195 protein-coding genes, 6 tRNA genes, 3 rRNA genes and 3 pseudogenes (2 of these 207 cut by a window edge) are annotated in these 230686 nt (G+C 46.3%); 153 read left to right on the top strand and 54 right to left on the bottom strand.

Annotated elements, in window-relative coordinates; genetic code table 11:
* From nagB to AT705_RS01520, 3 genes are all read left to right on the top strand, one after another.
* On the top strand, positions 1–350 hold the final stretch of the coding sequence (gene nagB / locus AT705_RS01510) for a glucosamine-6-phosphate deaminase (RefSeq protein WP_058795187.1). Its footprint begins 445 nt before the window's first position; 350 of the gene's 795 nt are visible here — the last part of the coding sequence; the start codon falls outside the window, past its left edge; the stop codon is at positions 348–350.
* A 115-nt stretch (positions 351–465) separates the two neighbouring features.
* Positions 466–1410 (top strand): NAD(+) diphosphatase, encoded by a 945-nt coding sequence (gene nudC, locus AT705_RS01515; protein WP_208856752.1) that lies wholly within the window; start codon positions 466–468, stop codon positions 1408–1410.
* 27 nt (positions 1411–1437) lie between these two features.
* Positions 1438–2607, top strand: coding sequence for a cystathionine beta-lyase (locus AT705_RS01520; protein ID WP_010385339.1), 1170 nt, complete (start codon positions 1438–1440; stop codon positions 2605–2607).
* Between the two features lie 43 nt (positions 2608–2650).
* On the opposite strand, the gene sbcB is transcribed toward AT705_RS01520, so the two are convergent.
* Entirely contained in the window at positions 2651–4102 is a 1452-nt protein-coding gene (sbcB, locus tag AT705_RS01525; protein ID WP_058795188.1) for an exodeoxyribonuclease I, read from the bottom strand.
* 531 nt (positions 4103–4633) lie between these two features.
* Between sbcB and AT705_RS01530 the strand changes: the two genes are divergently transcribed.
* From AT705_RS01530 to AT705_RS01535, 3 genes are all read left to right on the top strand, one after another.
* A complete protein-coding gene (locus AT705_RS01530) occupies positions 4634–5047 on the top strand; it encodes a hypothetical protein (protein ID WP_058795189.1) in 414 nt (137 codons plus the stop codon).
* 285 nt (positions 5048–5332) lie between these two features.
* A complete protein-coding gene (locus tag AT705_RS25120; protein ID WP_155946329.1) occupies positions 5333–5491 on the top strand; it encodes a hypothetical protein in 159 nt (52 codons plus the stop codon).
* Positions 5492–5864: 373 nt separating this feature from the next.
* Positions 5865–6860 (top strand): hypothetical protein, encoded by a 996-nt coding sequence (locus AT705_RS01535; RefSeq protein ID WP_058795190.1) that lies wholly within the window; start codon positions 5865–5867, stop codon positions 6858–6860.
* A gap of 329 nt (positions 6861–7189) precedes the next feature.
* Here the strand turns inward: AT705_RS01535 and AT705_RS01540 are convergent, their stop codons facing one another.
* From AT705_RS01540 to AT705_RS01550, 3 genes are all read right to left on the bottom strand, one after another.
* Positions 7190–8041 (bottom strand): alpha/beta hydrolase, encoded by an 852-nt coding sequence (locus tag AT705_RS01540; protein WP_058795191.1) that lies wholly within the window; start codon positions 8039–8041, stop codon positions 7190–7192.
* 656 nt (positions 8042–8697) lie between these two features.
* Complete coding sequence (locus AT705_RS25125) at positions 8698–8850, bottom strand: hypothetical protein (protein WP_157576626.1); 153 nt, start codon at positions 8848–8850, stop codon at positions 8698–8700.
* Positions 8851–9032: 182 nt separating this feature from the next.
* Positions 9033–9109, bottom strand: a tRNA-Pro gene (locus AT705_RS01550).
* A gap of 513 nt (positions 9110–9622) precedes the next feature.
* Between AT705_RS01550 and AT705_RS01555 the strand changes: the two genes are divergently transcribed.
* Together AT705_RS01555 and AT705_RS01560 are read left to right on the top strand one after the other, a co-directional pair.
* The gene (locus AT705_RS01555; RefSeq protein ID WP_335339062.1) at positions 9623–10693 is read left to right on the top strand and encodes a hypothetical protein; all 1071 of its coding nucleotides are present in this window, start codon (positions 9623–9625) and stop codon (positions 10691–10693) included.
* 598 nt (positions 10694–11291) lie between these two features.
* The gene (locus AT705_RS01560; protein ID WP_082668888.1) at positions 11292–12104 is read left to right on the top strand and encodes a hypothetical protein; all 813 of its coding nucleotides are present in this window, start codon (positions 11292–11294) and stop codon (positions 12102–12104) included.
* A gap of 1464 nt (positions 12105–13568) precedes the next feature.
* Here AT705_RS01560 and AT705_RS01565 read toward each other — a convergent pair.
* The 3 genes from AT705_RS01565 to AT705_RS01575 form a co-directional block, all read right to left on the bottom strand.
* Entirely contained in the window at positions 13569–13988 is a 420-nt protein-coding gene (locus AT705_RS01565; protein WP_058795195.1) for a hypothetical protein, read from the bottom strand.
* A gap of 24 nt (positions 13989–14012) precedes the next feature.
* Positions 14013–14918, bottom strand: coding sequence for a DMT family transporter (locus tag AT705_RS01570; protein WP_058795196.1), 906 nt, complete (start codon positions 14916–14918; stop codon positions 14013–14015).
* An 89-nt stretch (positions 14919–15007) separates the two neighbouring features.
* Entirely contained in the window at positions 15008–15811 is an 804-nt protein-coding gene (locus AT705_RS01575) for a methyltransferase domain-containing protein (RefSeq protein ID WP_058795197.1), read from the bottom strand.
* Positions 15812–16248: 437 nt separating this feature from the next.
* On the opposite strand from AT705_RS01575, the gene AT705_RS01580 reads away from it, so the two are divergent.
* The 27 genes from AT705_RS01580 (at position 16249) to AT705_RS01710 (ending at position 40075) form a co-directional block, all read left to right on the top strand.
* On the top strand, positions 16249–17739 hold the full coding sequence (locus tag AT705_RS01580) for a pyridoxal phosphate-dependent decarboxylase family protein (RefSeq protein ID WP_208856753.1): 1491 nt from the start codon (positions 16249–16251) through the stop codon (positions 17737–17739).
* Positions 17740–18030: 291 nt separating this feature from the next.
* Positions 18031–18420 (top strand): L-rhamnose mutarotase, encoded by a 390-nt coding sequence (locus AT705_RS01585; RefSeq protein ID WP_049865250.1) that lies wholly within the window; start codon positions 18031–18033, stop codon positions 18418–18420.
* Positions 18417–18776, top strand: a complete 360-nt coding sequence (locus AT705_RS01590) for an L-rhamnose mutarotase (RefSeq protein ID WP_058795198.1) — start codon at positions 18417–18419, stop codon at positions 18774–18776. Before AT705_RS01585 ends, AT705_RS01590 begins: the two co-directional genes overlap by 4 nt.
* Before the next feature lie 255 nt (positions 18777–19031).
* A complete protein-coding gene (locus AT705_RS01595) occupies positions 19032–20372 on the top strand; it encodes a lysine N(6)-hydroxylase/L-ornithine N(5)-oxygenase family protein (protein WP_058795199.1) in 1341 nt (446 codons plus the stop codon).
* On the top strand, positions 20359–21417 hold the full coding sequence (locus AT705_RS01600; protein WP_058795200.1) for an NAD(P)/FAD-dependent oxidoreductase: 1059 nt from the start codon (positions 20359–20361) through the stop codon (positions 21415–21417). The genes AT705_RS01595 and AT705_RS01600 overlap by 14 nt, the downstream gene beginning before the upstream one ends.
* Positions 21418–21431: 14 nt before the next feature.
* Complete coding sequence (locus tag AT705_RS01605; protein ID WP_049865255.1) at positions 21432–22355, top strand: dihydrodipicolinate synthase family protein; 924 nt, start codon at positions 21432–21434, stop codon at positions 22353–22355.
* Positions 22343–23368 (top strand): hypothetical protein, encoded by a 1026-nt coding sequence (locus tag AT705_RS01610; protein WP_058795201.1) that lies wholly within the window; start codon positions 22343–22345, stop codon positions 23366–23368. Before AT705_RS01605 ends, AT705_RS01610 begins: the two co-directional genes overlap by 13 nt.
* A 27-nt stretch (positions 23369–23395) precedes the next feature.
* Positions 23396–24067 (top strand): HAD family hydrolase, encoded by a 672-nt coding sequence (locus AT705_RS01615; protein ID WP_058795202.1) that lies wholly within the window; start codon positions 23396–23398, stop codon positions 24065–24067.
* An 11-nt stretch (positions 24068–24078) separates the two neighbouring features.
* Entirely contained in the window at positions 24079–24942 is an 864-nt protein-coding gene (locus tag AT705_RS01620) for an ABC transporter substrate-binding protein (protein WP_157576627.1), read from the top strand.
* Between the two features lie 171 nt (positions 24943–25113).
* Complete coding sequence (locus AT705_RS01625; RefSeq protein ID WP_049866204.1) at positions 25114–25881, top strand: SDR family NAD(P)-dependent oxidoreductase; 768 nt, start codon at positions 25114–25116, stop codon at positions 25879–25881.
* Between the two features lie 271 nt (positions 25882–26152).
* Entirely contained in the window at positions 26153–26893 is a 741-nt protein-coding gene (locus AT705_RS01630) for an SDR family NAD(P)-dependent oxidoreductase (protein ID WP_167551967.1), read from the top strand.
* A gap of 22 nt (positions 26894–26915) precedes the next feature.
* Positions 26916–28964 carry a class I tRNA ligase family protein gene (locus tag AT705_RS01635; RefSeq protein WP_058795205.1) on the top strand — a complete coding sequence of 683 codons (2049 nt, stop codon included), beginning with the start codon at positions 26916–26918 and terminating at the stop codon, positions 28962–28964.
* Between the two features lie 45 nt (positions 28965–29009).
* On the top strand, positions 29010–29492 hold the full coding sequence (locus AT705_RS01640) for a glutathione peroxidase (protein WP_058795206.1): 483 nt from the start codon (positions 29010–29012) through the stop codon (positions 29490–29492).
* 37 nt (positions 29493–29529) lie between these two features.
* A complete protein-coding gene (locus tag AT705_RS01645; RefSeq protein ID WP_058795207.1) occupies positions 29530–30066 on the top strand; it encodes a DUF924 family protein in 537 nt (178 codons plus the stop codon).
* A gap of 29 nt (positions 30067–30095) precedes the next feature.
* Positions 30096–30485, top strand: coding sequence for a VOC family protein (locus AT705_RS01650; RefSeq protein ID WP_058795208.1), 390 nt, complete (start codon positions 30096–30098; stop codon positions 30483–30485).
* Between the two features lie 211 nt (positions 30486–30696).
* The gene (locus AT705_RS01655; protein WP_058795209.1) at positions 30697–31146 is read left to right on the top strand and encodes a GNAT family N-acetyltransferase; all 450 of its coding nucleotides are present in this window, start codon (positions 30697–30699) and stop codon (positions 31144–31146) included.
* Positions 31147–31813: 667 nt separating this feature from the next.
* Positions 31814–32623: a hypothetical protein gene (locus AT705_RS01660; RefSeq protein WP_058795210.1), complete on the top strand. Its 810-nt coding sequence runs from the start codon at positions 31814–31816 to the stop codon at positions 32621–32623.
* A 19-nt stretch (positions 32624–32642) separates the two neighbouring features.
* Positions 32643–33491 (top strand): alpha/beta hydrolase, encoded by an 849-nt coding sequence (locus AT705_RS01665; protein WP_058795211.1) that lies wholly within the window; start codon positions 32643–32645, stop codon positions 33489–33491.
* Positions 33454–34929 carry an AMP-binding protein gene (locus AT705_RS01670; RefSeq protein ID WP_058795212.1) on the top strand — a complete coding sequence of 492 codons (1476 nt, stop codon included), beginning with the start codon at positions 33454–33456 and terminating at the stop codon, positions 34927–34929. The genes AT705_RS01665 and AT705_RS01670 overlap by 38 nt, the downstream gene beginning before the upstream one ends.
* Before the next feature lies 1 nt (position 34930).
* Entirely contained in the window at positions 34931–35173 is a 243-nt protein-coding gene (locus AT705_RS01675) for an acyl carrier protein (protein ID WP_058795213.1), read from the top strand.
* A 74-nt stretch (positions 35174–35247) separates the two neighbouring features.
* Positions 35248–36156, top strand: a complete 909-nt coding sequence (locus tag AT705_RS01680) for a chlorinating enzyme (RefSeq protein WP_049866150.1) — start codon at positions 35248–35250, stop codon at positions 36154–36156.
* A gap of 99 nt (positions 36157–36255) precedes the next feature.
* Complete coding sequence (locus AT705_RS01685) at positions 36256–36480, top strand: acyl carrier protein (protein WP_058795214.1); 225 nt, start codon at positions 36256–36258, stop codon at positions 36478–36480.
* Positions 36480–37214, top strand: coding sequence for a thioesterase II family protein (locus AT705_RS01690; protein WP_058795215.1), 735 nt, complete (start codon positions 36480–36482; stop codon positions 37212–37214). The genes AT705_RS01685 and AT705_RS01690 overlap by 1 nt, the downstream gene beginning before the upstream one ends.
* Before the next feature lie 30 nt (positions 37215–37244).
* Positions 37245–37808: a GNAT family N-acetyltransferase gene (locus tag AT705_RS01695; protein WP_058795216.1), complete on the top strand. Its 564-nt coding sequence runs from the start codon at positions 37245–37247 to the stop codon at positions 37806–37808.
* A gap of 10 nt (positions 37809–37818) precedes the next feature.
* Entirely contained in the window at positions 37819–38817 is a 999-nt protein-coding gene (locus AT705_RS01700; protein ID WP_058795217.1) for a succinylglutamate desuccinylase/aspartoacylase domain-containing protein, read from the top strand.
* A gap of 43 nt (positions 38818–38860) precedes the next feature.
* Positions 38861–39691 carry a hypothetical protein gene (locus tag AT705_RS01705; protein WP_058795218.1) on the top strand — a complete coding sequence of 277 codons (831 nt, stop codon included), beginning with the start codon at positions 38861–38863 and terminating at the stop codon, positions 39689–39691.
* Positions 39692–39739: 48 nt separating this feature from the next.
* Complete coding sequence (locus AT705_RS01710) at positions 39740–40075, top strand: cupin domain-containing protein (protein WP_058795219.1); 336 nt, start codon at positions 39740–39742, stop codon at positions 40073–40075.
* A gap of 65 nt (positions 40076–40140) precedes the next feature.
* Here the strand turns inward: AT705_RS01710 and AT705_RS01715 are convergent.
* Positions 40141–40217, bottom strand: a tRNA-Pro gene (locus AT705_RS01715).
* Positions 40218–40381: 164 nt separating this feature from the next.
* Positions 40382–41800: an alanine/glycine:cation symporter family protein gene (locus tag AT705_RS01720; protein WP_058795220.1), complete on the bottom strand. Its 1419-nt coding sequence runs from the start codon at positions 41798–41800 to the stop codon at positions 40382–40384.
* 610 nt (positions 41801–42410) lie between these two features.
* Here AT705_RS01720 and AT705_RS01725 point away from each other — a divergent pair.
* The 6 genes from AT705_RS01725 to AT705_RS01750 all read left to right on the top strand — a co-directional run bounded on the left by AT705_RS01725 (position 42411) and on the right by AT705_RS01750 (position 50147).
* A 16S ribosomal RNA gene (locus AT705_RS01725) occupies positions 42411–43943 on the top strand.
* Between the two features lie 76 nt (positions 43944–44019).
* Positions 44020–44096 (top strand) — tRNA-Ile (locus AT705_RS01730).
* A gap of 115 nt (positions 44097–44211) precedes the next feature.
* Positions 44212–44287 (top strand) — tRNA-Ala (locus AT705_RS01735).
* A gap of 406 nt (positions 44288–44693) precedes the next feature.
* A 23S ribosomal RNA gene (locus tag AT705_RS01740) occupies positions 44694–47573 on the top strand.
* Positions 47574–47691: 118 nt separating this feature from the next.
* A 5S ribosomal RNA gene (gene rrf / locus AT705_RS01745) occupies positions 47692–47806 on the top strand.
* The 16S, 23S and 5S rRNA genes sit together here with 2 tRNA genes alongside, the layout of an rRNA operon.
* A gap of 928 nt (positions 47807–48734) precedes the next feature.
* Positions 48735–50147 carry a glycosyl hydrolase family 18 protein gene (locus tag AT705_RS01750; protein ID WP_058795221.1) on the top strand — a complete coding sequence of 471 codons (1413 nt, stop codon included), beginning with the start codon at positions 48735–48737 and terminating at the stop codon, positions 50145–50147.
* Positions 50148–50202: 55 nt separating this feature from the next.
* Here AT705_RS01750 and AT705_RS01755 read toward each other — a convergent pair whose 3' ends face one another.
* Positions 50203–50955: a metal-dependent hydrolase gene (locus AT705_RS01755; protein WP_058795222.1), complete on the bottom strand. Its 753-nt coding sequence runs from the start codon at positions 50953–50955 to the stop codon at positions 50203–50205.
* A 367-nt stretch (positions 50956–51322) separates the two neighbouring features.
* Here AT705_RS01755 and AT705_RS01760 point away from each other — a divergent pair, with 367 nt between their 5' ends.
* The 4 genes from AT705_RS01760 (at position 51323) to ccoG (ending at position 57758) form a co-directional block, all read left to right on the top strand.
* Entirely contained in the window at positions 51323–53377 is a 2055-nt protein-coding gene (locus AT705_RS01760) for a DUF1800 domain-containing protein (RefSeq protein ID WP_058795223.1), read from the top strand.
* Positions 53378–53389: 12 nt separating this feature from the next.
* Positions 53390–54733, top strand: a complete 1344-nt coding sequence (locus AT705_RS01765; protein ID WP_058795224.1) for a DUF1501 domain-containing protein — start codon at positions 53390–53392, stop codon at positions 54731–54733.
* A gap of 64 nt (positions 54734–54797) precedes the next feature.
* Positions 54798–56234, top strand: coding sequence for a sigma-54 interaction domain-containing protein (locus AT705_RS01770; protein ID WP_058795225.1), 1437 nt, complete (start codon positions 54798–54800; stop codon positions 56232–56234).
* Between the two features lie 138 nt (positions 56235–56372).
* Positions 56373–57758 (top strand): cytochrome c oxidase accessory protein CcoG, encoded by a 1386-nt coding sequence (ccoG, locus tag AT705_RS01775; protein ID WP_058795226.1) that lies wholly within the window; start codon positions 56373–56375, stop codon positions 57756–57758.
* A 7-nt stretch (positions 57759–57765) separates the two neighbouring features.
* On the opposite strand, the gene AT705_RS01780 is transcribed toward ccoG, so the two are convergent.
* Positions 57766–58650 carry a TIGR02285 family protein gene (locus tag AT705_RS01780; protein ID WP_058795227.1) on the bottom strand — a complete coding sequence of 295 codons (885 nt, stop codon included), beginning with the start codon at positions 58648–58650 and terminating at the stop codon, positions 57766–57768.
* A 296-nt stretch (positions 58651–58946) separates the two neighbouring features.
* Between AT705_RS01780 and AT705_RS01785 the strand changes: the two genes are divergently transcribed.
* The 7 genes from AT705_RS01785 (at position 58947) to AT705_RS01815 (ending at position 72173) form a co-directional block, all read left to right on the top strand.
* Entirely contained in the window at positions 58947–59561 is a 615-nt protein-coding gene (locus tag AT705_RS01785; RefSeq protein WP_058795228.1) for a hypothetical protein, read from the top strand.
* Between the two features lie 161 nt (positions 59562–59722).
* A complete protein-coding gene (locus tag AT705_RS01790; protein WP_058795229.1) occupies positions 59723–60685 on the top strand; it encodes a hypothetical protein in 963 nt (320 codons plus the stop codon).
* A gap of 9 nt (positions 60686–60694) precedes the next feature.
* Entirely contained in the window at positions 60695–62932 is a 2238-nt protein-coding gene (locus tag AT705_RS01795; RefSeq protein ID WP_058795230.1) for an NAD(P)-binding protein, read from the top strand.
* A gap of 143 nt (positions 62933–63075) precedes the next feature.
* Complete coding sequence (locus AT705_RS01800) at positions 63076–65307, top strand: TonB-dependent receptor (protein ID WP_058797881.1); 2232 nt, start codon at positions 63076–63078, stop codon at positions 65305–65307.
* Positions 65308–65346: 39 nt separating this feature from the next.
* Positions 65347–68028 (top strand): ATP-binding protein, encoded by a 2682-nt coding sequence (locus tag AT705_RS01805; protein ID WP_058795231.1) that lies wholly within the window; start codon positions 65347–65349, stop codon positions 68026–68028.
* Between the two features lie 314 nt (positions 68029–68342).
* Positions 68343–70061, top strand: coding sequence for a hypothetical protein (locus tag AT705_RS01810; protein WP_058795232.1), 1719 nt, complete (start codon positions 68343–68345; stop codon positions 70059–70061).
* Positions 70062–70271: 210 nt separating this feature from the next.
* Positions 70272–72173 (top strand): propionyl-CoA synthetase, encoded by a 1902-nt coding sequence (locus AT705_RS01815; RefSeq protein ID WP_058795233.1) that lies wholly within the window; start codon positions 70272–70274, stop codon positions 72171–72173.
* Between the two features lie 16 nt (positions 72174–72189).
* On the opposite strand, the gene AT705_RS01820 is transcribed toward AT705_RS01815, so the two are convergent.
* Genes AT705_RS01820 through AT705_RS01840 form a run of 5 tightly spaced genes read right to left on the bottom strand, consistent with a single transcriptional unit; the run spans position 72190 to position 74223 of the window.
* Positions 72190–72519: a TusE/DsrC/DsvC family sulfur relay protein gene (locus AT705_RS01820; RefSeq protein WP_010386021.1), complete on the bottom strand. Its 330-nt coding sequence runs from the start codon at positions 72517–72519 to the stop codon at positions 72190–72192.
* Positions 72520–72521: 2 nt separating this feature from the next.
* The gene (locus AT705_RS01825) at positions 72522–72797 is read right to left on the bottom strand and encodes a hypothetical protein (RefSeq protein WP_058795234.1); all 276 of its coding nucleotides are present in this window, start codon (positions 72795–72797) and stop codon (positions 72522–72524) included.
* Positions 72794–73153, bottom strand: a complete 360-nt coding sequence (gene tusC, locus AT705_RS01830) for a sulfurtransferase complex subunit TusC (RefSeq protein WP_058795235.1) — start codon at positions 73151–73153, stop codon at positions 72794–72796. The genes AT705_RS01825 and tusC overlap by 4 nt, the downstream gene beginning before the upstream one ends.
* The gene (locus tag AT705_RS01835) at positions 73150–73503 is read right to left on the bottom strand and encodes a DsrE family protein (protein WP_058795236.1); all 354 of its coding nucleotides are present in this window, start codon (positions 73501–73503) and stop codon (positions 73150–73152) included. The genes tusC and AT705_RS01835 overlap by 4 nt, the downstream gene beginning before the upstream one ends.
* 54 nt (positions 73504–73557) lie before the next feature.
* Positions 73558–74223, bottom strand: coding sequence for a Bax inhibitor-1/YccA family protein (locus AT705_RS01840; RefSeq protein WP_049863170.1), 666 nt, complete (start codon positions 74221–74223; stop codon positions 73558–73560).
* Between the two features lie 261 nt (positions 74224–74484).
* Here AT705_RS01840 and AT705_RS01845 point away from each other — a divergent pair.
* Positions 74485–74575, top strand: a tRNA-Ser gene (locus AT705_RS01845).
* A gap of 59 nt (positions 74576–74634) precedes the next feature.
* A tRNA-Ser gene (locus tag AT705_RS01850) sits at positions 74635–74725 on the top strand.
* Between the two features lie 83 nt (positions 74726–74808).
* Here the strand turns inward: AT705_RS01850 and AT705_RS01855 are convergent.
* Positions 74809–75162, bottom strand: a complete 354-nt coding sequence (locus AT705_RS01855) for a hypothetical protein (RefSeq protein WP_157576628.1) — start codon at positions 75160–75162, stop codon at positions 74809–74811.
* A 946-nt stretch (positions 75163–76108) separates the two neighbouring features.
* Here AT705_RS01855 and AT705_RS01865 point away from each other — a divergent pair.
* From AT705_RS01865 to AT705_RS01975, 24 genes are all read left to right on the top strand, one after another.
* On the top strand, positions 76109–76486 hold the full coding sequence (locus tag AT705_RS01865; protein ID WP_058797882.1) for a hypothetical protein: 378 nt from the start codon (positions 76109–76111) through the stop codon (positions 76484–76486).
* Positions 76487–76608: 122 nt separating this feature from the next.
* Positions 76609–77067, top strand: coding sequence for a GAF domain-containing protein (locus AT705_RS01870; RefSeq protein ID WP_058797883.1), 459 nt, complete (start codon positions 76609–76611; stop codon positions 77065–77067).
* The gene (locus AT705_RS01875) at positions 77068–77352 is read left to right on the top strand and encodes a hypothetical protein (RefSeq protein ID WP_049863160.1); all 285 of its coding nucleotides are present in this window, start codon (positions 77068–77070) and stop codon (positions 77350–77352) included.
* Between the two features lie 8 nt (positions 77353–77360).
* Positions 77361–78032, top strand: a complete 672-nt coding sequence (gene proQ / locus AT705_RS01880) for an RNA chaperone ProQ (protein WP_010386041.1) — start codon at positions 77361–77363, stop codon at positions 78030–78032.
* A 10-nt stretch (positions 78033–78042) separates the two neighbouring features.
* Positions 78043–80079, top strand: coding sequence for a carboxy terminal-processing peptidase (gene prc / locus AT705_RS01885; RefSeq protein ID WP_058795239.1), 2037 nt, complete (start codon positions 78043–78045; stop codon positions 80077–80079).
* 242 nt (positions 80080–80321) lie between these two features.
* Positions 80322–81794 carry a Na+/H+ antiporter NhaC gene (gene nhaC / locus AT705_RS01890; protein ID WP_058795240.1) on the top strand — a complete coding sequence of 491 codons (1473 nt, stop codon included), beginning with the start codon at positions 80322–80324 and terminating at the stop codon, positions 81792–81794.
* A 188-nt stretch (positions 81795–81982) separates the two neighbouring features.
* On the top strand, positions 81983–84574 hold the full coding sequence (gene pepN, locus AT705_RS01895; RefSeq protein WP_058795241.1) for an aminopeptidase N: 2592 nt from the start codon (positions 81983–81985) through the stop codon (positions 84572–84574).
* 42 nt (positions 84575–84616) lie between these two features.
* Positions 84617–84838: a DUF2835 domain-containing protein gene (locus tag AT705_RS24765; RefSeq protein WP_010386048.1), complete on the top strand. Its 222-nt coding sequence runs from the start codon at positions 84617–84619 to the stop codon at positions 84836–84838.
* Positions 84839–85074: 236 nt separating this feature from the next.
* The gene (locus AT705_RS01900; RefSeq protein ID WP_058795242.1) at positions 85075–87192 is read left to right on the top strand and encodes a DUF1302 domain-containing protein; all 2118 of its coding nucleotides are present in this window, start codon (positions 85075–85077) and stop codon (positions 87190–87192) included.
* An 11-nt stretch (positions 87193–87203) separates the two neighbouring features.
* Complete coding sequence (locus tag AT705_RS01905; protein ID WP_058795243.1) at positions 87204–88571, top strand: DUF1329 domain-containing protein; 1368 nt, start codon at positions 87204–87206, stop codon at positions 88569–88571.
* A 109-nt stretch (positions 88572–88680) separates the two neighbouring features.
* Positions 88681–89679, top strand: coding sequence for a WD40/YVTN/BNR-like repeat-containing protein (locus tag AT705_RS01910; protein WP_058795244.1), 999 nt, complete (start codon positions 88681–88683; stop codon positions 89677–89679).
* Positions 89679–92009: an efflux RND transporter permease subunit gene (locus tag AT705_RS01915; protein WP_058795245.1), complete on the top strand. Its 2331-nt coding sequence runs from the start codon at positions 89679–89681 to the stop codon at positions 92007–92009. Before AT705_RS01910 ends, AT705_RS01915 begins: the two co-directional genes overlap by 1 nt.
* A gap of 202 nt (positions 92010–92211) precedes the next feature.
* Positions 92212–97050 (top strand): NAD-glutamate dehydrogenase, encoded by a 4839-nt coding sequence (locus tag AT705_RS01920; protein WP_058795246.1) that lies wholly within the window; start codon positions 92212–92214, stop codon positions 97048–97050.
* A gap of 251 nt (positions 97051–97301) precedes the next feature.
* Positions 97302–98312 carry a quinone-dependent dihydroorotate dehydrogenase gene (pyrD, locus tag AT705_RS01925; RefSeq protein ID WP_058795247.1) on the top strand — a complete coding sequence of 337 codons (1011 nt, stop codon included), beginning with the start codon at positions 97302–97304 and terminating at the stop codon, positions 98310–98312.
* Between the two features lie 243 nt (positions 98313–98555).
* Positions 98556–99086: a cell division protein ZapC domain-containing protein gene (locus AT705_RS01930; RefSeq protein WP_058795248.1), complete on the top strand. Its 531-nt coding sequence runs from the start codon at positions 98556–98558 to the stop codon at positions 99084–99086.
* Positions 99087–99197: 111 nt separating this feature from the next.
* A complete protein-coding gene (gene rlmKL, locus AT705_RS01935; RefSeq protein WP_058795249.1) occupies positions 99198–101309 on the top strand; it encodes a bifunctional 23S rRNA (guanine(2069)-N(7))-methyltransferase RlmK/23S rRNA (guanine(2445)-N(2))-methyltransferase RlmL in 2112 nt (703 codons plus the stop codon).
* Complete coding sequence (locus AT705_RS01940) at positions 101302–101532, top strand: glutaredoxin family protein (RefSeq protein ID WP_010386060.1); 231 nt, start codon at positions 101302–101304, stop codon at positions 101530–101532. Before rlmKL ends, AT705_RS01940 begins: the two co-directional genes overlap by 8 nt.
* Position 101533: 1 nt before the next feature.
* Complete coding sequence (gene uup, locus AT705_RS01945; RefSeq protein ID WP_058795250.1) at positions 101534–103447, top strand: ATP-binding cassette ATPase Uup; 1914 nt, start codon at positions 101534–101536, stop codon at positions 103445–103447.
* 11 nt (positions 103448–103458) lie between these two features.
* A complete protein-coding gene (locus tag AT705_RS01950; RefSeq protein WP_058795251.1) occupies positions 103459–105180 on the top strand; it encodes a DUF3466 family protein in 1722 nt (573 codons plus the stop codon).
* A 702-nt stretch (positions 105181–105882) separates the two neighbouring features.
* On the top strand, positions 105883–109044 hold the full coding sequence (locus AT705_RS01955; protein WP_058795252.1) for a glycosyl hydrolase family 18 protein: 3162 nt from the start codon (positions 105883–105885) through the stop codon (positions 109042–109044).
* A gap of 48 nt (positions 109045–109092) precedes the next feature.
* Entirely contained in the window at positions 109093–110682 is a 1590-nt protein-coding gene (locus tag AT705_RS01960) for a lytic polysaccharide monooxygenase (RefSeq protein WP_058795253.1), read from the top strand.
* 19 nt (positions 110683–110701) lie between these two features.
* On the top strand, positions 110702–113344 hold the full coding sequence (locus tag AT705_RS01965) for a glycosyl hydrolase family 18 protein (RefSeq protein WP_058795254.1): 2643 nt from the start codon (positions 110702–110704) through the stop codon (positions 113342–113344).
* A gap of 88 nt (positions 113345–113432) precedes the next feature.
* On the top strand, positions 113433–116189 hold the full coding sequence (locus AT705_RS01970) for an Ig-like domain-containing protein (RefSeq protein ID WP_058795255.1): 2757 nt from the start codon (positions 113433–113435) through the stop codon (positions 116187–116189).
* Between the two features lie 150 nt (positions 116190–116339).
* On the top strand, positions 116340–117056 hold the full coding sequence (locus AT705_RS01975; protein WP_058795256.1) for a hypothetical protein: 717 nt from the start codon (positions 116340–116342) through the stop codon (positions 117054–117056).
* Between the two features lie 97 nt (positions 117057–117153).
* Here AT705_RS01975 and AT705_RS01980 read toward each other — a convergent pair whose 3' ends face one another.
* From AT705_RS01980 to AT705_RS01990, 3 genes are all read right to left on the bottom strand, one after another.
* Positions 117154–117561 (bottom strand): hypothetical protein, encoded by a 408-nt coding sequence (locus tag AT705_RS01980; RefSeq protein WP_058795257.1) that lies wholly within the window; start codon positions 117559–117561, stop codon positions 117154–117156.
* Positions 117562–117571: 10 nt separating this feature from the next.
* Complete coding sequence (locus tag AT705_RS01985) at positions 117572–118645, bottom strand: porin (protein WP_058795258.1); 1074 nt, start codon at positions 118643–118645, stop codon at positions 117572–117574.
* A 183-nt stretch (positions 118646–118828) separates the two neighbouring features.
* The gene (locus tag AT705_RS01990) at positions 118829–120448 is read right to left on the bottom strand and encodes a methyl-accepting chemotaxis protein (RefSeq protein ID WP_058795259.1); all 1620 of its coding nucleotides are present in this window, start codon (positions 120446–120448) and stop codon (positions 118829–118831) included.
* Between the two features lie 590 nt (positions 120449–121038).
* Here AT705_RS01990 and AT705_RS01995 point away from each other — a divergent pair.
* Both AT705_RS01995 and AT705_RS02000 read left to right on the top strand, forming a co-directional pair.
* Positions 121039–122220, top strand: a complete 1182-nt coding sequence (locus AT705_RS01995; protein WP_157576629.1) for a hypothetical protein — start codon at positions 121039–121041, stop codon at positions 122218–122220.
* A 10-nt stretch (positions 122221–122230) separates the two neighbouring features.
* Positions 122231–122635 (top strand): phosphate ABC transporter substrate-binding protein, encoded by a 405-nt coding sequence (locus AT705_RS02000; protein ID WP_010386100.1) that lies wholly within the window; start codon positions 122231–122233, stop codon positions 122633–122635.
* Between the two features lie 88 nt (positions 122636–122723).
* On the opposite strand, the gene AT705_RS02005 is transcribed toward AT705_RS02000, so the two are convergent.
* Positions 122724–123350, bottom strand: coding sequence for a substrate-binding periplasmic protein (locus AT705_RS02005; RefSeq protein WP_167551969.1), 627 nt, complete (start codon positions 123348–123350; stop codon positions 122724–122726).
* 337 nt (positions 123351–123687) lie between these two features.
* Between AT705_RS02005 and AT705_RS02010 the strand changes: the two genes are divergently transcribed.
* From AT705_RS02010 to AT705_RS02015, 3 genes are all read left to right on the top strand, one after another.
* Positions 123688–124050, top strand: coding sequence for a hypothetical protein (locus AT705_RS02010; RefSeq protein ID WP_058795262.1), 363 nt, complete (start codon positions 123688–123690; stop codon positions 124048–124050).
* A 529-nt stretch (positions 124051–124579) separates the two neighbouring features.
* The gene (locus AT705_RS24770) at positions 124580–124723 is read left to right on the top strand and encodes an ATP-binding protein (RefSeq protein ID WP_237113813.1); all 144 of its coding nucleotides are present in this window, start codon (positions 124580–124582) and stop codon (positions 124721–124723) included.
* Positions 124724–125070: 347 nt separating this feature from the next.
* Positions 125071–125481 carry an MAPEG family protein gene (locus tag AT705_RS02015; protein ID WP_058795263.1) on the top strand — a complete coding sequence of 137 codons (411 nt, stop codon included), beginning with the start codon at positions 125071–125073 and terminating at the stop codon, positions 125479–125481.
* A 15-nt stretch (positions 125482–125496) separates the two neighbouring features.
* Here AT705_RS02015 and AT705_RS02020 read toward each other — a convergent pair whose 3' ends face one another.
* The 6 genes from AT705_RS02020 to AT705_RS02045 all read right to left on the bottom strand — a co-directional run bounded on the left by AT705_RS02020 (position 125497) and on the right by AT705_RS02045 (position 129889).
* Positions 125497–125973, bottom strand: a complete 477-nt coding sequence (locus AT705_RS02020; RefSeq protein ID WP_058795264.1) for a hypothetical protein — start codon at positions 125971–125973, stop codon at positions 125497–125499.
* A 101-nt stretch (positions 125974–126074) separates the two neighbouring features.
* Entirely contained in the window at positions 126075–126464 is a 390-nt protein-coding gene (locus AT705_RS02025; protein ID WP_058795265.1) for a DUF6463 family protein, read from the bottom strand.
* Positions 126461–127000, bottom strand: a complete 540-nt coding sequence (locus tag AT705_RS02030) for a TetR/AcrR family transcriptional regulator (RefSeq protein ID WP_058795266.1) — start codon at positions 126998–127000, stop codon at positions 126461–126463. The genes AT705_RS02025 and AT705_RS02030 overlap by 4 nt, the downstream gene beginning before the upstream one ends.
* On the bottom strand, positions 126997–127497 hold the full coding sequence (locus tag AT705_RS02035) for a DUF2867 domain-containing protein (protein ID WP_058795267.1): 501 nt from the start codon (positions 127495–127497) through the stop codon (positions 126997–126999). The genes AT705_RS02030 and AT705_RS02035 overlap by 4 nt, the downstream gene beginning before the upstream one ends.
* Before the next feature lie 163 nt (positions 127498–127660).
* Positions 127661–128446: a nucleoside-binding protein gene (locus AT705_RS02040; RefSeq protein WP_058795268.1), complete on the bottom strand. Its 786-nt coding sequence runs from the start codon at positions 128444–128446 to the stop codon at positions 127661–127663.
* Positions 128447–128575: 129 nt separating this feature from the next.
* Entirely contained in the window at positions 128576–129889 is a 1314-nt protein-coding gene (locus tag AT705_RS02045) for a Na+/H+ antiporter NhaC family protein (RefSeq protein WP_058795269.1), read from the bottom strand.
* 453 nt (positions 129890–130342) lie between these two features.
* On the opposite strand from AT705_RS02045, the gene dapB reads away from it, so the two are divergent.
* From dapB to AT705_RS02085, 8 genes are all read left to right on the top strand, one after another.
* Entirely contained in the window at positions 130343–131146 is an 804-nt protein-coding gene (dapB, locus tag AT705_RS02050; protein ID WP_058795270.1) for a 4-hydroxy-tetrahydrodipicolinate reductase, read from the top strand.
* 206 nt (positions 131147–131352) lie between these two features.
* Positions 131353–132489: a glutamine-hydrolyzing carbamoyl-phosphate synthase small subunit gene (carA, locus tag AT705_RS02055; RefSeq protein WP_010386112.1), complete on the top strand. Its 1137-nt coding sequence runs from the start codon at positions 131353–131355 to the stop codon at positions 132487–132489.
* Between the two features lie 17 nt (positions 132490–132506).
* Positions 132507–135725 carry a carbamoyl-phosphate synthase large subunit gene (gene carB, locus AT705_RS02060; protein WP_058795271.1) on the top strand — a complete coding sequence of 1073 codons (3219 nt, stop codon included), beginning with the start codon at positions 132507–132509 and terminating at the stop codon, positions 135723–135725.
* 45 nt (positions 135726–135770) lie between these two features.
* Positions 135771–136247 (top strand): transcription elongation factor GreA, encoded by a 477-nt coding sequence (gene greA, locus AT705_RS02065; protein WP_046003103.1) that lies wholly within the window; start codon positions 135771–135773, stop codon positions 136245–136247.
* Between the two features lie 130 nt (positions 136248–136377).
* A complete protein-coding gene (locus AT705_RS02070; protein WP_058795272.1) occupies positions 136378–136692 on the top strand; it encodes a TraR/DksA family transcriptional regulator in 315 nt (104 codons plus the stop codon).
* Between the two features lie 13 nt (positions 136693–136705).
* The gene (locus tag AT705_RS02075; RefSeq protein WP_058795273.1) at positions 136706–136957 is read left to right on the top strand and encodes a YdcH family protein; all 252 of its coding nucleotides are present in this window, start codon (positions 136706–136708) and stop codon (positions 136955–136957) included.
* Between the two features lie 301 nt (positions 136958–137258).
* Complete coding sequence (locus AT705_RS02080) at positions 137259–137795, top strand: DUF4145 domain-containing protein (RefSeq protein ID WP_058795274.1); 537 nt, start codon at positions 137259–137261, stop codon at positions 137793–137795.
* Between the two features lie 334 nt (positions 137796–138129).
* Positions 138130–139101, top strand: a complete 972-nt coding sequence (locus AT705_RS02085) for a transposase (RefSeq protein WP_058795275.1) — start codon at positions 138130–138132, stop codon at positions 139099–139101.
* 248 nt (positions 139102–139349) lie between these two features.
* Here the strand turns inward: AT705_RS02085 and AT705_RS02090 are convergent, their stop codons facing one another.
* Together AT705_RS02090 and AT705_RS02095 are read right to left on the bottom strand one after the other, a co-directional pair.
* Positions 139350–139742 carry a hypothetical protein gene (locus AT705_RS02090; protein ID WP_058795276.1) on the bottom strand — a complete coding sequence of 131 codons (393 nt, stop codon included), beginning with the start codon at positions 139740–139742 and terminating at the stop codon, positions 139350–139352.
* A gap of 83 nt (positions 139743–139825) precedes the next feature.
* A complete protein-coding gene (locus AT705_RS02095; protein WP_058795277.1) occupies positions 139826–141505 on the bottom strand; it encodes an ATP-dependent nuclease in 1680 nt (559 codons plus the stop codon).
* A gap of 339 nt (positions 141506–141844) precedes the next feature.
* Between AT705_RS02095 and AT705_RS26050 the strand changes: the two are divergent.
* Positions 141845–142050, top strand: a pseudogene (locus AT705_RS26050) (phage integrase N-terminal SAM-like domain-containing protein); the annotation flags it as partial.
* A 16-nt stretch (positions 142051–142066) separates the two neighbouring features.
* Here AT705_RS26050 and AT705_RS25130 read toward each other — a convergent pair.
* A pseudogene (locus tag AT705_RS25130) lies at positions 142067–142216 on the bottom strand (IS110 family transposase); the annotation flags it as partial.
* Between the two features lie 407 nt (positions 142217–142623).
* On the opposite strand from AT705_RS25130, the gene AT705_RS02100 reads away from it, so the two are divergent.
* The 3 genes from AT705_RS02100 to AT705_RS02110 all read left to right on the top strand — a co-directional run bounded on the left by AT705_RS02100 (position 142624) and on the right by AT705_RS02110 (position 147400).
* A complete protein-coding gene (locus AT705_RS02100) occupies positions 142624–142920 on the top strand; it encodes a hypothetical protein (protein ID WP_058795278.1) in 297 nt (98 codons plus the stop codon).
* A gap of 844 nt (positions 142921–143764) precedes the next feature.
* Complete coding sequence (locus AT705_RS02105; protein ID WP_157576631.1) at positions 143765–146542, top strand: collagenase; 2778 nt, start codon at positions 143765–143767, stop codon at positions 146540–146542.
* A 90-nt stretch (positions 146543–146632) separates the two neighbouring features.
* Positions 146633–147400 (top strand): transporter substrate-binding domain-containing protein, encoded by a 768-nt coding sequence (locus tag AT705_RS02110; protein ID WP_058795280.1) that lies wholly within the window; start codon positions 146633–146635, stop codon positions 147398–147400.
* A 77-nt stretch (positions 147401–147477) separates the two neighbouring features.
* Here the strand turns inward: AT705_RS02110 and AT705_RS02115 are convergent, their stop codons facing one another.
* The 4 genes from AT705_RS02115 to AT705_RS02130 all read right to left on the bottom strand — a co-directional run bounded on the left by AT705_RS02115 (position 147478) and on the right by AT705_RS02130 (position 152086).
* On the bottom strand, positions 147478–147918 hold the full coding sequence (locus AT705_RS02115; RefSeq protein ID WP_058795281.1) for a VOC family protein: 441 nt from the start codon (positions 147916–147918) through the stop codon (positions 147478–147480).
* Between the two features lie 95 nt (positions 147919–148013).
* Positions 148014–149972: a pre-peptidase C-terminal domain-containing protein gene (locus AT705_RS02120; protein WP_058795282.1), complete on the bottom strand. Its 1959-nt coding sequence runs from the start codon at positions 149970–149972 to the stop codon at positions 148014–148016.
* 21 nt (positions 149973–149993) lie between these two features.
* A complete protein-coding gene (locus AT705_RS02125) occupies positions 149994–150674 on the bottom strand; it encodes an Lcl C-terminal domain-containing protein (RefSeq protein WP_058795283.1) in 681 nt (226 codons plus the stop codon).
* On the bottom strand, positions 150671–152086 hold the full coding sequence (locus AT705_RS02130; RefSeq protein WP_237113767.1) for an ethylbenzene dehydrogenase-related protein: 1416 nt from the start codon (positions 152084–152086) through the stop codon (positions 150671–150673). Before AT705_RS02130 ends, AT705_RS02125 begins: the two co-directional genes overlap by 4 nt.
* 264 nt (positions 152087–152350) lie before the next feature.
* On the opposite strand from AT705_RS02130, the gene AT705_RS02135 reads away from it, so the two are divergent.
* The 7 genes from AT705_RS02135 (at position 152351) to AT705_RS02165 (ending at position 161060) form a co-directional block, all read left to right on the top strand.
* Positions 152351–153559 carry a sensor domain-containing diguanylate cyclase gene (locus AT705_RS02135; RefSeq protein ID WP_058795285.1) on the top strand — a complete coding sequence of 403 codons (1209 nt, stop codon included), beginning with the start codon at positions 152351–152353 and terminating at the stop codon, positions 153557–153559.
* A gap of 111 nt (positions 153560–153670) precedes the next feature.
* Positions 153671–154726 (top strand): DUF2066 domain-containing protein, encoded by a 1056-nt coding sequence (locus AT705_RS02140; RefSeq protein WP_208856755.1) that lies wholly within the window; start codon positions 153671–153673, stop codon positions 154724–154726.
* Between the two features lies 1 nt (position 154727).
* Positions 154728–155432: a DnaA inactivator Hda gene (gene hda / locus AT705_RS02145; protein ID WP_208856756.1), complete on the top strand. Its 705-nt coding sequence runs from the start codon at positions 154728–154730 to the stop codon at positions 155430–155432.
* 192 nt (positions 155433–155624) lie between these two features.
* Positions 155625–156605, top strand: coding sequence for a phenylalanine--tRNA ligase subunit alpha (pheS, locus tag AT705_RS02150; protein WP_010384799.1), 981 nt, complete (start codon positions 155625–155627; stop codon positions 156603–156605).
* A 13-nt stretch (positions 156606–156618) separates the two neighbouring features.
* Positions 156619–159006 (top strand): phenylalanine--tRNA ligase subunit beta, encoded by a 2388-nt coding sequence (pheT, locus tag AT705_RS02155; RefSeq protein ID WP_058795287.1) that lies wholly within the window; start codon positions 156619–156621, stop codon positions 159004–159006.
* 2 nt (positions 159007–159008) lie between these two features.
* Entirely contained in the window at positions 159009–159308 is a 300-nt protein-coding gene (ihfA, locus tag AT705_RS02160) for an integration host factor subunit alpha (RefSeq protein WP_010384797.1), read from the top strand.
* Positions 159309–159497: 189 nt separating this feature from the next.
* Positions 159498–161060 (top strand): EAL domain-containing protein, encoded by a 1563-nt coding sequence (locus AT705_RS02165; protein WP_237113768.1) that lies wholly within the window; start codon positions 159498–159500, stop codon positions 161058–161060.
* 61 nt (positions 161061–161121) lie between these two features.
* Here AT705_RS02165 and AT705_RS02170 read toward each other — a convergent pair whose 3' ends face one another.
* Complete coding sequence (locus AT705_RS02170) at positions 161122–162744, bottom strand: alpha-glucosidase family protein (RefSeq protein ID WP_058795288.1); 1623 nt, start codon at positions 162742–162744, stop codon at positions 161122–161124.
* A gap of 729 nt (positions 162745–163473) precedes the next feature.
* Here AT705_RS02170 and AT705_RS02175 point away from each other — a divergent pair.
* The 6 genes from AT705_RS02175 to AT705_RS02200 all read left to right on the top strand — a co-directional run bounded on the left by AT705_RS02175 (position 163474) and on the right by AT705_RS02200 (position 174465).
* Positions 163474–166329 carry a TonB-dependent receptor gene (locus AT705_RS02175; RefSeq protein WP_058795289.1) on the top strand — a complete coding sequence of 952 codons (2856 nt, stop codon included), beginning with the start codon at positions 163474–163476 and terminating at the stop codon, positions 166327–166329.
* A gap of 66 nt (positions 166330–166395) precedes the next feature.
* Positions 166396–167904, top strand: coding sequence for a tryptophan halogenase family protein (locus AT705_RS02180; protein WP_049863403.1), 1509 nt, complete (start codon positions 166396–166398; stop codon positions 167902–167904).
* A 160-nt stretch (positions 167905–168064) separates the two neighbouring features.
* Complete coding sequence (locus tag AT705_RS02185) at positions 168065–169927, top strand: alpha-amylase family glycosyl hydrolase (RefSeq protein WP_058797886.1); 1863 nt, start codon at positions 168065–168067, stop codon at positions 169925–169927.
* Between the two features lies 1 nt (position 169928).
* The gene (locus tag AT705_RS02190) at positions 169929–171419 is read left to right on the top strand and encodes an MFS transporter (RefSeq protein WP_058795290.1); all 1491 of its coding nucleotides are present in this window, start codon (positions 169929–169931) and stop codon (positions 171417–171419) included.
* A gap of 20 nt (positions 171420–171439) precedes the next feature.
* Positions 171440–173833: a glycoside hydrolase family 15 protein gene (locus AT705_RS02195; RefSeq protein ID WP_058795291.1), complete on the top strand. Its 2394-nt coding sequence runs from the start codon at positions 171440–171442 to the stop codon at positions 173831–173833.
* 374 nt (positions 173834–174207) lie between these two features.
* The gene (locus tag AT705_RS02200; RefSeq protein WP_237113769.1) at positions 174208–174465 is read left to right on the top strand and encodes a DUF805 domain-containing protein; all 258 of its coding nucleotides are present in this window, start codon (positions 174208–174210) and stop codon (positions 174463–174465) included.
* A 22-nt stretch (positions 174466–174487) separates the two neighbouring features.
* Here the strand turns inward: AT705_RS02200 and AT705_RS02205 are convergent, their stop codons facing one another.
* On the bottom strand, positions 174488–174862 hold the full coding sequence (locus tag AT705_RS02205; RefSeq protein WP_058795292.1) for a hypothetical protein: 375 nt from the start codon (positions 174860–174862) through the stop codon (positions 174488–174490).
* 108 nt (positions 174863–174970) lie between these two features.
* On the opposite strand from AT705_RS02205, the gene AT705_RS02210 reads away from it, so the two are divergent.
* A complete protein-coding gene (locus AT705_RS02210) occupies positions 174971–175846 on the top strand; it encodes a LysR family transcriptional regulator (protein WP_058795293.1) in 876 nt (291 codons plus the stop codon).
* Positions 175847–175854: 8 nt separating this feature from the next.
* Here the strand turns inward: AT705_RS02210 and AT705_RS02215 are convergent, their stop codons facing one another.
* Positions 175855–176499, bottom strand: a complete 645-nt coding sequence (locus AT705_RS02215; protein WP_058795294.1) for a substrate-binding periplasmic protein — start codon at positions 176497–176499, stop codon at positions 175855–175857.
* Positions 176500–177006: 507 nt separating this feature from the next.
* On the opposite strand from AT705_RS02215, the gene AT705_RS02220 reads away from it, so the two are divergent.
* The 5 genes from AT705_RS02220 (at position 177007) to AT705_RS02240 (ending at position 181875) form a co-directional block, all read left to right on the top strand.
* Positions 177007–178200, top strand: a complete 1194-nt coding sequence (locus tag AT705_RS02220; RefSeq protein ID WP_058795295.1) for a serine hydrolase domain-containing protein — start codon at positions 177007–177009, stop codon at positions 178198–178200.
* Between the two features lie 111 nt (positions 178201–178311).
* Positions 178312–179211 carry an NAD-dependent epimerase/dehydratase family protein gene (locus tag AT705_RS02225; RefSeq protein ID WP_058795296.1) on the top strand — a complete coding sequence of 300 codons (900 nt, stop codon included), beginning with the start codon at positions 178312–178314 and terminating at the stop codon, positions 179209–179211.
* 79 nt (positions 179212–179290) lie between these two features.
* Positions 179291–180274, top strand: a complete 984-nt coding sequence (locus tag AT705_RS02230) for a hypothetical protein (protein WP_058795297.1) — start codon at positions 179291–179293, stop codon at positions 180272–180274.
* 122 nt (positions 180275–180396) lie between these two features.
* Complete coding sequence (locus tag AT705_RS02235) at positions 180397–181200, top strand: DUF2071 domain-containing protein (RefSeq protein WP_058795298.1); 804 nt, start codon at positions 180397–180399, stop codon at positions 181198–181200.
* A 45-nt stretch (positions 181201–181245) separates the two neighbouring features.
* Positions 181246–181875: a DsbA family protein gene (locus AT705_RS02240; protein ID WP_058795299.1), complete on the top strand. Its 630-nt coding sequence runs from the start codon at positions 181246–181248 to the stop codon at positions 181873–181875.
* 51 nt (positions 181876–181926) lie between these two features.
* Here the strand turns inward: AT705_RS02240 and AT705_RS02245 are convergent, their stop codons facing one another.
* The 3 genes from AT705_RS02245 to AT705_RS25935 form a co-directional block, all read right to left on the bottom strand.
* Positions 181927–182604, bottom strand: a complete 678-nt coding sequence (locus AT705_RS02245) for a hypothetical protein (protein WP_058795300.1) — start codon at positions 182602–182604, stop codon at positions 181927–181929.
* Between the two features lie 4 nt (positions 182605–182608).
* Entirely contained in the window at positions 182609–183370 is a 762-nt protein-coding gene (locus tag AT705_RS02250) for a HEAT repeat domain-containing protein (protein ID WP_058795301.1), read from the bottom strand.
* Positions 183371–183600: 230 nt separating this feature from the next.
* Positions 183601–183729 (bottom strand): hypothetical protein, encoded by a 129-nt coding sequence (locus AT705_RS25935; protein ID WP_257721228.1) that lies wholly within the window; start codon positions 183727–183729, stop codon positions 183601–183603.
* A 616-nt stretch (positions 183730–184345) separates the two neighbouring features.
* Between AT705_RS25935 and AT705_RS02255 the strand changes: the two genes are divergently transcribed.
* On the top strand, positions 184346–185284 hold the full coding sequence (locus AT705_RS02255; RefSeq protein ID WP_058795302.1) for a hypothetical protein: 939 nt from the start codon (positions 184346–184348) through the stop codon (positions 185282–185284).
* Between the two features lie 267 nt (positions 185285–185551).
* Here the strand turns inward: AT705_RS02255 and AT705_RS02260 are convergent, their stop codons facing one another.
* Entirely contained in the window at positions 185552–186763 is a 1212-nt protein-coding gene (locus AT705_RS02260; protein ID WP_082668896.1) for an endonuclease/exonuclease/phosphatase family protein, read from the bottom strand.
* A gap of 116 nt (positions 186764–186879) precedes the next feature.
* Here AT705_RS02260 and AT705_RS02265 point away from each other — a divergent pair, with 116 nt between their 5' ends.
* Positions 186880–187320, top strand: coding sequence for a hypothetical protein (locus AT705_RS02265; protein ID WP_058795303.1), 441 nt, complete (start codon positions 186880–186882; stop codon positions 187318–187320).
* A gap of 69 nt (positions 187321–187389) precedes the next feature.
* Here AT705_RS02265 and AT705_RS02270 read toward each other — a convergent pair whose 3' ends face one another.
* Positions 187390–188223, bottom strand: a complete 834-nt coding sequence (locus AT705_RS02270; protein WP_058795304.1) for an alpha/beta fold hydrolase — start codon at positions 188221–188223, stop codon at positions 187390–187392.
* Positions 188224–188380: 157 nt separating this feature from the next.
* Between AT705_RS02270 and AT705_RS02275 the strand changes: the two genes are divergently transcribed.
* The 6 genes from AT705_RS02275 (at position 188381) to AT705_RS02295 (ending at position 194184) form a co-directional block, all read left to right on the top strand.
* On the top strand, positions 188381–189745 hold the full coding sequence (locus tag AT705_RS02275) for a DASH family cryptochrome (RefSeq protein ID WP_058795305.1): 1365 nt from the start codon (positions 188381–188383) through the stop codon (positions 189743–189745).
* Positions 189742–191193 carry an FAD-binding domain-containing protein gene (locus AT705_RS02280; RefSeq protein ID WP_058795306.1) on the top strand — a complete coding sequence of 484 codons (1452 nt, stop codon included), beginning with the start codon at positions 189742–189744 and terminating at the stop codon, positions 191191–191193. The genes AT705_RS02275 and AT705_RS02280 overlap by 4 nt, the downstream gene beginning before the upstream one ends.
* 3 nt (positions 191194–191196) lie before the next feature.
* A complete protein-coding gene (locus AT705_RS24780) occupies positions 191197–191349 on the top strand; it encodes a DUF2256 domain-containing protein (RefSeq protein WP_082668897.1) in 153 nt (50 codons plus the stop codon).
* Positions 191342–192904 (top strand): cryptochrome/photolyase family protein, encoded by a 1563-nt coding sequence (locus tag AT705_RS02285; protein WP_058795307.1) that lies wholly within the window; start codon positions 191342–191344, stop codon positions 192902–192904. Before AT705_RS24780 ends, AT705_RS02285 begins: the two co-directional genes overlap by 8 nt.
* A 62-nt stretch (positions 192905–192966) precedes the next feature.
* The gene (locus AT705_RS02290) at positions 192967–193617 is read left to right on the top strand and encodes a flavin reductase family protein (RefSeq protein ID WP_058795308.1); all 651 of its coding nucleotides are present in this window, start codon (positions 192967–192969) and stop codon (positions 193615–193617) included.
* Between the two features lie 189 nt (positions 193618–193806).
* Complete coding sequence (locus AT705_RS02295; protein ID WP_058795309.1) at positions 193807–194184, top strand: hypothetical protein; 378 nt, start codon at positions 193807–193809, stop codon at positions 194182–194184.
* 16 nt (positions 194185–194200) lie between these two features.
* Here the strand turns inward: AT705_RS02295 and AT705_RS02300 are convergent, their stop codons facing one another.
* From AT705_RS02300 to AT705_RS02310, 3 genes are all read right to left on the bottom strand, one after another.
* A complete protein-coding gene (locus AT705_RS02300; protein WP_058795310.1) occupies positions 194201–194557 on the bottom strand; it encodes a DUF6768 family protein in 357 nt (118 codons plus the stop codon).
* Positions 194554–195072 (bottom strand): RNA polymerase sigma factor, encoded by a 519-nt coding sequence (locus tag AT705_RS02305; RefSeq protein WP_058795311.1) that lies wholly within the window; start codon positions 195070–195072, stop codon positions 194554–194556. The genes AT705_RS02300 and AT705_RS02305 overlap by 4 nt, the downstream gene beginning before the upstream one ends.
* Positions 195073–195135: 63 nt before the next feature.
* Complete coding sequence (locus tag AT705_RS02310) at positions 195136–196029, bottom strand: LysR family transcriptional regulator (protein ID WP_049864353.1); 894 nt, start codon at positions 196027–196029, stop codon at positions 195136–195138.
* 98 nt (positions 196030–196127) lie between these two features.
* Between AT705_RS02310 and AT705_RS02315 the strand changes: the two genes are divergently transcribed.
* Together AT705_RS02315 and astB are read left to right on the top strand one after the other, a co-directional pair.
* Positions 196128–197114 carry a zinc-dependent alcohol dehydrogenase family protein gene (locus AT705_RS02315; protein ID WP_058795312.1) on the top strand — a complete coding sequence of 329 codons (987 nt, stop codon included), beginning with the start codon at positions 196128–196130 and terminating at the stop codon, positions 197112–197114.
* Between the two features lie 352 nt (positions 197115–197466).
* Complete coding sequence (astB, locus tag AT705_RS02320; protein WP_058795313.1) at positions 197467–198804, top strand: N-succinylarginine dihydrolase; 1338 nt, start codon at positions 197467–197469, stop codon at positions 198802–198804.
* 11 nt (positions 198805–198815) lie between these two features.
* Here the strand turns inward: astB and AT705_RS02325 are convergent, their stop codons facing one another.
* Complete coding sequence (locus AT705_RS02325) at positions 198816–199586, bottom strand: helix-turn-helix domain-containing protein (RefSeq protein ID WP_058795314.1); 771 nt, start codon at positions 199584–199586, stop codon at positions 198816–198818.
* Between the two features lie 175 nt (positions 199587–199761).
* Between AT705_RS02325 and AT705_RS02330 the strand changes: the two genes are divergently transcribed.
* The 9 genes and pseudogenes from AT705_RS02330 to AT705_RS02370 all read left to right on the top strand — a co-directional run bounded on the left by AT705_RS02330 (position 199762) and on the right by AT705_RS02370 (position 206891).
* Positions 199762–200784: a M23 family metallopeptidase gene (locus AT705_RS02330; protein WP_058795315.1), complete on the top strand. Its 1023-nt coding sequence runs from the start codon at positions 199762–199764 to the stop codon at positions 200782–200784.
* Positions 200785–200890: 106 nt separating this feature from the next.
* Complete coding sequence (locus tag AT705_RS02335) at positions 200891–201325, top strand: GNAT family N-acetyltransferase (RefSeq protein WP_058795316.1); 435 nt, start codon at positions 200891–200893, stop codon at positions 201323–201325.
* A gap of 182 nt (positions 201326–201507) precedes the next feature.
* Positions 201508–202320: pseudogene (locus AT705_RS02340) on the top strand (ABC transporter six-transmembrane domain-containing protein).
* A complete protein-coding gene (locus AT705_RS02345) occupies positions 202310–202552 on the top strand; it encodes a hypothetical protein (protein WP_058795317.1) in 243 nt (80 codons plus the stop codon). The pseudogene AT705_RS02340 and the gene AT705_RS02345 overlap by 11 nt, the downstream one beginning before the upstream one ends.
* An 87-nt stretch (positions 202553–202639) precedes the next feature.
* Positions 202640–204667, top strand: a complete 2028-nt coding sequence (locus tag AT705_RS02350) for an amidohydrolase family protein (protein WP_237113770.1) — start codon at positions 202640–202642, stop codon at positions 204665–204667.
* Positions 204668–205093: 426 nt separating this feature from the next.
* Positions 205094–205261, top strand: a complete 168-nt coding sequence (locus tag AT705_RS25135; protein ID WP_157576635.1) for a hypothetical protein — start codon at positions 205094–205096, stop codon at positions 205259–205261.
* 161 nt (positions 205262–205422) lie between these two features.
* Positions 205423–205806, top strand: coding sequence for a hypothetical protein (locus tag AT705_RS02360; RefSeq protein WP_208856760.1), 384 nt, complete (start codon positions 205423–205425; stop codon positions 205804–205806).
* 97 nt (positions 205807–205903) lie between these two features.
* Positions 205904–206257, top strand: coding sequence for a MerR family transcriptional regulator (locus tag AT705_RS02365; RefSeq protein ID WP_058795321.1), 354 nt, complete (start codon positions 205904–205906; stop codon positions 206255–206257).
* A 61-nt stretch (positions 206258–206318) separates the two neighbouring features.
* Positions 206319–206891: an NAD(P)H-dependent oxidoreductase gene (locus tag AT705_RS02370; protein ID WP_058795322.1), complete on the top strand. Its 573-nt coding sequence runs from the start codon at positions 206319–206321 to the stop codon at positions 206889–206891.
* 70 nt (positions 206892–206961) lie between these two features.
* On the opposite strand, the gene AT705_RS25140 is transcribed toward AT705_RS02370, so the two are convergent.
* Positions 206962–207357 (bottom strand): hypothetical protein, encoded by a 396-nt coding sequence (locus AT705_RS25140; protein ID WP_157576636.1) that lies wholly within the window; start codon positions 207355–207357, stop codon positions 206962–206964.
* A 157-nt stretch (positions 207358–207514) separates the two neighbouring features.
* Entirely contained in the window at positions 207515–208324 is an 810-nt protein-coding gene (locus tag AT705_RS02375) for a fascin domain-containing protein (RefSeq protein WP_058795323.1), read from the bottom strand.
* Positions 208325–208608: 284 nt separating this feature from the next.
* Here AT705_RS02375 and AT705_RS02380 point away from each other — a divergent pair, with 284 nt between their 5' ends.
* Entirely contained in the window at positions 208609–209466 is an 858-nt protein-coding gene (locus AT705_RS02380; RefSeq protein WP_058795324.1) for a hypothetical protein, read from the top strand.
* A gap of 519 nt (positions 209467–209985) precedes the next feature.
* Positions 209986–210357, top strand: coding sequence for a response regulator (locus AT705_RS02385; RefSeq protein ID WP_058795325.1), 372 nt, complete (start codon positions 209986–209988; stop codon positions 210355–210357).
* Positions 210358–210495: 138 nt separating this feature from the next.
* Here the strand turns inward: AT705_RS02385 and fur are convergent, their stop codons facing one another.
* The 5 genes from fur to AT705_RS02410 form a co-directional block, all read right to left on the bottom strand.
* On the bottom strand, positions 210496–210942 hold the full coding sequence (gene fur / locus AT705_RS02390) for a ferric iron uptake transcriptional regulator (protein ID WP_049866190.1): 447 nt from the start codon (positions 210940–210942) through the stop codon (positions 210496–210498).
* Between the two features lie 102 nt (positions 210943–211044).
* On the bottom strand, positions 211045–211572 hold the full coding sequence (gene fldA, locus AT705_RS02395; RefSeq protein ID WP_010384732.1) for a flavodoxin FldA: 528 nt from the start codon (positions 211570–211572) through the stop codon (positions 211045–211047).
* 14 nt (positions 211573–211586) lie between these two features.
* The gene (gene ybfE / locus AT705_RS02400) at positions 211587–211865 is read right to left on the bottom strand and encodes a LexA regulated protein (RefSeq protein ID WP_010384731.1); all 279 of its coding nucleotides are present in this window, start codon (positions 211863–211865) and stop codon (positions 211587–211589) included.
* Complete coding sequence (locus AT705_RS02405) at positions 211865–212086, bottom strand: DUF2788 domain-containing protein (RefSeq protein WP_010384730.1); 222 nt, start codon at positions 212084–212086, stop codon at positions 211865–211867. The genes ybfE and AT705_RS02405 overlap by 1 nt, the downstream gene beginning before the upstream one ends.
* Before the next feature lie 86 nt (positions 212087–212172).
* Positions 212173–212946 carry an alpha/beta fold hydrolase gene (locus AT705_RS02410; protein WP_058795326.1) on the bottom strand — a complete coding sequence of 258 codons (774 nt, stop codon included), beginning with the start codon at positions 212944–212946 and terminating at the stop codon, positions 212173–212175.
* Positions 212947–213071: 125 nt separating this feature from the next.
* Between AT705_RS02410 and seqA the strand changes: the two genes are divergently transcribed.
* The 17 genes from seqA (at position 213072) to AT705_RS02495 (ending at position 228968) form a co-directional block, all read left to right on the top strand.
* Positions 213072–213614, top strand: coding sequence for a replication initiation negative regulator SeqA (gene seqA, locus AT705_RS02415; RefSeq protein ID WP_058795327.1), 543 nt, complete (start codon positions 213072–213074; stop codon positions 213612–213614).
* A gap of 9 nt (positions 213615–213623) precedes the next feature.
* Complete coding sequence (gene pgm / locus AT705_RS02420) at positions 213624–215261, top strand: phosphoglucomutase (alpha-D-glucose-1,6-bisphosphate-dependent) (protein ID WP_058795328.1); 1638 nt, start codon at positions 213624–213626, stop codon at positions 215259–215261.
* A gap of 116 nt (positions 215262–215377) precedes the next feature.
* A complete protein-coding gene (astE, locus tag AT705_RS02425; RefSeq protein ID WP_058795329.1) occupies positions 215378–216409 on the top strand; it encodes a succinylglutamate desuccinylase in 1032 nt (343 codons plus the stop codon).
* 244 nt (positions 216410–216653) lie between these two features.
* Positions 216654–217871 carry a thiamine pyrophosphate-dependent dehydrogenase E1 component subunit alpha gene (locus AT705_RS02430; protein WP_058795330.1) on the top strand — a complete coding sequence of 406 codons (1218 nt, stop codon included), beginning with the start codon at positions 216654–216656 and terminating at the stop codon, positions 217869–217871.
* Positions 217871–218848, top strand: coding sequence for an alpha-ketoacid dehydrogenase subunit beta (locus AT705_RS02435; protein WP_058795331.1), 978 nt, complete (start codon positions 217871–217873; stop codon positions 218846–218848). Before AT705_RS02430 ends, AT705_RS02435 begins: the two co-directional genes overlap by 1 nt.
* A gap of 10 nt (positions 218849–218858) precedes the next feature.
* Positions 218859–220409 carry a dihydrolipoyllysine-residue acetyltransferase gene (locus AT705_RS02440; RefSeq protein WP_058795332.1) on the top strand — a complete coding sequence of 517 codons (1551 nt, stop codon included), beginning with the start codon at positions 218859–218861 and terminating at the stop codon, positions 220407–220409.
* A 186-nt stretch (positions 220410–220595) separates the two neighbouring features.
* Positions 220596–221159, top strand: coding sequence for an LON peptidase substrate-binding domain-containing protein (locus AT705_RS02445; RefSeq protein WP_157576637.1), 564 nt, complete (start codon positions 220596–220598; stop codon positions 221157–221159).
* A 103-nt stretch (positions 221160–221262) separates the two neighbouring features.
* A complete protein-coding gene (locus AT705_RS02450; RefSeq protein ID WP_058795334.1) occupies positions 221263–221922 on the top strand; it encodes a sigma-70 family RNA polymerase sigma factor in 660 nt (219 codons plus the stop codon).
* The gene (locus AT705_RS02455) at positions 221915–222565 is read left to right on the top strand and encodes a ChrR family anti-sigma-E factor (protein ID WP_058795335.1); all 651 of its coding nucleotides are present in this window, start codon (positions 221915–221917) and stop codon (positions 222563–222565) included. The genes AT705_RS02450 and AT705_RS02455 overlap by 8 nt, the downstream gene beginning before the upstream one ends.
* A 260-nt stretch (positions 222566–222825) precedes the next feature.
* Positions 222826–223311, top strand: a complete 486-nt coding sequence (locus AT705_RS02460; RefSeq protein WP_058795336.1) for a nuclear transport factor 2 family protein — start codon at positions 222826–222828, stop codon at positions 223309–223311.
* A complete protein-coding gene (locus AT705_RS02465) occupies positions 223296–224021 on the top strand; it encodes an SDR family NAD(P)-dependent oxidoreductase (protein ID WP_058795337.1) in 726 nt (241 codons plus the stop codon). The genes AT705_RS02460 and AT705_RS02465 overlap by 16 nt, the downstream gene beginning before the upstream one ends.
* Entirely contained in the window at positions 224018–225271 is a 1254-nt protein-coding gene (locus AT705_RS02470) for an NAD(P)/FAD-dependent oxidoreductase (RefSeq protein ID WP_058795338.1), read from the top strand. The genes AT705_RS02465 and AT705_RS02470 overlap by 4 nt, the downstream gene beginning before the upstream one ends.
* Positions 225271–226083, top strand: a complete 813-nt coding sequence (locus tag AT705_RS02475) for a DUF1365 domain-containing protein (protein WP_058795339.1) — start codon at positions 225271–225273, stop codon at positions 226081–226083. The genes AT705_RS02470 and AT705_RS02475 overlap by 1 nt, the downstream gene beginning before the upstream one ends.
* A 3-nt stretch (positions 226084–226086) precedes the next feature.
* Entirely contained in the window at positions 226087–227364 is a 1278-nt protein-coding gene (locus AT705_RS02480) for an SAM-dependent methyltransferase (protein WP_058795340.1), read from the top strand.
* Positions 227342–227854 carry a DUF2878 domain-containing protein gene (locus tag AT705_RS02485; RefSeq protein ID WP_058795341.1) on the top strand — a complete coding sequence of 171 codons (513 nt, stop codon included), beginning with the start codon at positions 227342–227344 and terminating at the stop codon, positions 227852–227854. Before AT705_RS02480 ends, AT705_RS02485 begins: the two co-directional genes overlap by 23 nt.
* On the top strand, positions 227847–228434 hold the full coding sequence (locus AT705_RS02490; RefSeq protein WP_058795342.1) for a chalcone isomerase family protein: 588 nt from the start codon (positions 227847–227849) through the stop codon (positions 228432–228434). Before AT705_RS02485 ends, AT705_RS02490 begins: the two co-directional genes overlap by 8 nt.
* Before the next feature lie 6 nt (positions 228435–228440).
* Complete coding sequence (locus AT705_RS02495) at positions 228441–228968, top strand: DUF3833 domain-containing protein (protein WP_058795343.1); 528 nt, start codon at positions 228441–228443, stop codon at positions 228966–228968.
* A 333-nt stretch (positions 228969–229301) separates the two neighbouring features.
* Here the strand turns inward: AT705_RS02495 and fabA are convergent, their stop codons facing one another.
* Complete coding sequence (gene fabA, locus AT705_RS02500; protein ID WP_049864164.1) at positions 229302–229817, bottom strand: bifunctional 3-hydroxydecanoyl-ACP dehydratase/trans-2-decenoyl-ACP isomerase; 516 nt, start codon at positions 229815–229817, stop codon at positions 229302–229304.
* A 371-nt stretch (positions 229818–230188) separates the two neighbouring features.
* Between fabA and AT705_RS02505 the strand changes: the two genes are divergently transcribed.
* Positions 230189–230686 carry the 5' portion of a 6-carboxytetrahydropterin synthase gene (locus tag AT705_RS02505; RefSeq protein ID WP_058795344.1) on the top strand. 357 nt of this gene lie beyond the right edge of the window, so the window shows 498 of its 855 coding nt (coding positions 1–498); its start codon is at positions 230189–230191; its stop codon lies off the right edge, out of view.

The following is a 230686-nucleotide window of genomic DNA, read 5'->3' on the forward strand; positions in this document are numbered from 1 at the left end:
CGTCACGTACTCGGGTGAAAACCCTGACTAAGGCAACCATCGACGATAACGCTCGTTTCTTTGCGGCCGACGAATACCAGCCTCATCTATCGATCACTATGGGGATCGGGACTATCCTGGACGCTCGCAAAGTTGTGTTGCTTGCGACTGGCGAAAATAAAGCGGATGCTGTACATGCCATGATAGAAGGGCCGTTAACTGCAGCGTGTCCTGCATCGGCACTGCAAATGCACCGTCACGCCGTTATCGTGCTAGATGAAGGCGCAGCCAGCAAACTAAAAGACATCGAATTCTACAAGCACATTGAAGCTGAAAACCAAAAGCTTCAGGAATATCTTGCCTCTCTGTAGTGTGATTTCACACTGTAGTTCAAGCCCGTAAGGGCTTTTTTTTTGCCGCAAAGCTATTGGCATTCGGCCCAGCTATGTTAGCGTGTCGTCAAAGAACAAGAAAAGGATGAACGTCGTGCTGCACTACACGCAAATGAACCTGGATCGGGCCTCGGCTGAACGTAAAGATCCCAACTGGTTGTTGGGCCAATATGGTGAGAAAAGTCGCTGGTTATTGGTGTGGAATAATAAAAACCTGATTGCGAGTGACAGGCGTGAATTGGCGCTGTTATCTCAGTCGCAGATTGCCACACTCGACCGTGCAGAAGCGGTTTTTTTAGGTATTGACGATACCCATAGTTATTTTTCGCTCGATGTGAGTGAGGTTGAGCAAGAGTTGCTTCAGGGCTGCATTGATGTCAGCTTTGAAGAACATGCCGATAATCAGGCCTTTCATTTCGAAGACATGCGGACCATAGGTCCAAAGCTGGATGTTGAGCTTGCCTCGGTGGGCGTGTTGGCGCGAGGGTTATGTTACTGGCATAAAACGCACCGCTTTTGTGGTCGTTGTGGTAGCCTAAATCGCTCTGTTGAAGCCGGACATGCACGCTTGTGTAACGATACTGAATGCCGTCATATGACGTTTCCGCGTACCGATCCTGCCGTTATCATGCTGGTCACGCATATCTTTCCCGATGGGGTTGAGCGTTGTTTACTTGGTCGTCAGGCGCAGTGGCCTGAAGGCGTGTATTCGACCTTGGCTGGATTTGTTGACCCGGGCGAAACGCTTGAGCGAGCCGTGATCCGTGAAGTGAAAGAGGAAGCTGGGGTTGATGTTGATGAGGTACGTTACCTGGCTTCGCAGCCCTGGCCATTTCCGTCGTCAATTATGCTAGGCTTTATTGCAACAGCAAAAAGCACCGAAATCTTTGTTGAACAGGATGAACTGGAGCAGGCACACTGGTTTTCCCGGGAAGATCTCGATGGTTTTGCCGAATGGGGAGACGATGCGCCGGGATACAAACTTACCCGAAAAGACTCTATCTCCCGATATCTGATTGAATACTGGCGTCAGCAATGATGCACCTAGTCCAAAATTGAGCACTTTATGAAGAAGAATACCAAACTGGTGGCTGTAGGCCGCAAATCACAGTACACCAAAGGCGTTGTTAACCCGGTTGTACAAAGGGCGTCAACCGTCGTTTTTGACTCCGTTGCTGATATGCAGGAAGCCATTTCCGAGCGCGGCAAACGAACCTTGTTCTACGGGCGTCGTGGCACAAATACCCATTTTGCATTGCAAGACGCCATTATGGAGCTGGAAAATGGCGCGGGTTGTGCGCTGTATCCGTCAGGCGCTGCTGCAATTTCACAAGCTTTGTTGTCATTTTTGAAAACCGGTGACCACCTGTTAATGGTGGACACTGCGTATGAACCAACGCGCGATTTTTGTGACAAGATCCTTTCAGGGCTTGGCATCACAACAACGTATTATGATCCATTGATTGGCGCAGATATCGAGTCTCTGATCCAGGACAACACCAAAGTCTTGTTCCTGGAATCTCCGGGCTCTATCACGATGGAAGTGCAAGATGTGCCCAGTCTGGTTAAAGTGGCCAAGGCAAAGGGCCTCATTACTATGCTGGATAACACCTATGGTAATGGCTGGCATTATCGTCCGCTTGAGCATGGGGTCGATATCAGTATTCAGGCTGCTACCAAGTATATTGTTGGTCATTCTGATGTCATGATGGGCGTGGCTGTTGCCAACGAAACCCTGTGGCCAACACTGCGCGAAAATTCGTATCTGCTGGGGCAGTGTACCTCGGCAGACGATGCTTATCTGGCATTACGCGGCTTGCGAACTATGCCAGTGCGTTTACAGCAGCATGAGAAGTCCGCATTACAGGTTGCGAACTGGCTGGCGGGCCACCCGCTGGTTGATCATGTGCGTCACCCGGCCTTAAAAAGTTGTCCCGGGCATGAGTTTTTTAAACGCGACTTTAGCGGCAGCAATGGTTTGTTCTCTGTTGTCATGAAGCAGGGACATCGTAAAGCCATTAACCGTTTCCTGGACAGTCTGCATCATTTTAAGATGGGCTTTTCCTGGGGGGGCTTTGAGAGCCTGGTTACGGCTAACGCCAGCATGGCGCCACTGCGCAGTACCACCGGCTGGCAGCATGGCCCGGTGATCCGCCTACATATCGGTCTGGAAGATGTGGAAGACCTGATTGCCGATCTGGAGCAAGCGCTTAAGGTTTATCAGGAAAGCTTGTAACGGAAGAGGGCGGTGATAAATCACCGCCTTTTTACAGGCTAGCTTAGAGGCTCTGAGCGTAGTGGTATAGCGCTTTGAGTACTGCCAAATTCTTCTCATTTCCTTCATGTTCGTACACCAGGTTTTCCAGCGTGATCATAAAGTCCTGAGCATTAATAGACGGATTATCCTCGCCGTGCATCAGTTTGTTCTGACAGTATTTTCGCCACTGGTCTAATTCGCTTTCAGAGAGACTCTCCGGCCAGTTTCTGGCGCGATAACGAAACAGCAGGGTGTGGAATTTAGGATCTTCGAATTCCAACGCCAGCGACCCTAATTCATGAGGCGGTGCACTGCGTACAATGGCCAGCTTGGCTTTGTCAGCTTTGCTGATAAAGCCGTTGTAAAGCTGATAGTCGGGGTTGGTGGTGTCGCTAAAGTCGCCCTGATCGTTAAACACTTCAGCCACCTTGTTGCGCAGCTCAGGGTTTGATTTCAGCACTTTTAGATTTTCCAGGCACTGTTCGCGGTCAATGCCCAGGCGTGCTGCGTTTTCCGGCAACAGCGTTTTAGCTGGAGCCAATATCGGACATTTGTTCAGGTGAACCAGTTTCAGACCAACCGGCAGCTCATTTTCGCCTAAGTCACTGTGCTTGGTATATAAGCGCGCCCGCAACTCTTCTACCGACAGGTCCAGCAGGACCTGCGGATCGTTGGTCAGATTAAAACACACTACGGCATTTTTATTGACCGGATGAAAGCTCATGGGTGCAATCCAGCTGGTACAACCCTGAGTGGCCGGAATGCGTGAAGACGTATGCACCAGCGGTTGCATATTAAACACATCAATCAGATCAGTCAGTGCTTTTTTACCACGCAGTGAGAAGAAAAACTGATACAGTTTGGGCTGTTTTTCTTTGATCAACTTTGCCAGCGCGATGGTTGCGGTGACATCACTCAGTGCATCATGCGCATCCGCGTGTTCAATGCCATTGGCTTTGGTGAGATCTTCCAGGCGAAAGCTTGGCGTGCCATCTTCTTTTTCTGGCCACACAATGCCTTCAGGGCGCAGTGCATAACAGGCACGTACTAAATCAATGATGTCCCAGCGGCTGTTGCCATTTTGCCACTCGCGCTCATAAGGGTCATAAAAGTTACGATACAGGCTGTAACGGGTTACTTCATCATCGAACCGGATGCTGTTATAACCAGCGACACAGGTATTGGGCTTACTGAATTCAGCGTGAATTTTCGCCATAAACTCACTTTCTGGTAAACCATGCTTCAGCGCATGTTGCGGCGTGATCCCGGTTACCAGACACGCCTCCGGCTGAGGCAAATAATCCGCCGCCGGACGACAATATTCAATCAGTGGCTCACCAATGATATTTAAGTCCAGGTCAGTGCGGATACCGGCAAACTGACTCGGCCGGTCTTTTTGCGGGCTGGCACCCCAGGTTTCATAATCGTGCCAGTAAATTGTCGGGAAATTATCAGTCAATTCTTGTGTCGCCATTAGGCTATAAATCCTATCTTAATCAACCTGTTATTCTTATTAAGCTCAGCAGGCTGCTATTCAGAGTTTGCTGTTTTTAAACCCAAGTGCGTGTATCACTGTGTATACCACACTCAATCGGTGTGTATACAAATACGCATTCCGCCAGGGCCCAATACAAACCAAAAAACTGGAAATCTAAGTCGTTGCGTTATTGTCTCATAGTGATGGGATGGGAGTAAACGGAAGAGGCCGGATGCGGTTGAATGCAAAGATGTCAAATGCATCATGCCCGCTGTAGCGCCCCATAAACTGCATCATCTTTGTTTAACGCTTGGAAAACGGTAGAAAAGGCAGAACCCGTGAGTGGGGTAGTTACAAGCGCAATAATCTATCTAAGCAGCAGGTTTTGAACGTTAACGTTGGAGTGTCTAAACTTAAAGAAGCCATTGCAAAGCATATGACAGGGCTGTTGAGGTCATGTGTTCTTATTGCTTACTTTGAATCAGTGACCGTTTCAGTTCCTTGTGAACCGGTGGCTCTGGAGGCTTGATGACGCGTAACCATTCTGATCAACAGCATACCCATGTTAAGCAGCTGCTTAATAAAATGGATCCCGAAGTAGCGGCAAGTTTTAGCTATAAACAACGTAAAGCGCTGCAAAAGGTCATTAATACCCGGGACTGGCGGGGTCATGCCATTGATTTCAGACCGACACTGGCATTACCGTTTTTACCCTGGAGTTTTTATATCGTTTTCCTGGGTGGCGTTAACCGACGCAGCCTGACTAACACTGAACGCTTTACTGCGGCCATTGTGTTCCTGGTTAGTTTGTTGATTGTTGGGCTGATTCTAATCGGTCTTGTTTTTGTTGCGCTTTATCTACTTAAATCCTGGCTGGGTATTGATATTTTGGCAGGCGAATCTTTGGGATTGTGGGACTACTTTAAGACGCTTTTTGAATAAGGTGTTTAATTATATGCCGAACGACGATTTCGTTGGGTTCGTGGCGTTTAAATGGTGTTCATAGTCAAAAAGTCTAACGCTGTCATTTTTGTTTGTGTGAAAAAAGTTCAATATCACAAATAACCTAAAAAACAGTTACCTAAAATAATACACAGATAAAGCGGGTAAAATTGCTTGATGTTTGTTGCTAATTTGAACACATTGTTTAACTGATGAGCATAGTCAGATAATTGTGACTTAATCATCAGTCGATTAAACAATTAAAGCATTACAACAGGAAACAACATGAAACTTAAAAAGGTTAAATTAAAAACGCTCAGTCCCGGCAAAAACATTAATGCACAGCAAACTAATCAAATTGCAGGTGGTGCCAGTGCTTACAGTAAAGACTATGGTGCGTGTCACACTGCTCCCGTGTTTTGTCCGACAGCTTATATCTGTTGATAAGGCAGCTTAGCCCGGATCAGTCCGGGCTTTATGGCTTCAAAGTAAACCTATATTCACCCCTTGTGTTAGCCCATTATTCGCAAACAAGTTGGACTGTCACTACATTGTACAGCGTCCTATATCGACCTCACCTTTATGTAAGTCTAACTTTATTTTGAGCATCATGGCCTTCTAAACGATGTCAGTCATTACTGTGTTTTACATCTATTTAGAGTCAAGAATTGTCCTGTATTCACAGATGAACGAGATGGTGTGTGAAGAAACTTAACGTGCACCGATTGCGTTAGGTTGCTGTACCTATGGACACGATATACACTCAACAGTGGAATGTTACAGGTTGTATTTCAAACGATAATATATGGAGAGTGTTATGTTGATGCAAGACGACAATGAAAAACCAGAAGGTCCGGAGCCGGACTTTGATGGGCAAGGGCCTGAATTTGAACTCAAGGTAGACGGCCAGGTAATGTTGCTGGGCGCGGCACCAGAAGGCGAAGTAGAACAAAAGTTTGAAGATATGGCACGGGGCCTGGCCCTTGCCGGGATCTCTGCAATTCCCTATGTTGGTAGCGCGCTTTCTGCAATCATAGGTGTATTGACTGAACGCAAATTGGATATCTGGGCTGAAATAAAAGAGCGTGTTTATGATGCCATTCACAGGAGTATCCTTGAAGCAAATTTGAATGACATTAAAGGTCATTACAACGGGGTTACGGAAGTTTTTAGGCAGGCCAATGATTTTCGTGGTGGGCAACGCTTTAACAAGTTAAATAATCTGACGGATACGTTTGTTGAGAAGTTCGAGAGTATCCAGTCAAGCCTTAAAAAAGGGGACTCAGACGAAGTTGATGGAGAAGCGATTTTTTATGCGCTACCCTATATCGTGCCATTTTGCGCGTTGGAGCTGGCAAACAGAAATATGGTGATCCGTGCAAGCTGGTGGCATGACTTGTTAAATCGAAATGTTCATAAAAAACATCATGAAGATCGTAAGAATGAGTTTGTGGCCTTTATTACCCTGTCTGCCTGGCAGTCGTTACAGTGGCGTCTTGGGCAAATTGAATTAAAGGACATGACCCAAAATCCAAATAATGCATCGGCCTTTTACCGGTACGTGGATAATTTCACTGGTAAGGAGATAAAAGGGACAGGCCCGTTTAACCCTATTAGTAACCCGGATGCGCCTATTTTTAAAGAAGTGGCGGCTTACCATGAAGAAGTAAAAGCAGAAACGGTCAATTTTATTATTGAGCATTCAGTCGGATTTGTGAAGGATTGGGGAGTACCTCAAAAAGCAGAAGAGTGGGATCCTTCACCACCTTCACCGTTTTGGTCATGGATAAAGTGGCTACTGGGTTGGAAATAAAACGGTGATCATATTGACCGCCCCTTTACAATAAGTTTGTGAGGGGGTTGTCAGATTTATATCGACAGGCAAGGGATCAGGTCTTGGCTTTAAACTCTAAAATAACGCGTCGTTGACCTCGCTACTGCAAAGATATTGGCGTATTTTCGTATGCCTCTGTCTGGTGATATTGTGCAAAACAAAAGACAAGGCACGAAATTATGGTGAAACTAGTACAGGATTACCCGTGTTAAGTCAGGAAGGTTTGAATCAAAACAGAGCTTTTTTAAAGGGCGCTTATAGCCCTGCGCACATAAAGAGACAACATCTGGCAGGGCAAGTTTTACTACCTATGCGGTTATCAATTCGTCAAATGCTTCTTGTGCTTGTTGGCTCTGTAAAATTCGGCCATGCCCCAGACCCTGCGTTTCTATGAGTTTGACCTTAGGCATTTTAGTGGCTGCTTGTTTAGATACGGCAAACTGCGCGAATTTGTCATGCTTATCATGGACGATAATGCAGGGGGCCGTTTTGTTTTTCAACTTCTCAAATGGATCGACTGATGCCATTGGATAGTTGTATTCATTTTCAACTTTACTGACGACGGAGCGAAACAAGCGCATTGAATAGCCTGAACGTTCAATACTGCCAAATAAGTTACTGACATAATCTAACAAAGGTGCAATCAACAGCAGTGGTTTGTTGATAAGCGTGGGGTGTTTACATTCAATTGCGGCTGCGCAGCCCATACTGTGTGCTATAACACCTTTTACCTGATCTGTGCTCTCCAGCACAGCTTCCAGCCCAGACACAAAAGCGGGCAGGTGGCCCACTGAACCTTCACTGCTGCCATGAGCCGGATGATCAAAGGCCAAAGCGGTATAACCTTGCTGTGCGATGTATTGCATCAATGGAAAGAACTGATTGGCACTGCCAGACCAGCCATGAGTGAATACCCAAACGGGTCCGCTTCCCATCCGGTATGTTTTAAGTAACCCTTCTCTTGATGGGATACTTTCTTCAATCATATCACTTGGTACCGTATTTTTTGGCTTAGCCCGCACCGGTGTGAGTAGTAATTTAATCGCGGTTTTTTCTGCATGTCTGGGAGCGACTCTATGATGTGCGCGAGTCATCACATTGAGCATATGTTTTTTGAGATTAAACCTGCTGTCTGATTTAAAGTAAATTTTGTCACTCATATTTATTCCTCTGCGAAGCAATACCATCATCCGTTGAATTGAAAACGAGCGGTCATGCTATTAATGTGTTCAAAAAAGCTGAAAATGATCAGCCTGTGCGTTATTTTTTTTTGCTCAAGTTGCGCTGGAGTCAGCCATTCTCACACCAGTTACGGTTTAAACGCGGCACCGAGTCTGAGTCGTTTTGTACTCTTATCCTGCCCATTCATGGAGTGATACAATTGCGCACTCAGGTACAGACTATGGCATTCAAAAGCGTCTTTTCCTGAATATAAATTAGAACTAAACTCCATGTTTTATATGCCTATTTCTATCTGAAAGGGCTGGCAAAATCACACCTCGTATAAATGCTTCATTGGCAAATTCAGCAACTGCTGCTACTAAAATGCGACGTGCAAAATGTTATCTTAAGTGTATTTATAGCACGACCGTTCTTTTAATGGTAGTGATAACTTTGCTAGACGGTTGTGAAAGGGAAGTAGAAATCACGGTGAACACCGATTCTGACTGCGTCAATTTGCTAAATCTTTGTCTGGGTTTACTTTGGTTATTGTGCTGTGGATTACCGTTACGCAGGTGTATCTTAAGATTGGTACTCGTTAGGTTTAGTTAAGGGTAGCCTTCATATAGGCTTACCCGACATAAATTAATGCGATTTATCGTTCAGTGCAATACTCAATAGAGATAGTAATAGTGATCGTAACGGGGGTTATGCCTCCCCCAACGTGCGGTGTCGCATCATTAGGCAGAGATTTTTGTTGATTGACCAATGTTTTGAGTTTTGTTTTTTTGACTTTAAGTGATTTCATTTAATTTCCTTTAACCTTTTATTTAAAATAAGTCAAATTCATTAATGTCAGTAAAAGAGCAAATTGTCAAACATAACGCGAGTTAAGTGCAAGAAGCAGCACAGAGTATTAACCACATGAGAGATCAAAGAAAGAGTTAAAATTGATTTTACGAATAAGATAAGCGTGAAGGGGGAGAAGAATGGTCGGCATAGCAGGATTTGAACCTGCGACCCCTGACACCCCATGACAGTGCGCTACCAAGCTGCGCTATATGCCGACTTGGTTGCCACTATAATGATTTTTATCAGAAAGGCAACACCCCACCAACTCGTTTGGATGTTTATTAGCCACGCTGTTTCTTTCATCACCTTTAAAGCGTTCAGTAACAATTTGTTGGCTGCTGAAAAGGCGCCAGTTGATGTTATTAAGAAATTAATGCGTGAGTGAGGCAGAATGGCAACAATGTAGGGCAAAAGCATGCTTGCACTATTTCATGAACGCGACTATAACTTTGAAGCAAATGTTATGAATTTGTATTCAATATGAAGATATTGAGCAAACCTCCAGTTGATTGCGTTCTATCAATGTTTTAAAATATGGAATATTGTATGCTCATGTTTGTTCTTAGGTTCAAGCGAATTTTTCTACTCAATGTTTAAGTTAAATAATAAAAATAAATTAAACAATCGATGCACAGGTGTTGTACATGACGCCTGTAATGTCGTTCGTACTTACTGTTTTTGTTAAACGGAAAAAGTGCTTTGTATAGGTATGATTAGCAATGAATAAGATGGAAAAAATTTTTGTAAGTGTCGTCAACAATCAAGACCCGTTACATAGTGAATCTTTTGAGTACCAATCCGTTTTTCTTAGTAAGGTCAGACCAGATCCAACTAACGGTCGCTTTTTGCCTTCCGTGTTTATTTCAGACGAAGACGCCAGGTTGTTCATAGAAAAGCGCTTATCTAAGCGGCAGCTGGTTGATAAGTACGAAGCTGAAGAACGTGTGATTATTGGTAAAAGTTGCATCATAAACTGCATGAAATATGGCTCTCAGGAATGGAGCAAAGCGCAAAAGAGCGTAGATACCATTATTGAGTTAGGTGATAACATTGCCGTATGCGAAATGATCCAGGTACCAACGATTTATCCGCTCGACAGCGGGGATTTTCAAATTCTGACCGGCCATAGACGATTTTTTGCGCTTGTGTATGCAAAAGGGTATGATTCATACGAACAGTTCAAGGTTTATGACAGAAAGCCGTTATTTACTAAGGTTAAGCAGTTTCAGGAGAACGCAAGTCGTGAAGATCTGCCTCAGTATGGAAAGTTACAGGCATTTCAAAATGCGCTAAGTGAGATTGAAGCGCTTAACAAGGCCCGTAAAGGCGCCGGGCAAAGAGCACTTACTATAAAAGAAGTGGCAGCAAACCTGGGGATCTCCATGGGAGCCTATGACAATTATAATGTGCTTACCCGTTACCCAAGTGTGGTCAAAGCTTATGAAGAAGGTAACTCTTTATCTTTTCGAAAAGCGAAAAAAATAGTGATTACTATTGAATCTGAATTTAAGCTTGCTGAGGGCAGAAAAGCGCTGAATGCTATAGACAAGCAGACTGTTTCTGAAACAATCTATGCGCGGATGACAGGTAAAAATCAGGTGCGTAAACCCGCCACTGATATGTATAAGCTTGAGCCAATTCGCTCAGCTAAGGCGCTGAAGATGCTATTAACCAGTGATGTTACACAAATCGACTGTGGTGTTAACTGGCAAACAGTGGATTGGGAAGATCATGCGAGCATTTCTTCTGCGTTGGTTCAGTTGAGTCAATATTTAAATCAAGATCAGTCGCAGGGCTGATCTGAGACTCTTTAGAGACACTCCATATTGACGCTGGCTATTAGTCGTTCAGTATTTTGACGTACACAATTCAGCTTGAAATATTCTTTATTTTATAAAATCAATAAGACAAATGTCTAACTTGATTAACACTAGATCCCTACCTATTACTGTATTACGCTGTTTCTGTTCGAAAAACATACAGCTTGTACGATGTCGTTAATTCGTTTGTTTTTCTGACTTTTTGTATCTTTACTGAGTACGTTTGTCTGGGTGCATTTGGCGTGACGTCATAACTTAAATAGATGCAAAGCCGGAGCTCACTGTATGTTCTGAACACAAAATATAACCTGTTAAGCTCGCTTGTTGATACGCGCTAATCCTGCATGTTGTTATTTGAGCAAGTTGAGAGGAATGTACAGGTTATGTTAATTCTAATTGCGTAGTTTATACATGAGAAGTAGTGAATTTGCAGTATAACGCCAGATCTCACGGGTGAGATCTGCCGTTATACTGCGTTCAGGAGGGAGAACTGGGCGTGTAGGCAAACGTATACCCTAAGTTTGCGACGCGCAGAGTATGTAATAACGATAGCTTTTTTCACGAAGGGGTTGAGGGAATGAAGAAAGAGTATTTAGCAAGAATGTTTGATATAGCGGGTGCGGAGAAAGTCGATATATTAACTTTAGAACACGCATTCAATTTTGTTCACGGGGGCGAGTTCGATGTGGTCCTGATGCGAGTTGAAGCTCAGGAAAGTGTTGATTTTTGGTGGGAGAGGCAAAGTGAACTCGGTTTGAACAGGCCTGAGTACTATACTGGTAGCAGGAACAAAGAGGCAACATCCAGCAAGTCACAGCGAGCCCTGGGTAGTGAGTGTAACGCAAGACCAAAGCGATATTTTAATTCAGCGAAAGGTGTCAATTCTGGGCTCAGGCAAACACCTTACTATACTTTCTTTGAACGAGAGTTAAATGTCAGAATACTGGAGCGTGATCAGGACCTGGAAATGCGTATCGCATCTCAGTGTGAGTACCCGCCGTCGACCGGGAAACATTTTAGCTTTACACCGCATGCAAATTCTATTTCTTATGCACATGCTGGTAATTGTTGGCCAGTAAAGGAAAACTGTTTGCAAACGGCCGCATTTCTTACTGTTGAAAATACAACAAATACAGCCGGGTTTAGGATCTGGGATTATCTGCCTGAAAGCCGTGGAGAACTGGATGAATTTATTGCGATGCATGAAAAGGATGAAGGCAGAGCTCTGGCGTTTCTTCAGCAGTTCAAAAGCCTGGAAATTAACCCTCAAGAAGGGGATTTATGTATTTTCAACTGTCGTAAAATGCACGGTATACCAAGCGCTAATACATTGAGAAAGACTATTGGTTCATTCTTCATTAAAGAAGACGGCTGGCGCATATTTAACTGAGCTGGCTTTGAAAAAAGCTAAGTCAGAAGAGAGCCCTGAAAATGGGCTTCGCAGCGTTTTCGATGTAAGTAACGAGCAAGGCGAGGTTGTTAAAAAACTCAAAATAAACCCTGGTATTTAGTCTTTATATGGTGGATTAATCTGACCAAAATAGCAGGCAGGCTTTGGCCTTCAAAACTGCCTAGCTTTTAAAGCTTCGCATGGAGAAAAAAGATGATTAAACCAAGCTGTAGGTTTCGGATGCAAAAATAGGCAATACACCAGCGCTAACAGGGCACCATGACCTTGAAGAGGTTAACCGTTTTTGGTAAAAAATATCGGTGTCATAGAGTATAGCTAGCCTATCCGGTTTCAGGCGGAAGTATATTCAATATTAGTAGAGTATGTTTTGTTTGTGTCCTAAGACACTTAACTGGCATGAGCTGCGCTATATGTAAGTTAACATGGCAGACTGTGCCATCACCAGAGCGTAATTTCCCTTATACTACCTCTAGGCTCAATGTTGTTCGCCTTCTGTTAAAGGTGTTTTGGTTGGCGTGTGATACTAACACCTAATCGGTTTCATCCATTTATACTTTTGTTACATGAAAAAGTAACAACTATCTATTTATTGATCTAGCGCAAAAAGCGCTCATTTCAAGTGGTATACAGTATTGGCGTGAAATAAATGCAACATTATAGGTATGAGACGGTAGAGATAGCCAAAGCTATATGCAAAAGAAAAGAATAAGCCAAACGCTGCACTGGTAAAATGCTAAATTATGACCTTGTTGGCCATCGAAACGGCACTGGTCTGAAGCACTATAAAGATCCACTAAACTACACACTTAATAGTCAAAGACTACGCGACTGGCTTTACCCACTAGTAGTATTGAGTTAAGCATTTTCCATGGTAGGGTACTCCTCCTTCAGTTTCTTGAGAAATTGATTTTGCACTTCTTCAAGTTTTATATGTATGCCTTCCCTGGTGTTGGATGCGCCTTGTAAGTATCCACTTTTGAAGGCTAGCTTAACCAGTTCATCGTTTGTCCGCATAGTCTATGCCTCTGTCAATTTGCTAGGGATCACAGGATAACGACACTGTAAATTACATAGAATACCTACCGTATGAAATACACATTGTGAAAGCAGGTATTACAAATAAGCCATAAAAAAGTAACATGGTATCCAGATACTTTAAAGTGATTTATGTTCAAAATATTTCTCTTTTTTGTTTCGTTGATGAATCATCTATTGGTGAGATACTAAGGGCTAGGGCTAAAGTATAATGGTTTTATAGATGAAGTTTGGTTAGGGGGAAGATTTGGACTAAGCGCAGAGCGAATTAACCTCTGTGGATACCAGTATATAGCCAGATGAGATTGGGGTTTATGTGCAAAGCTAGGTCAGAAAGGCAATTTGGCGTTTAGATTTTATGAATGTGCTAAGCCACCTATTGTCGATGGCTTAGCATCAAGAAGGCGATTATTGCGCCGCGGGAATGGCTGATAAAGTGCGATTTGTCTTTACGATGCCCAGCAGGCCAAAAAACGACACTGGTACAAATAACCATGCCTGAGACAGAATCTCGAAAGGCAAATTAAACACCTGTGCCATAGCTATACCCAGCACAGCAATGCAGAGAGTAAAGACCAAGGTTCCTGCCGCAAACAGTCTGTTATGCGCGTTCAATGCACACGCCAGATAGGCAATGCTCATGAATACAAGCTGTAGGGTGGTAATATGCCAACAGTAATACATGCCGTACTTGACAGTATCGGATATGGCACTGGATGCGAGCAGGGGGTCGGCAATATCTATTCCGCCCCATACACCATGCAAAAAGACAATTATTGTGCTGAGAATGGCCGCGATAAGATGGAAGGGGTTAATGTTTTTAGTCATTTGTTGAGTTTCCTTTGATAGAGGTTATAGTTTGTTTGTGTCGTTTTCAGGTGTCGGGTTTGATGGCAATTGGTTAACCTGTTTAACTGATGATGAACGCAGTCGTGCAGGAGCCAGAACCGATAAAATAATGAGTACGATCCCCACTGCTGCAACAGGGGAGGTGGGTTCAAAGAACAGCACATATCCAGTGATTGAAGCAAATACCAATCCGGTGTACTCAGCCGGGGCCAGCAAACTTGCGTCACACATTTGGTAAGCTTTAATAATCAGATATGTCATAACCACATATAGCACACCTAAAGCGCCGCCATTGAAAACCAAATGTGCTGAAACGGGCGTACCTTCCCACAGACACAGGGGGATCATCAGAATAATGGTGTATAAATTTGACCAGAATAAAGTTTCGAGAGGGTGTTCTTTGTGTGCAACGTACTTCATACAGGCATTATTAAGTGCCAATGCCAGGGCGGTGAGCAGTGCGACGAAACCATATATGTTAATTTGTGATGGATTGGTGATAATTAAGATCCCAATAAACCCGGCGAGCGCAGACATCAGCTTTTGAAAGGTATATTGCTCTTTGATCACAAAGTGGCTCATTATTACCAGAAAGATCGGGGACAGATAAACGATAGCGGTTACCGTCAACAGCGGCAAATTGACGATTGCAATCATGAAGGTGATGTTCCCGATAGCAATCAATACGCCTCTGAGCAGGTGTATACGTTTGTGTGCTGGTGGCTTCAATGCGCCAAACATTTTATATAAAAAAGGAATGACCAGCAGGCTTGAGGCCAGTTGACGATATAAGATGAGTTGGAAAAACGCGACTTCCGTTCCCATATACTTGATGATCACTGTGCCTAAAGTACTTAAAATTTGCACTGTTAACACTAAAGACAGCGCAAATAAGATGTGTGTATTCATCTTTATCACTTATTTTTTGTCACATTCACTATGTTGTGTCCAGTAGCCCGGAGACGCCGGTTTCGGCCCGGCGGATTAGGGTCACACTATCAGGTCAGTGTTGCGACGACCTCTACATAACAGGTTGAATTAAGCGTATGTGATTGACTCGCTTCAGCAATGAGTTGCGCGGGAATGGCATCTCGTTGGTCCTGAGTTATCCAGCCAAGTTCAACGGCCTGAGCAGGAAACTCAGCTTGTTGCCACAAAGAAACCATTGACTGGTACATTCCTTCTTTTTGAGCAAGGGTTGTAGCCTGTGACATACTGATATTAAACTCTTTGACAGAAAAGCCATTTTGCTCAAGCAGGTGTGCGAGGGACCGTCCTAAATCCGGGTTGGCGTCATTGTGGAAAAAAGAGCGCCTAAATAAGCCCATCACTTCGGCCAAAGCACTATCTGATGGGTAGAAAATATTGGAACCAAAGTCCACTTCTCTGAAACTAATGTAGCCTCCTGGTTTTAATACCCGGCGGATCTCTGCCAATGCTGCTTCAACTTCTTTGAAGTGCATCAAAATAGTGTGCCCGTATACTGCATCAAAACTGTCATTTTCGTAGGGTAGTTCAAAAATGCTGGCTTGCTCGAATGAACAGTTAACTACTTTGTGCTGCAATGCTGCTTCCGACGCAATGTCTAATTGAGAGCCTTCTTTGTCAATACCAATAATGTGGCAATCAGGTAATGCCTGAGCCAGTCCAATCGTAATTGAGCCGGGACCACAGCCTACGTCCAGAATGTGCATATTTGGTTTTGCATAGTTTAAAAATAATTTTGCATTATCCTGTGCGGTACGGGTTTTCATGATGTTCACCGCCGCATCATTGTAACCGAATGGATAGATTTTACCCACGTCTATTCTCCTTAAAGTACAGTGTACAAAAAGCGCTATCACTAAGCATTCAAGGCTGCCTGGGCCCAAGCAAGGAGGCTGCTTAGCAGCACACTTGTTATACATGTTAAAATAAATGGAATGAGCATTTACCCTATCGTAAAAAATAATTTGTGTACATGCTTTACATTATGAATTATTTGATGTCATAGTAATCACAGTTTAAGGGACAGTCGAAATCGCTCCCTTCTACCACCAATATCATATTTCATAATCAGGATGCCCGGCATCCTCGCGGCATCATTTTGCATGGATTTATGATTGTGCTCGTTTATGGTGGTACATAAAACGTAACAATACACCTTGTGCTGTTTATCAAAGCGCTTTCATGTTGCATGATGATTACTTCGTCAGCAAGTGTACACATTTGAAACTGATGAGATTAAAAGGATCCTAAATTGTCTGACTCACATAGTAAGGCCGCTGCTTCAGTGTTGCCATCCATTAACAGCGACGCTGTAAGCGAGCAGGACATTGACCTGATCATGTCTACAATGAAAGAACTGGTCATGGCTGAACACGCTGCGCTCAGCGAACCGCAGGACTACCTGTCTATCAGCCACCAGGTCGCTGAGTTATGTGATTCAGAAGACTCAATTTGTTCACAGGGTGTAGGGGTTGAGCGCGCTTTGGCGGCATTTGCTAGCTTGCTCTCTCAACAGGGAATACCAACGAATCACAAGGATTATCTTGCATACGTTGGTAGCGCGCCGACGCCAGCAGCTGCATTGATGGATGGCTTACTCTCATCAACTGGTATGATTGGTTCAGCGTGGTTAGGTGGCGCCGGGTTAATATGGGCAGAAAACCAAGCTTTGGATTGGCTCTGCCAGCTTATTGGCTTTGAAGAAAAAGCCGGTGGTAGCTTTGTATCTGGCGGTACGGCTGGTAATTTATCCGCGCTAATTGCGGCGCGAAGTGCTGCAAGGTCCAAGCGTTCCGGCTCAAAATTACAGGGTAACAATGAAGTCTTAGTGATCTGTGATACGGCTCATGCCTCAATCGTCAACTGTGCTTATGTGCTCAATATAGAAGTGATCCAAGTGGCTGCTGATGCCGAGGGTAAATTCAACGCGGCAGCGGCACAGCGTACCATTGAAGATCTCGTCCAGCAAGGTAGGGGTGATGATATAGTTGCGCTGGTCGCTTCTGCTGGCGCAACAAACACAGGTCAAATTGACGATTTGATTGGCCTGGGTGGATTGGCCAATGACCTGAATATTTGGTTCCATGTAGATGCAGCATATGGTGGGGCATTTTTGTGTATTCCTGAGTTAAAAAAGAAGTTTTCCGGGATAGAGCTAGCAGATTCAGTCATCATTGATCCACATAAGGGCTTGTTTGTGCCTTATGATTGCTGTGCATTACTGTATCGTGACCCTACACATGTGCCAGCAGCTTTTGAGCAAAGTGCTGCTTATTTGGATCAGATCAATGCAACTGCTGAATGGAACCCAATGCACTATGCGCTGCACTTATCACGCCGGGCCAGAGGTGTCCCTTTGTGGTTTTCTCTGAGTGTGTATGGTACAGAGGCGTATGCAAATACGTTGAACAAGCTACTTGATTTGACGCATCAAATTCGTGAACAAGTCCAGGCCACAAAAACACTGGAACTGATAGAACATACGGATCTGACCGTTGTACTAATCAGCTGCAACGATTGGCAACAGAATGATTATGAACATTGGAGTAACGCTTTGTTGTCTAAAGGCTTAGGTTTTGTGGTACCGACCCAGTATCAGGGGAAATCCGTGTTACGTTTGTGTGTGATGAATCAGCGCTTATCAATGGAAAAAATATCGTCCTTGCTGGCCGATATGGTGGCTTACAAAGCAGGAAAACAAGAGAACAAGCACACTTCAGACCTAAGTCGAATAGAGTGCTAGTGCGACAAGTGTTAATCTTTTAGTATGGTTTCAGGTTTAAAATACGTGCGTTTTTGCAGATCTCACGCGTGAGATTTGCCTTGAGTGTATCCTCATTCTATCGATAAAAATGTACAGGCAATTGAGCGTTTATCTGAGGCGCACCTATTAGAAAAGATTTCATCGTTCTCTACATTGAAATGAAAACGGGTTCATTGCGTGAACCAGACATATAAAAATTTAAATTCAGCTGTACGTATCACATTTTAGGCTTCTCTGTGAGGTGAACGTACGTTTAAATTATGACTAAAGATGAATAGTGAGGTTGGTTTGAAAACTTATGGCTTTACGATCAAGCTTCGTAATGAAGCTGCGAAAGAGCGCTACTTCCAGTATCACAAGTCCGTGTGGCCAGAAGTACACGATGCGCTTGATGATATAGGTGTTCGCTCGGTACAAATTTTCTTTATGGATGAGCTGACGTTATTCATGCATATGGAAACAGAAAATGACTTTGTGCCATATGACAGTTTTGCCGCGGCGATGGGGTTGCACCCCAGAGTTCAGGGTTGGGACGATATCATGCACATGGAATTGTTAGAGAGATGGCCAGAAAACGACAGCAAAACCGAATGGGCCGTAATGAACAAGATTTATCACTACGACACAAGAGACGTAGAAATAGAAGGAGTTGACCGATGAAATCTTATGGATTCAGCATTAATTTCAAAGACGATGCCAGTCGTGAACACTACGAAGCGCTTCATCGAGATGTTTGGCCTGAGGTGAAGGATGCCTTTGAGAAAATGGGCATTAAATCGATGCAGCTTTTTCATATGCCGCCTTTAAAATTGTTTATGTATATCGAAGCCGATGAGCGATTGGTTATTGAGCGCGACTTTAAACAGTATGTGAATATCGGCCCTAAAGTTAAAGAGTGGGATGAGTTGTGTGGAGGTTTATTAAAGCGCCTGGAGAATAACCAGGGGGTCACAGATTGGCTACCCATGGAAAAAATCTATGCGTATGACAGGCGTGATCATCGCGTCGAATTTTAACTTTATGCTACTTAGATACATAGTCAATGCATAAGTGAGTAAGTCTGGTGCATATATCCTTTTACTGCACCTAAAGTGTAACGTGTTAACTTTAAATTTACCTTTTGGCATTGACTAGGTATTAGGTATTAATTCGAGTGGGTAAAGCTGACAGATGTGTTTATGAAGCCGCATTGAGTCACTCAGGGTGAACTTAGAGCATGTGTTACTTTGCCTGAATTTCAATCAAATACAGCCGTTAGGATGTAGAATATTATGCAAATACTGGACGTGGTTGGCGTAGGTTTTGGCCCTTCAAACCTGGCCTTAGCGATTGCTATTGAAGAGTATAACCAAAGTGCCAATACACCTTTGTCGATGAGTTTTATTGAACGCTCAGCAGAGTTCATTTGGCACAAGGATATGTTGATTAAAGACGCCACGATACAGGTGTCATTTATAAAGGACTTAGTAACGCTGCGTAACCCTGCCAGTGAGTATAGTTTCTTAAGTTATCTGAAAGCACAGGGTAGATTGCTGAAGTTCTCAAATCTGAAAACGTTTAACCCAACTCGTATGGAGTTTTGTAAGTATTTTAGATGGGCCGCCGACAAACTACCTGGTGTTGTGCAGTATTCAAAACGTGTGATAGATGTGCAGCCTGTTGGCACTGAGTCAGTGAATCTATGGCAGGTATTTTATCAACATGTGGAAAGCGGTGAGATAGAGTCAGTGTTTTGTCGAAATCTGGTTATTGCGACAGGTGGAACTCCTAAATTTCCGGAGAATATCCAACCTTTTCCAGGTAAAATTTGGCACAGTTCCGGGTTTTTATCGAATATTGCGCAGTTTGAACACACAGGTACTCCATCATTTTGCGTTGCTGGTGGAGGCCAGAGTGGAGCGGAGATCGTCGAGTACCTGCATGCCAACTTCCCGCAGGCAACCGTGCATTCCGTCTTTGGTGGGTTTGGCTACAAACCGGCCGATGAAAGCAGCTTTGTGAATGAGATTTTTGATCCAGACGCAGTGGATGTGTTTTATAACGTCGCAGCTAAACGCCGGGATGCACTGCTTGCGGAGTTGAGCCAGACTAACTATAACGTCGTAGATATTGAGTTAATTGATAAGCTTTATCATATTCATTATCAGGAAGAGGTCGAGGGCGTGCCACGTTTACATTTTCGTCGTATGACTCGTGTCGAAGACGCCAAAGTCACATCGAATAAAGTCAGGGTGACACTAAGAGATATCCACAATGACAAGGCCGTAACAGAGCACTTTGATGCGTTGATTATGGCAACAGGGTATGAGAGAGCGTCTCCCCACCCTTTGCTTGATTCATTGTATGGCTTGATTGAGTTTGAGCAAAACAAGCCGATTATCTCTCGGTACTTTTGTGTCAAAACGCAAGCGCATGTTAATGCCAGGATTATATTGCAAGGGTTCAGTGAAAATGCACATGGGCTTACTGATACCTTACTATCGACTCTGTCTGTTCGCAGCGAAGAGATCTTGCAAAATATTCTTGATGTTCCCGTCAATAATGAAAGTGTAACTAAGCCCGCGGCGACGCAGGATAGCGCGGTTAAGGAGCGTAATTATGAATTCATTTGATGTCGTCGTGATCGGTGGTGGTGTGGTTGGAGCGGCAGCTTTCCATCGCCTGGCTCAGCAAGGTTTGAAGGTTGCTTTGCTTGAAAAAGACAGACTATGTCAGGGAGCAACTAGTTACTCTGGTGGGATCGTACGCTGTTTTCATTCGGATCCGGTGCTAAGTGATATGGCGGTACAGGGTTATCACTATTATCGCCAGTTTGCAGAGTATACCGACAGTCACTGTTCGCTCACAGAAACCGGTTTTATTTATCTGGATAAACCAGAAAGAAATCAGGCGCTCAGGAGTGAAGTTGACCGGTTGTCTTCAGTTGTAGAAATGCACTGGTTAACTGATCAGGATGCGAAAAATCAATTTCCTTTTTTGAACATCTCATCCGGACAAGGTGTTGTTTATGAGCCTGGTGCCGGCTATATGGACACCTATGAAACAACAATCGCCTGGGCAAAAGCGGGTGAGAGAGCTGGGGGCGTTGTGATTGAGGGGTGTCAGGTTGAAAGGCTGTTAATGGCAAAAGACCAGTTTCAGGGCTTACAAACCAATATGGGACCTATCTATGCAGCCAAGGTTGTGGTGTGTGCGGGACCATTGTCCACTACTTTATTAGAACAAGCCGGCTTACAGACCTCAGTGTATGCTCAGGAAATTCAGGTAAACCGATTTAAAAGTGACGTTTTCCCGAAACAACACCCGGCTTACATTGATGACGAATATAACCTGAATGGGCGTCCAGACAGAGAGGGCGCGGTCCTGGTCGGGTACCCGACATTTAACCGCCAACTGGACTTGCCTAAATCGCCTATTGCTGCAAACCACACTCAACTGATTTGCGAGCAGGCGGATAAGCGATTTAGCTGGGCTGAGGCCATGCAGAGTTTGGGAGGCTATCGGTGTTTAGATTCCTATACCCAGAACGGGCATGGAGAAATCAAGTTTGTGAACGAAAACGAGAACATTGTTGTCGCAGCCGGATTCAGTGGTGGCGGATTTAAGCTTGCCCCGGCGATTGCGCAACGTGTAGACGAATTAATAAATCATAAGTAACAAGGACTAAAGTGATGAACAAAGTAATTGAAGGTGTATTGCCAGTCTGTTTAACTCCTTTCGATGCAGCATACGATATTGACGAAGAGGATTATCGCAAGCAAATTGATCACGTATACAACGCCGGCGCTAATGGGTTTGTGATTGGCCAGGTGTCTGAATTGCTCCGACTCAACACCTTTGAGCGTCATAGTTTAATTGAACTGGCTGTTGCGCAAAACGAAAATCGGGGAATTGTTATTGCCAGTACCGGTGCTGAGAGTACCAGGAACGCCATTGACTATTCTTTGCATGCCCAAGACGCCGGAGTAGACTGCCTGCTACTTATGCACCCCACTACGACTGCGCTGAGTGAAGAGCAAATGTATAACTATTATCAGGAGGTGATCACTCGCGTGTCGATCCCAGTGATGATCCACCATGCTAAAAGTTATGCGAAGATCCCATTATCGCAGGAAAATCAGGCCCGACTGGTAAACGAGTTTGGCCAGGATAAGGTATTGTTCAAGCCTGAATCGTCGCCTACGCCGCCCAAACTCAGCATCTTGCGAGATATGTCAGAGGGTAAGGCGAAGATCTTTGAAGGTGATGGCGGCATGATGCTGCAAGACTGTTATCGACGAGGACTCGCGGGGACTATCCCGGCTGCTGACACCGTCGAAATTTTGGTTTGTCTGTGGAGTTTGCTCAAAGCAGATCGAGTTGATGATGCTCGAAATATTGCGCATGCACTGTCCTACCTGATGTGCCTGATGATGAATAGTGTCGATTGCTATCAGACGATCGGTAAACATACCTTGAAACGCCTGGGTGTATTTAAAAGTGATCGTGTACGCCCGCCGCTGGATTATATTCCGGATCAGGAAACGCTGAGTGAAGTTGACAGAACTTTTGACTACATTTACTCCTTGATGGAGCAGGTAAAATGGCAAAAATAACCTTGCTAGATTGTACCCTCCGGGATGGGGGGTATCACAATAATTGGGACTTTTCTGACAAATTTGTTGAGCAATATTTGGCGGTGATGTCTGGTTGTGGTGTCGATATCGTAGAGTTAGGTTATCGCGATGCAAATCCCGATAACCGTCGTGGGCGGTTCGCTAACTGTTCGGACGAATTCTTAGCAGGCTTACCTTTGCCGGCAGGTTTGACTTATGCCGTGATGTTAGATGCCAAGCAGGTCGTGTCGAGTACGCAAGCGCTCGATGAGTTCATGTGTCGCTGTATAAAGCCTGCAAGTGAGTCAGTGGTTGACTTAATGCGAGTGGCGATTAATTACAAAGAGGTCAGTAAAGTCAGTCCGTTGATCAGACGCCTGGCTGCGCAGGGCTACCGTGTAGCGCTCAATTTAATGCAAGTGACCAATGGCGTTTTAGCTGAACTATCACACAGCCTTCTGGAACTAGAAGAACTAGAGCTGGTCGAGTCAGTTTACTTTGCAGACTCGTTTGGTTGCATGACTCCGCTGGATATTCCAAAAGTGGTCGCCAGTATCAGAAAAGGATGGCAAGGAGAAATCGGTTTTCATGGTCATGACAACAAGGGACTGGCTCTGCTTAACGCGCTTGAAGCCACAAATACAGGTATAACCTGGATAGATTCGACGGTAAATGGCATGGGGCGCGGCGCTGGTAATGTAACGACTGAGTCGTTGCTCAATGCTTTATATTATGAGCGATATAAAGCGCATCATGGGCATATGAACCAACTGATTGCATGTCACATAGAGCCACTTATGGAAAAGTACAAATGGGGCACTAACCTGTTTTATTACATTGCGGCGGAGAAAAAAATTCATCCTATGTATATACAGGTGCTGATCGCGAATAAGCACCTGGACAGGATGGCTTTATTGGCTGTGCTCGACGAGTTAGCGCAGCACGATGCAAGCCGATTCCGGGCTGATGTTTTGGATATGTGTCTGGAAGCGAGTGTAGCTGAGCCTGCCTAAGAGCAGGTGCGATATAAGGGTGAATGTGTGAACAGAGTAGAGGATTTTGATGTTGTCGTGTTTGATATGGACGGTGTCCTGATAGACTCGAATCGTAGCAAAGTGCAAGCAATGCAACGCACAATTGACGAGTTGCATACCGAGCTGAGCGCGGAGTTTATTGGCTACTTTGAATCCAATTTTGGCAAATCAAGACAGCAACACTTTGGTGTGTATCGGGACATGCTATCCGCTCTGCTTGCGGGTAATTTGTTTGCAAAGCTGGACCTTGGGTTTTCCACCTACAGCGAAGAGGCGTATTTGTCTGCACAGGTGATCCCCGGGGTCAGGCAATTGCTCGCAATGCTTGAAAGTAAGGGGGTCACACTTTATGTGGCGACTGGCTCACCTCAGGAAAAAGCATGTACTGTACTTCAAGACAAAGGCCTGAGTCGATTCTTTAAGGCGATATATGGTGGACCCGTAGACAAAGTATCAAACCTTAGAAAAATACAGGGTGCCGAAAGTACCAAAAGGATCCTGTTCATAGGTGACTCAATTCAGGATATAAAAAGCAGTGAAGCATGTGACCTTAACTTTGCGCTGTTCGCCCCTTATTCATTACACAGCAAGGCGTCTCTCATGGCATTAAAAACAGAACGTTGGGTAGCTGAATTGGACAGCTTTGACAGTTTGTTACCTGACGAAACGCATGTTTAAGTGGGTAGGTTATGATGAAAAAGGTAAAAACGGATATTGCTTTAGTCGGCCCACTTAGTGGTCCTCGTTCAGATTATGGTCGCATGTTGGCTCAAGTCGCAGACAAACTTAAGCACAGCGAAGGTATTGAGTGCGAGTTATTTGACGATGAAGCTCAACCTGACGCTATTGCGGCTTGCACCAGTCAAATTATTGGCTGCGGTGCACGTGTTGTCGTGGGTCACCTCAATAGTTTTTGTGCAATGCTGGCTGCGCCTGTCTACCTTGAAAAAGGGATACCTCTGCTTTTACCGGCAGCAACCAAAGCTGAACTGACGCACTTTAAAAACGTATTTCGTATTTGTCCTGATGAAGGAAAAATGTTGGATATGATGGTGGCTGTGTTGGAAAAAACGCCACGCCTTGCGGTCTTTTGCGATGGTAGTCGCTACGGTGCACATCTTTTGCATTTACTGCGATTGCGGTTAGGGCGGTCGTTTTCTTGTGTTGATAAAAGCAGACTGGTTGTAGATACCCAGATAGACACTGTTCTGGCACTGGGCGTGCACCGTAACCTGGCTGAATTAATCTTACACTTGGATTTGAATAACAGAAGTACCAATGTGATTTGCTGTGATGATGCGGCAGTCGATGAATTTGAACACATGGTGGCGCAGACTCGTCAACGGGTTAGTGTGATCTATCCGGTTGGAGGGTTTGAGGAAAGTGTTGAGCGCGCCTTGAGACTTGCCGACCAGTGTATGATTGAAGCGCCACGTGAACCGATGTCGTACTTGCAGCGCCATCAGGGGTTTTGTGATCGGGAATACACGATGAGTGAATTTACACTCCGGCACCTCGACTTGCCCAACGCAGTGGTAAATGAATTTTATTAATATATTACTACCATGTGGCTTGTTTGCAGCTGTTTGGTTGGATGTTGGTGTCTTTTATGTTACAAACCAAATGGTTCTCATTTAATGTAGAACTTAAAGGAAAAGCTAATGTGCTTTGCATTGCGTGAAGGTGCAAAGACAGTTTAATTTCATTTTGCTAGGAAAGATCAAATGAGTTTTGAAAATAAAAAGGTTGTGATTACGGGCGCAAGTCCGGACTTTGGGCAAACTCTGTCTATATTGTTTGCTCAAATGGGCGCAGAGTTATTTTTATCAGCCAGAACGCTAGAGAAGGTTGATGCGACGGCTAAGTTAGTCAAGGAAGTGGTTCCTGATGCCAAGATATCCACATTTCAGGTGGATGTATCTAAGCCCGCTGATATTGAAAAGTTTGCCCATGGTGTTCAGGAAGTGTCAGGTGAAGTGGATATCCTGATTAATAACGCGTCTTACTGGCTCGATGGCCATCTGGCACAGGCTGATGATACAGGCATTGTCGAGACTATCAATTCAACGGCGACAGGTAGCATCTTAATGACTAAACACTTCCTGCCTTTATTGAAAAACTCGAAAACTCCGGACATTGTGTTTGTCAACAGTACAGCTAGCCTGGAAAACAACACACATTCGACAGTCAATGAAGCCTTCAGTGCGGCCAAATCTGCCCAGTCTACCTTTGCGGATAGGTTACGTCATCGCATGAAAGGACAAGGCGTGCGCGTTATTTCTGTTTATCCACCAAATTTCGATAATCCTTCGCCGTTAGATGACGAGCAGTGGAATGAGCGTAGATCGCACACAGAATTGAAGTACCTGACCGCACGCAACGTATTTGAGTGTATTAAATTTGCCCTATCTCAGGATCGGGTGTGCTCAATTGATAAGATTATATTAAGCAACAACAACGCGTCTGCGACGGAAGTGATTGACGAAGCGTAATCACTTTGACCAGGCAAGGCATACTTAGTGCTTTGCCTGATCATTTAACTAATCAGTCGACAAGGACTGCGTTTCAAATGAGCCAGATAATGACGGCGAGTCGTTGTAAATGGCTCATTACTACTGACTAAAGAAAAATATCCCTTTAGGTACAGGTCATTCAGAAATGGACAGAGTGATGTATGCGGCGCGCGTACAGGTAATGCTGTGTTCGACTAAAAGCATGTCTGGTGCTTTTTTGGTGCCAGAATACAAACTTGGAATATGGGAAATGACTTCACAATTCAAAGACAAGCGAGTACTCATTACGGGAGCCAGTCCGGATTTTGGTAGAATTCTTGCGATCCGTTTTGCTCAGCAGGGCGCTGAGGTATTTTTGGTTGCCAGAACGATGGAAAAGGCTCAGCTAACAGCTGCTATGGTTCACAATTTTGTTCCTGAAGCCAGGCTACATTGCTATGGCGCAGATATGTGCTTTGCCGACCAAATCACGTTACTCAAATCTCAACTGGAGAAAGACACCGACCATATAGATATTTTAATCAATAATGCAGGGTATTGGTTGCAAGGGTCGTTTTTGTCTGCCAAAGATGAAGATATCGTACAGGCAATAAGCTCGACACTCACAGGCTCCTCGTTAATGACGAAAAGCCTGTTGCCATTGCTGGCGCGTTCTCACTGCCCGGACATTGTGAATATCTCCTCTGTGAGTGCGCTACCTACAACTTCAGAGCCGGCACATGAAGCCTATTCAGCGGCGAAAAAAGCAATGGCCACCTTTGCTTCACGGATCCGTGACCGGATGGCTGGAAGTGGATTGAGAGTGATGACCATCTATCCGCCTAAATTTATTAATCATAGGCCCACCGAACAGGGGGAATGGCAAGAGCACGCACAGGCAACTGAACAGCGCTATGTGACAGATAAAGATGTGTATCAGGCCATTAATTTTGCACTGTTACAGGATCGGGTTTGTTGTTTGAGCGATATCTATATGAGTAATAACGCGTAAATACGAGAGTGGGGGCGTTAAAATGCAGGTCAAGGAATTAAGTAAATCAGAGTTAGAGAAGTTCTACAATGTATATTATCTAGGGCTTGATGAAGGCCTTGGAAAACCACTGGACACAGCACAGGGGATGGTGGGAATAGTCTCTGCGGGGACAAGTTCAACACCACATGCGCATCACGAAACCGAGTTTTTCATAATATTAACCGGCCAGGGGGTGTTTGATCATGGCAACGGTCAATGTGAAGCGATTGAAGCAGGGACTTTAATACTGTCAGAGTCTTTCCGTCGCCACAGTATCATCAACACCGGTAGTGAAGACCTGTTTTTTGTGAGCATTTGGTGGCGAGAAGCAGAGCTTGAACGCCAGGCTTTAGCTGGTCAGGCGATACCTGTGTTACCACGTAAAGCGATGTTAATCGCGACCCCACCTACGCCCAACGGCAACTTACATTTAGGTCATTTGTCTGGTCCCTATTTAGCGGCGGATGTGATGAAACGGTACTTGGTGTCTAAGGGAGTAGAGGTTAACTATGCAACTGGTTTAGACCGCAACCAGAGTTATGTTCCACTTAAGGCACAGCAACACGGACAAACCGCGGAACAAACTCTGACGCATTTTAGCGAAAGTATTAAGCAAACTTATCAGCTGGCGGGGATTGATTTAGATTTGATTATCTCGCCTGATGAAGCAGCTGACTATGATGCATATATTCAGGCTTTCTTCACTCAGTTGCACAGTAAAGGTGTGCTAATTGAGAAGGAAGAAGATGCTTATTTCTGTGATCAAACAGGGGAGTACTTGTTTGAGGCGTATATTAAAGGAACTTGCCCTCACTGTGGTGCCGGATCTGATGGGAGCGCCTGTGAACAGTGTGGACTGCCTAATCAATGTGTGGATCTGATAGCACCGCAATCCAAGTTTGGGAGTGAGAAGCTCTTGAAAAAGCGCATCAAGCGACTCTATCTGCCTGTACATAAGTACATGGCTCAATTGAAGGCATTTTGGCAAAATACAGGTATGAAAGCGCATCTGATGCAGTTATGTCATGCATTGGAAGCCCATGATGATCTGGAAATCGCAGTCACACACCCGACCCACTGGGGGATCAAATCGACCATAAGTGGCTATGAAGATCAGGTTTATTATGTGTGGGCAGAAATGGCCGCGGCATTTATTTATATGTCTGAGCAACCCCAGTTCGCAGAGCAGTGGTCTTTGCAAGAAGGTACCAATTGGGCCGACTCGAGTGATGCAAAGCTGATACACTTCTTTGGGTTCGACAATGGCAACTTTTTCACCGCGCTCTTCCCCTGCTTATGGTGGGGCTATAATGAGAAAATTAAATTTCCCGACCGCTTCATTACTAACGAGTTCCTGTGTTTGGAAGGCGAAAAGTTTTCAACCAGCCGTGGCCATGCCATCTGGGGTAACGAGTTCTTTAAAAAGAATAATCCAGATATCGGGCGCTTCTATCTGGCATTGAACAGTCCTGAATCTTTCCGGTCTAACTTTAGTCTGGCTGATTTTCAGCAAAAGTCTCAGTATCTTTGGGCTGGCAAGTTTAGTCGGGTAATCGGCGACTTCAATACGCACCTGTCCATGCATGCACCTGGTTCAGAGACCTTGCCCGAGGCAGGGGCCTGGAATGAACAGCATGTGGCCTTTTATGATGACTTGCGCCATTTTGCCGAAAAAATGGAGAAGAGTTACCATCCTGAGCGATTCTCGCTTCACAGTGCGGCTAATACACTGGTGTACTTTATAGAAGCTTTGTGGCATTTCTCTCAAAGTGAACAATACCTTTTCAACACATTGGGTTTTAAGAACCAGGCGCGCACTAGTCTTCAGCTCAGAGCAACCGCTTTGGTGTACTTGGGCTATTACGTGTCGCCGCTGATGCCGAAACTGGGAGAGGACTTGCTTGCTGCATTTCAGGTTAGCGAGGTTAACTGGGAGCATGTTAACTCTATGGAATTGGCGATTAAACACTACAAGAAGTTGGACGAAGGCTATTTTTCAGCGTATCGCTCTTTTGAGCGTAAAAGTAGCAATGAAGCGCTTGCTATATAGTGTGTAAAGCGAGAAATTAGATTACAAATCATTAAGGAGAAGAGCGTGAGTGCGTTTTATGATTTAACTGTACGAGATCTCACGGGTGAGATCTTGCCTCTTTCGAGTTATGCCGGGAAGGTAGTCATGATAGTAAATGTGGCCAGTGAATGCGACTATACACCTCAGTATAAGCAGCTACAGAAAACTTACGATACTTTTAAAGATCAAGGGTTTGAGGTTTTAGGTGTACCGTGTAATCAGTTTTGGGCGCAAGAGCCCGGCGATGCCGCACAAATCAAATCCTTTTGCGAAAAAAACTATGCCATTACATTTAAGCTTACCGAAAAAGTGGATGTAAATGGAGAGAACCAGTGCCCGTTATATCATTTTCTAACCAATGAACGGTCACCTAAGCCAGGTCAGATAGATTGGAATTTTGAGAAGTTTATCATTGATAAAACGGGTCAAATCGTTGAGCGATTTGCGCCAGAGCTCGACCCGTCAGATAAAGCCATTCAGGATAAGATACAGGCCTATTTAGCCTAGCATTTAAAAGTACATAAAAAGATATAAGGAGAAGAATATGAAGGTACGTCCAGTTATCAATTTCTGGTTTGATGAAATCGAAGAAGATAAGTGGTGGGAAAAGGATGAGCAGTTTGATGCGTTGCTTCGGGAAAAGTTTCTTGAACTACATTATGCGGCTGTCAGAGGTGAGTTGTTTGAAGATCGGGATAACCCGTTTGGCAGACTTCAGGAAATCATTCTGCTGGATCAGTTTTCAAGAAACATGTTCAGGGGAACACCTCAGGCGTTCAAGAACGATACTCAGGCCCTGGTCCTCTCTCAGGAAGCCGTGCGCGCAAACGCCCAGGTCGATATGGCACCTGATCAGAAAGCATTTTTGTACATGCCATTTATGCACAGTGAGTCATTGGTGATCCATGACACTGCGATGAAGCTATTCGCCGAACCTGGCCTGGAAGGCTACTACGACTATGAAGTAAAGCACAGAGAGATAATAGAAAAGTTTGGTCGTTATCCTCATCGCAACAAAGCACTGGGCAGGGACTCTACAGAAGCAGAGTTAGAGTTTATCAATAGCACCAGCGACTTTTGATTTTAAAAACGATCTAAAGGGGATTAATAATGTTTAGTCATATATCTGTAGGGACGAATGATCTGGATAAAGCGATGGCGTTTTATGATGCCGTCTTTTCTGAAATTGGTGTCTCCAGAGCAAAACAGGGGGATGGTTGGGCTGCTTATGGCGATTATGGTGAGCTCGGTATTGGCGTGTTCTGGCTATTTAAACCATTTAATGGCAATCCTGCGACTGCCGGCAATGGTACCAACATAGCCTTTATGGCGCCCACCAGAAAGTCCGTTGATGCTTTTTATGCTGCGGCGCTGGAGAATGGCGGAGAATGTGCAGGAAAACCGGGTATTCGCGAAGAGGATCACCCGAATTTCTATGCAGCCTTTATACGCGACGTTGACAACAATAAGATTGTCGTTGTTTGCCATGATCCAGAATAGAGTCATTCGACTCTGGACATTTACAGTAAATAATAACATGTTGTGAACGACAGGCTTGCCTGGTGATATATGAGCGATGGCACTTATATTGCCAGGTACAGTCCAGGTTGGTGATAGATTGATATGAAATGGCTATCTTGTATGCCATGGATATGTCGTTAGTCTATTTTAACTGTACTAGCACAAAACTTAAAAGTAATAGGACGATAGGATGATCACAACACGAAGGGCAACTACGAAAGATATTGATGCAGTCAGTGAGCTGTTTAATGAATACCGAATGTTTTATCAGCAAGGAACCGATCTTGCCCTTGCTCATGAGTTTATTTGCGAACGGCTCGAGAATCAGGAGTCAGTTATTTTTATCGCACTTAATGGATCTGAAGAGGTGCTGGGCTTTACGCAGCTGTATCCGAACTTCTCCTCTATCTCAGCGAAGCGAACCTGGACACTCAATGATCTGTATGTCCTGCCGAGTGCAAGGCGACAGGGGGTGGCTAAATCTTTGTTAAATGCAGCGAAAGATCATGCTCTGGAGACACGTGCGAAAGGGTTGGCGTTAGAAACCGCAGAAGACAACTTACAAGCGCAGTCCCTGTATGAGTCGTTTGGATACACTAGAAGCACCGGCTTTTTTAGCTATTTTCTCAGTACTGACTGATTCTGCGCGTTGTAAATATCTGAGCGATCTGGCGGGGTATTACCTGTGCACCCCGCGATAGCGTGCAATCACGCTTCACTCTATACCGAATTCGGTATTACCAGTAAGGCTTTTTCATGAAGACGACACCGCATTGGTTGCTCGTTTGTTCGCTGTGCATCAAATAAGCCTGCCGCAGGGCTTCCGGGATCCAATTTTTGGCCTGATTTGATGCTAAACCTGTTTATGAGTGGTTGTTCTGATTTCGGTAGACAATGAGATGGTTGCGCAGAATTTCACCTGATTGACTTTTTATCTGAGAAAAAGTCAGGAAAGTTCCACGAAGAACTTGCTTTGAAAAGTGCAGTAATGTGACTGCGGAATTTTTGAGAAGTATTAGCTAACTTTATGATTTAAATGTTTTTCACCTTTATTTTTGTTGTCTAAATGTTAAAGGTGATCTTGGTTGTATTGCGATATTTGAAATATATCGGTCAAAGTAGCTTGTTGAAAAGTAACTTTACATTAAAATAATTTACGTAAAGACTTGACGCATTAAGATACTTTATGGCAACTTAAATGCCAATCCAGAGCAACACACATCTGGTTAAGTTTTGGAATAAAAAAGCGCTTGCAGGTGATAGAGCAAGTAACGGAAAAACACATAGTCACTAGGGTTGAGGGAAACATGAAAGAATTTAAGGCAAGAATTTACGATTTCGACGGCACTGCGAAAACGGACTCTTTATCACTTGAGCATGCGTTTAATCTTGTACATGGTGGTGAATACGATGTCATTTTGTTACAGGTAGAGTCGCAAGAAGGTGTCGAGTTATGGTGGGGAAAGCATGACGACCTGGCAATGAATGGCCACCGTTACCACACCGGTATCATGACGAGCGGAATGACATTGGGCAAGTTACAACGGGCTACTAATGAGGAATATCAGGCGACGTCGGAGCTATATTTTAACTCTGCAAATGTGGTTAACGCAGCGCTTAAGCAAACGCCTTACTTTGAATTTTTTGAACAGGGTCTGAGCGCAAAAACACTGGAAGTGGAACCAGGACGTGAAATGCTGATTGCATCGCAACGTGAATATCCGCCTTCAACTGAAAAGAATTTTAGCTTTGCGCCACATGCGGACTCTATCTCTTATGCACGGGCAAATGATAGCTGGCCAATAAAAACCAGTTACCCACAAACGGCTGCCTTTATAACGGTACAAAATGCCGCAAACGAAGCTGGTTTTGTCATGTGGGATTATTTGCCAAGTAGCCGCAGTGAGTTGGATGAGTTTATTGCGCTGTATGGCAAGGATGAAGCACAGGGGATGGAATTCCTGGCGCAGTTTGAAAGTATGGAAATCAATCCGGAAGTTGGAGAGCTGTGTATTTTTAATTGTCGCAAAATGCATGGTATCCAGACTTGTGACACGTTACGTAAAACCATCGGCTCGTTCTTTATAAAGAAAGACGGCTGGCGCATATTCGACTGAGTAAATTATGAAAACATTAATGAATACATTCATAAATGGGGCCATGCCAATACTCAGCATGCACACCGAGCGGGTCGAAAACAGGCCTGATGTGGTTCTGGTTTTGCCCTTTGGCACTGAGCTGGAGGCGGCCAACAGTTTCATCGCGAGCCTGGAGCAGACATGCAATCTGTATACGTGGCAAAGCCGTCATATTTTGGACGACAACGATGAACTGCAAGTTCAGGCACTGACAATGGCATCACATGCTGCGGATTTAGAGCAACTCATTGATGAATACGCGTTGCACGAACCTGTGATTGTGGGTTACTGCTCCGGCGCTGCCGTGGCACTTCACTTTGCAGCGCAAAGTGACAATTATCAGGCACTGTTCTTGGTTTTTGGTGAATACGCTTTGGCTGAAAGGAGCAAAGAGTACAAGGTACCAGCACATTACTTTGAAGTTGATACTTTGCTGAGAATGGCTGCCAAAAGCCGAGCGTTTAGCACTATGTTAAGCGACAAAATGTCGGATGCTGGTTTTGCCAGTCAGGTTGCCGATGAAGCGAGGTTTTTCAATCAACCTTACTTCAATGAATTGTATTTGCATCGTTATGCTTTGAATTATCTGGATTTTGTGAGTCACGATTATCTGGAAGATGCGAAGCAGCTTGAGAAACACGTTTATGTGTATTGCTCCGATGAAGATAAGCACGTCGGGACTGATACATCAGTGGTGATAAGCAATGCGCTGAGAAACAGCACGCTGGTCAGAGGGAAGTTTGGTGACCACTACGCGTTTTGTCGCCCTGAAACAGGCATTTTACAGAAATTAAAAAAGGATATTTCTCATGAAATCAGCAGCAGAGAATGTTTATACGCAGTTTGAGTTAAGCGTCGCAAAACATCCAGACCGCATTGCGCTGGACAGCGACAAACAGCAGCTTAGTTATCGCACTTTATATCACTCGGTAGAGCAGCTCGCAGCGGTATTATCGGAGCAGGGAGTTACGCAACAGGATGTTGTACTGGTAAAACTAGAACGCTCCATTGAGTTTATCACGGTTGTGTTGGCATTGCTGCGAGTCGGCGCGACATATTTGCCGGTGTCGAACAAGCTGAATGAGTCGGATCTCAGTTTTATGCTGCAAGAAACCCAGGCGCGTTTTGTGATTTGTACAGATGTTACATCACTTCCTGGAATGGGCATTGAAGTGCTTGATATTGTAGATATGCTGGCTCAGCAACCTACGCAACCTGCGCCCAGAGTTATCCGCAATCGTGAAGCCTGTGCCTACATTATGTATACATCGGGTTCAACAGGCAGGCCCAAAGGGGTGAGAGTACCTGACCGAGCCATACTGCGTCTGGTCGTAGACAGTGATTACATTCAAGTCACCCCAGAAGATGCAATTTATATGACGGCTGATATTTCATTCGATGCCGCAACCTTTGAAATATGGGGCGCTTTATTGAACGGCGCAAGACTCATTATTGATGGTGCTGAATTTAGTCCGACCAGATTTATGCGCAATGTTGCAGCTAAGGAGGCGACTATTGCTTGGCTTACATCAGGGTTATTTCACATGTTGGGGGCAAACCGTCCTGAGGTATTCCAGCCATTACGGGCCATCCTGGCCGGTGGAGATGTACTCAGCAGCGCGGTGATCCGCTCAGTGTTGGCTACTTGTCCGGGTCTGACTGTGATTAATGGCTATGGCCCAACAGAGAATACAACGTTTACATGTTGTTATGTCATGGATGACGTGACATTACCCCAAGATAACGTGCCTATCGGCTACCCAATTCGCGGCACTCACATTGCGATTCTGGATGACGACCTGGAGCATGTGACTGATGGCGAGGCTGGTATCTTGTATACCTACGGCGATGGAGTTGCACTGGGATACGTTGGTGACAGGGATAAAGACAACGCATTTTTCTATAACGAAAAAATATCCTCCGGGCTGATTTATCGCACCGGCGATAAAGTGAAGCGAGTAAACGGGAAAATTCATTTTCTGGGTAGAGAAGATAACTTGGTAAAAGTACGTGGTTACCGGGTATCTATGGAGTTTGTTACAGAAAAACTGTATCAACTTGACTATATAGAAAATGCGTTTGTGCACTTAATTAAAGATCATGCCGGTAATAATGCTTTGAGTGCAAAGGTAACGACTAAAAAGCCTGTGTCATCGAAATTAATAAAACAAGATCTGGCAACTATGATTTCACCCTATATGGTGCCGGATATCATTGAAGTAAAAGAGAAATTTAGTTTAAACAAGAATGGCAAAATTGCCAAAAATCAACTTATCGAGGTGTAATATGCAAAATAGTAATGTAGTTAAAGATATCGTGTTGGAAAAAGCACAGGCCACATTCAGTGGTATCGAAATTGATGAAAAAACTGACTTTTTCTCAGTTGGGATCAGCTCTCTGGCAGTGGTTAACTTTCAGATGGAAGTTGAGCAAGCGTTGAACTGCACGGTCGAAACATCCGAGTTAATGGCTAATTCGACTTTAGGTGACTGGGTAAACCTTTACCAGTCTGCAGCGCAAACAAACTGATTTAATTAACATCAACTAAAACCAAACTTATTTAAATAAACCAATTTAATCAAATTTTTATTAAGGAAAATACAATGAGCTTTTATCTAACTGAAGAAGAAATCCAACAAATGCGTACAAACGGTTATATCGGTCCTTTTGACCTATATGAACGTGACGAAATTCTTGAAAAGTACAAGAATATCCGTGCCAAAATGTTTGACCGTAAAAATGCCGCCTATGACCTGGAACACACCAGCGTAGTATCTGGTTATGACCGTCACCTGGATATTGACGCGCTCAGCGAGCACGTTATGAATCCGATTATAGTTAATAAGGTAAACTCAATCCTGGGCCCGGACTTAATCTGCTGGCGTTCAGAGATGTTCCCTAAATATCCAGGCGATGAAGGCACAGACTGGCACCAGGCGGATACCTTTTCTCACGCATCTGGCGCACCTCAAATCAGATGGCCAGGTGAAAGCGACTTTGGTGGTGCAATCACAGTATGGACTGCACTGACAGATGTGTCTGAAGAAGTGGGTTGTTTGTGCTTTATTCCGGGTACACATGAAGAAATGTACTACGACGAATCAAAAGACATGGAATATACACCTGATGAAGTGAACGCACTTGAAAAAGACGGTGTAAAACGCGGCTTCTTTGGCTACGACTATCGCAACCTGCAAAAGGACCCAAGCTGGAAGCCGGATGAGTCTCAGGCGGTACCAATCAAAATGAAAGCAGGTCAGTTCGTGATTTTCTGGTCGACCTTGATGCACTCATCATTACCAAATATCACAAAAGACCAAACTCGACTGGGCTTTGCTGCACGCTATGTACCTGCTGCGGTAGATATTTACCCTGACACTGATTCAGTCACAGAGTACGGCAGTGAACTGTCACTTGAAAAGTATGGTGTAGTTTCGGTATCCGGTGAACGAAATGATAGCCATAACCGAGTCCTGGATGAGAGCCTGAATGGGTTTAGCTTTAAGCGCTAAATCATTGTATCGCGTCGTGAAGCTTCTTACTTCGTAGCATTGCCCTGATGTGTTCACAGGCAAGTGAGAAGCTTAATTCGCTCGAAAAGGAGAGTTGAAATGCAAACACAAGAGAAGGTTTTAAGCATAATTGCTTCCCTGGTAAAGGATGTACCGGCACTTGCTCTGGACACGCAGATCGCTGATTTAAATATCAGTTCCATGCAGGCAGTGATGATGGTGAGTGAGATTGAATCTACATTCAACATTGCTTTACCAATGCAAGAGTTCTATGTGCGTGAATGTATACAGGATCTGGTTCAGTTTGTTGAGGAGGCTGCGTGATGTGGTTGAAACACATTAGCTCTGAGGGCACTTCGTCTGCCAGGGTGATTTGTTTTGGGCACGCTGGTGCCAGCCACGTTGATTTTGTTAAATGGCGAGATCTGCTGCCTTCAAACGTAGAGGTCATTGCCATTGCATTACCAGGACGGTGTGAGCGGGTAAAGGAAACACCAGTAAACGACATTCAGGTATTGGTACGTGAGATTGCCGCGGCACTTACAGAGTTGCCACCGATGCCAACCAGTTTTTATGGTCATAGCTTTGGTGCTGTGCTCGCTTATGAAACTGCGGCATTTTGCACTAAACATGGACTTTTACCTGAACTGCAACGGGTGATTTTGTCAGCCAGCGCTTTGGAAAAACGCCGTATTCTGCAAGGCGTCAATATTACGGATATGGATGCCGTATTGTCGGTGTTTATCGAGCGTCAGTACATCAGTGAGCAGTACGCACAAAATAAAAAGCTTATGTCTTTGGTACTTCCGTACTTGCTGGCAGATATTTGCTGCAAAGAAGAGTGGCAAATTGATAACACCATCAAGCTGGCAGTGCCGATCCATACGGTGGCATGGGACGAGGATGCCCTGGTTGACCCACCGCAAGTGCACAGTTGGGTTGTACGCAGTGAAGTGCCCCAGTTGTGTCGTCAGGTGACGTTACCAGGCGCACACCTGGCATATTTAAATTCACCAGCTGAGTTTATCGAAACGATTAATGAGTTCATTGCTGAATAGCTAAGGAACCAAGCGGATAAGGAGCGCGTCGTGCAAGATTTATGGAAAAGTGTCCGGGTCAGGGTATTTCAGGAGTCGGATATAGACCAGCATATTGCGTACTGGCACAACCCCGAGAACACCTTTCTTGAAGATTTGGGGGTTGACCGCCAGCGGTTAATACCTGCGCACAAAATGCGTGAACAACTGCAATATGTACTCAACAAGATGCCGCAGGCATGTAGCTTGTTGACAATTGAGTACCAGGGACAGGCCATCGGCGTACATGAATTAACGGATGTAGTTGAACAGGAAAGTGGGGTAATGCATGCCAGTATCTGGACTTCGGAATTTCGTGGTCTGGGCATCGGTAAAGTGTCTTACGTAAAGGCCATGCAGTGGTACTTCGAGCATTTGCCATTGCAGCGGATCCTCTTTAAAACGCCGAAAAATAACCGGGCAGCGAACAAACTAAAGCAAACGCTCAAGATTAAGCAGGTTGGTGAATGTACTTATGAACTACCCATATTCGGCCGACCGATTGAAGCCCATTTATATGAGATGACGCGCAGCGCGTTTGAACACCAGGCTGCACTTGCTGCGCCCAGGGAATGAGGAGAAATCCATGGACAAACAGGTAGATCAGGCGCTGACGCAGTTTAGTGCATTTCGGGACGCAAAGACGCTGGGCAATCTTTCAGTAGAACAAATTGATGATTGGGGATTTACCCTGGCGCCAAAAGGAGGTGAATCTAAAGACGGCGGTTTTCACAGCGATCTGACCCTGATCGCACTGAACCACGGCAATGAAGTGGGCGGACTGGCAGTGCTAAATGCCTTATGCCATGAGATTGACAATGGTCAGTTAACCCCGGATTTACGGATCACATTTTTATTGGGCAACGTTGCCGCGGCTAAAGCAGGTAAACGTTATCTGGAACAGGATATTAATCGCACTTTTAACACTCAGGCGCAAGACAGCCTTGAATCACAAAGAGCAAAACAGCTGGAGCCCATTGTCAAGAACTCCCGGTTTATCCTGGATTTTCACCAGACAATAGAGCCGACCAATACGCCGTTTTTTGTGTATCAATATAATCGACTCGCTGCATTGTTTGCGCATGCAGTAGACAACGCGCTACCGGTGATCACCCACAAACAGTCAACGGCAAGTAAGCTCGGGGGTATGCGGTGTGATGAATTTGGCACCCATTGCGGGTGTGTATCGATTGCGCTGGAACTAAGCCAGAAAGGATTCGACCAACAAGGCATTGAGCTAGGGACATTGGCTGCTAAGCGCGCTTTGGCCGCTGTTGAAAATTGGACAGAAGTTAAATCTCAGGCCCCGAAGCAAGTAAATCCAATGTGGACCTGGTCGCATATTGAGACGTATCCGCAAGAATATGTCCAGTTGCATACGGGGCTGCAGAACTTTACTGAAGTTGAAGCCGGGCAATTACTGGGTCACACGCAATTGGGTATTGCGGTACAGGCTGCTCAGTCGGGCGCTTTACTGTTTCCCAAACACATTAAAGTGGGTGAGCCAAAACCTGGCGAATTGTATCGCATCTTAAAACAAGTCAATTACTTTGCTACGTCAGGTCCGGGCAGGGCGGTGGCGTAATAAACAGAATTTTAATTACTCATAAATTTATTAAGGAAAAGTCATGAAACATAATTACGTAAGCTCAATAAAAAAATGGACCGTCGCACTGGCAACAGGTTTGCTGCTCACCAGTGGGGCCGCGATGGCAAAGAAAGGGGTGACAACGCCAGACGGGTTTGAATCTGTACTCGTTCTGATGGGAACAGGCACCATTGATAAGCATAACCCCGAGCCTCATCCGGGGGTTATTAACTGTGATGGCCTGATCTGTGATGGTGAGTTTTTCCAAAAGGAGATCATGGGCCGTACAGATGCTGAAATTGCAGAAGTCGCGCAGCAGGCAAAAACGTTTTACCTCGAACGGTTTGGACTGGCTGCCGATGATCTGGTCGCAAATAATCGCGCCACATTCAGAAGCTTTACTTTGAATCCGGATTTTGAGTATCGATTGCAAATTGCTACCGGCATGAAAGCAAAAGGAGAAGGCTGGATCATCCGCGATGGTGGTTTTAACCTTACGATCACTGACCCTCAAGGGGTGCCGATGGCTGGTGAGATGGCGGGTCGTTTAGCCAAGCCTGATGATCAGTTCCTGTTCGGCAGTTACAATATTCTGGTAACGAACAAAAAGGGAAAACCTAAAAAAGAACTGATTATTGACTATCGCTCGCGCGTTCCTGCGGTTTCAGATGCGGACGGCTTCAGGTTGCAAAGTTTCCTGTCGAGCGAAGAGTTTGGTGAAGGCTTAGTGCTGGGCACCATCTTAACCAGAGACGGCGCCGATGAAACAATCAAAGTGAATGGCCGTACTGTGATTTCTTTCCCGGCCGAAACACAACTAGATTCATTCCCGGCTTTCCCGGCCTTTGACGATAAGCCTAAAAACAAATAACACAACCCAGAAGGGGCTTAGCCCCTTCACCTTTTAATGGTGATGAGTATGGATAACAAAATAAACATAAGCGAGGCGTTAACATCGGTAACGGAACATTGGTCACAACGCGTGCTTGGTGAGGCCAATGGCCAGTTATATAAGGTTGCCAAAGGACTGGGCGCAACAAACTGGCACAAACATGACGACCAGGACGAATTGTTCATCCTGTATCAGGGCCAGTTAAACATTGAACTCAGAGACAAAACCATCGAGCTAAAACCACAAGACATGTTTATCGTACCAAAAGGTGCAGAGCATAGAGCCGTCGCGCCAGTTGAAGCAGAGTTTGTGATTGTGGGCATGAACATTACATCGACCAAAGAAGGCGGAAAACCGAATTAATAGAAGTGTGTTTGATGAGCAATAAGGGAGATTAAAGCACAGATTGCTGGTGGTGTGAGAAAGAATGGTCGGCATAGCAGGATTTGAACCTGCGACCCCTGACACCCCATGACAGTGCGCTACCAAGCTGCGCTATATGCCGACTTGAGGCTCACTATAATGATTTTTTGATGAAAGGCAATAAGCAATTGTTTAAATTGAATGTTATTTGTACTTAATTGGTTTGGCTGTGGATTTGTTGCGCAATTTATTTGCAGAGGATAGAAAAAGAGGGGAGGTAGCATTGGCTGCTACCTCAGTAATGGATTACTTGTGCCAGATACCCTTAGGCAGAGTTTTTAACACTTCAGGTTTTTGCGAAGGGTCAAAAACAGGGTTTTTGCCTTGTTTAAGCTGGGCACGATAGTCCTTAGCTAACCAGATAACAATGCCAGATAACATGAACAATGCGACTACGTTGACGATGGCCATCAGGCCCATCGAGATGTCGGCAAGTGTCCAGATCAAGCCAAGTTCACCGACCGCACCAAACATCACCATGGCCAGTACACAGGCTCTGAAGATAAACAGGCCTTTAGGGTGGTTGTGCTCAAGGAACAGTAAGTTGGTTTCTGCATAACTATAGTTAGCGACAATGGAGGTGAAGGCAAAGAACAGGATAGCGATAGCAACAAAAATCGCGCCCCAGTCACCAACATGCTCAACCAGTGCTGCCTGTGTTAACTGAATACCCGTTACACCAGATTCGGGTACTAGCTGGTTTGATAACAGAATAAGTGCCGCTGTGGCACTACAGATAATAATGGTATCAACAAATACGCCAAGCATCTGAACGTAGCCCTGTGAAGCTGGGTGGTTTGGATTAGGCGTTGCGCTTGCTGCAGCGTTTGCAGCACTACCCATACCGGCTTCGTTAGAGAACAGGCCGCGTTTAATTCCCTGGATCATGGCCTGCATCACAGCATAACCTACGGCACCGCCCGCTGCTTGTTCAAAACCAAGCGCACTGTTGATGATCAGCATAAAGACGTCAGGTAATTGGCTGGCGTTCATGACACATACAACGATGGCCAGTAATAAATAGGCGATAGCCATAAAGGGCACGGCCAGCTCGGCAAATCTTGCTATGGTCTTAAGGCCACCAAAGATAATAAAGGCCGAACCACAAACTAGTAAAAGACCCATTACGTATTTAGGTACGTCAAAGGCAACTTCAAATGCTGCGGCAATGGAATTCGCCTGTACGGCATTAAACACTAAGCCAAACGCCAGGATAAGGCATAAAGAGAAGAGTACACCCATCCAACGCTTGTTCAGGCCATACTCCATATAATAAGCAGGACCACCACGGAAGTTGCCTTCATCGTCTTTGGTCTTGTATAGCTGAGCCAGTGCACTTTCTGCAAAGCTTGTTGCCATGCCGATAAGCGCGATGAGCCACATCCAAAAAATGGCACCTGGTCCACCCAAATAGAGTGCAACCGCAACACCAGCCATATTACCGGTTCCTACTCGGGCGGCAAGGGAAGTACAAAAAGCCTGAAAAGAAGAGATACCATCTTTGGCGCCGCTTCGGCTGTTTGCCATCACTTTAATCATGTATGGGAATTGGGTGAACTGAATGAAACCCAGTCGGAGGGTAAAGAAAACACCTGCTGCAATTAATAGGTATATAAGTATATGACCCCACAGCAAGCCGCTTATTGTATTAAAAAAGTCAGCCATTGGATTACGACCCTTATTATAGATATAGCAGAACGGGTAAATAAGGTGGCGTAATTTACCACAGGACCGCGTTCAACTCTAAATATTATTGTCTTATCCACAGGTTTTTGTGGGTAACTTGTGTGGTGTTTGTGCGGTTTTTGGGGGTAAAAAATTAATTCAAAAAAGTGCCAAAAAGCGCTTGCGCTGGGTCTCGATTTCCCTATAATGCGCTTCCACCGACACGGGGCACAAGGCTGAAAAGCAACGAGCCAACGAGTTGGGAGTCAAATAAAACTTGATTCTGAAACTTTTCAAAATTAAGTGTTGACATAAAATGGGAAGTGATTAGAATGCACAACCCTCAGCGCTAACGGCGCAGCGGCATTAAGTCGCACTGTTCTTTAAAAATATGAAGCAATCATCTGTGTGGGCACTCCTACAGATTGAGTTCTAACAGCGAATTTCAGTTTACTGAATGACGCACAAAATTTAGAGTCTCAATTGAGCTGAGTGACCAACGGAATAAACATAGTTTATTCAGCACAGTCAATTCGATATCTCATCTTTTATAGGTGAGAAATCAAAATCAGAATTCAATGAGCACGAAACTTCGGTTTCAAAAAACTTTTAATTGAAGAGTTTGATCATGGCTCAGATTGAACGCTGGCGGCAGGCCTAACACATGCAAGTCGAGCGGTAACATTTCTAGCTTGCTAGAAGATGACGAGCGGCGGACGGGTGAGTAATGCTTGGGAACATGCCTTTAGGTGGGGGGCAACCATTGGAAACGATGGCTAATACCGCATAATGTCTACGGACCAAAGGGGGCTTCGGCTCTCGCCTTTAGATTGGCCCAAGTGGGATTAGCTAGTTGGTAAGGTAACGGCTTACCAAGGCGACGATCCCTAGCTGGTTTGAGAGGATGATCAGCCACACTGGAACTGAGACACGGTCCAGACTCCTACGGGAGGCAGCAGTGGGGAATATTGCACAATGGGCGCAAGCCTGATGCAGCCATGCCGCGTGTGTGAAGAAGGCCTTCGGGTTGTAAAGCACTTTCAGTCAGGAGGAAAGGTTAGTAGTTAATACCTGCTAGCTGTGACGTTACTGACAGAAGAAGCACCGGCTAACTCCGTGCCAGCAGCCGCGGTAATACGGAGGGTGCGAGCGTTAATCGGAATTACTGGGCGTAAAGCGTACGCAGGCGGTTTGTTAAGCGAGATGTGAAAGCCCCGGGCTTAACCTGGGAACTGCATTTCGAACTGGCAAACTAGAGTGTGATAGAGGGTGGTAGAATTTCAGGTGTAGCGGTGAAATGCGTAGAGATCTGAAGGAATACCGATGGCGAAGGCAGCCACCTGGGTCAACACTGACGCTCATGTACGAAAGCGTGGGGAGCAAACAGGATTAGATACCCTGGTAGTCCACGCCGTAAACGATGTCTACTAGGAGCTGGGGTCTTCGGACAACTTTTCCAAAGCTAACGCATTAAGTAGACCGCCTGGGGAGTACGGCCGCAAGGTTAAAACTCAAATGAATTGACGGGGGCCCGCACAAGCGGTGGAGCATGTGGTTTAATTCGATGCAACGCGAAGAACCTTACCTACACTTGACATACAGAGAACTTACCAGAGATGGTTTGGTGCCTTCGGGAACTCTGATACAGGTGCTGCATGGCTGTCGTCAGCTCGTGTTGTGAGATGTTGGGTTAAGTCCCGCAACGAGCGCAACCCTTATCCTTAGTTGCCAGCGATTCGGTCGGGAACTCTAAGGAGACTGCCGGTGATAAACCGGAGGAAGGTGGGGACGACGTCAAGTCATCATGGCCCTTACGTGTAGGGCTACACACGTGCTACAATGGCATATACAGAGTGCTGCGAACTAGCGATAGTAAGCGAATCACTTAAAGTATGTCGTAGTCCGGATTGGAGTCTGCAACTCGACTCCATGAAGTCGGAATCGCTAGTAATCGCGGATCAGAATGCCGCGGTGAATACGTTCCCGGGCCTTGTACACACCGCCCGTCACACCATGGGAGTGGGTTGCTCCAGAAGTGGATAGCTTAACCTTCGGGAGGGCGTTCACCACGGAGTGATTCATGACTGGGGTGAAGTCGTAACAAGGTAGCCCTAGGGGAACCTGGGGCTGGATCACCTCCTTATCGACTTAGAACTAATTTGTTCGAAGTGTCCACACAGATGATTGTTGATTAGAATTAGAGAACACAAACATTGTTTGGGTCTGTAGCTCAGCTGGTTAGAGCGCACGCCTGATAAGCGTGAGGTCGGTAGTTCAAGTCTACTCAGACCCACCACTTCTTCCCGATGCTGCGTTATTAAGCTCGTCGTTTAGAAACTACTAAACGTCCTCACTTAATGCCTTGCCTCGAAAAGAAGCTCGGTTCAGAACAATGTTATTCCTAGTAATGTGGGGCTATAGCTCAGCTGGGAGAGCGCCTGCCTTGCACGCAGGAGGTCAGCAGTTCGATCCTGCTTAGCTCCACCACTTTACTACCTACTCCTCATAGATAAACACTCTTACCAACGACTTGGTACTCTGAGAGTTTTTAACTCTGAGAAGTAATTCTCTTGCTCTTTAAAAATTTGGAAAGCTGATATTAAATTCTCGGAATGATAATGAAAATTGTTGTTCTATAGAGTTTTCGAAAGAAAAATGCCGATAAATTCGAAAGGATTTATTAGCGTCTACTTTAGTATTACTTAACTTCTGGCGAAGTTAAAACTGTCTTTAGCACTACAGCTTAAAATAGATTTTTCAATGAATTTGTTTTTCAGGCAAGGCGCTTAAATATTTTATCGCAGCGCGCAACCTTACAGGTTGTAACCAAGTAAAATATTTAAGGAACGCAGCATGAGAGAAAAAGGCGCAGAAAAACCATTTTGGGTTGTATGGTTAAGTGACTAAGCGTACACGGTGGATGCCTTGGCAGTTGGAGGCGATGAAGGACGTACTAACTTGCGATAAGCCTAGTTGAGCCAGTAAGAGGCGCTTGAGACTAGGATTTCCGAATGGGGAAACCCGGCCCTTTGGGTCATCATGCAGTGAATACATAGCTGTATGAAGCGAACGCGGAGAACTGAAACATCTAAGTACCCGTAGGAAAAGAAATCAACCGAGATTCCGAAAGTAGCGGCGAGCGAAATCGGATTAGCCCTTAAGCTTTAATGTAGTTAGTGGAACATTCTGGAAAGTATGACGATACAGGGTGACAGTCCCGTACACGACAACTTATTTAAAGTGAAATCGAGTAGGTCGGAGCACGTGAAACTTTGACTGAATATGGGGGGACCATCCTCCAAGGCTAAATACTCCCAACTGACCGATAGTGAACCAGTACCGTGAGGGAAAGGCGAAAAGAACCCCTGTGAGGGGAGTGAAATAGAACCTGAAACCGTGTACGTACAAGCAGTAGGAGCCCTTCGAGGGTGACTGCGTACCTTTTGTATAATGGGTCAGCGACTTATATTCTGTAGCAAGGTTAACCATTTAGGGGAGCCGTAGCGAAAGCGAGTCTTAACTGGGCGCTTAAGTTGCAGGGTATAGACCCGAAACCCGGTGATCTAGCCATGGGCAGGTTGAAGGTCAGGTAACACTGACTGGAGGACCGAACCCACTAACGTTGAAAAGTTAGGGGATGACCTGTGGCTGGGAGTGAAAGGCTAATCAAACCGGGAGATAGCTGGTTCTCCCCGAAATCTATTTAGGTAGAGCCTCGGACGAATACTTACGGGGGTAGAGCACTGTTAAGGCTAGGGGGTCATCCCGACTTACCAACCCTTTGCAAACTCCGAATACCGTAAAGTACTATCCGGGAGACACACGGTGGGTGCTAACGTCCATCGTGGAGAGGGAAACAACTCAGACCGTCAGCTAAGGTCCCAAAGTGTATGTTAAGTGGGAAACGATGTGGGAAGGCTAAAACAGCTAGGAGGTTGGCTTAGAAGCAGCCATCCTTTAAAGAAAGCGTAATAGCTCACTAGTCGAGTCGGCCTGCGCGGAAGATGTAACGGGGCTAAACATACCACCGAAGCTACGGCTGCGAACTTAGTTCGCGGGGTAGGGGAGCGTTCTGTAAGTGGCTGAAGGTGTGCCGGGAGGCATGCTGGACATATCAGAAGTGCGAATGCTGACATGAGTAACGATAATGCGGGTGAAAAACCCGCACGCCGGAAGACCAAGGGTTCCTATCCCATGTTAATCAGGGTAGGGTGAGTCGACCCCTAAGGCGAGGCTGAAGAGCGTAGTCGATGGGAAACGGGTTAATATTCCCGTACTTGGTATAAATGCGATGGGGGGACGGAGCAGGCTAGGCAAGCATGGCGTTGGTTGTCCATGTGAAAGGCTGTAGGCTGGTGACTTAGGAAAATCCGGGTTGCTAAGGCTGAGAGTCGAGACGAGCCACTACGGTGGTGAAGTTGTTGATGCCCTACTTCCAGGAAAAGCCTCTAAGCTTCAGTTTATATCGAATCGTACCCTAAACCGACACAGGTGGTCAGGTAGAGAATACTAAGGCGCTTGAGAGAACTCGGGTGAAGGAACTAGGCAAAATTGTACCGTAACTTCGGGAGAAGGTACGCTCTTACTTGTGAAGACTTCGCGTCGTAAGCAGGCGAGAGCCGCAGTGACCAGGTGGCTGGGACTGTTTATTAAAAACACAGCACTGTGCAAAATCGTAAGATGACGTATACGGTGTGACACCTGCCCGGTGCCGGAAGGTTAATTGATGGGGTTAGCTTAGGCGAAGCTCTTGATCGAAGCCCCGGTAAACGGCGGCCGTAACTATAACGGTCCTAAGGTAGCGAAATTCCTTGTCGGGTAAGTTCCGACCTGCACGAATGGTGTAACCATGGCCACGCTGTCTCCACCCGAGACTCAGTGAAATTGAAATCGCAGTGAAGATGCTGTGTACCCGCGGCTAGACGGAAAGACCCCGTGAACCTTTACTACAGCTTGGCACTGAACATTGACCCTACATGTGTAGGATAGGTGGGAGGCTTTGAAACGCAGTCGCTAGATTGCGTGGAGCCGTCCTTGAAATACCACCCTTGTAGTGTTGATGTTCTAACTTAGGTCCCTAATCGGGATTGAGGACAGTGCCTGGTGGGTAGTTTGACTGGGGCGGTCTCCTCCCAAAGAGTAACGGAGGAGCACGAAGGTTGGCTAAGTACGGTCGGACATCGTACGGTTAGTGTAATGGTAGAAGCCAGCTTAACTGCGAGACAGACACGTCGAGCAGGTACGAAAGTAGGTCATAGTGATCCGGTGGTTCTGAATGGAAGGGCCATCGCTCAACGGATAAAAGGTACTCCGGGGATAACAGGCTGATACCGCCCAAGAGTTCATATCGACGGCGGTGTTTGGCACCTCGATGTCGGCTCATCACATCCTGGGGCTGAAGTCGGTCCCAAGGGTATGGCTGTTCGCCATTTAAAGTGGTACGCGAGCTGGGTTTAGAACGTCGTGAGACAGTTCGGTCCCTATCTGCCGTGGGCGTTTGAGAATTGAGAGGGGCTGCTCCTAGTACGAGAGGACCGGAGTGGACGAACCGCTGGTGTTCGGGTTGTCATGCCAATGGCATTGCCCGGTAGCTACGTTCGGAATCGATAACCGCTGAAAGCATCTAAGCGGGAAGCGAGCCTCGAGATGAGTTCTCACTTTAACTATAAGTTAACTGAAGGGCCGTTGAAGACTACAACGTTGATAGGCGAGATGTGGAAGTGGTGTGAGCCATTGAGCTAACTCGTACTAATTACCCGTGAGGCTTAACCATACAACGCCAAAGTGGTTTTGTTTGTTAGAAGTTAAGAATTAAAGTAGACGATAAGAATTTAATACGCTTTTCCAGATTTTAGTGAGGTGTTGATAAACATCTTGCACAACAGTTTATGCTTGGTAACCATAGCATTTTGGAACCACCTGACCCCATGCCGAACTCAGTAGTGAAACGAAATAGCGCCGATGATAGTGTGGGGTTTCCCATGTGAAAGTAGGACATTGCCAAGCTCCTAATAAAAGAAAGCCCGATTCGAAAGAGTCGGGCTTTTTTGCGTTTGAAATTTTAAAAAGCGTCGATGAAGCTGTAGATAGAGTAGCGTTGTCTATTCATCCATGAAGTTGGTATCTAGCAACCTTTGGACACACTTCCTTGTGGAGGGCTCCCGGCGCGTAACGCGTGTTATCGGCGTCCATACCTCGCGTTCATTGCGCTGCGAAGCGGTGCTTCGGTCACAATTCACCCATGTGAAAGCAGGACATTGCCAAGCTCCTAATAAAAGGTCGATGAAAGACATTCATCCATGAATCTCATCGACATTCGTACGTCCATGTACGTCAAACCCGTTGCAGCAATGCAGCGGGTTTTTTGCTATGTGCGATTTAAAAAGTTGTAGAAAAAGCGGTGTTGTTTATTCATCCATAAAGTTGGTATCTAGCAACCTTTGGTCTTATGCCGCGCGCAAACTTAGCGCCAATAGCGCGAAAGTTGCGAAAAGTGGGTTTTTAATATACTTAAACAGCTTTTCGTATAGTTAAACAGAAATTACCCCTTATTCGGGGTTTCGAAATCAAACATCGCTCGCAGACCACTCTCAGATAAATCATATTTCACCCACGTTATTACCCAGTCACCTTTAACGACTGTCCAGACTCTTGTAACGTTATTTACTATCCATCGTACAAGGCATTGCTAAGCTGTTCATGGACGGGCCTCGCTGCTATCAGTGTACGAGCTGGCTTTTCAGCACTGCCGAGCCTTGTTACTCAACGAGCAGCATAAAGTAGCTGGTTTAAGATCTGGCCTATTAGACTAAGGTCGCAGAATATGTTGCCTGTATGATTTTTGTTCGCTCTGTTACTCTGGGAGGGCAGGTCATCAACTCTTTAAACGTCGGTGCGGCCTGCGTTTGCCGACAAATACAACATGGAAAAGGTAATGAAATATAAAAATTTATTAATGGCGCTGCCATTGCTTGGGGCAATGGAAGTCGCGCTTGCGGTGGACTGTAGCAACTTAACTGACTGGCAGGCTCAAAGTGTCTATACCAAAGGGGACTCAGTCATTTATCAGTCTGTGAGTTATACCGCAAAGTGGTGGACTCAGAATCAAAACCCCGCAAATAACTCTACTACTTATGCTGTATGGAATAAGGATGGTAATTGCGATGCGATTGATCCGGTACCGTTAGTTACGGTTACCTCACCAAGCAATAACGCGAGCATTATTATAGGGACGCCTATCGATTTGTCTGCATCAGTTTCTCATCCGCATAATGTTGCGATTGAACGGGCTGAATTCTTTATCGATGGTACGCTGATTGCGACAGATAATACCGCGCCGTATTCTGTGCCCTGGCAAGCACAAGGCCTAGGCAGTCATCAGTTACAGGTATTTGCAGTCGATGTCGAAGGCGGCAGAGGGGAGTCCAGCGCAGTCAACTTTACTGTCGCTGCGGATGATTTCCCTCCGGGTGATCCTAATTTTAAAATTGTCGGCTACTTCCCAAGCTGGCAGGGGGCTGTCAGTGATATCCAGTTTGATAAACTGACGCATATCAATTACTCATTCTTGTTACCTAACGCAGATGGCACACTTCAGCCGCTTGAAAATTTGAGTAAAATGACAGCGCTGGTAAATTCTGCGCATGCAAACAATGTTAAAGTTGGTATAGCTATAGGTGGCTGGAATGGTGGCGATGACAGCGCATTCGAAACATTTGCGGCATCAGCACAAGGTCGTGCGACCTTTGTACGCGAAGTAATGGCCTTCGTAGAGTTACACAACCTGGATGGCGTAGATATGGATTGGGAATATCCAGACCCTGGTACATCAGCAAATAACTACGCTTTGTTGATGAAGGAACTAAGTGTAGAGTTGCGTGCTCGTGGTAAGTTCCTGACCGCTGCAGTTGTTGCGTTAGGCTATACGGGCGGTGGTGTTCTGGAGTCTGTATTCCAGGATATCGATTTTCTGAACCTGATGGCTTACGATGCGAACAATGGCAATCATGCGTCTATGCAATATGCCAAAGATTCCATTGCATACTGGCAGAGTCGTGGCCTGAGCAAAGAAAAGACAGTATTAGGAGTGCCTTTTTACGCGCGCCCAACCTGGAAGGCATATCGGACTTTGGTCCAGGAAAACCCTGCTAATGCCTGTCGGGATACGGATGGCAGCAGTTACTATAATGGTATTCCAACTATCCGCGCCAAAACAGAATACGCAAAACTCAATGCTGGCGGCATCATGAACTGGGAACTGTCTCATGACAGTAAGGGCCCGGCTTCATTACTCACCGCAAAGTGGGAAGTTGCAAAGGGTTTGGCACCTAGCTACACCTGCCAGTAATACGTAAATAAACACGGAGTTCAGCAACTAACTTAGTTGCTGAGCTCACCTTGGATTAATAAAACTGTTTTAAAGTTTCCATATCTGGCAGTAAGGGTAGGCTTATCAGTTTGCTTTGCCAAAGCTGAATGACCTCGGATATGTCTTCGTAATGAGGGAGCAGTAAATAGCTTCCCAGCAGCACTACACCTAACTGAAGCAGGGAAGCCAGCGGCGCACTGGTCGCGACGGGCTTGAGCGCACTACCAAAGGAGGCCTTCAGTTCATTGTTATTGATGTCTACTGCGTAGCACTCATCGAGGATCAAGTGGGTCAGCATGCCTAATACCACCATCACTGCGCATAACAACGCAAAAGGCAGCCCTTCACCCAAATACAAAGGGATATTAACTGTGATGATGGCAAACATCAGCACAGACAACAGCGAGTGGCTTGCGCCGCGGTGAATGGTATAGCTTTCAAATATGGGCTTCAGTCCATACATGATAAGTAGATAGACGCCCAATCCGGACAACCAGATGCTGAGCAGAGAATGAAACTCGATGGCCAATGGCAGAGCAATGGCTGCACACAGCGCAAATATTGAAAACAGACTATTTAACGAGCGTGATTTGTCGGCATCGAGATCAGGCAGAAGACCTGCCAACGTACCTAATATAAATAGCAGCAGTATATTGCTCATATCGGAAAGGTTCGTTGCCAGTATAACGGATGATGCGGCGGCACTGACTACCACAGCTGCTTTGAAGTGAGTTGCAAAATTGGCCACTAAGTAAATTTCCGAATGTCTGAAGACTACACCAGCCATAAAAATGAATCTGTGGCTGCTCTATCCAGTCTGATCATAATGGCATTATTATTGTTTTACTAGCCATAAAACAGAGGCTTATTTACCACGATAGGCACACAGTGTGAGCTAGTCGATAAATAAGGTGATGTTACCCAGGGCAGGAAGAGTGTGCGCATGTCATAGTTATGGTCAGGTATTTGCCCGTGCCTGCAATACTTAGTGCTGAGTTGTTACAACAGCAAATTGTCTGCAAAGCTGGTCGTTAGGATCCACAAATACTGTTAGAAGAGTGTATAGAGCTTTAAAGAATGATAGTAATTTAGTATATGTTTTTTAAAGGCGCTCTGTTATAAAAGTATTAAATTCTATTGTGGACACTGCAATTATGAATACTCACCTTTATTTTGCGGCGTTTTGCCTGACAACCCTGGTCGCCTGCGGTGGTGGCTCGTCAGACAGCAAACCAACCTCAGGTAATACGTCATCAAACACAACAACAGATACTCCAACACCTCAGCAATCAGCTGGAGACACTGAACAACCCTCGCAGGAACAGGGTGATAACTCGGAAGGTGAGGGGAACAACGATGCTTCTGAAGGAACTGATGAAACGCCCGAGCAACCAAACACACCGCCTGAAGTCGTTGTCGCTGTCGCTCAGCCCGAGGTGATCAAAGGTGCGCCATTGACCTTGTCTGCCAATGTGGCAGACCCTGAAGATTCTTCATTTAGCTATCTGTGGAAGCAGTTAAGTGGCCCGGAAGTGGAACTGGGTGATGTCACGGGCTCAACGCTGGTAATTACTTTGCCAGAAACTTACCAGGCTACTGGTGATACTTATCAGTTCTCAGTCACGGTAATGGATCCGCAGGGCGCAGAGACAACTTCCGAGATAGATGTCTATGCCAGTAATGCGATGTCAGATGTTCAGGCCGCAGTGCTTTTACATCAGGGAACTATGGGGCCAACACTCGAAGAAGTGAATGCTGCTACTGGTATGAGTGAAGAGCAATGGCTGGATGCGCAAATGGCATTGCCAGCAACTCTTCATTCTCCGTTATTGGAGAACTACCCTGACAGAGATACGCCATATCAGATAAATCGTATTGATGCCTGGTGGAAAGCCACACTGAGTGCAGATGATCAACTGAGGCAGCGCGTGGCTTTTGCTTTGAGCGAGATTTTTGTTGTCTCAGACGCAAACAACGCATTAAAAGGCGAACCGGAAGGTATGCTGGCCTATTATGATCTGTTACTTGAACATGCGTTTGGCAACTTTCGGGCATTACTGGAAGCTGTGACTTTGTCACCTGTAATGGGGACCTATCTCAGCCATCTTGGTAATGAAAAGGCCGATCCAGCGCGCAATATTCGACCCGACGAAAATTACGCACGAGAAGTCATGCAGTTGTTTACCATTGGGCTGGATATGCTTGATCAGGACGGCAGTATCATGCGTGATGATAGCGGTCAAAGTATCGCAACCTATTCTCAGCAAGAGATCACCGGGTTTGCACGTGTTTTCACGGGCTGGACGTTTGCATTCTCGGCTCGCTGGAATCGTCCAAGCCGCAATTTTAGTCTGCCTATGCAAGCATTTCCCGAGTATCACTCAGAGTTAGAAAAAACACTACTGAATGGAGAAGTGATCCCGGCCGGTGTCGGGCCAGAAGACTCTATGCAGCTCGCTTTAGATAACTTATTTAACCATAGTAATGTTGGTCCCTTTATCAGCAAGCAGCTTATTCAGCGTTTGATCACCTCAAACCCCACTGCTCAATATGTAGAACGCGTTGCTATGGTATTTAATGACAATGGGAGCGGTGTACGGGGAGATCTCAGTGCTGTGGTCCGTGCCATTTACCTGGATGATGAGGCGCGGCGGTATGGATCTGTTCTGGCACATCAGGGAAAAATTAAAGAGCCAATACTGAAAGGGGTTCAGATGTGGCGTACATTGGATGCGCACAGCGAAGAAGGTAACTACTTCACCTGGAACCTGGATGACAGATTTGGTCAGGGCCCGATGCTATCACCTTCCGTATTTAACTTCTTCAGGCCAGATCATCAGCCAGCAGAGCTGAGTGAGCAAGGCTTGTTTGCACCTGAATTACAGATAGCGAATGATGCTGCGATGATTGGCACGTTAAACCAGCACTATAGCGACTTGGTCTGGCGCATGGCTGAGCGTCACGATACGCTCAATCCATCGGCAATTTATTTGTATGGCCACAGCGATATCTCATTGCTCGAAGCCAGCGGGCTCAATGCGTTACTCGACAGATATAATGTGCTGTATTTTGCAGGCAATATGTCACAAGCAAGCCGAGAAGCGTTCATAGAGCTCGACGCGTACTTTGTGAATAAAAGTGCGGCAGACAGAGTCGGGCAGCTTTTGTTTATGGTGTCACTATCACCCGAATTTAACGTGCAGTATTAGGAGGCCGGCAAGATGAACAAGAGCAGAAGAGACTTTCTATCACTGTGCCTGAAGGGAGGCATGTCGGCTGCAGCATTGACCAGTTTGCAGCTTCAGGCGCTGTCGGGCAGCATAGAGCAACGTAACTTTTCAGACTATAAAGCTCTGGTATGCGTGTACCTGTATGGTGGTAACGACTCCATGAATATGCTGGTTCCGCTGACGGGAGACCACCGTAGTTGGTACGAAGCAAGCCGCCAAAACCTCGCTGTGCAGGATGCGCTGTCACTGACAACTACCAGCGAGTTTGAAGGTGGCGTTGGCTTGCATCCTGCGATGTCTGCATTACAGTCTTATTTTGACCAGCAGACTTTGGCCTTTGTGGGCGGCGTGGGGACCTTGATCACACCGACGTCCTTAGTTCAGTATCAGGCCAGGAGCGTACCATTACCGCAGCATTTGTTTTCGCATAATGATCAACAGGCAACCTGGATGCACGGCCAGGAAAAGCAAACGCTGAATACCGGCTGGGGAGCCAGGTTACTAGAGCGGTTAGATCAGGGGACGGTATTTGGCAGTAATATTACCGTAGATGGGGCAAATCCATGGCAAACAGGCATGAATACCAGTGCGTTTGCGTTGAGCAAAAGCGGCATCAGTAAAATTAACGCACTGAGCGGTTATGAGCCGCGCGTAGAGCATGTAAGGCGCGTGATGCAAACCTTGTTTAACCAGACGTCTCATCCGTTGGCATCGGCGTATGGCAGCCGGTTAAATGGTTCTATCGAACATACTTTATATATGAATGCTTTGCTGGAAGAGGCACCGGTACTGGCGACTGAATTTGGCGAATCGAGCCTGTCGGCGCAATTGGCGGCGGTAGCGAAAACCATCAGTATCCAGTCCCAGCTGGGTGCTAAACGACAAATCTTCTTTGTCTCTATGGGCGGTTTCGATACGCATGATGAGCAGGAGTCTGCCCATCCGGCGCTACTGGGCGCACTTGCACAAAGCTTAGTAGAATTCCAAAGTGCGATGGCTGAGCTTGAGCTGACCGAGCAGGTCAGTACATTTACCATGTCTGATTTTGGTCGTACATTAACCTCTAACGGTGATGGCACCGACCATGGCTGGGCAGGTAATCAGTTGATACTTGGTGGCGCAGTAAATGGCGGAGATGTGCATGGCGCTGTGATGCCACAGCAGCTTGATGGGTCAAATGACGTTGGAGGCGGACGTCTGATCCCGGCGTTCAGCAATGAACAGTATTTCGCACCGCTGGCACGTTGGTTTGGTCTCGCGGATAGCGAAATGACAGAGCTGTTTCCGAATCTTAGCAATTTTGATGCACAGGCCCTTTCCTTGTTCAAAGTATAGTTGTGTAGTTTTGCTTCTGCACCAGTCATGTTAGATTACTTCGTGAAATATCACGAGGTAATCTATGTCTTCTGTAATCGCACAATTCTTGAACGATCCCCGTCTGCTGCTTAATGCAGTTGGCGAGGGAATATACGGCTTTGATCTATCAGGTAATGCCGTGTTTATTAACCCGGCCGCAGAAAGAATGACAGGCTGGTCTGCAGACGATTTATTGGGCAAGAAAATACATCAATACCATCACCATAGTTATGCAGATGGCACGCCTTATCCAGCGGATCACTGCCAGATTTATCGAACCATGTTTGACGGCAAAACCCGGCATGTCACAGATGAGGTGTTTTGGCGTAAAGATGGCAGCTGTTTCGCTGTGGAGTACACGTCGACACCCGTGTATAAGGATGGCCAGGTTATTGGTGCTGTCGCGATATTTCGCGATATATCAAAACAAGTAGAGGCTGAACAGGCACTGAGAGACGCGCTCGAGCAAGTTCAGACGCTGTCTGAGCAACTCAAAGAGGAAAACAGCTATCTGCTGGCAGAGATCAATGAAGACTGGCAGGATTCAGGGTTGGTAGGCCAGAGTCATATTTTTCAGACTATGCTTGAGCAAATAAAGCTGGTTAGCCAGACCGATAGCACTGTACTGGTCTTGGGTGAGAATGGCACCGGAAAAGAACTGGTTGCGCGGAATCTGCATCGTCTGAGTTTAAGAAGTAGCCAACCGTTTGTACGTGTTAACTGTGCCGCTTTTTCACCCAGTTTGTTGGAATCTGAACTGTTTGGCCATGAAAAAGGGGCGTTTACAGGGGCGAATGAAAGACGCAAGGGGCGTTTTGAACTGGCACATCAGGGCACGTTATTCCTCGATGAAATTGGCGAGTTGCCACTCGAAGCACAGAGCAAGCTACTGAGGGTGTTGCAGGAACAGGAGTTTGAGCGTGTTGGTGGGAGCAAAACCATTTCAGTAGATATTCGGGTGATTGCCGCGACCAACCGAGATCTGTGGCACATGGTAGAAAAGGGGGAGTTCAGGATGGACTTATACTACCGCCTCAATGTCTTTCCTATTAAAGTACCGGCACTCAGAGAGCGGCTTGAAGACATCCCTTTGTTATGCGCCAATATGCTATCGCGGCTTAATGCTCGTTTGGGTAAGCAATTGCGTGGTATCGCTAAATCTTCACTGGTAAAACTTCAGGCTTACGACTGGCCTGGTAATATTCGTGAACTGCAAAATATCCTCGAACGTGAAGCCATATTAGCTACAGGCAGAACACTGAGGCTGACCCAGGCACTGGCTGCAAATATGGGGGAAGCTGCCGTATCTCAGGATTTATCTCTTGAACATGCCCAGCGGGAACACATACTTTCAGTCTTGGAGCTTTGTCAGTGGCGGGTGGCAGGCGAGCAGGGCGCAGCAGCTTTACTGGGTATGCCAGAAAGCACTCTGCGATCAAAAATGAAGAAGCTAAATATTCAAAGGGAACGCGATATATGACGGTGGTTCGTGATATATCGCGATCTGATGTTTGTCGTTAATTTTAAAGTCCATATAAAACAATGGTTTAAAAACTTTCAGTTTGGTCTGAAACTTGCAAATTGAATTAGTGTGTTTCACTGACAATAAGCAAGTATTATGAAGTTCGATATTAAAGAAGAAGATATGATCATTAAGCCCTATAAGCAGGATGGGCCGATTTATATCCGCGAACAAAAGGGGCCTTTCCAGCAGATCCGTCGCTATCTGGGTTGGTTCCTGATGTTGGTTTTCATTGCCATTCCCTGGATCCCATACAAAGGCCAGCAGGCTGTATTACTGGATGTGGCTTCTCAGCAGTTTCGTATTTTTGGCGTCACTTTACTACCGCATGATTTCATGATCCTGGCCTGGGTATTTATGGCTGGCGCATTTGGCTTGTTTTTTGTGACTAACTGGCTGGGCCGAGTGTGGTGTGGTTACACTTGCCCGCAAACGATTTGGATGCTGATGTTCACCTGGGTTGAACATCGGATCGAAGGGACTCGAAACCAAAGAATTAAACTGGATAAAAGCAACTGGGATAGCAAAAAAGTATCTAAGAAACTGGCAAAACATGCAGTGTGGTTGCTTATTTCCGTCTTTACAGCCACTTCTTTTATGGCCTATTTTGTGCCTGCCAAAGCGCTCTATACCGATATGTTTACACTGCAATGGTCAGGTCTTGTGAGCTTTTGGGTGTTTTTATTTGCATTCTGTACCTACGGGAATGCTGGTTTCTTGCGCGAGAAAATGTGTAACGTAGCTTGTCCATATTCGCGCTTTCAATCAGTCATGTTCGATAAAGATACCTTAGTTGTATCATACGATAGTGCGCGGGGCGAAAACCGTGGTCCCAGAAAACGCAAAGCAGATCACAAAGCCATGGGATTAGGCGATTGTGTTGACTGTAATCTATGCGTTGAAGTGTGTCCGGCGGGCATTGATATCAGAAATGGTCTGCAATACGAGTGTATTAACTGTGGACTGTGTATTGATGCCTGTGATGAGACCATGAATAAGTTTGGTTACGAAACAGGGCTTATTAAGTACACCAGTGAAAATACGCTATCTGGCAAAAAGACTAACCCGTTCAGGCTGAAGCTGGTGGGATATGCAGCACTGTTCGCTATGATTGTGGTCACCATGGTGGTCTGGGCAATGAATCGTACGCCTATAGAAGCTTCTGTGATCCGAGACAGAAACGCGTTGTACCGCGTGAATTATGAGGGACTGGTGGAAAACCCTTATACCCTGAGTATCATCAATAAAACCCAGCAAACCTTGCATTATCAGGTTGGGATCAGTGGGATAGAACATGCCAGTTTATCAGCGCCTAATTCGATCAGGATTGAGGCGGGGCAAATGCTTCTGGTACCAGTGACTGTTACAGCGGATGGTTATGATTTAAGTCGCACAGCAACACCATTGAAGTTTGTGGTGACGGCCCAGGAGGATGCGAGCATAGCTATAGAAAAAGAAAGCTACTTCTATAAAAACCGCTAATAGCGGGTTAGTTTTGGTCTTCTCCGATGTGCACCTTATTATTGAGTCGAGCTGTTTCATTAATGAGGTGCCTATTTAGTTTGTCTTTTAAATGGGTTGGTAGCCATTTTAACATAATGCGGTTGTACGCCTCTGTTTTGACCAGGTTAACTAATGCCTGATCGAACAGGGCCACAGCCTTTTTGCCTAAGGCATTATTGGTACAACCGATATAGCCCTTGGCAATAAGCGGAACGCCTTTTAAGGAAATTTGTGTCAGGCTATCTGCCCCAAGGCGTTTACTCAGGTAGTAGTGTTCACTCGGATAGCCCAGGACTAAGTCCACTCGCTTTTTAATCAGCATGTTTGTCAGGCTTTGCAGGGTATCCCACCCAGGCCGAATAACAATCTGATCGCGTGGTAACTGCTCGATAAGTTTATCGAGCTTTTCTCCATATGAACGGCTTTGTGAGATTCCCAAAGTGAGGTTATGCTTGAGCATAAGTTCAGCTAAAGATACTGGCTGCAGGATGTTCAATCCGAGTTTAAGCATGGTCTCTTTTCTCAGTGCCAGCCCGGGCGAAAGACCCACTGTTGAATGGTGCTTCGTATAGGTGATGTATTTTTTTCTGCTAGCTGTTTTATAAAGCGAAATCATGCAGTAACCGTTAGGGCTGTTGCTTAGCTCATGAATGGCGCGACTGGCTGGAAAGCTATGGTGATAGTAATCCAGTGTACTTAACTGAGTATGCAACAACGAAATTATTTGTTCATCTCGCCCTTCGCCTTCGTCCCGATCTGCATAGATGTAGTAAGGCGGAAAGTCTAAGGTGATCCAGGATATTGCATGATTCTCGATACGAGCGTAACAAACAGAAGTAATACACGTTAACAACAGCAAAAAGAACTTCACGCATTTCTCCGATTATGTCACCTGAATAAAGAGTTTAGCAGAGGTCCTAAAAAAGCGGAGTATAAGGCGGCTCGGGCCGGATATTTCATAGGAATGGCTGAGAGGGATATTTATGTTTTAATTATTTTTACAAATGGTGATGGTTTGCTACATTTTAGAGGGTTCCACCTCAGTTTGCACCGCTTGATGGACATGGATAGACAAACTTAGTTACGCTGCAATTGGTGCACATTTCAGTTAAAATGGGGGGTTAGCGTAACGATTCATAACTAAATTGGAAATAAGAGAAGACAATCATGGTTACGCTTATCGTCAGTGATATATTCGGTCATAGTGACTATCTCGAGGACTTTGCACAAAACCTGGGCGGTGATTGCAAAGTGAGTTCTCCCTACGGTGATCGGCAGACAAAAAGACACCTGCCAGAAAACCAGGTTTATCAGAGTTTTATCAATGAAGTTGGGCACGATGCGTATATGCGAAAAGTATTGGACGACATCCTGGCCTACCAACCGGATCTGATCATTGCTTTTAGTGCCGGGGCTGTTGCTGCCTGGCGGGCTTTGTCTGCAATCGCATTAAAGAGCTCTGTAAAGCTGATAGCATTTTATCCCGGACAGATACGGAACTATTTGCATCTCAACCCAGGCTGTCGGGTTGATGTCTTTTTTCCCTATCAGGAAAACCATTTTGACATAGTTCCAGTAATGGAAATACTGCAGCAACAGCCCAATGTTGAGTGCTTCCGTACCCGTTATGAACATGGTTTCATGAACAGACTGTCTACACACTACGACAGCGATGCTTACGGGCATTATCTGGCGAGATGCCAGGGAGAAGCGGCACAGCTGGCAAAGATTAAATTTAACTATCGACGTATTAAAGATGAACTAGACTTAGTGTCATCTTAATCATTGTGAGCACTTAACACCCGGTTATCGGTCATGGAAGTACAGCTTTAAGTTGTGATGTGGTGGTTGCTGATAGCGCACGGGAGCAGTGGTAGCAAGTTTATTTGTTATCGCTGTGTTTCTGTCGCCTCACATTACTACCGCAATAGAAGGAGTTTTCTATGTCTGAAAAACTGACTATCCCTTATCGCCATTTTTTGGGTAACCCCATTGCCAAACCACCTTGCAGAATGCTCAATGCAATGATGTACGGATTTTTTTTAAAAGGGAAAATTGAGAAAATACAAGCGTTTTTCGATGCTACGTTGAACTCCGTACCTAATGAGGTTAATACCTACAAGGCCATATCTTCGCATTGTCTGCTGACATTTACTGATATCGAAAATATCGCATCTAAAGTTCCGCCATTTAGCAATTATGGCTACATGCAGGAAACAGATATTATTATCTGGGTGCCAGTGGCTGAAGTGTGCAAAAACTCCAATCGTATGACTCATCTCTATTGGTATCCCGCATTTATCACAGTGAATAACATCAATGCGCTGATCAATGGCCGTGAGACCTGGGGGTACAACAAGTACTTGTGTCGCTACGAAATGCCCAGTGACCGACGGCATGCTGATCATTTTTCGCTGAGCCTTGAGACCTTTCAGCCCTACGACCCGAATAAAAAAATGGCCTGGTACGAGTTATTATCTATCGATCGGGTAGCGGATGATGACACCTGGTTCGAGGAGGCGGTAGAGATAAGCAAGGAAGTTGCCGAATTGCTTCATGAAACTGCCAGCGAAATTGATATTAGTAGCGAGTTTATTAAACAACTACTAACCGGGTTTACTAATCCAATGTTAGATCAGATCTTTTTCAAGCAGTTTCCGGATGGCTACGCCACCAACAGTGTGTACAGTGCTGTTGTTCACTCTCCTTCAGAAGTGAAAAAGCTCCATAAATTAGGTTTTTTGAAGGACGAATATAAAGTCACCATTAATCAGGTTGATGCTTTTCCCCTGGAAGATATGTTTGGGATCGCCGTGGGCGAGCAGTTTGCAAAGCTACCTTATTATCTGTGTATGGACTTCGATCAAGACGGGGCACATGAAATTGTCAGAGCCGAGCTGGGGTAGGGTGCCATTATGAGTAAAGAAAAAATCGCAATTTTAGGCGGTGGCGTATCGGCTATGACTGCTGCTGTTTATCTGACAGAAAAAGAAAACTGGCAGGAAGACTATGAGATTACGGTCTACCAGTTAGGCTGGCGCCTTGGGGGGAAAGGGGCAAGTGGTCGCAACCCCGATGCACATGAGCGTATTGAGGAGCATGGCCTTCACGTTTGGTTTGGAGCATATGTTAACTCGTTTAGGGCGATTGAAACCGTCTACAATAACCTGGAACGACCAAGTTCTGTGCCTATTGCAACATGGCAGCAGGCGTTAAAACCACACAGCTTTGTGGTGTTGCAGGAGTTCATTGATAATGAATGGGAAACTTGGCCAGTAGATTTTCCATTGGTGCCTGGCAACCCGGCGGATGGCACATTGGATCTGCATTTTTGGCAGCTGATCCAGATGACCATTGCCTGGTTACACAAATGGATAGATGGATTAGAAGATGAAGTGGAAGCAGCGCACCGTGAGATCCGACTGCAAACGCGTAAACGTCGAGACCGAGGTTTGTTGCAGCACCTTGCCAGCGAAATCACGTCGGCATTTGACAGTCTGGAAGATAAAGTGTCTGATTTTTTTGATAGTGCACACGATGAGGCCAAAGAGATCTGGTCGACCCCCAGATTATTGATCGCACAACTGCATGAACTGTTGAACCTGCGGGCATCGGATAAAAACCTTTCAAACAGCCGTGACCGCCTGGTTACCTGGTACATAGTTCGTAAGCTTAAACGTTGGCTCAGAGCTGAAGCGCGCGATCTATTGGATGATCACCCGGGTATCAGGCGCTTATATATTTGCGCTGATCTTGCTATTGCTATGTTGATTGGTCTGCTTCGTGATCATGTCCATTCAGATGGCTTTGAAGCAATCAATAAATATGACTTTAAAGCATGGTTGAAACGCAATGGTGCCGATGAAGAGTATGTTGTCGAATCAGCGCCCGTGAGGGGATTTTATGATCTCGTGTTTGGGTATGTTGATGGTGATTTTGATAATGGTAATGTTGAGGCTGGCGTTGCGTCACTGGCCATGCTTAGATTGATGCTGTGCTATCGCGGTGGCGTAATGTGGAAAATGCAGGCTGGCATGGGCGATATCATTTTTTCACCTATTTATGAACTGCTGGCTAAACGCGGCGTTAAGTTTGAGTATTTTCATCAGGTTGACGAGTTGATCCCGACATTGCAGGGCAGCGAGCATGTGGTGGATGAGATCACAATGACGCAGCAAGTAAAGCTCAAAAATGGGCAGTACGATCCGTTTGTTGATGTTAAAGGATTACCATGTTGGCCAGATAGACCAAACTATGACCAGATAGATGATGCACAGGCTGCGTTATTAAAGCAGCATAATGTCAATTTGGAATCTTTCTGGAGTAACTGGCCGGCAATTTATGAAGCTGAGTTTGGTACGTCGTTGCCGACACTGTCACTCAAGCGTGGCCGGGACTTCGATAAAGTGATCTTTGGTATCTCTGTTGGTGGCCTTGAGCATTTGTGTCCGCAGCTGTTGGCACTCGATAGCAAGCTCAGTTTACAAAGCAGTGAAGTCAAAACTGTGGCAACGCAAGCATTTCAGGTTTGGCTCAATCAAACAGATGAACAGCTCGGCTTTAATTACACGCCACCCAGTGAAGAACGCCCCATTCTCAGCGGGTTCTCGCAACCTTTTGATACCTGGGCGGCCATGTCTAATTTGTTACCGCATGAAGATTGGCCTGCAAACGGGCCCAAGAACATTGCCTATTTTTGCAGTGCTTTTGGTTGTGATGAATACCCACCCAGTAACCACCATAGTTTTCCGTTGGAGCAAAAAGCCAAAGTAAAAGTAAACGCCATCAATAAGCTCGCGACAGAAATGAAACCGCTATGGCCTAATGCCTATAACACAGCGGGTCAGTACAACTGGAATACCCTTTACGACGATAGCATCGCACAAGGTGAGGAACGATTTGACAGTCAATACTGGCGGGTTAACGTCGATCCCAGCGAGCGATATGTATTGTCTGTGGTAGACAGCAGCCAATACCGACTCCCAACAGATGGCAGTATTTTCACTAATCTTTACCTGACAGGAGACTGGATCAGCACAGGTGTTAATGCCGGGTGTGTTGAAGCAGCAGTGATGGCTGGCATGCAAACCTCTCGTGCCATTTGTGGATTACCTGAAAATATCAGTGGTGAGGATGGATTTAAACCGGACTAGCGCCCGTATAAGCTAACTATTCAGGGAGCAAGGTTAGCTAACTATAGAGATAATATACATAAGACCTCCGATTTTATTGGAGGTCTTTGCATTTCGACTATACTCAAACAAGCACAAGCGTGAAGCAGAAAAAGAGCATGGATATGTTTAAACTCTCAGCGATATCAATTTCAATAATTACAGTTTTTTTCTCTCCCGTAAGTGTTTTTGCAAATAATGATAGTATCGAAGTCATCGAGGTTTATGCGCAAAAACGTAAGCAAACACTAGAGGAAGTGAGCATTTCAATTGCGACTCTGAAAGGTGACAATTTGACCAGTCAGGGTATTAAAGACATCAGCGAAGTAGGCGGCTATGTTGCCAATTTTAAAATTAGCCTGAATGCCGCCGAGGGCACACCGCCCGCATTGAATATTCGAGGCGTAGGGTTAATTGACTATAACACCGCCAATACGTCGCCCATCGCGATGTATATTGATGGCAGATCGGTTGGCTCTGCAAACAATCAGATAGCCAACTTGTTTGATGTTGAGCAAATTGAAGTACTGAAAGGTCCACAAGGCACTTTGTTTGGACGTAACAGTACTGGTGGCGCATTGCTTGTCAGGACTAAGCGTCCGGACGATGGCAACTATGGCTTTATTAAGGCCGGTGTTGGCACCGATGAATGGCGTCGGGTGCAAGGGGCGTATAATGCCAAAGTTAACGATCTAAGCGCGTTACGGTTTTCTTTTAATCACACCGATTACGATTACACAAGCTACAACTTATTTGAAGCATCTCCGGAAGGGGGCCTTAAACAGCAAGATGCCAGACTTAGCTACTTAGCTGAATGGGATGACTTTACACTTTATGCCAAACTTGAATATGGCCACTGGGATGGGATTGTGCAGCCAGTTGGTAATATCGGCATTTATAAAGATCCTGTTAATGGGTTGCGTTGTACGCCGGCGGAGGCTGGTGGCCCAGGGTGTTTTGACATGTTTGGCTTCAATGACGGCAGCGATGATTACTGGGCTGTTCGCGTGAATAATGACTCTCCCCATTTGTCTATCTACAAAGGCTGGACCGTACAAGGCGATTGGCAAATCTCAGACAGCCAGCAATTAACCTACATAAATGGCTTTAATCGCCTGGACAGAAGACACGCATTTAACTGTGATGGCAGCCCTGCGAGACTGTGTGAAGGGGAGCTTGGTTTGAAGAATGAGATGCTTTCAAACGAGTTGCGATACAGTCAAACCAGTAACAGAGATCACCTTACTCTGGGTTTGTTCCATCTGGAGGAGCGTATCTATCAGGATAATTTCAATGATATTTTGCGAGATTATCGTGGACTTTTAAGCACTGACCTGACCAACACGTTTTTCTATGGCAACGAAATTATAGTAAAGTCTGTGGCGGCATTTGCGCAGTATGAGTGGCAGCTCAACGACGCACATCGCATTACTGTCGGGCTTCGTTATAGTGATGAAACGGTAGAGTATGATTCCGTTTCCCAGTTGAATACTGTTGCAGATATCACACAGGTAGATGGGGTGACGGTCCCTTACTATCACGTCAATGGTGAAGTAAAAGATGATGGTTTGTCCGGTCGTCTGGCCTGGAATTACCAGTATTCTGATCCTCTCATGTTCTACTATAGTTTTGCTAATGGTACCAAAAGCGGTGGATATAACGGCGGATTGCTGGCAACAGAAGAGCAGGCAAAGTTAGCCGACTATGGCCCTGAGGAGCTCTATGCGCACGAAATTGGGGCGAAATATAACAACGCAGATGACTTATCTATCAACGGCGCTGTGTTCTTCTACGATTATAGCGATCAGCAGGTGTTTATGAACCAGGCCTCAACTACGCCGGGCGCACCACCGCTTCAGTTACTAGAAAACGTTGGTAGCTCAACAATATACGGTGCTGAGCTGGCCTTACAATATAAGCTGAGCGAGTCCCTTAAGCTTAGAGGTGCAGCCGGTTATGTGCCTGAGGCAAACTTCGACGAGTTCATTGACCCGGTGGGCAATGTACTGACGGACAATCGTTTACCATTTACCCCGGAATGGAACATCAATGGCGATGTCACGCACTCTGTGTCATTTTGGCATGGGGAGTTGGTTTCAACGGTTGGGTTAGATTATCAATCTGAGTACTACTTCGACCAAAACCAGAATGCTTACGCAATGCAGTCAGGATATACTCTTTGGCGTGGCAGCGTGCGCTTTGAGCGAGGGGACTGGCGCTTTGGAATATGGGGAAAAAATTTGTTTGATAAAGAGTACAGTCACTTAAAGTTCGATTTAAGTACTTTTCTCGGCATGCTGCAGGACTTTAAAGGAGAGGGGAGACGCCTTGGGGTGGATGTTATGTATAGGTTTTAGCCAGTCATTGGCCTCGAGCTGCTACAGTTTAGGTCTCAAATGGGTAGTGTAAGACTATTATGCACAGTGTTGCTGTGCCTGTTTACTTTTTTTGCAAACGCGAGCGTGTATGTCTTTGACGGTACACAGCGGGGGCAAAATTTACATGATAAGGGAATGGTGCTGTCGGCTCAAAACGGTGCGCGTTTCCCGGATAGCTTCGCCCAGGTTGAACAGTGGGCAAGCACACAGCCGGAGCAGACGAAACGTGCGCTTTTTTCTGGCCGATACTGGCTGGTAACAGAAATTGAAAATCATTCTAAGTACCAGGATCTGGTGCTCTATCCCTATAATACTGTGCTGTCTAATGTCGAAACGCGTATTTATTCAGAGTCTGGCGTGGAACGGTTTTTTACTGGTGGTATGCATGCCAATGAGTACCCCTTTCACTATGGTAATAAAATACGTCTTTTGCCTAATCAGAGGTACTTTGTTGTTACCTTGTTTGAGAGCGACTACTTTTACACACCAATCAAACTAGAGCTTATTCCGGTCAAAGAGTTTGAACGTCAGGTAACAATTGATAACTTGCTTATGTCCCTTTGTTTTAGTGTGGGCATTGTACTTGGTTTGTATAACCTGCTGATCTATATCGGTTCCAAAGATATGACTCACTTATACTATGCCATGTTTGCTGCAACTTGGGTATTTGCCTGGAGTCATTTCTTTCATATATCCGATCAGCTTTTGGGATTCTACTCCGCCCATTTACACTGGCTGGGCTTTGCGCTGACGCCCATTACGAATGTGCTATTTTACAATCGACTCCTCAAGCTAAAAGAGACCCACCCATCTTTGTCTACTGCCTCGCTTTGGGTCGGTGCAATTGGTGCAATTGGTACTCCTTTTTGCATTTTGTTTCCGGGTTTTGGTTTCCTCTGGGCGACCTTAGCTACGGGGTCTGCTTTGTGTATGGGGCTTTACGTAGGTGTGTTACGTTTGATGGAGGGCTTCAAACCCGCTCGTTATTTCGTTCTGGCCTATGTCTGCATGGCAATTCCTAATATGGTTGGCAATGTCACTAATCTTGGGTTATTGCCTCCTATTGCGGTTAACTTATATTTAATCGGACTGATAGGTACAGCGCTTGATGCCTTATTACTGGCATTTGCAGTGGCCGACAAATACCGTCTGACCAATGAGCAAAATATTGAGCTGAATAAAAACCTCGAAGCAAAGGTTCTCAAGCGGACCTATGAGTTAGAGCAACTTGCGTCTGAATTACGCGATGCCAGTGAGGCCAAAAGTCGCTTTCTGGCAAACATGAGCCATGAAATTCGTACACCTATGACGTCGATAATTGGCTATGCCGATGGCATTATGCTCGGTGATATCAAACCTCATGAGCGCAACCATGCAATTTCAGTGATTTTACAAAATTCTCGTCATGTTCTTGGCCTCATCAACGACATTCTGGATATGTCTAAAATCGAAGCAAATCGGCTCGAAGTTGAACTCATAGAGGCAAACCTGTTTCAGTCTATTACTCATGTTGAGTCTTTGCTGGGTAAGCAGATCAGAGACAAAGGGTTGGAGTTTGAACTGAATTACCACTTCCCATTGCCTGATTACATCGTTATAGACCCGACCCGTTTGCGACAAATATTGCTTAACCTAACGTCGAATGCGCTTAAGTTTACCTCTGTTGGTAAAATCTCCATTGATGTCAGCTGTACGCAGGATACCTTGTCGATCGGAGTGCAGGATACCGGAATTGGGATGACCACCGCGGAGCAGAAGGAGTTATTTAACGCTTTTCATCAGGCTGACTCGTCAACAACCAGAAAATATGGGGGAACCGGACTTGGGCTCAACATCTCAAAAAGTCTGGCTCAGAAACTCGACGGAGACATTGAAGTTGAAAGTGAGGTTGGTTCGGGTACCGCTTTTACTTTGTCTGTGGGTTTATACACTACGGAACGCACTAAATGGCTCAACACTTTCTCGGAAATTCACCAAACTCAGGAGCCTGGTACAGAGCCGGAGGGCTATGAATCTGAGTCATTAAAAGGCGAAGTATTGTTGGCCGAAGATCACGTTGATAATTGTCGTCTGATAACGCGTATTCTGGAGCGGATGGGGCTGAGTGTGACTGCGGTTGAGAACGGGCAGCTCGCTGTTCAAGCTGTGTTAGACGGGGACTTTGACTTGATCCTGATGGATATTCAAATGCCTGTGATGGATGGTGAGCAAGCATTTAACTTTATTCAGGCTACGGGCAGCACGGCACCTGTGATTGCGTTAACGGCAAATACGATGAGCCATGAGGTAGAGCGTTATCTGAAGCTTGGTTTTACCGACCATCTGGCTAAGCCAATCGACAGAACTGAGTTCGCCAGAAAAGTCAGTCACTACCTGAATATTACCGTTGAAGAAGACCTGGCTTTACCCGATGAAGAGTTTTCGATATTGAAATCTCAGTATATTGCAGGACTGCATGAGCAACTGGTGCAGTTGCAAAATCAGCTCAAGTATCACGATTTTGAAGGGCTGGCAAGGTCCATACATGCACTTAAGGGCACGTCAGCAATGTTTGATTGTCATGATATTTATCAAACGGCATCTAAAATAGATGTTCTACTTAAAGAAAAAGAATACGACAAGGTTAACGTGCCTATGGCGGAACTCCTGGAGTTGATGCATATCGCAATACAGCAGTCTGAATGCCATCAGGCTATCTGAGATCCGGTTATGGCGCTTTTATTATGCGATACAGGCTGTTTTAAATGTAATAAGTTGTGCGGCTTTTGTTATTTAGCGATCGCTACTTTTTGTTTTGGAAAAATCAATAAAATGTAATGCAATCACTACACTAGTCTTATTTATGTAATCTAAATGAGAATGCATGCTTTTACTAGGTTTGTGTAAAACCAGGAACATCAAAGCCTTAGCGATAAAGTGCTCAACATATTTTCACACTTCAGGGTGGAGGATTTTTGAGCTGCTGGTCTTTTTGGCTTACCTTTAAAGCGGGTTAGACAACAAGGTATGCAACTATGAAAACACCTATTCCATATATTCTATTGGCTTTGTTAGCCGGGTGCTCTTCATCAGATAACGATGAGCGGAGCAATACTAATTCTCAGGAGCAGCAAGCGCAAACGCCTGCTAATAATGATGCCACAAGTGATAACACGGGCAACGACAGTGATAATTCTGATGGTGAAGACTCTGGTGGTGATAATTCTGGCAATACGGATCCGGGCGATGGTAGTACGGATGATAGTAATGATCCGGGTGAACCCGATGATTCGCGCGGTATTTATTTTCCCACAGAGGTCATGGCGTCTTCTCCTTTTAGTGACAGCAGTGATGAAGTTGAGCGCGGTTTTGGCAATCGGCCAGCGGTGGAGTACGGCCCATCCGTACCAACTTATTTGTGGTCTACACAGAGAATTGGCCGGATACTCAATGGCACCGTCCCTTTACTGGATGTATTTCGAGTTCAGTCATTCTATCGCAACAGCACGAATACGGATTGCTTTGGACCGCAGGTAGCCTACACAGGTCACCCAGATGCGACTGATCCTGCTTCGGCTTCTGGCACTTTACCTGGGGGTGACTTAGGGTTGTGGTCAGAGAGTGACAGTACAGGCAATGCGTGTGCTGTTGCACAAACTAATGCGCTGTTAAGTGGGATCAGAGATCAGTCGAGAATGAGTCTGATGGTCTTAGCCAGTATGGTCTCAGCAGCACTGGATTCGGGGATGAGCTTGCCCGCAGATGGCAGCAGCATTGATGTGACCGGCGAAATGAATGCCAAAGGTATTGCTGGTGTGACTTTCAGCGGAGCTGCTATTACCCGCTCGGGGAGTGAGTGGCAATATACAGTTTCTCTGACATACACAGTTAGTGGCTCTGATTACGACATTTCGTTATCTATGGCACACACACCCGGAGCGGATCTGCTGAATTATTCTGGCCATCTTACTTACCAGGTGGAAGGTGAACAGGGCGTTAGCGGTATAGAATTTCCAGGCGGCAATTGTAGTCAAAGTGAACGCACCAGAACGGGTTCTCTGGCTTATGAGCGTTCGGGAGACAATATGTCCCTTCAAGCCAGGGTTGCCACTTTGTGTGGTCACAGTAACAGTGGCATGTTCAACAGCGACAACCAGGTTGATGTGAATAACAAGTATCACAGTGTCGATAATCCGGATGGATGGAGTGAGAACTTTTCGATATTTGGTGCAAATTTTGACCTTACAACACTGGCAGGACAATATGCCTATGTCTGGCAAGCCGGCGTGAACGACAGCAACAGCCGAATTTTCAATATTGGATTTAATTCCCCCAGCCTGGACAACGGTGAGGCGCACTTTGGATATGGAACGAAAATTGAGGAGACAGACGGGCTTATTCAAGGTTTTATCTGTAATTGGGCGGGACCTGGGAATGATCACAGCATGCAGGCATTCTCGCAGCGGCAGTTCTTTGAGTACGACAATACAACAGCAACTTATGATGGAACCGGTAGTAAAGCAAATATTGAATATGCGCCTACTACGTCTTGTAGTTACGACGGCTCTGGCAGTTTTGTATTCGATATAGATGCCAGTGGTGTGCTAGGCGATATTGCTCTGGAAGATGCATCATTGGTGTTCACTCAGGACCTGTGGGCACCTACTGATCCGAGTAAAACTGTTGCAGAGTCCATCACTGACCGAGGTTTATCCGTACCAGTAGTGCCTTATACCTGGCCCGTTGATGAATAAACCGGTGACAGCGGGTGCTCAGCTGAGGGCCCGCATTTCCTTATCCACGGAAAGCTTGCGGTGGATCAAATTCTTTCCTGCCATCGACCAATGTCTAGTGTTGTCTTTATTTCAGTAATTCTATGTTTAATAGCGTACTCGTCGTTAACCGGGTGTTAGCCAGTTGGCAAAATATCAAACTATCTTTACCCGGCCCAACAGGAAATCATTATGACAACAACAGCATATCAAACCTATCAACAGGCATATGAGCAATTTGAGCGAGACCCTGAGGCATTCTGGCTACACCAAGCTGGTCGACTCAACTGGCACACCACACCCAAAACCGGCGTAAGTTATGATCATGAGTCATTAAGCCATTGGTTTAAAGATGGTCGACTCAACACCAGCTATCTGGCATTGGATCAGCAGGTAAAGGAAGGAAGAGCTGAACAAGTTGCGCTCATTTATGATTCGCCCGTGACTGAGCAGAAGCAGTGTTACACCTATGCTCAGTTGCTGGATGAAGTCAGTCATTTTGCAGGCGCGCTGAGTAAACTCGGTATTGTTGCTCAGGATAGAGTCGTTATCTACATGCCGATGATCCCGCAAGCGGTGATTGCCATGTTGGCATGTGCGCGACTTGGGGCCATTCATTCGGTCGTATTTGGCGGTTTTGCACCTAAAGAGCTTGCTGTGCGTATTGATGATGCAAAGCCCAAGTTGGTGCTAAGCGCATCTTGTGGCGTTGAAGTCGGCAGAGTGATTGAGTACAAGCCCATGCTGGATGAAGCACTGGCGTTGGCGACGCATGAAGTTGAGCATACGGTTATATGGCAGCGTGCTCAGTATCGCGCTTCGATGTTAACTCCCCGAGATATCGACTGGTGTGAACTGGTTGCTACCGCCCCCAAGGTTGATGCAGTACCTTTGCCTGCAACTCATCCGCTCTATATTCTATACACATCTGGTACAACGGGGGTGCCAAAAGGGGTTGTGCGTGAGCAGGGGGGGCATGCTGTGGCGTTACATTACAGTATGGAAATTGTGTATGGTATGAAACCCGGTCAGGTGTTCTGGGCCGCCTCTGATATTGGCTGGGTTGTGGGTCATTCTTATATCGTTTATGCGCCACTGCTTTTTGGCTGCACCACTTTGCTGTATGAGGGCAAGCCTGTCAGGACCCCGGACGCGGGGGCATTTTGGCGGGTTGTTGAGGAATATCAGGTCAATGCGTTGTTCAGTGCACCGACAGCTTTTAGAGCCATTAAAAAAGAAGATCCGGAAGGTAAGCTGTTCGCTCAGTACAATACCCGTTCACTGCAAACCTTATTTCTCGCTGGTGAGCGTTTGGACCCTGCAACCTATGACTGGTTGCAGTCGGTGACAAGACTACCGGTTATTGACCATTGGTGGCAAACTGAAACTGGCTGGCCCATTGCCGCCAACCCCATGGGTTTGTCGCCGTTACCGACCAAAGCGGGCAGTGCATCGGTGCCTACGCCGGGTTATCAATTGACTGTCCTGGATGCGAATGGTGAACCTTGTGCGGCCAATGAGCAGGGGCTCATTGCACTTAAAACACCGCTACCACCAGGTTGCCTGAGCAGTATCTGGCAAAATAGCACTCGCTTTAAGCAGGGGTATCTGTCGGAGTTTCCCGGTTATTATCTCTCAGGAGATGGCGGATACCTCGATGAAGAGGGGTACGTCTTTATTATGGGGCGCACGGATGATGTGATTAATGTTGCAGGCCACCGCTTATCAACCGGGGAGATGGAGGAAGTGGTAGCGGCGCATGAAGCAGTGGCAGAATGCGCTGTCTTTGCAGCCAAAGATGAATTAAAGGGGCAGGTACCTGTCGCCATGGTAGTGCTCAAAGATGGGAGCCAGCTCACTCAGGCGCAATTGCGTGAAGAGCTGGTACAGTCTATTCGGGGGAAAATTGGCGCAATCGCGTGTCTGAAACAAATTTTGGTTGTAGAGCGCTTACCTAAAACACGTTCTGGTAAGATATTACGCAAAAACTTACGCCAGCTGGTGGATGGCGAAGCGATGACAGTACCATCAACCATTGACGATCCCGCCACGCTTGATGAAATCAGTACCTTGTGGCACGCTTCGCAGCAATAACCTTCTGTTTGTTAGGCTAGATACACTTAGCCGGTTTTGGCAAACCGGCTATTTTAGTTGCTTGCTTTGCCGGGCCCTTAGGGAAAAGTTTGTACAAATAAATACTTTTCCCTTTGTCTTCACCTAGCTTTTGACCAATGGCCTTAACCAACATTCGAATAGCCGGGCTGGTGTTATATTCTTCATAAAAGTCGCGCACAAAGTTGACAACTTCCCAGTGGGCATCTGTCAGCGTAATGTTTTCTTGCTCCGCAAGCAGCGGTGCCAGTTCTTTATGCCAGTCCTGATGATTCAGCAGGTAGCCTTCTTTATCTGTTTCGATCTGTTTATCTTGAAAAACGAGCATAGTTACCACGTAATTGTTTTTTGACATTGCTCAACCAGCGTGATCCACTGCTGGTCGTCGAGCAATTCGATGTTATCCAGTGCGTTGATGCCCCGTGCCAGTGCACAGACACTGAGCATACAGGTGCGGTTAGCGCTTAATGCACGCCATGCACGTTGATCATAACAGGCATCTCGGGTGAGCAATAGCACATCCTGCTCACCGAGCAAGGAGGTATCGAATGCTGCTTTGTAGTAGCTCACTGGCTTGGAAAAAATGTGTAATGTCGGGAGGCTCATAAACTCACTACCTTATTCTGCTGCTTGAGTAGCGTTTGTTGCGCATCCAGGGTCAGGATTTGCGCATCGATGTTTAAGTCGTCCACAGTCAGGGCAAACTGGGTCATGGCTTCGGCACACACATAGATTTGTTCAACGTCATAAATCTCCAGTGTTTTGAGCTGCTTAAAGTAATTTTTCATACCCAGTTGAGACGCATCATTGCCTGTTTTTAACGCCAGTACCGCTGGGCCTTTGAATAGCCAGGACACGTTTTGATCCAGCGCGGCAAAAATCAATGCCATATCTAACCCCTCGCGGATATTAGCGCCATCAAAGGGAGCGGTGTGGTTGATCACCAGAATGTTTTCGCTCATTTAAATTGCACCCACTTATCTGCTTTGGTTGCCAGCATGGCAAACTCTGCCAATCCGGCGACTTCAAATGGACCACAGTGTGAGGTGTCCAGGCCATACTTTTCTGCCGCTGTGACACACAGCTTGAGTGCAATGCCTGCGTCATGCAGCGACTGCCACAGTTGAGCCGGCTGCAGTTCATCACTGGCGAGACTAAAGTGTTGGCTGGCAAACAAAACAGCCTGCTGGTAAAGAAAAATACATTTGATCTGGTGATCTTGTGCTTGTAAAGCATTAGCGAACCGCACCAGCTGTTGTAAAGCATCATGATCACTTACATTGCTGTGCAGGGAAAGTACGTATTGACTCAAAAGTTACTCATAAAAAAAGCCCCAGATGGGGCTTATTTTAGCAAACTGAGCGTATTAGTCATCACTTGAGCCAAGCAGCGCAAGGATAGACGTGAACAGGTTGTAGATGCTCAGGTACAGGCTTACTGTTGCCAGGATGTAGTTTGTTTCACCACCGTTTACGATACGGCTTGTGTCGTACAAGATGAAGCCAGACATCAGTAATACAACAGCGGCGTTAATCGCGATAAAGGCAACTGAACTGCCGATAAACAAGTTAACCAGACTTGAAACAATCACTACCAGCATACCTACAACTAGGAAGCCGCCCATGAAGGAGAAGTCTTTCTTAGTTGTCAACGCGTATGCAGACAGACCAAAGAACACTAAAGCAGTCGAGCCCAGTGCCTGTGCAATCAACAGGCTACCATTTGGCATTGCTGCATAATGGCTGAGCAGTGGGCCTAAGCCAAAGCCCATGAGGCCAGTGAATAGGAAAACTAGACCAATCGCTGAGCTTGAGTTCGCTTTTTTCTGGATCACGAACAACAGACCAAACGCAATTAAAGAACAGACAAGACCGGTAAAGCGCGGTAGTGCCATAGTCATAGAGATGGCAGCAGTAATCGCACTAAATGCCAGTGTCATTGCCAGTAGGAAGTAGGTGTTTTTAAGCACCTTGTTAGTTTCGACCGTCGACATAGCCACTTTTTGGCCAGTGTACGAATGATTGAACGCCATTTTCAGCTCCTTATTAGAAACACTATGTTCCGAAAATTATTCTAGGCCAAGATTACCAAGAGTTAAAACGCTCGGCAAACCTTTCTGGTTTAGTAGACCCTAAAACTAGGTTAAAAGTTCTCTAACGTCCCATTTTTGACCATAAAACCTCACAGCATGTCCGATGTTTATACAAATAAAGTGAATTTTGACCAATTAAACAAAAAAGCGAAAAAAAAGCTTCACAAGGAGGCTGGGATTCTCTAATATTCGCCTCGCTGCGGAGAGATGGCTGAGCGGTTGAAAGCACCGGTCTTGAAAACCGGCATACGTTAATAGCGTATCTAGGGTTCAAATCCCTATCTCTCCGCCACCTAATTTTACGCAAGTTTGCCTCTGATAGTTCACAGGTGAACAGCGACAATCTGATTCGGAGAGATGGCTGAGTGGTTGAAAGCACCGGTCTTGAAAACCGGCATACGTTAATAGCGTATCTAGGGTTCAAATCCCTATCTCTCCGCCACATTAAGGCCGTAAGTTTATGACTTACGGCCTTTTTACTTTTCTCTGGGTGCATATTTTAACTAGAAAGCTGCAATGCTCTTTTCACATAGTGCGATGTGCACAGGCATTGATTGCGTCGGATGCTTTGCTTGCCACTTCATTGGCCTCTACAGCATTATAGCCCTTTAAACCAACGCCTATGGTGCACTGAAATTGTGGTTGGGTTTGTGTCTGTGTCTGGGTTTCATCAGCCAAAAGGTACACTTCAACTCTATCTATCTGACTTGCATAGCGGCCAAGCATCAGCGTGATTTGAGCATCTACATAACTATCCTCGGCCTCAGTGGAGTCACTATGGGATGAAAACACATCTACCCATATATTTTGCTCTGCTGTCATCACAGGACTGGGTGTAATGCCTATTTCACTTAATACCTGTTCAATTTGAAGGAGCAAATATGACGCTAACTGTGTTAAAAACCTCTCATTTAGAGCAACTAAATAGCAAAATTTTGCCTCGCTTACATGGATGTAGGAGCCTTAGTGGTAGCAGGACGCGGGAACGGTGTTGTCGAACATATTTTCTCGCCTCAAAACAGAACACTTAATTAAGCAAATTGGCATAACAGCGAGCGCATTTGACATAGTACGGTTCGTATATAATGTTTATTGCGTTGAGTTTGCCCGGAAACCGGGGTTGGCTACCATACTTGCTGTGATGGCTTCGCTTATCATAGTGTACGGCTCTACCCGAGTCGGACTTCAGGAAAATCCGAAACTCAAGCAGGTTTATTCGACCATTGGTCAGGTCTCCATATCACCGAAACGCTTGACGTGCAAAAAGCCGGGTAGATGAATTGCGCTGGAAGTGAATGCCACTAACAATACCGGGGTTTAGCACTGGTAGTGCTGGTATGATAGGGAGCTCACCCACAGCGGGTTTTATCTCAAAAAGGTATTTAGGCAATGGTACACTCGAAGCTGGTTTTCATTTGGGGGCTTGGAGAGCTTATTATCAATAGTCCGCTTAACGTTATCTATTTTCTGCCATAATCTGTATGGCCCAGGTTCACGCAGTAGCAGGGAGCCTGGCTAAAAGGGCAACAGCGTGGGAGGTTTGAGATACACAAGGTTCTAATGCATTCCCGACAGCTGAGGCAATCGGCACGACCTGGCTAATGCCGCCTACCAGAGTCTGCTAACACAGCATGTTGTGCAGCGTAATACTCGTTTGATAAGCCTGATATTGGCGGTTTTACGGTCTATAATGACATCTGGTGTGCAATGCTATGGGCTGTTGCTACAGGCGGGTAACTTTATACGACCAAAGTTGACTTGTGATACTGGTGAATCGCGTCAACACTGAACATCTCTGTGCAGACTGATAAAGGTGAAAGAGATGATAAAAGGGCAGGTAGCTAAGGCCGTGGGGTACTCGTTGTTGTCACCGCTTATCGTTGGTATCGTGTTGGGTGGCTACTACGCGTTGCTAAGTGGTCAGAGCAAAATCTTGTTTCAAATACTGATGACCGCGGTTGCTAATGCGCACATTGTGGGTCTGTCTATGGCGTTTTTTGTATTGCCGGCTTATATGGTTTTGCTACGCTATAACAAGGTAAGTTATTCAGCCGTATTGACAGCAGGTATGCTGGGTGGCGCCTTGTTCAGCTTCTTGTTTGTTGCAAGTTCAGGCATGGTTTTCATCATCAATGTAGTGATGGCTGCACTGGGCTGCGGGTTGTTTTTGTTCAGTTTACGCCGCAACGCGTCAAGTGCCTGATGGCTTTTTGTACAGCTCAGCGGTGTTTTACACTAATTTAATAGTTTTTCTGTCTAAAAGGTTTCATTTAGCTGCCTGAAAGAGTACCTTTACCTCTTATGTAAATTTGTTGAATGACCGCAATGCAGAAGAAAAAGTTCTACGATACCCTCAGCCTACAAGCTCAGGCCCTGATTGGTGATGAGCACAACTACATCGCCAATATGGCAAACCTCAGCGCCTTATTATTTACCTCAATGGAAGACATTAATTGGGCGGGCTTTTACCTCTTAGATGGTACTGACGAACTTGTGCTGGGTCCTTTTCAGGGGAATCCCGCCTGCATTCGTATCCCATTAGGCAAAGGCGTATGTGGTACAGCGGCAGCTGAGTTAACAACTCAGCTGGTTGAGGATGTGCACAGCTTTGATGGTCATATTGCCTGTGACGCTGCGTCAAACTCTGAAATTGTGATCCCCGTAATACGAAATGGCGAGCTATTTGCAGTTTTAGATATTGATAGCCCGAGTCTGGCAAGATTTGACGATGAAGATAAAATGGGCCTGGAAGCACTGGTAAAATGCTTTGAAGGTACCTTATAAATGAAAGAACTATTAAACGTTCAGGATTATCTGTTTTCCACCTTCGATGTCGGAGACTGGGAAGGAGAAGAAGAGCGTGTCGCAGAGACGTTAAATGAGCTTATCCACGTAGCCTGGGAGCAACTACCTGACGATCTGTCCTGCGAGAAAATTGATTTAATTATAAATGGAATATGGGAGCATCTGCGCGGCGATTTGGCACTAGTCGAAGCCGAGTATGATGAACTCATTGACTGGGTTACACATTACATTCAGTCATCTCTTGATGATAATATTGAACTATAGGTTTAGACATGGAAACCACAAACAAGCTAAAAGATATCAAAGAGGTTCTCGACTTTTTATATGCCGAGTTTCCTCAGTGTTTTAAACAAAAAGACGGTATAAAACCGCTTAAAGTCGGCATCTTCAAAGATATTGCCGCCAGAATTGAAGGATCTGAAAAAGTCAGTAAGACTCAGGTTCGTCAGGCGTTGCGTAAGTACACTTCTTCGTGGCGCTATTTGGAAGCCGTGATTAACAATGAATTTCGTGTTGATCTGGACGGCAATGATGCCGAGAAAGTTGAGCAGGAACATGTAGAGCATGCTCAAAAAGCACTTGAAGAGTCACGTGCTAAAATGGCTAAACGTAAGAAGCCGCAACGTCCAAGACAAGACGGTCGTGGTGAGCGTCGTCGCGATGGTGACACAAAATCTTACAAATCTCGCGGTGAGAACAAGCACCGTCACGGCAATAAAAACGCTAAAGTTAATGCTAAACCAGAGCAACAGCAGCGTCGTAGCTCAGGTAAAGTTGAACCTCTTCCGGCAAATGAGGTCAAGGTAAATAATAAGGTTAAAGTAAAGTTGGGACAGGCCTTAGTTAATGCAACCATCACTGAAGTCAACAAAGACGAAGTTCATGTTGAATTAGTGACAGGGATGCAAGTTAAAACAAAAGCAGAAAGCCTGTTTATTCTTTAAGGAGTAGTGTATGAGTAATAAGTTACCTTTAATTGGTGCAATCGCACTGTTTGTATCTGGCGTGTGTTCAGCTGCAACACAGACCGTAACGGAAAAAGACATTCCTGTACTGGAGCCTGAAATCCAGCATGCGACGGCAACCAAAAGGGTAACCAGTAAATTTACTCGTGAACACTATAAGCGCTTTAAACTTGACGATGCGCTGTCTGAGCAGATCTTTGATCGCTATATCGAAAACTTAGATTACAATAAATCTCTGTTTCTTCAGTCAGACATCGACAAGTTTGCGGGCTACAGAAAGCAATTTGACGATGCGCTCAAAAAAGGCAAACTCGATTTTGCCTTCGAGATGTTCAATGCCAGTATGCAGCGTCGCTACGAGCGCTTTACCTATGCTATTTCTCTGTTAGAGACAGAAATGAAGTTTGACAAGCCAGACGAGTTTGTTTTTGACAGAGAAGACATGCAATTTGCCAGCACTCAGGCCGAGTTAGATGAGTATTGGCGTCAACGCGTTAAGTCTGATGCTTTGAGGCTCAAACTAACAGGTAAAGACTGGGCTGGTATTAAAGAGATCCTCACCAAGCGTTATAAAAATACCATCAAACGTTTGGTACAAACCAATAACGAAGATGCCTTCCAGATTGTAATGAATGCGTTTGCGCGCAGCATTGAGGCACACACGTCTTATTTGTCACCGCGTCGTGCAGAGCAGTTCAAGATGGATATGGAACTTGAACTGGAAGGTATTGGTGCCGTGCTGGGTTATGATGAAGACTACACGATTATTCGCAGCTTAGTGCCGGGTGGCCCCGCGGATAAAACTGAAAGAATTAAGCCGGACGATCGCATTGTTGGTGTGGCTCAGGATGGCGAAGAGTTTGTTGACGTGATTGGCTGGCGCCTGGACGACGTTGTTGATCTGATCAAAGGTCCTAAAGGTACCAAAGTAAGGTTGCAATACCTTAAAGGCAGCGATACGCATGGTACGCCTAAAGTTGTGGAAATCGTACGGGATAAAATTCGTCTCGAAGACAGAGCTGCTAAGTCTGAAGTATTCGAAGCAAATTACTCGGACCTGACCAGCAAAGTGGGCGTGATTGAAATCCCAAGCTTTTACAACAACCTCTCAAAAGATGTTAAAAGAGAGCTCGACAAGCTCAAAGAGCAAAATGTGGATGGTATTATCGTTGACCTGAGACAAAATGGCGGTGGCTCATTATATGAAGCTACACAGCTTTCAGGTTTATTCATCGACAAAGGTCCGATAGTACAAATTCATACGGCGTATAACCGTGTTGAAGCTCAAAAAGACAGTGATGGTGTTACTTATTATGATGGCCCTCTGACTGTTTTGGTTGATCGTTATAGTGCGTCGGCATCCGAAATTTTTGCAGCAGCGATGCAGGATTATGGTCGTGCTGTAGTAATTGGTGAGCAAACTTTCGGTAAAGGCACAGTACAGCAGCACCGTGGTTTGCGAAAAACCTACGACCTGTTCGACAATGCGCTTGGTAGTATTACTTATACCATAGCTAAGTTCTATCGTATTGATGGTGGCAGCACGCAAAATAAAGGGGTGATCCCGGACATTTTACTGCCTTCAGCGGTTGAGCCTGCCGAGTGGGGCGAAAGTCAGGAAGATAATGCATTACCATGGGACAGCATTGTTAGAGCCAAATATCGACAGTTGGATGATTTAAGTGAGACCATCAAGTATTTAAATGAGCGCCATGGGATCCGTATTGCCAAAGAGCCTGAATTTGCTTATGTTTACGACGATATCGCGCGATACAAAGCACAGAAGGACGACATTGCTATTTCGCTGGTTGAAGCTGAGCGTACAAAAGAGCGAGAAGAACGCGATGAGCGCGCACTGAAGCGTACCAATGAGCGGCTGAAACGTCTGGGACAGGAACCGGTAAAAGACCTGGATGACGTACCAGAGATCATTGCCGAGCTGGACCCATACCTCGAAGAGGCTGCTCTGATCACGCAAGACCTGATCAATTACGGTCGTCTGGCAAAAAACAATACGGCTAACTGAAGACGGTTTAACAAAACAAGACGTACAGAAGGCTAAACTACGAAAAGGCGCATTGAGCGCCTTTTTTCGTTACCAGTGCGTGGGAAATTTGTTATTATTGTCAGCTGCAATATTAAAAATAGTCGGGCAAGAACTTGCCTGGCGCTGTCTTGGGCGCAGATTCATGTGTTGTACTTAACAGTGAACTGACCCGGCAGAGATAATAATAAAGCACTCCATTAAGTGCGAAGGAGTATTCTGGTTTGAGACAACAAAAACAAGCATCCTATTTGGATGCCTTTATTCCTATTGTGGTATTGGTGAGCCTGTTAGGTGCAGCTGTATACCTGTACGGTGATAATTCTTCTTCAGGGCCAAACCAGATAGCCCTGCTGTTTGCTACCTTTACAGCTGCGTTGATCGGGCTTAAAAATGGTTTTACCTGGAAGACACTCGAAGAAGCGATGATTAAAGGGATCACTATCTCTTTGGGAGCTATCCTGATCCTGCTGATGGTAGGTGCTTTGATTGGAACCTGGTTGCTTTCCGGTACAGTACCCACCTTAATCTACTATGGATTACAGATTATCCATCCGTCGTGGTTTTATGCGGCAGGGTGTTTGATTTGTGGCATCGTTGCCATGAGTATTGGTAGTTCCTGGACAACAGCCGCAACCATAGGTGTAGCCCTGCTGGGGGTTGCTAATGGCTTGGGATTGGATCCTGTGGTGACTGCCGGAGCGGTTATCTCGGGTGCATACTTCGGTGACAAACTGTCTCCATTGTCAGAAACAACGAATTTAGCGCCAGCGGTGGCGGGCAGTGATTTGTTCGAGCATATTCAGCACATGTTATGGACCACAGTGCCAAGCTTTGTTATCGCCTTAATTATATTTATTTTTATGGGGTTCAATGCTGATGTGTCGAGTGAATCGAGTAAAATTGATGAGATTGCCTCGATCCTACAAAGTAACTTCAATATCAGCATAGTTAACCTCGTACCTCTGGTTATTCTTCTCGGCCTTGCAATTAAAAAGATGCCAGCTTTTCCTGCTATCTCTATTGGTGCCGTTGTTGGTGCGATTTGGGCATTGTTGTTCCAGGGCGACCTGATAGCGAGTCAGGTAAATCCGGACGAAGGCGCCCTGGTCAGTCATTTCAAGCTGGTTTGGGCCACTTTCTTTGATGGCTTTAGCCTCGAAACAGGCAACGCCAAGATGGATGACTTGCTCAGCGGGGGCGGTATGTCGAGTATGCTGACGACGACCTGGTTGGTTATGACGGCGCTGATGTTTGGTGCCATTATGGAAAAAACCGGGTTGCTTGAGCTGTTTGTTAAGAGCATTCTAAAAGTGGCAAAGAGCACGGGTTCACTCATTGCTTCTACGGTCGCAACTTGTTTTGGTACTAACTTGGTCGCGGCGGATCAATATATTGCCATTGTGGTGCCTGGTCGTATGTTCAAAGAAGAATATACGAAACGGGGCCTGCGAAGTGTGAACCTGTCCAGAACGCTGGAAGACGGAGGTACCATTACAAGTCCTTTGATCCCCTGGAACACTTGTGGGGCATATATGCAAAGTGTGTTGTTAATAAACCCACTTGATTATGCGGTTTACGCCTTCTTTAACCTAATCAATCCATTCCTGGCAATCGTATACGCTTACCTGGGTATTAAGATTTTAAAAATCAAACCCAAAGCGATGCAGCAGGGCGCAGCAGCGCCAGACGCATAGTCCAGAGCTGAAAAGAAACAAAAGCGCCTCATTGAATTTGAGGCGCTTTTGCACGTCTCACATTCATAAATCCCTTTGCCCTTAGCGTGGGCCGTTCTACAATAAAGATATTGATTTGTACTCATTTTTTCATTGTGCTCAGTTATGTCAGTGACGCTAGCACCTGTAATTTGATAATAGGAATTGTCATGACCTCAAAACCTCAGGCCAAATACCTGCATGATTATCAGCCTCCCTCACATGCAGTTGAGAATCTTGCCTTAAGCTTCGAATTAGATCCACAAAATACCAAAGTGACAGCCCGGTTTACGCTGTTATCACTGGGTGGCGCAACGTCTGTGATGCTGGACGGTATCGAGCTGACCCTTCAGTCTGTGACAGTGGATGGACAAAGCCACTCAGATTACAAACTACATGAGACTGGCCTGGAACTATTTGGGCTGGGTGAGCGCGCTGAAATCGAAATCGTTAATACCATTTCGCCAGCTACGAACACCTCTCTTGAAGGTTTATATCTCTCAGATGGTGCCTATTGCACGCAATGCGAGGCTGAAGGGTTTAGAAAAATTACTTATTTCCTCGATAGACCCGATGTGCTAACTACCTACCAGGTTAAGATCATCGGACCCAGGGAAATGCCACATCTACTGTCTAATGGTAATAAGGTCGACAGTGGAGAGCTGGAAGATGGTCGTCACTATGTCAGCTGGGAAGACCCGTTTAAGAAGCCGTCTTATTTGTTTGCACTGGTTGCTGGTGACTTCGATGTGCTGACAGATCAATTTGAAACACGCTCAGGTCGCCAGGTTGACCTTCAGCTATTTGTAGACAAGGGCAATCTGAGTAAAGCGCCGCATGCAATGGCATCATTGAAAAAGGCCATGGCGTGGGATGAAGAAAGGTTTGATTTAGAATATGACCTGGACATTTACATGATTGTTGCGGTGGACTTTTTCAACATGGGGGCTATGGAGAACAAGGGACTCAACGTGTTTAACAGTGCCTGTGTGTTAGCCAATCAGGAAACGGCTACCGACAGAGATTTTCATGTAATTGAGTCCATAGTCGGACACGAATACTTCCATAACTGGACGGGGAACCGGGTAACTTGTCGTGACTGGTTCCAGTTGAGCCTAAAAGAAGGGCTGACTGTATTTCGCGATCAGGAATTCAGCAGTGATCTGGGTTCGCGTGCGTTGAACCGGATAGATGCGGTGAACACGGTACGTACTCATCAGTTTGCTGAAGACGCCGGGCCCATGGCCCACCCAATCCGCCCACAGCAAGTTATCGAAATGAATAACTTCTACACGGTGACCGTATACAACAAAGGTGCAGAAGTGATCCGCATGATGCACACCATCCTGGGTGAAGCTGGTTTCCAGAAGGGGATGAAGCTCTATTTTGAGCGTCATGACGGTCAGGCAGTAACCTGTGACGACTTTGTCGCAGCGATGAGTGATGCCAATGGCAAAGATCTGACCCAGTTTAAACTTTGGTATAACCAGGTTGGTACGCCCAAAATTAGCGCACGTACGAGCTTTGATGCGCAACAAGGCGAGTTTACGCTGCATTTGGTCCAAAGCCACGCAGAGCATGATCCGGTAGAGGCGCCTTTGCATATTCCGGTTGCTGTTGAGTTGTTGGATAAACACGGAGAGGTGATAGCAATCCCAGAGTCCATTGCCAAACAGGGTAAAGTAATTGAGCTTACCGAAAAACAGCAGAGCTATGTCTTTTCGGGATTGGAGAGTGAGCCAGTTGTTGTGCTACTCGAAGGGTTCTCAGCGCCTTGTGTTTTGAATTATGACTATCAGCAACATCAGCTGCTTCACATTGCCAAGTATGCCAGCAGTGATTACGCACGCTGGGAAGCCATTCAGCAGCTTTATAAAGCTGAGATTAAGTCACTGGTGAACACTCAGCTGTTCGATGAATATCAGCTACCAGAAAGCTTAACTCAGGCACTACGCATGCTGCTTGATGATCTTAGCGGAGACTTATCAATCCTCGCGGAATTATTCACTGTGCCTGGCTTTGATGCCCTGAGTGCTGACTACACGCCTATTCCGGTAGAACAGCTGGCGCAAGCTATTTCGACCATTGAGTGCCAGATAGCGACCCAGTTGAAATCAGTTTGGCGTGATGTTTATGCACAGCTACAGGATGATGGTAGCCTTGAGGCGAAAGCAGTCGCTATCCGCACCATGAAGAATAAGTGTTTGTTTTACCTCGCACAGGTGTCAGATCCTCAAATCCAAGGCTGGATCCAGGCACAAAGTGAGAGTTATAACATGACGTTGAAATTGGGGGCGCTTAGAGCGGCTGTCAACGCTGATCATGTGCTGACTCAGTTATTACTGGATGACTTTGACAAACAGTGGCAGTCAGATCTGCTGGTAATGGACAAATGGTTCGCATTGCAAGCGAGCCGCAGTGATGACAATTGCATCGACAACATTTTATCCCTGTACAACCACCCGTGTTTCGATAAAGCCAACCCAAATCGCGTACGTGCTTTGATTGGTGCTTTCACACGGGGTAACCCAAGGCACTTCCATCGCAAAGATGGTCGAGGATATGCGTTACTTGGTGATTTAATTGCAGAGCTAAACCAGGTCAATCCGCAAAATGCGTCCAGAATTATTACGCCTTTGCTGTCTTTCAAGCGTTTTGATGACACCAGACAAGGGTTAATGAAAGCTCAGTTAGAGAAACTGGCACGGCTACCTGAACTGAGTGACGATCTGTATGAGAAAATTGACAAAGCACTGAATTAGAGGTGCTTTTATTCGAGATGTGTAAAGGTTTGTATCCACATTATGCATGAGTATTACTTTTACATGGATTTAAGCCATGAACAATGTATGGCGTATTACCACGGGCATGTCGAATTTATACAAGTCGTAGAGGATGGGGGTAAGCGGATCCGCTTTCCCGCCCATCATATCAGGCGGCATGTATCGACATTAGGCGTCCGTGGACGCTTTCGTTTGTTGCTTGATGAAAATAATCGCTTCGTAGCCCTGGAAAAAGTAGTTTGATGACAATTATGCGACGAGACATAAAGTATTTTTGTTAAATCGGTTTGTTTTAAACTTAAATTACGTGTTATAACTACTCTGGTAGGACGTCTTACCATGAGTGAAATACGCTCCAATGAGATAAAAATGCACCGATCAGACGCGTATTATTTGTAATTTACAGCTATCGCTTCTATCGTTACGACAACAAAAAACAATAACTTGATAAGAATTACCCGCCAAAGGGGGGAGAAATAATGATAAAAACATCGCGCTTTGTGAAGAACAAGATAATGCTGGGCCTGAGTGCCGCATGTCTTGGTGTCGCTGGCACTGCTGCGCAAGCCGCCACGTTCCAAGTTGGTGATTTTGATGTGACCTTTGATTCCACGTTTTCCTACGGTCAGAGTATTCGTGTAGAAGACCGTGACTTTGATCACATTGGTAAGAGTAATCACCCTCGTTATAACTGGACCGGTTATAACGCTTCATTGGGCAACACCATTTATTCATCTTCTCAGATCTGGTCACAACAGGGTGCATACTCCAATAACGGTGACGCTGGTAATTTGAATTTCGATTCAGGCGACACGTTTTCTCAGTTACTCAAAGGCACCCACGAACTAGGTATTACTAAAGATAACTACGGTTTCTTCTCTCGTTTCATGTACTTTTACGACTTTGCGATGGAAGATGGTGATTTTGCCTACAACAATCCGGTATCTGGACAGAAAGTCGATCCCTGTGCAGATGACGACACCAAAGAGCAGGTTTGTTCCGATGTTCGCTTGCTTGATGCGTTCGTGTGGGCGGATTTCGACATTAACAATGGTAAAAACCCGTTATCAGTCAGATTGGGTCGTCAGGTCGTAAACTGGGGTGAAAGTACCCTGATCAGTCACGGTATCAACGTAAACCCGGTTGATATTGACCGTCTTAAAGCGCCAGGTGCAGAGCTAAAAGAAGCTTTCATTCCTGTTGGTATGTTTTGGGCGTCTTTGGGTCTGACCGATAACCTGACGCTGGAAGCTTTTTATCAGTACGAATGGCATGAAACACGCCTTCCTGCGACAGGTAGTTATTTCTCTACCAACGACTTTGCGTCAGAGAATGGTTACAACCAGAATATCCAGCTTGGCTTCACAGCTAACCCGGATATTGATTTGGCGCACCTGACTGAAGCGCTGAATAACCTTCATACAAACTGGAAGGGGGCATTGGCCGCGCAAGGTCTGGATGTAACAGATCCAAATGTGTTGCAAAGTGAAGCTGCTATTTCACAGCTGACTTCAATGTATCTGGCGTACCCGACCAAAGTGGCACTGAAAGGCAAAGGTCTGAATGGTAAGAGAGAGCCACAGGATGGTGGTCAGTTTGGTATTCGTCTGGGCATGTTTGCCCCAGAACTGAACGACACTGAGTTCGCGCTGTACTACATCAACTATCATGCCCGTCGTCCTCTGATCTCTGGTAAGGCGTCTAACTTTACCAGCGATGCGATTGCTGCGGACCTAGATTATATTAAGAACAACACGTTAAATGATGAGAATTTCACAAACCTTAATGCATTTACGCAAGGTCTGATTGAATACCCAGAAGACATTAAGTTGTACGGTTTGAGTTTCAATACCGCAATTGGTGAAACGGCGTTCTCTGGTGAGTTTGCTTATCGCGAAGACGAACCTTTACAGATTGACGATGTAGAGTTGCTTTATGCGGGTATGTTGGAACAACTCGCTCTGGCTGGCATTCGCACAGACGTCGCTGGTTTGTCTCAGTTGAGTAAAGGTGACGATGTCGCTTATGTAGAGCCTGGAGCAATCGCGCAGGGTTATGTGTTGAAAGACACAATGCAACTGCAATTCACAGCAACGCATTTATTCGGCCCATCACTGGGTGCAGATAGCTGGGCGTTGGTCGGTGAAGTCGGTGGTGTCACCATTAAGGACATGCCGAGTTACGATGAGCTGCGTTTAAACGTTGCGGGTACCGGCCGAAGTGGGACTATTGAAGGTGTTAACGGTCAAAGCTATGATCTGTTGCATATGGCCATCTCGAATGGTCCTGAAGTAAACCCATTCCCAACGGCGTCTGCGTGGGGTTATCGTTTAATTGCGAAAGGCGAATACAACAACTTATTTGCTGGCGTTAACATGTCACCTCGTATCGTGTTTTCTCATGACGTAAATGGTATCACGCCGGATCCAATGTTCCTGTTTGTGGAAGATCGTAAGTCGGTTGGTTTGACGCTGAACTTTAACTACCAAAATGCCTGGTCATTTGACTTTGGCTATAACGCATTCTGGGGTGGTGGCAAGACCAACACATTCTCAGATCGTGATTTCGTTTCATTTAATATCAAGTATTCAATCTAAGGGCTTTCAATATGTTTAGAAAACCTACTATGCTTGCTGCAACAATTATAACAATGATGGCAGCACCGGGTGCATTTGCGAAAATGTCCCCTGAAGAAATTGCGCGTTTAGGCGCGGATCTGACTCCAATTGGAGCAGAAAAAGCAGGTAATGCCGATGGCAGTATTCCCGCCTGGAATGGTGGGATTACCAAGCCACCTGCGGGTTATAAAGTGGGCATGCACCATCCAGATCCTTTTGCAGATGATAAAATCTTGTTCACCATTGATAAGACCAATCTGGACAAGCATAAAGACAAGCTAAGCCCGGGGCAGGTTGCTTTATTTAATACTTATCCTGATACGTTCAAAATGCACGTTTACCCAACTCGTCGTAGCGCTGCTTATCCTCAGTTTGTTTATGATGCAACTAAAAAGTATGCTGCAACGGCACAGCTAATTGAAGATGGTAATGGGATCAAAGACACCGCAATTGGTATTCCTTTCCCGATCCCTAAAGACGGATTAGAAGCCATTTGGAACCACTTGTTACGTTATCGTGGTTTGTCGATTGCACGTTATGGCGGCCAGGCAATGCCAACGGCATCAGGCTCTTACAACATCATCGGATTCGACGAGCAGCTATTAGTAAAATACTCAGATCCTGATGCGACACCTGCCGAACTGAAAGAATCTAATGTCCTGTTTAAGTTTAAGCAGAAAGTAACTGAACCTGCGCGTTTGGCAGGAACAGCTCTGCTGGTACATGAAACAATGGACCAAATCCTGACACCACGTCAGGCATGGACCTATAACACCGGCCAGCGTCGTGTTCGCCGCGCACCAAACGTTGCTTATGACGCACCGGGAACAGCATCGGACAGCCTGCGTACGACAGACGACTTTGATATGTTCAACGGATCACCGAACCGTTATAACTGGACCTTGAAAGGCAAGCAGGAGCTTTACATTCCGTACAACAGCTACAAACTGCACAGTGATAAGCTAAAGTATGACGATATTCTGATGGCCGGTCACGTAAAACCGGAACACGTTCGCTATGAGAAACACCGCGTTTGGGTTGTTGAAGCAAACCTGAAAGAGGGCACGCGCCACATCTATAAGAAACGTGTTTTCTACATTGATGAGGATAGCTGGCAGATCCACGTTGCAGATTTGTATGACAACCGCGATCAAATGTATCGCGTAGCGATGGCCCACGGCCTGAACTACTATGATGTGCCTACTCACTGGAGTACGCTGGATGTCTATCATGACCTGAACTCTCGTCGTTACCTGGCTATTGGCCTGGATAATGAAGAGAAAATGTACGACTTCAGCCAGTCTTTCCAGGACAATGAGTTTACACAAAGCGCTTTACGTCGCGAGGGTAGACGATAAGCATAGCTGCCGGTTAATACCGGCACAGCACTACTTCTCAGGGGCTACATTGGTAGCTCCTGAAATTGCACTTCCTATTCTCTCTCACACTAATTATCGAGTACTCATCATGATTAAGAAGTTAGTCGCAACCACGATTGCAGTGATGGCAATGCAAAGTGATGCAGTAGCCGCAGCTTCTGATGCACTAATGGTGGCACATCCGCAGCGTACACTATTAACAGATATCAGTTATACCGGTGCGCAGCTGGTCGCTGTTGGTAAGCATGGCACCATAGTAACCAGTAAAGATGGTAAAAGCTGGCAGCAGGCAAAAGTGCCGGTGCAAAGTTTGCTTACCTCAGTCACGTTTGCCAGCGAAAAAAAAGGTTGGGCCTGTGGCCATGACGCAACAATTTTAAACACAGACGACGGCGGACAAAGTTGGCAAATTCAGCAACATTTGCCAGATATCGAAAAGCCGTGTCTGGATATTACCTTTGCCAATGAGCAAATTGGTTATGCCGTTGGTGCCTATGGCATGATGTATGAAACGACCGATGGCGGCCAAAACTGGACGAAACGTTTTATTGATGCCTTTGTTCATCCCGATGATGTCACTTACCTTGCTGAGCTTAAAGCAGACGACCCGGCTGCGTATGAAGATGAAACAGCGTTTATTTTGCCGCATTTCAACACCTTATTGATTGATGGCTCACAGTACTTATTAGCCGGCGAAATGGGCTTATTCGCTGTAAGCGATGATGCAGGGAAGAACTGGCGTAAGTTACCTGAGTTCTATGCTGGTTCTTTGTTCACCGTTAGTAAAACTGCGGATGGCCGTGTAGTCACTGCCGGGTTACGTGGAAACGCATTTGTTTCTGACTCTGAGTTGTCACAGTTTCAGCGCCTGGCATTCGACAAAACAGCCACCATTAATCAGGTACTAACGGTGAACGAACAACAATATTTGTTTGCAAACAGTGGCGTTATTCACACACGTAGTGAAGCGGGTCTGTCTAGCGAGCAGTTGAAAAATGGTAAATCCATTATGGCCGGTGTTATGTTCGAGGGGCAATTGGTGCTGGCAACGGAAAACGGGATCCAGATAGTAGAGGTTAAACGCTAATGCAGTCATTGTTAAACCAACTTGTTTATGTTGTTTTCAGACATCGTGTTGCGATGATTATACTCTTCATCATAACAACTCTGTTTCTAGGCTATCGTGCAACACAGATCCAGCTTGATGCATCTTTTAATAAGAATATTCCCCTGAATCATGAGTATATGAAAGTATACCTGAAACATGAAAAACAGTTTGGCGGTGCAAATAGCATTCTGATATCCGTCTGTGATGCAGATGGAGATATTTTTAATCCTGAGTTCTTTACTCAGTTGAAAGCAGTACATGATCAACTTTATTTTATCCCAGGTGTGAATCGACCGCTGGTTAACTCTATTTTTGCGCCCAGCGCACGGTTTGTCGAAGTCGTCGAAGATGGTTTTGCGGGCGGTCCTATTATTCCTGCAAATTTTTCGGCCGACGAGACCGGTCTGGCTGTGGTCAAGCAAAACATTGAAAAAGCCAAAGTAGTGGGTCGCATGGTGGCCAGTGATTATTCGTGTGCGATGGTCACAGCTCAACTTATGGAAATTGACCCTCAGACACAAGAAAAGCTAGATACGCTGGCATTTGCGAAAAAGCTGGAAAGTGAAATTCGTGAACCACTCAGCACAGATAAGGTGTCTATTCATATCATCGGCTTTGCTAAAATGGCGGGTGATATTGCAGATGGTGCAAAAGGCGTCATCTTGTTCTTTGCAGTTGCGATTTTATTCACGTTTGTGATGGTTTGGCTATTCTGTAAAAGCTTCAAATTGACTCTATTGCCGATTATGTGCTCCTTGATAGCAGTAGTATGGCAAATGGGCCTGCTTACCGTAATGGGCTTTGGGTTAGATCCTATGTCTATTTTGGTGCCATTCCTGGTTTTTGCAATTGGTGTGAGCCATGGCGTACAGATGATCAATGCGATCGGTAAGAAAGTGGCTGAAGGCGTAAACAGCAAAGTGGCGGCTGAGGCGAGTTTTAAAGCGCTATTAATACCGGGTGGCATTGCGTTGCTGTCTGACACAGTAGGCTTTTTGACCTTACTTGCTATCGACATCGGGATTATTCGTGAGCTGGCCATCACCGCAAGTTTGGGTGTCGCCGTGATTATCTTCACTAACCTGATCCTGCTGCCAGTTCTGGCTTCTTATTTTAACTCCAGCAAAATACACCGTGTTGATGACGGTAATTCGTTTAGTAATAAACTTTTTACCACGATGCGAGAAGCACTGGTGAAAACCACAGATAAGCGCGTTGCACGAGTCATTTTGCTGATCAGCGCGATTCTATTCGGCCTTGGTTACTGGCAATCTCAGCATATGCAAATTGGCGATTTGCACGCGGGCGCACCTGCGCTTCATGAAGATGCTCGCTACAATCAGGATACTTTCCTGATCTCAGACCGGTATGCTATTTCATCTGATATTCTCAAAGTACTGGTTGAAGCCTATCCTGCGGCCTGTACAGAGCACGACACCATGGACAGGGTCAGCCGTTTCCAGTGGCGCGTTGAGAACTTACCAGGTGTCCAGTCAGCCGTGTCTCTGAGCTCAGTCGCACAATCTGTGAATGCGGGGTATAACGAGGGCAATCTGAAATGGCAAACGTTGCCGCGTAATAGCGCGTCATTAGTTCAGGCGACGTCGCGAGTTGAAACAAGTACCGGTTTGCTCAATGGTGATTGCTCTGTGATGCCTATTATTATCTTCATGGCCGATCACAAAGCACAGACTATAGACAACGTGGTCACGCAGATTAAAGCGTTTGCAGAGGAAGAAGGCACCGATACTGTGCAGTTTAAACTGGCTTCGGGCCCAATTGGTGTTATGGCTGCGACCAATGAATCCGTATCTGAAGCGCAGTTGCCTATGATGATCTATGTATATGGTGCCGTTATCGCGCTGTGCCTGATCAGTTTCAGAAGCATACGTGCGACCATTGCGGTGGTTTTACCTTTGTATATCGTATCGACTCTGGCGCAAGCCTTGATGGTTAAACTTGAAATCGGTTTAACGGTATCAACCTTGCCAGTAATTGCGCTAGGTGTGGGTATAGGTGTGGACTATGGTATTTATATTCTCTCTTCTATGATGACGCAGCTTAAGCAAGGCGTGCCACTTGCCTATGCATATCGCAATGCGTTGGCAGAAAGAGGCAGTGCTGTACTCTTTACCGGGATCACTTTGGCTATTGGTGTCAGTACCTGGATTTTCTCAGCACTCAAATTCCAGGTAGATATGGGGATATTATTAACCTTTATGTTCCTGGTTAATATGCTGGGCGCCGTTTTATTATTACCTGCAATAGGAACCTTAATCTGGACAGACCAGAAAAAAAAGTGTGAATAAAAGTGCTTATAAATGGCCGGTTTCGGCCATTTATATCTATATTTAGTGAATATCTGACCAACCAGCTGAAAAGGCTATAATGTTTTCGTCGAAAAGGCTTTTTATTAGCGCCAGAAAGGTTAAAATTCACATGACTCCACGCTAATAAATGGCTGTACAAATAATCTACCGTTCAAAGGTGGTATAGATTAAGGAACACATAATGACACAAAATGAAGGTCCAGCGTCAGTTATCCTGGATAACGTCACCAAGCTGATCCACAAAAAAGTTCATGCCGAAAACGTGTCGCTCGTTGAAACTTTTGCCAAAGCCTTGTACAGCAATATGTCTAAAGAGGACTTGGCACATCGTAACGACAGCGACTTATACGGAGCCGCATTGAGTCTTTGGAATTCTTTGGAAAAGAATGCTAATGACGATGCGGTTATTCGCGTTTTTAACCCTGAAGTAGCCAAAGATGGTTGGCAATCCTCTCACACGATCGTTGAGATCATCGCGAAAGACATGCCGTTCTTGGTTGATTCGGTACGCATGGCACTTAGCCGCAAAAATATCGTGTCTCACTTACTGTTACACAGCCCGCTTAAAATAAAGCGCGATGGTGACAATAAGATTACTGCGCTTTCGAACTTAAAAACAGAGCAGGAATCCTCGTCGACAAAAACTGTTTTCTTCATTGAGATTGATCGTCAGACTGATGCAAAAGCAATGAAAGAGTTCACCGAAGAACTGGAATCAGTATTGAAAGATGTGTCTGTTGCTGTAGAAGACTGGAAGCCTATCCGCGATAAACTGGTTGCGGTCAGTAAAGAGATACCAACGCGTCCCCATGACTGCTCACAGGCAGAAGTTAATGAAGCCGTTGAGTTCCTTGAATGGTTATCTTCAGATAACTTCACCTTCATGGGCTACCGTCAGTACGATTTGGTGCCTGTTCAGGGTGACCATGAACTGCGCGCAGTGCCAGACACTAGCCTGGGTTTGATGAAAAACTCGGGCCATGACGGCGGCCGCTTACTATCGGAGCTGCCAGAAGTCGCACGCAAAGAAGCTCGCAGCAAGAACCTACTGATCTTAACTAAGACCAATTCACTGTCTCGTGTTCATCGTCCAGCCCATATTGATTATGTGGGTATTAAGCGCTTTGACGAGGCGGGCAACGTGATCGGTGAAGACCGGTTCATCGGTTTATTCTCATCGAGCTTCTACAACAACAGTGCGGCAGATGTGCCCGTTCTTAAGAGCAAGATCCAGCGTATTATGGAGCAGTGTGACTTTGCACAAGGGACACACGCTTACAAGGCTGTGCTTAACCTGCTGGAAACTTATCCGCGTGATGAGTTGGTGCAAGCGCGCGAGGCCGAGCTTTTAGAAGTCGCAACCGGCGTGTTGCAAATTCAGGAACGAGACATGTGTCGTCTGTTCGTCCGTCGCGATGTATACGGGCGCTTCTTCTCATGCATGGTCTATGTACCACGTGAGCGCTATAACACAGCACTACGTCGTGAAACTCAGAAGTTGTTGGCAGATGCATTTAAGTCCAATGAAAAAGTTGAGTTTACGACCTTTTTCTCAGAGTCCACACTGGCGAGAACGCATTACATCGTGCGTGTGGCAGATAACAGTATTAAGTACAACGTGAAAGACATTGAAAACAACCTGGCAGAAGCCGCTCGCACTTGGGAAGACAAACTACAATCAGCACTGCTTGGTAGCAATGGCGAGACCCGTGGTAACGAGCTAAACCGTAAATATGCCAACGCTTTCCCACACTCATATAAAGATCAAGTGTTGCCAAGTGCCGCGGTAGTCGATATCGAGAAACTGGAGCAGCTGAGCGATGAGAAAAAGCTGGAAATGCTTTTTTACCGTCCTCAGGAAGAATCAAACAGCGAAATTGTTCGTTTGAGCTTGTTCCACAAAGACGTGCCAATCCACCTGTCAGACGTTATGCCAATGTTGGAAAACTTTGGTTTACGCGTGATTGGAGAAACGCCTTACGCAATTAAGAGTAGCGATGGCCAGGTAAACTGGATCATGGATTTCTCCATGATGATCGACTCAAAAGGGATTGCGGACTTTGATAAAGTTTCGGCCCGTTTCCGTGCTGCGCTGACTAACGTTTGGAATAACCGTCTTGAGAGCGATGGTTTCAATCGCATGGTTCTGCTGGGTGGCATGACCGGACGTGAAGCGTCAATTTTGCGTGCGTATGCTAAGTACATGCGCCAGATTGGTGTGACATTCTCGCAGTCTTATATCGAAAATACGTTTGAGCATTACCCGCACATCGCAGCACAAATTGTTGAGCTGTTTGTGAAGAAGTTCTCACCAGCGAAAAAAGCGGCTGAGAAGACGCTTGAAAAACTGATCGAGAAAATCTATCAGGAGCTCGAAAACGTTGCAAACCTGGATGATGACCGCATCATTCGTATGTATGTTGACATGATCAACGCAACATTGCGTACCAACTTCTATCAAAAAGAAGCGGACGAAAGCAACAAATCTTATATTTCATTCAAGATCAACCCGCATGCGATCCCTGAGATGCCTCTGCCGCTGCCTGCGTATGAAATCTTCGTTTATTCACCACGTGTAGAAGGTGTACATTTACGCGGTGGTAAAGTTGCGCGTGGTGGTCTGCGTTGGTCAGATCGCCGTGAAGATTTCCGTACTGAGGTACTGGGTCTTGTTAAGGCACAACAGGTTAAAAATACGGTAATCGTTCCTGTCGGGTCAAAAGGTGGTTTTGTTTGTAAGCAGCTGCCAAACGATCGTGAAGGCTTCTTTAAAGAAGGTCAGGAATGCTACAAGATGTTCATCCGTGGTCTGTTAGACATCACTGATAACATCATTCATGGCGACATTATTCCGCCAGTTGATGTAGTACGTCACGACGAAGATGACCCATACCTGGTTGTTGCTGCCGATAAAGGCACCGCGACATTCTCTGATATTGCCAACGGCATTGCTGAAGAGTATAACTTCTGGCTGGGCGACGCATTTGCTTCTGGTGGTTCAATTGGTTATGACCACAAGAAAATGGGTATCACTGCGAAAGGTGCGTGGGAGTCGGTTAAGCGTCATTTCCGCGAAATGGACATTGACTGCCAGACAACTGACTTTACAGCGGTTGGTATCGGCGACATGGGCGGTGACGTATTTGGTAATGGTATGTTGCTGTCTAAGCACATTCGCCTGCAGGCAGCCTTCAACCACATGCACATCTTTATCGACCCGAATCCGGATGCGGCAAGCTCTTATGTAGAACGTGATCGTCTGTTCAATTTGCCTCGTTCAAGCTGGGAAGATTACAACAAAGAGCTTATTTCTGAAGGTGGTGGTGTATTCTCTCGTGCAGCTAAGTCAATCACATTGACCGCTGAAATGAAGAAAATGATTGGCACCAAAAAAGCCAGCATGACACCAAATGAGCTGATTAAAGCGCTACTTAAAATGCCAGCTGACCTACTTTGGAACGGTGGTATCGGTACTTACATTAAAGCTAAGTCTGAATCTAATGCAGATGTGGGTGACCGTGCAAATGACGGTCTACGTATCGATGGTTCTGAGCTGGGCGCGAAAATCTTCGGTGAAGGTGGTAACCTGGGTGCAACACAGTTGGGCCGTATTGAGTTTGCTGAGAAGGGCGGGCGTATCAACACCGACTTTATCGATAACGTAGGTGGTGTGGCGTGTTCGGATAACGAAGTAAACATTAAGATCCTGTTGAATGGCCTGGTTGCTGAAGGTGACTTGACTAAGAAACAGCGTGATGAACTTCTGTATGCAATGACTGATGAAGTATCTGAGTTGGTACTGGCAGACTGTTACCGTCAAACGCATACGCTGTCTATCACTAAGTCGAAAGGCCCGGCAACACTGAAAGAGAAAATTCGCTTTATCCATGCATTGGAAAAAGAAGGTAAGCTTGACCGTACGATTGAGTTTTTACCTACCGATGAAGAACTGGCAGAGCGTGCTGCTGCAGGGTCAGATCTGACTCGTCCAGAGCTGTCTGTGTTAGTCTCTTACTCTAAAATGGTGCTGAAAGAATCGCTGGTTGTTGATGAGATTTCAGAGAATCCATACTATCGTCAGCTATTAGTGAATTCATTCCCAATCCCACTGCGTGAGCGTTTTAACGCGGCAATGGATAACCACCCACTGCGTAAAGAGATTATTGCAACTAAACTTGCAAATAATATCGTGAATGACATGGGTCTGAATTTCATGATCCGTATGCACGAAGAAACCGGTGCAACGGAAGCCGAAATTGCGCTGTGTTACTCAATTGCCAGTGAAATTTTTGAAATGAAAGAGACCTGGCAGTCAATTGCAGCATTGGATAACCATATTCCATCAGCAGTACAGACTGAGATGTTGTATCAATTGCGTCGTACAGTACGTCGCACGACACGTTGGTTCCTGCGTCACCGTAACAAAGGTATGACGATTGAAGAAACCATCGCGTTCTTTGCTCCGACCTTTGCTGATCTGAGCAATAACCTGAACAGCTACATGGTTGAAGATGAAAGTGCACGTTTGACAGAAAAAGCCGATGCGCTTGTTGCACAAGGTGTACCAGAGAAAATTGCTATGCGTATCGTTTCTCTGTCTAGTCTGTTCTCTGTAATGGATCTGGCTGAAGTAGCAGCAAACTCCGGTCGCGCGATTGATGTGGTGTCAAACACTTACTTCAAACTGGGTGCGAATATGGGTCTGCACTGGTTCCTGGATCAGATCACCGCACAACCTGTCGCCAACCATTGGCAGGCTCTGGCGCGTGCATCTTACCGTGAAGAGCTGGATTGGCAGCAACGCGCTTTGTCTGAAGTTGTATTGAACAGCTTTGAGGGAGACGACCATGATGTCGATTCACTGATCAATCAGTGGATGGAAAATCAGTCTACCTTGTTGCTACGCTGGCAACAGATGCTGGCTGAATTCAAGACCTCACAAAGCCATGACTTTGCGAAGTTCTCAGTGGCATTGCGTGAGCTGATGTTGTTGAGTCACAACTGTGACACTTCCAAATAAAAAATAACTCGTTAAAATACCCCGGCTTTGCTGGGGTATTTTTTTATCTCAGATTTGAAATTGATACCAAGCCGCTTCATTAAATGAGTTATTTTGGCAAAAATTTTCGGCGATAGTCTGGCTGTAAGTCTACCGTTCGGTGTACTAAATAAGAGATTTTTAGCACCGTTAGCAGCAGATTCTACCCTTCAAATTAGCTATGCTTGAATGCGGGTTGGTGTCATACGTTACTAGGAACTTAAGGAGTCTCAATGTTTTATGATTTAGCGCGTCGTTATATGTTCAGTAAAGATGCCGAGTGGGCTCATGATTTCGCACTCGGAAACTTACGCCGCTTCGCGAATACCCCATTAAGTATGGCCTGGTCACAATCACTTCCAAAGAAACCGGTTAATTTCCTTGGCCTGGAATTTGACAATCCGGTTGGGTTAGCGGCGGGACTCGATAAAAACGCGGAATGTATTGATGCATTCAGCCAGATGGGCTTTGGCTTTATAGAGGTGGGTACAGTTACACCCAGACCTCAGGCAGGTAACGACAAACCGCGCATTTTCCGACTGCCTGAAGCAAACGCAATTATTAACCGGATGGGCTTTAATAACAAAGGGGTCGATAATCTGGTTAACAACGTAAAAGCAGCACGTTATAACGGGATCCTGGGTATCAACATAGGGAAAAACAAAGATACGCCGAACGAGCAGGGCAAAGATGATTACATTCATTGTATGCGCAAAGTATTTGAGCACGCATCTTATATTACAGTGAATATCTCGTCCCCCAATACACCGGGGTTGCGCGACCTGCAATATGGTGAAGCATTGGATGACCTGCTACAAAGTTTAAAGAATGAGCAGATTGATCTGATCGAGAAGCACAAAAAATCGGTTCCGATGTTAGTGAAAATCGCACCTGATGTTGATGCTGTTCAGTTGCAACAAATTGCCGAGTCATTAGTGAACAGTCGTATTGATGGTGTTATTGCAACTAATACCACTTTATCGAGAGAAGCGGTTAAGGGGTTAGAGCACGCCGAAGAAGCCGGTGGCTTATCGGGTCGCCCGGTACGTGAAAAGTCTACACAAGTCGTTAGTGAATTGAAACGGATGACTGAAGGCAAACTACCTATTATTGGTGTAGGTGGGATCGACAGTGCCGCTGCTGCAAAAGAAAAGCTCAATGCTGGGGCAGACTTAGTACAGGTTTACACAGGCTTTATCTATGAAGGACCTCAGTTGATCAAAAAGATCCTTACTGAGATCTAACTGGCTGCATTATAAGCCAATGAAATAGTTTGTAATTATTTTGCAGTATACAGGCGAATTCTGACGCTGGTTTGAAAAACGATCGTTCCTTTGTAGGGGAGGATCGTTTTTTCCTTATAAAGATCATTTATATAGCGCGATGATCTAAAACAATTTGTTATTACAAAAATTTTTACACTGTGATAATTCGCGATATACTTCTTTACAGGCTTAAACACATAACACATTGATATTGGGAGGTCCATTTTGCAAGCATCCAAAGAGTGGCGTTGGATAAGATGTAGCCACAGAAACAGACTGCTTGTTGATTTGGGTGAGGACCTTCAGTTGTGCACGCCTTTTCGTTTGAGACAGTTGACCGAAGATTCCCTGCATAGTGTCGATTTGAGTGTTGACGAAGCCGCCTTTTATCGTAACGTCTATGATTATTTGCTTGGTTTTAAAGTTTGGTCTGAACCCCAGTGCTGTCAGATAGCGCTTAACGCCACCGCGGCAAAGTTTCATTTACTTCCCGTACAGGCTAAAAGTTGGTTTTTCAATTGTTATAATGGAGGCCAACCATTGTGCGAAGCTGTGGTTACGCTTCAATCAAGGTGCCAGTCAGGTGAATTTCTGATTGTAGATCACAATCAGGAAACCAGCATGTGTATCAACCTGACGCAGGGTTTTATGCTGGATGAGAACATCGAGCTGGAGCAATTTCAGGCCATTAAGGTACTGAATGACAGAGTACACCCTCTGATCCAGGTACATAAGATGACCCAAACCGCCTGATAGTTTTGCGCATCGCTTTTACCATGCGACACTGCGCACACCCACTCTGATATCCCAGTCTGCCACTTGCTGTGTTATACTCGCTGCAATTGAAATTATTGAGTATTTACATTGCAGTTTATCGCCTTAACGTCCATCGGAATTGAAAACCTGTTGCTTGAAGAACTTCAGTCTCAGGGACTTGAAGTCGTGAAGCAAAGCGTTGGCTCTGTCCGCTTCACTGCGGATAGCCTGGCAGTTCAAAAGTTCTGTATGACAACGCGTTTTGCTACGCGCGTCATGATGCTGATTGATGAACATGAAAACATCAACAATAAAGATGACTTGTACAAGTTTGCGCGTTTTCAGGGCTGGCAGGAGTGGTTCGGCCCTAAACAAACGTTTGCCGTTGAGTTCAATGGTACTAATCGGGAGCTAAAGAACACTCAGTTTTCCGGCTTAGTCATCAAAGATGCCATTGTAGATTATTTTCAGGATCTGTATGAGCAACGTCCGTCTGTTGATAAACAAGAAGCCAATGTACGCGTTATCGCCAAGCTTAATAAACAAAAAATAGCGTTATATATCGACTATTCTGGTCCGCGATTGTCTGACCGAGGGTACCGAACCAAGCAAGGTCGGGCACCGATCCGGGAAAACCTGGCTGCAGCTCTAGTACAACGAAGTGGCTGGCTGAGTGATACCTCTAAGCCATTATTTGATCCCTGTTGTGGTTCCGGTACTTTATTAATTGAGGCGGCCAGTATGGCCCTGAATATCCCAGCTAATCTGAATAAAGATTTTGCCTTCAAACGCTTGCCTGGTTTTCGCGATGCTAAATTTAAAGAGCTTAAAACTGAGTTGAAACAGGCACAGCTGGATAAACCCTTATGGATCATAGGGCAGGACATTGATGAGCAGGTGCTGGACACCGCCAGAGGGAATGCTAAACGCGCCGGGCTTGAGCAATATATTCGCTTCAATGACGGAGACGCCAGTCAGCTTACTTGTGTCGCCAAGCGTCCAGGCACGTTATTAAGTAACTTGCCTTATGGTGAGCGTCTTGGCTCAATGGCTGAACTGATTAACCTGTACAGGGGCATGGGGGATCGCTTTAAGAAGCATTATAAAGATTGGTCACTGGCATTGCTTGGCACGGATGAAGCGCTGTTTAAAACACTTAAGCTGTCGTCTAAAAAACGCTACAAATTCAAAAATGGCCCGCTCGACGTGTCCCTCTATTTATATGATATGGATGAGCGTCAGGTTGCACAAAACGAACAAGCGGGCGCACTGCATTTTGAACAGTCACGGGCTTTTGCAAACCGGGTAAAAAAGAACAAACAAGCCCTGAAAAGCTGGCTCAAGAAAGAGCAAGTAGAGGCCTACCGAGTCTACGATGCGGATATTCCGGAATATAATGTGGCAGTCGACGTCTATGGTGAGAGTGCTGTGGTATTTGAGTATGCAGCGCCAAAAGAAATTGATGAACTGGTTGCCAATAAGCGTCTCCAGGATGTGGTCACGCTCACCGCCGAAACGTTGGATATTGACCCCTCTAACATTGCAGTCAAAGTACGCAAAAAGCAAAAAGGCCAGGAACAATACAATGCACTCAGTAAGCAAAACCGAGTGCAAGTCGTTGAAGAGTTTGGGGCTAAATTCAAAGTAAACTTGTTTGATTACCTGGACACCGGGCTGTTTTTAGATCACCGTCTGGCCAGACGATATATTCAGCAAAATGCTAAGAACAAGCGGGTTCTGAATTTGTTCGCGTATACTGGCAGCGCCTCAGTTCATGCGGCTCTTGGTGGGGCAAAAGCGGTGACGACCGTCGACATGTCCAAGACGTACCTTAAGTGGGCAGAAGAAAACTTTGCCTTAAACGAGTTGCGTAACCCTCGTTTTAGGTTTGAACAGGCAGACTGTCTGAAATGGCTTGAACATGCACAAGGTCAGTATGATCTTATTTTCCTTGACCCGCCGACTTTCTCGAATTCAAAGCGCATGAAAGAGGTTTTTGATGTTCAGCGTGACCATATCCAGTTGCTTGAATGGGTCAAAAAAATTCTCAGTCCGGGCGGTACCTTGTTATTCTCCAACAACAAACGCGGTTTTAAAATGGATGAAGTCGGTTTGATGGGACTTGGCCTGAAAGCTGAAAATGTGTCAGACCAAACCTTGTCGCCTGATTTCAAGCGTAACAAGCAGATCCACAACAGTTGGTTGATCACCCATGGCTAAACTTACCCTGTTTTATACCGATGGCTGCCATCTTTGCGAGCAAGCCTATGAATTGGTGTTACGTTGCGTCGCCAGTGATGCTGTGCAGCATCAGGATATTGTGGAAGATCCGCAACTGATGGCTGAATATCAGACGTCTATTCCCGTACTTAAGTCAACAGACAGCGCCAGAACTTTGTTCTGGCCCTTCACAGAACAAGATATAAAAGAGTTGTTAAAGTAAGATGGATTTAATCAGAATTGCACGGGCCCAACTGGCTTTTGGTACTCATCCCCTGTTAGATCAGGCAGATGCAGTCATTGAAGCGGGTGAGCGGGTCTGTATCGTCGGGCGCAATGGTGCCGGTAAGTCAACCCTGCTCAAAGTCCTGGACGGGCAAGTCCAATTGGACGATGGTGAAATCAATCAGGTCTCCGGACTAAAAGTGTCGCGGCTGGAACAGGATCCGCCTAAAGGGGCCCAGGGAAGTGTATTTGATTATGTAGCGGGTGGCCTGCCAGATATTGCCCAGCTGCTGATTGATTATCATAACGTCAGCGAAGCGTTGCAGACCGATCACTCGAGTAGCCTGTTGAGCCGTTTGGAACGTTTGTCTGCAGACATTGAAGCTAAGGATGCATGGCGGTTTGAAAGCCGTATCAAGCTGGTACTGACACAGTTGCAATTGACTGCCAATATGAAGCTCGAAAAGTTATCTGGTGGCTGGCTACGTAAAGTGGCTCTGGCTAAGGCTTTGGTGAGTGACCCGGATCTGCTATTACTTGATGAACCGACCAACCACCTGGACATGAGCAGCGTTGAATGGCTGGAGCAGTTCTTAAAAGAATTTAAAGGCGGCATTGTTTTTATCTCGCACGACCGTGCATTTATTCGTGGTGTTGCAACCCGAATACTCGACTTAGATCGCGGTAAGCTTATTTCTTACCCGGGCGATTATGCCAAGTACCTGGACCAAAAAGCCCATGATCTGAAAGTTGAAGAGGCGCAAAATGCCTTGTTTGACAAGAAACTCGCTGAGGAAGAGGCTTGGATCCGTCAAGGGATCAAAGCGCGACGCACACGCAACGAGGGACGAGTCAGAGCCCTTAAAGCACTGCGGGTTGAGCGTAAGCAGCGTGTTGAGCAAGTCGGTAAGACTGACTTTAACATTGAGTCAGCTGAGCGTTCGGGGAAACTGGTATTTGAGGCTCAACATATTGGCCATGCCTTTAAAGATAAGCGCATTGTCGATGAATTCTCGACTTTGGTTATGCGTGGTGATCGGGTTGGCTTAATTGGCCCTAACGGCGTAGGTAAAACGACTTTACTGAAAATTCTATTTGGTGATATTTCTCCGGATAAAGGTAAGGTGAAGCAAGGCGTTAACCTCGAGGTGGCCTATTTTGACCAGTACCGGGAAAAACTGGATGAAGAAAAAACGGTTCAGGACAATGTCGCTGAAGGTAAACAAGAGGTACAAATGGGCGGTCGCAGCCGCCATGTACTGGGTTACCTGCAAGACTTCTTATTTCCTCCTGCACGCGCCCGTACGCCGGTTAAGGCATTATCAGGAGGAGAGAAGAACCGTCTGTTGCTGGCTAAACTGTTCCTGAAACCTTCGAACGTGCTGGTGCTGGATGAACCGACCAATGACTTAGACATAGAAACGCTGGAGTTACTTGAAGAGATCATTAACCAGTATCAGGGAACTATCCTGATTGTGAGCCACGACAGGGAGTTTATTGATAATACCTGTAACAGTGTTTGGGCATTTGAAGGTCATGGTAAAGTAACTGAAATTGTCGGCGGCTTTAGTGACTTTGAAGCGTACCGAACACAGCAGCAGGCGCAGCAAAAAGCGCTAGAAAAGCTCGACAAAGAGAAACAACAAGCGAGCGATAACAAAAAATCTGCCAATAAAAACAAATCCGGTAAATTAAGCTACAAATTAAAGCTTGAACTGGAAGCATTGCCGGGTAAAGTAGAGGCTCTGGAAAACGAGCTGGAAGAGCAGCAAAACCTGGTGAATTCGCCGGAGTTTTTTAAGCAAGATCCTGAAACGACCCAAACCGCGTTGAACCATTTGGCTGACCTTGAGTCCAAGCTTGAAGCCGCGTTTGAGCGTTGGGAAGAATTAGAAGCATTACAGAATCAGTAGTAAGGATTGAAATGAAATATTCACTTATGGCCGCCAGCATTATTTTCGGCCTATCTGGTCAGGCGATTGCCGCGACCTACAAACTCACTGAATTACCAACCAGCGACATTGGTAAAATGCATTATGTCACTGATGTCAATGAAAGCGGCGATGCTATTGGCCGCGTGACAGGCTTGTTTAATTTGCCAGTCGACATTAGCTATATTGACTTTCAAGACAATTCGATCACTAGTTACTACAATAGCTACAAGGATATCCTGGAAGATAGAGACGAAACCATTTCTTTCACTCTGGATGATATAGAAAATGGTAACGCGCTTTCAACAGATGCAGAAGCACACAACTTTATGCTGGGCTACTTATCGTCTGGTACCCAAAGTGCCAGCGCTGAATTCCAAAAAATCAGTTCTGTAGCTGGCCTCGAATTTACAGGCACCAGTGTTAACCTGGTCGATATATTCGATATAGAATCGCCCGATTATGCGGGTCTGACACGTTCAGTCAGTAATGCGATGACGGCAGTCGCGGCAGACGGCACTGTGGCTGGCTGGGGCTCTGCACCTTTTAAAAAAATCACTTTCACTCCAGAGGGGGAAAGTGAGGAAAAAACCTACTTTGTGCGTGACTGGCATGCTCGTGGGATCGTGATATCTCCGGGTGGCAAGCGCGTAGTATTGGAACCTGCATTCACTGAATATGGTGGTTACAGCATTGCCTCTGATATTACTCTGACTGATGAAGGCAATTATTTGGTTGTTGGCCAGGCGTCGGTAGGCTTGTCTGAAAACAGCCAGACGACGATTACGGACAATTGTGATGACAAAGATGAGCCTGAAGCTGTGTGTATCTGGCGTCAGGGCAGGGGAGTCTATGATCTGCGTGCTTACCAGTGGACGCTGGATAAAGACTTCAATGTCATTGATACGAAAGACCTGGGTATCGGTTTGGAGCGCAAAGACGATGAAGATAATCCGTTTTACAGCTCGGCTTATGCCATCAACAAAGCGGGTATTGCAGTTGGCAGGTCCCGAGTTAGGATCGACGATAGCTTAAAGGCTTATGAAGAGCCAGGCTATTACCAGGATGGTCAGTTTTTCACTTTACGAGAGCATGATGACTTTTATCAGTCCGGATATGCTCTGGACATCAATGACAGTAATGTGATTGTGGGGTACGTAGGCAGACAAAACCAGGGCACGTTATTTGAAGTGAAAGGGTTTTACTACGATATGAATGATAAAACCTTGGTAGAGATCCCAAGTTATTTCAGTGGCTCCGACACGCATGTCCGAGACATTAACAACGCCGGTTATATGGTCGGTGACGGCGAGACTGAGAAAAACGTGTCTAACTCTCGTAGTGAAGCCTTTATGTATAAGATTGGTGATGAAAAGCTAACTAATATTAATGATCTACTACCTTGTAAAAGCGATGAATTCCCATATACCGTATCCGAGGCGATCCGGATAACGGATGACAATACGATCTATGCGGTTGCTACAAAAACGGTGACCAAGCTAGACTCGTTTGGGAACCCAGACAAGGATTCAGACGGCAACGAGGCATCAGAATCCGTTGTAGTGCCAGTGGTTCTGACTAAAACAGGTAGCACAGAGCTCAGTGAATGTGTTGCGCCGGAAACAGAGACGTATGAGCGTCAGTCTGCATCTCTGAGCTGGTTGTCTTTACTTGCACTTCCTTTACTGTGGGTACGTCGCAGACGCCAGAAATAAACTATCCGGGGCATACAATACATGAGTATGCCTCGCACCTCCTTTGGTTACAGCTGCTTTTTAATATTACCCGCCCGGGCACTGCTGTGGCGTTATTTTTAGCTTCAAAAAAGCGCTCATCATAGGTCATGCAGATTTAACCTGGCTGACACAGACTCTTTCCTTCACTTTAATCAGAGCTACTTTATTAGCTCGAAATACGAAATATCCTTTCTTGTCGAACAGATAATTATGTCAGTCTGACTCGTTGCTTTTGTGGCTTCTTGCACTTATGTGCAGACTTTGAACATTGTTCAATCTTTGATAACGCCTTATTTTTGTAAATATATCGTATTGAACTGTACAGTAAATACTGTTTTTTTGGTTCTAAAGTGCTGTCCTCTTAAAATTTAGCCATCCTTACGTCTGTTCTTACCAGCTTGATTTGTAAATTTACTGATACAATGTGGAACCTTCCAAATACCTCGGCATTCATAAATATGCAACAAATAAATAATCTCTATATTAATCATATGCATGGTGCGAATTTTTATCGATGTCGTTGTGTATTTAACAGTAAAAATGTACTGGATTATTATTGTTAACTAGTTACTTGTTATGTTTTTTTGTCTCGATAAACTTCATCCGCCTGCATCTAAGATAAAGATGTAATGAAGTTTTATTGATGTCAGGTTAAAAATAAAAACAAGTGAGGATGCATTTATGCAACTAGTTAACATAAAAAAGCCAGCCGTTAAGCTTAGTGCAATAGCGCTGGCATTAATGGCACACCACGCGAGTGCGGCGGTGGATTGTAGTGAGATACCTCAGTGGCAGGCAGGACAGGTGTATACATCTGGCCAGCAAGTGCAACAAGATAACATAGCTTATCTGGCAAATTGGTGGAACCGTTCATCACCTAAGCTTCGCTCTGGCCAATGGCAGGAGTGGCGTAAACTGGGTGAATGCCAGGGAGGTGAGCAACCTAATCAATCACCTGTGATTGACATGGAGCAACCGGGTAGTGATATGAGCGTGACGGAAGGCGAAAAGCTTCAGTTCGTTTTCAGTGCACATGACAGCGATGGCATCGTCAGACAGGTTTCTGTGTATCACAATGACGCTTTGGTGAAAGTACTGGACGAGGCCCCATACGTGCTCAACTGGAAGGCACGCGTCGGGGATCACATTTTCCATGCTGTTGCGATTGATGACGATGGTGCAAAGTCGGTATCAGCAAAGCGTACTGTTCAGGTAGCAGCATTGCCGCCGGAAGAAAAAAATACCGCTCCTGTCTCACGCCTCACAGCAGAATTGCCCAATGAACTGGAAGTGGGTAGCCAGGTCCGGCTGACATTGCGAAGTCACGACAAAGAAAATGACCGTTTAACACAGGTGTTGACGTTGAATGGTCAAGAGATCAAGCGCACTGAGCTTGCGCAAGCACATTACGAGTGGTCAGCTGCATCGGCCGGGCGTCATGAATTTACTTTGCAGGCAACGGACGAGCATGGCTTGGTGTCAGAAACCATCACGCGTACTTTTATTGTGAAAGCGCCGGGGGATGATAAAACCAGTCAGTTGGATTGTTTGCCTGCTGGTCTATATCGCACACCTGGCGTAACCAGTGCTTATTGTGATGTTTACGATAGCGAAGGTCGGGAGAAAATGGGCGCTGATCATCCGCGGCGCGTGATCGGTTACTTTACCAGCTGGCGTCATGGTCAAAATAATCAGCCAAGCTATCTGGTAAATGATATCCCCTGGGACAAGATCACGCATATTAACTATGCCTTTGCCCATGTAAACAGTCAGAATGAACTGAGTATTGGTGACCCCAAAGCTGAAGGCAACGCTGCGACCAATATGACCTGGCCGGGTGAGGCGGGTGTTGAAATGGACCCAAGTCTTCCTTATACCGGACATTTCAACTTGTTAAACCGCTACAAAAAGCAGTATCCACACGTCAAAACGATGATTTCTGTGGGTGGCTGGGCTGAAACCGGCGGTTACTTCGATGAAACCGGGACGCGCGTTAACAATGGTGGTTTTTACACTATGACCACCCATGCCGACGGCAGTGTGAATCATGATGGGATACGAGCGTTTGTTGCCAGCTCTGTTGCGTTCTTACGTCAGTACGGGTTTGATGGCCTAGACATTGACTACGAATATCCGTCGTCAATGAAAGATTCGGGTCACCCTGAAGATTTTGACATCAGTAACCAGCGCCGTGCTGGCCTGAATAAGTCTTATCAGGTGCTGATGAAATCTTTGCGTGAAGCGCTGGATAAAGCGGGTGAGCAGGATGGTAAGCACTACATGCTGACCATAGCGTCTCCTTCTTCGGGTTACCTGTTAAGAGGCATGGAAACGTTTCAGACTGCACAGTACCTGGATTTTGTGAACATCATGAGTTACGACCTGCACGGTGCCTGGAATGACCATGTTGGCCACAACGCGCCTTTGTATGATACCGGTAAAGACACTGAACTGAAAACCTGGAATGTATACGGTACCAAAGAGTTTGGTGGAATTGGCTACCTCAACACAGACTGGGCCGTGAATTATTTCAGAGGTGCATTACCAGCCGGGCGGATCAACATAGGTATTCCCTATTACACCCGTGGATTTAAGGATGTGCGTGGTGGTGAAAATGGTCTTTGGGGTCGTGCGCCACAGCCTGATCAAAACGCCTGTCCGAAAGGAACAGGGATCGGTGAGAAGAACAAATGTGGTAACGGTGCCATTGGCATCGACAACCTGTGGCATGACATAGAAAATGGTCAGGAAGTCGCTGCCGGGTCGAACCCCTTATGGCACGCCAAAAACCTGCAACATGGTATCAATCCAAGTTATCTGGCTGACTATGGCCTGACGCCTGCTACAGATCCGGATGATGTGATGCGAGGCGACTATGTGCGGCATTACGATGATATCGCTGTCGCTCCCTGGTTGTACAATGCACAGAAAAAAGTCTTCTTGTCGATGGAAGATACTGAGTCCATGCAAACCAAGCTTAATTATGTGCTTGAAAAAGGCCTGGGTGGCGTGATGTTCTGGGAGCTGGCCGGCGACTTTGACTACCATGCAGATAAAGGTGAGTACTTCATGGGCTCGACTATGACCAGTCTCGCTTATAACACTTTCAATCAAAGTGGCACAGACTACGCCACGGTGCAGGGCGATGCAGAATTTGTTGTGCCTGAGTCAGCGGTTGATATTCGTTTTAACGCCAAAGATTTCCCGGTTGGCGATCAGAATTACCCAATCAGACCCACATTCGCGTTCACCAACCACTCTGAGCTGGACCTGAGCGGGGCGACAATTAGCTTCAATGTGCCGGTCTCAACCTCTGCGATCTTTAAGTCCAACTGGAATGCTCGCAAAAAGCTGGGCATGAAAGTAGAGCATGATGCCAGCAATGCACGCGGTAACAACATTGGTGGCTTTGACAACGCATTCCATCGTTTCTCAATTACCCTGAAAAACGAGTGGGGCGGTCAGCTGGAGTCGTTTAAGCCAGGCGAGACCGTGAATGCTCAGGTTATATATTACATGCCAATCACGGGGCCCGTTAACTTTGTCATCGAAAAAGGCAGCAAACAATATGCCTTCACTAGCGAATATCCTCAGTTGCCTGTAGCGAAAAAGTCGGACGACACATCCGGTGGTAATCCACCATCCGGCACGCTTTGTGAGGGGGTTGAACTAAGTAATATCAATCATTACCCACAGTGGCCACGCACCAACTGGGCTGGCACACCGAGCCATGCGCTTGGTGGCGATATGCTGATACACAACGGTTACGTCTACAAAGCCAAGTGGTGGACCAATGCTACGCCATCCAATGGTGGTGCCTGGCAGCAGGTTTGCTCGCTGTAATCCTCAACAAATAGCGGTGGCTTAACTGCCACCGCAGGAGATATCCCTATGAAATATAATAAAACCCTATCGGCTCTTGCCGTGGGGATGACCTTGGCTGCTGCCAATCAGGCATTGGCGCACGGCTATATGGACTTTCCCAAGGCCCGTCAGGCGATTTGTCAGGAGCAGGGCGGATTTTGGTGGCCAAAAGATGGTTCCAAGATCCCCAATGCAGCCTGCCGCGCCGCATTTTTGAAATCTGGTCATGTACAGTTTATTCAAAAACATGAATTCGCTGCCAATACGGCACATTTTAACGATCAAAGCGCGGTTGAGGCGAATATTCCTGATGGCACTTTGTGTCATGCCGGCGATAAAAACAAAGCGGGCATGGGTTTACCCTCAACAGACTGGCAGACAACCCCAGTAACGGTCGACAGTCAGGGGCAAGTTAAAATTCGTTATCGGGCGACAACGCCACACAATCCCAGCTTTTGGCAGTTTTATCTGACCAAGCCGGGTGTTGATTTTAAAAACAAAGCACTTAGCTGGGCTGATCTCGAACTGGTACAAAGCCATGGCAATATCGACTTTTTTATAGCTCCCGATGGTAAACGTTACTACGAGATGAAAGTCGCAATTCCCGAGCGCTTTTCGGGTGATGCGATCCTTTACAGTCGCTGGCAGCGGGACGATGTAGTCGGAGAAGGTTTTTACAACTGTAGTGACATTACCATTGTCAGGGGAGCAGAACCTCAGCCACCACAAAGCTGGCATAACGCCGGGTACTATCTGCGTCAGGGGCAGCAAGCGCATGTTGGCGATACAGTTTGGGTGCGCGTGTTCGACACCAATGGTAAAGAGTTGATCCAGGAAAAGCTCACTATTACTGAGCCTCATCACAATAACTGGCCTGAGTATTTTGCGACTCAGCTCAATGAGGCGTTTGCTTCGCTGATCCGTATTGGTATAAAGGATGAGCATGGCAATATTCACTTTGATGCAACCAGTCTGGCGAGTAATCAGGTTTTCGTCACTGATCAGACGCATAGCTTTAATCTCAGTGTGGTGGCTAAACCAGCCAATACACCGCCTACGGTACACCCCCCAGCAATACTGACCGTAAAAGAAGGGCAAAGTGCTCATTTGCATGTGCATGCTTTCGATGATCAGCAAAGCACACTGTATTTCGACTGGCAGCTACCGGCTCAGATCAGTTACACCGGAACCGGCTCAACCATCACGGTCACGGCCCCACAGGTTGATAAAGACACGCAGTTTAGTGGCAAGGTCACCGTCTCCGACGGACAGCTAAGCACCTCAGTCAATGTGGTTATTGCGGTGACTAATCAGGATACCACTCAAACACCACCCGATAGTGACGCCTGGCAGGCGGATAAGGTTTATACCGGTGGAGACATTGTGAGCTTTAACGGGAGTCAATACCGGGCCAAGTGGTGGGTTCGCGGACAGCGGCCAGACAGCAGCCATGCCTGGGAGCGCATAGCATCACCTTCTGAACCTCAAGACCAATGGCAAGCCTCAGTGGCTTACGCGGGGGGGGCTGTTGTGCGTTACCAGGGTCAACGTTATCAGGCCCGTTGGTGGACCCGTGGTCAGCAACCAGGCAAGCACAATGTGTGGAAAAAACTATAACAACGAACGAGGAAAAAACATGTTTAACTATTTGATCAGTGCGGCTGCGGTCGCATCAGCTTTATCAGTAGCGACAGCTGTCGCCGCACCATCAACCCCGAGCATCAACTGGAAACCGCAAAATTACTCGTTCGTTGACGTCAACATTTACGGCAGAGGCTCCTACAAACAGCTGATCCAGGCCAAAGAGGTGGTCGATATCGCCATCGAATGGAATGCCTGGTCGGGCAAAGGAGGGGACAGCTACAAAGTGTACTTTGATGACAAGGTGGTTAATGAAGGGCAGTTGGCGAAAGGCACCACCAGCGGGGTGATCCGTTTCCCTTATCATAAATCAGGCCGTCATGAATTGCGCATTTCATTGTGTGATGCGTCCGGTTGCGCCACCTCTGCCAGTAAGCCCATCGTAATTGCCGATACCGATGGTGGGCACCTGGAACCACTCAAGCTGAACGTCAACCCCAATAACAAGCAGTATGACACAGACCCAAATACTGTGGTGGGTGCCTATTTTGTCGAGTGGGGCATATACGGCCGAAACTTTGATGTAACCCAGCTCCCGACGGATAACCTGACTCACCTGTTGTATGGCTTCATTCCTATTTGTGGGCCGAATGACTCGCTGGCAGAAATTGAAAATGGCAATAGTCTGCGCGCGTTAAAGTTGGCGTGTGGCAGCTCTGAAGACTATGAAGTGGTGATCCACGACCCCTGGGCTGCGGTGCAAAAAGCCCTGCCGGGGATCAGCAGTAAAGATCCAATTCGCGGTACCTACGCGCAATTAATGGCGCTTAAACAGCGTAACCCGGACCTGAAGATATTACCTTCGGTGGGGGGCTGGACTTTATCCGATCCCTTCTTTGACTTTACCGACAAAGCGAATCGCGACACCTTTGTCAGGTCAATGCGCGAGTTCCTGACAACCTGGAAATTCTATGATGGTGTGGATATAGACTGGGAATTCCCGGGCGGTGATGGTGCCCACCCAGACTTAGGCGCAAGCACGGATGGTGAAACCTATGTGTTGCTGATGAAAGAGCTCAGAGTAATGTTGGATGAGCTGGAAGCCCAGACGGGTCGCGACTATGAACTGACATCAGCCATTGGCACTGGCTGGGACAAAATCGAAGATGTGGATTATCGCGATGCTGCGCAGTACATGGATTACATCTTTGCCATGACTTATGACTTTTACGGTGGCTGGAACAATGAAACAGGTCATCAGACGGGCATTTATTGTGGTTCACACCTGAGTTCAGATGAATGTCAGGGTAACGGGTTAGATGAGCAAGGGAAGGCAAGAAAAGGCCCTGCTTATACCCTGGACAATGCAATTCAGTTACTGCTTAAGCAAGGTGTGCCCAGTGAAAAGCTGGTAGTTGGTGCAGCCATGTACGGACGTGGCTGGGAAGGTGTTTATCCGAACAATGCGCAAATTGCTGATAACCCGATGACCGCGCCGGCCAATGGTAAGTTGCGTGGTAGTACGTCACAGGGCGTTTGGGAAGCCGGTGTCATTGACTATAAAGGGCTCAAGGCACACATGATTGGCCGTGATGAGCTGGGCATCAATGGCTTTGAAGTGGGTTATGACACCACAGCCGAAGCGGCTTATGTTTGGAACCGTGATACAGGCACATTGGTGACCTATGACAGTCCGCGCTCCGTCAGAGCAAAAGGGCAATATGTCCGTGAACACAATCTGGGCGGCTTGTTTGCCTGGGAAATTGATGCGGATGACGGTGATATTCTCAATGCGATGCACGAAGGATTGGCCGGGAAAGTGACTGAGCCGGTACCAGTGAACAAAGCACCAGTAGTCACAATGCTGCCTAACCTGACGCTGGCGGCGGGTGACATTTATATTCTGACTGCCGATGCGCGCGATCCGGAAGGTAAAGCACTGACTTATCGCTGGTCTGGTGATGCTCAGCTGAATCTGCAAAGTGAGTATGACAGCGTTATCGTAACGGCACCAAATATCACTCAGGACGCGGTGTATACGGTTAACTTGCAGGTTTCCGATGGGGTGAACCAGGTACAGCGACAGGTCAAAGTACTGGTAAAAGCGCCGGTGGTTGAAAATAAAGCGCCAATTGTTGGAAATATCGCGAGTATTAGCCTGGATGAAAAGTCCAGCAAAACGCTGACCGTAAGTGCTACTGATCCGGAAGGCAAAGTACTGAGTTATCGTTGGAATGTGCCTGGTCACGCAATCAGCGGGCAGGGCGCATCTGTCACCCTGAACGCCTCTGAAGTAGATAAAACACAGACTGTGACTGGTACTGTGACCGTCAGCGATGGTGTCCATGAAGTGCAGCGTCAGTTTAACGTCACAGTGAAAAATCTGGCTGAAACGCCTGAACCGACGCCTGGGGATGGCAAAACCACCTGGGATGCCAACACAGTGTATGTAGGCGGTGATAAGGTGTTTTACAAAGGCGTTGAATATCGTGCTCGCTGGTGGACACGAGGAGCAACGCCTTCCAACGGGGGCGTGTGGCAGGAAATCATTCCAGACGATGGCAAAGTGCGAGCATGGCGCAGTGACCTGGTTTATACCGGCGGAGACAAAGTCTCACACGGCGGAGAAACCTGGCAGGCACGTTGGTGGACTCGAGGTCAGACGCCAGGTACTAACGGTGTGTGGCGCAAGCTATAAATTAACTCACTGTTACGGATAGTCCTTATTAGCGCAGGGATGCGCTGCCAACGGATAAATAAAAACAACGAACAATAAGAGCATAATCATGTACAAATTATCACCCATAGCGTCTTTTCTCGGTGCGATGAGCGTATTTGGTGCCACAGCCAGCACAGCACCAGTGAGCATTCATAGCGACCAGCAACTTGAGTCACAGCTCATTGAACAATTGCAACAATCAACGCGCTTTTTCCAATCTCGTCAGGCACGTGTTCAGGCTGGCCTTGAATTTAAAACCCATAGCCGCAGTAAAGATGGCAAACACCTTCGTCGTAGCCAGTATTATCAAGGGGTCCGCGTACACGGTGGGGAAATTGTCACACATCATGACGCACAAAACTTGTTTAGTGTGTGGTTTTCACCGCAGGGGGATATCACCGGGATCAGTGGTTCAGTGGTGCCGGCTCCCAGGCTGGATTCAATTGTTGCGTCAATTGATGAAGCACAAGCACTGAGTAGTGCAAAGAGCAGTATTTCGGATCTATTGCTCACTCACGATGAGCAGGTTGAACTGGTGGTTTATCCTTATCAGAGCGGCTTTAGATTGGCATACATGGTCACTTTCTTTGCTGAGACAGAGCACGCCCCCAGCAGACCGGAGTTTTTCATTGATGCGCACAGTGCTGAAATCCTGAGTCATGTTGAGACTCTGACCCATGGAAAAATTGGTACGGGCCCCGGCGGCAATGAGAAAATCGGCCGTCATTATTACGGCGAAGGCAAGCCGAAGTTTTATGCGACTGAGCGTGACGATGGACGCTGTGCGCTGGCGCATGATGACATTCGTGTGATCGATATGGGACACGACATCAGCAATACCGAGACCTTCGTGTTTGATTGTCATGAGAACCAGCATAAGTCAGTCAATGGTGCCTATTCTCCCCTCAATGATGCCATGTATTATGGTAAAGCGACGCTGGAGATGTTTGATGACTGGTACAGCAGCCGTGCACTGGAAGGCGATTTGGTGATGCGGGTGCACTACCGCGAAAATTATCTCAACGCGTTCTGGAATGGCAAAGAAGTGACGTTTGGTGATGGCAACTTGTCTCGTTATGGCGTATATCCTTTCACATCGCTGGGCGTGGTCGCCCATGAAATTGCCCATGGTGTGACTTCGCAGAACTCAAAGCTGGTTTATAGCAGTATGTCAGGCGGGGTGAACGAGGCGTTTTCAGACATGACGTCGGAGGCATTGGAGTGTTTTCTGAATCAAGACGCCGATGGCAATTGTGAAGTGGATTGGTTAATCGGTGCCAGCATTTTCAAAAACCGTACAGCGCTGCGCTATATGGATGATCCAACCAAAGACGGCAAGTCTATTGATCATGCGGATGATTACACTATAGGGCTCGATGTTCATTATAGTTCTGGGGTATTTAATAAAGCTTTTTATCTGCTATCTACGACACCTGGCTGGGGCGTAAAAAAAGCCTATGAGGTGATGTTGCACGCAAACAAACACTACTGGGTGTACAACGGCAATTTTGAGTCGCTGGCTTGCGGTGTAACGGATGCGGCCGAAGAGCTGGGTTACGATATCAAGGATGTGGGCAGGGCATTTAAACAGGTCGGCGTGTTTGCCTGCACAGAAAATAAAGCCCCTGAAATCACCATAACGAGCCCGGAAGAGGGTAGTCGTTTTAAGATTAACTCAGCGCTGACTTTCAGTGCCGATGCGCAAGATGACTATGGTGAAGTTGCTAAAGTGACCTTTATTGTGAACGGAGAGCAATATCAGACAATAACCGAGGCGCCTTTTGAGGTGCGCTGGCAAAGCGATCAGACGGGTATCTATCAACTGAGTGCGATAGTGGAAGATAATGAAGGCTTACGTGTAACCTCAGATCCTGTGCAGTTTACGTTAATCGACCCGAGTCAATGTCAGACACCCCAATGGCAGGAAAATCAGGTCTATGTGCAGGGCAATAAAGCCGCCTTTGATGGCTATGAATACACTGCTAAATGGTGGAATCGCGGTCAAAGTCCTGCGCATAATTCGGGTTCCTGGGGAGCGTGGCAGCGCGGCGTTGAGTGTAGCCAGACTAAGGAGCAACCAAACCAGGCACCTGAACTGATCTTCTTGTCACCTGAGAACAACCTCGAAGTCAAAGAAGGTAGCCGGGTAGCGGTGGCACTAAGCGCAACCGATCAGGATGGTGAAGTGAAAGAGGTGCTGTTCAGTGTGAATGGCCAGCTATTGACTGAGCTTACCCGAGCACCTTATGTGTTTAATTTTAATGCTCAGCAAGCTGGCGAGTACACCTTGAGTGCTGTTGCAGTGGATGATGACGGTGCGCGCTCTCATGTTGTAACACGGACTATTAAAGTGGCACCAAGTCAGGGTGAGGTAAATGCGCCTGAGGTGGTTTTAACCAGCCCCAAAAATGGTAGTCAGTTTGTCCCTGAGCAGCCAATTATGCTTCAGGTTCAAGCGTCGGATAAAGATGGTGATTTGGCTCAGGTCCGATATTTCATTAACGGCAAACAAGTAGCAAGCAGCAATCTTGAGCCTTTCAGTGCGTCGACGACTCTGAGCGAGGCAGGGACCTACGAGCTGTATGCCGTGGCCAGCGATAAGAGCGGTTTGCAAACGCGTTCAGCCACGCACCAAATTAGCATCAAAGCGAAGGCACCAGGCTGTCGGACTCGTGGCTGGTCTGCTGGCACTGTATATACCGCTGGTGATCAGGTGAGCTATAACGGCAAACTGTACCAGGCAAAATGGTGGACACGTAATCAAGTTCCGGCTGATTACTCAAGCCGCTGGGCAGTGTGGAAAGTAATTGGGGAGTGCAAGTAATTCAACTCAAGGGCCTGAACTGCTTTTGTATCAGGCCCACCTTGCCTGTTGCGTAATGAGACAAAAGGTAACATTAAATAACATGCAACTGGTTGGTCACTATCATACACCCAGATAGAATGCAGCGTAGAGCTTGTTTAAGGACAAATAATGAGGAAACGCACATTCATAGCACTCATACTATCGGGTATTCTGGTTGGCTGTGGTTCTGGCAACAGTGAGCCCACGTCTGGTATAACAGGGCCTGTAACGCCACCGAAACCGAGTGTAAAAAGCTCTAAGATAGTCACTCAGGGATTTGAAGTGAGCATCTATAATCGACTGGCCGAGCAAGATGCCGGCGATCCTGAGTACAATCGAGATACACCTTATCAGGCGAACGAACCTGTCACTTATCGGGATATCGTGTTTGGCCTCGACACGCAAACAGAGTCAGTACAATTGGCGTCCGGGTTTGAAACATTTACACCGTTTCAGTTGATTTCCAAAGCCCATGCTTTGTCGCCGATGCCCCCACAGACAGAAGAAAGTATTGTGTCAATGGATATCACCTCAGCAATGGATTTTAGTCAGCAACACCCCTCCGGGAGCAATCTGAATGCATTATTTTCGGTGACTTATGATGACGCGCTCAACAGATATTATTCTTACAAAAACGACACGAAAACGTTTTTTACAGTGGAAGAGTTTTTACAATACGGTCGCGATGGACAGGCGTTGAACGCAGGCTTTACGCGCAATTTAGTGCTAAATACAGGACTTGAGTATCCTGTAAACATGACTTTTTACATCAGGATAGAATTGGATAACGGGAAAGTCTTCTCGTTAGAGACGCAAGAGATAACCTTTCAGGTTCTGGACGAATAACGTAGGAACAATCCACTACTGTTTAATAACGGATTTGCAACATGAAAGCCGGTTCAGATGAACCGGCTTAAGACTGATATAAAAGCACCAAAAGTTGCTAAAACTGTTGTATTACTTTCACAGCATCAGTGACCGAATCGGAAGAGACAAAGCCAATTGTATCCGGGTTTGCAGAAACCATTTTGATGACTTCTGCGTCATTAGAGACTTCCTTGGGTGGTGTGCCTTTACCAGTAAAGATGAGTTTAGACCAATATGCCTTGAGCTGAGCAGAAGATTTATTAAGTGCTTTGCTGTTAAACTCATCGGTGATCGGGTTACCCGGCTCTTGTGACACCGGGATCGCTTTATTCCCATTGGAAAAAGATTTCTCTTTGCCAGTAAAAATACGGTTGATTGTTGAGGTATCAAAGCTACTGCCGTTGCTGGGGTGAACAATCACGGATACGCCAGCATAAGCGTTAAAAGCCGACGACAATAGCACTGCGTATATTAAATTTCTCATGTCATTTCCCCTAAAAAACCAAATCAACACCAAAAGTGAGTGATTCACTGTCGCCTGCTACTGCCAGTGCAGTCGAATCATCTTCTACTTTGTCATATTGTACTTTGAAGGCTGCGGAAGGATGGAAGTCCCATCTAACCCCGACGGCACGAGTGTCATGCTTCTCCGGATCGTCTCCATTTTTTTGTTCAAAGTTGGAATACATAATATATGGGGTGATGGTATCGAATCGGTAGCCAGCACTGATCATGTAAGTATCTAAGTCACCATCGAGGTCCAGCCGGTTAAACTCAGTTAAGATAAAGACATTGCCAAAATCTGCATTGGCGGCGAGACCATAAAACTTACCATCTCGGCTGTCTTTGCCGTTCCAAAGCTCAGGTTCACCATTGCGAAAACGTTTGTTGGTATAGCGCATGTGGGTGACTCGCAATTCGAGCCAGTCATAGCTGAGCTGTACCACACCGCCCAAAATATCTTCCCAAATCTCCCTGGTAGGGGTTTGGAAGAAGAATTCAGACAAGAGTTTGTTTTCGGTGTCGTCTTCGCGCCCTGTGTATACGTTGGCAGAAATGCCCCAATCTCCGATTGCACCGCTGTACAGCAGGTTGGCACCTTCATAATTAAATATCTGCCAGGTATAATTGTCGGCAGGGGCGCGCATCCACACATACGCATACCCAACATCATAAAAATCAGAGTAGTAAAACAAAGGTAAACGCTTTTTACCGACCTGAAATGTCCAGTTGTCGTTTATTTCGTATGAGGCATAGGCCCATTCAAATTCTGCGTCGTAATCATTGGCACCCCTGGCGACAATTTGACCTGTAACGCTCAAGCCTTCACCCAGGTCGCTGCTGATCTGCAACCCAATCAGGGATTCAGGCGAAAAGGATAAATCCTCTTTATAAGCGCTCACGATGGGATAGTCAGCCAGAAAAGTAGGTTCCAGACCAAACTGAGGGACACCCGACCCACTTAACACCTGGCCACCTGTCATACTGGCGAACCCAGATATGTTGACCTCGGCATGAAGTGTCGTTGATGCTAACGCTGTGACCAAGAGAGTATATTTTAGTTTCATGGATAGCTCCGCTAAACTCGTGTTGTTGGCACTGCTAAGTATAGTTATATATGCAAAAAAGATAGGTTTTTTGAATAAATTGTGGGCAGGTTTGTGGACTTAGTGAAGGAAACCAGGAAGCTTTAGACACATGCCTTTGACCGGGCTCAAGAGCCCGGGCAATCACAATCTGGCACGCCCAATCTAGAGTTTGAACTGACTGGTCGCTGACACTAACCGATCAGAAGCCTGATGCAGTCTGTGAGAAACATCATCCAGGTCAGTGAAGGACGCGTTAACCTGTTTCTGTCCTTCATTCATCTTTTCAATCGTATCGGCAACCTGAGCAGCCACAGAGCTCTGTTGTTCTGTTGCAGATGCAATTTGGTTGTTCATTAGCGTAATATTGGCGATTTTACTTTGGATCTCTTCTAATGCCTGCCCGGCTTTTAGCGCTCTGGATTCGTTGCTGCTTGCCTGTTCATCGGCCTGGCTCATCATTTTAACGCTGCGCTCAGCAGCATTTTGCAGTGAGTCGAGCATTGTGCGTATTTCTGTCGTGGCATCACCTGTGCGCGAGGCGAGCGTACGTACTTCATCGGCAACCACCGCAAAGCCCCGGCCTTGTTCACCAGCCCGGGCAGCCTCGATGGCTGCATTGAGTGCCAGCAGGTTGGTTTGCTCAGCGATTGAACTGATCACGTCTAAAATGGATGATACATTGCCAGTGCCTTTTGCAAGATCATTGACCGCCTCTGCCGCTTCGCCAATCTGTTGGTTAAGCTCTTTTGAATTAGCTATGGTATCGGTTACCGCTGAGAGGCCATTATGTGCTTCTTGCTCTGTTTCATGCGCAGCGGTGTTCGCCGCAGATGCAGAGTCGCTAATGCTGTCTATGGACTGAATGAGTTCATTAATCGACTGTTGTGTTTGCGCCGCCTGGGCTGATTGCTGATCTGTCACTCTTCTTACTTTTTCAGTGCTGTGTACCAGCTTTTCCGAGGTATCAAGGAGTGGTTGTGAAACGGACATAACACCATTGATTGCTGTGGTGAGCGTATCCATAAACTTGTTAAAGTTGAGCGCTGTGCGGCCAAGCTCATCGTCACCTAGTACTTCAATACGCTGATTTAAGTCACCATGCCCATCTGCCAGTTCACTTAACGAGCTGCGTAATTCATTGGCAGTGAAGCTGATATTGCGAGCAACGGACAGTGCCACAATCACCAGCAGAATCGTCAAAACCACGCCTGACTGAATTGATAGCCACAAACCGTCGTTACCGCTTTCATATGCCTTTTTGATGGTACTTTGAAACAACTCGTCGACACTTTTCTGGTAGGCAGTAAGGCCGTTTTCTGCTTTTTCAAACAGGTCTGATTTTTGTTTCGCAAGCGTGGGAAGCGTACTGAAATCAATGGTGTTATTGATCATGCCTTGTGCGAGCCGCTCAGACAGAGTTTTGTATTCGGCAATGACTTCAAGCTGGTTTCTGATCAGTGTACTGTTCTCAACATCTAACACACGCAGTTCATCGAGGTTTGCTCTCAGGCCTTGCACTGTTTGCAAGGCTTGATTCATGACATCGTTATCTGCAAACGAAACCGCCTGACTGAAAAGCTCGTCAGCCCGGCGGATGAGAACACTGTTAATTGTGGACAGTTGAACCGTTTTGTAAATTTGCCGTTCTAGCAGTAAGAGCTCTTTTTGAGTGTTCTGAAAGGCAAAGAAATTGATGAGCAGGTTAGCAGTAAATACGGAGACAGACAGAGCAACAATCAAACTTATTTTGTAAAACAGTGGTAGGTTTTTAAACCAATGCATAACCGAGTTCCCCAGTATTAAAACACCGAACTATCACCAGGATGACCGCCTGTACCTGCACAGGTACGGTGCGCGATGCTAGTCCAACACAGTAACAAGTCTTAGTCATAAACGCTCAATTTGCCAATTGTTTGTAAAAATTAAATAAAAAAGGGAAGGCTTAGCCTTACTTCTACAGCCAGAGACCTGTATTGGGCAATATGCGGGTTATTGCAATTTAGGCACCTCGCTCGTGCCTTACAACTCTTAACAGTGTCAATGTGAACTTTGGAATGAGTGGCTGAATGTTTTTAAATGTCAGAAATATAGTGACTTTTATCCCATGTGTAATCTGCTTAGCTCAGTGTTCGCGCCTGTTAAGGAGCAGTCAGCTGTATGAACGTTGTGAGCACCAGTTTCAGGTTGGCCTGCACATCGCCCTGTTGACGACAGTGTGAGAAGGTGAGCGGAGCTGATATTACCCGCTTCAGGGAATCAAAATATCCCAGCTAGCAAAAGGGTTAAGTTGCGCTAGGGTTAAAAGGCGTTATGTAACTCTGCGCGCATTGAAAGACAAACGGGTACGACTAACTATGAACTGTAATTATGCTATGAAGTGGGTAATTGGAGGCGCTTTGGTGACGAGCAGTTTCGCCAGCTACGCCGACGTCGTATTTAATGGCTTTGCTTCTTTAAGGGCGACTGCTGCCGATAGTGATGGGGGCACGTCTCCATTTGAGACACTTGAGGGGGACGGCGATATCTCGTTTTCTGACGAATCTTTGTTTGCACTTCAGGCACGAGCGGATCTGGGTGGTGGCCTCAGTGCGACTGTTCAGTTGCTCGCTGAAGGCAAAGGTGATTTTGACGCAGAAGCACGGTGGGCGTATGTCAGTTATGAAATCAACCCACAGCATACTATTAGCATGGGGCGCTTTGCCAACCCTAGTTTTTACCAATCTGAGTACCAAAATGTTGGCTATACACACAACTTTGGCCGTTTGCCAAAGGCGGTTTACGTCGGATTTGATTTCACGACAATTGAAGGCGTGTCTTTAGACAGCAACTTTATTCTTGGCGATTATGCGTTGTCGACCAAAGTACTGTACGGCAGTTGGCGCGGTACTACGTTTCTAGCCGCAACTCAGCAAGACGAATCTTTTGGCTTCAAAGATGAGCTGTCTGTCAGGCTCGAATTATCTAAGGACTGGTGGACCGTATACGGTGGCTTTTTCATAGTCGAAATAGAGGGCGGCACGGTCGATACCAATGCGATCCTTGGTGGGGCTCAGGGGGCAATTGAACTGGCTAAGTCTCAGGGGGCAACAGAGCAACAGGTTCAGGCGTTCAGAGATGCTGTGGTTTGGGATGGCAAAAATGGTTTGTATGGTTACACGGGATTTCGTATCGATTATGACCGCGTCATTCTGGATGTCGAATATGCTGACTACGGCGTTGAAGACTCGAGTGATGGATTTAATCAGGTCTGGTACAGCGCAATTGGTTACCGTGTAGTCGATGATGTCATCGTCACAGTACATCACGAAAGGTTTTTGCAAGATAACAAAGATCTGGACTTCCTCAATGGCGTAGACCAGCCAACCTTGAGAGCGACCGGGGTTGCGATTCGAAATAACCTGGCACTGCGAGAATTTGATGGTGTCGGTCTGTCTGTCAGATACGATTTCCATCCTAATGCAGCGTTAAAGTTTCAGTATGTGAGCGGTGAAGACTCCCGGCCTTCTGTCGGAGACTATTCGATTTGGACCGCGGGCGTCGATTTGGTCTTTTGAGGGGAAAGCAATGAAAGCGATTATATTTACGGGCTTGATTGGCTTGTCTTCTTCATGCTGGGCTGTTGATGTCGTTGTCCATCCCTCAAATACGGCTGCGTTAGACAAGAATCAGATAGAGCAAATATTTTTGGGTAAGTTAAAAACCTTTAATGGTGCCGGTAAAGCCGTGCCAGTCAGTCAGTCCGATACAAGTGCTGCCAGTGAAGAGTTCTACAGCAAGGTGATCGGTCGCAGTGCCAGCCAGTTAAAAGCCTACTGGTCTAAGCTCTTGTTTACAGGTAAAGGGCAACCGCCAAAAAAACTGGCCAATGACCAGGAAGTGTTGGATATGGTGAAAGGAGACGCCAGTATTATCGGCTATGTCACCAGTGGCAGTGCGGATGACAGTGTCAGGGTCATCGCGTCTTTTTAACGTAAAAGATCATGAAACTGATCAACCACGTTTGAGTACAGGAAGCTTTGTTCCAGCAAAGCTTCCATCAGGCCTTCTTTCTGTGCTTTTATGATTGCGGCTTCCAGCTCTGATTTATAGGTAGGCAGGCGCTTTGGTTAGAAAGCACTAAGTAAACAGGATTGATATGCACGGGCTCCGGGAGCATAGCCAGTGGTAGAGCTTGCGCGCTGTAGAGGTTCAGCCAGCTACTAATGGCCTGCCACTGAGGCGCAATAAAGTAATCGATACGTTTCATGGACAGCATTTTTAGTGCTTTTTCGACGCTGTCTGCTGTTGTGAGGGTAAGCTGAGTCAGATCAAAGCCTGTGTGACTCTGAGTAGCTGATTTTTCGCTGCGCAAGGTCGCGCCTCTGAGCGGGATCAGCTCTGCCATGCTAGTTAGAGAGGTCTCTTTACGTCGATAAAAAACACTGTGGGCTGAGGTGGTTAAGGCAGGTTCCAGATAGGTAAACCACTCACGCGGGTAGTCAGCACTTTGCAGCCCAACCAGCATGTCAATGTGACCGTCTCTGGCCCATTGTATTGCCCTCAGCCAGGGCATGGGTTTAGTGATTTCAATTTGCGTGTGTGCAGGTAAAACTTGTCGTACAAAATCAAAGCCAATGCCACGCAACTTGTCTTCATGGATAGCGTAACTTATCGGCGGGGCATCCGGACTACCTCCCATGCGCATCAAGGTACACATTGCAAAGCTCGGAGCACTAACAAAAAAGCAAAACAAAAAGGTTGTCAAATTCGCATTATTCCACACAACTTTGCCAGATAAACGTGATTACTTGCTGGCATTAGTTATAGCCCAGTTTCGGTGGTTTTTCTTGATGAACTGTGTCGCATAAGGGGGGTGGTGCATAACAAAAAGTGGCATTCAAGTTGAAAATGGTCGTAATTGATTATTGATGGGCTGGCGAAACGGACGGGGGCGGCAAAAAAACATCATTGAATTATACTAACATATTCAATAACAGAGATGCGCCTTCATAACATCTGAAGTATGGGAAACGGGTGGTTATATGTCCGAAAACACCGCTGATTTTAAATATCTGGTGTGCTTTGTTTTGTGTCTGACATTCAGTGTGGCCTCTGTCGCTCAAACGCCTTTATCGGCCGAGCTGATGGCAGAGAAGATAGCAAGCGCAGAAGGAAATGAAAAAGTAGAAGCAATCATAGACTATGTTGCGCAACACTTTCATACTGCCGAATCAATCGCTTATGGTCAAGAAGGGCTTTCATTGCAGGCGGACAACCCCAATGATGACCAGAGTGCCCGATTGTTGAGTCACCTGGCCCGTGCCCATATATCGAAACGAGAACTTAGCCTGGCTAAAAAGTTGGCTGAGCGCGCGAATATACTGGCAGTACAAAGCCGGGTCTAGGCTAATCAGATATTGGCTAAATTGGTCTTTGCGGATATTGCTACTTGACAGCAGAATGTTGTTATTGCTGAAACTGATCTTGTATTCGCAATGCAATTAGCAACGAAAATAGGTCACGACAGATATCTTGCTCGAGCCCACCAGTTGTCCGGTATACTTAATATTCGAATAATGCGCTTTGATGACGCCTTAGCTGACTTTCTTCATAGCCTGAATTTATATCGCAAATTACAGGATAACTACCGGGCATCTTCGATACACCAAAGTTTGGCCTCTCTTTACCGAAGGATGAACCTTTACGAAAGGTGCTGTTTAACCAGAGTAAAGCTATCCAGATAGCGTTATAGCACAAAGGTGACAGAAAGCTGGGAATTTAGCTAATAGAGAGTAATACAATGCGGGTTGCACAATTGTTGAAGCGATTTAAGCAGGCATCTGCCCATGAATATACCAGCAATCAAGATCGTGTTGAGGCAAAGGCATCTCAGGCGACACACTGGCACACATTTTCGAACCATTTCACACTACCATTCGACACCAGGGCAATGTAGGGCTGGGTCTTTATATGGTGTTTAATTTGATGACTTTTGTACTGAGCGGCGAAATTAAGTGTATATCTGCGCCTGATAAGGGTTGTCGGTTTGAAATGGTCTTTCCGGCAGACAGGGCATAGCCAAGGTCGCGATAGGGATATACCAATTTCACTTAATACCTGATCTATTTGAAGGAGCAAATAGGACGCTAACAGCGTTAAAAATTTCTCATTTAGAACCTTATACCTTAGACATAGGTTCACAAATTTTTGCCTCGCCTATAGGGATGTAGGTGCCTCAGCGGTAGCAGGACGCGGGAGCGGTGTTATCGACCCTATTTTCTCGCCTCAAAATAGCTCACTTAATTAAGCAAATTGGTATTAGGTCATCTTATTTTACTGTAGATTTAATCGTACAGCGATTGACACACCTGGACAAAATAGGTCACTGTGTTTGCACCTAAATTTTATACAGCAAGGAAGTCAGCATGACAGACCTTTTGGCCCCATACCAGTTGAGTATTTTAGTACTTGGATTATCAGGCGCTTTATTCTTAGTTCAATTGGCGATTGTAGACATTATGGCAATTAAACAAAAGCACCCGCCGGGTGTGACGGTGACGCAGGATCCGAATGATCTCTTGTTTCGGTGTAATCGTGTGTTCGCTAACAGCAATGAGACTGTGGGGATCCTGATATTGGTGGTGATGTTTGCGATGTTTTCAGGGGCCAATCCCAGTTGGCTAAACGGACTGGCAGTGGTGTATTTTGCCTCCAGAGTTGGCCATATGGCTTGTTACTACCTCGGAAAAAAACTGATGCGTAGTGTCTCTTTCGGCGTCTGTTATATTAGTTTATTCGGTATCTTTGGCATAGGGTTGTCTGCCTGGATAGGCTGAACCAGGCAGTAATTGTCAGGTTATGGCGCGAATAATGATCCCGGGGTCCGTGATCCCTTCTTTTTTCAGCGCCTCCTGAATGTTCTTGATGATGTCGAAATATTGCCCCTGTATCTGCATAAGGTACTGGCTTTTCATTTCAGTGAGCTGTTGCGTTGCTTCATCGGGCGCGCGTTCTGCTTGCAGTTCTATCAGCTCTTCTTTAAGTAACGTTATTTCTTCTTTAATCTTTTCCAGGCGCTCCAGCATGCGTTGAATATATGCCGGCACATCCTCGTATTTTTCAGCATCCTCTTTGGCTTTTTCCCCGGACAACACATGTTTGTCTTCATTGGACAAGGTGATCCCTTGTGCTTCCTCTGCAGTGTCGGTCGCAGCGGCAGCTGCCTGTTCTTCGCTGGTCTTTTCACCGGCTGGCTCTTTTGCAGGCGCTGGTGGCTTTGTTTGAAATGCGGAAATATCAGTGGTGGCCTGATGGATGATAAATGTCATTGCACGTTCCTTGGGTCATTTATGCGCGAAATACACACTGAATAATACTTTTATATTATTTTGTATCGGCAGGAATAGTGACACCTTTAGGAAAAAAGTAACTATAAATGCGATGAATTGCGGTACCTTAGACGTGTTATTGATGGCACTAACGCCAGGAGAATGAGCAGGTAACCACCTGAGAGTGGCATAATGATCACTATTATCAGGCCGAGGGTGAATAAAGCCGGGCAAAGCAGCCGTGGCAAAGGCACATCGTGTTTCTGGAGGTGTTTAAGGACACAACCTAAAAGAACAAATAAGCACCCGCAGATCAAAAACCAAACGATGGCTTCGCGATCAAATAACATCGTGTCTTGTTTTATTGTGCTTGCGAACCAGCCATCCTGGTGCATTGCTATAAGCACCTCCCAGCCCATCAATAAACCTACCAGGTTATGTAACAGGCCGATGGCAATCAGGCCGTAACTCATGAAGTAGGGGGATTTCATATTAACGCTCCTAATTGTTCTTTTGCTTGTTTTGAGCTCAGTGCCAGACAGTCCTGAACGGACAGTCGAGGGTAGAGCTGCTGGAGCCCGAGAAAGCTGGCGTAGCTGGTTGTTGCCAGTTGTTCTGCGCGCGCTTTATCCAGGCCTAATTCGAGATAGCAGGTTTTAAGATAGTGCTGGCGCTGAGTGTCTATGGTACACAAATGGTGCTGTATGCTGGCATCTTTCAGTGCCCAGGCGCGAATATGCAATTCGGCTTCAATGTCTGTGGCTGCGATGGCCTCATCAAGACGTTCCAGTCTGGTCAGTGGGCAGGGCTGCGTATCGGCAATCGCAATCAGACGTGTTGTAGCCTGTTCATACCAGTACGTCATGAGTGCATCTATGAATGCCTGGCGATTTTTAAAATGATGATAAAAAGAGCCTTTGGTCACTTTTTTACGGGCACAAAGTCGGTCTATTGTCAGGGCATCAGGGCCACTGCTGATCAGCGTTTTTAAGGCAAATGCCAGCCAGCCTTGTTTTGCATCACTCATAATCGGCCCGCCTTTTTGGCGCTCTGTATAACACTGCGAGCAACGACATAATGAAAGGGCAAGATGGCATTGAGGTAAATGCGCCCCGTTAGGGTCTTTGGGTTGACCAAGGTGGATACAATCACAGAGCTTTGCTGTTTTTTTACACTGAGATAAAAAACCATGTGGCGATCTTCCGAGTAACTGATGATCTCCTCCGGGTATTTTTCACACACGTTCAGAAAACCTGCCTGATCGCCTACTGCAAGCTCATCACTGGCGGGGGTCATGGTCTCTTGCCCGGTGGAAAAGCCAAATACTGCGACCAGCTTGTTTCTGAGTCGCATCAGCTGTGTTACCCAGCCGGGCATCGTATTAAAAATTCGGTATTGCAGCTGACTGGGGGTCAGGGAGGGGGTATCGAGCGCAATTTGTAATGCATCACGGAAATGGTGTTGGCCTGCTTTCGCTTGAAGGCGATCGGGCTCAGGGGTCAGGCTAATGATATGACTGAACATAAACAACTCCTTCTTGTAACTAATGCACATACCATACTGTATGGTATGTTCATTGGCAATGATATTTGCCCGCTTTTTATTCAGAAATATTCAGAAGACGTATTTAAAAAAAGTGAAGTGAGAAAGCCGGGCCTGAACAGAGGGCCCGGTCAAACAGTGTGGTTTAAAATGTCCAGGCAAGGTGGATCTGGGGGACTGATTCGTCGGTGTCAGTACCCAGTTTATTTTGCCAGTATTGCCATTCGAGACCGAGCATGAGCTGGTTTTCAGGCATCTCCAGCGCGTGACCCAGATCCCAGCGTAAAATAGGTTGTGCCAGCAACCAGTTCTTCACGTCGCCACCGACTTCATTATCACGGCCTGTGAGGTATTCAACGTGACCGGTGAATTCAAATTTTTGATCGCCCAAAGAGAATGGATAGCTCCAGGCCACATCCAGTATGTAACTGTTGGTTTCTTTCGGTGCGCCACCGGCGTTAACGCCGCGGTTGTCATCGATGTAGCCAGTTAAAGTGGTTGCGAAGAAATTAAACCCTTCAAGGTTCCAGGACAGCTTTACGCCTGGCAGGTATTTCATGACTTTGGCATCACCGGCGGCGTTAAAGCCCATCACAATGCCAACGTCTTGTAATGGTGAGTCATTAAACTTCAGACCCGCCAGTTTCCCCAGGCTAAAAGTCGAATACCATTCGCCGTAAAAGTCGCCATCCTGATGACCATCATCCAGGTCATCTGTACTGTAATCGATGAAGAAAAAGTTATCGCCGTAGCGGTAGCCCGAGGCATGTTGCAGGGAATAGATTGTCTGATTTGCTTTGTGCTGACTAAACGGGTTTTTGAACTCGCCATGGTTAATGTGTAATTGCGTGTTACTCCAGTCCGCGGCAGTGACCGAGGTTGTTGTGAGCGTAAATCCCAGTGTGAGCGCAGTAAAAATAGGTGTTTTCATTGTTTCTCATGGTTGTGGGGTTATAAACAGCTGAATTATATACGCAAAATACTACAGAAAAGGAATAAAAAACTAATAATTTATTAATGCGGGGGAATGAATGGCATCCGCTTGGATGCCATTGAAGTATCAGTCTTTATGACGACGAATACAAATCACAGCGACCGCTGTAAATGCCAGAATAAAGCAGTAAAAGGACGAGGTAGACACTTCCCAGGGGCTGATTTTAAAGGTTGCACCCAGTAACAGTGCTTGTGCGCCATAGGGTAGGGAGCCTTGCATCACACAGGCAAAAATATCCAGCAGGCTGGCTGAGCGTTTGCCCGAGATCTGTCCATCATCGGCCAGCTTTTTAGCAACGGGCCCAGCTACAATGATACTGACAGTGTTGTTCGCAATACACAGGTTGCTGGTCAATACGAGCGCTGCAATGCCCAGTTGATCTGCCACTTTTCTGTGCCATTTGGCGATGAGCGCAGTGATTGCCTGGATCTTATGTGCCAGGTAATCCAGTCCATCATTAACGCGAATAAATTCAGACAAACCGCCAATGAACATAGAAAGCAGGAAAATCTCTTGCATGTCACTGAAGCCTTTATACACGTCTTTGACAAAGGCGGCCCCCTGGTAATCACCGGTGAACCCCATCAGGGCGGCGAAAATAATGCCACTAAAGAGCACCACAAAAACGTTAATACCCACCACAGCCAGTACCAAAATAAACGCATAAGGTAACACCAGCAGCCAGTCAAAAGGCTTGGTTTCAACGGCTTGTGGCTCAGGTGTCAGGAACACCAATAAGGCAACGGTGAGTGCAGCAGCGGGCAGAGCAATTTTCAGGTTTTCCCTGAATTTGTCTTTCATTTCACAGCCCTGAGTACGGGTTGCCGCTATGGTGGTGTCAGAAATAATCGATAAGTTATCTCCAAACATCGCGCCTGAGACTATGGTACCGGCCATCAGAGCCGGATCGATCCCGGTTTTGACGGAGACAGCGTAAGCAATGGGGCCAATGGCACCTATGGTACCCATGGACGTTCCCATGGCGGTTGAAACCACGGCAGCGATTAAAAATAGCCCAGGTAATAGCAGACTGGGTGGGATCAGCGATAAACCGGCATTGACCACTGCGTCAACGCCGCCTGTGGCACTGGCAACCGACGAAAAGGCGCCGGCAAGCAAGTAGATTAAACACATGGTGATGATATTGCTGTGTCCGGCACCTTTGATAAAGGTTTCAACGCTCTGGTTGATGGTGCCTTTGTTGATCCAAAAAGCGATCACAATGGCAGGCAAAATGGCCACCGGTGCAGGTAACTGATAGAAAGCATAATCGACCCCCTGTGATTGCAGGTACAGACCCGCGCCCAGGAATAGGCCAACAAAGGTTAAAAGAGGTAGCAAAGAAAGCTTTGCTTGTGTGTGATTTAAGTTTGGCTGCATAGCACTCCCCAAAAACTAACCACAGCCAACGGATCCATTATTAGCTGCATTTAAACTACGTCGCCCGCAATAATTGAAATCGGCGAGGGCGGAAGTTTATATGGTTAGACGTCCAAAGTCCATGGTGTTTCGTTATTATGTTTATCTTCCCGGTAACAGAGTGTGCGCTGAGCACATCGACATGATTTACAGCGGTTGAAACGCCTTTTTGGTAAAGCCAGTCTTACTCGCAGTATTCACCTGGCCTGCTTCACAGCGGTCCATGACGGGATAGATTAGTATTATTGTCAACTGACTATGACACAGAGATCGGGTAAACTCTAGGCCACAAAATCAATCATCCAACTAAAAAGCTGGGTGACTGGGCTTATCTCTCTTGCGCTGAAAATCGGGAAAATACGTTTCCGTACCACTGAACAGGGTGGAAAATCTAATACAAAGGAAAACCGCAATATGACGAAAATCGGTATTTTTGGCGCCAATGGCCGCATGGGTCTGGCGCTGATTGAAGCAGTCCAACAGTCTCAACATTGCCAGTTAGGTGGCGCGTTTGTCAGAGCATCATCGCCACATCTGGCTCAGCCCATTGCTAATTTACAGCCGCAAGCGCCAGCCGGGTCAACTTTTAGCGCTGAGCAACAGCTGGGCGATGAGCTGGATGTACTGATCGACTTTACACTACCAGAGGGCATGCTCGGCCACCTGCAACAAGCTGTCGCGAACAACATACCAATGGTGATTGGCACAACCGGCCTGAGCGCGCAGCAAATGCAGGAACTGGAATCAGCCTCACAGTCTATTCCTATCGTCTTTGCACGTAATTTTAGCGTGGGTGTAACCCTGATGCTGGACCTGGTACAGACCGCCGCGGCAAAGCTTGCAGATGAAATGGACATTGAAATTTTTGAAGCCCACCACCGTAACAAAGTAGACGCGCCGTCGGGTACCGCACTGGCGATTGGTGAAGCCATTGCAGAGGCAAAAGGCTGGGATCATGAGCAGGTTGCTCGCTATGACCGAACTCAGGTACATGAGGCAAAAAGTCAACAAGAAATTGGCTATTCAGTGCTCAGAGCTGGCGATATAGTTGGTGAACATACGGCTTATTTTGCCACCATGGGAGAAAGGCTGGAATTAACACACAAAGCAACATCAAGATTAACCTTCGCATCAGGTGCTGTAAGGGCTGCGCAGTGGTTAAAAGATAAGCCGAACGGACTTTATTCCATGCAAGATGTGCTTGGATTGAATAAGTAAGCTTACTATTTTAGCGTGTTCGTTAGTAAAAGTCGCTAAAAACCTTGTTTTTTTATTTTTCACTTGAATTATTAGACGAATCTAAGAAAGTGCTGTAGACTATAACGAATTTGCCAAAATTTTAATAACTGCGTGTTACCAAGCGCTTTGTAGACGGGAAGATAAGCGCTGGCTTGCTCCCGTTTTTTACTATCTAGGAGGTTAACTTGACTAAATCCGCTCTCTTAGTCCTTGAAGACGGCACTGTGTTTCGCGGTACTGCCATCGGCGCTGACGGCCTGTCCGTTGGTGAGGTAGTATTCAATACGTCTATGACGGGATATCAAGAAATTTTGACGGATCCTTCTTATGCAGAACAGATTGTGACGCTGACTTATCCGCACATCGGGAATACCGGTACTAACAGTGAGGATGAAGAAGCCGATAAAATCTGGGCTAAGGGTCTGGTAATTCGGGATTTGCCATTGCTTGCAAGTAATTTCCGTAACGAGCAATCGTTAAGTGACTACTTAAAAGCACGCAATATCCTTGGGATTGCCGATATAGATACGCGTAAGCTGACGCGTATCCTGCGTGATAAGGGCGCTCAAAATGGCTGCATCATCGCGGGCGATGAGATTGATGAGCAGCAGGCACTGGAAGCGGCAAAAGCGTTCCCAGGCCTTAAAGGGATGGATTTAGCGAAAGTCGTTACAACAGAACAGACTTATGAGTGGCGTGAAGGTAGCTGGACTTTAGGTCAGGGCTTCCAGACTCTGAGTTCTGAGGAAGAAAAATTTCATGTTGTAGCGTATGATTTTGGTGTGAAAAAGAACATTCTTCGTATGTTGGTTGACCGTGGTTGTAAACTGACAGTAGTACCTGCAGAAACCTCCGCTGCAGAAGTGCTGGCGATGAATCCAGATGGTATTTTCCTGTCAAATGGCCCTGGTGACCCTGAGCCATGTACTTATGCAATCGATGCGATTAAAGCCTTCTTAGAAACTGATACGCCTATCTTTGGCATTTGTTTGGGCCATCAGTTACTGGCACTGGCTTCTGGTGCGCAGACGGTGAAAATGAAATTCGGTCACCATGGCGGTAACCACCCGGTGAAAGACCTGGAGCGTGACGTGGTAATGATCACTGCACAGAACCATGGTTTCGCAGCGGATGAGGCCACTTTGCCAGATAACCTGCGTGCAACGCATAAATCGTTGTTCGACGGTACCTTGCAGGGTATCCATCGTACTGACAAGCCGGCTTTCAGCTTCCAGGGTCACCCTGAAGCAAGCCCGGGTCCGCACGATGCAGCACCGCTGTTCGACCACTTCATTGAATTAATGCAAGCACGTAAAGCCTAATTAAAACCGGAGTAACAATGCCAAAACGTACCGACTTAAACAGCATACTGATCCTGGGCGCAGGCCCAATCGTCATCGGCCAAGCCTGTGAGTTTGACTACTCTGGTGCTCAGGCGTGTAAAGCGCTGAGAGAAGAGGGCTACCGGGTTATTCTGGTTAACTCAAACCCGGCAACCATCATGACTGACCCGGAAATGGCAGATGCGACTTACATCGAGCCAATTCACTGGGAAGTGGTTGAGAAAATCATTGAAAAAGAAAAGCCAGACGCGGTACTACCGACTATGGGTGGCCAGACTGCGCTGAACTGTGCGCTTGACCTGGACAAGCATGGTGTACTGGCTAAGCACGGTGTTGAGCTGATCGGTGCAACTGCGGATGCCATCGACAAAGCAGAAAACCGCGAGCGCTTCGACGTTGCGATGAAAAACATTGGCCTTGAGTGTCCTCGTGCCGAGATTGCACACTCAATGGATGAAGCGCACGACGTACTGTCGCGCATTGGCTTCCCGTGTATCATTCGTCCTTCTTTCACCATGGGTGGTACCGGTGGTGGTGTTGCTTACAACATGGAAGAGTTTGACGAAATCTGTACCCGTGGTCTTGATTTGTCTCCGACCAACGAGCTGTTGATCGATGAAAGCTTGCTGGGCTGGAAAGAATACGAAATGGAAGTAGTGCGTGACAAAAACGACAACTGCATCATTGTGTGTTCTATCGAGAACTTCGACCCTATGGGTGTTCATACCGGTGACTCAATCACAGTTGCACCAGCACAAACTCTGACTGACAAAGAATATCAGATCATGCGTAACGCCTCGATGGCGGTACTGCGTGAGATTGGCGTAGAAACCGGTGGTTCAAACGTTCAGTTCGGTGTTAATCCGGACGATGGCCGTATGGTTATTATTGAAATGAACCCGCGTGTATCGCGTTCATCAGCACTTGCATCTAAAGCAACTGGTTTCCCGATCGCTAAGATTGCAGCTAAGCTGGCAGTGGGTTACACCCTGGACGAGCTACAAAATGACATCACAGGCGGTGCAACTCCTGCGTCATTCGAACCGTCAATCGATTATGTTGTGACTAAGATCCCACGCTTTAACTTCGAAAAGTTTGCCGGCGCTAACGACCGTCTGACTACACAGATGAAGTCAGTGGGTGAGGTGATGGCCATTGGTCGTAACCAGCAAGAATCACTACAAAAAGCACTTCGTGGTCTGGAAGTGGGCGCAACGGGTCTTAACCCAATCGTTACACTGGACGACCCGAAAGCGAAAGAAACCATCATTCGTGAACTACGTGAGCCAGGCGCTGAGCGTATCTGGTACATCGCCGATGCAATGCGTCACGGTATGAGCGTAGAAGAAGTGTTTGAGCTGACCAAAGTTGACCGCTGGTACCTGGTTCAGATTGAAGACATTCTGAAAGACGAAGCAACCATCGCAGAAGTGGGCATGGCTGGTCTGAACAAAGACTTCCTGCGCCGCCTGAAGCGTAAAGGTTTCTCAGATCCGCGCATCGCAGAGATTGCGGGTGTGTCTGAAAAAGAAATTCGCAAGAAGCGTCACCAGCTGGATATCCTGCCGGTTTATAAGCGCGTTGATACTTGTGCAGCAGAATTCAGCTCAGACACGGCTTACATGTACTCATCTTATGATGAAGAGTGTGAAGCGGCACCGTCTGACAAAGATAAAATCATGGTAATTGGTGGTGGTCCTAACCGTATCGGTCAGGGCATCGAGTTCGATTACTGCTGTGTACACGCTGCGCTGGCAATGCGTGAAGATGGCTACGAGACCATCATGGTTAACTGTAACCCTGAAACGGTTTCAACTGACTACGATACGTCAGATCGTCTATTCTTCGAGCCAATCACATTAGAAGATGTGCTTGAAATCGTGCGTGTTGAAAAGCCAAAAGGTGTGATTGTTCAGTACGGTGGTCAAACACCACTGAAACTGGCCCGTGACCTTGAAGCGAATGGTGTTCCTGTGATTGGTACTTCTCCTGACGCAATCGACCGCGCGGAAGACCGTGAGCGTTTCCAGCAACTGGTTGAGCGTCTTGACCTGCTTCAGCCTGAAAACGCAACGGTAACGTCACTGGAAGAAGCGATTGCTAAATCTCAGGAAATCGGCTTCCCACTGGTTGTACGTCCTTCTTATGTACTGGGTGGTCGTGCGATGGAAATCGTGTACGACGAAGATGACCTGCGTCGCTATATGACCGAAGCGGTATCTGTGTCTAACGAAGCACCAGTATTGCTGGACCGTTTCCTGGATGACGCTATCGAAGTAGACGTTGATGCGATCTGTGACGGTGAGAACGTCATCATTGGCGGTATCATGGAACACATTGAGCAAGCCGGTGTTCACTCTGGTGACTCTGCTTGTTCATTGCCTGCGCACTCTCTGTCTCAGGAAATCCAGGACGTAATGCGCAAGCAGGTGCGTGACATGGCACTTGAGCTGGGCGTGGTTGGTCTGATGAACACCCAGTTTGCTGTGAAAGATGGAAAGGTTTACCTGATTGAAGTGAACCCGCGTGCTGCGCGTACAGTACCGTTTGTTTCTAAAGCAACGGGTGTTGCGCTGGCAAAAGTAGCAGCACGGTGTATGGTTGGCCAATCTTTGGAAAGCCAGGGTGTAACTAAAGAGGTGATCCCACCTTACTACAGCGTGAAAGAAGTGGTACTGCCATTTGCTAAGTTCCAGGGTGTTGACCCAATGCGTGGCCCAGAGATGCGTTCTACGGGTGAAGTGATGGGTGTTGGTGAAAACTTCGCCGAAGCCTTCGCAAAAGCGCAATTAGGTGCATCAAACGCTTTACCACGTGGTGGTCGCGCGCTACTATCTGTTCGCAATGGTGACAAGGCACGTGTTGTTGAGTTGGCTAAGACCATGAAAGCCATTGGCTTTGAGCTGGATGCAACCAAAGGGACAGCACAAGCTCTGGAAGACGCCGGCATCGAAGTACGTCGCGTAAACAAGGTATTTGAAGGTCGTCCGCACATTCTTGACCGCATCAAGAATGGTGAGTACAGCTACATTGTTAATACCACAGAAGGCCGTCAGGCTATCGAAGATTCGAAGGTGTTACGTCGTGGTGCACTTCAGCATAAGACTAACTACACCACTACGCTCAATGCAGCGTTTGCAAACTGTACAGCTAATGAGGCTGATGACAGAAGTTCTGTAAACTCTGTTCAGGAGCTACACCAGCGTTTGAACTAAGAAGAACAAGGCCAGAGCGTAAGCTCTGGCAATGAGTGAGATACTATGCAATCAATTCCGATGACAGTACGAGGCGAAGAAATGCTTCGTGAAGAACTGAACCACTTAAAGAAAGTCGTCCGTCCAAAGATCGTTGCCGATATCGCGGAAGCCCGTGAACATGGCGATCTGAAAGAGAATGCGGAATACCACGCTGCACGTGAGCAGCAGGGGTTCTGCGAAGGCCGCATCCAGGAAATTGAAGCCAAGCTGTCAACATCACAGGTCATTGATGTCACTAAAATGGCAAACAATGGCAAAGTGATCTTTGGCAGCACGGTGACCATAGTCAATGTTGATACGGACGAGGAAGTGACCTACAAAATCGTAGGTGATGATGAGGCAGATATTAAAAACAATCTGATCTCGGTTAACTCGCCTATTGCACGTGGTCTGATCGGAAAAGAACTGGATGATTCAGTAACCATTCAAACTCCAAACGGTAGCGTTGAATACGACATCATCGAAGTTGAATATGTCTAGATTTGTCTAACCTATAGCACCAAAAACCCGACCCAGTGTCGGGTTTTTTATTAACCACTCCTTAACCTTGTGCCAGATCAAAGAGCCACAAAAGCAGCGCGTTATGATGAGTTTAACAAAGGAGAACATCATGACTGCTGACCAATTAAATAGTTTTCTCAAAACCAAACAAAGCGAACTGAGTCAACGGATAGCTGCCATTGAAGCCGATTTCAGAAAGGGCCGCTCGGCCAACTTCGCAGAGCAAAATACAGAGCGTGAAAACGACGATGTACTGGACGAAATTCACCAGGAAGCGAAGCAAGAGCTGGTAATGGTGAATCAGGCGATACTGCGTATAGAGCAGGGGGCTTATGGCGTGTGTCAGCATTGTGAAGAACAAATCAACCCGGAGCGTTTAAACGCTCTGCCTTACACAACGACTTGTATTAAATGCGCAAAATAGAAAGGACCGTATTATGACAATTGAAAAACATGATCTGCACCACGAGTTTCCTGAATACAAAGATGAGATCCACCACCTGAAAATGAACGACGCACACTTCGCTCGTTTGTTTAAAGAATACCATGAGTGCGATCACGAGGTGCATCGCATAGAAACCGGCGCAGAAAACACCTCTGACGACTACCTCGAATCACTGAAAAAGCAGCGCCTGCACCTTAAAGATCAGCTGTTCTCTATTATTAAGAAGTCGCAAACTGTTGCTTAAGTTGCATAAGACTTAACTTGAACTGTCAGATTTGGCTGATAAAGCTTAATCTGACGGTTTTTTGTGTGCCAGAGGCCAAAGTTATGCTGTTTTTATACAAAGTGCCTGGTTTTGTCCTATAACACTATTACTCGCCGTTTTTGGGAAAGGTGACAAAGCGAGATGTAACGCTATGCTATCTTTCTGTTTACATTGGCAGTTATTAGTGGAATCATGAAGGTATGTAATATGAGCCGTTTTGGTGTGTTTTGAACTATCAAAGTGGGACAGAATTGAGTTGTTAGGCATTCAAGGAAGTTTAGTGAAAATTTTAGGAGCCTTAATTTCAATCTTATTTATTGTATTGGCAGGTGCGCACTTATTTGTTGAGAAAATAACTGTTGATGCAATTACGATTGTTCTTTTAGTTCTAGCCAGTCTACCTTGGCTTTTTCCTTACTTAAAATCTCTTGAATTACCTGGCGGTATTAAAGTTGAACTAAAGGATGCTCTCAAAAAGGTTGAAAATGCCGTTCCAGAAGACAAAACTACTGCTCCAAAATACGCTGGTGTAAACTCCTCGTTAGCCTTTGTGGCTCTCAGAGTTGAGATTGAAAAAACAATCAGGAAGTATCAATCTGATTTAGGTCATAAAAGCCATTCTCTGTCGATTAGATTACAAATCCTCGCCAACGATAATGTGATAAGTAAACCGCTATCGGAAGCCCTACTGGAAATCGTAAAGTTAGGTAATGCAGCTGCGCATGGACAAACAATTGATTCTGAAGAAGCTGAGCTAATTCTAATGAGATCTGATTCTCTGCTAAATAAACTCGAAGACAGTCTAAAGAATGCCTAACATGCCGGTCAAGGGTGGAGGCAAAACAGTAGGCTTGCGCTCGTACCTCGCTAAATTTAGCCGACTATTTGTGCGCCGCTTACCGGGGCGTTAGGCATCAAATACGGAGTATTCAGCAATGGGTGGTGATGAAAAAAAGCCGTACCTCTCTCTCAATTCATTTCTCGTAAAAGATGAGCATAAAGACCTCAACGTCAGTGAGTTCCTGAAGAGTTCTGCACAAGTTAATTCTTACGATATTGAAGGACAAACAGAGACACCCACCCGCAACTGGCGTGCGGAATGTACGTCGTCTACCTTTAGGTAATGCTCAATGGATTGAGAATGACAAATTATGCCAACTGCAAGGAAGAAGCAGGTCAGCTTATCAGACACTAAGTACTACCACTGCATATCCCGGTGTGTTCGTCGGGCATTTCTGTGCGGCAAAGACTGCGTCACGGGCAAGTCTTATGAACATCGGCGAGACTGGGTTGAGGAAAAATTACTGACCCTTGCGAAGGTGTTTTGCATTGATGTGTGTGGTTATGCCGTTATGAGCAATCATACGCATATCGTGTTGTATGTGGATGATAAGAAAGCACAAAGGTTATCAGATAAAGCGATAGTACTCCGCTGGCATAAACTGTTTAAAGGTAGCTGGCTGACACAAAAATACATCAATGGTGATGAGCTTAGCGAGTCAGAGCAAAGTTTACTTGATGCAGACATCAATGAATTCAGAATACGCCTTGCGAGTATCAGCTGGTTTATGCGGGTACTTAATGAAGAGATTGCCCGCAGGGCCAATAAAGAAGATGGCTGTACAGGCCGGTTTTGGGAAGGGCGATTTAAGTCACAGGCTTTGCTAGATGAGGCGGCACTGGCAGCGTGCCTGGCTTATGTTGACCTGAACCCAGTCAGAGCCAAAATGGCAGTTACACCGGAAACGTCAGATTACACCAGCATTAAAAAGCGTATTGAACATGCACAGCAAGGAAAGCAACCCAAAAGCTTACTACGTTTTGTGGGCAATCCAAGAAAGCACATGCCTAAAGGGTTGCCGTTTGAGCTGACCTATTACATACAGCTAGTTGAATTAACAGGCCGAAGTATGCGTGCAGATAAGCGGGGTTATATCAGCGATAGCCAGCCTTTGCTGACACGATTGCAAATAGAGCCAGACAGCTGGCTCAAGCTCACTACGCAATTTACGAAGGTCTTTCATGGCGCGGTAGGGCGAAAGCAAGCGATGATAGATTACTGTAAGAATCTTCACAAAAGGCGACGCGCCAACTTGACTCAGTGCGAGCGTTTACTGGGTTAACACCTTCCCGTGATTACCATTTCGATTTATCTAAGTTGAGGCTTGGATGCGCATTCGTATTGTCCGAATCTGATTATTCTTCAGGATTTCGTGCTTAAACTTACGACTTTCACGAATCGGAGCTTATAGAAAGCGCAGCATTTGATAGTCTTGCATTTCTTTATTGAACCTGCCAACAATTGGTTCGTGAATTTAATGGTGGGTGTCACTTATAATTATTTCCGACTTTTTAAACGCCTTGTTAGGTTTCATAGCTTATCAGCCTGAATTATAACCATATCGGAACTTACTAAAGAATATGGTCCAGAATAATACCCCCCCGACTTAATAAAAAACATACCATCCATAAGAGGTGCTTCTTCGCCCAAAAGTTTCAGGGAAAAGAAAACGTGTTGGCTATCAGAACAAGTAATCTTGGCGGTCCAGAGCCTTTCATTATCTTCACTGGGCACTTGCTCTATTACTTTTACATCATCAAGTTGCTTAAAGTTTGAAAGAAAAGGAATGTGAGAGTACGTGCCGTCGCTTACACCTTTTACAGAATTATCTATCGCATCATAAGCTTTAGTTTTAAATCGTGAGCAGTCCGCTTCTGCTTTAAGAGCAAACAGTAGCAAGAAAAAAGCTAAAAAACTTCTCAATGGCAACTCTCCTTGAAACCTAACGCCGCGCTCTGCGGCAAATTTGGAGCGCAGCGGAAAAATTGTCCGACAGCAGCGCCTTGTTATACACCGACTAGCCCCTTCACAATTGTTTCAAGATCACTTTTCTTCTGGTCATCAATTAAACCGTCAACATGATGTTTGATTATATTAATTGGTTTTAGATCGTTACGCCCTTGTGGCTTAGGTATACCAAGAAACTCTTCAAGGTCTTCAGTGAACTGATGAATACCAGAAGTTAGCGGCGTCGATGCATCTGTCACAATTCCATTCCATGCGGAATGATGGCCCCTATTGTTATCACCATCGAACACAACTGAATGAGGAATACCCAGCTCGGTTAGAAGGTGAATAAATCTATGCAGGTTATATTTACCGAGACAATCCAACACATATACCCTAGATTCTCTCAGAAACCCCCACTCATTATCGGCCAAATAGTCAAAATAGATCTTTTCTGAAGCACCTTCGCACAGTAAAACGTGGCGAGCGAAGAATAAACTAGATCTTTCTGAATCTAGCCAGAGAAAATACCTTAACTCCTCATCGGCCATTCTCACTTCTTCATCGAAATTAGGATCTTGGTCTTCACCAAACTCTCTGGCAGCAACCAAGTTATTATCTAGCACTTCCTGCATTGTGGCTTCAGTTAGCTGGTGTGCAACTGAATGTTTATCGCTACGATGCAAGCGTAAGATTGAGGTTAAATCACTTACTGATTTCCCGACGAACTGCGACGAATGCGTAGATACTATTACCTGCTGGCCATCGGCATCACCCAATTCTTTAAGGCTTCTGAATAGTACATCTTGTTGTGACGGATGAAGAAACGCCTCAGGCTCTTCAAATAAAAGCAATGTATAATCAGGATTAAAATCTTTCTTAGAGGATTTAGATGGAGCATTATATTGAGAAGACATCTTGATCAAAGTATAGATAAGATGCCTCTGCAAACCTTGTCCAAATGAAGATATATCAACACGCTGCCCGTTCAGCTTATGATCTTCAATATGTGGTTTAAGCAGATTTTTAACAATGTCGTCTGACTTGATCGGTGAGACCTCAATATCAATTCCAACGCCCCATTGCGATAGTTCAGCATTTACACCTGATTTAATCCCATCTATAGATAATCCGCTAGCTTCCTCTCCTTTAAATTCGTTGTTAAACTTTGAAAAAGCATTATTTAGCTCATCAAAGACGTTGCTGCTTGCAACGACTTTCTTCATCACTAGATTCACTAAATCTCGGAATGGCGAAGGCCCAGAAGTTTTTAAGGTGTCTTCTACTTTACTTACAGCCGGTATATATATTATTGAACCAAGCTTCGATGATGAAACATTTGCGGCCCCATAAAAGTTATTTTCTGATAAAGCTCCATTTTCATACGCATAAATATTAGACTGCTTGGCTTTGACTCTTCCCTCGTCAGACAGAAAATATTTACGAACCTTTAGAATATTGTCGGACGACTTGTAGTCATCCTTTAAGGAGTCTTGTTCTTCATCAGATGTATGGAAATGCAACTCGATCCAAGATTCATTGTCAGTAGTATCAATCTTCGGGAAATCTCTATTCTTGTCGAATTTTAGACCGCCATCCTCATAAAAGACTCTTAAGGCACTGAGCAGGTTCGTCTTCCCTGAATTATTTTCACCAACAATAAGGCTGTAGTTCGAGACTTCGAAAGTAGCATCTAGTACAGACCTGAAATTGTGAATGATTACCTTCCTTAGCTTCATGATTTCTCCGAAATTAGATTAAGGTGTATAACAATTTATTCTACCCCAAAATGTCGGAACATAAACCGACAAAACGGGCTGTATTACATACCCTCATAGTCCCACGGAACAAACTCAAAGTAAACAATCGGTTGCAACCTGCAAAAATACACGTGTGTGAAAATTGGACAAAACGACACGTAATAATGTTATTGGACAACAGTCAAAATACTGTCTATACATCCAGTTCCAAGCGTACCAAATGGAACGTTCATGAAATAACCTTTTCTACTCATGCTGCAAGAGCAGATGTACCTACGACGTTATGCCAAACGCACCATTGAAGCGTAACTAAAATGGATTGCTGAATTTATTCGCTTTAACAATATGCGACACCATACAACTATGGGGGATAGAGAAGTTGAACTATTTCTTAACCACCTTTAAATGGCCAAAATGTTGCTTAAGGCAAACAAGCGCTGGCATTAAACGCCTTATGCTTTTTGTATAAAGAGATACTCAAAAAGCCATTGTCTTTACCAAAGAAAAGAAAAACGCAGACACCTGGCCTTAACTGTTCTTGTATGGATTTATCTTTTGAATCGCGTCACGGATCCCTTGCTCGTCATTTTTGACGGTGCAGTGAATATCTAAAGATCGTATATAAATGTCGAGCTGAAATTTGCCGGTATCGACACCAATGTTGATGCTTTGATTTGTTTTGGTATTCATAGAGGCTAACTCATGCTTGCAAAATGCGGGCTCGAGGCCTAGTTGACTATTCGAGTGTGGTGCTTGGAGTCTTTTACATCGTTCATTCTTGTTACCGGTCTCTCAATAGAGGAACCGAGATTCAATCGAACTACTGTAAATGAAGGCTTTAATTGCAGCTACAGCCTGGAACTCACTTTACCCAGAATCGGTAAAACACATAAATTTGATGGCTCTATTATCCATACAAGTTACTCAAAAGGACGCATTCGCCCTAACTCATTCCTGATCGAAAAAATGTTAGAGCGGCCGTCCGCTGCTCATTCACCCAAGCACCCACCTACATACTTTGAAACGATTTGTCATACTCATCTGGACCCCCCTTTGCTACACTTCCTGAATCGTCGTCACCGCATATTGGAAGTTTTATGTTTTCTTTAATCAAAGGGTTATTGTTTAAGTCTCTAAAGCACAAGGCGGGCCGAAAAGTAGCCGATGCTGTTGTTGAAAAGTGTGTTGAGCAGGGTATGGAGTATATGCGCGGGCGAGGCGGCTCAGCGCCGCAAAAGTCCAGCGAGCTGGACGGATTGATTGTCGGGCTCAATAACCTGACGGCCAGGCGATTGCCTGATGGTCAATACCCGATCAGATTAGAGCATCAAACCCTGATAGTCACCATTGAAAACCATGGGATTGTGTCTATTACGGAGTTGCACACCGATTAGTTAAGATCAGACAGAGCTTTGACTTATTTGAAGTTAAGCACAGAAGTGGATTGTAATATTCCTGTCTAAACGTTATGTAAGTATTTGGAAATGTTTAAAAAACATTAACACCTACGAAAGTCGTTAGCCTGAGTCAGCTGTCGGCTTAGTAAAAGGCTTCCTTTTCCTCACCCGTGTTTAAGGTTGCGCGCTATACAAGCTGAGGAACAGACTCTTGGCATCGTGTCCCACTTCGTATGCTGGCGCGCAAAGAGACTTTGGGTGTCTTCTCTGAGTTGTAAAATTGAGTGCCACCTTACTTGCCAATTCTGCCAAACCATATGGGTAACACCAGGGCCTCTCAGAAAGCACCGATGTTTATCGGGCACTGTTGAGTTGACCCAATCTACGCGCCCGTAACGTGAGCAGCATGCGTTGATACTTCACTCATATTGCTGCAATCGCGAAACTTTCTCATTTTGGCATGCCATCTTTGCCAGCTTAGCAGTCAGCTATAGGGCAATTTACCAATTTTCTTGGTTCAGCCTGTTTCACTTTATTTTGAGTGTTGGTTAACAAGTGGTGGTTATGCAACCATTAGCGAAGCTACCTTTGTTGATGAATTTGCTACTAATTTTTTGCTTTTTTGATTGTTTTATGAGCAGGCTCGCGGGGTTAAACATTTTTATTCTTTTCATAAAACCGATAACTTTCTGACTTAAATGAATAAATTATGCTTAAAAGGAAAAGCTAGGTGGCATATTTAATAAAATTATATAAATTATATTGTATACACTGTGTGCGTGGTGTTAATAATATGTCACCTCTTCTGGGGTTTGGATACACATTTTAAAAAGGTTAAATTATGAAAATAAAAGCAATACTCGCTGCGCTTCCCTTGCTCTGTGCAAGTGTGGAAGCCGCACAACAACACGTTGAACGACACTTTAAACCACTGAGCGTGGCCGATCTGCAATTAGCACATGGCGATGAAGGTCATAATCACACAGCACAGGACAACGCGCCGACAGCAGCACGTGACATTGCGCTGCATTCACATTTGCCCGTGATGATGCAGATGGCGTCTGAGCAGGTCGATCTTGCCAGCGGCTGTGACTTAACCGCATTTGCCAATGCGAGTGCATCGACAATCGTGGCACAGATCACCGGGCAGGGGGCAACCTGCGTTAACGATCTATTCAGTGCGCCGTCGGCGACCCAGGTGGCAACCTTCACATCGGCCAAAATGTTGGCTGCGGCGCAGCAAGCGACCACCCTGTCTACCAGCTATAGTGGCACCGGCAGCAGCGAGCTGGAAGCGCTGTTTTTGTTTATTAGGGCCGGTTTTTATGTCGAGTTTTACAATGACTCAGTGAGCTTTGATCCCACAGTGCAGAGCACAGTTCGAAGTGCCCTCGATGCCTTTGTGAATAACCGTCATTTCTATGACAACAATGATGCGCACGGAGAAGTGCTGAGTGAAGTCATAACAACGATGGACTCTGCTGAGTTACAGCACGTTTATCTGCCAGTGGTCAAAGCCTGGTTATCTCGCTGGAGTGAAAGCTATGCAACCAGCTGGCATATGCGTGGTGCGGTGAATGGGATCTTCACAATTTTATTCCGGGGTCAGTGGAACAGTGATTTCGTTACGCTCGTTGGTAAGGATACCGAACTGGTTAGCTTGCTGGCTAATTTCACTAAGCAAAGCTGGATGGTGGGCTCGGACGCAGAATTCATGATCATTAACGCGGGCAGAGAACTTGCCCGATTGAAAAACTATCAGGGTACGGCTATCCAGAGCTCGGTTGATACAGCCCTCAAAGCGCTGTTTTCGACTTATCAGAGCTATGGTTATGGTGACGGGATCTGGCTTGGTGCCGCTGATGTTGCGACCTACTACGCGGATTGTAATGATTTTGGGATTTGTGGATTTAAAGAGGAGCTGACCACCAAGGCCTTGTCACAGACCTATCAGTGCAGCAGCACAATCCGTATTCGATCGCAAGATATGACTCAGGCACAACATCTGTCAGCATGTGACACCATGGCGGCGGAAGAGGCCCGCTTCCATACCATGCTGGAAACCAATCAAACACCAGTTGCTGATGACAACAATACCATGTTGCAGGTGAACATTTTTAACAGCAGCAGTGACTACAAAAAGTATGCTGGACCAATTTTTGGTATTGGCACAGATAACGGTGGTATGTATCTGGAAGGTGATCCGAGTGTGGTTGGCAATCAGGCAAACTTCATTGCCTATGAGGCCAGTTATGCCAAGGCTGATCATTATGTCTGGAATCTCGAGCACGAATACGTGCATTACCTGGATGGCCGTTTTGACCTGTATGGTGATTTTAACGCGCCAACTGAGGCAATTGTGTGGTGGAGCGAAGGGGTTGCAGAGTATGTGGCAAACCTGAACGACAATCAGCGCGCCATAGATACGATTAAAGACGGCAGCACTTATCAATTAGGCGAAGTATTTGAAACCACTTATGATGGTTTTGACCAGGATCGTATCTATCGCTGGGGCTATCTGGCGGTACGCTTCATGATTGAAACACATAAAGATGAAGTTAATGCAATGTTGGGGGAGACGCGGGTTGGCAACTGGAGCGCCTATAAAACGCGTATGAATAAGTGGGCTGCACAGTACAGCAACGAGTTTACTCAGTGGACCCAGCAACTGGCCGGGGACACCAATCAGGCACCAACAGCTGTGATCAATGGGCCTTATCAGGGCACTGCTGGGTCATCGGTCAGCTTCAGCAGTCAAGGCAGTTCCGATCCCGAAGGTCAAAGCCTGAGCTACCTGTGGCAATTTGGCGATGGCGCGCAGAGCACCCAGGCCAGCCCCACACATACTTACGGGGATGCCGGAAATTATACGGTGACATTGAAAGTAACCGACAGTGAGGGCTTGGCACATCAAGTGACCACTCAGGCCGTGATTGAACCAGATCAGGGGATCACTGAGCTGCAAAATGGTCAGGCAGTGCGTGTAGCAGGCGCTCAGGACGAACTGAAGTACTTTAAAGTTCAACTGCCGGCCGGGGCAACTGATCTGACGGTCAGCACGAGTGATGGCACGGGTGACGTTGATTTATACCTGCGCCATGGTCAGCAGCCAACGCTGGACACTTACGATTGTCGGCCTTACGTTGGCGGTAACGCTGAGCGATGCGATGTTGCGACACCGCAGGCCGGAGAGTATTACATAATGCTCAGAGGCTATAACGCATACGCTGATGTGAGCTTGGTTGCAAGCTATACTGCACCGGTTGCGGGTTTGCCGGATACTTGCGTGGATCAGGGCAGTGTCTCTGGTGGTCGACTATCCGCTGATCAGGCGGTTTGCTTAAGTGATCAGGATCCTATGTGGTTTAGCCTGGAGAATGTGAGTGGTCAGCAGAGCATTCGCATTGAGACCGCACATGGCAATGGTGATTTGACGCTTGAGTACAGTAACCAGGGCTGGCCTGACGGGAGCAATGTTGACGCTCGCTCCGAGCGCGCAGGCAATGGTGAATGTATCAACCTCAGCGGGCAAAGCCAGTACTGGGGGTATTTGAAGGTGAGCGGTGCACCAAGTGGTGCCACTATCCAGGTTACTTATAACGATGGCTGGTGTAACTAAGGTTAAGACTATTTAACAAACGTGCTTGAAGGTTGGAGAGACAAGCTCTAGATTTAAAGGGTCTTCTCCAGCCTTTTGTGGCAGCTATTTGTGAAATTAAACCTGTTGATTAATGGCCTTATCTTACTTTTACTCAGTGTACTATTGCCGTCGCACGCAGCAGAGCGGCTGAACATCTATGTTTACCACAATAAACCGCCTTACATCATGAATCAGGCAGAGCAGCGTGGCCTGTATTTTGACTTTGTAGCCTTACTCAATGCGTCTCAGCCCCATACACGTTATAAGCTGGTATATCTGCCACGCAGGCGTATTGAACGGGATCTTAACGAGCAAACTTTCGATGGTGCTGTATTGGGGGTTCACCCTGTGTGGTTTAAAGACCCCTATAAATCACGTTATTTGTGGAGTGCAGCCCTGATGTATGACACCGATGAATTTGTCTCTTGTGCTGAAAACCCCTTTGAATACGATGGCGCAGCTTCTATGGCCAACAAAAAGTTTGGTGGCATTTTAGGCTATCATTACTTTCGCACGGTTAAGCCTGTAAAAGCGGGGGCGCTGGAGCGAGTTGATGCAAACAGTGAAGAAGGTCTGCTGGAGCTGGCACTGAGAGAACGTGTAGATTTTGCGATTGTCAGCCGTTCGACACTAAACTACTTTATCAAAAAGAATCGCTGGCAGGACCACTTCCACCTGTCCAAACAACCTCATGAAACTTACTATCGGGCAATGCTTTTACCGAAACAACTTCAGCCCCAGTTTGAAAAGTTATCGGCCATACTCAGCGATGAAGAGTTTCGCAGCAAGCTGACTCAATTATTAAGCCGTTATCAGATAGATGCAGGTCCGGGCTGAGACTTGCGCGTTTATATCGGGCTCAGGTTTTGAACCCGAATTTATCAATCAATGACTGTCGCTAAGACAGAGCAGCTTTACCAGTTTCCGGTATTTTCCATGCTTAGCCAGGGTTCTTGTGGTGGCAGTGGCTCGCCTTGTTGCAACAATTCAATGGAGATACCATCGGGGGATTTGATAAAAGCCATGTGCCCACATCTGGGAGGGCGATTAATCGTAACGCCCGCCGCCTGAAGCTTTTCGCACAGCGCGTAAATATCTTCTACGGCAAAGGCTAAATGCCCGAAGTTGCGCCCGCCAGTGTATTGTTCAGTATCCCAGTTGTAAGTCAGCTCAATGGTGGGAGAAAAGTGCGTTTTAGCTTCTTCCAGTTGGCTTGGTGCCGCTAGGTAAACCAGTGTAAAGCGGCCTTTTTCACTGTCTTTACGTTTTACTTCCACCAAACCCAGTAGGTCACAATAAAAGCTTAATGACGCGTCTAAGCTCTCGACCCGAACCATAGTATGCAGATATTTCATAAATTTGCCCCTTTAAAGTCAGGACTGAAAGATAAGGGCATATCGAGAAAAATCAAGGAGAGCAGGGGGGTTGCTCTCCTGATTGCGTCAGACTATCAATACTCTGCGGTCAATGTGACATCGCTGAAGCCTTTATAGGCTTTCACGGAGATATGCCATGTACCGGTTTGAGGTTGAGTTTGTGTGCACGTTTCGGCATTGCCATCTTTGTATGGACGGCAATCGTAACTGGAAGAGGTTGGCTGGGCGCCATAGCGAACATACAGATCGGCATCACCGCTGCCGCCGGAGGTACTGACGGTGAGCTTAGTGGCACTGGCTGGCACATCAAAGGTTTTATGGATCCAGTTGCCTGTTGTTGCATTCAACCCAGTCCAGACTTGTTTATTACCATCTCCCGGTGGAGTGCCCAGATCATACTGGCCGACTATGGATACGCCGGAAAACGCCTGATAACCCCGAACCACGATATAATAAGTGCCTGCTTGTGCCGGGTTGATGCTGCAACTTTCATTATTACCATCTTTATAGGGGCGGCAATCATACGTTGAGGTTGTGGGTTTTTGCGCAAAGCGTACGTAGAGATCGGCATCGCCACTGCCACCACTCATGGTAAAGCGCAGATTACTTGCCCCTTCTGGTACAAGCATTGTAAAGACCTTTTCACTGTCAGCGGCGCCTGACAAGTTACCGACAGGCTGGCCGTTTTGCAGCTCATTGCCCGGGTCAACCGGGCCACTGTCTCTGTCGATGATTGACAGCGAATTGGCGGCACGCTTGAGTGTCATGGTTTCTCCAAGCTCACTGGCATACCACCAACTGATATTGGCAGGCAGCGCCAGTGCGTCGGCAGCACGTTGTTCGCGCGTGAGCGTATCAGCGCCAGCTGTGAATTGGGCAGTTTGTACTTTCAGGGTGTCGGGTGCCACACTCAGTACTTTAAACTGTTGAATGCTAGCCAAATCAATCGTCCAGCTTTTTGGATCGTTGGCAGAGCGTGCCGGGGCACCCCAGCTGCCTTCGCCCACATACACTGTACCGCCTGTGCTGGTTTTGGTAAATCCGGATCCTGAAGGTTGCAGAGCTTCGGTCAGCTTGTTGATGTGTGTATCTGATTCCACGACCAGGTTCATAGCATGCTGATAAAACAAATCAGCCCACCAGGTATGCAGAATTGTATTGTCTGATTTGCCAGAGTAGTGGGGATACATGGGCTTATGGTATTGAGCAACGCGCCACTTGGTGCTATCGCCATTACTTTGCAGATCTTGCTTGAGCCAGTTGTTCATGGCCGTTGCATAGGCAGACCAGCCGCTGTCTTTATATTGGCTGTTTAGGGTGTAAACACGCAGGAGGTTAGCAATATTGAAGGCACCATAGCTGTCTTTATTGGTACAGGCACCGTCTTTGTCAAAATCTACGCCGAATACCTGACAAAGCGTTTTAAAGTTGTCACCTTCATGATTACCAAATGTCGCCACAAACGGGTAAATTCGTTTGTAGTTTTGCCCGTCGATCACGTCGTTTGAAAATGTCAGCTGCCAGTCTTTGAGGTACTCTCGCATTTCCTGAGCAGAATTGGCATTGGTATAGTCACCACCATGCATGATAAATAGAGGGCGGATCTTTGCGACCAGTGCGTTGCCTTCACGTCGAGTCGTCCAGCCTGTGCGGGTGTCTCCGCCAGCGATGGCGACGAACCCTGTGCTAGATTGGGGGGCTGTTTTAAACCATAAGCGCTGGCCACATCCGGTGCTGTCGCACACGCGATAGTAAATAGCAGTATTGGCACTTAGCCCGGTTAACGTCACAAACTCGCTTTGCAGGCTCCCATCAAAAACACTCGTTGCTGTTGGTTGCACTGTCGTCCAGCTTTGCTCATTCGTTGTTGTGCCATATTTAACGTAATGGTTATTGCCGCCAGTAGGGGTATACCCCACAGTGGCCTGATGACTGGGGTTGGCGTCCCAGATCAGACGGTGATAATCACTGGCGCTGTGGGCAGTGGTGGCATATAACGCAACCGTAGTGAGGCCTGCTAAAAGCACTCTCATAGACTCGTTTCCTGTTGTTGGTTAATGGGTCACACCTTTGAGGCGTGTAGATTGAAACTCTGTGGGTAAGTCGGCTACCAGTAACACAAACGCTGCGTTACGATAGGGAAGTGGGTACTGCTCCCCGGTATGAAAGTTGACAGCAGTTGCACCTTGTTTGAAGCGTTGATAATGGCCTGAAAGAGGCTGTGAATGATCCGCGCTCCAGTAATCTCCATGCTTCATATGAGGGAAAAAGTCCTGGGCGATATGCACATGTCCTGGGCGGGCTGGGTTTTGCAACAAGCTGCTTAATTCACCACTGGTAGGCAGGCGCCAATGTGTCAGACCACATAAGGCTGTCTGTCTGGCTCGGTTAATCAAATCCTGAGTGTCACATCGCGAAGACTCGAAGTAACAATCTCCCAGGTTCGCTTCGCCTCTGGCCTGGCTTTGGATGGTCTCGTCAGCTGAGAGATACCAGGAATACGTCCAGTAACCGTCATGAATGTTCTCACTGTCGGTTTTAACTTCCCATACCAGGTCTTTTTGGGTATCTAACACACAGGACCAGGGACCCTGCCAGGGGGATAATGGATGACCTGATTGATCCAATTTAACAAATCTAGGGTGTGGCTGGACGACTGGACTCAAAGGTTCTATCCACAACAATGAGATTACAATGACAGCGGTCGCCAATGACATTAATAGACGGGTGATCATAGCGGGTACCTTAAGATGGCTGGACGAATGTGGCGGGTATGTGCCACCTGAGCATGGTCAAAAGCGGAAAACCACATACAAGTACCACTTTCAAGTGGCACATCATGTAAAGAGCCGGTGTTGTGCTTGCGCACTAATTCAAGGGTCCAGATACCACTGTCCCAGCTACCTCGCGCTCTGACATCGGCTCGATCTCCCTCGAAACGATTAGAGCGGTACAGAATAGATGAGAGCTTGCTTCCGGGTACAAACATATCCTTTTTCTTGTGATAAGGCGTACTGCCAAACCAGGGTAAGACGTTCAGGTGCACATTGTCTTTGTCTGGTAACCGTTTCGGGATGACGGTTTCTGGCGTGTACCACTGCCAGTTCATCACATAGGCACCACTTTCTTTGCCATCAGGCTGATACCCGGCGGTATAGCGGCGCTGCCCTTGCTGCACCAGGGCCGGTGGCCCAAAAAAATTATCATCCGCCTGATACATGTCATTGGTTCGAACCGCTTTCCAGTGCCATAAGTCTCGTATTTGTCCATCCATACTGGCGTGGAACCCCTTGCCGTGCCAGTTGGGTGGTTTGCCCTCAAGGGGTCGATGGCCGAGATAGGTGGTATTATCGGCCCCGCTTGAACACGAGCGGGAAAGCATCACCGCCAGTTTGTCTTCGTAGAAAGTACGCTCGTCAAATTGGTAAAAGCCATTTTGTTGGATTTTCCAGCCTGCTTTAGTTTTTAATAAAGGCAGGTGGTTGGTACTCATGCTGGGATCGGTCCAACGTATCAGGAAGTAGCTTTCATACTGATTGGCTAGCGCCTGTATGCGAATAGTGCTGCGTCCATCGTTAAAGTTTGCGCCACCATGGGTTTCTATGGTGTAAACAGGCGCCCTTGTCCAGTGTGTTTCATCACCGTGCCCATCTATGTCAATGAACTCACTTGGACTCAGCGACGCGACTTCAAGTGTGTCTGCCGAATAGCGAGTGCTGGTGAATAACAGAAACCCCAGTATGCATACAGAGGCCAGGATAAGCGCACCTTGTTTCTCAATGTGTGACGGGAGGAGGGCAAACAACACGCGCTTGCCATACTGAATAAAATAAATCCAGCCATGTACGAGCAGGTAAAGCAGCAATAGCCAGACACCATAGAAGTGCAGCGGCTGCATCACCACAACATATACACCGGCCCAGAGAAACCAACCCGAGCAGAGCAGGCTTAATATAATCAGATACCCCAGACGGTTAACCCAAAGGTGGTATTGGTTTGGGTTGCTGCGATAGGGTCGCCATAGTGAAAGCGACAAATAACTTATCGCCAGTACACTGAGGGTACTGGCACTGGCTATATGCCATGGGTATAAGTCGCCCTCAGGAAGCAGTGGACTAATGACCATCAGCCAATCTTGTGTTAGCAAAGAAAATCTTAAGCCGGTAAGCAAGCTGCAAACCACCAGTAAGATGACCAGGGCATGAAGAAGGACAAACGTAACTCTACGCATCGCAATTTTTGTTATTTATATGTTTAAATAGTGTAAACATAAAGGGTTGCAGTTTTATGTCAAGCACTAACTCATGAATAAATTCATATGTGCAACACCGAATTATTCGCAACGCAATCTGATAAAACCTCGACTAAACTAAATAAGTGCCCGACGAAAGGTGAAAAAAGTGAGAGCCGGATGAATAAGTTTTGGTCAGAGACGACGGAAGAAGCCCTCGACAGTGGAGAAGTGATTGATAGCATGACAGACATAGTGGCCTGCTTAAATACCAGTGATTCTATTCAACGGTTTTTGTTGGACATACACTGCATTTTACAAAAGGTGACGTATGCGGATAACTTTTATGTCGTGCTATATCGAGAAGATGGCAGTCTGACCTTCCCTTATTTTCATGATGTAAAGGATGACATTGACCCGGAAGATTTGGAAGCACTGTCTCTGGACGAAATCTCACATTCATTAACAGCCTATGCTTTGCAGTCGCAAAGTGTTTGCAACTATAGCACTGAGCAATTGAATGAAATGGTGACAGAGGGACGGTTAAATATCATCGGCACAGTGCCAAAACAATGGCTTTGTTTTCCTCTTGTTAATCGCAACAACTTTATGGGCGCGTTTATCATTCAATCCTATCGTCGTGAAGATGAATACTCTGGTGTGATTGTCGATGTCCTGTATACGATTAGCCATGTGATCTCCTCAGCCTTGGATGCGTTCAATAACCAGCAAGCTTTAGTCGAAGCCAACACGGTTTTGCAAAACTACCAGGGTGAATTAGAAATCAAAGTAGCGGAACGCACCCAAGAGCTCGAATCGAGCCTGACTGAGTTGCAAAAAGAAATTGGTATTCGGGAGGCATTACAACAGCGGTTGGAGCATGAAGCGTTACATGACACACTAACGGGTCTGACTAACCGAAAATTTCTATTCCGCGAGCTGAATAATCTCGCAGAGCGGTCAAAACGCGGTTCGGTCACCGTGCATATTTTGTATCTGGATTTAGACGACTTTAAACCCATCAATGATAACTATGGTCATCACAGTGGTGATATTGTGTTGCAGGAAGTTGCCAAGAGAATTCAGGGAGAACTACGTGTTTATGACGTGCTGTGTCGTCTGGGTGGAGATGAGTTTGTGGTGGTCCTGTCTGACCCACTTGAAAAATCAGTGCTGATGCAGATCTGTTCGCGCCTTATTGCTTGTATCTCTTCTCCTATTCAACTGGAAGGGGGGCAACAGGTACAGTGTGGGTGCAGTATCGGCGTTGCCAAAAACGATGGGGTGTTCAGTGCTGAGGCCCTGTTAAAGTGTGCTGACAGTGCACTCTATTCATCGAAAGAGTTGGGCAAAAACCAGGCTTACTTTTATGAACAAGCGTTGGTTTGACGATAAATCCCGCAACCTGGCATCTGCTATTTAAAATCTCTCTGCTCTGGTTTTTGCTTTGCGGCGTCGATTGCATTAGGATCGGGTTTTCTCCTTAACTTTTTGGTTGTTATGGCACTGAGATTCTTTTTACTGGGTTTGTTTGGCTGGTGTATGGCTGCAGGCGCGGTTGAGGTAACAGACCTATATGAAGCCACTTTACAGGTGGACAACAAAACTCGTGCAAAGCGCGTTGTAGCCAGTCAGCAAGCGCTGGACCGTGTGATCCAAAAGTTGACAGGCCGCACAGAGCATTTAAATCATCCACTCATCCGGCAAAGTAAAAAACGTATTTCTGACTATATGCTCAAGTATGAGTATATCGAGTCTGCGGATGGTGATATCAAAATACGTGTAAGGTTTGAGGCGGACAAAGTAGAGCAGCTGGTCAGAGACAGCAACTTGCCCTTATGGGGCAACCGCCGACCCATGATTGCAATCTGGCTTGTGATAGAAGACAACCTGCGGCGAGAATTTGTTACCCAGGAAAGTTACCCCCAATTGGAGCGGTTAATTTATGACACTGCGGCAGAATGGGGGATCCCCGTTGTTGTGCCTTTGATGGACCTGACCGATCGCGCGCAGGTCGGCATTGCTGAAGTGTGGGGAAATTTTTCGGAGCCGGTTGAAGCCGCGTCGATGCGCTATAACGCTGAGCGGGTCATAACCGGCCGTTTGTTTAAACAGCCAAATAGCAGTAGTTGGCAATTAGATTGGCGTTACACAGATACGGATCAGTTTGAATCGACCCAGCAAGTGGGTGACAAGCAGCAATTACTTATTGCCATGATTAACGATATGTCAACGGCTCTGGCCGCTGAATATGTGATAGACCCTAATCGTTCATATGCGACCAGCAGCACCGTATTGACCGTGGATAAGCTGACTTCATTTAGTAAAATTGAACTGGCCAGAAGACAGTTGCTAAGCATTAGCACCGTACAGGACGTAGATGTCATTTATCGTCAGGGGGATCTGGTTAAGTTTGAAGTTGAACATGGTTCATCAGTCGTTGATCTGCAAAAGTCACTCAAATTAGAACGCGCATTTAGCGTCTTTGTTGACCCTCGCGCATTTTATCAGGTTGCCAGTGCAAATAACCTCAGATATAGCTGGGTAGGGCAATGATATGACGCAGCCAATGCAAATGGCGTTGCCCGTTACTTTACCTGATGACGAAACTTTCAGTGCTTATTTTGGTGGTGAGGGGTCGCTTGAAGTGACGCACCTGAAAAGCGCGCTCGAATCGGGCCAGCAGGATTTTCAATTCACTTATTTGTGTGGCCTGGGTGACTCAGGTAAGTCGCATTTACTTTATGCCACGTGTATCCATGCGCAAGAGCAAGGCCTGTCGACCATACTGCTGTCGCTCAGAGAGGTGATAAATTTTGGTCCGGCGGTGCTCGATGGTCTGGAAACTCTGGATGTTGTGTGCATTGATGATGTGCATTTGGTAGCAGGTGATGAGCCTTGGGAAAAAGCCCTGTTTAATTTTTTCAATCGCTTCAACGAACCTGGAAAGTGCCTGGTTGTGACCGCGGATCTGCTACCGAACATGCTGAATTTGAGTTTGCCTGACCTGGAATCACGGTTTACCTGGGGAACCACCTTTCAGATCCGTTCAATGAGCGATGACGATAAAGCCGAAGCACTGGTAAAACGCGCAAAAATGCGGGGCCTTGAGCTCAGTGATGAATGCGCGCGATTTTTGCTGACCCGGCTTAGCCGCGATATGCGTGCTTTGCTGGATGTGCTTGATAAACTGGATCATGCTTCAATGGCAGCTCAGCGAAAATTAACAATCCCATTCATTAAGACGACTCTGAATTTATGAGCCTTGCTTGTGGGATTTTTGACCGTCGACGTCACAAATGTCACAAGAAATGCTAAACCAGCCCAAAATCAACCAACAACCAGCAAATTGTCCATGAAAAGCCCCTAATTTGGGCTAGAATCTGCCCCGTTGTTTCAGTTATTATAATCGATTCAATGAAAGGCAAATGACCTCAACAAGATCAGGTATAGAATGAACTTAGAGAATATTTTAGCGCAAGCGCTAGACGCCGTTGCTAACGCGAGCGAAGTTGCGCAACTTGAGGAAGTCAGAGTTAACTACCTTGGTAAAAAAGGTGAGATCACTGGACTACTAAAAACCCTGGGTAAACTGGCACCAGAAGAACGTAAAGAAGCGGGTCAGGTGATTAACCAGGCAAAAAATCAGGTTCAGACCGCGATCAACGAAAAGCGTGAAGCGCTGGAGCAGGCTGCACTTGCTCAAAAACTGGCGGCAGAAACCATTGATGTAACGCTGCCTGGCCGTACGGCACCGCAGGGCGGTTTGCACCCGGTAACACGGACTATTGAGCGTATCGAGCAGTTTTTTGGAGAGCTGGGTTTTGCGGTTAAGTCAGGCCCGGAAGTAGAAGATGATTTCCATAACTTTGACGCGCTGAATATTCCAGAGCATCACCCGGCTCGTGCTGATCATGACACCTTTTACTTTAACCCTAAACTGGTTCTGAGAACGCAAACCAGTGGTGTTCAGATCCGTACAATGGAAGCTGAGCAGCCGCCTTTGCGTATTATTTCTCCGGGTCGAGTGTATCGTAACGATTACGATCAGACACACACGCCAATGTTCCACCAGGTTGAAGGTCTGATGGTCGATACGGATGTGAGCTTCACTGAATTGAAAGGTATTTTGCACGACTTTTTACGTAACTTTTTCGAAGAAGACATGGAGATCCGCTTCCGTCCTTCTTACTTCCCGTTCACTGAGCCGTCAGCGGAAGTGGATGTGAAAGGTAAAAATGGTAAGTGGTTAGAAGTGTTAGGCTGCGGAATGGTGCATCCGAACGTATTGCGCTCTGTAGGCATTGACCCTGAGAAGTACACTGGATTTGCATTTGGTATGGGCGTAGAACGTCTGACCATGCTGCGCTACGGCGTGAACGACTTACGTGCTTTCTTCGAAAACGATTTAAAATTCCTAAACCAATTCAGATAAGAGCGATACAACAATGAAATTTAGTGAAAAGTGGTTAAGAGAATGGGTTAATCCTGCGATTGATACCGAGGCTCTATCTGAACAGCTTTCAATGGCCGGACTGGAAGTCGATGGTGTCGACCCGGTTGCGGGTGACTTCGAAGGCGTCGTAATTGGTGAAGTGGTTGAGTGTGGCCAACACCCGGACGCAGACAAATTACGTGTAACCAAAGTCAATGTTGGTGAAGACGAGTTGCTGGATATCGTGTGTGGTGCTGCGAATTGCCGCACTGGCCTGAAAGTCGCAGTGGCGAAAGTGGGTGCTGTACTGCCAGGTGGCTTTAAAATCAAAAAAGCAAAATTACGTGGTCAGCCGTCGCATGGTATGTTGTGTGCGTTTGAAGAGCTGGGCATGGCAGAAAGCTCTGACGGTATTTTAGAGCTACCAGCAGATGCGCAAATTGGCCAAAACATCCGCGAATACTTTAACCTAGACGACGTTACCATCGATGTTGACCTGACTGCTAACCGCAGTGATTGCCTGGGGATCAAAGGTCTGGCACGCGAAGTGGGTGTGTTAAATGGTATTGATGTCAATGCGTTGGCTATTCCAGCTGTTGAGCCAACCATTGATGACAAAATTGAGATTGAGCTGGTAAATAGTCAGGCTTGTCCTCGTTACCTTGGCCGCGTGGTTAAAGGTATCAACCTGGATGCAATCACACCTCTTTGGATGGTTGAAAAGTTACGCCGCTCTGGTATTCGCTCAATCGATCCGGTTGTTGACATCACTAACTACGTATTACTTGAGTTGGGTCACCCTATGCATGCGTTTGACCTAAGTGCCATTGAAGGTGGTATCAAAGTACGTAGTGCTGCTGAAAACGAAGAGCTGGTATTGCTTGATGGTAATACGGCCAAGCTGAAGCCAAGTACATTAGTGATTGCTGATCACAATAAAGCGCTGGCGATAGCCGGTATCTTCGGTGGTGAAAACTCAGGTGTTAAAGAAGGCACTACAGACATCTTGCTTGAAAGCGCATTCTTCAGTCCTTTAGCTATTGCTGGTCAGGCACGTAGCTATGGCCTGCATACTGATGCATCACACCGTTATGAACGCGGAGTGGATTATCAGTTACAGCATGATGCTATGGAGCGAGCAACGGCCTTGCTACTTGAAATTGCTGGCGGCCAGGCAGGTCCGGTTGTAGAAGCCGTGTCTGAAGCTGATTTACCTGAGGCTAAATCTGTCACGCTGCGCCGCTCACGTCTGGATCGTGTTATTGGCTATCATATTGCTGATGAAAAAGTGACGGATATCCTGACGCGCCTTGGTCTGGATGTGGCATTTGCCAACGATAGCTGGACTGCAACTGTACCAAGTTATCGTTTCGACATTAGTATTGAAGAAGATCTCATTGAGGAAGTTGCACGTGTGTTCGGGTATAATAATATCCCAAATGTAGCACCGACCGCGGCATTAAAGATGACCGATCACCAAGAAGCACGCTTGCCGGTTTCTCGCCTGCGTAACGAACTGGTCGCACGTGGCTATCAGGAAGCAATTACCTACAGCTTCGTTGATCCTAAGAAACAACAACTGCTGCACCCTGAAAGTGATGCTTTGGTACTACCACATCCTATTTCGGTAGAAATGTCTGCGATGCGCGTAAGCCTGATGCCGGGGTTGCTTAATGCCGTAGCCTACAACCAAAACCGCCAGCAGGCTCGCATCCGTTTATTTGAACACGGCCTGAAGTTCGTTAAAGATGAAACTGCAGAAAACGGCGTTCGTCAAACTCCTGTGATTGGTGGTGTGGTATATGGCAATACGCACAATGAACACTGGGGCATTGAAAGCCGTAAGACTGATTTCTTTGACGTGAAAGGCGATGTAGAGGCATTGCTGGCTTTATGTAATGACAAAGCGCGTTTTAGCTTCAAAGCGCAACCAAGTGATGGTCTGCATCCGGGTCAATCTGCTGCCATTTATGCCAATGGTGAGAAAGTGGGTTATATCGGCGCGGTTCATCCGCAGCTGCAAAAATCACTGGATCTTAATGAAACTGCGTATGTTTTTGAAGTTGAAACAGCGGCGATCGCTGAACGTAAGCTTCCAGAAGCTGTTAGTATCTCAAAATTCCCGTCAAATCGCCGTGATATTGCTATTTTAGTTGCAGATGATGTAAAAATAGGCGATATTTTAGAAAGCATTGAGAAAGTTGGCGGAAATCAATTAGTTGACCTAAACTTATTCGATGTGTATAAGGGCAAAGGTATTGAGCCTGGTTATAAGAGTTTAGCCATTGCTCTAACACTGCAAGCCGTTGATAGAACGCTCGAAGAGAAAGACATCAACGACACTGTAGAAATCGTGGTGGCCGAATTGGCCAAACAATTTAATGCATCGTTGAGGGACTAGATATGGCGCTTACTAAAGCCGACATAGCTGAACACCTATTTGAGAAATTGGGGATAAATAAAAAGGATGCCAAAGACTTAGTTGAAGCGTTTTTTGAAGAAATCCGCTCAGCGCTGGAAAGTGGAGAGCAGGTAAAGCTGTCCGGTTTTGGTAATTTCGACCTGCGTGATAAAAAAGAACGCCCTGGTCGTAACCCTAAAACTGGTGAAGACATTCCCATCTCGGCACGCCGTGTTGTAACTTTCAGACCTGGTCAGAAGTTAAAAACACGTGTAGAAGTGGGAACCAGCAAAAACCTGTGATCACGCAGACGTCTTTGGGTTAGATCGCAGGCATGTTCTGCTGCGTAACCTTCAGCTAGATATCTGTATGATAATTAAGAAACCCCGGCATCAACCGGGGTTTCTTGTCATAAAAATTTAATTTACCTGTTTTAACATCTGGCCTTTGTATTTGTTTGGAGTGCGAAGTTGATCCAGGGTAATCACTCCTTGACTAATCGTATAAAAAATATCTGTGTTGCGTGGTTGATAAGTTCTCTGCTATTTGGCTCTTTGGCGATTTTTGTCTACGTGCAACAGAAAGAAGCCGCAAAGCAATCCGTTCAGGCCGCCTCCGAATTGATCCGACAGGAGCTAGATTCGCAGCTTCATAATATTGATGTCTTTTTAAAACATGCAGAGCGCCTCGATGAAACATGTGACGCTCATACTATCTCTTTAATGCGAGAGCAGGTATTCGTTAATCCTGCATTGAGTGAGATTGGCATCGTCGATGAATATGGCCGATTACTGTGTAACTCATTTGGCCGCCTGACGCCCCCGGTACAAACCACAGAGCCCATAAAACAACCCGGCTTGAGGTATCATGGCCCAATCATTACTGACTTTTTGCAAGTCCCTGCGTTTGTGCTGGCGCGCACACGCAATGATGGATTTGAAGTTAATGCCTTACTACCAACCAGCTGGTTAAGTGATACCTTAGATATTACCCGGCATAAAAACCTGGTTTTCATTGCTTTGCTCGATGGTGAGTCCGGCGTGCCCATATTTTTGCGTGGCAAATACACTTTACCTTTGGGCGAGACGATATTTCCCATGACGGATGTACTGGAGTTTGAAGGGCATTTTGACGATGGCACGCAGAAATATATCTTTGCACGGCCGCTTGCTGCTTTGCCACAACTGACCATTATGGTGGCCAGCGATGCAAAACGACTGTCTACCATCCAGCCTGTGTGGTTGTTAACCCTGTTGCTTTTATATTGTGGCTCATTGGTGGGGCTCACTATGTTGCTTAACCACTATGACAGCCGGGTATTGAGTAGCCGGGCATTGTTGCTTGGGGCTATCAATAAGCAGGAACTATTTAATGTCTATCAGCCTCTGGTAGATGCAACGACTCGGGAAGTTGTTGGGGTTGAAGTGCTGATCCGCTGGCAGCACCCTGTGGAGGGGGAGCTTAGCCCGGCCTATTTCGTTCCCGAAGCGGAGCGCGATGGCAGTATTCTTGATCTGTCGATTTATCAGATAGAAAGAGCGCTGACTGAATTGCGTGCAATTTTACAAAGTAAACCTCACTTCAAGGTGTCGTTTAACGTTAACGGTTATTTGTTGACTTGCGCAGACTACCTTGAAGTGTTGCACAAAGCGAACCAGAATATCCCGAAACTCACCATAGAGCTGACAGAGCGTGACGTGTTATCTCAGGCACAAATACACTCCGTTCTTCAGTCATTGGTAGACTCAGGGGTCGAGATCGCGATAGACGACTTTGGTACCGGTTACAGTGGTTTGCATTATCTGCAGAGTTTTCCAATCGATCTGTTGAAGATAGACCAGACCTTTGTTGCCTCTATTGGTATGGATAACCTGCAGTCCCCTGTACTTAATGCGATGATAGAGATGGCAGCTAAGCTTGATAAAAAGCTGATTGCAGAGGGCGTAGAAACGGCGCATCAGGCAGAGTATTTATCCCGTCAGGGTGTGTGTGTGCACCAGGGTTGGTACTATTATATGGCGATGCCAATTCAGAAGCTTAAAGAGGTTTGCTAATTTACGTAATATAACGGCCTGTAATAGAAAAGCCCCGGTTACGGGGCTTTAGGTCAAGGGATTATAATGAGGCAAAGTAACAGCCATATCCGGGCAGGGACAGCTGGCCTTGTTCATAGCGACCATTATGATGGACTAACTCCTGATGTTGCGCATGGTGGCTACTGTTCAGTTCGAGCTGAGCAGGCTGATCACTCAGGTTAAACGCGCATAGCACGGTTTTACCCTGATAATGTCGATAAAATGCGAGCATAGGCTCCGGGCTATCTATGAACTCGATATCTCCCACCTGCAATTCTGGCATTGTATTCCGCCATGCCATAAATGCCTGATAACGCGCCAAAATAGAATCTTCCAAGTCAGCTTGCTGAGAAACCGCTTGTGGCAGATGTGCCGGTGATACTGGCAACCAGGGTTTTCCTTCGCTGAAGCCTGCATGCTCAAGCTCGGTATGCCAGGGCATGGGTGTGCGACAGCCATCACGTCCCTTAAAGTTCGGCCAGAACGTAATGCCATAAGGATCCTGTAAATCTTCAAATGCGACATCGGCTTCACCCAGGCCCAGTTCTTCGCCCTGGTACATACATACACTGCCACGCAATGACCCCAATAACGCGGTGAGCATGCTCGCTTGGCGTGCGTCAACGGTTTTACCGTCTTTAGACCAGCGGCTTGCAACGCGTTCTACGTCGTGGTTACTGAACGCCCAACATGGCCAGCCTTCGGTCATGACTGCTTCAAGGCGAGAGACGGTTTCACGAATGTAGCTTGCACTGTAGTCTTTGGTCAGTAACTCAAAGCTGTAGCCCATGTGCAGCTTATCACCGCCGGAGGTATACTCAGCCATGGTTTGAAGAGAATCCTCGGATGAAATCTCTCCCAGACTGACCGTGCCAGGGTAGCGGTCGAGCAGGGTGCGGATCTCTGCCATAAACGCGAGGTTTTCCGGCTGGGTATTGTTGTAATAATGGTACTGAAATGCATAAGGGTTGTCTTCGCTAAAACCACGCCCCTGACGTAATTCCTTTGGCTTTGCAGGATTGTCACGCAACTGTTGATCATGGAAGCAAAAGTTAATGGCATCCAGGCGGAAACCGTCAACACCTTTTTTCAGCCAGAATTCGACATTATCCAGAACCGCCTGACGTACTTCAGGATTGTGGAAGTTCAAATCCGGTTGCTCAGTCAAAAAGTTATGGAGATAGTACTGACAACGGCGAGAGTCCCACTGCCATGCAACACCACCAAAGATAGACAGCCAGTTGTTTGGGGGGCTGCCATCAGGCTTAGCATCCGCCCAAACGTACCAGTCAGCTTTGCCGTTTGTTTGGTTGGCACGGCTTTCGCTAAACCAGGCATGTTCATCTGAAGTGTGGCTAAGTACCTGATCAATAATGATCTTAATATTACGTTGATGTGCCTTGTCGATTAATTCATCAAAGTCATCAAGGTTACCAAACATTGGGTCAATATCACGGTAGTCGCTGATATCATAGCCGAAGTCTTTCATAGGAGACTTGAAAAATGGCGAGATCCAGATGGCATCTACGCCGAGCGACTTAATGTAATCGAGCTTGCTAATGATCCCCTGAAGATCGCCAATTCCATCATTATTGGTATCGCAAAAGCTGCGGGGGTATACCTGATAGATAACCGCGCCTTTCCACCATTCATTATGAGCCATGCACTTTCTCCTGCGCCGTGCAGCTGAGCTGCCGTATCCATATCTGCCTCTGGAGCCATCTCGCAACTCAATGTATTGAGGGGCTTAATAACTGTAGTCAATTCAAACGAGGTGAGGTCAGATTATGATGTAAACAGGATACGACAACACTAAATATTAACAATGGCGAAGAGCATACGACATGCGTTGATATGAGTAAAAAGCCTGCATACGTATGCAGCATAATTAGTTGTCATTGGATTAATATAAAAGCCGGATTTCAAACTCATTGGTGCTCTTTACCAATATGTGTTTCTGCCTCAGATTCCCCTCTTTTATCTGTATTACAGTTTAATTAATTGGTAATACCAATTTTCATGTTGATTTCGGAGCAGAAAAATTCAGCAAATTTGATGGCACAATCGTTGGCAGTTATTTGATTTTCGTTAAAACTTAGTAAATTCAGCGAAAGCATAACATGCAAGGTTCACCAACAGATTGTTGCGATAATATTTATAAAGGTAACAGGGGGTTAGCGCTTCTAGGAGTGAATGTCCTGTGAACAAAATGAAATGGAGGCTGTATTGAATACGTATGCATAAAGTTGTTTGGACGTTGAAGGCAGCGCTACTATTGCCGCTGACAACAAAATTACCGCCTTTAAAATCGTTGTAGCGCTTCACGGTTCACCGTGTGACGAATAAACAAACAACTAGGCGTCATAAAAATGGTTAATTGGGATAAAACACTATGTCTATGTTCAAACCAAGCATGCTAACAGTTGCGCTTATGGCCGCTGGCGTTAGCCACTTTTCGGTCGTTGCAGAAGAAGAGAAAGCAGCAAAGAAAGAGGATGTTGAAGTTATCGAGGTACGTGGTATCTCTCGTAGTATCATCGCGTCAATCGATAAAAAGCGTTACAGCGACACAGTAGCAGAAGTCGTTGATGCTGGTGATCTGGCATCTTTGCCCGATGTTTCCATTGCAGACTCCCTGAGCCGTTTGCCAGGTGTGACAGCGGTGCGCGCAAGTGGTCAGTCATCTCAGTTGAATATTCGTGGTATGAATGGCGACTTTATTCAGACAACACTTAATGGCCGTGAACAGGCAAGCACCAGTGGTTATACAGCGGGTAGCCGCTGGATATCGTTTGACCAGTACCCGTCAGAGTTGATCAACCAGGCTGCTGTATACAAGTCGCCAAAAGCCTCTTTGGTAGAAGGGGGTGTTGCTGCAACGGTTGAACTGAAAACAGTGAACCCACTTGAAGCGAAAGAGCAACATAACTTCAATTCTTCAGTACGTTATTCCTACAATGATGCTGCATCAGATGTAGGTGCCGATTCAAGTGGTGAGCGCATCAGTTTCTCATATCAGGGCAAGTTCCTGGATGAAACTTTGGGTTTTGGTATTGGCGCGGCGTTCTTAAACCAGCCAAATAATGCTATTGATGTATCAGCACATGCACCGAAGCGCTCGCAAGACTTTGATGGTGATGGTACAGAAGAGCGTTCTGTAAATGGCTATCAGGTTCGCTCTGCAAAAGGGTCAGACGAGCGCCTAGGTCTTATGAGTACTTTGGTTTATCAACCTACAGATGCGCTAAAAGTCCAGTTTGACTACTTCCGTTCTGAGTTTGAATCAGAAGACCGCAAAAGTGGTTTGAATATCGAGGGGTTCGAGAAGAATTTAGGTTCCCTTTATACGCTTAACAACGCGGTAGTAAAAGATGGCTTCTTAGTTGCCGGTGATGTTGTGATCACTGATCCCAATGGCCCTTGGGTCGAAATGCGTTCTGAAGACCAGTCTACCGATTCTACCACAGACAGCTTTGGTCTGGATTTGGAATATGTTACGGATAAGTGGGAACTTAGGCTGGACTTTGCACACAGTGAAGGTGAAAAAACGCGCCGTGATGTAATTGCATCTATGCACGCCTACGAGTTTGGAAATGCGGTTGTAGATGGCACTTTGGTTGAAACGTGGCAGGAGATGCGTAACCAAACCTTTTCTTTTGTACAGCAAGAGAAAAATTCGCCGTTATTGACTCTGGGAAATAGCTATACAGACTTGTCTAACATGCGCCTGGGTGACTGGGAGCAGTTTCCACATAGATACACTGATGAACTGGACAGCTTTAAAGTAGATTTTAAATACCATGTTGAGGCTGGGTTTATTTCGTCTATTGAAGTTGGTGCTCGTTGGTCAGACCGAGAGTTTACGGACCAGCGTTCAACGTTCCGCTGGGGTGCGCGTGAAGGTCAGAATGGTTACAAACTGCCTGATGGTACGATCGTTACTAATAAAGGGTGCGAATTTAACCACCAAAATCATACCTGTATGCCGCACTCTCTTGATGGTTTCGTCACCGTGGAGCATACCAGAGGATTCAACTATCTTGAGCTAGACCTGATGGGCATCGCGGACGCGGTATTTGGTCCGGGCAATTATGGTGCGCAGCAAACCTGGGAACATAACTGGACACTGATCGAAAGTGGTGCGGTTAAGGAAGAAGTGTTAGCTGGTTATGTTATGGCTAACATAGATACTGAAATTGGAGATATTCCTGTCACAGGTAACTTTGGTGTTCGTGTTGTTAGAACAGATACTAAATCAATTGGGATTCAGCAGATCCAAGGTGATGAAGTAGGTGATACTATCGTTGATGATAATGGTGTGGCACGAACAGATTATCGTCACGTTGAGTATGGACCAGAATACACAGATACATTGCCTTCTTTGAACCTAAACTTCCGTGTTACTGATGAAGATCAGATACGCTTCGCGGCAGCAAAAGTGATGGGTCGTCCACCTGTGTATCAATTACGTGGTGGTGCTGGTTCTTGGGCTGATACCGCCAATGACGGTGAAAGTCCACGTTATAATGTTTGGTCAAAAGGTAATCCGAACCTGGACCCGTTCCGTGCAACTCAGTTTGACTTGTCGTATGAGCGATATTTCGAAGATGGTGGTGCGTTTGTAGCGGCTATTTTCTGGAAAGACATTGAGTCTCTGATTGAAAGTATTACCTATCAGGAAGGTGAGGTTGATTGGGCAACAATTGGTCTTGAAGTCCCAGAAGGTTTTGTTGCTGGTCAGTACCAGACAACTCAGAACAATGATCAGGGTGGCTATATTCGAGGCGTAGAGCTGGCTTACACTACTATGTTTGACAATCTGCCTGGTATTTTCTCTGGTTTAGGTTTCAATGCTAACTACTCATACACTGAGAGTGAAACAACAGTTGATGGCGGTGGTAACTTCCCGGATCAACAATTACCTATGCCTGGTTTGTCTAAAAATGTCTGGAGTGCGACGATTTTCTGGAATATCGACGCATTTACGACACACCTGAACGTACGTTATCGTGATGAATATGTGTATGAAGGTGCGTCACCTGGTGGTTCATCTCTGGCGTGGGCGGATGAGTACACTGTGGTTGACTGGCAGGGCACTTATGATTTTGAAAATGGCTTGCAGGCCGTGCTTCAAATCAACAACCTGACTGATGAGCCAAACACCACCAACTATGGTACTGCATTGGCAACTGGCGAGTACAAAGAGTTCGGTCGCCAGTACTTCTTAGGGTTTAACTATAGCTTCTAAGCACCGAGCGTGATCTGATATAAAGCCACCAGTTTTCTGGTGGCTTTGTTTTATGAGGTGAAAATGATGAATAAAAAGAGAATCGTGATTTTAGGCGGTGGTACAGCAGGCTGGATGGCGGCTAACCTGATGGCCAAAAGCTGGCAGGACCAGCCGATTGAGATTGCCCTGGTCGAGTCACCGGATATTGGCATCATTGGCGTGGGCGAAGGCTCTACTCCCCAGTTCAAGGGGTTTATGGACTTTATGGGGATCAGTGAAGCGCAGTGGATGCCAGCGTGTAACGCAACTTATAAAAATGGCATTCGTTTTATTGACTGGTCAACGCGTCCTGGCTTTAGCAGCTACTTTCATCCCTTTCCTTCACAGCCCGACGATTATTCAGCGCCAGCCTTCTTTCATAACAGCTTTGTTCGAAGAAAAGCGATTGATGTAGCAGGCCACCCAGACCCATTTTTTCTTACTACCTATCTGGCCGAGCAGGCTAAAGCCCCAATCGCTGCGCATCATTTTCCGTTTGAAATTAACTATGGCTATCATTTTGATGCCGGTAAGCTTGGGCTCTTCTTAGCTCAAACAGCCCGCGATTTGGGCGTTGAGCACATTCAGGCCAATGTCAGCGATGTGCGTAAACATACAAATGGTGACATTGCAGCGTTGGTATGTGAGCAGGGAACGGAAATTACAGGTGATGTATTTATCGACTGCTCGGGCTTTCGCAGTTTATTAATGCAGCAGCATCTGGATGTGGGCTTTGAGTCTTTTGCCAACAACTTGTTTAATGACGCCGCTGTGGTTTTGCCAACAGAACAGGGTGATGTGATTTCTTCTGAAACCCAGTCCATTGCCCGTAAGTTTGGCTGGAGTTGGCATATACCTCTGACCAACCGCATTGGTAATGGCTATGTCTACAGCCGACGCTATTGCGATCCGGATAAAGCTGAAACCGAATTACGTACCGCACTGGGTTTGCTGGACAGTGACGTTGAAGCCCGTCACTTGACCATGAAGGTGGGGCAGGTCAAAAAGCATTGGCACAAAAACTGCCTTGCCATTGGATTGTCACAAGGGTTTATTGAGCCGCTGGAAGCGACTGCGCTTCATATTGTTCAGGAAACCGTTCAAAGCTTTATTGAATGTTATCAGGACGGCGAGTTCACCGATAAGCTCAAAACCAGGCATAACCAGTCACTCGATGCCCGTTACCAGGCCATTCGCGATTATATTGTGGCGCATTATCGTGTAAACAGCAGAGCCGATACACAATACTGGCGTGATAACGCGAACAACAATCAGCTTTCGCGTTCTTTATATGACGTATTGCAAACCTGGGTGTCGGGCAAAAATTTATCGGATGAATTACATCGTCAGGATATCGACAAGTATTACCCCTCCGTCAGTTGGCACTGTTTACTCGCTGGTTACGGTATCTATCCCGAGCAGTCTCAGTTGATCGCTGGCAATGAGGCGGCAAACAAGTACGACTTATCACAGGTACAGGATTACATTGCCCGATGCGGATTAAACTTTGAAGACCACCGCGCGCAACTTGAGCGTTTGGCCCAGATGCGATAAATCGACGATCTTTGTCCCTGAGCAGAGTTTACATTTGGGCACTAAGAATATTGAACATGACGTGCGGATGAATAGGGGCTCTGAATACGTATGCAAGCGGTTCACCCGTGATTACCAAGTCAGTAGACTCATTGAAAATACTAAAAATGACAACATTATGATGACAATAAAACCATTGGTGGTCGCGCTAGGGGTGATCACTGGTTCTGTGGTACTGAACGCTTGTAACAGTATCAATGACAACAAGACTTCTTTAGAGACAGCCAGCAACGCAGCAGCAGCGACACAACAGGCAGAGACAAAGCCAGTTGTTTATCAGGTATTTACCCGCCTGTTTGGGAATACCAATAGTAACAATATTCCGTGGGGTACAAAGGCGCAAAATGGAGTTGGAAAATTTGCCGATTTTACGCCCAAAGCGCTGGCTGAAATCAAGGCCATGGGTGTGAGTCACGTTTGGTATACCGGTGTATTGCATCATGGTTTAGTAGGTGACTATACCAAGTATGGGATATCAGTGGACGACCCGGATGTAGTCAAAGGCCGCGCAGGGTCCCCTTATGCCGTTAAAGACTATTACAACGTTAATCCGGATCTGGCCATTGACCCAGCCAACAGACTGGCAGAATTCGAAGCTCTGATAGACCGCACTCACGAAGCGGGTATGAAAGTGGTGATTGACATAGTCCCCAATCATGTCGCTCGTAATTATCAATCGCTTAGTGCGCCACAAGGCGTAAGCGACTTCGGTGCGAACGACGACACGTCAAAGACCTATGCCCGTGATAACAACTTTTACTACGTTACTGGCCAGGATTTTCGTGTCCCGAGCTCAGATGATTATCAGGTGCTTGGGGGCGAGCAACACCCACTTGCCGATGGTCAGTTCGTTGAAAGCCCGGCCAAATGGACAGGCAATGGTGCACGTAAAGCGCAGCCTCATATTCATGACTGGTATGAAACCGTTAAGGTCAATTACGGTGTAAAACCCGATGGCAGCTATGACTTTGCCACCTTGCCGGCACACTATGCCACGCTTGACTACCGTGCCCACTATGCATTCTGGCAAGATAAAAAACTGCCAGACAGCTGGTATAAGTTTCGTGATATCACCTATTACTGGTTGGATAAAGGTGTTGACGGCTTCCGTTATGACATGGCGGAGATGGTTCCGGTGGAATTCTGGAGTTTCCTGAATGCCTCAATCAAGGTGAAAAACCCGGATGCCTTTATCCTCGCAGAAGTTTACAACCCAACCCTGTATCGTTCATATATCGCGCAGGGAAAAATGGACTACCTGTACGATAAAGTCGGTTTTTATGATTCTCTTAAAGCCCTGATGCAGGGCAAAGGCACGGCGCAGGAAGTACTGGACGTCCATGCCAGTGTAGCGGATATTGCGCCTCATATGCTGCACTTCCTGGAAAACCATGATGAGCAGCGTATTGCAAGCCCGGAGTTTGCCGGCGATGCAAATAAAGGTAAGCCCGCCATGGTCGTTAGTCATTTGATCAGTAAAGCACCAACTTTGATTTACTTCGGTCAGAGCGTGGGTGAAGACGGCTCTGAGATGGCGGGATTCGGCAAGCCCAGTCGTACCAGCATTTTTGATTACATCGGTGTGCCGGCCCATCAGGCCTGGATGAACCATGGCAAGTTTGATGGTGCTTTGCTGAGCGATGAACAAAAGGCGTTACGTGCTTATTATCAGAAACTAATGAATATGGCGTCTTTAAGCGCGGTGGCTGAGGGCACATTGGTTTCAACGCAAGTGACAACACCAGAGGGTAAATCTGCACACAAAGTAATGAGCTTTGCTCGTGAAAGCAAGTCACAGCGCCTGGTCGTGGTCAGCAACTTTGATGCACATCACGCTCAGAATGTATCAATTACATTGCCCGAAGGCTGGCATGGCAAGGCACAGGATCTGCTTGAGCAACATGGCCCGGTAGTACTTCGTAATAATCAACTGACGGTGACCCTGGCACCGCTGGCCAGTGCGGTCTTTGAATTAGAGAATTAATATGCAAAAACAAAAACCACAACTCAGCTTCTGGCAGATCTGGAATATGTGCTTTGGCTTTCTGGGGATCCAGTTTGGCTTTGCACTGCAAAATGGTAATGTCAGCCGGATTTTTCAGACGCTGGGCGCCAAAGTCGATGATATTCCAATCCTGTGGGTTGCCGCTCCACTCACTGGTCTAATTGTACAGCCAATCATTGGTTACTGGAGTGACCGAACCTGGGGGAAACTAGGCCGCAGAAGACCCTTCTTCCTATATGGCGCCATTCTGACGACCTTGTCGTTGTTCTTTATGCCTAATTCTCCCACGCTCTGGATAGCAGCGGGCATGCTGTGGATCATGGATGCATCTATTAACGTGACCATGGAGCCATTCAGGGCACTGGTAGGTGATAACCTCAACGAAAAACAACGTGCCAATGGTTATGCTATGCAGAGCTTCTTTATTGGTATCGGTGCTGTCGTGGCATCGGCTTTGCCCTGGATGATGACCAACTGGTTTGGGATCAGTAATACTGCAGAGCCGGGTCAGATCCCAGAGTCTGTCAAGTATGCTTTCTACTTCGGTGGTGTGGTGTTATTTCTGGCGGTAGGCTGGACCATTCTGAAAACCAAAGAATATAGCCCGCAACAGCTGGCTGAGTTTGCCGGTGAAGCGGTTGAAACGCAAACTAAGCAAAGCCATCAGGCGATCAACTACGCACGCGCAGCACTTATTTCCGGCGTGATTGGTGGAGGGATCCTGGCTGCTGTGATTGGGCTGCAGCTGGAAAAAGAGCTGTATTTGCTGAGCGGACTGTTTTTATCCTTTACGTTGGTCCTGCTAATTGCTGGTTACCTTCAGCAGCGCGGTAGCACCTCAGGTGGCTTTTATAATGTTATCTACGATGTCTTTACTATGCCCGACACCATGCGCCAGCTTGCAGTGGTGCAATTCTTCAGCTGGTTTGCCTTGTTTGCTATGTGGATCTATACCACCTCGGCGGTCACCAGCTTTCACTATGGTACGACAGAAGTAACCAGCAAAGCCTATAACGATGGTGCTGACTGGGTGGGTGTACTGTTTGCCGCTTACAACGGTTTTGCCGCACTGGCTGCGGTGTGTATCCCGGTAATGGTGAATCGTCTAGGCATGCGTGGTGCACACTGTATCAACCTCCTGTTTGGTGCCGGTGCGCTATTGAGTTTTAAAATGATAACTGACCCTGGCTTGCTTTGGCTGCCTATGGTTGGGATTGGCTTTGCCTGGGCCTCAATCCTTTCACTGCCTTACGCCATGCTGAGTAACTCATTACCAGCGCATAAAATGGGCGTATTTATGGGGATATTTAATTTCTTCATCGTGATCCCGCAGTTGATGGCGGCCAGTGTACTAGGCCTGATCCTGAGAAACCTATTTGATAATCAACCGATTTTTGCATTAGTGGTTGGTGGTGTGTCGTTCCTGCTTGCAGCAGTTGCTGTAATGCGGGTGAAAATCGAACAACAATAACACCACCGCAAGGAGACTTTATGAAAAAACTTTCTAGTTTAACTCTGGCATTGATTGCCGCCGGACTTGTTGGTTGCGGCAGCGCGAATAACGCGGTTGAGTCACAGCAGGCTGCGCCGGGCGCACCGGGTGATAAGCCATACTGGGCCTATTCAGGTAAAACCGGGATTGGTACCTCTTATGAGGCCTACGAGCAAGGGCAGTATTCTGATGAGGCAAGTACAGAAACCGTTTCCAAAGTGTGGTTTTCTATTGCCAAAGGCATGATCACAGAAACTATGTTTGGCCTGATCCATCAGGCTCAGATCAAAGACATGCAGTTTATTGTCACCGGCCCGGATTTTACGGTAACGGAGCAAGACGCACTGGACGTCAGTATTGATTACCTGGACAAAGACGCACAAGGTCGTCCGCTGTCTTTAGCATACAAAGTTATCAGCAAAGACAAGCAAGGCCGTTTTACGCTTGAAAAATACATATTCACCGACCCCGACGGGCAAACCTTGTTCGTTCGCGCGAAAGTGGAAACTGAACTGAATGATGTGAAGTTGTTTGTTAACGTAAACCCGTACGTAAATAATAACGGGTTGAATGACTTTGCTAAGGTAACGGACGAGGGTCTGGTTGCCTGGGAAGGAGACAACTACCTGACATTGCAAAGCAGCAATGGTTTTAAACAGGCGAGTGTTGGCTTTACTGGTCAAAGCGATGGTCTGGCGCAGCTTAAGGCAAGTCAGTCAATGTCACAACGCTACACCAATACCGGTGTACAAAGCGGCAACGTTAATTGGTTAGCAGAGCTGGGTGACGTTGACCAGCAGGCCACATTCGACCTGGCACTGAGTTTTGGCAAATCGCAAAGCGCGAGTTTCCAGCAGGGCGCTCAGTCACTTAAGCGTGGCTATCACCAGGTATTGGCCCACTACAACGGTGAGGGCGATACGATTGGCTGGCGCGATTACCTGAGTAGCCTTGAGCCTATGCAGAAGCTCAGCGGTTATACGGCCGATCAGGGAAAACTACTTTATACCAGTGCTTTGGTGTTAAAGGCGCAGGAAGATAAAACCCATGCTGGAGCGCTCATTGCGTCCTTGTCTAACCCTTGGGGTGACACGGTTGCAGCCGAGCAAGGTCATACCGGTTATAAAGCGGTCTGGGTACGCGATTTCTATCAGGTGGCTATGGCATTTTTGGCCATGGGTGACCCAAAAACGGCATTGACTGCGTTTGAATATCTGGAAAAAGTACAAGTTACCGATAAAACGCCTGGCAATCAGGGTGACACGGGCTGGTTCTTACAGAAAACCCATGTTGACGGTGAGCTGGAGTGGGTTGGTGTGCAACTGGATCAGACTGCTATGCCAATTATGCTGGCATGGAAACTTTGGCAGGCCGGTGTGCTGAGCGATGAGAAGCTTGTCCATTGGTACAAGCGCATGTTGCAACCCGCAGCTGAGTTTTTGGTAGAAGGGGGTCTGGCCAAAATCCTCTGGAACGATACGCAGATCACGCCACCAGCAACACAGCAGGAGCGTTGGGAAGAGCAGAATGGCTATTCACCTTCGACAACGGCCGCTATTATTGCAGGGTTAGTCGCGGCCAGTGATATTGCCAAACTAGCAGGCGATAAAGCGGGCAGTGAGCGCTATATGGTTACGGCTAAGCGATACGACAGTGAAGTAGAATCCACCATGTTCACCACAAAGGGCAACTTGCCGTCTAAGCAAAGTGATGGCAAGTACTTTGTCCGAATTGGTAAAGATGCAAATCCGAATACAGATACTAAGCTGAGTGACAACAATGGTCGTTCAGGTTTGGATAAGAAGCAGATCATTGATGGTGGCTTCCTTGAGTTAGTACGCTATGGTGTAAGAGCCGCTGATGCCAGTAGCATCACTAATACGTTACCAGAGTATGAAGATGAAAACCTGCCTGAGAATCTGCGCGTAAAATATAGCTTTAACTTTGCCGGCGACCCGAATAGTTATCCGGGCTACCGCCGTTATGGCAACGACGGTTACGGTGAAGACGAAATACGTGGCACGAACTATGCCGAGCAGGGTCAGAACACGGCCGGTCAGCGTGGTCGGGTTTGGCCTTTCTTTACCGGTGAGCGCGGCCACTACGAGATAGCGGCAGCCAGCCAGGTTAATGCCTTGAATGACACTGCGGTGCAACGTATCAAGTACACTTACATCAAAGGCATGGAGCATTTTGCCAACGAAGGTCTGATGCTCCCTGAGCAGGTCTGGGATGGCGTGGGCGTAAACCCGTTCGGTTATACACTGGGCGAGGGCACTAACTCTGCCACACCGTTGGCATGGACACATGCTGAGTATGTGAAGCTGGTTCGCTCTTTGGCAGACAAGCAAGTCTGGGATCATTATCCAATTGTGGAGCAGGCGCTTAAGTAAGCGTGCTGCAATACTGATAAAACGCGGTGTTCCATACAGGACGCCGCGTTTTTTATTGGCCATATGGACAAATAAGTCTGTCTACCGGCACGTCTATACGTATTTGGCTGCGAAAAGGGTTGAGGCTTTGTTTTGTCAAAAATAGTGCATAGTCTGATAAGAGGTAAACACTAATGGTGCTTTGGGCGCCTTTAATCGTTACGCCTATGGTGCACGAATTATGGAAAATTCATAAGGAGAAGGGATCGCGTTAGAAATTTACTTATCTGTTTTTAAAAACTGTTTCGAATTTAAAGGACGGGCAAGGCGTAAAGAGCACAGGGCGTTTATACTAGGCACTCATAGTCTCTGCGGTACTTGGCCTGATTGACGTTATGCTTGGTCTTTATTCAGACGAAACCGGTCTCGGTCTTTTAAGCGGCCTTTACGCCCTGATTATAATCATTCCCAGCACTGTCCTGAGCATTCACCGTTTGCACGATACCGGGCGCAGCGGTTGGTGGATTTTGATTTCTTTTGTCCCTATTGCTGGACCAATCGTGTTGATTGTGTTTTATGTCATGGACAGTAAACCGGGTGATAACGAATATGGTCCTAACCCAAAGGAACAATTACATAATACCGTTTCGTAGTATATGTCAGTAACTGGGTGGACTAACGTTCACCCAGGATCTCAAAATCATCACTGTGCAGGCGGGCTTGACCGTCTTGCTCAACAACCCAATGTTCACCATGAATTTTGCCAAACGCTTTGTTCATGGTCCAATTGGCAGTCAGTAAGTAGCCTGTTTCCGGGTGTTTCTCCCAGACTACATCGGTATAGGTGACATCGCAAAAACCCTGTTCGATGATGCCGTGCCAGAAGGCTTCTATGTCCTTTGGAGAGGTAAACTCACCAATTGGCCGCGCCAGCATAGTGCAAGCTGTCGAGTATTGCTCGGCGCAACCGCGCGCATCTCCGTTATTAAATGCATTCTGCCATGCAGCGATACCTGCTTTGCAAAGGTCAAGTTCTTGTTGTGGTGTCATTAGAAGATTCCGTTTGTTTTGTTTTCAGTAAGAGAAGTGTAGAGGTTTTAATTGGTTTGAAAAACAGTAATAATAAAAAACACTGTTTAGTTAAATTACACAATAAAAATGCGCCAACTTGGAAAAATGTCGCTGTTTGCTCATGTGGTCGAGGCAGGTTCGGTATCCGGTGCGGCAGATAAATTAGGTTTATCAAAATCAGCGGTCAGCCAGCATTTAAAAACGCTTGAGCAAGATCTCGGGGTCGTGCTTATCAAGCGAACAACCCGCCGACAGTTTCTGACTGAACCTGGCAAACGTTTTTATGAGTCCTGCAAGGTACTCAATCAGATCGCAGCAGATGCCTGGGAGAATATTCAGGCTCAACAAAGTGAGCCGGAGGGCAAGGTGCATATCACGGCACCCAATGCACTGGTAGAAACATTGCTTGCGCCTGTTATTTCAAATCTGATACGGCAGTATCCGGGCGTCATTATTAAGTTAACTTGCGAAGACCAGCAATTGGATTTGATGGCGCATGATATAGACATTGCCGTTCGTATTGGTGTTTCTAAAGACAGCACGCTCAGGCAAAAGCGTTTGGGGGCGTTTCGTGATGTGTTATGTGGACATCCACGTTTTAGTGACGCCTCACTGGAACAGTCCCCCTATGTTGCTAACGCCTGGGAAGGAGAACCTATTGCATATCAGTTTGTCTCAGAAAATGGTGAATCTAAGGCATTCAGTCCTAAAGTAAGTTGCATCACCAACGCATTTCATAGCACAGTCTCTTTGATCCGTTGCGGGGCGGGAGTAGGCCTGATCCCGGACTTTTATATACATAAAGGTCTGCCTGGCATCACTGCCTTGTTGCCCGATGAAAGTTTGCCCGAAAATTCAGTGTATTTACTTACCCCTTTTTCAAAGCATGTTCCCTTGGCCGTGAAAGTTTGCATGGATGCACTTAGTGAGTACATTCAGGCTCAGTTATTAAATACACAGTAGCGAATGCACTATCGATAGTGTTCATCTCTGAGCCCGTACTTTTCAGCAATGCTCGCCAGGCGGCCGTCCAGTTGCAGCCTGAGGACACCGAGGTCGAGTGCTAAAGTTAATTGTTCGCTATTTTCAAGGCGCGGAGAAAAGGCAATGTAAGCAGGCTCCAGCGGGCTGACTGAACCAACCGATTTGATTTTATCACTGATCCCGAGCTGTTTGGCCTGGTACCAGACAACGGGGCCCGCATCAACATAAGCATCTATCCGCTTACTGGTTAATAACCTTAAACTGCGTGCCACAACATCGTCACCCGTTATCAGCGTAATGTACTTATTGGGAGAACTACGATGTGATTTTATGTATGCATTCAGCAAATGGCCATAGTCATATCCCTGAACAGCGCCGAGGCGGACTTTGTTCAACGAGTGTTGGTTTTTGTATGTCCATGTGTTGTCGGACAGAGTAAACAAAGTGTTTGGACTTAGCCTCAGTATGGGCACTTTTGGAAAGAGAAAATCCGGTGCATCGTCTTTGAAGGCACCCACAATGGCGTGTACTTTTCCTTCCCTGGCCTGATGGATGGCCCTGAGCCAGGGCATTTCAATATAACGAACTTGATACCCCGAGATGGCGAGCGCCTCTGTGGCAACATCAATCATGAATCCCTTATTTTTGTCTGAGTCGCGACAATTTACGGGGCACCAGTTATCGCCTGCGATCAGCACTAGCTTGTCGTTACTTGAAAATACTTCAATCGAGAACACAGATAGGCAAAAAAGTATGATGCGTAGCATATCGGGGTAAATTGGTGGCGATACTGGGAGTCTAGTCAATAAACGGCGGTCCGGCAATGTCGCGAATTATCGTGTGGTCTATCCGGGTTTGCAGTCGAAATCTCAGTATGCCAAAACCGGAGTGCATATAGGGGGAGTTTTGTGTGCTATATGGCTAGGCTAAGTAGGTTTTTTTGTATGACAGGTGTTGGTATGAGCAATTAAAAAGGCTGGCAGGGTGAAGGGCTTATTTTGAATTTGTTTTTTCAACTGATTGATTTTACTGCTTATATATCAGTCTGAAGATAAAGTCATTGAGAAGTCATGGGTAAATCAGGTGTTATGAGAAGAAATTAACTAGCTTAACCACCTGTAGGTAACAGGAGGGTTAACATGACCAAATATACATTCGCTACACATTTTATTGCTGCCGCCATATTAGGTAGCGTGAGCTGCATTGCTGCGGCAAACTGTACCAAACCAGCAGAAGCCACCGCTGCAGAGCTGCAAGGCGGCTATCGGGATGTTTCTGAACTCAGTCAGGCTTTTATCGATACAACGCCTGAGCGCAGGGGCGACGGAGTGACTGTTGGTACTTTAAATAGCAAAAGTCGCAAAGACATGTTGGTGAAGCTCGCTAAAGAGATAGAAAATAACGCACATGGGCATTTCGACAGCTTACTGATTGCACATAAGGGGGAGTTGGTTTTCGAGTCTTATTTTTCTCGTGGCCGTATCAACTTGCCGCACTATCAGGCATCTGCAACTAAGGTATACACGGGCCTGGCACTTGGTCGGGCTATCCAACTGGGTTATCTGAGCATGGCCGATTTAGACAAGCCTTTAGTAAGTTTTTTAAAGGATCTGGATCATAGCAAACTTACCAAGGGGAGCGATAAAATTACGCTTAATATGGCACTCACCATGCGCTCCGGGATCCGGCTTAATGACAGCCAAAAAGAGGCGCTGGACAAAATCTCTAAACAACTTAAAGGGCAGCAGCATGCACAGGCATTATTGGAACGCAGTGCGCCAATCGGTGCTGACTCACTGACGTTCAAATACCAGGATGACCCTATGCTGGTGATGCATGTGATCGATGCTGTGGTGCCGGGCTCTGCCGAAGCTTTTATTAAAAAAGAACTACTTGATAAACTCGATATCAATGCGTATCACTGGCAAACCGCTGATAATGGTCTGCCTGAAGCTGGCTGGCGGGTCAATATGACGTCACGAGATATGCTTAAATGGGGGACTCTGGCACAAAACAAAGGCGTGTGGCAGGGTGAGCAACTCATTCCTAAGGAATTCATTGCGAGGGCAGTCAGCCCGCAGCTGTATACTGGCGATGACGACATGTTTGGTGGTGGCAAAGATGTGTCAAAACAGGGCTATGGCTACTACTGGTGGAACGCTGAGTTGAACAATGGTGACAGACAGTTTTACAGTGCATCGGCTCAGGGAGGTGGAGGTCAGTACATTATTTTAATTGAGGAACTCGATCTTGTCGCGGTTGTCACAGCGAGTCGCAGGGAAAACAACACGCTGCAATTAATGGCCGAGCGAGTAATCCCTGCCTTTATGTAGTTAACAGTACAGACAACGTCTATCGATGCGGCGTTGTCTGTTGAAGTGGTTCAACAACCGCTGTAAAGTCCGCAACTGCTCTTTGTTCAAAGATTAAATAAGGTTGAAATAATGAAAGTGCTGGTAACGGGCTCTGCAGGCAGAGTTGGACGCGCCATTTACATTAAGCTCATGGCACAGCATCAGGTGGTTGGGATTGATAAAACACCTTGTTCAACTGCGGATTTTGTCGGGGATATCAGGGACAGCCAGTTGCTTAACGAGGCGCTGCAGGGCGTAGAAGTGATAATACATACTGCGGCTTTACATGCACCGCATGTCGGGCGTGTTGAAGACAGTGCGTTTCAGCGCATTAATGTTGATGCAACAGAACAGTTGGCATTGGCCGGCATAAATGCGGATATAAAGCACTTTGTATTCACCAGCACTACTGCACTGTATGGTTATGCATCGACTCCCAAGGGGATGGCAGGTTGGGTAACAGAAAAGACTCAGCCGCAGCCCAAATCGGTTTATCACCACAGTAAAATAATCGCAGAACAAAAATTAGCCGAAATAGCAAAGCGCTTTAATTTACCTGTTACTGTACTCCAAATGTCCCGGTGCTTCCCTGAGCCTGCAGATTTGATGGCAGTTTACAGGTTAACACGCGGAATTGACGCCCGGGATGTGGCCAGCGCGCATCTGTGTGCAATAGAAAAACGCTTGCCTGGCTTTCAACGCTTTATTGTGTCTGGTGCAACACCTTTTAGCCCCGCTGACTGCAAACGCTTATACCTGAATGCCGCTGAGATTATTTCTGAAAGATGTCCGGGGCTGCTTTCGGCATTTGAACAACGAGGCTGGGCTTTACCCGATTCATTGGACAGAGTATACGACTCATCCGCGGCACAGCTACATCTTGGCTGGCGATCAGAGCATGGGTTTGAGCAGGTTCTGGAGATGTTAGATGCTGAATTCGCCGAGGTATTGCCTGCTATAAATCAAAACAGAGATACTCAGACCCAATAAACACATTTGCTGTCAATTATTGCTCAATATTTGTTCTCCTTTGCCGATATCAAACTACATGGATGGGAGCGGAGGAGCTATGAAAATTGAAAATGCACAAGTCAACATCAGTAACCAGCATGAGGGTCAGAGTCATGTTTATGAAAAGCGTACAGAGATCACTGAGTTGCCCGGGCCTGAGAACGTCAATTCGGCACAGCCGGGTAATGGTGAGCAAGGGATGGCGGGCGAGGTGGCTGATGTAGACAATACAGCCACTGATCTGGATATGCAAACCAGTGCCAGAATGTACATCTTAAAGTTGCTGGTAGAAAAACTCGCGGGCAGTGACGTGCAGTGGTATGACGCTGTGGTCGGAAAAGACATCTCGCATGCTGAAATGTCACAGATCATGTCTGCGTCAGAGCAAGCACCCGCCACAGAAGTGATTGTAGAGCGGTTATCGCACGAGAGTCAGGCCAACGTCTTTAAGGCGGATGGTCAAATTCAGCTGGAAAATGGTGAGACTATTAGTTTTGCCTTTAAATCTGTATTTGCCCAGTCTCATACCAGCTATGAGCGAACCATTGAGAATGTTGATATGAAGGATCCGTTGATCATCAGCTTTACCAATCGCGCTGTTGAGCTGGATACTGAACGTATGGACTTTGATATTGATGCAGATGGCAATAAAGACAATTTTGCTCAGCTGAAGAAGGGATACGGCTATCTGGCATTGGATCTAAACCAGAACAATCAGATAGATGATGGTAAAGAACTGTTTGGTGCGCTCAGTGGTAATGGGTTTGCCGACCTGACTCAGTATGACGATGATGGTAATGGCTTCATTGATGAAAATGACGATATTTTTGATAGCCTTAAAGTCTGGGTCAAAAACAAAGAGCAGGACGAGTTAATATCACTCCATGACGCCAATATAGGCGCCATCGCACTACACAATGCTGATACGCCTCTGAATATCAGAACGGATGGGGCGTTGCAGGGCGCGATCCGTAAGTCCGGTTTTTATCTCGATGAAAATGGTAAACCTGGCCTGGTCCAGCAGGTTGATTATGTGGTGTAGGAGTCGAGTTTTATACCAGCTCGACCAATAAGTTCACTAATTCCGGGGGCGCGTGTAGGATAAAGGAACGGTCTTGTAGGGAAAATGACAAGGCCGTTTACCGAGAAAAGAAGGAGCGACCTATGGACTCTTTGTCATTCAAAGACTTTTTAAAGCCCAGACCTGCACCTACGGGCATAGATGTGCTGTGTAAGCTTCAGCATTTTGCGATCATTACGTATGCTGTTGATGTTAGCAAATTTGCCGGCCTATTTCCGGCGCGCTTCAAGCTCGATACGGTGATGATAGATGGCGTGGAAAAGGGGTTAGTTTCTGTCGTGCCCTTTATCGATGTTGACTTTACTTCGGCTGTTTATCCTTTCCCCAAGTACACGATGGGGCAAACCAACTACCGTATCTATATCATCGACAGGGATTCAGGGGAGCGATGTGTCTGGTTTCTTGGTACTACGCTTGATTCGTGGACCCGCATTGTGCCCAGCATGCTCTGGAAGCTTCCCTGGTATAGTGGCAAAGTGGTTTTTGATTGTGATTATGACCAATCACAGGAGGTATACCGCCGTTATAAGATGCATACCACAGCACACTGGGCACCCGCCAGCGTTGAATTGATGCAGCACAAAGATGCGCTTATTGAGTTACCCGGATTTCCTGATACTGAAACGGGGCTTGTTTACCTGACTCACCCTTTAACTGGGTTTTACTACCGGCGTGATGGGCGTTTGGGTACTTACCGTGTATGGCACAAAGAACTCAAGGTTTCGTCTGCGATTTTGAAATCCGCAAACTTTGGTTTACTCTCTCGTCTGGATCTGGTTTCTGACGCGGAGCAGCAAAAGCCACATAGTGTGTTAGTGGAACCAATCAATGAGTTTACAATTTACCTGCCTCCAAAAGTACTGAATACCAGCCCGGAGCATGCTTGAACAGTAACTGGATTGCGTCGGGTTATACAGCTGAGTGAGAATACAATGCAATTTATCTATGTAATGGACCCCATGTGTGGCTGGTGCTACGGATTTCAACCTGAATTAGAGCGGTTTTTAACGCCTTATCCCGATGCACAGATGAGCTGGATAATGGGGGGACTGGCACCAGATACGACGCAGCCCATGGCGCAGAGCTTAAGAGATACGATTGCTTCGTATTGGGTTGAAATAGAGCGAAGAACATCGGTTACGTTTAATCATGACTTTTGGCATCTCAATACCCCTGTGCGTTCAACCTATCAAGCTTGTCGGGCAGTCATTGCTGCGCAAAGCCTGGCAGAGCAAGGATCACAAAAGCATGGCGCAATGGTCATGGCTAAGGCTATTCAGGCAGCCTATTACCAGCAAGCTAAAAACCCTTCGTTAGATGCCATCCTGGTTGGATGTGCAATGGCCATTGGCCTGGACGACGTGCAGTTTGAATCGGCATTGCATGCGGCTGAAACTGAAGCACAATTTCAGCAACATCTGGATATTGCGCGGCAGCTTCAGGTAACAGGCTTTCCTGCACTGTTTTACGTTAACGAAAATGGATACGCTTATCCGCTGACTCTGGGGTTTTGCTACGCTGACGACCTGGCCCTGCGATTGGCGTCCTGCATCAAGAAATAAAGTACCGAATGTCACCAAATATAAACAGGTTCATTACAGCCTGGTCGCTCTTCAGGTGAGTACTTGCTGGAGTTTTTGCAAGTAATGCGCGCTATCCATGGCATTGCCAAAGGAGATCACCCGTTTCGATTGTGTATCAACGAACAGAGGCCTGGCTTTTTCACCACGATCGACAATGATATTCAATGACATAGATAATTCGTCTGGTGGGCTCTGTGAATGCAGGTCTCGCGATTTATCCATGTAGAGCACACACCCTTCGTCTAAAATGAAGTCTCCATTAAAGTGAATATCAATTTCTTCACCTTCTTTATAGGGGCTACCTTTATGCTGATATTCATACATATGCGTAGTATAGCCAGTGCCAGAAAGCCCCAAGGTTAATAGTTCAAAATTATGGTCGTGGCACAAGCCGTAGGCGAACAGATTCTCGTCTTCTTGTGAGTATTGATGGTCTGTTCTTGGTTCCCACACGACAGCCCTTAACATAAGGGTATCATCCTGATATAGGACGAATGAATTTTTGCCATAGGAATTGGGCGTTGCTTGCTCTAACGAGTGGACAATATGGTCGAGTACGTCAGAAATACTATGCCTGAGCCCCATTAACTGCTCTACTAACCCTGGTGTGTCACACAGCCTCTGGCCTTCAACTAAATTGTTTTTAATAAATGTCAGTAACCCTTCAATTGAAGTGGCTGCAACGGCTTTTGGGGGATAAAATTCCATAGAACTAACACGCCTTTTCAAATTCAGTTAATTGGGTGAGTGTGGCATCGGCTTGCGCCCTGACGATGTGACAAGGGTCCTCTAAAAACTCGATTAAAATGACCTTAGCCTGTTGGTGGTCGACTTTAAATAACTCAACCAGGGCTTGCCAGCGTATGGCGTTGACTTTGTGCTTGGTTAGTTTAACGAGGTAGGGGGCCGCTGTTGCGCCAAACTGAGGCAAAAACCCAGCTAGGACCTTATATCTTTCGAGGTCGTGTGTGCCTGAGTAAGTTGCGATCTTTCTTCCCGAGACTGTGTCGTAATAAGGGCAAACCTCTCTGGCTACGGACTTATTGTGTAGTGCGACAACCACCTTTTCTTGTGCGCCATGAAATACATAGGCATGGTTGTTTGGGCTGATTTTCAGTTGCCTTGTATTAATTGGCAAAGTCTCTGGTGAGAGTATGAGTGAGCCATCCTTTTCTGAGTAGATACTCACAGCATAGTGATGTTCGGAAACAACGCTGTATAAAGATTCGGAGGAAAATGTCGTTGCGACGTCGCTTGGTGTTGTATAAGTATCCAGCGTGAGCAGCAAAGACCAGGTATCGTCTTCGTACAGTGTTATGCCTTTGCGGCTAATTTTACCAAGCGCTGTGTGCTCAACCATGTTCAAAACTTGCGTTTTAAAGTCTTGCCTTTCAACAAAGTCATGGAATGCGCTCTCAACACACTCAACTGAGTTGCTGACAGACAACACACGGATAAAACTATCAGCTATCATGTATTTACCTTACCTGCAGGGTGATATTAAAACCTCAAATGGAGATAAAAGAAGTAGCGACAGAGCAGCCGCTACTTCTATTGTGTCATCGCGTATTGCGCTTATTTGATGCCAATGAACTCAGGCGGAATAGACGTGCCGGTACCGCCAGCGATATCTTTCAGGCTCAGTGCATCGATAGTGACTGGAGTAAATGTTTTAGATTTGCTCATTTTATTTTTCCTTAATTATTAGAATTTAATGTTGTCGATAGGGTCTTTGTAGCCGATAAAAATTGGCCGATCGATACCGCCACCTGCAACATCTTTTAGGTGTAGTGCTTCAATTGTTTTTGGTTTAAATGTTTTGGATTTACCCATAACTTTTAACTCCTAAACGTATTTTTTATTTGTATTAGTAACCTTCAGGAAAAGTTGGTGTAGTTTGGAGGTCCTTTGCGACCCGAAACAACATCTAAACTGTCAACGGATTGCGTCTTCATAGATTGTTACCTTTTTTCCTTCTTGTTCTGATGTCGATAATCAGAGGTTTCGTGGTGCTTTCCCTGATCCCGACAACCCACAGAATGAATAACAAAAGTGCAATATGCAAAATCTTCAATAAATACATATATCTATTAATTACAATGAGTTATGGGGTTTTGTTATAGCCCGATAACAACTAGGTTGGTCTGTTATATGACTTGGTTAAATAATGGCTTGTTAATTGCTGTTTGAAATGACGATGCTTGCACTTCTTTGGCTCAATTTTGTGTTGCTTGAGTATATGTATGTATTGTGGCGGACGTACTTTGTGCTGTTGTCAACAACGAAATCGGGCCGGGTGAATGCTATGGGGCATAAGATAGAGAAACGCGCCTTTGTCATATACCGGATAAAAAAACAGTGGGTACATGTTTTACATTAGTTTACACGGCGCGCTGCACCAAACCTGATACATTGCCCCTAAATGATTACAGAACTTAAGGGCAAAACCATGAAAATCAAACAACCTATTTTACATTTTCTATTCGTTGCCGGTGTGATGGTCGCTGATGTAACTGCCGCTGAACCAGCACAAGACAGTGATACATTATGGCTAGGTCAGAAACCGCCAGGTACTCAGCCAAAGCAGTTTGCCCCTGATATTGTATCTGTTGAAGGTCGATATGAATTTGGGGTGTCGTTTTCTCCGGATCTGCGAGAAATGTATTTTACGGCTTTAACAGTGGTCGAGGGAGCAGATACCTACCCACAGATTTACCATACAAAGCTGACAGAAGGGCAGTGGACAAAACCTGAAAGAGCGGACTTCACTCAGGGCAAAATGGCTTATGAGTTAGTCCCCTATGTGAGTTTGAATGAAGACAGGGTGTATTTCACCGCGCGTCAACCTGACTCAAAAGACTCTGGCATCTGGTACGTACCTCGAAATAAAAGCAGCCAAAAAGCGAAAAGGTGGGAGTTATCACTCAATACTGGCCGCTTGACTGACTTCAACCAGGCAAGAAATGGAGATTTGATCTTTACCAACACGAAAGAGCGAAAGATGTATATCGCCGAAAATAATGCCGGGCGTATCTCTACACCCAGACCAATGGACATAGCATTTGGGATCCATGGCTTTATGTCACCAGAGAATGATTATTTGCTTGTAAATGCGAGGCACAGAAAGGACACCAAAAGAAAAGACAGCGATCTATTTGTGTACTTCAGAAAGAAAGAGGGCGGGTGGTCTGAACCCATTAATCTGGGTGCCGACATTAATACGCCTTATTTCGAAACCGTACCGCGTGTTACCCCAGATGGCAAATACCTCTTTTTTGGTCGATATAACGAGCCTGGTGATATCTCAAACATCTATTGGGTTAGCACGAGAGTGATAGATGAGCTAAAAACGACTTATTTTGAAGGACTACATTCTGAACGGTTGTGATCATGGCGAGAGGTGTTGATTCCGACTTTGTATAAAGTGCTGTGATCGCGCTAACCAGCAATTATGATCGTTTGAACTATTGGATTATATGTTCAAAAAGCGCCTTGTTGATGCAATGGTGTCAGAAGGTCATTTTAAAGAAAGCCAAATCAGTTAAAGCTGCTAATGGCTTTCTTATACATTTTGTGAGAGCTCGCAAGGCACTGTTATGCCATGTGCCTTATCGAAAAAACAGTTAAGGGGAGGTAAACCCGTTAGCCTGTCTTGCTAGTTGTTACAATGTGCATCTGGCAGCGTAATATCGACCCATACCAGACGGTGATCAGAAGAGGATGCTCTGTCGGCTACAAGCTCTGCACCAGTCTGGTTATTTGCAGGCCAAAATACGCCGCTGGCGCTGACTGTCAGGTTGGCAGACGGTAATACATAGTCTGCGCGCATGCCCCAGTGCGCGGTATGTGAGGCAGCATGTTTATTGTCGGGTTTATTGAGCCGTCCCCCCTCAGAGGTAGGTGCCGGGTAATGATTCACGCGCGGATGTTTCAGTAACTGGTCAATCGCACCTGGATATGCATCGCCATCGACAGAGCTGGCATTTAAATCACCTAAAATGACAAATGACTGAGCGGCAAATCCACCGCGTTGACCCATATCGTCGTATATGTAGGCGTTACCGGTTGAGCTAATGTAATCCTTCCACAGCCTGAGCTCATCGTGATTACGCTTACCGTTTCTGTCCTCGGGTCCGTCAAAAACGGGGGGCGTTGGGTGACTGGCTAATACGTTGATCTGCCGATTGCACACTTGTACCGGAATATCCCAATGCGACTTGGATGACAAGCGCATGGCCGAGACCTCTTCTTTTGAGTACCAGCTGCTGCCATCCGCCTGCGTTGGCATCAGATTGTTTGGCATATCTTTCCACAGAAAGTGTTGAAAAGTTCTGATCTGATCCTGCTGAATGGGATACCTGGATAACAACACCATGGCATATTGGCCAGGGTATTTGCCGAAGCCATAATGTGTCAGACGGGCATTTTTGTTACCAGCAAACGGCGTCTCTACGCCCGTATTGACCGGTGCCAGATACACGTAGGGATATTTAATCGGATCAAAACCGTTCTGGGATACTTCAAGATAGTCTCGCTGGAACAGATGAATGCCTTGCTCTGGATCTGCAATGTAGTCGAACTCGTTCAGCAGAATAATATCAGGTCGGGTACGCTGGATGATCTCAGCGATATTGTTGATTTGACTGAAATCGCCACTTTTTAACGCCACGGTTAACGCATTGTCCGATTGCAATGTGTGGTTTGTCATATCGTAATTGGTTGCTTCCATACTGACGTTAAACGTCGCGACTCGTAGCGTTTGATTATCTTCCGACATTTTTTCAGAGGCCGTATTGGTTAATGTGCTCTGACAGCCTGCGCTCAACACAGCCGTTGCCAGCACGACAGGTAAAAAATTTGCTTTCATTGTTTGCCTGGTCAAATTAAAACTGGCTTAACTATAGCGTTTTTCGACAATAATATGTGTTAATATTTCGTTGGATGTTTGATTCTAAGTCTAGGTTATATAAGGAGCTTGCCTGCATGGGTCGTCAATATGGTATCGCTTTGTTGTTGTTTGCTGCGTTGAGTGCCTGGCTGGTGGCTGGTGCGCATTTATCCTGTATCTATTTCGGTCCACAGTGTTATGCCACACAAATGGCACCGCCTTTTGTTGTAGAGTCGGCGCAGGCAGGCACTATGCTGGCACCTATAGCCACCATCGCGGCGTCTGCAATTTTTATTATTCTAGGCTGCTATGCTTTATCTGCAACCGGACTCATGCGGCGATTACCCTTACTTAACGTCGGGATATATAGCATCGCCTTGGTGTGCATTATTCGTGGGTTATTGCCAATTCAGTTATTTGTTCGCCATCCTGAAAAAATCAGCAATGCGGTATTGTGGGTTGGTGTTGCCTGGTTGATTGTTGGATTGTGCTACTTGCTGGGCTATAGGGCGGTGAAAAAACAACGCGCGGACTAGCTTTTGTTTACTCAATGCCCGGCACAAAGATCAGGGCACTGTAGAGTGCCCTGTACGAGGTCATCAAACTCAGAGGCTGGCTTTTGCTACCATAGCCTCTATGTGTTTTATCGCAATCCAGGGGTCTGAGTCATCAAACAGGTGTGAGGCGTATTTCATCGTGACTGCCTCGGTATTTTGATTCAGCGTAGCCAGTTTCTTTTGGGCGTCATTCCAGGTTTGCGTGTAAACGTCTATATCCGGGTAACTCATTTTGGTTTGTCTGATTGTCACGTGCGGGATACCACGAGAAAGCACGGTAACAGGCAAGTCTGCTTTTATTGTATAGAGCGCAGAGTGGCTTGAGGCTTCTTCAAAATCTTCGAACGAATTATGCTCGCGTTCCCAGTTAATAATCATCTTCATCGTGTCCCAGCCTGATTTGGACATCTGCGCTTTCATCGCGTCGTACCAGGATTCATGAACCGTGTCTATCAGGACCAGGCCTTTTACTTTATCCGGATATTTGCTGGCATAGGCACGCGCGACAAATCCGCCGAATGAATGGGGCACCAGGACCAGTGACTCAACCTTCAGGTGCTTAATTAGCCCGGCCAGCTCATCACGCAGTTCGGTCATGGTTCTGACCTTGGGGTTGTCATATTGACTCTCGCCATACCCCGCACGGTCGTAAAAACACAGCCGGTAGCCTCTGGGGTTGGCGTTGTGGTAGGTATTTTTATAAGTTGTGTGCGCATCCAGGCCCATACCGGATACCAACAGGGCGGTGACTTTACCTTCGCCCTGGCACGCATAGGCGATTTTCTTCCCGGCAATCTCGGTATAGTTGTATTCGTGTTGGTGATGGGCGGCATGGCCCGAAAATGTTGCGCCTATAAGCACGGCGACGGCGAGTTTATTCATAGTGCAAATTCCTGTTATTGATTGTTATTTAGTCCACTGGTAATTAGCATATCGCAGAGCTTACTGAACTTTCAATAAGTAATGAAAGTTCAGTGTTGAACTTTTTCTCTTCACAGTCCGTAAGACAAGGCATGCTAACAATCCGACAGGGCTGCGCGTGAAAAGAACGCTTTACTGGCTTACTCAAGACCTCAGGCTGGATGACAATCTGGCACTCGATTTTGCCACTCAAAACAGTGACCAGATACTGTTTGTGTATGTGATAAACCCAAGGTATCGCATACAGACTAATTATCATTGCAAGTTGCTCGGAGACAGGCAGGCAACATTTATTGCTGATTCACTATTAACACTCAGTAGCCAACTAGATAGCTGTGGCCACAGTTTGTTGGTTGTTGAAGGTGAGCCACATCAGGTTTTGCCACACCAGGTATTAAAATACGAGATAGATCAGGTGATTTGCGCCGAACAGGTAGGGCTTTATGAACGCAGGTCCGTGCAAAAATTACGCAAGGAGTTGGGAGCAGTCCCACTGTACAGCTTCTGGCAGCATACTTTGTTCGAGCACAGCCAGATACAAACTGTGAGTCGTGATTTAAGCAACTTTACTCAGTTCAGAAAACGCGTAGAAAAAGCGCCCTTGTCGGTTGTAACACCGTGTCGCTTCGAACCATCGCGGTTACCTGCTCCCCTCGTCACAGTAAGCGGTGCAAATGAGCAGGGCATTTTGCATCAGTGGCATGCACAGCGTCAGGATCGGTTAACTGAAACCAGAGTGCCGCTGGACTTTCCCGCCGGGGAGGAAGCCGCGCAAGCTCATCTGAGGGATTATTTCGACAGTGGTGTTGCCCGCAGATACAAAGAAACCCGCAACGCGCTGGATGGCTGGTTTAACTCAACAAAAATGAGTCCCTATCTGGCACTGGGTAATCTGTCTCCGCGCCAGGTTTGGTGGGCGACAGAAGCATTTGAAAAGCAGGTTGTGGCGAACGAGTCGACCTACTGGATAAAGTTTGAACTGCTTTGGCGTGAATATTTTCAGTGGCTTTGTCTTAAGCTTGGGCTGCAGCTTTTTCTAATTAAGGGATTAGCTAAGTCTAAGCCTTTGGCCACTTTTATGCCAGAACGTTTTACTCGCTGGTGCCAGGGTAATACACCTGTGCCTTTAGTGAATGCGCTCATGAACCAGCTTAATGAAACCGGTTACATGTCAAACCGGGGTCGGCAAATTGCAGCCAGTTATTTTGTAAATGAACTGGGACTGGACTGGCGCTATGGTGCAGCTTACTTCCAGCAGCAATTACTCGATCATGATGTCGCCTCAAACTGGGGAAATTGGCAGTACATAGCGGGAGTGGGTGTCGATCCGCGCGGTGGACGCCATTTAAATATTGAAAAACAGGCTCAGCTGTATGATGAGCTAGGTCTGTTCGTGCAAAAGTGGCGTGGTGAGCAGGGTGTTTCATCTGTGGACAGTGCGGATGCAGCAGACTGGCCAACATTTGCTGAGGAAGACGTATGAGTGCGGCGGTCGTCTGGCTCAAGCGTGATTTAAGGTTATCCGACCACGCACCTTTGTGTCAGGCCATTCAAAGTGGTCATCCCGTACTGCTCTTATATTGCTTTGAACCCATATTACTGGACGACCCGCATTATTCAGCTCGCCATTGGCAGTTTGTTCTGCAGTCTTTACAGGACATCAATGCGCGAGTTCCGCACGGATCTTTGTGGGTATCGGACAAACCGGCATTAGACGCTTTACAGCAGGTCCATGAGACCTACCAAATCGCCGGACTGTACTCTCATCAGGAAATCGGTCTGGCGAACACTTTTGAGCGGGACAAGGCAGTTGCAAACTGGTGTGCGGCAATGGGAATTAACTGGGACGAATTTCGTTGTGGCGCAGTACTAAGAGGGCTGACACAGCGGCAAAACTGGGATAAACAATGGCAAAAAACCATGCGTGAACGCTGCGCTGATCCTGATTTGTCACAAGTAAATTGGTTTTCACCAGACTCGACGTATTCCCAACTGAGCGATATTCAACAACGCTTCAATGCACCGCCGGGCACTTTTCAGTCCGGTGGTGAAGCTCAGGCACGCCGTATTTTAGCCGAGTTCTACCAGGGACGAGGCAAAGGGTATGCTTGTAGTTTATCCAGCCCGTTACTCAGCCAGCAGGCGTGTTCGCGTATGTCTGCTTATCTGGCCTGGGGCAATATCAGTTTGCGTCAGGTGTACCAGAGTGTGTTAGCTCACTGGCAAATGGTGGGTTGGCGTCGCACTCTGGTGGCCTTTTCTTCCAGGCTGCATTGGCATTGTCATTTCATTCAAAAGTTCGAAAGCGAATGTGACATGGAGTTTCGGCACATTAATCGGGGTTATGACCTCTTGCCTCGCTGTACGGGAGTGGAAGCGCAACAAAGGCTAGCTGCCTGGGAAACCGGTAATACAGGCATTCCTATGGTGGACGCCTGTATGCGGTGCCTGATTGCCACGGGTTACATCAACTTCCGTATGCGCGCTATGTTGGTGAGCTTTTTATGTCACCACCTGGAGCTCGACTGGCGTTTGGGTGTTGCCCATCTTGCCCGGGTCTTTTTAGATTTCGAACCGGGTATTCACTACAGCCAGTTTCAAATGCAGGCGGGTGTGACTGGCATCAACACCATTCGCATTTATAGTCCGGTTAAGCAAGGCGAAGAAAAAGACCCGCAAGGGGAGTTTGTCAAAACCTGGCTACCAATGCTCAAAGATGTGCCTGCTCCTTTGGTTCATAAACCCTGGGAGCTGTCGCAGATGGAACAGCTGATGTATGGCGTGGTGCTTGGGGAGGATTATCCTGAGCCCATTGTCAATTTAAAGCTAAGCTATAAAGCAGCGCAGGAATTACTGTGGCAATGGCGCAAAAGGCCTCAAGTGAAAAAAGAAGCCCAGCGGATCCTGAAACGACACGTACGTCCGAGCTAAGGTATGAAGAAATCCCGGTTACCAGAAAAAACCTGCCCGGTTTGCCTGCGTCCTTTTTCCTGGCGCAAAAAATGGCAACGCGACTGGCCCAATGTGAAATATTGCTCCAAACGGTGTGCGGGCAACAGGCAAACAAACAGAGAAACACATGAGTAAACAACTTAGATTGATCCTGGGCGATCAGCTTAATGCGGGTCATAGCTGGTATACAGAAAAGTCCGATGAGGTGCTTTATGTTATTGCTGAACTGCATCAGGAGACGAATTATACCCGGCACCATGTCCAGAAAATATGCGCGTTTTTTGCTGCAATGAAAGCATTCGCACAGGCACTTAAGTCGGCAGGGCACCATGTATTGCATCTGACGCTGGATGATACGCAGGACTTTGCATCGCTACCTGAGCTGCTGACCCACCTGATCAGGGAGTATAATATCGGTCACTTTGCTTATCAGTTGCCGGATGAATATCGGTTGCGCACTCAGCTGTCACAGTTTTGCGACACACTGTCAGTTACTTCGAGTGTCTATGATACTGAACATTTCTATCTGGCTAATGACCAGCTTGGCAGTTACTTTAAGCCTGATAAACGGCATCGGCTGGAACATTTCTATCGCAAGATGCGCGGTGAGTTTAATGTGCTCATGGTCGATGGAGAACCGCTTGGCGGACAATGGAATTTCGACAGTGATAATCGCAACAAGCTCAAAGCGGCCGATCTTGCTGAGATACCCGAACCGCTGGTGTTTGCTAACGAGGTCGGTGATATTTTGGCGCGGCTCAAGCGACATCAGGTCAAAACCATAGGGCAGGCGGATGAGCTTCTGCTGTGGCCCGTTAATCGTGTACAGGCAAAGTCCCTGCTGACGTTCTTTTGCCAGCATTGTTTACCGTTATTCGGGCGTTTTCAGGATGCTATGACGGGTAAACTAATTGAGCTTGGCGAGGATCGGGGCTGGAGCTTGTATCATTCTCGCTTGTCATTTGCCATTAATGCCAAAATCCTCAGTCCTAAAATGGTGGTAGATTCGGCGATTTTGGCATTTGAGCAGTCCCAGGGAGCCATCAGTCTGGCGCAGATAGAGGGATTTGTGCGCCAGATCATTGGTTGGCGCGAGTTTGTCAGGGGCATTTATTGGGCCAATATGCCAAAGTATGCTGAGCTCAATCATTTGCAGGCCACACGCAGCTTGCCTGCCTGGTTCTGGACGGGCGACACCAAAATGCGCTGTCTCAGTCACGCTATCACACAATCGCTGACCTTTGCGTATGCCCATCATATTCAGCGCCTGATGGTCACCGGCAACTTCTGTCTGGTGGCTGGCATAGACCCAGATCAGGTGGACGCCTGGTACCTGGGGATTTACATCGACGCCATAGAGTGGGTGGAAATGCCAAACACCCGGGGTATGAGCCAGTTTGCCGATGGTGGCATTGTTGGCTCCAAGGCTTATGCAGCCAGCGGAAACTACATTAAAAAAATGAGTGACTACTGCGGCGACTGTGCTTACAAAGTGACAGAAACGGTCTCTGAGTCAGCCTGTCCGTTAAACGCCTTGTATTGGCGCTTTATGCAGCAACACCATACGCAATTCGCCAGTAACCCGCGTACAAAAATGGTGTACAGCAACTGGCTGAAAAAGTCTGAAGAAGATAAGCAGGCCTTGCTCACACGCGCTCAATACTTGCTCGACCATATCGAACAGCTTTAACACAGCTGTCCAAACCAACGTAACAGTACATAGAAACAGCCAAAAAAGAGGAATTTATAAAGATGATCACACAGCTCAGCCGGGAAGACATAACCAATATGCAAGAGCGGGAAAGGGCACGACTGATAAACAGCTTGTCTGGATTTAAAAGTGCTAATCTGGTCGGTACCCAGGATGCACAAGGTAACCCCAATTTGGCTATCGTCAGCTCGGTCTTTCATATTGGTGCCAATCCGCCGCTGATAGGCATGATCATCCGCCCTGATACGGTGCCCAGAGACACACTGAGCAATCTCCAGGCCACAGGTCATTACACGCTAAACCATGTTAACTCGACTATCTGGCAGCAAGCCCACCAAACCTCGGCGCGTTATGCCCCAGGCGTATCTGAGTTTTCAGAGGTCGGACTGGACACTCAGCTGGCTGATGGCATCACAGCACCTTATGTGGCACAGAGCCAGTTGAAATTTGCTTTGGCATTACGAGAAGTACAGAAACTGGAGATCAATGGCACCATTTTAGTGATAGGAGAGGTCATTGATATTCAAGTGCCGCAAAACAGTATTAAAGCGGATGGTTACATCGACATTGAGTCTTTGCATACCGTGGCTATTTCCGGACTGGATAGTTATCATGAAACACGGAGGCTTGGCCGACTGAGCTACGCCAAACCTGAGCACCCACCCAGACAACTAAACCTGAATGGGGAGTAATACCAATTTCACTTAATACCTGGTCTATTTGAAGGAGCAAATATGACGCTAACAGCGTTAAAAATTTCTCATTTAGAAGAACTAAATAGCAAAATTTTTGCCTTGTTATCGACTATATTTTCTCGCCTCAAAATAGAACACTTAATTAAGCAAATTGGTATAAATTACTGAGCGTGAATAAGGCATTTTATGAGCAAAGAGGCACTGACATTAAAAGAGGTGGCACATGTGATGGCTGTTGTTCTGTTTGTGTCATTCAATAGTGTGGCATTGGCCGGGCCAAAAATAGCGGTAATTGATACCCAGGAGACAGGTGTTTATATAGTGTCAGTGTCCGGCTCTGAACAAAGCACCACTTCGTTGTTGGCACGCTGGCAAAATAAAGCAAGTGCCTTGTGTAAAGGGGGAGGTTACCGGGTTGAGCCCAATGGTCAGCCTGTGGTGCATGACAAGCGATGTAGTGATGCAGTTGTGTCTGGTCCTGATGGCCTGCGCTGCCTTGAAGTTGATGCCAGCGTATTTGGCAAAGTAGTATGTGAGCAGGCCCTACCTTCAGTTTCGCGCTAAAAGCAGGGCCCGACAATTATTTGGCTTGAAGTCTTACTGCGAGGTGCGCTATTTCTCTCAGTACACTTTGGCGATTCATTTCCATAAAAATCCAAAGTTTGGTGGCGATCTGCACAAGCAATCCGGTGATAAACCACACAGCCCAAAACACCTGATCCATGACTGCGGTGGCGATATAAAACCGATAACCGCTGTACACAAAGCCGATGGTGATCAGCAGGGCGCTGATTGAAGCCAGGATCACCCAGAAACGGGTATTACCCTGATACACGTTGCCCAGCATAGTGAACAGGCCTTTTTCCTGAGCAAGAATGGGATCTATCTGATTTTGTTCTTGCTGTAATGCTTTACTTATCTCTTTGTCTAAGTTCATGCTATTTGCTCCTCGTTAACCAGGGTACGCAATTGTGCCCTTGCGCGGTTTAATCTTGATTTAACGGTGCCCTGGGGGACATCCAGTATATTGGCAATGTCTCTGAGCGACATCTGCTCTAAGTAAAATAAGTACACACAGTGGCGCTCTTCGTCGGCTAGCCGGTTTATCAGCGTCAGGATACTCAACGAGGTATCCAAATCCGGTGTCTCGAATGCCTGCTCCGGCTGGGTCTCTTCGAAACGATGTTCTGCCTGTTTAAGGTCGACAAAGCGACGGTAAATGGCGCGGAACACCCAGGCCCGAAATGCACTGGGCTCTTTAAGCTGATTGAGCTTTTTGGCGATGTTAGTCCAGACATCCTGGCAGATATCATCGGCACTGGCACTTTGGCCACTGAGCTTCATCGCAAACCGCCAGCTTGGCTGATAAAACGCTTCGCATAAGGTTTCGAACGCACGCCGGTTGCCCTGTTGGGCAGACAATACCAGTAATGCGGCCTTTGATGGTTCCATGCTATTCCTTTGGGCTTTTCCTACAAGACGGCGCAGCATGTAAAAAGGTTCACACGCAGCAAATTATTTTTCCCAATAGGGGATTTCGCCAAAGTAGCTCACCAGATAATCAATAAAAACGCGCACTTTGGGCGCCAATAGTCGGGAGCTGGGGTACACCAGCCAGATAGCGGTATTAGATTCGAGCGGATAGTCAGGTAATACCTCGACAAGTTGACCCGAGCGCAATGCTTTATAGGCACTCCAGCGCGAATTAATGGTTATCCCTAGCCCCAGTTGACAGGCCTCTCTGATGGCGTCTCCGTTATCAGCACGTAGCTGACCTTGCACTTTAATGGTTTGATGACCTTGAGGCGTCTGAAAGGACCAATGTTCCAACCCGGCCAGGGTGATACAGGCATGCTCCGCCAAGGCTGAGGGGTGTTCCGGGTGCCCATTTGTGGCCAGGTAATCCGGTGAGGCGCAGAGTAATCGGGTGTCGGTAGTCAGCTTTTTGGCAACCAGTGTGGAGTCCTTGAGTGCGCTGTTACGTATCGCGAGATCAAAGCCGCCCTCGACCAAATCGGAAATGGTGTCAGACAGTTTCAGGTCGAGTTTAATTTCCGGATACCGGGTAAAAAAGCCGGGCAGGGCAGGCAAAATATGCATTCTGCCAAAGGATGCTGGCATGGTTAGCCTCAGCGTACCACTGGGCTTAGTACTGCCGGCGCCTATGGCGGCTCGCGCGGCCTCAACCCCATTCAACACATCTTCGGCATGGGGCAGAAACGCCAGCCCTTCTTCGGTCAAAGACACTTTGCGTGTTGTGCGATGTAGCAGTCTGACCCCGAGGTCGGTTTCGAGCTTACTAATATGGCTGCTTGCGACTGCGGCTGACAGCCCCAGATCCTGGCCGGCCTGGCTAATGTTACAGGTGGCGGCGATGCGCACAAACAACTTGAGATGCTCAATGTTCATTATTAATAAAATGTATAAAGTGATTATTAAATTCAGTCTATTATCAATAAATAAAAAGGCAAGTATAGTTTTAGTCATCAATACAGGAGAGCATAATTATGAAAGCGATGGTTTTAAATCAATACGGTGAAGAGGCTGCGTTTACTTTAACTGAGGTAGTTAAACCTCAAGTGACGGCAGGTCACGTTCTGGTGCAAGTAGCGGCAAGCAGCGTCAACACGGTTGATACGATGATCCGCACCATGGGCGAAGCCTTGCCTTTATCACCGGCCTTACCAGCCGTACTCGGGATGGACTTTGCGGGTACCGTGGTTGAAGTTGGAGAGGGCGTAACGGACTTTGCCGTAGGAGACGAAGTCTACGGGTGTGCCGGTGGTCTGGCTGACTTACCAGGCGCATTGGCGGAATTTATGCTGGCCGATGCCCGACTCATTGCGCGTAAACCCAGTAATCTGACTATGCGAGAAGCGGCTGCTTTACCTTTAGTAGGGATCACGGCTTATGAAGGGCTACAACGGGCTGGGATAGGGGCAGGCCAGCAAGTCCTGGTACATGGTGGCTCTGGCGGTGTTGGACATGTTGCCGTGCAATTAGCTAAACACTTTGGTGCACAAGTGTACTCGACCGGTGGCGGCGATGCCCAGCTTGAGCTGATCAGTCGCCTGGGCGCAGTACCGATTAACTATAAAACCGAACAAGTGGCAGATTATGTGACCACACATACCGAGGGCAGAGGGTTCGATGTGGTCTTTGACTCAGTAGGCGGCGCCAATATGGCTAACTCGTTCGAAGCCGCGGCCTTGAACGGTCATGTAGCCTCAACTGTGGCCATGGTGGATCTTGACTTGTCAGTGGCTCACTTTAAAGGGTTGTCTTTGCATGTGGTCTTTATGCTGATCCCTATGCTGCATAACCATAAGCGTGAAGATCATCACCAGATCCTGAATGCCCTGACAACCATAGTTGAAGCCGGGGCGCTGGTGCCCGTGTTGGATGAACAAGGTTTTGAGTTGTCGCAAGCAGGTCTGGCGCATGCGCGACTGCAAAGTGGTCAGGCGATGGGCAAAGTGGTGATTGACGTATAACGAATACGTGCTTAGTGCTTAATTTTAAACCCCCCGGGTTGAGTGTGGTGTACCGCACTCAGCCTGTACTTAACACAACTCATTTAATTGCTCCGCCACACGATTGTTTTCTTTTTGTCATTTCACGCTCAAATTTTTGTCATATTGATTGAATTACGACTAACTTATAGAAGTTTTGTCTGCTGGCACAGGTTTTGAACTTACCTTTGAGCTAACGTGCACAGGCATAATAGTAACCTTATGAATAATATTGATTTTTTATTTCATTCTCTTAGTTGAAAATAGAACAAGAATAACCAATCTGGTGCAATGCTCAGTAAAATAAAGGCGCTCTGCACCAAAAGGGGGCAACATGAACTACTACGAAGTAAATTTTGATGGCCTGGTCGGCCCAACACACAATTACGCGGGATTGTCTTATGGCAATGTTGCGTCCAAATCTAATGCCAACAAAGTATCCAACCCGAAACAGGCGGCATTACAGGGGCTCGAAAAAATGTGGCACCTGGTTCAGCTTGGCTTACACCAGGGCGTCATAGCGCCTAATGCTCGTCCGGATCTGCGTACCCTCAGAGTATGTGGGTTTAGTGGTACAGACGCAGAGGTGATCAGCCAGGCTGCAAAATCCCAGCCTCAGTTGCTTAAAGCCTGTTACTCGGCGTCTTCGATGTGGACTGCGAATGCAGCGACGGTATCACCCAGTTGCGATAGCGCGGATGGCAAATTGCACCTTACACCTGCAAACTTAAACAATAAATTGCACCGGGCTATCGAAGCGCCTCAGACCAGCCAGATTTTAAAAAGTATTTTTAACAACAATGACTATTTCAGCCATCATGAAGCATTACCTCAGCATCCTATGTTTGGAGATGAAGGTGCAGCTAACTATACTCGACTGGCTGACAGCTACGGACATCAGGGGCTGGCGTTATTTGTCTACGGTGAAGATGCTCAGACTCAGGTTAAGCCGCAGCTATTCCCTGCGCGGCAAACTCGCCAGGCGTCTGAAGCGGTTGCGCGAAGTCACCAGCTCGACCCGCATAGCACCTTATTTATTCAACAGAATCCTGAAGTGATCGATCAGGGTGTGTTTCATAACGATGTCATAGCCATAGGCAATGAGAATGTGTTTCTGTTTCATGAGCAGGCCTTTTATCAGCAGCAAAAGGTGATTGAACAGATAAACTCCGCCTATCGGGGTGACAGACCACTTCACCTTATTGAAGTAAAGAATGCCGATATCAGTGTTGAAGAAGCGGTAAAAAGCTACATATTCAATAGTCAGCTGGTTAGTTTACCTTCAGGCGGTATGGCCATCATAGCGCCGGGGGAATGCCAGACCGTGGGGAAAGTTGAGCAATATTTGTCGGCGCTGTGTCAGGCCAGCAACCCGATCAGCGAAGTAATATATATGGATCTCAAGCAAAGTATGCAAAACGGTGGTGGACCTGCGTGCTTGCGACTGAGAGTGACTTTATCGGAGCAGGAACTCAATGCGGTGAATCAGGCATGCTTGCTGGATGAGCACACCTATCAGCGCTTGAGAGACTGGATAAACAAACATTACCGCGACAGGCTGAGTGAGGCCGACCTGGCTGATCCCAATTTGTTAACTGAGAGTCAGCAGGCGCTGGATGAACTAACGCAGCTGATGAACCTGGGCGCCATTTACCCGTTTCAACAAGAATAAGCCCAAGGGCCCTAATCTAACGCAATGATGGGGGCTTCATTAAATACGTCGGTATTGAGCGGATGCATAACAAGAGTAACCTGAAAGTCAGGTTGCTCACTGTGCTGCGCAAAGGCCTGCTCCGCTATGTGGGCGTATTTGCTGACGCTATCTTGTAATTCCTGCCACATTTTATCCCGTAGTATGGGCGGCATTTTCATTGGCTTAATTAAGACATGCTGCTCTGGCGTACTGGTCGGGGCCATAACAGCATCAAGTGTTTGCGCCATGTGTTTACAGACGGACTGTTTTATTACCAGACTGTCTGGAGCAAACCCCAATGGCGGGTGTACTAAAAATTTGAATTGGTTATTGGGGTGTAATGTCAAAAGCTCAATATCCTCAAGCGCCCGTAAATATCGGTAACTGGAAAGTGCGCTTAAATTAAACTCAGTGGCAATGTGTTCTACTGTTTGCTGATGATAAAACAGCCGGGAAAAGTAGCTTAACAAATGTGGTTGTTTTGCAAAGGCCTGATCCTGGCGCGCCGTAAAGTAGGTGTGCTCAGGGGTATCTTGTACACTCTCGCTCAGTAATTTTGCGGCGTCCAGGTCGCACAGTTCTGCCAGCGTTAACAGCCGACTCAGGCTGATGTCATCCTGGTTCAGCATTCTCTTCACGGTATTTTCTGACACATTAAACAACCCGGCAACGTCCAGGTAGGTCAACTCCCTGACCTTTAGTTGTGATTTAATTTTATCAAGACAGCGCCTCACGACGTGCTTGTTCAGCTCCTTGGTCATTCGTGTTACTCCGGGATAATAAGCATCAAGGTATCACAATATAAAAATTTGAGTATCAAAATATGGTCCTTTATAACTTGTTATTGTTGAACCATTGTACTGAATGGCAGGGATGGCTAGAGTGTCAGCCAGACAGTAAGCAGTTTATTGAATATCAGGCAAAGGAGTAAAGAGTATGGCCAAAGAGTTAGCATTGAGCCGGCACAAGGCGTTTGCATTTACCTGGCTGATCCCCATGGTGATGGCAGTATGCGCTACTATCGGTGTGCAGCTGCTTTGTCAATGGGCCTGGCAGTTCCGTTTGTCGGTTCCAGCCAAGTTGGGCTTGTACTTTTCTATTCATTTTATCAGTGCTTGGTTACTAAAAAGGTATATTGTGATTCTCTCTGGTGAAGACGGTGAGCGACATCCCGGATTAAACTGGCCTCGTCCGGGCATTCATCGTTATCTTGGTCGTTATGGTATGGTCTTGACGGCGCTTCCCTCTATGGCGCTGACGCTTTTGAATCCCATACTGTTATTTCAACAGGTTAAATTACTTGTTTGTCAGCTGTCGGTTGGAAAAAGAATATCGACAAGAGCAACAGACATTGCCGGATACAAAAATAAGGTGTGTTATCGCTTGCCGTTTGAAGGTCGCTGGCTGGTTTACAATGGCGGCAACTCACCTGCAACCTCTCATTCCTGGGATGTGCTCTCGCAAAGGTATGCACTGGACTTTGTGATGGTCGATCACACTTATTCACGCCATAAAGGTAACGGTCTGAATGCGCGGGATTATTATTGCTTTAACCAGCCAATTGTTGCGGCAGCAGCGGGGGAAGTGATTTCGGTGTTTGATAGAGTCGCTCAGGCGCCACTGCCAGGGTTTGGGTTAATAGATTTTCTTTGTTGTCACTTTGCTGGCAATCATGTTGTGATCAGGCATGCACCCGGTGAATATGGTTATTATGCTCATCTTAAAAAAGGGTCAATTTCGGTTAAACCTGGAGACAGCGTAGGCCAAGGGGAGCTACTGGGGGTGTGTGGATTTAACGGTTTTACCAGTGAACCCCATTTACATTTCCACCTCCAGGATCGTCCCGATATTTATTATGCAATGGGGTTGCCTGTTGAGTTCATTGGGGTTGAGTGTGAAGGCGTACATTCTGATGCTGTACACCTTAGCCGTGGCATGCAGGTGATCCAGAGGAGCTAACAGGCCTGCACACTTTTCAATTAAGTGCTTGCTTTAGTGTTGGGGTCAAAGGTTTAATGGGGCAATAACAAAAATCAATCATGCCACCATTTTTAGGGAGTATAAAATGCCGGCCTATACAATTAGTTGCGATCCTAAACGACTCAACTTTGATCTCATTCACGATTTTATTTCAGACTCCTACTGGGCTAAGGAAATCCCCCGTGAGGTCATGAAACAGGCCATTGAGCACTCTTTGTGTTTTGGCGTCTACACTGACACGGCTGAGCAGGTAGGATTTGCCCGAATGATCACGGACAAGGCAACGTTTGCGTATTTGGCGGATGTATTTATTGTGGAGGCGCATCGAGGCAAAGGGCTAAGTAAGCAGCTCGTCGATACCATTATGCAACACCCGGACCTTCAGGGCTTACGCAGAATCATGCTGGCGACTAAGGATGCGCATGGTTTGTATGCGCAATTTGGTTTCGAGACGCCGGAGGACCCAAGTATTTTGATGCAGATCTGTCGTCCTGATCTATACACAAAATGCGCTGAATAATGGCCTGCTTTAAGTGACCCGGAAGCAAAAGCGCAATCTAGGACACTTTTTTCCCGCTTCGATCTGTAACACTGGCCGCAAGTTTTCTAGTACTTGCGGAGCCAGTTGTGAAACTCCTGAATAAAATTTCTTTTGCTGCGATTATTCGCACCAGTCCTTTCAAGATCTTTGTCACCTGGAGTATGGTGATCTTAGAGAATATTCTGTTGATCTTACTCCCTTTGTTTATTGGCTATGCCATCGATGGGGTGCTTGACCAGTCTCTGACGCCTTTGTCCTGATTTGCCTTAGTGCTGGTGGGGTTGGTAGCGATAAGCGTGCTCCGTCGCTTCTATGATACCCGTGTATTTGGTGATATTCGGGTCAGACTAGCCGAAATGTTGGCATTTAAGTTACGCGCCGCGCCCGTATCCACCAAAGACGCCAGGCTAACCATGTCACGTGAACTCGTCGATTTTCTGGAGAATGATTTACCAGCCGTATTCACGGCGGGGATACAGCTTATCGCCACTGTGGTTATCTTGGCTTCTTTTCATCTCTATCTAGCATACAGCGTGATACTTGCCGCGGCGTTAATGTGTCTCATCTATGCTTTGTTTCATGATCGCTTCAGTATTTTGAATAGCAAGCTGAATGACCAGCTTGAACAGCAAGTCTGGGTGTTGAGCCACCGACCGCTTGGTGCAATCAGTGCGCATTTTGAGCGACTCAAACGATGTGAAATTCGCCTGTCAGATACTGAAGCCTGGGTATATGGATTGATCTTTCTTGTGTTGATTACGGCCGTACTGGGTAATTTATGGATGGTGCAGTTGATCCCTGATATCAGTGTAGGTCAGGTGTTTTCTATTGTGACTTACTCCCTTGAATTCGTAGACACAGCAATCATGCTGCCTGTCACACTACAAACCCTATCAAGGCTGAGTGAGATCAGTAAACGCCTTAATCAGCCGATTGACTCACAGACCCAGATGGAGGTGATCCATGACGTTTAAAACCCGTTTTCCGGTCATTGTAGCCGCGAGCGCATTAACACTGGCCCTGTTAGTTGTTGTGCTTCTGACACCAGAAGAGCCGCAGCCACACAAGGATGACGGGCACTTACCTGTGGTATCTGTACTTGAGGTAGAACGCTCTGCCGTTACCCCAGGCTTAACAGTGCAGGCAAGTACTCAGGCGCGCTGGCCAATCGAGTTAAAAGCGACCAGCCGTGCTCGCGTGGATTAGCAAGTATCTAAAATTATGGAACTTTAGAAAATTTAAGGCTGAATATGATATAAATACTGTTGATTATAAATATGTAAGGAAAACATAGTGAAACACAAAACGATAAGGAATTTTGCAGCGAGCCGCTTAATTGCTGCAACAACCTTTCTATCTGCCGTTTATTTGCCCGCAGCATTTGCGCAAACCATAGTGAATAACATCTATTCAGAAAAAGGGCTAGCTGGCACTATGAGCCAGACACAGTTAGATACGAATACATATACATCACAGGCCCGGTTTGGCTGGAACAACCGTCGTATTGTGATTGATGAAAAACTCAAACTTGATGATAAAGGCAGGATATTGGGCTTTGAAGCTCAGGGACAATCTGCTTTCGGTGCTGACATCAGTGAGTCCTATATGTGGGAAAATGGCCAGGCAAAGTGGCAAAATGATGATGAGCACAGCAGTGTCAACACAAACCAACCTACATTTTATGTGCCCAAAAATAGCACGTTGGCAATCGATAATGCATTGATCCGCTACCTGATCAAAAACGATCTTGAGCAGATCAAAGTGCTACCCCACGGGAAAGTCACTTTCACCAAGTTGGACACGGTAAAGCTGGGTGATGAGCAAGTCTATTTGTATGCCAAATCCGGATTGACCATGACGCCAGACTTTGCTTGGTACGATAAAGAAGGTAATTACTTTGCTCAGAGCTGGGGTGGCATGTATGTTATCCGTGACGGTTTTAGTAAAGAGCAGTTTGACCAGCTAAAGGTCCGTCAGCTAAAAGCGGAGCAAGCTTATCTGGAAAACTTGGCTGAGCAGCTTACTGAATATCACTCAGCGTTGCTATTAGACCAGGTGAATGTATTCGACGTAGAAAAAGGGACCACGCTCACAGGTCAACAAGTACTGATTGAACAAGGCAAAATTGTTCAGGTTGCGCCGAAAATCGAGCTTGGCAAAAAGGTGGCAACAGTCAATGGGCAGGGAAAAACCTTGATCCCCGGTCTGTGGGATATGCATGGCCATTTAAGTAAAGATACTGGGATCCTGAACATTGCTACCGGTGTAACCAGTGTACGGGACATGGGCAATGAACATCAGAACCTGATGGAGATCCAGGCTTTGTTTGATACAGGCAAAGTACTGGGTACTCGTGTATATCGCGCCGGTTTTATGGACAAATACAGTGAAAACTCTGCCGGATTAAGCGTTAAAACGCTGGAAGAAGCGCTCGAAATGGTGGATTTTTTTGCTGATAATGGCTACGTCCAGATCAAGCTCTATTCGTCGATCGATCCTAAATGGGTTGAGCCGATAGCACAACGGGCGCACAGCCGTGGGCTTCGCCTCAGTGGTCATATTCCGGCTTTTATGACAGCAGAGCAGGCCGTACATGCCGGGTATAACGAGATTCAGCATATCAACATGCTATTTCTGAACTTTCTGGCGGGTGAAGAAGTCGACACACGCACCAAGCAACGTTTTTCTTTGATCGGCGAAAAAGCAGCAGAAATGCCGATGACTGGCAAGGAAATGGATGCCTTTATTAAGCTGCTGGCAAATAACAATGTGGTTATTGATCCTACGGTATCAACCTTCAGAAGCCTGTTGATGAGTCAAAACAAACAGGTAGACCAAGAGTTTGCCGAGATTGCATCGCATTTGCCACCTAATTTTGTGCGCAACTTGAAAGGGGCTCAGATGCAGGTTGAGGAAGAACACCAAAGTGCCTATCAGAACTCGGGGGACGCTTTGTTGAAAATGGTTAAAATTCTCTATGACGCGGGCGTACCTATGGTTGCTGGCACTGACAGTGTCCCTGGGTTTACCTTACTTCGGGAGCTTGAGTTGTATACTATGGCCGGGATCCCGACAACCGAGGTCCTGAAAATGGCTACTATCGACAGCGCCAGATTGATGGGGGTCGCACATCAGACTGGCTCAATCAGCGAAGGCAAAGTTGCTGATCTGATCCTGGTCGATGGTGATCCGAGTAAGGATATCAAGGCACTGAGAAAGCTTTCTCTGGTGATTAAAGGTACTCAAGTCTTTAAACCAGAAGCGATCTTCGAGCAAATTGGCATTGCACCTTTTACAAAAGCAAGCCGCATCGTACTGTAATAAGTTAGTTGCAAGCTGGTACCTCATCAGCTTGCGCTCAAAATCAACAATGCACCATAGGGAGCATTTACCACAGTGAAAAGAACTAAGACAGCAGTGTCTGTAGATGACTTGGTACAAGAGTATCCGATCTTCGGCATAGTCACAGGGTGGTGTTTCAGATGTCGAGAGGTGGGTCCAGGGCAATATCTTGCGCAGGGGCAAGATCAATGGGGCCGAAGTGTTAGTGCATATAGTACAGATCACGACACGGCACTTGCTGATTGTACTCAGTTTGCTCGCGAAATTCAGTGCCGCGAGCGTTCTTCTTAATTATGACATTTGCGTGAAATATTTGTGCACCTGCTTTTGCCGGTTGCTTTTTGAACAAAATGGCAACACACTGTTTGTTACCAATATTGGTGCAATCATGTAAAGGTGAAAATAATGACATTGATACTCAACAAGAAGAAGGTAAAAAAACTGTCTGGGCAGGTGGTCATTGGTAATGGCAAAACACGTCAGGTTGGCGGTGCAATTTCCGCTATAGGATGTGGTCCAATCTCAGATCCAAACTATTCCTGCCCTGTGTCTATTAATGGTTACACTTGCTAACTAGTGGAAGTTACTAAGGGGTGGGCCTAAATGGTATGGCCCGACCCTTTAATAACCCTTGTTTAAAAACGTATATAATTCTACAAAAGGCGTAAGAGGCTCAACAGAATATAGTACAGGAGAAAGCGTGATGGACTATAAGCACACCCATATTGGCCGTTATGGGCACATCTGCACTGGTTCTTGCCTATAGCGCTGTCGTTAAACCCGAAGACAACGCTAGTTTTGCTTTTGTTGTCGTTGGCATCATCGCCATTTTATTTAGTTCGCTGACTATTAAAATAGGTGAAGGACAGATACGTTGGTTTTTCGGCCCTGGTTTTTGGCGTAAATCACTCGATTATACACAAATAGACTCGGCAAAAATTATCAAAACTAAGTGGTACAATGGCCTGGGTATTCGCCAGCTATCTACCGGCTGGCTCTATAATGTCTCTGGTCTGGACGCCGTAGAACTCAAACTAAAAGATGGGACCACTGTCAGCTTAGGCACCAACGAACCCGAAAAACTGCTCGAAGCGATTAAAAAAGCGCTTGAGAGTTGATGGCATGTTGAGGATGGGCCAAGTTTGGCATTATTTAAGGATTTAACCTTATTGTGATTATAATTGACGCATGCGTTGATTTTTCAAGGAAATGGCAATGTATATAGGTGAAGTGGCAAAGAAAACGGGTTTATCCGTCAAAGCAATCCGATTTTATGAAGAGAAAGACCTGATCATAGCACCGAAGAGAAAAGGGGTATATCGGGTTTATACCCCAGAACATATTGAGGTGTTGAAATTGATCTCAGAGGCTAAGGACCTGGGGGTAACCTTATCAGAGCTGAAAGGGGTCATTAAATATCACAATGGCAGCGCAAATTGGACAGAGATTAACGCTTTTCTTGTGGTGATAAGGCAAAGACTTGAAAACGAGTTGCAGGCCATTTCTGAAAAAATAGCCAAGTTAGATATCTGCATAGGCTCAATTAATTCTTGTCAAAAAACAGCTTGACTCTTCCCTTAACGGGAGACTCTAAGATGTTCATTGTTTACCTAAATTGAAGAGGAAAATAATGAAAAAAGTCTTACTGTTAAATGGCAACCCAAAACAAGGTAGTTTTGCTCATCGTCTGAGTTCTGAGTATCAACACCAAGCTGAAAAGTCAGCAATGGTTCGTCGCTTTAATTTATCAGAGATGAATTTTGATCCAAACTTGGCGTCGGGCTACGATGAAGTTCAGCAGCTGGAAGCTTGCCTGAGTGATTTTGTTGAAACCCTTATTTGGGCAGAACATATTGTAATTGTTACACCTGTCTGGTGGGGCGGGTTGCCTGCAAAACTCAAAGGGTTATTCGATAGGGTGCTCTTACCCGGAATGGCGTTTTCTTTTAAAGATGACAGTGCCAGCGTTGTGCAACTGCTGACTGGTAAAACGGCAAGAGTCATATTAACTATGGATGCTCCACAAGAGTTTGCTGAACAACAATCAGGGCCGGTCTTGGAGCAGCTGAGTCTTTATACGCTTGAATTTTGCGGCATTAACAAAGCTGAGGTTACTTTATTTGGCTCAGTTATTCTATCGGATAAGAGTCAGCGGAATACGTGGCTTAAAGAGGTACATTTTCTGGGGGAGAGTATAAGTTAACAATCAGCCGTCTATCGCAGCAATGCCAGTCAGTTAATCTGATTGGCATATATATCCACTAAATTTGATTTCAGTTCTTTAATGTTCGCTTTAATCGTCTTTTTTCAATTGAAACGCCAACAGTTATAAAGAGAAGTAAGACCCCGATATATGAAGCGATCAGGTAGAGTGGAGGTAAAGAAAAGCTTCCTAATCGAAAACTTGAAAGTGACACGGCAAAAAGCCCACTCATTAAAGAACAAACAGTGACATGTGTATAGGATAATCTAAGCGAGAGTTTGCCACAGATAGCAAAAATTGCTGCACAGCCAGATAGCACACAAGTAATGATTGCTTCTGTTCGATGTATGAATGCCATACTTGTTATGTCAGGTGCAAACGGATAGAGTGGTTTTTCCGGCGCCAGAAATACGCCAGTCAACAGCCCCAAAAGAGAAAGCGCTTGAAGTAAAACAAGCTTTTTCAATATATTTTCTCGCGACAAAGAGCGCTTCACTATGACATGTTCACCTTGGTTGATCAGGCCCTACAAGCTAGCATTTTGATGAATACTGTCAAGTGTACCGGAGATCAGGATAATCGTAGCATGGCTGTTTATACAGCCATGCGGATTTGTGATTTGTCTAAAAGTGAATTTTAAACATTTCCCAGGAACATGGGTATGTCGCATTACAGCCTATCACGGTTGGGTAAACATTTGCGCCAGAACCACCGTTACCAGCCGCTTGCACGTAATATCCGTTAACAGACTTGAGGGCTACTTTGTCTCCGTTTTGTATCAAAGCGCCAGGGTTGTTTGGTAGCTCGATGGTAAACGTTTCCCAAATGGAAGCTGCGGTTCTGTTGGCGTTGAGTTCAGCACCACCGCCTTGCTCTGCAACAAAGTAGTAGCCTGAAGTAGTCTGGATATGGACCTGATCGCCACTATTTAAGTCGCCACCGTTGATATCGATTAGATTAAACTGCTCCCAAGGCCCAATAGCCAGACGGTTTGCATTCACCGTGCTACCTCCATTACCTTCCGCGACGAAATAGTATTGTCCACCTGTTTCAAAGGATACGTTCGAATAGCTCGTCGGGCCACAGGGGAGGGTAGTAAAGGTGAGATCTTCACCCTGAATGGTGGTGCGGGGTGGTTTGGGGTCACCTCTAAACCGAAAGTGATACTGTGTGCCGCAATTCAGGTTGGAAATTTGTGCGCTCACAGGGCCATTAACACCCGGGGGAATTGCCAATGCACCACTTCCGTAGCTGGTCGTTTTTCCATAGTCAAAAACCTCACCACTGAGACCGATTGTGGAAGAGGAATATCCGTTCAATTGAGTTGAAGTTTGCGTGATATTACTGGCAGGTTGGGTTAGATACTGGGTTCCGGCATTTGCCAAAAAAGTGCTAGTAAATAACACACACAACATAAATTTTGAGATAGTCATAGCCTGGCTCCTTGTGTGGATGGCTGTCAGGGATAACAGCCTTGAAAGTTTAGGCGCCGGCGCTACAAATACTATTACACTGCCTTACATGGCTAAACATGTATAGAACATGAATTCAGGCCGACGATGCGTGTTAGCTTTGTAAGTAAAAAGGTGTGTTTGTGGTGCCCGGTAATTGATTGTAAGTAACTGTAATTCGGTATTTTTTAATCCTATATAGTTGCTAATATTCTCTTGCCTTTGGATGGCAACTCAACAATTAAATACTAGAAAGGAAAATCAGTATGAAAAATATGCTTAAACACCTAATAAAGTTAACATCAATTATCGCTTGTAGCTCTGCAGCCTATGCTCAGGACAGTTCACCTATGTCTTGCTATTGGCAAGTAGAGAAACAAAATGAATTTGGTACTTGGGAAAACCAGATATGTGAAAATCCGGTAGATGCGAATTTACCAAGTGTATTAATCGCTAACAGAGTTAATATCCCGAGCTACGGCGTTTGCAGTATAAACTGGCTAGATGGGTACCGGACCGAGCTTAAAGGCACAGTTAAAGTTGAAGGCAGTAAGACCGACTGCTCGGGATATGCTATCTTTTTTGAGCCAGCAGCCGATACTCGCATAGTCGATGGGCTGGAAGAAAAGCGTCTGGATTGTCGTTGGAATAACGTAGTCAACAACTCATATAATTTAATGTGTGATGATATCGAAGGACGTGAGTTGAATTTACCAATTGCCACCAAAGTACTGATAGGGGATTCTTCAAATTGCGTTATGAGCTTTAACGGCTTTGCACTTAACTATTTCACTGGTGGTGTGGCTGTTATTGATAAAACACCAGCGTCGAACGCCTGTGAAGTGGGACCTGTTTACTTCAGGGCTTACCCTGCTAAACGTATAGTAGATGGGTTTGAAGAAACCTTATTGCAATGTGCGTGGCAAGATTTAAACGCTAGTGCTCGTATTAAGTCTTGTTCTAACGTGGGTGCATCAAACAAAGACGTGACCGTAGCGATTGAAGTGAATGGCAGACAGCAGTCTTTAATTGATACGGTAAACAATCAATTATCTGATGGGGAAATTGTACAAGACAACACCCTAAACCCTGTCTATCCGGCGCTTTACTTTAGAAAATACTAGAGCGGTATGAAAAGTGTGAGTCAAATAGCCGCAGGATCCGTTTAGGATAATGAAATAGGGTTGTTTGGGACACCAGACATTATCGTTGCTTGAGAGCCCAGAGCATTATCTGGGCTTAACATCTATATAACTGCTCCGAAAATTCTTTTTGAATTGCTACTTCAAAGCTTCAGCTCGTTTTGAGATAAACGGAGATGTTGTTAAGAGCTTTGCGTACAAAAAGCTTTTAACAAGACTGGAAAAAGATGAGTTGGGCGTATTTTCACCAGAATCAGTGGCGTCTTTTGTAAACCACGACCCAGATAGTGTTTATTATGGAAAGATCATGAAAATTGACGACAACCATTTCAAAACGTATGACCTGTCTAGTGAAGCGCTCGTGGTCCCATGCACTCGCATCAATCCGTTACAACAATAAGGCGCGCGCAAGGCCGATTCTTGAGCTTGAAAAGTAGCGACTGATAAAAACAACTCATTAAGTGCTTCTGTTACTAATAAAATTTTTTAAGGAGGTTCGATATGAAAACTTTAGTTGTGGATAGCAGCGCTGTTATGCGTAGAATTGTTACACAGATGCTCGCTCAAATGGGTTATCAGAACACAATACAGGTTGACACCTGTAGCGCTGCATTCGAGGTGCTCAACCAGGGGGAGATAGACCTTATCATTGCTGACAGCCAAATGACTGATATGTGCTGTCTTAAGTTTGTAAAAACTATTCGTCAAAGGCGTTATAAAGATGTGAATTTTCTAATGATGACGCTCGACGGCTCATTGGCTGAGGTAAATGAAGCACGCAGGGCTGGAATAGACAAGTGTGTTGTTAAGCCTTTCAATTTTGAATGCCTAAAAGCAAGTGTTGAGTTTTTTACTGTAAAATTACAAGGCTAATCTCTATCAGGGTTTGCCCAGTTCAGATAGGTATTGGGGTATTTGGCGCTATGCGAAGAGGGCAATTTAAGAAAGACTCAGCAGACACAAAAAAGCCGACTGTCGTCGGCTTTTCCATGAAATTGCGGCTAAGTACGCTTAGTTACCGTTTTCATCTGCATAGTTTTTACACGCTTCTTCATCGTTACACTCGCCGTACAAATACAGTGAGTGGTTGGTCAGTTTAATGCCGTTTTCTTTGGCGATTTCTTCCTGACGTCGTTCGATTAGTTCGTCTTCAAACTCGATTACTTTACCACACTTAAGGCAAACCAGGTGGTCGTGGTGTGTACTGCCTGACAATTCAAATACAGATTTACCACCTTCAAAGTGGTGACGGGTCACAATGCCAGCGTCATCAAACTGGTTTAATACGCGGTAAACGGTAGCAAGACCAATCTCTTCGCCTTTGTCCAGTAGGATTTTGTATACGTCTTCGGCACTGATATGCTGGTTATCAGGACACTGCAAGATCTCTAAGATCTTAATGCGTGGCAGGGTAACCTTTAAACCCGCTTTTTTTAGCTCTAAGTTGTGATCAGTCATTAATCTGTCTCAATTTGTCTAATTTCAGTTACTACATAAGTCTAGCACGACACAGACTTAAAAATAGTGCGCTTGGGATACTTACCCGGGGTTAAAGTGGAATTAGTCTTCCAGCTCGCTTAGGCACATTTCTTCATATACCTGAGCAGACCACTTCTTGACGCGCTCTTCAGTTAATTCTGGCTGACGGTCTTCATCAATACCCAGGCCAACAAAGTGACTATCGTCTACCAGGCCTTTTGATGCTTCAAAGTCATAGCCTTCAGTAGACCAGTTACCAATCACGATTGCACCGCGCTCAGTTACAATGTCGTTTACCATACCCATTGCATCTAAGAAGTACTCGGCATAGTCTTCCTGGTCGCCACATCCAAAGATAGCTACTAGCTTACCTTCAAAGCTGATCTCTTCCAGTTCCGGGAAAAAATCATCCCAGTCACACTGGGCTTCACCGTAGTACCAAGTAGGGATACCAAAAAGAAGTAAATCGAATTCTTCGATATCTGCTTTGCTACTCTTGGCAATGTCTTTCACATCGACTAATTTTTTGCCCAATTCTTTTTGGATCATTTTTGCAACGTGTTCGGTGTTACCCGTGTCACTGCCGAAAAAAATACCTACGCTTGCCATTAACTACTTACCTTTTATCTATTAATCGCTAATTTTTCTTGCAAAATGGTTTCTATCAGCGCGCTACGACTGATGTTTTGCTCTTCCGCCATATCGCTTAACGCCTGATATAGCTCAGAAGAAATTTTAAACTCAACGCGCTTTAACCCTCTTGCCCTGTCTCTTTTAATCTGATTGCGCTTATTGATCTTTAGCTGCATCTCTCTGGGGAGAGGATTTGTCTTAGGCCGACCAGGGCGCTTTTCATTTTCAAACAAGTCGATAGTGGTTCTATCTAATTCAGACTTGGCCATTAACCAACACCCGCACCTTGCCAAAATACCTGTATCAGGCCCTTGGCGATAAAGCCTGAGCACCCTAAAAATAGCACTAACCAGACTATGTATCGACCAAACTTGGGCACGTCTCCCTTCTTTAGGACGTCCTGAATGGCCATACCTATAAAAAAGAAAATCCCGGCGAGAGCAAAGTAAAGACCAAGGGTTTCAAACTCATTCATAAATTCGTTGATCATCTTTGCACTACTCAAAACATAAACGGCGGCTACTATACCATACCTATAACCGATAAATTAAGTTTGCAGCGAAAAAACTGCGGTAATTATTGAATAAAATCAATAATTGAACGATTGACGGCCTGTGGTTTTTCTGCGTGCAGCCAGTGACCGGCACCCTGGATGATTTTTGCTCTGGCATTGCTAAAGGACTGCATAATGGCGTCTCTGTGCTGGGCCTCAATATAATCTGAGTTGTTTCCTTTCAGGAACAGGGTATCACACAAACAAGAATGAGTTGTATTAATATTTGAAATGATCTTATTGTAATTGGCTTCTATGACGCTGAGGTTAAAGCGCCACTCAAGTTGGCCTTGCTCATTTTTAGCCAGGCTCTTAAGCAAAAAGCCACGTACGCCTTGTTCTTCTATATAAGTTTGCATAATGGCATCGGCTTCGGCGCGACTGGAAACCTGAGCCGTTGCAACCGCATTTAAGGCGCGGATAATCGTGTCATGGCGAGGGTGGTAATCTACCGGGGCGATGTCCAGGACAACCAATTTGTTGATTTTACGCTCGTCCAGCATTGCAACTTGCATAGCCACTTTGCCACCCATGGAATGGCCGACCAGGTGTGCTTGAGTAATTTTCAGGTGATTGAGCAAGTTAAGGACGTCCTGAGCCATACTGGTGTAATCCATCACATCGCTTTTAAACGACTGACCATGATTGCGCAAGTCCAGGTTTATTACAGTGAACGATTCACTGAGTGCGCGGGCTATAATATTCAGGTTCTCCAGCGAGCCAAACAGGCCGTGAAGTAACACAACAGGCTCGGCACGGCCCAATGGCTGTCCCGATAATTTGTAGTTAAGCAACATAATACCTCCGGATACGGCGCATAGTGTGCCAGTGTTGAAAGCAAAATCATAGCCGTAGAGGAATAAGTTAAATTTAGATATAATCCCGTGGAGATGCAGTAGATGTATAAAATGACAGGACAAGCATGAAAAAAATAGAGATAGATGACGAGCTATATCAGTACATTGCCAGTAACACGCAAAGTATTGGTGAAAGCGCTTCCCAGATCCTGCGTCGTTTATTAAACCTGAACTCAGTAGCAAAGCCGGCTGAGGAGACCGTACAAGCAGCAGAGCCCGCTGCGCAACCAGAAGCTGAACCACAGCAACCAGTGGTTTCAAATGAAGCTTCAGGTAACGTATTTGATATTCTTAATAAAGAAGAGCTAGCTATGCAAAAAGGCGTAGTAGGGCGCTTTTTGTTTATTCTGGCGGCGTTTCACCGTAGCCACAAAGCAGATTTCCACAAAGTGTTGGAGATCAAAGGGCGAGATCGCATTTATTTTTCGACCAGCAAAGCTGCGCTGCTCGAAAGCGGTAGTAGTACAAACCCGAAAAACATCGCGGACAGTCAGTATTGGGTTATGACAAACTCAAACACGACACGCAAGAAAATGATGTTGCATGAAGTTGCGCTCATACTTGGTTATTCGGCGCAACATGCAGAAACTATCCGAGACTACCTATAAGGAAATGTGATGGCAAATCACCCCAATGCAGGCAAACCAGCACCGTTAAGTCAGCTGGCGAATATTCCCAAACTGGTATCGGCTTACTATTTGAACGAGCCTGATCTTGAGCAAAACCCGGAGCAGTGCGTTGCTTTTGGTACGTCAGGTCACAGAGGCTGTTCGTACAATGTGAAATTCAATGAGTCTCACATTCTGGCCATTACTCAGGCTATCTGTGATTACAGAAAAGCGAACAATATCTTTGGGCCACTATTTTTAGGCAAAGATACGCATGCTTTATCTGAGGCTGCGTTTAACTCCGCCATCGAAGTACTGGTTGCCAACGAAGTCCATGTTGTTACGCAAGAAAACGACGATTACACCCCAACGCCTGTGATCAGTCACGCTATTGTATGCCATAACCAGACTCATCCACATGAGCTTGCTGACGGTATCGTGGTAACACCATCACATAATCCACCTGAAGATGGCGGCTTTAAATATAACCCTCCCAATGGTGGTCCAGCCGACACCGATGTAACTAAGTGGATTGAAGATCGTGCCAACCAGTTACTGACAGAAGATTTGGTTGAGGTGGAACTGTTTCCGTTTGCTAAAGCGAGTCGCTCAGGTTTTGTAAAATATATCGACTTGATCACACCTTATGTTGAAGACCTGGCAAATATTGTCGACCTGGATGCGATTGCTAAAGCGGGAGTGCGCATCGGTGTCGATCCTTTAGGTGGTTCTGGCATTAATTTCTGGCCGGTCATTGCCAAACAATATGGATTGGACTTAACCGTTGTCAACGAGCAGGTTGATCCACGCTTTGCTTTTATGCCGTTGGACAAAGATGGAAAAATCCGTATGGATTGTTCCTCGCCATTTGCAATGGCGAACTTGGTAGAGATCAAAGACGACTATGACATTGGCATTGGTAATGACCCGGATTATGACCGCCACGGCATCGTCACCAATGACGGGCTGATGAACCCAAACCATTTCCTGGCGGTATCCATTGACTACTTGCTTAAGCACCGCGACTGGCGCAGTGATATTAAAATCGGTAAGACGTTGGTATCGAGTGCCATGATCGACAAAGTGGTCAAAGGCAACCAGCGTGAAGTGTATGAAGTACCGGTTGGCTTCAAGTGGTTTGTGGAAGGCCTGAGCGAGCAATGGTTGGCATTTGGAGGTGAAGAAAGTGCTGGTGCCTCTTTCTTACGTTTGAATGGTGAGGTCTGGAACACAGATAAAGACGGATTTATTCTTGGTCTGCTGGCTGCAGAAATCCTGGCTATAACAGGTAAAACTCCGTCTCAATATTATCGTGAACTTGAAGCGCAATACGGCGCACCGGTTTACAAACGGATTGATGCACCTGCAACGCCTGAACAAAAAGCTAAGTTGAAAGCACTTAGTCCGCAAGACGTTACGGCAAGCACGCTTGCAGGCGATGCTATTACAGATATTTTAACTGAAGCACCGGGCAACAGCGCAGCCATTGGCGGTTTGAAAGTTGTCACTGAATCGGGCTGGTTCGCCGCACGCCCTTCAGGCACAGAAGACATTTATAAAATCTATCTTGAGTCGTTTAAAGGCGAAGCACACCTCGCTGAGCTGGAACAGGCGGCCAAGGCATTGGTGGATGGCGTGATCCGCTAATTAAAATTATAAACAAGGCCATACATGAGTGATGGCCTTTTTTATACCTACTATCTTAGTTGTGGAAGCCTGACTTCCCGGCTACTCTCATTTCTCTCACAAAAGGTGGTGTTCGTATGTACCTTGATACGTTAAAACAAACTGGAGATTTCCTGACTTTGACTCGTAATAACGAGTTTTCTCTTGCCGCAGAGCAATTTACGCTAAGCAACGGCACTTTGGTTGAAGTAAAAGATACCGGCGTCATCCAGTTCACACCTGCCACTTATGGCGACAAAGACATTGTTCTGTCCAGTGCGGTCCATGGTAATGAAACTGCCCCAATCGAAATATGCGACGCGTTTATCCAGGATATAATTTTGCAACGAATTGAACTGGCTCATCGTGTATTATTTATATTTGGTAACCCAAAATCCATCAATATTGCTGAGCGTTTTGTCGATGAAAACCTCAATCGTCTGTTTAATGGTGCTCACGAAAACTGCACTGATAACCCGGAGCAGATCCGTGCTGCGAAACTCGAAAGCTATGTAAGTGACTTTTTCACCAACGTGCCAGAAGGGCGCTATCGTTGTCATTATGACCTGCATACCGCAATTCGTGGCTCAAAAAATGAAAAGTTCGCCGTTTATCCATTCTTGCATGGAAAACCCTGGAAGAAATCACAGCTTCAATTCATGTTGGCATGTGGCGTCAATACCATATTAATGATGCGCTCAGCGGCCACGACATTCAGTTATTTTTCGTCATTTCAATTCGGTGCTGATGCCTTTACTGTGGAACTGGGGCAGGTCAAACCTTTTGGGCAAAATGACATGTCACGCTTTAGTGCAGTAAAACAAACCTTGAAAGCATTAATTAGTCAAGAAAGTGTCGAATACGATGAATTCAATGCAGGTGACTTCGAATTGTTTCAGGTGCACCGTACGATTAACCGAACTTGCGATGAGTTTTCATTCCCATTCCCTGATTCTGCGGTAAATTTCACCGGTTTTGCTAAAGGTGAATTACTTGCGACAGATGGTGATACAACCTATTTTGCAGAGGTTGAAGGTGAAGCAATCATTTTCCCGAATGCTAAAGTTGCGTTGGGTCAACGTGCATTATTAACAGTTGTGCCGCTCGAAGTCGACGAAAACTTTGTATAACCCACTGTAAGTAAAGCGCTTATCAAAGCGTATCAAAAACTTTCCAGATCAAAATGTGCAAATTAGCGGTTATTCATCTAGGATTAGTTGAATAACCGTTTACGTTAACGTAAAGTGGCAAAAGCTTTAATTTAATTAATTTGCATTTACCGCACTAATTATTCAAATCTCTAATCGCGGATCCGGCCCATTTTAAGCGGCCTTGGCGTTGCAAATTAGTTATGACAACAAGAGAAGGTAGGTTATGACTAACCCCAATAACATATCGTTGAATATCAGCCATGCGCTCGAATTTATCGATGGCCATGCGCTTAACATCCCGACGCTGAAGATACTCAGCGAAGACGGTGACATTTTAGATGGCGCCACTGCACCTGACTTAAATAAAGAGACGGCGCTGCGTATTTACTCAACCATGCGCTTTATCCGCTTGTTAGATGAACGTATGCAGGCGGCACAGCGTCAGGGTCGGATTAGCTTCTACATGCAATGTTTAGGAGAAGAGGCAGCGATTACCGCTAGTGCGGCTGCGCTTAAGCAAGAAGATATGATCATGGCGCAGTACCGAGAGCAAGCAGCGCTTCATTATCGTGGATTCTCACTTGAACAGTTTATGAACCAGCTGTTCTCAAACGAAAAAGATTTGGGTAAGGGCCGTCAGATGCCGGTTCACTATGGCTCAAACGAATTACATTATCTGACCATTTCATCGCCACTTGGCACACAGATCCCACAAGCGACGGGCTATGCCTATGGTCAAAAGCTTAAGCATATTGACGCACAAAGTGGTGAGCTCAGCAGCGAGATTGACAATGTAACCATCTGTTATTTTGGTGAGGGTGCCGCGTCAGAGGGCGACTTCCATGCTGGTTTAAACATGGCCGCAGTGCATAAAGCCCCTGTGTTATTTTTTGCGCGTAACAATGGGTACGCTATCTCGACCCCGGCTGATGAACAGTTTAAAGGCGACGGTATTGCTTCTCGTGGTGTTGGTTATGGCATTAAAACCATTCGTGTGGATGGTGCAGACACCCTGGCTGTTTATGCCGCCACACAAAAGGCTCGGGAAATTGCAGTGACTACTGGCGAACCCGTGCTGATCGAATCCATTGCTTACCGTCTCGGTGCGCACTCTACATCTGATGATCCTTCTGGCTATCGTACGAAAGATGAAGAAGCCGAATTCAAGTCAAATTGTCCGGTGGCGCGTTTCAAAGCTTGGTTGCTGAAGCAAGGCTGGCTGAACGAAGAAGAAGATGAAGCACAAAAAGACAAGATCCGTGAAGAGATCCTGGCTGCACTGAAAGTCGCTGAGAAGATACAAAAACCTGCATTGGAAGAGTTGGTTTCCGACGTTTACGATACGCCAATTCCGGCACTACAAAAACAATACGAAGAATTAAAAGAGCATATTAAACAGCATCCGGATGCGTATCCAATTACGGCTGGGAGGATCAAATAATGGCTAAAATGAACATGCTGCACGCCATTAACTCGGCGCTAGACATTACCATGGCAGAGCACCCGCAGGCGTGTATTTTTGGTGAAGATGTGGGTTATTTTGGTGGCGTGTTCCGTGCTACCTCCGGCTTACAGGAAAAATACGGTAAACATCGTGTGTTTAACACGCCACTGACAGAGCAGGGTATTTTGGGCTTTGCGAATGGTCTTGCTGCGTTTGGCGCACCTGCACTGGCTGAAATCCAATTTGCTGATTATATCTTCCCTGCATTCGACCAGATAGTGAATGAGTCTGCGAAATTCCGCTATCGTTCAGGTAATGAGTTTAATGTGGGTAACCTGACTATTCGTACACCTTACGGCGGTGGTATAGCGGGGGGGTTGTATCACTCACAATCACCAGAAGCTTATTTTGCTCATACGCCAGGTCTGAAGCTGGTCGTGCCGCGTAACCCATATCAGGCAAAAGGCCTGCTGCGCGCATGTATCAAAGATGATAACCCGGTGATTTTCTTTGAACCTAAGCGTCTGTATCGCGCCTCAACAGGTGAGGTGCCTGAAGGTGATTACACCATCGAAATTGGCAAAGCTGAAGTGGTCAAAGAAGGTAAAGATGTGACCGTGTTAGCCTGGGGTGCCCAGATGGAAATCATTGAGCAAGCTGCATCTAAGGCTGAAGAAGCCGGGATCAGCTGTGAGATAATCGACCTGCGCTCAATTTTGCCGTGGGACGCTGAAACAATTGCCAAGTCTGTGACTAAAACGGGTCGTCTGGTTATCAGCCATGAAGCACCGATCACCAACGGATTTGGTGCTGAGATTGCTGCCACGATCCAAAAAGAGTGTTTCCTGCACCTGGAGTCACCCATTGAGCGTGTGTGTGGTCTGGATACGCCTTATCCACTGGCACTGGAAAAAGAGTATGTACCGGATGCACTTAAAGTATTCGCTGCAATTAAGAAGTCAGTAGAGTTTTAAGGGACGGGTCATGTCTAAAGAATTTATTTTACCTGATATTGGCGAAGGGATCGTCGAATGTGAACTGGTCGAGTGGCTGGTTAATGTCGGTGATGAAGTGAAAGAAGATCAGCCAATTTGTGATGTGATGACAGATAAGGCGCTGGTTCAGATCCCAGCCGTACATGACGGTGTGATCACCCAGTTACATTATGCTAAGGGTGACATTGCTAAAGTGCATGAACCACTGTTTGCTATGGATGTTGCAGGCGAAGCGCCTGCTCCTGTTAGTAGCGTGAGTGACAGTGATTCTGTAGCCCCGACATCAGCTGCGCATTTAGAAGACTTTATTTTGCCAGACATTGGTGAAGGTATTGTTGAGTGTGAGATCGTAGAATGGTTGGTCTCAGAAGGCGACGAGATTAAAGAAGATCAGGCTGTTTGTGATGTAATGACAGACAAAGCGCTGGTGCAAATTCCGGCTAAGTATGATGGTGTTGTTGAAAAACTATATTATCAGAAAGGCGATATTGCTCAGGTTCATAGCCCGCTATTCCAGATGCGCCTAGGTGCTGATCATAGCCCAAAACAAGATGAACTGGCTGTGCATAAACCACAACCAGTGAAAGAGAGCAAAGCACCATCTGCACAGCCTTCCGCGCCAGCGAAAGTAAATGGCAAAGCGGTAGCGTCTCCAGCAGTCAGACGCCGTGCGCGTGAAATGGACATCGATATTACCCTGGTACCCGGTTCAGGCAAGAATGGTCGAGTATTTAAAGAGGATCTGGAACGTTTTTCGCAGGGCGGTAACACGGCCGTTGCTCAGGCAACACCAGCTCAAGTTGAACCTTCAGCAACTGCGCCAGTTGGTACAGGATCAACCCGGGTTGAGGCTATCCGAGGTATGAAAGCCGCGATGGCCAAGCAAATGGTGGCGTCTGTTTCTACCATCCCACACTTTACTTACAGTGATGAAATTGATCTGACAGAACTGATTGCACTGCGCAAGTCTCTTAAAGAGCAGTATGCAAAGCAAGGTATTAAGCTGACAATGATGCCATTCTTTATTAAAGCTCTGTCTCTCGCAATTAAAGAGTTTCCGATCCTTAATTCGCAGGTCAATGATGAGTGTACAGAGATCACTTATTTTGATGACCACAACATAGGTATGGCAGTTGATAGTAAACTCGGCCTCCTAGTTCCTAACATTAAGCAATGTCAGAATAAGTCAATTGTGGATGTGGCTGAAGCAGTTACGCAGTTAACAGATGCAGCACGCGAAGGGCGAGTATCACCAAATGACCTTAAAGGTGGTACCATTTCAATTTCGAATATCGGTGCAATTGGTGGTACAACAGCGACCCCAATCATTAATAAACCCGAAGTTGCTATTGTGGCATTAGGTAAATTACAACATCTGCCACGTTTTGATGCACAGGGCAATGTGGTCTCACGCTCGATTATGCAAGTCAGCTGGTCTGGTGACCATCGCGTAATTGATGGCGGAACCATTGCAAGATTTAATAATTTGTGGAAGTCTTACTTAGAGGAGCCGGCTAAAATGATGATGGCTATGCGCTAATCGTCGATTTTGCTAGTTTCTTACTTGTTGTAAAGGGCCTTTACGGCCCTTTTTTAATGGCCTCTCTTGTAAAAAATGAAGAAATGCACTCAAGATATCGACATGGATTTTGATTGATCCGTGCTACCACCTCACTCGTATTAACAGACAGATTCAACTGTTTGGCCTTATTTTATGATCCAAAGCATGCAAATGGCACTTTTTCCATTACCTGTCTTCCTGTTACCGGGCGGTGTGACCCGGTTACGGATTTTTGAGCAAAAATACTTGCGTATGGTCAAAGAAGCTGGCGATGACCGTCATTTTGCAATTGGCTTATATAAGTCTGCTACTGAGTATCAAACTGCGCCATGGGCAAGTTGGGTCGAAATCATTGATTTTGGCTCGGCAGAAGATGATATTCTGACGATAGACGTGAGATCTAAGGGATTGCTGGACATTGACGAGGTCTGGATGGAGTCCGATGGACTGCGCCAGGCACGCTTTACTGCGAGAACGCATTGGACGAGGACAGAGCTGCTGCCCAGATATCAACATATCAGTGATGAACTGGCTCGTATCTTCAAGCAGAATCCCGAATTGGCTGCACTTTACCCTGAGCCCTGGTTTGAGGATGCAGCCTGGGTGGCAGGACGTTTTCTGGAGGTCTTACCTTTTTCTCCAGAGCACAAAGAGGGATTTTGTGAACCAGACACTCTACCTCAGGCGCTAAAATTCCTCGATACCATTTTAACAGGACAAAATGACTGATAAATTCGCTGACATAGTGATCTAACTTGTTTGGTCAGGCGTACAATAAGCCGAGAAGCAATAAAACCGTTTTTATACTTCCATTATGTATGGATGTGAGCTAATGATAGAAAAGAGCCGACAGCAAAGTACCGAAACGCCACAGGGGTCAGTTATGAAAGACGTTGCTGCTACACAAACATCGGAGCAACGCTTGCTCAGCGCTGAGCAACAGGCACAGTTGTGCGATTGGATGGACCGTATTGCAAAGCAAAGAGACAGAAAGGCGTTTGCCTGCCTATTTAAGTGGTTTGCACCAAAAGTGCTGCACTTGGGTCGTCAACGATTTGGCGACGCAAGTCAGGCGCAGGAGCTTTTACAAGAAAGCATGGCAAACGTGTGGCGAAAAGCACATTTGTTTAATTCTGAAAAGGGTGCTGTAACGACGTGGATATATACTCTGGTTCGTAACCAGTCTTTCGATATGCTGAGAAAGATGCAGACCAACCGCGAAGACAATCTGAGTGAAGACATTTGGCAGCAGCATAGCAACGAACGTGACGACAGCGCCGAGTTCTCTGACCACCTTCTTGACAGGCAGCTTGTTGAATACGTAGAAAAGCTGCCTGAAGAGCAAAAAAATGTCGTTAAGGGCATTTACTTCCAGGAGTTGAGTCAGGACGAGTTGGCAAATCAACTGGGGATACCTTTGGGTACGGTTAAGTCTCGGCTCAGATTAGCATTAGGCAAATTAAAGGCACACATGGGGGAGCATCATGATTAAATACCACCCATCCGAACAAATCCTGCAATCTTATGTTCAGGGAGAACTGTGTGCTTCGTTGAGCGTAGCCGTGAGTATGCACATAGATATGTGTCCTCAATGTCAGAGGTTGGCACATCAGATCGAAACAAGCTGTGCCCACAGCTTTATAGGGGAAAATTTTGAGCCACAGAGCGAAGACAACTGGGACGATCTGATTGCACAGATCACCGAGGATGTGCTTTTTGATGAAAGGCCAGCTCCAGCCCCCCTTGAGATAGAAGTGAAGGGGGAGCAATTCATACTGCCCTCCAGCTTACATAACATTGGTCTCAGTGGTTGGCTGAAACTGGGTAAGCTGTCCAGGTCTAGGCTGAATCTGGGCGATGGCAAGTTACACGCAAGCCTTTTGCACATTGAAAAGGGCGGAAGTGTTCCTCAGCACACACACAAAGGATTTGAGCTAACATTACTGCTGTCCGGTGAGTTTAAAGATGAGATGGACAGCTATGTGCCCGGCGATTTTATTATGCTTGATGGTGAGCACGAGCATTCGCCAGTCGCCACTGAATCGTGTTTGTGTTTTACCTTAGCTGACGATGCACTACACTTCAGTCAGGGCTTGAGCCAGTTATTCAATCCAATTGGTAAGTTGATCTACTAACACAGAATTAAGTTTCGACTTAATTCCTCCTTCGACTTGAGCACAAAGCCTGCCTTTGTGCTTCTTTCGTCTCTAGGGTACTGATTTCAGGCGCTTTATCAAAAAAACTGCTAATGTACTAAGAGAACGACAGTATCCAGTGAACAGCTGCTACATACCCTTACATCAGTCAGTGAAATGATGACAGGAATCTGAGTCAGATTGATCTTATGCCGGTTTAAACACGTATTGCAGGACATAGTGACATAAAGGATAAAATAATGACCGAACAACCAGACTGGCTCGATAATTTTGTAAGGATTTACAATCAGCTAGACAGAGATACCTTACATTTATTGGCAGAGATCTATCACCCCGACATTCAATTTAGCGATCCGCTTCATGGGATCGATGGGCTGACCAACTTGAGCACATACTTCAGCGATATGTACAGCAACGTGATTAGTTGCCAGTTTGATATTCATCACAATTTATCGCAGGGCGACCAGGCTGCTTTGTACTGGACAATGCGCTATCGTCACAGCCGCCTTGGCAAGGGACAGGAAATATGTGTTGAAGGCCACTCTTATCTCAAAGTTCAGGACGGCAAAGTAATAATGCACCGGGATTATTTTGATGCAGGTAGTTTACTTTATGAACACATTCCACTAATGGGGTTGGGGATACGTTGGTTAAAAGCCCGGGTGTCTGGCGAGCAAAGTGGTGGTGTGGCGAACAAGGGAGCGCAGGCATGTCCGAAGTTCTAATCACTGGCGCAAGTTCCGGAATAGGGCTCGCTCTGGCCAGGCGTTATCTTGAAGCCGGATTTAAAGTGCACGTCTGTGGCCGTAGCAAAGAAAAACTCGGATCGGTGTTACCTGAGTCAGAAGACGTCCGTCACTGGTGTTTCGATTTAAGTGATAAAGCTGCAATATTTGATGTAGCTGAACGATTGCCGCCTTTAGACGGCATCATTCTCAATGCCGGAGGGTGTGAGTACATAGACGATGCACGTCACTTTGACTCAGCATTGTTTGAGCGCATCATAAGCGTCAACCTCATTTCAGTCGGGTATTGTCTGGAGGCCTGGCTTGGCAAGCTTGCTCCGGGCGCATTTTTGGTGTTTGTCAGCTCATCAGCCAGCTATTTGCCGTTACCTCGGGCAGAAGCCTATGGTGCATCGAAAGCGGGCCTTACTTATCTCGCTAAAACAATGGATGTAGATTTGGCAGACAGCGGTATTCAAGTGAGTGTTGTCCACCCGGGTTTTGTAGATACGCCTTTGACACAAAAGAATGACTTTCCGATGCCTTGTCAAATTACCAGTGAACAGGCTGCTGAACGCATTTTTAGGGGTGTGGAGAACAAACAGTTTGATATTCACTTTCCACGCAGGTTTACCTATCTGCTCAAATTCTTTGGTTGGTTGCCACATACTGTTTGGCGCCGGCTTGCCGCAAAATGGATAAAAAGATGAAAAAAATAGCCGTCATTGGCAGTGGCGTTTCAGGTATGGTCTGTGCGAGATTGCTCAGTACCAGGCACGAAGTACACTTGTTTGAAAAAAGAGAGCGTCTTGGCGGGCACACCGCAACAAAAGAGGTGGAGTATCAGGGGCAAATCTACCACGTTGATACTGGCTTTATTGTTTATAACGACAGAACTTATCCGAACTTCATTAAGCTGATGGACAAGCTTGGGATCCGGGGGAAACCGACGGAAATGAGTTTCAGTGTTCATAACAAGGACTCAGGCCTCGAGTACAATGGTCACGACCTCAATACCTTGTTCGCACAAAGGCGTAACCTCTTCCGGCCCAGGTTCTGGCGCCTCATTCGGGAGATTGTGCGTTTTAATACTTCAGCAAAGCAGCGTTATGCCGACGACAACTTTTCGAGCCAGGAAACATTAGGCACTTTTCTTGAAGCGAACAACTTCAGTGATTTTTTTGCAGAGCATTACATTTTGCCGATGGGCGCTGCTATCTGGTCTACTAGTTTACAGAAAATGAAAGAGTTTGAACTGAAGTTTTTTGTGCGATTCTTCTATCATCATGGTTTGCTGAATATCAGTGACAGGCCGCAATGGTATGTGATCCCTGGTGGCTCGAAACAATATATTGCCCCTTTATTACGAGGTCTTGAAGGTAATATTCATCTTAGTGCCGCTATATCCAAGGTCACGCGTGAAAATGGCCGTGTACAGCTTCATTTTAAAGACGAAGTCCGTGAATTCGATGAAGTTGTATTTGCGTGTCATAGTGATCAGGCGCTGAGTTTGCTAGGCGACCCGAGCCCGGATGAAACGAGTGTGCTTTCAGCAATTCCCTACGCTCAAAACAGTGTGATACTACATACAGACACGCAATTATTGCCAAAACGCCGCCTCGCTTGGGCTGCCTGGAATTACTTGCTCGATAATAACGAATCCCGGCCAGCGGCGGTTACCTACAATATGAATATATTGCAGGGCATTGAAGCACCTTGCACATTCTGTGTCACCCTGAACCAGGAAATTAAACAGGACAAGGTACTCGGCCACTATCAATATGCGCATCCTGTATTTAATACACAAAGTATGGCAGCGCAGCTGCGTCGAAAGGAAATTTGTGGGAAGGCACAAACACATTTTGCAGGTGCCTATTGGTACAACGGCTTCCACGAAGACGGTGTACGCAGCTCGGTCGATGTGGCGGCAAGATTTGGTATTAGCCTGGACGATCTGTAATGAGTGAGAATGCAACACAGAATTCGCCTTTATATGTTGGTCAGGTAAGACATCGACGCTTTGCGCCTGTTTATCACGGTTTTTCGTATCGCTTGTACATGCTTTGTCTGGATGTTGAAAGCGATGCTTTCACCCAGGCCGGTCAGAGTTTAATTGGTCCACAATGGTATCGGCCAATCCGCTTTTGCCAAAATGACTACCTCAAAGGTGATCGCGGAACATTACAACAACGTATTAAGAACAAAGTCATAGAGCTTGGTGGGCAGTGGCCTGGCGGGCGTGTCAAAGCGCTGATTCAGGGACGTTGTTTGGGTTTGTACTTTAGCCCACTTAATGTCTACTTCTGCTACGACGAGCAGGGAAACTGCAACCTAATGCTGGCCGAAGTGAGCAACACACCATGGAACCAGCGACACTACTATCTGGTGGATATTAGCGAGTCGCAAAGAACAGATAAGGCATTTCATGTGTCACCTTTTATGTCACTGGATATGCAATATCTGTGGCGTGTTAAGCCGCCTCCTGAACATGGCCCTGGGCAGCTGTTGTTACATATCGAAAATCATGCCACAGCAGAGCACGACTATAAACAACAGGGAACTCTGGCTAGCGATATACTCTTTGACGCAACTATGGCGCTCAAATCAAAGCCGCTCTCATTGAGAAACTTGCTTGGTTTGGGGTTGTGTGTGCCCTCTATGACATTGAAGATATGCCTGGCAATTTACTGGCAGGCCTTAAAACTTTGGGTGAAGCGTGTGCCGTTCATACCGCACCCCGAAACTCACTCTAACTGTAATAAAGCGAAGTGATACATGGAACAAAATAGCCAAACCATCCCCAAGCCTGCCACGGTATCATGGTGGCATAGTTTAATGATCAATAAAGCCAGAGGATTTATCTTTAAGCTGTTGGAAAATCTGGAGCATGATCGTCTCGAAATCATCGAAGGAAGTGAGAAGGTTGTGTTAGGCGCGATGCAGCCCAGGATCCATGCCACTATATTCGTGTCCGATCCAAGCTTTTACCTGGACGTATTGAAAGGTGGTGGTATTGGTGCTGCCGAAGCATTTATCGATGGCAAATGGGAAAGTTCCGAGTTGACAAGGGTCATACGCATTTTTGCTTGTGCTCAGTCACAACTGGACGAGCTTGAAGGCAAGATGTCCTGGTTGACTTCACTCAAAAACCGCGTTTTTCATTTTGGCAACCGTAACAGTGAATCCGGCTCAAAACAAAATATACTGGCACATTATGACCTGAGTAATGATTTATATCAGTCGTTTCTTGACCCGACTATGATGTATTCCAGCGCGGTCTTTGACACACTCGATCAGTCACTTGAACAGGCGCAAAACAATAAGCTCAAAATCATATGCGATAAACTCGAGCTGAGCGAGCAGGATCACCTGTTAGAGATTGGCACGGGGTGGGGCGCACTGGCATTATTTGCAGCCCAAAATTACGGTTGTAAAGTGACCACGACGACCATCTCAGATGCACAGCATGAGTTTACTGCGCAGCGAATTAAATCAGCCGGCTTAGAAGGCCAAATAACTTTGTTGAAGCAGGATTATCGGTTGCTGGAAGGCAAGTACGATAAGCTGGTTTCTATCGAAATGATTGAAGCTGTGGGACACAGTTACATGGCTGGTTTTTTTGCAAAATGTAGCAGCTTGCTGAAGGATAATGGTTTGATGTTATTGCAGGCCATCACCATCGCAGATAAACGCTATGATCACTACAGAAACAATGTCGACTTTATTCAGCGCTACATATTTCCCGGTGGCTGTCTGCCATCTATAGCCGTGATGTCTGATCATCTCTCCACTCAAACAGATATGGTTGTGCGAGACATAGATGATATCGGTCTGCATTACGCCCAAACACTTAAGCGTTGGCGTGAGCAATTTGAGCAAAACTGGCAGCAGATCCGTACTTTTGGCTTTGACGAGCGATTCCGACGGTTGTGGCTGTTTTATCTACAGTACTGTGAAGGTGCTTTCTTAGAACGTGTTATAAGCACGCATCACCTGGTAGCTCGTAAGCCACGACATATTGGTGTGAATGATGCGCAATTTTTGGCTGATTAATCTCATAATCTTTCAATCTGTGTGGTGGTTGTGCGCCTTATTCACAGATCAGGCTGTGCCTTTGGTTGGGCTTTTGTTTTTGCTGCATTTTGCCCTTTCACCAAGCAGGAAAGCTGACGCCCGGAGTTTGTTGATTTTACCGCTTGGGTTGGTTGTCGACCAATCGCTCTCGCTTATAGGGGTAATAAGTTTTGCGGACGGCCATCAATGGCTACCGCTGTGGCTTGCTCTGCTTTGGGGGCACTTTACGCTGACGCTCAACCATAGTCTGAGTTGGTTGGGACGATATCACTTTGGCATACAGGCTGCGCTTGGTGCGGTATTTGGTGCACTCAGTTATATCGGTGGCATAAAGCTCGGTGCGCTGAACAGTGCGCTCTCACTGACAAATGTGGTTTTGATTTTTGCTGTTGTTTGGGCCGTCATTTTACCTTTGGTAGTGCACCTCAACGGTCGAATGGGACAGCACCTGGGAGTACAACATGTTTAATCTAATGAGCAAAACGCTAGTCGCGGTGGCGATGTTTTCGGTACCTTTAGTCGCGCCATTGCAGGCAAGTGCCTCGACGACAACACAATTGTCTACGCTAGAACTACGAGGTACGGCCGATTTACGCTATCTGTTTTGGGATGTCTATTCAGCAGCATTGTATACCGGTGGAGAAGCATATCAGGCAGAGCAGTTTCCACAGGTGTTGAGTTTAACTTACAAACGCGACATAGAAGCGCAGGAGCTGGTTGATGCCACGCGAGAGCAATGGCAAAAGCAAAAACTGGTACTGGACAACGCTGAGCAGTGGCTGAGGCAACTAGTACAACTCTGGCCTGACATACAAAAGGGCAATCAACTTATCCTGGTCGTGGATCGTGACAAGCAAAGCCGCTTCTATTTTCGTCCTGACCCGGGGGCAGAGGTTAAAAGTGCTTTGTCAGAAGCTGAGCTGAAAACGTCTGCGCGTTTTCTCGGCGCGATTAATGATCGAGCCTTTGGCCCCGCGTTTTTGGCCATATGGCTATCAGAAAAAACCACAGAGCCAAAGCTGAGAGAGCAGCTCATTGGAAAAAGGTAAATCAAGATGAAAGTAATTATGGCCTTGCTGCTGATTTTTGTACTCAGTGGCTGTACCAGCAAAACCATTGCAGACTATAGTGAAACAAAGCCGGATCTGGCACTGGAGCAATTTTTTAGAGGTGAGTTGACCGCATATGGTATTGTTCTTGACCGAAGCGGCAATCTGACACGACGTTTTGAAGCCGATCTGGTAGGCACCTGGGAGGGCAACAAAGGCGAGTTAAAAGAATGGTTTCGTTTTGACGACGGAGAAAAGTCAACCAGAATCTGGCAACTGGAAAAAACGGCCGACAATCTTTATAAAGGCACCGCAGGGGACGTGATTGGTGTAGCGCAGGGTGAAACTGCAGGCTCGGCGTTGTACTGGCGCTACCAATTGGAGATCCAATACCAGGGCTCCCCATTGGAAGTTACTCTGGACGACTGGATGTATCTGGTGAATGAAAAGCGTTTATTTAATCGCACTGAGATCATTAAATGGGGCTTTAAAGTCGGCGAGGTTATTCTAATCATAGAGAAACATGACAGTTGAAACTGTTTGTCGTGTTCACTAACAAAGGCCTGTAAATCAAGCCTTCTTTGTTTTCAGCGTATGAGTGAAACCTAGCGGGTTCCCTGCCAAATTTATGCTTACCATTACCTTATATCGAGAAAACGTGTTTTTTATCTACGGTTTTAATAGCAATCATGATTGCTTTGGGGCAGAAAGAAACAAGTCACTTAGTGGCTTTTTTGTTAGCTGAGGGAATAGCTCCAAAAACGAAATCATGGACATCGTTTTGGCTTGAGGCTGGTACGAATGCCTTGAAATAATAAAAGCCCGTCTAATCTAGATGAGCTTTTACATCAGTGCGATAGAAATAGATTAAAACGCACTCGTATCCTGGAACAGGCCTACTTTTAGATCTTTTGCTTCGTATATAACGCGGCCGTCAACTTCTACTGTGCCGTCAGCAAGACCCATAAACAATTTACGTTTGATAACGCGCTTCATGTCTACACGATATGTTACTTTCTTAGCCGTTGGTAGGATCTGGCCTGTGAACTTAACTTCACCTACACCCAATGCGCGGCCAAGGCCCGGTCCACCAGACCAGCCGAGGAAGAAGCCAACGATCTGCCACATGGCATCCAGGCCCAGGCAACCAGGCATTACCGGGTCGCCACGGAAATGACAGTCAAAAAACCACAGATCAGGGTTAATATCTAGCTCAGCGACGATCTGACCTTTGCCAAACTGGCCACCATCTTCATTAATCTCGATGATACGATCCATCATCAGCATGTTATCGATTGGCAGACGACAGTTGTTCTCACCAAACATTTTCCCTTCAGCGCACAGGATCAGTTCTTCTTTTGTATAGCTATTTTTTGGTTCCATAATCATCAGTCTTAGTCTTAAATTGTTGCTACTTTAGCTTACACTTGTACGCCAAACAACTCTGAACAGTTAAAATTTGCATGTTCCATGAGCACTCTACTTATCAGGTGATATATTTTTATCTTCCTGACCTTGTAAGCTTGGCTGTTTTATAACCGCAAGGTTGTTTTTTACACATCAATTGGCGTGCGTTTTTATCTATCAAAGCCATAACTATGGCCCACTATGCTCAAGGGGTTCTAAAGTGAATGAAAATCATTCAATGAGTGCCCCTAGATAGATTATTTCTTTGTTTCTGGACCTTTCAAGGCGATTTTTGCTTTAAAAATCTTTATAATTGAATCAGTCATTCTTAATGTTAGCGGAAGTTTATGATCCTTTTTGTAGATGCCTTGACGGTAATTGATTTTTCTTACTTGTGTGGTAAACGAGGCGCGGTGGGTGAAAGCTGGATTGTCGATATGACACTGCATGGCCAGCTAAATGAAGAGTCTATGGTATTAGACTTTGCCAAAGTAAAAAAGCAGATCAAGGCCATTATAGATGACACGATTGATCATAAGTTGGCTATCCCAAGCCAGTTGTCATGCAACTACGCATCACAAGATGGCAGGGTGAGTTTTGACGGCTTGTTCGGCGGGCATCACCTGGCCATGAGTGCGCCTGAAGAAGCCGTTTGCATCGTCAAAGGTGCTGAAATTAATGAAGCCAGTGTCATTGCTTTTCTTAAGCAACAAATTTTGCCAAAAATGCCAGATAACGTAAAAGACATAGAGATTGAATTACGTCCTGAGCCGAGCCGTAGTTTCTATTACCACTACAGTCATGGCTTGAAAAAGCACGATGGTAATTGTCAGCGTATTATTCAT

Source organism: Pseudoalteromonas rubra, from assembly GCF_001482385.1.
In the GTDB taxonomy this organism is placed as follows: domain Bacteria; phylum Pseudomonadota; class Gammaproteobacteria; order Enterobacterales; family Alteromonadaceae; genus Pseudoalteromonas; species Pseudoalteromonas ardens.

Bases quoted from the DNA above. Each gene is read 5' to 3' on its own strand.
- dapB (WP_058795270.1), top strand. From the start codon at position 130,343: ATGACGAAAATCGGTATTTTTGGCGCCAATGGCCGCATGGGTCTGGCG.
- AT705_RS02475 (WP_058795339.1), top strand. From the start codon at position 225,271: ATGAGTGAGAATGCAACACAGAATTCGCCTTTATATGTTGGTCAGGTA.
- AT705_RS02240 (WP_058795299.1), top strand. From the start codon at position 181,246: ATGCAATTTATCTATGTAATGGACCCCATGTGTGGCTGGTGCTACGGA.
- AT705_RS02260 (WP_082668896.1), bottom strand. From the start codon at position 186,763: ATGAAAGCAAATTTTTTACCTGTCGTGCTGGCAACGGCTGTGTTGAGC.
- AT705_RS02030 (WP_058795266.1), bottom strand. From the start codon at position 127,000: ATGAGTGATGCAAAACAAGGCTGGCTGGCATTTGCCTTAAAAACGCTG.
- AT705_RS02490 (WP_058795342.1), top strand. From the start codon at position 227,847: ATGTTTAATCTAATGAGCAAAACGCTAGTCGCGGTGGCGATGTTTTCG.
- AT705_RS02095 (WP_058795277.1), bottom strand. From the start codon at position 141,505: ATGAAGCTAAGGAAGGTAATCATTCACAATTTCAGGTCTGTACTAGAT.
- AT705_RS02005 (WP_167551969.1), bottom strand. From the start codon at position 123,350: ATGCGCATGGGAGGTAGTCCGGATGCCCCGCCGATAAGTTACGCTATC.
- pepN (WP_058795241.1), top strand. From the start codon at position 81,983: ATGACCTCAAAACCTCAGGCCAAATACCTGCATGATTATCAGCCTCCC.
- AT705_RS02020 (WP_058795264.1), bottom strand. From the start codon at position 125,973: ATGACATTTATCATCCATCAGGCCACCACTGATATTTCCGCATTTCAA.
- AT705_RS01530 (WP_058795189.1), top strand. From the start codon at position 4,634: ATGACGCGTAACCATTCTGATCAACAGCATACCCATGTTAAGCAGCTG.
- AT705_RS01785 (WP_058795228.1), top strand. From the start codon at position 58,947: ATGGTTACGCTTATCGTCAGTGATATATTCGGTCATAGTGACTATCTC.
- AT705_RS02460 (WP_058795336.1), top strand. From the start codon at position 222,826: ATGACCGAACAACCAGACTGGCTCGATAATTTTGTAAGGATTTACAAT.
- AT705_RS02210 (WP_058795293.1), top strand. From the start codon at position 174,971: ATGCGCCAACTTGGAAAAATGTCGCTGTTTGCTCATGTGGTCGAGGCA.
- AT705_RS01690 (WP_058795215.1), top strand. From the start codon at position 36,480: ATGTGGTTGAAACACATTAGCTCTGAGGGCACTTCGTCTGCCAGGGTG.
- AT705_RS01595 (WP_058795199.1), top strand. From the start codon at position 19,032: ATGCAAATACTGGACGTGGTTGGCGTAGGTTTTGGCCCTTCAAACCTG.
- AT705_RS01920 (WP_058795246.1), top strand. From the start codon at position 92,212: ATGACACAAAATGAAGGTCCAGCGTCAGTTATCCTGGATAACGTCACC.
- AT705_RS02440 (WP_058795332.1), top strand. From the start codon at position 218,859: ATGTCTAAAGAATTTATTTTACCTGATATTGGCGAAGGGATCGTCGAA.
- AT705_RS24765 (WP_010386048.1), top strand. From the start codon at position 84,617: ATGCATGAGTATTACTTTTACATGGATTTAAGCCATGAACAATGTATG.
- AT705_RS24780 (WP_082668897.1), top strand. From the start codon at position 191,197: ATGAAGAAATCCCGGTTACCAGAAAAAACCTGCCCGGTTTGCCTGCGT.
- ccoG (WP_058795226.1), top strand. From the start codon at position 56,373: ATGAAGTTCGATATTAAAGAAGAAGATATGATCATTAAGCCCTATAAG.
- AT705_RS02300 (WP_058795310.1), bottom strand. From the start codon at position 194,557: ATGAACTTAGACAAAGAGATAAGTAAAGCATTACAGCAAGAACAAAAT.
- AT705_RS01635 (WP_058795205.1), top strand. From the start codon at position 26,916: ATGCAGGTCAAGGAATTAAGTAAATCAGAGTTAGAGAAGTTCTACAAT.
- AT705_RS02105 (WP_157576631.1), top strand. From the start codon at position 143,765: ATGAAAATAAAAGCAATACTCGCTGCGCTTCCCTTGCTCTGTGCAAGT.
- AT705_RS01795 (WP_058795230.1), top strand. From the start codon at position 60,695: ATGAGTAAAGAAAAAATCGCAATTTTAGGCGGTGGCGTATCGGCTATG.
- AT705_RS02430 (WP_058795330.1), top strand. From the start codon at position 216,654: ATGACTAACCCCAATAACATATCGTTGAATATCAGCCATGCGCTCGAA.
- AT705_RS01555 (WP_335339062.1), top strand. From the start codon at position 9,623: ATGGAAAAAATTTTTGTAAGTGTCGTCAACAATCAAGACCCGTTACAT.
- AT705_RS02270 (WP_058795304.1), bottom strand. From the start codon at position 188,223: ATGAATAAACTCGCCGTCGCCGTGCTTATAGGCGCAACATTTTCGGGC.
- AT705_RS02025 (WP_058795265.1), bottom strand. From the start codon at position 126,464: ATGAAATCCCCCTACTTCATGAGTTACGGCCTGATTGCCATCGGCCTG.
- AT705_RS02450 (WP_058795334.1), top strand. From the start codon at position 221,263: ATGATAGAAAAGAGCCGACAGCAAAGTACCGAAACGCCACAGGGGTCA.
- AT705_RS02280 (WP_058795306.1), top strand. From the start codon at position 189,742: ATGAGTGCGGCGGTCGTCTGGCTCAAGCGTGATTTAAGGTTATCCGAC.
- fabA (WP_049864164.1), bottom strand. From the start codon at position 229,817: ATGGAACCAAAAAATAGCTATACAAAAGAAGAACTGATCCTGTGCGCT.
- AT705_RS02070 (WP_058795272.1), top strand. From the start codon at position 136,378: ATGACTGCTGACCAATTAAATAGTTTTCTCAAAACCAAACAAAGCGAA.
- AT705_RS02375 (WP_058795323.1), bottom strand. From the start codon at position 208,324: ATGACTATCTCAAAATTTATGTTGTGTGTGTTATTTACTAGCACTTTT.
- AT705_RS02495 (WP_058795343.1), top strand. From the start codon at position 228,441: ATGAAAGTAATTATGGCCTTGCTGCTGATTTTTGTACTCAGTGGCTGT.
- AT705_RS02100 (WP_058795278.1), top strand. From the start codon at position 142,624: ATGTTTTCTTTAATCAAAGGGTTATTGTTTAAGTCTCTAAAGCACAAG.
- AT705_RS01670 (WP_058795212.1), top strand. From the start codon at position 33,454: ATGAAATCAGCAGCAGAGAATGTTTATACGCAGTTTGAGTTAAGCGTC.
- AT705_RS02380 (WP_058795324.1), top strand. From the start codon at position 208,609: ATGAAAAATATGCTTAAACACCTAATAAAGTTAACATCAATTATCGCT.
- AT705_RS01710 (WP_058795219.1), top strand. From the start codon at position 39,740: ATGGATAACAAAATAAACATAAGCGAGGCGTTAACATCGGTAACGGAA.
- AT705_RS01750 (WP_058795221.1), top strand. From the start codon at position 48,735: ATGAAATATAAAAATTTATTAATGGCGCTGCCATTGCTTGGGGCAATG.
- AT705_RS01720 (WP_058795220.1), bottom strand. From the start codon at position 41,800: ATGGCTGACTTTTTTAATACAATAAGCGGCTTGCTGTGGGGTCATATA.
- carB (WP_058795271.1), top strand. From the start codon at position 132,507: ATGCCAAAACGTACCGACTTAAACAGCATACTGATCCTGGGCGCAGGC.
- AT705_RS01590 (WP_058795198.1), top strand. From the start codon at position 18,417: ATGAAATCTTATGGATTCAGCATTAATTTCAAAGACGATGCCAGTCGT.
- AT705_RS01800 (WP_058797881.1), top strand. From the start codon at position 63,076: ATGTTTAAACTCTCAGCGATATCAATTTCAATAATTACAGTTTTTTTC.
- AT705_RS01980 (WP_058795257.1), bottom strand. From the start codon at position 117,561: ATGAGAAATTTAATATACGCAGTGCTATTGTCGTCGGCTTTTAACGCT.
- AT705_RS01585 (WP_049865250.1), top strand. From the start codon at position 18,031: ATGAATAGTGAGGTTGGTTTGAAAACTTATGGCTTTACGATCAAGCTT.
- AT705_RS01950 (WP_058795251.1), top strand. From the start codon at position 103,459: ATGAAATATTCACTTATGGCCGCCAGCATTATTTTCGGCCTATCTGGT.
- AT705_RS01565 (WP_058795195.1), bottom strand. From the start codon at position 13,988: ATGACTAAAAACATTAACCCCTTCCATCTTATCGCGGCCATTCTCAGC.
- AT705_RS02235 (WP_058795298.1), top strand. From the start codon at position 180,397: ATGGACTCTTTGTCATTCAAAGACTTTTTAAAGCCCAGACCTGCACCT.
- AT705_RS02205 (WP_058795292.1), bottom strand. From the start codon at position 174,862: ATGACACCACAACAAGAACTTGACCTTTGCAAAGCAGGTATCGCTGCA.
- AT705_RS02015 (WP_058795263.1), top strand. From the start codon at position 125,071: ATGACAGACCTTTTGGCCCCATACCAGTTGAGTATTTTAGTACTTGGA.
- AT705_RS01625 (WP_049866204.1), top strand. From the start codon at position 25,114: ATGAGTTTTGAAAATAAAAAGGTTGTGATTACGGGCGCAAGTCCGGAC.
- AT705_RS02000 (WP_010386100.1), top strand. From the start codon at position 122,231: ATGAAAGCGATTATATTTACGGGCTTGATTGGCTTGTCTTCTTCATGC.
- AT705_RS25120 (WP_155946329.1), top strand. From the start codon at position 5,333: ATGAAACTTAAAAAGGTTAAATTAAAAACGCTCAGTCCCGGCAAAAAC.
- AT705_RS01820 (WP_010386021.1), bottom strand. From the start codon at position 72,519: ATGCTCGTTTTTCAAGATAAACAGATCGAAACAGATAAAGAAGGCTAC.
- AT705_RS01630 (WP_167551967.1), top strand. From the start codon at position 26,153: ATGACTTCACAATTCAAAGACAAGCGAGTACTCATTACGGGAGCCAGT.
- AT705_RS02230 (WP_058795297.1), top strand. From the start codon at position 179,291: ATGAAAATTGAAAATGCACAAGTCAACATCAGTAACCAGCATGAGGGT.
- AT705_RS02115 (WP_058795281.1), bottom strand. From the start codon at position 147,918: ATGAAATATCTGCATACTATGGTTCGGGTCGAGAGCTTAGACGCGTCA.
- AT705_RS01650 (WP_058795208.1), top strand. From the start codon at position 30,096: ATGTTTAGTCATATATCTGTAGGGACGAATGATCTGGATAAAGCGATG.
- AT705_RS02040 (WP_058795268.1), bottom strand. From the start codon at position 128,446: ATGAAAACACCTATTTTTACTGCGCTCACACTGGGATTTACGCTCACA.
- hda (WP_208856756.1), top strand. From the start codon at position 154,728: ATGACGCAGCCAATGCAAATGGCGTTGCCCGTTACTTTACCTGATGAC.
- AT705_RS01970 (WP_058795255.1), top strand. From the start codon at position 113,433: ATGTACAAATTATCACCCATAGCGTCTTTTCTCGGTGCGATGAGCGTA.
- uup (WP_058795250.1), top strand. From the start codon at position 101,534: ATGGATTTAATCAGAATTGCACGGGCCCAACTGGCTTTTGGTACTCAT.
- AT705_RS02410 (WP_058795326.1), bottom strand. From the start codon at position 212,946: ATGTTGCTTAACTACAAATTATCGGGACAGCCATTGGGCCGTGCCGAG.
- AT705_RS02245 (WP_058795300.1), bottom strand. From the start codon at position 182,604: ATGGAATTTTATCCCCCAAAAGCCGTTGCAGCCACTTCAATTGAAGGG.
- AT705_RS02085 (WP_058795275.1), top strand. From the start codon at position 138,130: ATGCCAACTGCAAGGAAGAAGCAGGTCAGCTTATCAGACACTAAGTAC.
- AT705_RS02465 (WP_058795337.1), top strand. From the start codon at position 223,296: ATGTCCGAAGTTCTAATCACTGGCGCAAGTTCCGGAATAGGGCTCGCT.
- AT705_RS01985 (WP_058795258.1), bottom strand. From the start codon at position 118,645: ATGAAACTAAAATATACTCTCTTGGTCACAGCGTTAGCATCAACGACA.
- AT705_RS02325 (WP_058795314.1), bottom strand. From the start codon at position 199,586: ATGACCAAGGAGCTGAACAAGCACGTCGTGAGGCGCTGTCTTGATAAA.
- AT705_RS02195 (WP_058795291.1), top strand. From the start codon at position 171,440: ATGAAAAAACTTTCTAGTTTAACTCTGGCATTGATTGCCGCCGGACTT.
- AT705_RS02035 (WP_058795267.1), bottom strand. From the start codon at position 127,497: ATGTTCAGTCATATCATTAGCCTGACCCCTGAGCCCGATCGCCTTCAA.
- astE (WP_058795329.1), top strand. From the start codon at position 215,378: ATGTACCTTGATACGTTAAAACAAACTGGAGATTTCCTGACTTTGACT.
- AT705_RS02140 (WP_208856755.1), top strand. From the start codon at position 153,671: ATGGCACTGAGATTCTTTTTACTGGGTTTGTTTGGCTGGTGTATGGCT.
- AT705_RS02175 (WP_058795289.1), top strand. From the start codon at position 163,474: ATGTCTATGTTCAAACCAAGCATGCTAACAGTTGCGCTTATGGCCGCT.
- AT705_RS02295 (WP_058795309.1), top strand. From the start codon at position 193,807: ATGAGCAAAGAGGCACTGACATTAAAAGAGGTGGCACATGTGATGGCT.
- AT705_RS01600 (WP_058795200.1), top strand. From the start codon at position 20,359: ATGAATTCATTTGATGTCGTCGTGATCGGTGGTGGTGTGGTTGGAGCG.
- AT705_RS01960 (WP_058795253.1), top strand. From the start codon at position 109,093: ATGAAATATAATAAAACCCTATCGGCTCTTGCCGTGGGGATGACCTTG.
- AT705_RS02405 (WP_010384730.1), bottom strand. From the start codon at position 212,086: ATGATCAACGAATTTATGAATGAGTTTGAAACCCTTGGTCTTTACTTT.
- AT705_RS02225 (WP_058795296.1), top strand. From the start codon at position 178,312: ATGAAAGTGCTGGTAACGGGCTCTGCAGGCAGAGTTGGACGCGCCATT.
- AT705_RS01990 (WP_058795259.1), bottom strand. From the start codon at position 120,448: ATGCATTGGTTTAAAAACCTACCACTGTTTTACAAAATAAGTTTGATT.
- AT705_RS02220 (WP_058795295.1), top strand. From the start codon at position 177,007: ATGACCAAATATACATTCGCTACACATTTTATTGCTGCCGCCATATTA.
- AT705_RS01940 (WP_010386060.1), top strand. From the start codon at position 101,302: ATGGCTAAACTTACCCTGTTTTATACCGATGGCTGCCATCTTTGCGAG.
- AT705_RS01760 (WP_058795223.1), top strand. From the start codon at position 51,323: ATGAATACTCACCTTTATTTTGCGGCGTTTTGCCTGACAACCCTGGTC.
- AT705_RS25935 (WP_257721228.1), bottom strand. From the start codon at position 183,729: ATGGGTAAATCCAAAACATTTAAACCAAAAACAATTGAAGCACTACAC.
- AT705_RS01810 (WP_058795232.1), top strand. From the start codon at position 68,343: ATGAAAACACCTATTCCATATATTCTATTGGCTTTGTTAGCCGGGTGC.
- AT705_RS02335 (WP_058795316.1), top strand. From the start codon at position 200,891: ATGCCGGCCTATACAATTAGTTGCGATCCTAAACGACTCAACTTTGAT.
- AT705_RS01700 (WP_058795217.1), top strand. From the start codon at position 37,819: ATGGACAAACAGGTAGATCAGGCGCTGACGCAGTTTAGTGCATTTCGG.
- AT705_RS25135 (WP_157576635.1), top strand. From the start codon at position 205,094: ATGACATTGATACTCAACAAGAAGAAGGTAAAAAAACTGTCTGGGCAG.
- AT705_RS01995 (WP_157576629.1), top strand. From the start codon at position 121,039: ATGAAGTGGGTAATTGGAGGCGCTTTGGTGACGAGCAGTTTCGCCAGC.
- AT705_RS02445 (WP_157576637.1), top strand. From the start codon at position 220,596: ATGCAAATGGCACTTTTTCCATTACCTGTCTTCCTGTTACCGGGCGGT.
- AT705_RS01645 (WP_058795207.1), top strand. From the start codon at position 29,530: ATGAAGGTACGTCCAGTTATCAATTTCTGGTTTGATGAAATCGAAGAA.
- AT705_RS01620 (WP_157576627.1), top strand. From the start codon at position 24,079: ATGATGAAAAAGGTAAAAACGGATATTGCTTTAGTCGGCCCACTTAGT.
- AT705_RS01660 (WP_058795210.1), top strand. From the start codon at position 31,814: ATGAAAGAATTTAAGGCAAGAATTTACGATTTCGACGGCACTGCGAAA.
- sbcB (WP_058795188.1), bottom strand. From the start codon at position 4,102: ATGGCGACACAAGAATTGACTGATAATTTCCCGACAATTTACTGGCAC.
- AT705_RS02285 (WP_058795307.1), top strand. From the start codon at position 191,342: ATGAGTAAACAACTTAGATTGATCCTGGGCGATCAGCTTAATGCGGGT.
- AT705_RS02315 (WP_058795312.1), top strand. From the start codon at position 196,128: ATGAAAGCGATGGTTTTAAATCAATACGGTGAAGAGGCTGCGTTTACT.
- AT705_RS02190 (WP_058795290.1), top strand. From the start codon at position 169,929: ATGCAAAAACAAAAACCACAACTCAGCTTCTGGCAGATCTGGAATATG.
- AT705_RS01685 (WP_058795214.1), top strand. From the start codon at position 36,256: ATGCAAACACAAGAGAAGGTTTTAAGCATAATTGCTTCCCTGGTAAAG.
- AT705_RS02345 (WP_058795317.1), top strand. From the start codon at position 202,310: ATGACGTTTAAAACCCGTTTTCCGGTCATTGTAGCCGCGAGCGCATTA.
- AT705_RS25125 (WP_157576626.1), bottom strand. From the start codon at position 8,850: ATGAAATCACTTAAAGTCAAAAAAACAAAACTCAAAACATTGGTCAAT.
- AT705_RS01875 (WP_049863160.1), top strand. From the start codon at position 77,068: ATGAAAGAACTATTAAACGTTCAGGATTATCTGTTTTCCACCTTCGAT.
- astB (WP_058795313.1), top strand. From the start codon at position 197,467: ATGAACTACTACGAAGTAAATTTTGATGGCCTGGTCGGCCCAACACAC.
- AT705_RS01520 (WP_010385339.1), top strand. From the start codon at position 1,438: ATGAAGAAGAATACCAAACTGGTGGCTGTAGGCCGCAAATCACAGTAC.
- AT705_RS01610 (WP_058795201.1), top strand. From the start codon at position 22,343: ATGGCAAAAATAACCTTGCTAGATTGTACCCTCCGGGATGGGGGGTAT.
- AT705_RS01815 (WP_058795233.1), top strand. From the start codon at position 70,272: ATGACAACAACAGCATATCAAACCTATCAACAGGCATATGAGCAATTT.
- AT705_RS02010 (WP_058795262.1), top strand. From the start codon at position 123,688: ATGTCCGAAAACACCGCTGATTTTAAATATCTGGTGTGCTTTGTTTTG.
- AT705_RS02180 (WP_049863403.1), top strand. From the start codon at position 166,396: ATGAATAAAAAGAGAATCGTGATTTTAGGCGGTGGTACAGCAGGCTGG.
- AT705_RS02185 (WP_058797886.1), top strand. From the start codon at position 168,065: ATGACAATAAAACCATTGGTGGTCGCGCTAGGGGTGATCACTGGTTCT.
- AT705_RS01665 (WP_058795211.1), top strand. From the start codon at position 32,643: ATGAATACATTCATAAATGGGGCCATGCCAATACTCAGCATGCACACC.
- pheS (WP_010384799.1), top strand. From the start codon at position 155,625: ATGAACTTAGAGAATATTTTAGCGCAAGCGCTAGACGCCGTTGCTAAC.
- AT705_RS02135 (WP_058795285.1), top strand. From the start codon at position 152,351: ATGAATAAGTTTTGGTCAGAGACGACGGAAGAAGCCCTCGACAGTGGA.
- AT705_RS02330 (WP_058795315.1), top strand. From the start codon at position 199,762: ATGGCCAAAGAGTTAGCATTGAGCCGGCACAAGGCGTTTGCATTTACC.
- AT705_RS01965 (WP_058795254.1), top strand. From the start codon at position 110,702: ATGTTTAACTATTTGATCAGTGCGGCTGCGGTCGCATCAGCTTTATCA.
- AT705_RS01905 (WP_058795243.1), top strand. From the start codon at position 87,204: ATGTTTAGAAAACCTACTATGCTTGCTGCAACAATTATAACAATGATG.
- AT705_RS01975 (WP_058795256.1), top strand. From the start codon at position 116,340: ATGAGGAAACGCACATTCATAGCACTCATACTATCGGGTATTCTGGTT.
- AT705_RS01655 (WP_058795209.1), top strand. From the start codon at position 30,697: ATGATCACAACACGAAGGGCAACTACGAAAGATATTGATGCAGTCAGT.
- AT705_RS01825 (WP_058795234.1), bottom strand. From the start codon at position 72,797: ATGAGCCTCCCGACATTACACATTTTTTCCAAGCCAGTGAGCTACTAC.
- AT705_RS02200 (WP_237113769.1), top strand. From the start codon at position 174,208: ATGCTTGGTCTTTATTCAGACGAAACCGGTCTCGGTCTTTTAAGCGGC.
- AT705_RS02310 (WP_049864353.1), bottom strand. From the start codon at position 196,029: ATGAACATTGAGCATCTCAAGTTGTTTGTGCGCATCGCCGCCACCTGT.
- AT705_RS01770 (WP_058795225.1), top strand. From the start codon at position 54,798: ATGTCTTCTGTAATCGCACAATTCTTGAACGATCCCCGTCTGCTGCTT.
- AT705_RS02045 (WP_058795269.1), bottom strand. From the start codon at position 129,889: ATGCAGCCAAACTTAAATCACACACAAGCAAAGCTTTCTTTGCTACCT.
- seqA (WP_058795327.1), top strand. From the start codon at position 213,072: ATGAAAAAAATAGAGATAGATGACGAGCTATATCAGTACATTGCCAGT.
- pheT (WP_058795287.1), top strand. From the start codon at position 156,619: ATGAAATTTAGTGAAAAGTGGTTAAGAGAATGGGTTAATCCTGCGATT.
- AT705_RS02265 (WP_058795303.1), top strand. From the start codon at position 186,880: ATGGGTCGTCAATATGGTATCGCTTTGTTGTTGTTTGCTGCGTTGAGT.
- ihfA (WP_010384797.1), top strand. From the start codon at position 159,009: ATGGCGCTTACTAAAGCCGACATAGCTGAACACCTATTTGAGAAATTG.
- AT705_RS01765 (WP_058795224.1), top strand. From the start codon at position 53,390: ATGAACAAGAGCAGAAGAGACTTTCTATCACTGTGCCTGAAGGGAGGC.
- AT705_RS02170 (WP_058795288.1), bottom strand. From the start codon at position 162,744: ATGGCTCATAATGAATGGTGGAAAGGCGCGGTTATCTATCAGGTATAC.
- AT705_RS02385 (WP_058795325.1), top strand. From the start codon at position 209,986: ATGAAAACTTTAGTTGTGGATAGCAGCGCTGTTATGCGTAGAATTGTT.
- AT705_RS01840 (WP_049863170.1), bottom strand. From the start codon at position 74,223: ATGGCGTTCAATCATTCGTACACTGGCCAAAAAGTGGCTATGTCGACG.
- AT705_RS01560 (WP_082668888.1), top strand. From the start codon at position 11,292: ATGAAGAAAGAGTATTTAGCAAGAATGTTTGATATAGCGGGTGCGGAG.
- AT705_RS01915 (WP_058795245.1), top strand. From the start codon at position 89,679: ATGCAGTCATTGTTAAACCAACTTGTTTATGTTGTTTTCAGACATCGT.
- AT705_RS01900 (WP_058795242.1), top strand. From the start codon at position 85,075: ATGATAAAAACATCGCGCTTTGTGAAGAACAAGATAATGCTGGGCCTG.
- AT705_RS01535 (WP_058795190.1), top strand. From the start codon at position 5,865: ATGTTGATGCAAGACGACAATGAAAAACCAGAAGGTCCGGAGCCGGAC.
- AT705_RS01790 (WP_058795229.1), top strand. From the start codon at position 59,723: ATGTCTGAAAAACTGACTATCCCTTATCGCCATTTTTTGGGTAACCCC.
- AT705_RS02435 (WP_058795331.1), top strand. From the start codon at position 217,871: ATGGCTAAAATGAACATGCTGCACGCCATTAACTCGGCGCTAGACATT.
- proQ (WP_010386041.1), top strand. From the start codon at position 77,361: ATGGAAACCACAAACAAGCTAAAAGATATCAAAGAGGTTCTCGACTTT.
- AT705_RS02290 (WP_058795308.1), top strand. From the start codon at position 192,967: ATGATCACACAGCTCAGCCGGGAAGACATAACCAATATGCAAGAGCGG.
- AT705_RS02370 (WP_058795322.1), top strand. From the start codon at position 206,319: ATGAAAAAAGTCTTACTGTTAAATGGCAACCCAAAACAAGGTAGTTTT.
- AT705_RS01870 (WP_058797883.1), top strand. From the start codon at position 76,609: ATGCAGAAGAAAAAGTTCTACGATACCCTCAGCCTACAAGCTCAGGCC.
- AT705_RS02365 (WP_058795321.1), top strand. From the start codon at position 205,904: ATGTATATAGGTGAAGTGGCAAAGAAAACGGGTTTATCCGTCAAAGCA.
- greA (WP_046003103.1), top strand. From the start codon at position 135,771: ATGCAATCAATTCCGATGACAGTACGAGGCGAAGAAATGCTTCGTGAA.
- AT705_RS01755 (WP_058795222.1), bottom strand. From the start codon at position 50,955: ATGGCTGGTGTAGTCTTCAGACATTCGGAAATTTACTTAGTGGCCAAT.
- AT705_RS02075 (WP_058795273.1), top strand. From the start codon at position 136,706: ATGACAATTGAAAAACATGATCTGCACCACGAGTTTCCTGAATACAAA.
- AT705_RS01805 (WP_058795231.1), top strand. From the start codon at position 65,347: ATGGGTAGTGTAAGACTATTATGCACAGTGTTGCTGTGCCTGTTTACT.
- AT705_RS01680 (WP_049866150.1), top strand. From the start codon at position 35,248: ATGAGCTTTTATCTAACTGAAGAAGAAATCCAACAAATGCGTACAAAC.
- AT705_RS02485 (WP_058795341.1), top strand. From the start codon at position 227,342: ATGCGCAATTTTTGGCTGATTAATCTCATAATCTTTCAATCTGTGTGG.
- pgm (WP_058795328.1), top strand. From the start codon at position 213,624: ATGGCAAATCACCCCAATGCAGGCAAACCAGCACCGTTAAGTCAGCTG.
- AT705_RS02480 (WP_058795340.1), top strand. From the start codon at position 226,087: ATGGAACAAAATAGCCAAACCATCCCCAAGCCTGCCACGGTATCATGG.
- pyrD (WP_058795247.1), top strand. From the start codon at position 97,302: ATGTTTTATGATTTAGCGCGTCGTTATATGTTCAGTAAAGATGCCGAG.
- AT705_RS01675 (WP_058795213.1), top strand. From the start codon at position 34,931: ATGCAAAATAGTAATGTAGTTAAAGATATCGTGTTGGAAAAAGCACAG.
- ybfE (WP_010384731.1), bottom strand. From the start codon at position 211,865: ATGGCCAAGTCTGAATTAGATAGAACCACTATCGACTTGTTTGAAAAT.
- AT705_RS01910 (WP_058795244.1), top strand. From the start codon at position 88,681: ATGATTAAGAAGTTAGTCGCAACCACGATTGCAGTGATGGCAATGCAA.
- AT705_RS02360 (WP_208856760.1), top strand. From the start codon at position 205,423: ATGGGCACATCTGCACTGGTTCTTGCCTATAGCGCTGTCGTTAAACCC.
- fur (WP_049866190.1), bottom strand. From the start codon at position 210,942: ATGACTGATCACAACTTAGAGCTAAAAAAAGCGGGTTTAAAGGTTACC.
- AT705_RS02255 (WP_058795302.1), top strand. From the start codon at position 184,346: ATGAAAATCAAACAACCTATTTTACATTTTCTATTCGTTGCCGGTGTG.
- AT705_RS02120 (WP_058795282.1), bottom strand. From the start codon at position 149,972: ATGAGAGTGCTTTTAGCAGGCCTCACTACGGTTGCGTTATATGCCACC.
- AT705_RS02455 (WP_058795335.1), top strand. From the start codon at position 221,915: ATGATTAAATACCACCCATCCGAACAAATCCTGCAATCTTATGTTCAG.
- AT705_RS01955 (WP_058795252.1), top strand. From the start codon at position 105,883: ATGCAACTAGTTAACATAAAAAAGCCAGCCGTTAAGCTTAGTGCAATA.
- tusC (WP_058795235.1), bottom strand. From the start codon at position 73,153: ATGAGCGAAAACATTCTGGTGATCAACCACACCGCTCCCTTTGATGGC.
- AT705_RS02470 (WP_058795338.1), top strand. From the start codon at position 224,018: ATGAAAAAAATAGCCGTCATTGGCAGTGGCGTTTCAGGTATGGTCTGT.
- AT705_RS01705 (WP_058795218.1), top strand. From the start codon at position 38,861: ATGAAACATAATTACGTAAGCTCAATAAAAAAATGGACCGTCGCACTG.
- AT705_RS02215 (WP_058795294.1), bottom strand. From the start codon at position 176,499: ATGATTGATGTTGCCACAGAGGCGCTCGCCATCTCGGGGTATCAAGTT.
- AT705_RS02305 (WP_058795311.1), bottom strand. From the start codon at position 195,072: ATGGAACCATCAAAGGCCGCATTACTGGTATTGTCTGCCCAACAGGGC.
- AT705_RS01570 (WP_058795196.1), bottom strand. From the start codon at position 14,918: ATGAATACACACATCTTATTTGCGCTGTCTTTAGTGTTAACAGTGCAA.
- fldA (WP_010384732.1), bottom strand. From the start codon at position 211,572: ATGGCAAGCGTAGGTATTTTTTTCGGCAGTGACACGGGTAACACCGAA.
- AT705_RS01605 (WP_049865255.1), top strand. From the start codon at position 21,432: ATGAACAAAGTAATTGAAGGTGTATTGCCAGTCTGTTTAACTCCTTTC.
- AT705_RS01540 (WP_058795191.1), bottom strand. From the start codon at position 8,041: ATGAGTGACAAAATTTACTTTAAATCAGACAGCAGGTTTAATCTCAAA.
- AT705_RS02250 (WP_058795301.1), bottom strand. From the start codon at position 183,370: ATGATAGCTGATAGTTTTATCCGTGTGTTGTCTGTCAGCAACTCAGTT.
- AT705_RS02125 (WP_058795283.1), bottom strand. From the start codon at position 150,674: ATGATCACCCGTCTATTAATGTCATTGGCGACCGCTGTCATTGTAATC.
- prc (WP_058795239.1), top strand. From the start codon at position 78,043: ATGAGTAATAAGTTACCTTTAATTGGTGCAATCGCACTGTTTGTATCT.